Origin of the sequence: Vibrio sp. SS-MA-C1-2, from assembly GCF_021513135.1 — a bacterium.
Classification (GTDB): Bacteria; Pseudomonadota; Gammaproteobacteria; order Enterobacterales; family Vibrionaceae.
This window is the reverse complement of sequence record NZ_CP090981.1, coordinates 2,652,890-2,883,575: the sequence shown is the minus strand read 5'-3', so window position 1 is coordinate 2,883,575 and position 230,686 is coordinate 2,652,890. Positions and strand designations below refer to the sequence as shown.

The 230,686-nt window shown below is 39.1% G+C and carries 181 protein-coding genes, 1 tRNA gene, 1 other RNA gene, 5 pseudogenes and 1 riboswitch (2 of these 189 cut by a window edge); of the genes and pseudogenes, 100 read left to right on the top strand and 88 right to left on the bottom strand.

The window, feature by feature from the left end; all coding sequences use genetic code 11:
- From L0B53_RS17340 to L0B53_RS17305, 8 genes are all read left to right on the top strand, one after another.
- Positions 1–499: the 3' portion of a cytochrome c-type biogenesis protein gene (locus tag L0B53_RS17340; RefSeq protein WP_235060837.1), read on the top strand. It extends 29 nt beyond the left edge of the window; only the last 499 of its 528 coding nucleotides appear in the window; its start codon lies beyond the left edge, outside the window; the stop codon is at positions 497–499.
- Positions 499–1,710 carry a c-type cytochrome biogenesis protein CcmI gene (ccmI, locus tag L0B53_RS17335; RefSeq protein ID WP_235060836.1) on the top strand — a complete coding sequence of 404 codons (1,212 nt, stop codon included), beginning with the start codon at positions 499–501 and terminating at the stop codon, positions 1,708–1,710. Before L0B53_RS17340 ends, ccmI begins: the two co-directional genes overlap by 1 nt.
- A gap of 380 nt (positions 1,711–2,090) precedes the next feature.
- The gene (locus tag L0B53_RS17330) at positions 2,091–2,810 is read left to right on the top strand and encodes a VacJ family lipoprotein (RefSeq protein ID WP_235062288.1); all 720 of its coding nucleotides are present in this window, start codon (positions 2,091–2,093) and stop codon (positions 2,808–2,810) included.
- A 311-nt stretch (positions 2,811–3,121) separates the two neighbouring features.
- A complete protein-coding gene (locus L0B53_RS17325) occupies positions 3,122–5,044 on the top strand; it encodes a TonB-dependent receptor domain-containing protein (protein ID WP_235060835.1) in 1,923 nt (640 codons plus the stop codon).
- Positions 5,045–5,179: 135 nt separating this feature from the next.
- On the top strand, positions 5,180–6,229 hold the full coding sequence (locus L0B53_RS17320; protein WP_235060834.1) for an iron ABC transporter permease: 1,050 nt from the start codon (positions 5,180–5,182) through the stop codon (positions 6,227–6,229).
- 27 nt (positions 6,230–6,256) lie between these two features.
- A complete protein-coding gene (locus L0B53_RS17315) occupies positions 6,257–7,054 on the top strand; it encodes a heme ABC transporter ATP-binding protein (RefSeq protein ID WP_235060833.1) in 798 nt (265 codons plus the stop codon).
- A 6-nt stretch (positions 7,055–7,060) separates the two neighbouring features.
- Positions 7,061–7,948, top strand: a complete 888-nt coding sequence (locus L0B53_RS17310; RefSeq protein ID WP_235060832.1) for a helical backbone metal receptor — start codon at positions 7,061–7,063, stop codon at positions 7,946–7,948.
- 26 nt (positions 7,949–7,974) lie between these two features.
- On the top strand, positions 7,975–8,505 hold the full coding sequence (locus L0B53_RS17305) for a cobalamin adenosyltransferase (protein WP_235060831.1): 531 nt from the start codon (positions 7,975–7,977) through the stop codon (positions 8,503–8,505).
- Between the two features lie 115 nt (positions 8,506–8,620).
- On the opposite strand, the gene L0B53_RS17300 is transcribed toward L0B53_RS17305, so the two are convergent.
- Positions 8,621–9,052, bottom strand: a complete 432-nt coding sequence (locus L0B53_RS17300; protein WP_235060830.1) for a GNAT family N-acetyltransferase — start codon at positions 9,050–9,052, stop codon at positions 8,621–8,623.
- A 327-nt stretch (positions 9,053–9,379) separates the two neighbouring features.
- Here L0B53_RS17300 and L0B53_RS17295 point away from each other — a divergent pair, with 327 nt between their 5' ends.
- From L0B53_RS17295 to L0B53_RS17275, 5 genes are all read left to right on the top strand, one after another.
- Positions 9,380–10,420 (top strand): PQQ-dependent sugar dehydrogenase, encoded by a 1,041-nt coding sequence (locus L0B53_RS17295; protein ID WP_235060829.1) that lies wholly within the window; start codon positions 9,380–9,382, stop codon positions 10,418–10,420.
- Positions 10,421–10,508: 88 nt separating this feature from the next.
- Positions 10,509–12,869, top strand: a complete 2,361-nt coding sequence (locus L0B53_RS17290) for a glucose/quinate/shikimate family membrane-bound PQQ-dependent dehydrogenase (RefSeq protein WP_235060828.1) — start codon at positions 10,509–10,511, stop codon at positions 12,867–12,869.
- A 203-nt stretch (positions 12,870–13,072) separates the two neighbouring features.
- Positions 13,073–13,741 carry a CatA-like O-acetyltransferase gene (locus L0B53_RS17285; protein ID WP_235060827.1) on the top strand — a complete coding sequence of 223 codons (669 nt, stop codon included), beginning with the start codon at positions 13,073–13,075 and terminating at the stop codon, positions 13,739–13,741.
- A gap of 120 nt (positions 13,742–13,861) precedes the next feature.
- Positions 13,862–14,872, top strand: coding sequence for a manganese-dependent inorganic pyrophosphatase (locus L0B53_RS17280; RefSeq protein ID WP_409202817.1), 1,011 nt, complete (start codon positions 13,862–13,864; stop codon positions 14,870–14,872).
- A 289-nt stretch (positions 14,873–15,161) separates the two neighbouring features.
- Positions 15,162–15,557 (top strand): CoA-binding protein, encoded by a 396-nt coding sequence (locus L0B53_RS17275; RefSeq protein WP_235060825.1) that lies wholly within the window; start codon positions 15,162–15,164, stop codon positions 15,555–15,557.
- A gap of 195 nt (positions 15,558–15,752) precedes the next feature.
- Here L0B53_RS17275 and L0B53_RS17270 read toward each other — a convergent pair whose 3' ends face one another.
- On the bottom strand, positions 15,753–17,012 hold the full coding sequence (locus L0B53_RS17270; RefSeq protein WP_235060824.1) for an outer membrane protein transport protein: 1,260 nt from the start codon (positions 17,010–17,012) through the stop codon (positions 15,753–15,755).
- 1,293 nt (positions 17,013–18,305) lie between these two features.
- On the opposite strand from L0B53_RS17270, the gene fadI reads away from it, so the two are divergent.
- Positions 18,306–19,610: an acetyl-CoA C-acyltransferase FadI gene (fadI, locus tag L0B53_RS17265; RefSeq protein WP_235060823.1), complete on the top strand. Its 1,305-nt coding sequence runs from the start codon at positions 18,306–18,308 to the stop codon at positions 19,608–19,610.
- Positions 19,611–19,615: 5 nt separating this feature from the next.
- Positions 19,616–21,730, top strand: coding sequence for a fatty acid oxidation complex subunit alpha FadJ (fadJ, locus tag L0B53_RS17260; RefSeq protein WP_235062287.1), 2,115 nt, complete (start codon positions 19,616–19,618; stop codon positions 21,728–21,730).
- A 134-nt stretch (positions 21,731–21,864) separates the two neighbouring features.
- On the opposite strand, the gene L0B53_RS17255 is transcribed toward fadJ, so the two are convergent.
- From L0B53_RS17255 to L0B53_RS17245, 3 genes are all read right to left on the bottom strand, one after another.
- Positions 21,865–22,719, bottom strand: coding sequence for a patatin family protein (locus tag L0B53_RS17255; protein ID WP_235060822.1), 855 nt, complete (start codon positions 22,717–22,719; stop codon positions 21,865–21,867).
- A 63-nt stretch (positions 22,720–22,782) separates the two neighbouring features.
- Positions 22,783–23,559: a ribonuclease H family protein gene (locus L0B53_RS17250; protein ID WP_235060821.1), complete on the bottom strand. Its 777-nt coding sequence runs from the start codon at positions 23,557–23,559 to the stop codon at positions 22,783–22,785.
- A gap of 59 nt (positions 23,560–23,618) precedes the next feature.
- Positions 23,619–26,405 carry an insulinase family protein gene (locus tag L0B53_RS17245; protein ID WP_235060820.1) on the bottom strand — a complete coding sequence of 929 codons (2,787 nt, stop codon included), beginning with the start codon at positions 26,403–26,405 and terminating at the stop codon, positions 23,619–23,621.
- 185 nt (positions 26,406–26,590) lie between these two features.
- On the opposite strand from L0B53_RS17245, the gene sixA reads away from it, so the two are divergent.
- A complete protein-coding gene (gene sixA / locus L0B53_RS17240; RefSeq protein WP_409202816.1) occupies positions 26,591–27,082 on the top strand; it encodes a phosphohistidine phosphatase SixA in 492 nt (163 codons plus the stop codon).
- Positions 27,083–27,128: 46 nt separating this feature from the next.
- Here sixA and smrB read toward each other — a convergent pair whose 3' ends face one another.
- The gene (smrB, locus tag L0B53_RS17235; RefSeq protein WP_235062285.1) at positions 27,129–27,647 is read right to left on the bottom strand and encodes an endonuclease SmrB; all 519 of its coding nucleotides are present in this window, start codon (positions 27,645–27,647) and stop codon (positions 27,129–27,131) included.
- 76 nt (positions 27,648–27,723) lie between these two features.
- On the opposite strand from smrB, the gene prmB reads away from it, so the two are divergent.
- Positions 27,724–28,656 carry a 50S ribosomal protein L3 N(5)-glutamine methyltransferase gene (gene prmB / locus L0B53_RS17230; protein ID WP_235060819.1) on the top strand — a complete coding sequence of 311 codons (933 nt, stop codon included), beginning with the start codon at positions 27,724–27,726 and terminating at the stop codon, positions 28,654–28,656.
- Between the two features lie 96 nt (positions 28,657–28,752).
- Here the strand turns inward: prmB and tolC are convergent, their stop codons facing one another.
- The 7 genes from tolC to L0B53_RS17195 all read right to left on the bottom strand — a co-directional run bounded on the left by tolC (position 28,753) and on the right by L0B53_RS17195 (position 40,278).
- A complete protein-coding gene (tolC, locus tag L0B53_RS17225; RefSeq protein ID WP_409202843.1) occupies positions 28,753–30,060 on the bottom strand; it encodes an outer membrane channel protein TolC in 1,308 nt (435 codons plus the stop codon).
- Positions 30,061–30,391: 331 nt separating this feature from the next.
- The gene (locus L0B53_RS17220; RefSeq protein WP_235060817.1) at positions 30,392–31,864 is read right to left on the bottom strand and encodes an FUSC family protein; all 1,473 of its coding nucleotides are present in this window, start codon (positions 31,862–31,864) and stop codon (positions 30,392–30,394) included.
- Positions 31,865–31,867: 3 nt separating this feature from the next.
- A complete protein-coding gene (locus L0B53_RS17215; protein WP_235060816.1) occupies positions 31,868–32,716 on the bottom strand; it encodes an HlyD family secretion protein in 849 nt (282 codons plus the stop codon).
- Positions 32,717–33,153: 437 nt separating this feature from the next.
- Positions 33,154–34,842: a thiamine pyrophosphate-binding protein gene (locus tag L0B53_RS17210; protein WP_235060815.1), complete on the bottom strand. Its 1,689-nt coding sequence runs from the start codon at positions 34,840–34,842 to the stop codon at positions 33,154–33,156.
- Between the two features lie 613 nt (positions 34,843–35,455).
- Positions 35,456–36,838, bottom strand: a complete 1,383-nt coding sequence (locus tag L0B53_RS17205) for a carbohydrate porin (RefSeq protein WP_235060814.1) — start codon at positions 36,836–36,838, stop codon at positions 35,456–35,458.
- Between the two features lie 156 nt (positions 36,839–36,994).
- Positions 36,995–38,683, bottom strand: a complete 1,689-nt coding sequence (locus L0B53_RS17200) for a thiamine pyrophosphate-binding protein (RefSeq protein WP_235060813.1) — start codon at positions 38,681–38,683, stop codon at positions 36,995–36,997.
- Positions 38,684–39,393: 710 nt separating this feature from the next.
- Positions 39,394–40,278, bottom strand: coding sequence for a LysR family transcriptional regulator (locus L0B53_RS17195; protein WP_235060812.1), 885 nt, complete (start codon positions 40,276–40,278; stop codon positions 39,394–39,396).
- A 399-nt stretch (positions 40,279–40,677) separates the two neighbouring features.
- On the opposite strand from L0B53_RS17195, the gene aroC reads away from it, so the two are divergent.
- Positions 40,678–41,763, top strand: a complete 1,086-nt coding sequence (gene aroC / locus L0B53_RS17190) for a chorismate synthase (protein WP_235060811.1) — start codon at positions 40,678–40,680, stop codon at positions 41,761–41,763.
- 114 nt (positions 41,764–41,877) lie between these two features.
- The gene (locus L0B53_RS17185) at positions 41,878–42,138 is read left to right on the top strand and encodes a YfcL family protein (protein ID WP_235062284.1); all 261 of its coding nucleotides are present in this window, start codon (positions 41,878–41,880) and stop codon (positions 42,136–42,138) included.
- A 110-nt stretch (positions 42,139–42,248) separates the two neighbouring features.
- Here L0B53_RS17185 and rlmA read toward each other — a convergent pair whose 3' ends face one another.
- From rlmA to rsxA, 14 genes and pseudogenes are all read right to left on the bottom strand, one after another.
- Positions 42,249–43,070: a 23S rRNA (guanine(745)-N(1))-methyltransferase gene (rlmA, locus tag L0B53_RS17180; RefSeq protein ID WP_235060810.1), complete on the bottom strand. Its 822-nt coding sequence runs from the start codon at positions 43,068–43,070 to the stop codon at positions 42,249–42,251.
- A 260-nt stretch (positions 43,071–43,330) separates the two neighbouring features.
- Positions 43,331–43,831 carry a YfbU family protein gene (locus L0B53_RS17175; RefSeq protein ID WP_235060809.1) on the bottom strand — a complete coding sequence of 167 codons (501 nt, stop codon included), beginning with the start codon at positions 43,829–43,831 and terminating at the stop codon, positions 43,331–43,333.
- Between the two features lie 91 nt (positions 43,832–43,922).
- Positions 43,923–45,665, bottom strand: coding sequence for a formate--tetrahydrofolate ligase (locus L0B53_RS17170; RefSeq protein WP_235060808.1), 1,743 nt, complete (start codon positions 45,663–45,665; stop codon positions 43,923–43,925).
- A gap of 255 nt (positions 45,666–45,920) precedes the next feature.
- Complete coding sequence (gene pflA, locus L0B53_RS17165) at positions 45,921–46,661, bottom strand: pyruvate formate lyase 1-activating protein (RefSeq protein ID WP_235060807.1); 741 nt, start codon at positions 46,659–46,661, stop codon at positions 45,921–45,923.
- A 170-nt stretch (positions 46,662–46,831) separates the two neighbouring features.
- Entirely contained in the window at positions 46,832–49,099 is a 2,268-nt protein-coding gene (gene pflB / locus L0B53_RS17160) for a formate C-acetyltransferase (RefSeq protein ID WP_235060806.1), read from the bottom strand.
- A gap of 55 nt (positions 49,100–49,154) precedes the next feature.
- Entirely contained in the window at positions 49,155–50,021 is an 867-nt protein-coding gene (gene focA, locus L0B53_RS17155; protein WP_260115564.1) for a formate transporter FocA, read from the bottom strand.
- A 455-nt stretch (positions 50,022–50,476) separates the two neighbouring features.
- Positions 50,477–50,893, bottom strand: coding sequence for a lactoylglutathione lyase (gene gloA, locus L0B53_RS17150; RefSeq protein ID WP_235060805.1), 417 nt, complete (start codon positions 50,891–50,893; stop codon positions 50,477–50,479).
- Between the two features lie 33 nt (positions 50,894–50,926).
- A pseudogene (nth, locus tag L0B53_RS17145) lies at positions 50,927–51,561 on the bottom strand (endonuclease III).
- Positions 51,562–51,569: 8 nt separating this feature from the next.
- Positions 51,570–52,184 carry an electron transport complex subunit E gene (locus tag L0B53_RS17140; protein ID WP_235062282.1) on the bottom strand — a complete coding sequence of 205 codons (615 nt, stop codon included), beginning with the start codon at positions 52,182–52,184 and terminating at the stop codon, positions 51,570–51,572.
- Positions 52,185–52,294: 110 nt separating this feature from the next.
- The gene (gene rsxG / locus L0B53_RS17135; RefSeq protein ID WP_235060804.1) at positions 52,295–52,927 is read right to left on the bottom strand and encodes an electron transport complex subunit RsxG; all 633 of its coding nucleotides are present in this window, start codon (positions 52,925–52,927) and stop codon (positions 52,295–52,297) included.
- A gap of 8 nt (positions 52,928–52,935) precedes the next feature.
- Complete coding sequence (gene rsxD, locus L0B53_RS17130; protein ID WP_235060803.1) at positions 52,936–53,982, bottom strand: electron transport complex subunit RsxD; 1,047 nt, start codon at positions 53,980–53,982, stop codon at positions 52,936–52,938.
- A gap of 7 nt (positions 53,983–53,989) precedes the next feature.
- On the bottom strand, positions 53,990–56,335 hold the full coding sequence (gene rsxC / locus L0B53_RS17125; RefSeq protein WP_235060802.1) for an electron transport complex subunit RsxC: 2,346 nt from the start codon (positions 56,333–56,335) through the stop codon (positions 53,990–53,992).
- A gap of 6 nt (positions 56,336–56,341) precedes the next feature.
- A complete protein-coding gene (rsxB, locus tag L0B53_RS17120) occupies positions 56,342–56,938 on the bottom strand; it encodes an electron transport complex subunit RsxB (RefSeq protein ID WP_235060801.1) in 597 nt (198 codons plus the stop codon).
- The gene (gene rsxA, locus L0B53_RS17115; protein WP_235060800.1) at positions 56,935–57,516 is read right to left on the bottom strand and encodes an electron transport complex subunit RsxA; all 582 of its coding nucleotides are present in this window, start codon (positions 57,514–57,516) and stop codon (positions 56,935–56,937) included. The genes rsxB and rsxA overlap by 4 nt, the downstream gene beginning before the upstream one ends.
- 593 nt (positions 57,517–58,109) lie before the next feature.
- On the opposite strand from rsxA, the gene uvrB reads away from it, so the two are divergent.
- On the top strand, positions 58,110–60,125 hold the full coding sequence (gene uvrB / locus L0B53_RS17110; RefSeq protein WP_235060799.1) for an excinuclease ABC subunit UvrB: 2,016 nt from the start codon (positions 58,110–58,112) through the stop codon (positions 60,123–60,125).
- A gap of 150 nt (positions 60,126–60,275) precedes the next feature.
- Here uvrB and yvcK read toward each other — a convergent pair whose 3' ends face one another.
- Complete coding sequence (gene yvcK / locus L0B53_RS17105; RefSeq protein WP_235060798.1) at positions 60,276–61,187, bottom strand: uridine diphosphate-N-acetylglucosamine-binding protein YvcK; 912 nt, start codon at positions 61,185–61,187, stop codon at positions 60,276–60,278.
- 298 nt (positions 61,188–61,485) lie between these two features.
- A riboswitch (molybdenum cofactor riboswitch) is annotated at positions 61,486–61,665 on the top strand.
- Between yvcK and moaA the strand changes: the two genes are divergently transcribed.
- From moaA to oppF, 9 genes are all read left to right on the top strand, one after another.
- Positions 61,654–62,640 (top strand): GTP 3',8-cyclase MoaA, encoded by a 987-nt coding sequence (gene moaA / locus L0B53_RS17100; protein ID WP_235060797.1) that lies wholly within the window; start codon positions 61,654–61,656, stop codon positions 62,638–62,640. Its footprint overlaps the riboswitch before it by 12 nt.
- 37 nt (positions 62,641–62,677) lie before the next feature.
- Complete coding sequence (moaC, locus tag L0B53_RS17095) at positions 62,678–63,163, top strand: cyclic pyranopterin monophosphate synthase MoaC (RefSeq protein ID WP_235060796.1); 486 nt, start codon at positions 62,678–62,680, stop codon at positions 63,161–63,163.
- Entirely contained in the window at positions 63,160–63,405 is a 246-nt protein-coding gene (gene moaD / locus L0B53_RS17090; protein WP_235060795.1) for a molybdopterin synthase sulfur carrier subunit, read from the top strand. The genes moaC and moaD overlap by 4 nt, the downstream gene beginning before the upstream one ends.
- Position 63,406: 1 nt before the next feature.
- A complete protein-coding gene (gene moaE / locus L0B53_RS17085; RefSeq protein ID WP_235060794.1) occupies positions 63,407–63,853 on the top strand; it encodes a molybdopterin synthase catalytic subunit MoaE in 447 nt (148 codons plus the stop codon).
- Positions 63,854–64,387: 534 nt separating this feature from the next.
- Complete coding sequence (locus L0B53_RS17080) at positions 64,388–66,019, top strand: ABC transporter substrate-binding protein (RefSeq protein WP_235060793.1); 1,632 nt, start codon at positions 64,388–64,390, stop codon at positions 66,017–66,019.
- Positions 66,020–66,346: 327 nt separating this feature from the next.
- A complete protein-coding gene (gene oppB, locus L0B53_RS17075) occupies positions 66,347–67,267 on the top strand; it encodes an oligopeptide ABC transporter permease OppB (protein WP_235060792.1) in 921 nt (306 codons plus the stop codon).
- A gap of 15 nt (positions 67,268–67,282) precedes the next feature.
- Positions 67,283–68,191 carry an oligopeptide ABC transporter permease OppC gene (gene oppC / locus L0B53_RS17070; protein WP_235060791.1) on the top strand — a complete coding sequence of 303 codons (909 nt, stop codon included), beginning with the start codon at positions 67,283–67,285 and terminating at the stop codon, positions 68,189–68,191.
- A gap of 12 nt (positions 68,192–68,203) precedes the next feature.
- Positions 68,204–69,169, top strand: a complete 966-nt coding sequence (locus L0B53_RS17065) for an ABC transporter ATP-binding protein (RefSeq protein WP_235060790.1) — start codon at positions 68,204–68,206, stop codon at positions 69,167–69,169.
- Positions 69,169–70,158, top strand: coding sequence for a murein tripeptide/oligopeptide ABC transporter ATP binding protein OppF (gene oppF, locus L0B53_RS17060; protein ID WP_311197305.1), 990 nt, complete (start codon positions 69,169–69,171; stop codon positions 70,156–70,158). The genes L0B53_RS17065 and oppF overlap by 1 nt, the downstream gene beginning before the upstream one ends.
- Positions 70,159–70,541: 383 nt before the next feature.
- Here the strand turns inward: oppF and L0B53_RS17055 are convergent, their stop codons facing one another.
- From L0B53_RS17055 to ffs, 9 genes are all read right to left on the bottom strand, one after another.
- Positions 70,542–70,913 (bottom strand): cytochrome c3 family protein, encoded by a 372-nt coding sequence (locus L0B53_RS17055; RefSeq protein WP_235060788.1) that lies wholly within the window; start codon positions 70,911–70,913, stop codon positions 70,542–70,544.
- Between the two features lie 98 nt (positions 70,914–71,011).
- Positions 71,012–71,734, bottom strand: a complete 723-nt coding sequence (locus tag L0B53_RS17050) for a cytochrome b/b6 domain-containing protein (protein ID WP_235060787.1) — start codon at positions 71,732–71,734, stop codon at positions 71,012–71,014.
- Entirely contained in the window at positions 71,724–72,620 is an 897-nt protein-coding gene (locus tag L0B53_RS17045) for a 4Fe-4S dicluster domain-containing protein (protein WP_235060786.1), read from the bottom strand. Before L0B53_RS17045 ends, L0B53_RS17050 begins: the two co-directional genes overlap by 11 nt.
- Positions 72,617–73,228, bottom strand: coding sequence for a cytochrome c3 family protein (locus L0B53_RS17040; RefSeq protein WP_235060785.1), 612 nt, complete (start codon positions 73,226–73,228; stop codon positions 72,617–72,619). The genes L0B53_RS17045 and L0B53_RS17040 overlap by 4 nt, the downstream gene beginning before the upstream one ends.
- Before the next feature lie 106 nt (positions 73,229–73,334).
- Entirely contained in the window at positions 73,335–75,263 is a 1,929-nt protein-coding gene (locus tag L0B53_RS17035) for an MtrB/PioB family decaheme-associated outer membrane protein (protein ID WP_235060784.1), read from the bottom strand.
- A gap of 15 nt (positions 75,264–75,278) precedes the next feature.
- On the bottom strand, positions 75,279–76,244 hold the full coding sequence (locus L0B53_RS17030; protein WP_311197304.1) for a DmsE family decaheme c-type cytochrome: 966 nt from the start codon (positions 76,242–76,244) through the stop codon (positions 75,279–75,281).
- Positions 76,245–76,305: 61 nt separating this feature from the next.
- Positions 76,306–78,441 (bottom strand): multiheme c-type cytochrome, encoded by a 2,136-nt coding sequence (locus L0B53_RS17025; protein ID WP_235060783.1) that lies wholly within the window; start codon positions 78,439–78,441, stop codon positions 76,306–76,308.
- A 650-nt stretch (positions 78,442–79,091) separates the two neighbouring features.
- Positions 79,092–79,526, bottom strand: coding sequence for a hypothetical protein (locus tag L0B53_RS17020; RefSeq protein WP_235060782.1), 435 nt, complete (start codon positions 79,524–79,526; stop codon positions 79,092–79,094).
- 429 nt (positions 79,527–79,955) lie between these two features.
- Positions 79,956–80,052, bottom strand: an RNA gene (ffs, locus tag L0B53_RS17015) — signal recognition particle sRNA small type.
- Positions 80,053–80,364: 312 nt separating this feature from the next.
- On the opposite strand from ffs, the gene L0B53_RS17010 reads away from it, so the two are divergent.
- The gene (locus tag L0B53_RS17010; RefSeq protein WP_235060781.1) at positions 80,365–81,414 is read left to right on the top strand and encodes a winged helix-turn-helix domain-containing protein; all 1,050 of its coding nucleotides are present in this window, start codon (positions 80,365–80,367) and stop codon (positions 81,412–81,414) included.
- A complete protein-coding gene (locus L0B53_RS17005; protein ID WP_235060780.1) occupies positions 81,411–81,923 on the top strand; it encodes a hypothetical protein in 513 nt (170 codons plus the stop codon). The genes L0B53_RS17010 and L0B53_RS17005 overlap by 4 nt, the downstream gene beginning before the upstream one ends.
- Positions 81,924–82,024: 101 nt before the next feature.
- Here the strand turns inward: L0B53_RS17005 and L0B53_RS17000 are convergent, their stop codons facing one another.
- The gene (locus tag L0B53_RS17000) at positions 82,025–83,074 is read right to left on the bottom strand and encodes an outer membrane beta-barrel protein (protein ID WP_235060779.1); all 1,050 of its coding nucleotides are present in this window, start codon (positions 83,072–83,074) and stop codon (positions 82,025–82,027) included.
- Between the two features lie 518 nt (positions 83,075–83,592).
- Here L0B53_RS17000 and L0B53_RS16995 point away from each other — a divergent pair.
- The 5 genes from L0B53_RS16995 to L0B53_RS16975 all read left to right on the top strand — a co-directional run bounded on the left by L0B53_RS16995 (position 83,593) and on the right by L0B53_RS16975 (position 92,864).
- Entirely contained in the window at positions 83,593–84,147 is a 555-nt protein-coding gene (locus L0B53_RS16995) for a fimbrial protein (protein ID WP_235060778.1), read from the top strand.
- A 181-nt stretch (positions 84,148–84,328) separates the two neighbouring features.
- Positions 84,329–86,812 (top strand): fimbria/pilus outer membrane usher protein, encoded by a 2,484-nt coding sequence (locus tag L0B53_RS16990; protein ID WP_235060777.1) that lies wholly within the window; start codon positions 84,329–84,331, stop codon positions 86,810–86,812.
- Between the two features lie 58 nt (positions 86,813–86,870).
- Positions 86,871–87,614 carry a molecular chaperone gene (locus L0B53_RS16985; RefSeq protein ID WP_235060776.1) on the top strand — a complete coding sequence of 248 codons (744 nt, stop codon included), beginning with the start codon at positions 86,871–86,873 and terminating at the stop codon, positions 87,612–87,614.
- A 285-nt stretch (positions 87,615–87,899) separates the two neighbouring features.
- On the top strand, positions 87,900–88,919 hold the full coding sequence (locus tag L0B53_RS16980) for a fimbrial protein (protein ID WP_235060775.1): 1,020 nt from the start codon (positions 87,900–87,902) through the stop codon (positions 88,917–88,919).
- 492 nt (positions 88,920–89,411) lie between these two features.
- Entirely contained in the window at positions 89,412–92,864 is a 3,453-nt protein-coding gene (locus L0B53_RS16975; protein ID WP_235060774.1) for a glycoside hydrolase family 3 protein, read from the top strand.
- A 149-nt stretch (positions 92,865–93,013) separates the two neighbouring features.
- On the opposite strand, the gene L0B53_RS16970 is transcribed toward L0B53_RS16975, so the two are convergent.
- The 4 genes from L0B53_RS16970 to dinG form a co-directional block, all read right to left on the bottom strand.
- Positions 93,014–94,195, bottom strand: a complete 1,182-nt coding sequence (locus L0B53_RS16970) for an MFS transporter (RefSeq protein WP_260115563.1) — start codon at positions 94,193–94,195, stop codon at positions 93,014–93,016.
- A 64-nt stretch (positions 94,196–94,259) separates the two neighbouring features.
- Positions 94,260–94,424, bottom strand: coding sequence for a pleiotropic regulatory protein RsmS (rsmS, locus tag L0B53_RS16965; RefSeq protein ID WP_235060773.1), 165 nt, complete (start codon positions 94,422–94,424; stop codon positions 94,260–94,262).
- A gap of 60 nt (positions 94,425–94,484) precedes the next feature.
- Entirely contained in the window at positions 94,485–95,054 is a 570-nt protein-coding gene (locus L0B53_RS16960) for a primosomal replication protein (protein WP_235060772.1), read from the bottom strand.
- A 140-nt stretch (positions 95,055–95,194) separates the two neighbouring features.
- A complete protein-coding gene (dinG, locus tag L0B53_RS16955) occupies positions 95,195–97,267 on the bottom strand; it encodes an ATP-dependent DNA helicase DinG (RefSeq protein WP_235060771.1) in 2,073 nt (690 codons plus the stop codon).
- A gap of 548 nt (positions 97,268–97,815) precedes the next feature.
- On the opposite strand from dinG, the gene L0B53_RS16950 reads away from it, so the two are divergent.
- A complete protein-coding gene (locus L0B53_RS16950; RefSeq protein ID WP_235060770.1) occupies positions 97,816–98,811 on the top strand; it encodes a porin in 996 nt (331 codons plus the stop codon).
- 124 nt (positions 98,812–98,935) lie between these two features.
- Here the strand turns inward: L0B53_RS16950 and purU are convergent, their stop codons facing one another.
- Both purU and L0B53_RS16940 read right to left on the bottom strand, forming a co-directional pair.
- On the bottom strand, positions 98,936–99,769 hold the full coding sequence (purU, locus tag L0B53_RS16945) for a formyltetrahydrofolate deformylase (protein ID WP_235060769.1): 834 nt from the start codon (positions 99,767–99,769) through the stop codon (positions 98,936–98,938).
- 91 nt (positions 99,770–99,860) lie between these two features.
- Positions 99,861–100,346, bottom strand: a complete 486-nt coding sequence (locus L0B53_RS16940; protein ID WP_235060768.1) for a YchJ family metal-binding protein — start codon at positions 100,344–100,346, stop codon at positions 99,861–99,863.
- 267 nt (positions 100,347–100,613) lie between these two features.
- On the opposite strand from L0B53_RS16940, the gene L0B53_RS16935 reads away from it, so the two are divergent.
- Positions 100,614–101,657 (top strand): response regulator, encoded by a 1,044-nt coding sequence (locus L0B53_RS16935; protein WP_235060767.1) that lies wholly within the window; start codon positions 100,614–100,616, stop codon positions 101,655–101,657.
- 221 nt (positions 101,658–101,878) lie between these two features.
- On the opposite strand, the gene L0B53_RS16930 is transcribed toward L0B53_RS16935, so the two are convergent.
- From L0B53_RS16930 to nagA, 4 genes are all read right to left on the bottom strand, one after another.
- Positions 101,879–103,255 (bottom strand): peptide MFS transporter, encoded by a 1,377-nt coding sequence (locus L0B53_RS16930; RefSeq protein ID WP_235060766.1) that lies wholly within the window; start codon positions 103,253–103,255, stop codon positions 101,879–101,881.
- Positions 103,256–103,802: 547 nt separating this feature from the next.
- Entirely contained in the window at positions 103,803–105,470 is a 1,668-nt protein-coding gene (gene asnB / locus L0B53_RS16925) for an asparagine synthase B (protein ID WP_235060765.1), read from the bottom strand.
- Between the two features lie 353 nt (positions 105,471–105,823).
- Positions 105,824–107,041 carry an ROK family protein gene (locus tag L0B53_RS16920; protein ID WP_235060764.1) on the bottom strand — a complete coding sequence of 406 codons (1,218 nt, stop codon included), beginning with the start codon at positions 107,039–107,041 and terminating at the stop codon, positions 105,824–105,826.
- 216 nt (positions 107,042–107,257) lie between these two features.
- The gene (gene nagA, locus L0B53_RS16915; RefSeq protein ID WP_235060763.1) at positions 107,258–108,403 is read right to left on the bottom strand and encodes an N-acetylglucosamine-6-phosphate deacetylase; all 1,146 of its coding nucleotides are present in this window, start codon (positions 108,401–108,403) and stop codon (positions 107,258–107,260) included.
- A 491-nt stretch (positions 108,404–108,894) separates the two neighbouring features.
- Between nagA and nagE the strand changes: the two genes are divergently transcribed.
- Positions 108,895–110,382, top strand: a complete 1,488-nt coding sequence (gene nagE, locus L0B53_RS16910) for an N-acetylglucosamine-specific PTS transporter subunit IIBC (protein ID WP_235060762.1) — start codon at positions 108,895–108,897, stop codon at positions 110,380–110,382.
- Between the two features lie 384 nt (positions 110,383–110,766).
- Positions 110,767–112,428, top strand: coding sequence for a glutamine--tRNA ligase (gene glnS / locus L0B53_RS16905; RefSeq protein ID WP_235060761.1), 1,662 nt, complete (start codon positions 110,767–110,769; stop codon positions 112,426–112,428).
- A gap of 106 nt (positions 112,429–112,534) precedes the next feature.
- On the opposite strand, the gene fur is transcribed toward glnS, so the two are convergent.
- Positions 112,535–112,984, bottom strand: coding sequence for a ferric iron uptake transcriptional regulator (fur, locus tag L0B53_RS16900; RefSeq protein WP_235060760.1), 450 nt, complete (start codon positions 112,982–112,984; stop codon positions 112,535–112,537).
- A gap of 182 nt (positions 112,985–113,166) precedes the next feature.
- Between fur and L0B53_RS16895 the strand changes: the two genes are divergently transcribed.
- On the top strand, positions 113,167–113,646 hold the full coding sequence (locus L0B53_RS16895) for a DUF4442 domain-containing protein (RefSeq protein ID WP_235060759.1): 480 nt from the start codon (positions 113,167–113,169) through the stop codon (positions 113,644–113,646).
- 131 nt (positions 113,647–113,777) lie between these two features.
- Here the strand turns inward: L0B53_RS16895 and fldA are convergent, their stop codons facing one another.
- The 3 genes from fldA to L0B53_RS16880 all read right to left on the bottom strand — a co-directional run bounded on the left by fldA (position 113,778) and on the right by L0B53_RS16880 (position 115,440).
- Positions 113,778–114,305, bottom strand: a complete 528-nt coding sequence (gene fldA, locus L0B53_RS16890) for a flavodoxin FldA (protein ID WP_235060758.1) — start codon at positions 114,303–114,305, stop codon at positions 113,778–113,780.
- 52 nt (positions 114,306–114,357) lie between these two features.
- Positions 114,358–114,579 carry a DUF2788 domain-containing protein gene (locus L0B53_RS16885; RefSeq protein WP_235060757.1) on the bottom strand — a complete coding sequence of 74 codons (222 nt, stop codon included), beginning with the start codon at positions 114,577–114,579 and terminating at the stop codon, positions 114,358–114,360.
- Between the two features lie 84 nt (positions 114,580–114,663).
- Positions 114,664–115,440 (bottom strand): alpha/beta fold hydrolase, encoded by a 777-nt coding sequence (locus tag L0B53_RS16880; RefSeq protein WP_235060756.1) that lies wholly within the window; start codon positions 115,438–115,440, stop codon positions 114,664–114,666.
- Between the two features lie 102 nt (positions 115,441–115,542).
- Here L0B53_RS16880 and seqA point away from each other — a divergent pair, with 102 nt between their 5' ends.
- The 3 genes from seqA (at position 115,543) to L0B53_RS16865 (ending at position 118,835) form a co-directional block, all read left to right on the top strand.
- Entirely contained in the window at positions 115,543–116,100 is a 558-nt protein-coding gene (gene seqA / locus L0B53_RS16875) for a replication initiation negative regulator SeqA (protein WP_235062280.1), read from the top strand.
- A gap of 82 nt (positions 116,101–116,182) precedes the next feature.
- Positions 116,183–117,826 carry a phosphoglucomutase (alpha-D-glucose-1,6-bisphosphate-dependent) gene (gene pgm, locus L0B53_RS16870; RefSeq protein ID WP_235060755.1) on the top strand — a complete coding sequence of 548 codons (1,644 nt, stop codon included), beginning with the start codon at positions 116,183–116,185 and terminating at the stop codon, positions 117,824–117,826.
- Between the two features lie 250 nt (positions 117,827–118,076).
- Positions 118,077–118,835 (top strand): Nif3-like dinuclear metal center hexameric protein, encoded by a 759-nt coding sequence (locus L0B53_RS16865; RefSeq protein WP_235060754.1) that lies wholly within the window; start codon positions 118,077–118,079, stop codon positions 118,833–118,835.
- A gap of 593 nt (positions 118,836–119,428) precedes the next feature.
- Here the strand turns inward: L0B53_RS16865 and L0B53_RS16860 are convergent.
- Together L0B53_RS16860 and L0B53_RS16855 are read right to left on the bottom strand one after the other, a co-directional pair.
- Entirely contained in the window at positions 119,429–120,550 is a 1,122-nt protein-coding gene (locus L0B53_RS16860; protein WP_235060753.1) for a porin, read from the bottom strand.
- Between the two features lie 713 nt (positions 120,551–121,263).
- Positions 121,264–122,553 carry a citrate synthase gene (locus L0B53_RS16855; RefSeq protein ID WP_235060752.1) on the bottom strand — a complete coding sequence of 430 codons (1,290 nt, stop codon included), beginning with the start codon at positions 122,551–122,553 and terminating at the stop codon, positions 121,264–121,266.
- Positions 122,554–122,939: 386 nt separating this feature from the next.
- On the opposite strand from L0B53_RS16855, the gene sdhC reads away from it, so the two are divergent.
- The 11 genes and pseudogenes from sdhC to L0B53_RS16800 all read left to right on the top strand — a co-directional run bounded on the left by sdhC (position 122,940) and on the right by L0B53_RS16800 (position 136,715).
- Positions 122,940–123,314, top strand: a complete 375-nt coding sequence (gene sdhC / locus L0B53_RS16850) for a succinate dehydrogenase cytochrome b556 subunit (protein WP_409202815.1) — start codon at positions 122,940–122,942, stop codon at positions 123,312–123,314.
- Positions 123,308–123,655 (top strand): succinate dehydrogenase, hydrophobic membrane anchor protein, encoded by a 348-nt coding sequence (gene sdhD, locus L0B53_RS16845; protein WP_235060750.1) that lies wholly within the window; start codon positions 123,308–123,310, stop codon positions 123,653–123,655. Before sdhC ends, sdhD begins: the two co-directional genes overlap by 7 nt.
- A pseudogene (sdhA, locus tag L0B53_RS16840) lies at positions 123,656–125,421 on the top strand (succinate dehydrogenase flavoprotein subunit).
- A gap of 18 nt (positions 125,422–125,439) precedes the next feature.
- Positions 125,440–126,159, top strand: a complete 720-nt coding sequence (locus tag L0B53_RS16835) for a succinate dehydrogenase iron-sulfur subunit (protein ID WP_235060749.1) — start codon at positions 125,440–125,442, stop codon at positions 126,157–126,159.
- Between the two features lie 256 nt (positions 126,160–126,415).
- Positions 126,416–129,247, top strand: coding sequence for a 2-oxoglutarate dehydrogenase E1 component (gene sucA / locus L0B53_RS16830; RefSeq protein ID WP_235060748.1), 2,832 nt, complete (start codon positions 126,416–126,418; stop codon positions 129,245–129,247).
- Position 129,248: 1 nt separating this feature from the next.
- Complete coding sequence (gene odhB, locus L0B53_RS16825; RefSeq protein ID WP_235060747.1) at positions 129,249–130,463, top strand: 2-oxoglutarate dehydrogenase complex dihydrolipoyllysine-residue succinyltransferase; 1,215 nt, start codon at positions 129,249–129,251, stop codon at positions 130,461–130,463.
- Positions 130,464–130,712: 249 nt separating this feature from the next.
- Positions 130,713–131,879 (top strand): ADP-forming succinate--CoA ligase subunit beta, encoded by a 1,167-nt coding sequence (gene sucC / locus L0B53_RS16820; protein ID WP_235060746.1) that lies wholly within the window; start codon positions 130,713–130,715, stop codon positions 131,877–131,879.
- Positions 131,879–132,748, top strand: coding sequence for a succinate--CoA ligase subunit alpha (gene sucD / locus L0B53_RS16815; protein WP_235060745.1), 870 nt, complete (start codon positions 131,879–131,881; stop codon positions 132,746–132,748). Before sucC ends, sucD begins: the two co-directional genes overlap by 1 nt.
- Before the next feature lie 533 nt (positions 132,749–133,281).
- Positions 133,282–134,643, top strand: a complete 1,362-nt coding sequence (locus L0B53_RS16810; RefSeq protein ID WP_235060744.1) for a maltoporin — start codon at positions 133,282–133,284, stop codon at positions 134,641–134,643.
- 175 nt (positions 134,644–134,818) lie between these two features.
- The gene (locus L0B53_RS16805; protein WP_235060743.1) at positions 134,819–135,661 is read left to right on the top strand and encodes a MalM family protein; all 843 of its coding nucleotides are present in this window, start codon (positions 134,819–134,821) and stop codon (positions 135,659–135,661) included.
- 202 nt (positions 135,662–135,863) lie between these two features.
- Positions 135,864–136,715, top strand: a complete 852-nt coding sequence (locus L0B53_RS16800) for a MalM family protein (protein WP_235060742.1) — start codon at positions 135,864–135,866, stop codon at positions 136,713–136,715.
- Positions 136,716–136,974: 259 nt separating this feature from the next.
- Here the strand turns inward: L0B53_RS16800 and L0B53_RS16795 are convergent, their stop codons facing one another.
- The 3 genes from L0B53_RS16795 to znuC form a co-directional block, all read right to left on the bottom strand.
- Positions 136,975–138,330, bottom strand: coding sequence for a carbohydrate porin (locus tag L0B53_RS16795; protein ID WP_235060741.1), 1,356 nt, complete (start codon positions 138,328–138,330; stop codon positions 136,975–136,977).
- A gap of 1,156 nt (positions 138,331–139,486) precedes the next feature.
- On the bottom strand, positions 139,487–140,269 hold the full coding sequence (znuB, locus tag L0B53_RS16790) for a zinc ABC transporter permease subunit ZnuB (protein WP_235060740.1): 783 nt from the start codon (positions 140,267–140,269) through the stop codon (positions 139,487–139,489).
- 8 nt (positions 140,270–140,277) lie between these two features.
- Entirely contained in the window at positions 140,278–141,039 is a 762-nt protein-coding gene (znuC, locus tag L0B53_RS16785) for a zinc ABC transporter ATP-binding protein ZnuC (protein ID WP_235060739.1), read from the bottom strand.
- Between the two features lie 96 nt (positions 141,040–141,135).
- Here znuC and znuA point away from each other — a divergent pair, with 96 nt between their 5' ends.
- The 4 genes from znuA to L0B53_RS16765 all read left to right on the top strand — a co-directional run bounded on the left by znuA (position 141,136) and on the right by L0B53_RS16765 (position 145,003).
- A complete protein-coding gene (gene znuA / locus L0B53_RS16780; RefSeq protein ID WP_235060738.1) occupies positions 141,136–142,038 on the top strand; it encodes a zinc ABC transporter substrate-binding protein ZnuA in 903 nt (300 codons plus the stop codon).
- Positions 142,039–142,254: 216 nt separating this feature from the next.
- Positions 142,255–142,479 (top strand): FeoA family protein, encoded by a 225-nt coding sequence (locus L0B53_RS16775; protein WP_235060737.1) that lies wholly within the window; start codon positions 142,255–142,257, stop codon positions 142,477–142,479.
- Between the two features lie 2 nt (positions 142,480–142,481).
- Complete coding sequence (feoB, locus tag L0B53_RS16770; protein ID WP_235060736.1) at positions 142,482–144,764, top strand: Fe(2+) transporter permease subunit FeoB; 2,283 nt, start codon at positions 142,482–142,484, stop codon at positions 144,762–144,764.
- Positions 144,761–145,003 carry a FeoC-like transcriptional regulator gene (locus tag L0B53_RS16765; RefSeq protein ID WP_235060735.1) on the top strand — a complete coding sequence of 81 codons (243 nt, stop codon included), beginning with the start codon at positions 144,761–144,763 and terminating at the stop codon, positions 145,001–145,003. The genes feoB and L0B53_RS16765 overlap by 4 nt, the downstream gene beginning before the upstream one ends.
- Before the next feature lie 326 nt (positions 145,004–145,329).
- Here L0B53_RS16765 and L0B53_RS16760 read toward each other — a convergent pair whose 3' ends face one another.
- Both L0B53_RS16760 and argS read right to left on the bottom strand, forming a co-directional pair.
- Positions 145,330–145,764 carry an HIT domain-containing protein gene (locus L0B53_RS16760; RefSeq protein ID WP_235060734.1) on the bottom strand — a complete coding sequence of 145 codons (435 nt, stop codon included), beginning with the start codon at positions 145,762–145,764 and terminating at the stop codon, positions 145,330–145,332.
- Between the two features lie 133 nt (positions 145,765–145,897).
- Positions 145,898–147,631, bottom strand: a complete 1,734-nt coding sequence (gene argS / locus L0B53_RS16755) for an arginine--tRNA ligase (protein ID WP_235060733.1) — start codon at positions 147,629–147,631, stop codon at positions 145,898–145,900.
- Between the two features lie 415 nt (positions 147,632–148,046).
- Between argS and L0B53_RS16750 the strand changes: the two genes are divergently transcribed.
- The gene (locus tag L0B53_RS16750; protein ID WP_235060732.1) at positions 148,047–149,405 is read left to right on the top strand and encodes an MATE family efflux transporter; all 1,359 of its coding nucleotides are present in this window, start codon (positions 148,047–148,049) and stop codon (positions 149,403–149,405) included.
- A 74-nt stretch (positions 149,406–149,479) separates the two neighbouring features.
- The gene (locus tag L0B53_RS16745) at positions 149,480–150,070 is read left to right on the top strand and encodes a VOC family protein (RefSeq protein ID WP_235060731.1); all 591 of its coding nucleotides are present in this window, start codon (positions 149,480–149,482) and stop codon (positions 150,068–150,070) included.
- A 129-nt stretch (positions 150,071–150,199) separates the two neighbouring features.
- On the opposite strand, the gene L0B53_RS16740 is transcribed toward L0B53_RS16745, so the two are convergent.
- The 5 genes from L0B53_RS16740 to cmoA form a co-directional block, all read right to left on the bottom strand.
- Positions 150,200–151,162: an alpha-L-glutamate ligase-like protein gene (locus L0B53_RS16740; protein ID WP_235060730.1), complete on the bottom strand. Its 963-nt coding sequence runs from the start codon at positions 151,160–151,162 to the stop codon at positions 150,200–150,202.
- Between the two features lie 5 nt (positions 151,163–151,167).
- The gene (locus L0B53_RS16735; RefSeq protein ID WP_235060729.1) at positions 151,168–152,673 is read right to left on the bottom strand and encodes an inactive transglutaminase family protein; all 1,506 of its coding nucleotides are present in this window, start codon (positions 152,671–152,673) and stop codon (positions 151,168–151,170) included.
- A 113-nt stretch (positions 152,674–152,786) separates the two neighbouring features.
- Positions 152,787–153,686: an ATP-dependent zinc protease gene (locus L0B53_RS16730; RefSeq protein WP_235060728.1), complete on the bottom strand. Its 900-nt coding sequence runs from the start codon at positions 153,684–153,686 to the stop codon at positions 152,787–152,789.
- Positions 153,687–153,821: 135 nt separating this feature from the next.
- A complete protein-coding gene (gene cmoB, locus L0B53_RS16725) occupies positions 153,822–154,799 on the bottom strand; it encodes a tRNA 5-methoxyuridine(34)/uridine 5-oxyacetic acid(34) synthase CmoB (protein ID WP_235060727.1) in 978 nt (325 codons plus the stop codon).
- 256 nt (positions 154,800–155,055) lie between these two features.
- Entirely contained in the window at positions 155,056–155,790 is a 735-nt protein-coding gene (gene cmoA, locus L0B53_RS16720; protein WP_235060726.1) for a carboxy-S-adenosyl-L-methionine synthase CmoA, read from the bottom strand.
- Positions 155,791–156,185: 395 nt separating this feature from the next.
- Between cmoA and aspS the strand changes: the two genes are divergently transcribed.
- The 16 genes and pseudogenes from aspS (at position 156,186) to nadA (ending at position 171,031) form a co-directional block, all read left to right on the top strand.
- The gene (aspS, locus tag L0B53_RS16715) at positions 156,186–157,961 is read left to right on the top strand and encodes an aspartate--tRNA ligase (protein WP_235060725.1); all 1,776 of its coding nucleotides are present in this window, start codon (positions 156,186–156,188) and stop codon (positions 157,959–157,961) included.
- Between the two features lie 102 nt (positions 157,962–158,063).
- A complete protein-coding gene (gene ruvC, locus L0B53_RS16710) occupies positions 158,064–158,585 on the top strand; it encodes a crossover junction endodeoxyribonuclease RuvC (RefSeq protein ID WP_235060724.1) in 522 nt (173 codons plus the stop codon).
- Positions 158,586–158,868: 283 nt separating this feature from the next.
- Complete coding sequence (gene ruvA, locus L0B53_RS16705) at positions 158,869–159,495, top strand: Holliday junction branch migration protein RuvA (RefSeq protein WP_235060723.1); 627 nt, start codon at positions 158,869–158,871, stop codon at positions 159,493–159,495.
- A 63-nt stretch (positions 159,496–159,558) separates the two neighbouring features.
- On the top strand, positions 159,559–160,569 hold the full coding sequence (ruvB, locus tag L0B53_RS16700; protein WP_235060722.1) for a Holliday junction branch migration DNA helicase RuvB: 1,011 nt from the start codon (positions 159,559–159,561) through the stop codon (positions 160,567–160,569).
- Positions 160,570–161,056: 487 nt separating this feature from the next.
- Complete coding sequence (cydA, locus tag L0B53_RS16695; RefSeq protein ID WP_235062279.1) at positions 161,057–162,667, top strand: cytochrome ubiquinol oxidase subunit I; 1,611 nt, start codon at positions 161,057–161,059, stop codon at positions 162,665–162,667.
- Between the two features lie 17 nt (positions 162,668–162,684).
- The gene (gene cydB, locus L0B53_RS16690) at positions 162,685–163,821 is read left to right on the top strand and encodes a cytochrome d ubiquinol oxidase subunit II (protein ID WP_235060721.1); all 1,137 of its coding nucleotides are present in this window, start codon (positions 162,685–162,687) and stop codon (positions 163,819–163,821) included.
- Positions 163,822–163,836: 15 nt separating this feature from the next.
- Complete coding sequence (gene cydX, locus L0B53_RS16685) at positions 163,837–163,968, top strand: cytochrome bd-I oxidase subunit CydX (protein WP_235060720.1); 132 nt, start codon at positions 163,837–163,839, stop codon at positions 163,966–163,968.
- On the top strand, positions 163,958–164,266 hold the full coding sequence (locus tag L0B53_RS16680; protein WP_235060719.1) for a cyd operon YbgE family protein: 309 nt from the start codon (positions 163,958–163,960) through the stop codon (positions 164,264–164,266). The genes cydX and L0B53_RS16680 overlap by 11 nt, the downstream gene beginning before the upstream one ends.
- A 140-nt stretch (positions 164,267–164,406) precedes the next feature.
- Entirely contained in the window at positions 164,407–164,823 is a 417-nt protein-coding gene (ybgC, locus tag L0B53_RS16675) for a tol-pal system-associated acyl-CoA thioesterase (RefSeq protein WP_235060718.1), read from the top strand.
- Positions 164,813–165,499 carry a protein TolQ gene (gene tolQ / locus L0B53_RS16670; protein WP_235060717.1) on the top strand — a complete coding sequence of 229 codons (687 nt, stop codon included), beginning with the start codon at positions 164,813–164,815 and terminating at the stop codon, positions 165,497–165,499. Before ybgC ends, tolQ begins: the two co-directional genes overlap by 11 nt.
- Entirely contained in the window at positions 165,500–165,943 is a 444-nt protein-coding gene (gene tolR / locus L0B53_RS16665; RefSeq protein WP_235060716.1) for a protein TolR, read from the top strand.
- Positions 165,944–165,956: 13 nt separating this feature from the next.
- The gene (gene tolA / locus L0B53_RS16660) at positions 165,957–166,991 is read left to right on the top strand and encodes a cell envelope integrity protein TolA (protein WP_235060715.1); all 1,035 of its coding nucleotides are present in this window, start codon (positions 165,957–165,959) and stop codon (positions 166,989–166,991) included.
- A gap of 11 nt (positions 166,992–167,002) precedes the next feature.
- Complete coding sequence (gene tolB, locus L0B53_RS16655) at positions 167,003–168,355, top strand: Tol-Pal system beta propeller repeat protein TolB (protein WP_235060714.1); 1,353 nt, start codon at positions 167,003–167,005, stop codon at positions 168,353–168,355.
- A 26-nt stretch (positions 168,356–168,381) separates the two neighbouring features.
- Positions 168,382–168,906 (top strand): peptidoglycan-associated lipoprotein Pal, encoded by a 525-nt coding sequence (gene pal, locus L0B53_RS16650; RefSeq protein ID WP_235060713.1) that lies wholly within the window; start codon positions 168,382–168,384, stop codon positions 168,904–168,906.
- Positions 168,907–168,981: 75 nt separating this feature from the next.
- Positions 168,982–169,706 (top strand): annotated as a pseudogene (ybgF, locus tag L0B53_RS16645) (tol-pal system protein YbgF).
- Between the two features lie 263 nt (positions 169,707–169,969).
- Complete coding sequence (nadA, locus tag L0B53_RS16640; RefSeq protein ID WP_235060712.1) at positions 169,970–171,031, top strand: quinolinate synthase NadA; 1,062 nt, start codon at positions 169,970–169,972, stop codon at positions 171,029–171,031.
- A gap of 162 nt (positions 171,032–171,193) precedes the next feature.
- Here nadA and L0B53_RS16635 read toward each other — a convergent pair.
- A pseudogene (locus L0B53_RS16635) lies at positions 171,194–171,774 on the bottom strand (UPF0149 family protein).
- Positions 171,775–172,000: 226 nt separating this feature from the next.
- Between L0B53_RS16635 and L0B53_RS16630 the strand changes: the two are divergent.
- The 7 genes from L0B53_RS16630 to L0B53_RS16600 all read left to right on the top strand — a co-directional run bounded on the left by L0B53_RS16630 (position 172,001) and on the right by L0B53_RS16600 (position 179,122).
- Positions 172,001–172,088: transfer RNA gene (locus tag L0B53_RS16630), tRNA-Ser, on the top strand.
- Positions 172,089–172,263: 175 nt separating this feature from the next.
- Positions 172,264–172,995 (top strand): DUF2796 domain-containing protein, encoded by a 732-nt coding sequence (locus L0B53_RS16625; protein ID WP_235060711.1) that lies wholly within the window; start codon positions 172,264–172,266, stop codon positions 172,993–172,995.
- Positions 172,996–173,333: 338 nt separating this feature from the next.
- Positions 173,334–174,044, top strand: coding sequence for an ABC transporter ATP-binding protein (locus tag L0B53_RS16620; RefSeq protein ID WP_235060710.1), 711 nt, complete (start codon positions 173,334–173,336; stop codon positions 174,042–174,044).
- On the top strand, positions 174,041–175,300 hold the full coding sequence (locus L0B53_RS16615) for an ABC transporter permease (RefSeq protein ID WP_235060709.1): 1,260 nt from the start codon (positions 174,041–174,043) through the stop codon (positions 175,298–175,300). Before L0B53_RS16620 ends, L0B53_RS16615 begins: the two co-directional genes overlap by 4 nt.
- A gap of 1 nt (position 175,301) precedes the next feature.
- Positions 175,302–175,793, top strand: coding sequence for a DUF3299 domain-containing protein (locus L0B53_RS16610; protein WP_235060708.1), 492 nt, complete (start codon positions 175,302–175,304; stop codon positions 175,791–175,793).
- 425 nt (positions 175,794–176,218) lie between these two features.
- Positions 176,219–177,745: a maltose/glucose-specific PTS transporter subunit IIBC gene (malX, locus tag L0B53_RS16605; RefSeq protein ID WP_235060707.1), complete on the top strand. Its 1,527-nt coding sequence runs from the start codon at positions 176,219–176,221 to the stop codon at positions 177,743–177,745.
- Positions 177,746–177,976: 231 nt separating this feature from the next.
- Positions 177,977–179,122, top strand: coding sequence for a MalY/PatB family protein (locus L0B53_RS16600; RefSeq protein WP_235060706.1), 1,146 nt, complete (start codon positions 177,977–177,979; stop codon positions 179,120–179,122).
- Positions 179,123–179,182: 60 nt separating this feature from the next.
- Here the strand turns inward: L0B53_RS16600 and L0B53_RS16595 are convergent, their stop codons facing one another.
- From L0B53_RS16595 to L0B53_RS16575, 5 genes are read right to left on the bottom strand one after another with little or no spacing between them, the layout of a single operon-like run.
- Positions 179,183–179,473: a putative quinol monooxygenase gene (locus L0B53_RS16595; protein ID WP_235060705.1), complete on the bottom strand. Its 291-nt coding sequence runs from the start codon at positions 179,471–179,473 to the stop codon at positions 179,183–179,185.
- 47 nt (positions 179,474–179,520) lie between these two features.
- On the bottom strand, positions 179,521–180,735 hold the full coding sequence (locus L0B53_RS16590) for a hypothetical protein (protein WP_235060704.1): 1,215 nt from the start codon (positions 180,733–180,735) through the stop codon (positions 179,521–179,523).
- A 3-nt stretch (positions 180,736–180,738) separates the two neighbouring features.
- Positions 180,739–183,285 (bottom strand): hypothetical protein, encoded by a 2,547-nt coding sequence (locus L0B53_RS16585; protein ID WP_235060703.1) that lies wholly within the window; start codon positions 183,283–183,285, stop codon positions 180,739–180,741.
- Between the two features lie 36 nt (positions 183,286–183,321).
- Positions 183,322–184,044, bottom strand: coding sequence for a lamin tail domain-containing protein (locus L0B53_RS16580; protein WP_235060702.1), 723 nt, complete (start codon positions 184,042–184,044; stop codon positions 183,322–183,324).
- A gap of 47 nt (positions 184,045–184,091) precedes the next feature.
- Entirely contained in the window at positions 184,092–184,652 is a 561-nt protein-coding gene (locus L0B53_RS16575) for a hypothetical protein (RefSeq protein ID WP_235060701.1), read from the bottom strand.
- Between the two features lie 426 nt (positions 184,653–185,078).
- Here L0B53_RS16575 and L0B53_RS16570 point away from each other — a divergent pair, with 426 nt between their 5' ends.
- Positions 185,079–186,332: a hypothetical protein gene (locus tag L0B53_RS16570; RefSeq protein WP_235060700.1), complete on the top strand. Its 1,254-nt coding sequence runs from the start codon at positions 185,079–185,081 to the stop codon at positions 186,330–186,332.
- A gap of 338 nt (positions 186,333–186,670) precedes the next feature.
- Positions 186,671–188,503 (top strand): ABC transporter ATP-binding protein, encoded by a 1,833-nt coding sequence (locus tag L0B53_RS16565; protein ID WP_235060699.1) that lies wholly within the window; start codon positions 186,671–186,673, stop codon positions 188,501–188,503.
- 151 nt (positions 188,504–188,654) lie between these two features.
- Here the strand turns inward: L0B53_RS16565 and L0B53_RS16560 are convergent, their stop codons facing one another.
- On the bottom strand, positions 188,655–189,551 hold the full coding sequence (locus L0B53_RS16560; RefSeq protein ID WP_235060698.1) for a LysR family transcriptional regulator: 897 nt from the start codon (positions 189,549–189,551) through the stop codon (positions 188,655–188,657).
- A 234-nt stretch (positions 189,552–189,785) separates the two neighbouring features.
- On the opposite strand from L0B53_RS16560, the gene L0B53_RS16555 reads away from it, so the two are divergent.
- Positions 189,786–190,505, top strand: a complete 720-nt coding sequence (locus L0B53_RS16555; RefSeq protein WP_235060697.1) for an SDR family oxidoreductase — start codon at positions 189,786–189,788, stop codon at positions 190,503–190,505.
- 261 nt (positions 190,506–190,766) lie between these two features.
- On the opposite strand, the gene L0B53_RS16550 is transcribed toward L0B53_RS16555, so the two are convergent.
- Positions 190,767–192,722, bottom strand: coding sequence for an ATP-dependent DNA helicase RecQ (locus tag L0B53_RS16550; RefSeq protein WP_235060696.1), 1,956 nt, complete (start codon positions 192,720–192,722; stop codon positions 190,767–190,769).
- 252 nt (positions 192,723–192,974) lie between these two features.
- Here L0B53_RS16550 and L0B53_RS16545 point away from each other — a divergent pair, with 252 nt between their 5' ends.
- Positions 192,975–193,325 carry a RidA family protein gene (locus L0B53_RS16545; RefSeq protein ID WP_235060695.1) on the top strand — a complete coding sequence of 117 codons (351 nt, stop codon included), beginning with the start codon at positions 192,975–192,977 and terminating at the stop codon, positions 193,323–193,325.
- A 242-nt stretch (positions 193,326–193,567) separates the two neighbouring features.
- Here the strand turns inward: L0B53_RS16545 and L0B53_RS16540 are convergent, their stop codons facing one another.
- The 8 genes from L0B53_RS16540 to dcuC form a co-directional block, all read right to left on the bottom strand.
- Complete coding sequence (locus L0B53_RS16540) at positions 193,568–194,218, bottom strand: CDP-alcohol phosphatidyltransferase family protein (RefSeq protein WP_235060694.1); 651 nt, start codon at positions 194,216–194,218, stop codon at positions 193,568–193,570.
- Positions 194,212–194,874: an ATP-binding cassette domain-containing protein gene (locus L0B53_RS16535; protein WP_235060693.1), complete on the bottom strand. Its 663-nt coding sequence runs from the start codon at positions 194,872–194,874 to the stop codon at positions 194,212–194,214. The genes L0B53_RS16540 and L0B53_RS16535 overlap by 7 nt, the downstream gene beginning before the upstream one ends.
- 13 nt (positions 194,875–194,887) lie before the next feature.
- Positions 194,888–196,564 carry an ABC transporter permease gene (locus tag L0B53_RS16530; protein ID WP_235060692.1) on the bottom strand — a complete coding sequence of 559 codons (1,677 nt, stop codon included), beginning with the start codon at positions 196,562–196,564 and terminating at the stop codon, positions 194,888–194,890.
- A 251-nt stretch (positions 196,565–196,815) separates the two neighbouring features.
- Positions 196,816–197,970: an ABC transporter substrate-binding protein gene (locus tag L0B53_RS16525; RefSeq protein ID WP_235062278.1), complete on the bottom strand. Its 1,155-nt coding sequence runs from the start codon at positions 197,968–197,970 to the stop codon at positions 196,816–196,818.
- 98 nt (positions 197,971–198,068) lie between these two features.
- Positions 198,069–200,219: a dihydrolipoyl dehydrogenase gene (gene lpdA, locus L0B53_RS16520; protein ID WP_235060691.1), complete on the bottom strand. Its 2,151-nt coding sequence runs from the start codon at positions 200,217–200,219 to the stop codon at positions 198,069–198,071.
- Between the two features lie 177 nt (positions 200,220–200,396).
- Positions 200,397–201,020 carry a carboxymuconolactone decarboxylase family protein gene (locus L0B53_RS16515; RefSeq protein WP_235060690.1) on the bottom strand — a complete coding sequence of 208 codons (624 nt, stop codon included), beginning with the start codon at positions 201,018–201,020 and terminating at the stop codon, positions 200,397–200,399.
- Between the two features lie 248 nt (positions 201,021–201,268).
- Positions 201,269–202,273, bottom strand: coding sequence for a substrate-binding domain-containing protein (locus tag L0B53_RS16510; protein ID WP_235060689.1), 1,005 nt, complete (start codon positions 202,271–202,273; stop codon positions 201,269–201,271).
- 521 nt (positions 202,274–202,794) lie between these two features.
- Entirely contained in the window at positions 202,795–204,165 is a 1,371-nt protein-coding gene (dcuC, locus tag L0B53_RS16505; RefSeq protein WP_235060688.1) for an anaerobic C4-dicarboxylate transporter DcuC, read from the bottom strand.
- Between the two features lie 491 nt (positions 204,166–204,656).
- On the opposite strand from dcuC, the gene L0B53_RS16500 reads away from it, so the two are divergent.
- On the top strand, positions 204,657–205,334 hold the full coding sequence (locus tag L0B53_RS16500; RefSeq protein ID WP_235060687.1) for a hypothetical protein: 678 nt from the start codon (positions 204,657–204,659) through the stop codon (positions 205,332–205,334).
- Between the two features lie 27 nt (positions 205,335–205,361).
- Here L0B53_RS16500 and L0B53_RS16495 read toward each other — a convergent pair.
- The 6 genes and pseudogenes from L0B53_RS16495 to L0B53_RS16470 all read right to left on the bottom strand — a co-directional run.
- A pseudogene (locus L0B53_RS16495) lies at positions 205,362–206,039 on the bottom strand (mechanosensitive ion channel family protein); the annotation flags it as partial.
- A gap of 143 nt (positions 206,040–206,182) precedes the next feature.
- The gene (locus L0B53_RS16490; RefSeq protein ID WP_235060686.1) at positions 206,183–206,641 is read right to left on the bottom strand and encodes a hypothetical protein; all 459 of its coding nucleotides are present in this window, start codon (positions 206,639–206,641) and stop codon (positions 206,183–206,185) included.
- A gap of 3 nt (positions 206,642–206,644) precedes the next feature.
- Positions 206,645–208,696: a hypothetical protein gene (locus L0B53_RS16485; protein ID WP_235060685.1), complete on the bottom strand. Its 2,052-nt coding sequence runs from the start codon at positions 208,694–208,696 to the stop codon at positions 206,645–206,647.
- Positions 208,696–210,441 (bottom strand): hypothetical protein, encoded by a 1,746-nt coding sequence (locus L0B53_RS16480; RefSeq protein ID WP_235060684.1) that lies wholly within the window; start codon positions 210,439–210,441, stop codon positions 208,696–208,698. Before L0B53_RS16480 ends, L0B53_RS16485 begins: the two co-directional genes overlap by 1 nt.
- The gene (locus L0B53_RS16475) at positions 210,434–211,756 is read right to left on the bottom strand and encodes a site-specific integrase (protein WP_235060683.1); all 1,323 of its coding nucleotides are present in this window, start codon (positions 211,754–211,756) and stop codon (positions 210,434–210,436) included. The genes L0B53_RS16480 and L0B53_RS16475 overlap by 8 nt, the downstream gene beginning before the upstream one ends.
- Positions 211,757–211,851: 95 nt before the next feature.
- Positions 211,852–213,210, bottom strand: coding sequence for a hypothetical protein (locus L0B53_RS16470; protein WP_235060682.1), 1,359 nt, complete (start codon positions 213,208–213,210; stop codon positions 211,852–211,854).
- Positions 213,211–213,587: 377 nt separating this feature from the next.
- On the opposite strand from L0B53_RS16470, the gene L0B53_RS16465 reads away from it, so the two are divergent.
- The 6 genes from L0B53_RS16465 to L0B53_RS16440 are packed head-to-tail and all read left to right on the top strand — an operon-like array spanning position 213,588 to position 220,762.
- The gene (locus L0B53_RS16465) at positions 213,588–214,544 is read left to right on the top strand and encodes a MoxR family ATPase (RefSeq protein ID WP_235060681.1); all 957 of its coding nucleotides are present in this window, start codon (positions 213,588–213,590) and stop codon (positions 214,542–214,544) included.
- On the top strand, positions 214,541–215,536 hold the full coding sequence (locus tag L0B53_RS16460) for a DUF58 domain-containing protein (protein ID WP_235060680.1): 996 nt from the start codon (positions 214,541–214,543) through the stop codon (positions 215,534–215,536). Before L0B53_RS16465 ends, L0B53_RS16460 begins: the two co-directional genes overlap by 4 nt.
- A complete protein-coding gene (locus L0B53_RS16455) occupies positions 215,529–216,062 on the top strand; it encodes a DUF4381 domain-containing protein (protein WP_235060679.1) in 534 nt (177 codons plus the stop codon). The genes L0B53_RS16460 and L0B53_RS16455 overlap by 8 nt, the downstream gene beginning before the upstream one ends.
- Positions 216,059–217,027 (top strand): VWA domain-containing protein, encoded by a 969-nt coding sequence (locus L0B53_RS16450; protein WP_235060678.1) that lies wholly within the window; start codon positions 216,059–216,061, stop codon positions 217,025–217,027. Before L0B53_RS16455 ends, L0B53_RS16450 begins: the two co-directional genes overlap by 4 nt.
- Positions 217,020–218,945 carry a VWA domain-containing protein gene (locus L0B53_RS16445; protein ID WP_235060677.1) on the top strand — a complete coding sequence of 642 codons (1,926 nt, stop codon included), beginning with the start codon at positions 217,020–217,022 and terminating at the stop codon, positions 218,943–218,945. Before L0B53_RS16450 ends, L0B53_RS16445 begins: the two co-directional genes overlap by 8 nt.
- A complete protein-coding gene (locus L0B53_RS16440; RefSeq protein WP_235060676.1) occupies positions 218,939–220,762 on the top strand; it encodes a BatD family protein in 1,824 nt (607 codons plus the stop codon). Before L0B53_RS16445 ends, L0B53_RS16440 begins: the two co-directional genes overlap by 7 nt.
- Positions 220,763–220,897: 135 nt before the next feature.
- On the opposite strand, the gene L0B53_RS16435 is transcribed toward L0B53_RS16440, so the two are convergent.
- A complete protein-coding gene (locus tag L0B53_RS16435; RefSeq protein ID WP_235060675.1) occupies positions 220,898–221,935 on the bottom strand; it encodes a P1 family peptidase in 1,038 nt (345 codons plus the stop codon).
- A gap of 232 nt (positions 221,936–222,167) precedes the next feature.
- Here L0B53_RS16435 and nagZ point away from each other — a divergent pair, with 232 nt between their 5' ends.
- Positions 222,168–223,154, top strand: a complete 987-nt coding sequence (nagZ, locus tag L0B53_RS16430; RefSeq protein WP_235060674.1) for a beta-N-acetylhexosaminidase — start codon at positions 222,168–222,170, stop codon at positions 223,152–223,154.
- A gap of 81 nt (positions 223,155–223,235) precedes the next feature.
- Here nagZ and L0B53_RS16425 read toward each other — a convergent pair whose 3' ends face one another.
- The gene (locus L0B53_RS16425) at positions 223,236–225,023 is read right to left on the bottom strand and encodes a sigma 54-interacting transcriptional regulator (protein ID WP_235060673.1); all 1,788 of its coding nucleotides are present in this window, start codon (positions 225,021–225,023) and stop codon (positions 223,236–223,238) included.
- A gap of 565 nt (positions 225,024–225,588) precedes the next feature.
- Between L0B53_RS16425 and ygeW the strand changes: the two genes are divergently transcribed.
- From ygeW to hydA, 4 genes are all read left to right on the top strand, one after another.
- Positions 225,589–226,776, top strand: coding sequence for a knotted carbamoyltransferase YgeW (ygeW, locus tag L0B53_RS16420; RefSeq protein ID WP_235060672.1), 1,188 nt, complete (start codon positions 225,589–225,591; stop codon positions 226,774–226,776).
- A 137-nt stretch (positions 226,777–226,913) separates the two neighbouring features.
- Positions 226,914–228,122, top strand: a complete 1,209-nt coding sequence (gene dpaL, locus L0B53_RS16415) for a diaminopropionate ammonia-lyase (protein ID WP_260115562.1) — start codon at positions 226,914–226,916, stop codon at positions 228,120–228,122.
- 125 nt (positions 228,123–228,247) lie between these two features.
- Complete coding sequence (locus L0B53_RS16410) at positions 228,248–229,468, top strand: YgeY family selenium metabolism-linked hydrolase (RefSeq protein WP_235060671.1); 1,221 nt, start codon at positions 228,248–228,250, stop codon at positions 229,466–229,468.
- A gap of 166 nt (positions 229,469–229,634) precedes the next feature.
- On the top strand, positions 229,635–230,686 hold the 5' portion of the coding sequence (gene hydA, locus L0B53_RS16405) for a dihydropyrimidinase (protein ID WP_235060670.1). It continues 367 nt past the right edge of the window; only the first 1,052 of its 1,419 coding nucleotides appear in the window; its start codon is at positions 229,635–229,637; the stop codon falls past the right edge of the window.

Sequence of the window (230,686 nt, the reverse complement as noted above, 5' to 3'; positions counted from 1 at the left end):
CTTCTTGGTTACACTGTTATCAGCAACGGCAAATCTTGCAGTTGCTTATACTGATGTTTATGAGTTTAAGACACCAGAACAAGAACAACTTTTTCAAGAGTTAAGTAATGAGCTACGTTGTCCTAAATGTCAAAATAACAGTATTGCTGATTCCAATGCAGGCTTAGCGGAAGATCTTCGTAAAAAGACTTATGAGATGGTTTCTGAAGGCAAGTCAAAAAATCAAATCTTAGATTATATGATTGGTCGCTATGGTAACTTTATTACCTATGATACAGCCGTGACTCCGGGTACGCTTATTTTATGGGCTGCTCCATTTGGCTTTATTCTTATTGGCTTTACAGTGTTAGTGATTCGTTCAAGAAAAAATAGAGCGGAAAGCGTAAAAACTGAGCTTGATAACGATGAAGAAGTGCGTTTAGCCGCGATTCTTGATGCTGAACAGTCAAATGTGTCAGAAAATAAAAATGACTCAGATAAAACAAAGGATAGTAAATAATGGGTGTATTCTGGTTTATTACCGCTATTTTGATCCTCATTTCATTGGCGCTTTTCATTATACCTCTTTGGCGTGAAAGTAAATACGATGATGCAGGTAGTCGAGATGAACTTAATAAAGCACTTTATCGTGATCGTTTAGCTGAACTTGCTGAAGAAGAAGAAGAAGGGTTAGTGGCTGATCAGAACTCGATGGAAAGCGAGCTGAAAAAGTCTTTAATTGATGATGTACCACAAGTGGAAAATCACAGTACATCAAAAATTAATCGACTAATTTTACTGCCGGGGATCATTGTTATTCTTGCTAGCTCCTATGGATTATATGCAAAGTTTGGTAGCTATAATGAAGTTGAGCAATGGCAAAGTGTAGCAAAACGTCTGCCTGAGCTTTCACAACGCTTAATGAATGATTCAACGGCACCGATGAGTGATCAAGAGCTAGCGGATCTTACGCTTGCACTGCGTACTCGTTTACAGAGTGAGCCCAATGATACTCAAGGTTGGTTATTATTAGGCCGCTTAGGTATGGCTGCTCGTGATATGCAAACTGCATCTGGTGCAATGAATAAAGCCTATAAGCTTGATCCTAATAATCCAGATATTCAATTAGGTTATGGTCAAACTCTGATTTTCTCTGGCGATGAAGGAATGATGAATCAAGGCCGTCAAATGTTAATGGGTGTGCTTCAACAAGATAAAACTAACTTGCGTGCACTTTCGTTATTGGCATTTGATGCATTTGAACGTCAAGACTATAAGAGTGCGGTTATCTATTGGAAAACCATGCAAGCTCTAATTGGTCCTGATGATTCACGCTCTGAGATGCTAAATCGAAGCATCCAACGTGCAGAATCTCAGTTAAATGGTGGTGAAGGAGCTGAAAACGCAATTCCAGTCACTATTACCTTAGGCAATAACGTTAAACTGCCTAAACAAGGTGTTATTATTGTTTCAGTTCATACTGCTGATGGTTCGCCAATGCCGATTGCAGCGAAGCGTCTTTCTCTACATAAAATGCCGCTAACCATTAATTTAAGCGACAATGACAGTATGATTGCTGAGAATAAGTTATCGTCATTATCTGAATTGATTGTTCGTGTTCGTATCGATCAAGACGGTAATGTTATGACTAAAGAGGGTGACTGGTACGGTGAAAGCCCAGTAGTTCCATTTGGTCATCCCGTACAGGTAGAAATCAATCAACAATATTAGTTTCTAGCAATATACTGAGACATTATCAGTTAAATTTGATGCCTCAGTAATGAAACAAAATTTATTGCTTATACTTAAAAGCTAGCTTTCGATATCAGTCGGGCTAGCTTTTTTTTATAAATCAATGTGATAATCATTTTCTTTTTTATCAAGATTAGTAATGTTAATTTTATGTAAAATATTTTTTTACTTCTATAATGATATTAGTTTATATACCTAAAGTAATTGGCGTTGCTAGTAGGCGGCAAGCGAGTGAGGCTTCATAAGTATAGGTATTCTATATGATTAGAACGAGTGTAGCCCACAACCTAGCAGCTTCGAGTAAGAAGGGTATCAGTTTAAAGAATAAGTTTGATTGGATAGGGTGATGAATTTTGAAGATGTATCTGGTGTTTCTTATTATATTACTGACAGGCTGTGCCAATAAATCGGCAGAGTCAGATGTGTATGATCCTATTGAACCAGTTAACCGAGCAATATGGGATGTAAATTACGGTTATATTGATCCTTACCTCTATCGTCCTGCTTCGGTAGCCTATACCGAGTATGTCCCTTCTCCAGCAAGAACCGGAATGAGCAACTTCCTCTCTAATTTAGAAGAACCTACCAGTGTTGTTAGCCGATTAATTATGCTGCAACCGGATCAAGCCATTACCCACTTTAGCCGCTTTTTTATCAATACCACCCTGGGCCTTGGTGGATTGTTAGATATCGCGACACTTCTTGATATTCGTATTGAACAACGAGATTTTAGTGATGCAATGGGTTATTACGGTGTCGGTAATGGTGCTTATGTCATGTTACCTCTTTATGGGCCACTCTCTGTTCGTGAGGGAGTAGGTGATACAATTAATGGTTTTATTTCTCCTATGACATTTTGGCAAAGTGTCGCTAAATGGGGATTTGAAGGGCTAGACAGTCGAGCTAAATTAATTCCACAAGAACCAATGATTGAGAGTTCAACGGATAGTTATATATTTATACGTGATAGCTATATTCAAAATCAAAATTATAAAGCCAGCGATGGTGAGTTAGATATTAGCGATGATGTTGAAGATGAGATGTCATTAGAAGATTATTTTGATGAGATAGATAACTGATATACCTTTTATACTTGAAGTCGCTAGGTTGTTGGCTATACTCGCTCCAATCATAGAGTACACCGATACTCATGGGGGTCTCACTTGCCGTCTACTAGCAACGCCAATTATTTTAGGTATAATTGATTGTTTTTTATCACCTATTATTAAATATTTTAAATGTATGGAATAGACGCTTCTTCGTTTTTAATGGTATGATATACAGACAAGTTAATAACTAAATGCAGTGAAATTCTGCGACTGACGCGCAACGGTATAGTCCGACTGGTTATTAATCACATTCATATAATTAACGCGGAAAGTCTACCTTCATGACGATTAAAAGCCTAACTAGCGGGATGCTGGTTAAAACTTTGCCTCTAGCTATTCTAACTTCTTTTGCTCCTCTTTCTTTTGCTAATGAACTTGAAACTGAATCAAAGACTGATGAAGTGATTGTCGTTACAGCAAACCGTTTTGAACAAGATCAAAATAGCATTATTGCCCCTACTTCTGTGATTACTCAGCAAGATATTGAATTAACTCAAGCCGACAGTTTAGTTGATGTGCTTCGTATGCAGCCAAGTATCCAAGTTGGACAAAATGGTGGCCGAGGACAATCGACATCAATCTTTATGCGTGGAACGGAGTCAGATCAAGTACTTCTCTTGATCGATGGGGTTAGAGTTCCCCAACAAACAAAAGGCGCTGTTGATTTTAGTCAAATACCATTAGATCAAGTCGAACGAGTCGAGATTATCCGCGGCCCGAATGCAACAACCTATGGGTCAGAAGCGATTGGCGGGGTGATTAATATTATCACTCAAGGACAATTTGGTGATGATCGTAAAAGATTAACTGTCATGGGCGGCAGTAATAAATATGGTAATGGTAATTGGAACTCCTCTACCGATGTCGGTGATAATGGACATCTGAAAATTGCTGGCGGTTATCAACAAGATGAAGGCTATAATACTCATCCCGTTAAAGGCGTGAATGATGACGATAAACATGGCTTTAAAAGTGGAAATGTTATGGCTGATTACCGTCATAATATGTCTGATTCATTTAGCCTGTTTATTACGGGTCGTTATACTGAAAATAAAACTGAATATGATGGTAATACTTTAGTATTGTATAGCCCAGGTGTGCAGAAGCAGACAAACATTAAAAATAGCTCAATAAGTACTGGTTTTGACTGGGATCTTGATAATGTATTGAATAAATTTAGCTTAAATTATTCAAATCAAGATCAAGTGGATTTCTTTGATGACGATGATTATTGTGATCGTCCACTTTATAGTGATAAGTGCTCATCTTCATCACCCGCTTCAAAAAGTTCGGTGGATGAAGTTAATACATCATGGGTCTCCACGATTTACTTAATGTCCTCAATAACCATTAATACTGGCATTGATTATCGCTATGAAAGTATGTCTGAAGATTCAGATTATGGCGCGGGCGAGAATAGAGGTAACACTGGAATATTTAGTACGGTTCAATATTATAAACATAAAGTGACCTTAGAAGGTAGTGTCCGAGCCGATATTAATACAGTTTATGATACTGAATACACTTGGGCAACACGAGGAGCCTATGAATTTATACCTAACTATAAAATTAAAGCTTCAATAGGAACCGCCTTTAAAGCCCCTAGTTTTGCCGATCTTTATTTTGATGGCAGTGGTAATGAGGATTTACAACCAGAAGAATCAATAAATTATGAAATTGGATTTGAAGGTGCATCTGGATTGCTATTTTGGCAAGTAAATGGTTTTATTAATAAAATTGATAACCTCATTGATTATGACCCTAGCACTTGGGTTGCTTATAATATAGGCAAAGCAAAGATTAAAGGGGTGGAAGTGATAGGTAAATTTGATACAGGTGTATTGCAGCACAATGTTTCTTATACTTATTTAGACCCAATGAATGAAACGAATGATACTCAACTACTTAGAAGAGCAAAAAATAGTGCACAATGGTCAATACTAGCTCCGCTGACGGATAATTTTGATTTATCTTTACAGTACTTGTATCAAGGGAAAAGAGATGACGTTAGAGATGTTGCACCCTATGATAGTGTAGAAGACGATGCATACAGCTTGCTGAATCTAGCTGCCACGTATCGTGTGATTGAAGATCTCTCATTGAAACTGCGTTTAGATAATATCTTTGATAGTGATTATGAAACAGCTTATGGATATCCTAATCCGGGCTTTGCAGCATACGGTTCAATCAGCTATAACTTTTAATATTCTAAATTAACGGTTGTTGACTGTTAGATATGGGTAGAGAGTGTAAAGTGTTCGCTTTATTGCTCTCTATTTGTTTTGTATTTATATATGCCGAGCTAGAATGGCATCGCAACCCATGAGAACTCCTGCAATATGCTGAAAAACGCTCGACACTCCCACCAATTTTTTACCTATATCACGACTTTTTTAGTGGTACTGTTGATCGCGGTAACTCTCTTTTCAGCGTTAAATGGCAGAGTGACGGTTTCTGTCAGTGATTATTTTTCTTACTTATTGGGTCATAAAGACGCACTATCTTTGCAGCATCAATTTATTATTCATCAAATTCGTTTGCCGAGAACGTTACTCTGTTTAATCACAGGGGCGATCTTGGCGTTATGTGGTGCAATCATGCAAGGGTTGTTTCGTAATCCATTAGCTGATCCGGGGATTATTGGTGTCTCTTCGGGAGCAACGTTAGGGGCTGCTGTCGCCATTGTATTAATTGCTCAACTGCAAGTGACCTTAACCGAAACCTCGGAACTGCTGGTTAAACCGTTTTTTGCATTTGCTGGTGGCGCAATATCCACACTGGTTGTGTATCGTTTAGGAACCAAAAAACAGAAAACATCGGTGATGGCGATGTTACTTGCTGGTATCGCAATTACAGCGATTACAGGAGCCGGTGTCAGTTTTCTCTCCTATATTTCGGACTCTTCCGCATTGAGAGAGCTCTCTCTTTGGTCTATGGGCTCTTTTTCTGGAGCTCAATGGCAACAAGTCGGATTAGCCTTGACCGTTTTAGTTGTGATTTTTATTGTCGCTCAATACCAGAGTCGTGGATTAAATGCGATGTTGTTGGGCGAGAATGAAGCGGCCCATTTAGGACTTTCAGTGCAATTTATTAAACGATTATTGATTTTGATCACCGCAATTGGAGTGGGAACGACAGTCAGTTTTTGCGGCATTATTGCTTTCATTGGTCTTGTTGTTCCTCATATTGCACGAATGATCGTTGGTGTGGATCATAAAAAGCTGCTTCCCGTTTCAACCTTGTTAGGGGCGATTTTATTGCTCCTAGCTGATTTACTCTCTAGAGTCATTTTAACCAATAGTGAACTTCCTGTTGGTATCGTCACATCATTGATCGGTGCGCCTTTTTTCCTCTATCTTTTAACTCGACAGAGAGAGGCTTTTATTTAAATGGCTTTTTTTAAACGGTCTCAATCAGTGACTAAAAACGTAAGTGATCACTCACCTATCTCTGTTGATAATATCAGCGTTAATTATGACTCACATCGAGTTTTAGATCGTATCTCATTGCGTGTTAAAGCGGGTGAAATCACCACGATTTTAGGAGCGAATGGCGCAGGAAAAAGCACCCTATTAAAAGTGCTGTGCGGGGATATTGAGACCACACCTAATGTTCACTATTTTGGTCTCGATAAAGCGAAGTGGTCAAAGCGAAAGCTGGCCTCTCAACTGGCAATATTGAGTCAACAACAACAGCTTCAATTCCCTTTCTTTGTTTCCGAAGTGATTGGGCTAGGTGCGACACCGTTAAAGTTGGATCAAAATACGCTGACAAAAAGAGTCAAAACAATCGCTGAAAGAGTTGATATTCTCTCTCTACTTGATCTTGAATTTACTCAGTTATCCGGTGGACAGCAACAGCGCGTTCATTTAGCACGAGTGCTTTTACAGCTCAGCGAAGCAAAAGAGCAAGGGATTTTACTTTTAGATGAGCCAACCTCCGCTCTTGATCCCAATTATCAGCACCATATTTTACGTTTAGTGAAAGCCATTGCTAAAGAACAAAATTATACCGTTGTCACCGTATTGCACGATATCAATTTAGCATCGCAATACTCTGACCGTTTAATTATGTTAGCTGATGGCTCTATTCTTGCCGATGGCAAACCAGACGTTGTCATCACCGAACAGAATATTATCGATATGTATGGCTTTGCTGCGATTATCGATACTCATCCGACCCTTGGTCACACTATTATTCACCCCAAAGGATAAATTTACGTGAAGATCTTTTATCGTAATGGCGTTAATATTATTTTATTGCTTTTTTTGAGTATGAGTCACCTTGCTTTTGCATCAATCTCTTCGATAGATCCAACACCAATGATGGGGCGAGATGGAAAAGTATTACGTATTATTACCTTAACCCCACATACAGCAAGTTTAGTTGAATCCGCAGGGCTAAGTGTCAATCTTGTCGGCGTTAGTGAGTCCACACAATTAGATACCAAGAGAGATATTCCTATTGTAGCTGGCTATAACTCACTGAATATCGAGCAGATCATTATGTTAGAACCGACCTTGATTGTGGCACTTAAAGGCATGGTCGGTGTTGGCGATCTTAAAATATTCAAATCGATGGGAATTGATATCTATTATAGCGATCCAGTCACATTGGAACTGGTCGCCAATAATGTTCTAGATTTAGCGCAATATGGTGAAGATCCATCGATTGGAATTGAAAATGTGAATGTGTTTAAACAGCAATTAGCCGCGATTCAGAAAAAATATCAAACCGATAAGAAAGTGAGTTATTTCTATCAACTGAGTGGTCGTCCAATGATCTCATTAGCAAAAAATGCTTGGCCAATGGATGTCTTTACCGTTTGTGGTGGGGAGAACATTATTCAGGGTGCCCCTGCTCAATACCCCATGGTTGATATTGAACAGATCATTAAATCTAACCCTGATACGATTTTTATCTCGAACTCTATTTCAGTGGATTCGAATGATTGGCAGCAGTGGCGTGATGTATTAACAGCAAGTCAAGAACAGCATATTTGGAAATTAAAATCGACATGGCTCAATATTCCATCTTTGCATTCATTAGAAGCAGTTGAAGAGGTTTGTCGTTACTTTTATCAATTAAGACAACCGATTACAGGTTGAAAATAAACGACTTAGAGTGACTAATTATGACAATAAAATATTCCGGTGTAATCGATGAGTTAAGTTACCCTTTTATTTTTGAAGATAGCTCATTATGTGATTTTGAGATTCTAACCGATGAGCTTTGTACCGTAACGGGGTTAGCATTAACCCAAATAGAAGATAACGAAATTCGTTCCTCCCTTGACGCGTTACAACCTAAGATTTTTCATCTAAATGGATCTATTCGAGGAAAAGTAGGCATTACTGAACAAGATATAACGGCTTTAATTGCGGAGTATCACTATTTTAAAGATAAAGTTGAAGATAGCGGTAAACGGTTTGTATTACCACGAGGTCGTGGTGCGGTGGTTCAACTTCATTATTGCCGAAGTTTAAGTAAAAAAGTGGTTCGAGCGTTAGTTAAGGTTGATGCGGAAGGAAAAAACGTCCCTGAAACCTTACCACGTTTTGCTAATGTTCTAGTAAATTACTATTTTGCTTTAACACGGCTGCTTAATCAATATGAGGGTATTGAAGAGCCAGAGTATGTTTCAATTAACTATCCAAAGCCTTAACAAATAGATAGTCAATAAAAGTAGAAGTGAATTGATAGCCAATTCATGTCTACTTTTATTCAAATATTCTTAATCAATATCTAGCATTTAATCATTAGTATTGAGTTATTAGCATCTAATGATTAGTCGCTAACAATTTTTCCATCGATTGGTGTTCAATATTAGCCTCAACATATTGATCACCAAATGGTGTGAAGCCTAACTTCTGATAGAAGCCAACCGCATGGATTTGAGAGCCTAAATAGACTCTTGGGTAGGCTAAATTAGTCGCTTCATTAATTAGTGCATTCACAATTTTCGCTCCCAGCTTTAAACCTCGGTACTCTGCTAACACCGCAATACGTCCTATATGTCCATCTTCAAGCATACGACCGGTCGCGACTACTTGATTCTCTTGCATGACAATAGCGTGAACAGCTTGGCTATCTAAACCATCAAAGTCTATCTCTGCATCTACGTTTTGCTCTGCAGTAAACACAGTGTGACGAACTAAATGGATCCCTGCTTCAGTTTCTGGTGTGAATTGAACGCACTTAACTTGACTCATACCTATCCTTTTTATTTTTAATTTTTCTCTTTATTCATTTATACAGGGTAATTGGTGAAGAGAAAACCTGAAATATTAAATAAAAATTAATCAATATTAAGTTGAATATTTTAATGTTTGCGAAATCAATGGTCATTTCTTGATATCTATTTATATTTGATTTTCAAGGGTTTGGTTGAAATGTGTTCAATAATGCCTAAGTTAATAATTTGATCTAGATCAATTTTGGAAAGCATCTTTACATTTTTGCGACTATTTTTAACATCAGTTATATGAGTAAATAATAACCCGTTCCATGACGGATAACATTTAACGAGAGTGAGTATTATGAATTTAAAGAGAGCGATATTACCTTTATCAATGACATTGTGTGTATCGACAGGTGCGATGGCAATGAACGTTGAAACAGTGACTGAGGGATTAGATACCCCTTGGGGAATGACATTTGTTGATAATCACACCCTTGTTGTTACTGAGCGAAATGGTGATATCAATGCTGTCGATCTTAATACTCACAAACAGAAGACGTTACTGTCTGTCCCTCAGGTTTTTCATCAGGGCCATGGCGGTTTATTAGATGTGGCACAATCACCATTTGACAAAAACACCCTTTATTTCACTTATAGCAAAAATGTCGATGGTCAAGGTGCAACAACATTAGCCGCAGCAACGTATAAAGACGGTAAAATTTCTAACTTCCATGATCTATTAGTGACTGACTCTAGAACAACCACCAGTGTTGGATTTGGTAGCCGTATTACTTTTGACGATAACTCTGTTTATTTCAGTGTCGGTGATCGTGGTGTTGCGGAACATGCTCAAAATACTTTAACTCATGCGGGTTCAATTTTACGTTTAATGCCTGATGGCTCAATTCCAAATGATAATCCATTTGTAAATGACGATGCTGTACGTGATGAGATTTGGAGTTATGGACACCGCAATATTCAAGGTTTAGCTTATGATGCAAAAACAGAATCATTATGGTCTGTTGAACATGGAGAGCATAAAGGTGATGAGTTAAACCTGATTAAAAAAGGGAGTAACTTTGGTTGGCCTTTAGTTTCTGGTCAACAGCATCAAGATGGATTAGAACAGCCTGTTAAAGTGTTTAATGAGGTTATTGCCCCAAGTAGTTTAGTGATTTATTACGGTGAAAACTACTCAGAATTAAACGGTAAGTTACTGGTGAGTTCTTTAGTTCAGCAAGATGTGTTAACGATTAAAGTCGATGACCATCAGAAAGTGACTTCACAACAAGAGATATTAAATACGCTAAAAGAGCGAGTTCGTGATATCGAAGTTTCTCAATCGGGTGAAATTTATTTAAGTACTGACAATGGAAATATTTATCACTTGTCAAAATAGTAAAGGATGTTATTGCAGGGAGCGTTTAAAAATAATTTAATTTAATTTAATTAAAAGGTTATGACTACCTTTTGGTGGGAAACTATTTATGAATAAATCAACGTCAATATTAACGAAGCTAACAATAGCTTTTTCAATTATCGCTGGTCTTTATCTTGCTGGTGGTGGTATTTGGTTATTAACAATCGGTGGCAGTCCATTTTACTTGCTTGTAGGAGCAGTCTTTCTTTTTATCGCTATCCGAATTGCAAAAGCCCCATCAAAAGCACTACTTGTCTATGCCATTGCGATGTTTGTTACTATCGCTTGGTCTGTTTGGGAGTCGGGTTTTGACTTTTGGGCATTAGCACCGCGCTTAGATATTTTATGTTTCTTTGGCATTTGGTTGTTATTGATTAGAAAGAAACTATCTGCTTCAAGTCAATCTCAAAAACTTGCTTTAGCCTCTGTTGTTACGACGTTTGTTGTGATGGGGGTTGCGATTTTCAATGATCCTCAAGAAATTCAAGGTGAGCATGATTGGGCGAAGAGTGACGTTAAGCCAATGGCAACGGATGTACCAGATGCTGATTGGCCAGCTTATGGTCGTACACAAGCGGGTCAGCGTTTCTCACCATTAACTCAAATTAATGCCGATAATGCAGGAACGTTGAAGCAAGCTTGGGTATTCCAGACTGGTGATCTAAAGCGCAGTAACGATCCGGGTGAAATCACTAATGAAGTGACACCGATTAAGATTAAAGATACGTTATATCTTTGTAGCTCACACCAAAAGTTATTTGCTCTTGATGCTAAAACAGGTAAAGAAAAGTGGGTATTTGATCCTAAGATCCAAAGCAACCCATCATTTCAACACTTAACTTGTCGTGGTGTTTCTTACCATGAAGGTTCAGCAGATGTAGCACCAGAAGTCGCATTTAAAGAGTGCCCTAATCGTATTCTTTTACCGGTTAACGATGGCCGTTTAATTGCCTTAAATGCAGAAACTGGTGAGTTATGTTCTCACTTTGGTAAAGATGGAACATTAGATCTTCAACAAAAAATGCCAATTAAAGTTGCAGGCATGTATGAATCAACGTCACCACCAGTGATCAGTAAAACAACGATTGTTATGGCGGGTGCGATTGAAGATAACTATTCAACAAGAGAGCCATCTGGTGCCATTCGTGGTTTCGATGTTTACACCGGTAAATTAAATTGGGTCTTTGATCCGGGCGCTGAAAACCCTAATCATATCCCTACAGCCGGTGAGCATTACTCTTTCAACTCGCCAAACGCTTGGGCTCCATTAGCTTATGATAAAGATTTAGATATTGCTTACATTCCACTAGGTGTACCAACACCGGATATCTGGGGTGGTAACCGTACACCAAATCAAGAGCGTTATGCGAATAGCTTATTAGCACTAAATGCGACAACAGGTAAGTTAGTTTGGTCTTATCAGACAGTACACCATGACTTATGGGATATGGATGTACCGGCACAACCAACATTAGCAAACATTAAAGATAAAGAAGGTAAGACACAAAAAGCGATTTACGTACCAGCAAAAACAGGTAACATTTTTGTCTTAAATCGTGAAACAGGTAAACTGATTGTCGGCGCACCAGAAAAGCCAGTACCACAAGGCCCAGCTAAAGGCGACCGATTAAGCCCAACACAGCCGTTCTCAGATCTGTCATTCAGACCTAAAAACCCATTAACGGGTGCGGATATGTGGGGAGCGACAATGTTTGACCAACTGATGTGTCGTATCCAGTTCCATAACCTACGTTATGAAGGTATTTTTACTCCACCGTCAGAGCAAGGAACTTTAGTCTTCCCTGGCAACTTGGGAATGTTTGAGTGGGGTGGTATTTCAGTTAACGAACAACAACAAATTGCGATTGCAAACCCAATTGCACTGCCGTTTATTTCTAAGCTAATTCCACGTGGTCCAGGTAACCCAATTGAACCTAAAAATGGTGCACAAGGTTCAGGTACTGAAATGGGTATCCAGCCACAGTATGGTATTCCTTATGGTGTTGAGATTAATCCATTCCTATCGCCAATCGGTCTTCCTTGTAAGCAACCGGGTTGGGGTTATATGACGGCATTAGATCTTAAAACTAATAAGATTATCTGGAAAAAGCGTGTAGGTACAACTAAAGATAGTTCGCCAATTCCAATCGGTTTCCGTGTTGGTATGCCAATGCTAGGTGGACCTATCTCTACTGCGGGTGATGTTGCCTTTATCGCAGCAACAGCAGATAACTATCTTCGTGCATTTAAAGCGAGCAATGGTGATCTACTTTGGGAGCAACGTCTTCCTGCTGGCGGACAAGCAACACCAATGACTTATGAAGTTGATGGTAAACAATACGTGGTAATTTCTGCCGGTGGGCATGGTTCATTTGGAACAACCATGGGCGATTACATTATTGCTTATGCATTACCAGATGCTAAATAATTATTCTTCATATTTGAAGTGATAAAAACTTAAATATATGCCGTTCATATTTACACTCTGTTGAGTGAAGAGTATGAGCGGCTTTTTTGTTTTTTAGTAACTTCAAGTATGAAGGATACAGTTGCTTTTTATGACGTTATATCGCTATCATCTTGTGATAAAAAATTGATAAAAACGACATTAAATTCAAATAGGATAGAGCTATGGAATATACAACAATAAATATTGAAAATTGGAATCGACGTGAGCACTTTACGTTTTTTCAAAGCTTTAGCCATCCTTGGTACAATATCTGCGCTAATATTGATGTCACTCAGCTCTATCAATACTGTAAAGAGAATAATCTTCGCTTCTTTCACGCTTACCTTTATTTAACTCAGCAAGCACTTAATCAATGTAAACCAATGGCATATCGAATTGTGGATGATGAGGTTAGGGTTTATTCAACGATGTGTGTCAGTGTTGCGTTGCTTGCCGATGATGACACGGTGCGCTTTTGTGATCTGCCTTATGGTGCAAGCTTCGAACAATTTACCGCTCAAGCGACAATAGCAGAACGTGAAATTAAACAATCGCCTTTTATTCTAGAGCAATTCTTAGGAAAAGAGATTAAACAAAATACGGTCCACTTAACGATTTTACCTTGGGTTGAATTTACCTCCATGACCCATGCGAGAGATACTCATTTTCCTGATAGCGTGCCTAAAATGGCGTTTGGTAAATTAACGGCAGTCGGAGAGAAGAGAACCATGCCATTTTCTGTTGAAGTACACCATGCATTAATGGATGGTCTTCATGTTGGAAGCTTTATTAATACTTTGCAAAATTGTTTTAATCAACCAGAAACCCTATTAAAAACATCCGTTAACTAAGGGTGTTGATGAGTGAGTGCTCTAATTTATATCATGAGTTACTTGTCATATAACGATGATAAAACTGAAACAAAACTGTCATTTTCGGCTGTTACATTAAGCTTGTTTTCTTAATAAGGATTGAAAATGAAAAAGACAGCTATCGCTCTAATGTTATTTGGAGCAACTAATGTACAAGCATTCGATTTAAATAATGTAGAAAAAAATGACGTAAGCAATTTAGTTTGGACTGGGCATACCAGTCCTGATAGTGATACCACGTTTTCCGCGATGATCGCCGCTGATATTTTTGGTGGGCAAGCCGTCACGACGTCAGAGATTAACCCTGAATCTCAGTTTATTGTTGATTACTGTCAAGTTGAAGCTCCAGTTGTTGCAACGAATTATGCAGGAAAAACCCTTGGTTTAGTTGATTTTAACCAACAAACTCAGCTTGCTTCATCGATTGAGCAAAATAACATTGTTGCGATTATCGATCATCATGCGATTGGAGGGATGCCAATTAATGCTCCACAAATTATCTCAATGGATTTTCGTCCTTGGGGAAGTACCGCAACAATTTTAGCCGATAAAGCTGAGCAATTAGGTCACCCAATGAGCAAAGAAATAGCTTGTATCACATTGGGTGCAATTCTTTCTGATACGGTTCTATTATCATCGCCGATTACAACCGATTATGACCGTCAATACGCAGAAAAGATGGCTAAAATCGCAGGTATTCAAGATGTAGATGGCTTTGGTGAGCAGATGATTAATGCTAAATCGGATGTCAGCAATCTATCGGCGGCAACCATTTTAACGCTTGATTATAAAAACTTTGAATTTGGTGGTAAAAAGGTCGGAATCGGCGTGGCTGAAACCATAACACCAGAAAAATTAATTGCCCGTAAAGCTCAGTTCTTTGAGGCAATGAAAGCGCACAAAGAAGCTGCCGGTTTAGATTATCTGTTCTTCTCGATTACGGATACTAAAGATAAGAAAGCTAATCTACTTTGGGTTGATGGTGGTGAAGCTAAAGTCCTATCAACGGCCTTTAATGTTGAGATAGACTCAGACCTGCTAACGCTTGAGGGTGTAACATCACGTAAACGCCAAATTGGCCCAGCTATTCAGAGTGCTCTTGAAAAGTAATATCTGTTTAAGAATAGAGACGACACTTAATAAATAATAACTAAGTCGTACTGCGAATAGAAAACCTCTTCTAAACTTTGTACTCATTTTAAATTGAAAGGTTGAAAGGTTGAAAGGTTGAAAGGTTGAAAGTTAGAAGAGGTTTTTTGTCATGGCACATTGTGGAGCAGTACATAGTGGATAACAATTTCCGGTTTCTCATTCGCTATACTCTATTTATACCTCATCTATACTTCAAGTAAGAAGAGTATAAAAGGGGATCATTCATTGATAAATAGAGAAGGGTTATATGCAGACATCGACCGATAAAACTATCGCTATTTTAGGCTTCTCGGATAAGCCGACGCGTTACAGCTATAAAGCCCACCAGATGTTATTAGAATATGGTTTTACCCATCAAATTGGTATTACAGCGAAGAAGTTAACTGAAAAAGAGACTATTTTTAATCATATTGAGTTAGTGAGCACTATCGCTGATATTCAACAACCGATTGATACCTTAACTCTCTATATTGGTATAGAACGATTAACACCGTTAATTCATCAGATATTAGCACTGTCACCTCGTCGTATTATCACTAATCCCGGAACAGAGAACCGAGCCTTAATCAATCAAGCCAGAGAGCAAGGAATTGAAGTGGTTGAGGGATGTACATTGGTGATGCTAAGAACAGGGGGGTTTTAATAAGAGTGCTTCACGATATTATTTCAAGTAGATGATATCTAAGATCAATGCATAGATGTGAAAAAAGAAAAGCCCTGAATCACGGACACTATTTCTAGCGACGCTATTCAAGGCTTTTTCATTTTTTGATTAAGCAGTTTTAGTGCTAAAAACTATCTGTTAATTCTAAAAACTAACGGCTAACTTAGATCAAAATTAGAATGTACGGCTATATTGTAGACCAACAAGTACTGCATCAGCGTGAGTTGTTGCATTAATTGAACTAATATCTTGAACTTCTGTAGCATCGATATCTTGGCCTAGTAAATAGGTAAATCCGAAGTCAACATTCGACTTTTGGTTGATGTGGTAAGTAAAACCTGCAGAGAACCATTGACGATCGGAATCTGGTACTGAGATTGATGTGATCTCATCTTGGGCGCTGATGTCATACATATAACCCGCACGTAGTGTCCAATCATTATTGAGATAGTAAGTACCACCTAAAGCGAAGTGATAACCATCTTTCCATTCATATTTACTACTTTCCATGTCTCCATAGGGGCCTGAGCCGCTAAAGTCTAGAAGATCAAATTCACTCCAGTTAATCCACTGGATGCTATAGTGAACAGCAAATTTAGTCCCTGTGAAACGATTATATCCAGAGAATTCAAGCATATCAGGTAGAGGTAATGTAATTTTATTATTATCATCATCTTCTGCTGTGATATCAGGGCTGTAGTGATAGCTTAGACCAAAACGATTATTATCATTAATTTCATAGACTGTGCCGACATTAAAACCAACACCAAAACCAGTAGCATCATCAACATCAACAACTGTTTGCCCAGCAAGAGGTACAAGTCCTACACCAGGAACTGGAAGTGCGCTTGGTTGTTTATCACTTATTGATCTTTTTATAGTGCCTTTACCATAAATAAAATCTAATCCAGCACCAAAGCTCCAATGTTCATTTAGACGATAAGATGCAGCTAGACCTAAGTTAGCGCTGAATATTTCAGTCTTACCACCATATTCACCTCCAGCATAGTCATCTGGGAAGTCAGTTGAAGTGCCAAAATTAGAGTAACCATTGATACCCACAGCCCATGTATCATTAATTGGCATGATAAAGTGAATATTTGGAGCGACAGATGTTCCACCTGCATCATCATAATCAGCATCAAAGTCATTACCTACTATATTTGTATAAGTAGCATCAGATACATCAATCATTGTTGTGATGGTTTCAAAGCCTAACGATAACGCTTTTTCATCAAACAATGCCATTGCTGCGGCGTTACGTGCCATTACTGATGCGTTATCAGCGATAACGGCGTCACCAGCAAATGCGCGACCAAGGCCAGTTGCAGATTGTGCGTTAAGTTGGAAGCCAGCAGCAAGTGCTTGACCAGAAGATAAAGTGATAGCTACTGCTAAAAGAGATTTGCTAAAAAGACGATTTTTATTAGTCACTGCTAAGATTCCTTTTTTATTTTTTATTCGCTTTCAATGCGATTGCGGCGAATTGTAATCGGGCTAATATAGTGATCAAATCAGACCAGTTAGCATTATAGTCTTTGTTGTTAAAATGTTAAACCTTGCAGCAAAAAAGGAACAATAGACATTAAACCTCGCTATATTTTCTTATTGATAAGCACTTTTTCTTTATGTAACAAAAAAACAACTAATTTTTCTTACTTTATGTTTTATATGTTTTTTTTGTTTTTTGATATTTATTTCATAATTAGTGGGATATTTACAGATAAGTAAAGATTAGAAATAGTTAGTGCTGATACTCTAATAATGGTGATTGCTTGAAATTCACGGGTAAGTCATCGGTTATATATTGAACACATTTCAGAGTGGTGAGTTTTTTAAATGAAACAATTTATTTACCTTTAAAGTAGGACTTATTCTTATCCTATTGTATTGATCATCCAATATATCAGTCATCTCTTTGTTAGTGACAGCCAAATTTTGCATAAATAATCATTATATATTTATTTTTGATTTGTTTATTGAGCAGGAAATGAGAGTTAGGCCTCATTTTTATGGCGTAAACGATAGAAGTAGCATAAATAAACGAGTGGAACTTGCTTTAACTTGAGTTTTTACACTAACTATATCTTGATATTTAGAGGTCTTACCAAGCAAGAAATTGAATAATTTTGCTATTAACGTGTCTTTAAATGATCGAATATTTCTGTTTTAACGATTTATATCAAATTTCATTTTTTAATAAGAAATATTTCCACTCTAACTACCAAAGTGGAAACTTAAGATTACACCTTGAGGTGGATTGTTTAATTGTTATTGATATTAGTCACAACTTTAAACAAAAAAAGAGTTTAAATGGAGAAAAAAATCTTCTTAGTGGTCTTCAGTTATCAGGATTTAAAATGGATCGATATGAGCATTATTTTATCAATATTAGATTGTGAATTTGGTGTGAATTAGAAATAGCCAAAAGCTAAGTGATTGATTATTTCCCATTCAAGCATCAATTTCATGAAAAAGACGCATTAAAAAAAACAGTTATTTTATATTTTTAACAATATTGCTACACTAAAGAGGTCAGACCTTTCAGCTGTTTTTAGATGGTTTTAATCAGGTTGATGGTTTAACTTGTGATGATATAAGAGTTGTTGATAGTTAAAAGGCTTTGTTTTCTTTTAGTGATATCGATTCATCACTTTGTATTGGTTTCCGTCCAGTCATGCTTATGCAGGTTCGGTCAATTGATAGATTAAAAACTAAGGAGTGGTAATGAAACAGAATTTGGTTACCGGTCAGGGCGAGCGTATTGCAATCGTTCATGGCTTACGTACTCCATTTGCTAAACAATCGACAGCGTATAAAGATATTCCAGCCGTTGATTTAGGTAAAATGGTGGTTAATGAGTTACTGATTGGCAATGATGTTGACCCTAAATTGATCGATCAAGTGGTCTTTGGTCAAGTGGTACAAATGCCTGCAGCTCCCAATATTGCGCGTGAGATTGTCCTAGGTACAGGGATGGATATTGCCACCGATGCCTATAGTGTGACTCGCGCCTGTGCCACCAGTTTTCAAGCGGCGGCCAATGTTGCTGAGAGTATTCTTTCAGGCACGATTGAAGTGGGCATTGCTGGTGGCGCTGATTCCTCATCTGTTCTTCCTATTGGGGTTTCCAAAAAGCTCTCTGCAACCTTGTTAGCCTTAAGCAAAGCAAGAACCAATTCACAACGTCTTAAATTACTGACTAGTCTCAGACCAAGTGATTTACTTCCTGTTCCTCCAGCCGTTGCTGAATATTCGACAGGATTAAGCATGGGACAAACCGCAGAGCAGATGGCGAAAACTCATGGTATTACTCGTCAACAGCAAGATGAATTAGCCCATCGATCCCATTGTTTAGCGGCAAAAGCATGGGAGAGTGGTTTGATTGCTGATGAAGTAATGACCGCTTGTCCTGAACCGTATAAAACGATTATCAGTCAAGATAACAATATTCGCCATGACTCGACCCTGGAAGGTTATAGCAAGCTTCGTCCTGCTTTTGATCGTAAGTATGGCTCGGTTACCGCTGCTAATAGTACGCCGTTAACCGATGGTGCTGCAGCAATTATCATGATGAGAGAAGGGCGAGCGAAAGAACTGGGACTTAAGCCATTAGGTTATCTTCGCTCTTATGCTTTTTCAGCGATTGGTGTTGAAAAAGATATGTTGATGGGGCCATCTTATGCGACGCCACTTGCTCTTGACCGTGCAGGATTAACCCTTTCAGATCTGACTTTAATTGATATGCATGAAGCCTTTGCCGCTCAAGCGTTAGCTAACGTGAAGATGTTTGGTTCTCAACAATTTGCCGAGCAGAAATTAGGTCGTAGCCAAGCTATTGGTGAGATTGATATGGATAAGTTTAACGTATTGGGCGGTTCCATTGCGTATGGACATCCATTTGCGGCAACAGGTGCAAGAATGATGATCCAAACATTAAGAGAGTTACAACGCCGAGGCGGTGGGTTTGCATTGAATACTGCATGTGCTGCAGGTGGTTTAGGTGCAGCAATGATTTTGGAGGCAGAATAATGACAATGGATAAGCAATCTGCATTTTCGCTAGATGTCGCCGATAATGGTATCGCATGGTTGGCGATTGATGTTCCCAATGAAAAGATGAACACTTTAAACAGTGCATTTTCAGACGAAATTAAAGGGATTTTAGCGGAATTAAAAGCAAGTTCAGCGATTAAAGGTTTGGTCGTTCATTCAACGAAACCGGATAACTTTATTGCGGGAGCGGATATTAATATGCTTGCTGCCTGTCAGACCGCAGAGGAGGCTGAGCAGTTAGCAAAAGCGGGACAGCAACTATTTAGTGAATTTGAATCCCTTCCTTATACGACGGTTGCTGCAATTCATGGACCTTGTTTAGGTGGTGGTTTGGAGCTGGCTCTAGTGTGTAATGTTCGAGTTTGTAGTGATTGGGGCAAAACTGTTTTAGGGCTTCCTGAAGTGCAACTTGGTTTACTTCCGGGTTCTGGTGGGACACAACGTCTGCCTCGTTTAGTTGGTTTAACCAATGCGCTCGATATGATTTTAACGGGGAAACAGATTCGAGCTAAAAAGGCCAATCGAATGGGATTGGTTGATAGTGCTGTTCCTCAAGAAATTTTACTGACAGTGGCAGAACAATTAGCACTGAAAAAAGCGCCTAAACGTTCATTAGAATTTAAAGATTGGATGATGGGTGGCAACCCGTTAGGGCGTTCAGTGGTTTTTGATCAAGTGACAAAACAGGCACAGAAAAAAGCGCGTAATAATTACCCTGCGATTAATGCGATTCTTCACTCAATCAAAGTGGGGCTTGAGTCAGGAATCAAAAGTGGTTTAGAAACAGAAGCGAAACAGTTTGGTGAGTTAGTGATGTCATCAGAATCTAAAGCGTTACGTTCGATCTTCTTTGCGACCACGGAAATGAAAAAAGAGAGTGGCAGTGATGCTAAACCTCAACCTTTTTCTCATATTGGCGTGTTAGGCGGTGGCTTAATGGGAGCAGGGATCAGCCATGTGACGATTAATAAAGCCAAACTTCCTGTTCGTCTAAAAGATATCTCGGAAGAAGGGATCAAAAATAGCCTCGCTTATAACTACAAGCTTTTTAAGCAGCGACAAAAACGTCGAATTATTACCAAGGCAGAATTGCAAAAAGGGATGCTACGTCTTACTGGAACCACCTCTTTTAGCGGGTATAAAAATCGAGATATTGTCATTGAAGCCGTTTTTGAAGATTTAAACCTAAAACATCAAATGGTGCGAGATATTGAAGATAATTGCAGTAGTTCAACCATTTTTGCTACAAACACCTCCTCTTTACCGATTCATAAGATCGCGGAAGGGGCGAAAAACCCAGAAAATATCGTTGGGCTTCACTACTTTAGTCCAGCAGATAAAATGCCATTAGTCGAAGTGATCCCTCACGATAAAACATCACAGCAGACCATTGCAACGGTGGTTGATCTAGCGAAAAAACAGGGTAAAACACCGATTGTCGTCGCAGATAAAGCGGGATTTTATGTTAATCGAATTCTAACGCCCTATATGAATGAAGCCGCGCGTTGTCTGTTGGCGGGTGAACCGGTTGAACATATTGATAATGCACTCGTCAATGCTGGTTTCCCAGTTGGACCGATCAATCTACTTGATGAAGTGGGGGTTGATATTGCCGCTAAAATTACACCAATTTTAGTCAATGAACTCGGTGAACGCTTTCAAGGACCGGCCCTGTTTGATCTGCTTTTGAAAGATGAAAGAAAAGGGCGTAAAAGTGGCAAAGGTTTCTACGACTATAAAGCCAAAGGTAAAGAGAAGTCGGTCGATAAATCTGCCTATAAATTGCTTAATATCACACCGAATAAGCAGTTAACGGAAGAGGAGATTACTCAGCGTTGCCTTTTACAGATGTTGAATGAAGCGGTGTTATCGTTAGATGAAGGGGTGATTAGAAGCCCTAGAGATGGTGATATTGGTGCAATTTTTGGTATCGGGTTTCCGCCATTTTTAGGTGGTCCATTTAGGTATATGGATAGTGTCGGAATGGCTGAAATCGTCAAACAGATGGAAGATTACCAACAAAAATTTGGCGATCATTTTGCGCCAGTGGTGAAGCTGAAAGAGATGGCAGAAGCCGGAGAGAAGTTTTATCCTTAATGGTTTCAGCTTAGTAAGGGAAATTTAATTGCTTTAAAGTTCAAATCAAAAGGATTGAGAGTGACGTTAAATAAAGCGTTTGCACTCAATCCTTTATCCATTCTACTATTTTTATCCTGTGGATATTTGATTTTTTACGATGTCAGTAATTGCCATTGAGAAATAGCGACTCTTCCTGCCTCCACACCCATTTGATAAGCGGACTCTAAGGTTTTTTGATCTTGACTTAATCGCCCTAATTTAAAATTATCACCGGGACAGATTTGGATAATCTCAACACCTTGTGGAGGCTTAGCAATGAGTTCAACTGCTTCATTATAACGTTGATGGCGGGTTAACATTGGCTCGATAAGCTCTGGTTGTTTCTTAAGTAACATCTTAATGATTGATGAAAATGGGCTGCTCTTTTTTCGATAATCTTGATGGCGACTACGAAGCACCATTATCTGTTTAGCTCCACGGCGAATCGCTTCTGCGACGGGAATTGCATCACTGACTCCACCATCGACATACCAGTGTTGTTCCAGTTGGACACCGTTACGATAGAAGATCGGCAGCGCGCTACTGGCTTTCATCACTTCGGCTAATTCATCGACGTTCGGAGTTAAGTATTCTGGTTTCCCGCTATCTTGACGTGTCACCGTAAGAAAAAGAGGGCGAGGATCTTCGCTAAACGTTTTTCGGTCAATATCTAACTCTTCAATCGTAATCTGCCACATCCAATCAAGGTTAACAAGATCACGCCCTCGCATAAATTGAGTTGGCGTAATGAACTCTTTGCGTAAGCTATAATCGAGAAAAATCTTTTTATTACGACGTGGCATTTTTGCAATATAAGCAGCTAAATTGGTTGCTCCTGCTGAAACACCCCAAAAGCTATCAAAAGGGGAGAAGTCATTATCAAGAAAATGGTCTAAAACACCACAAGCAAAAATACCACGCATCGCACCGCCTTCGACAATTAATGCTCTGTTTCCAATTTTGTCCATTTTGCCTTGTTTCCTTTAATTATATTGACGGTTTATTGCTGACAATTTTTTGGGTATTGAGTATTAGCCTTGTCTTAATTTTAAAATAGAATCTAGATCAAAAGGTTGAGGATACTGAATAAAGTTAGGCTCTTTTTTATCGATAGTATAGATTGACATTCTATCAGCCAATTCATTGCCTTCAATGCCAACATGGGCTGGAACATGAGCGATAATTAACTGATCTTTAAGTTGATCATACAGTTCATGCGCTTGTTGGATGATGTCGAGATTTTTAATATCTCCCGGCTTTTGACGTTTCCAGCCTTTTGCTTTCCAACCATAAGCCCAATTAGTAATACAGTTAATCGAGTATTGGGAGTCACTGCAAATTTGAACCGTTTTACCTTGATTTAGCCCTTGTTCGGCTAAAATAAGCGCTTGATTGAGTGCATTTAGCTCGGCTGAGTTATTCGTGCCATTACTGTTATAGAGTCCATACCATAATGTTTCTAATTGCTGGCCTTGATACACTGCAACGCCTGAACCCGCTTTTCCTGGATTAGGTTCACACCCGCCATCGGTATAAATTGTGATCTCAGCATCTTTCAAGTCGGGTATTTTTTTTGTACTTTTTTTGTTGGCTACGGTGGTAGACGAACTTATATTTGCCGTATTTGAGCTTGCTCGCTGGATTGATTGGCTAGCTCCAGCAGCAAAAGCGCTCTCTGCTTCAGCTTTAGTTTTAAATGACTTATATTGTGCTTTAGGGAACTTATCAATTAAGGTTCGCGTGTAGTTCCAATCGGTAAAGATCCCAGTTTTGCGTCCATTCCAGACCACATAAAATTTTTGTGCCATATTTTCTCTATGCCTATTTAATCTTATTTATCTATTTATCTATTTATCTATTTATGTACTTAGATTTTCTCATGAATAACATGTTGCTGCTGAAATTCATCGATAGAGTTAATTTCAGTTCCTACCTCTAAAGCTTGGTAGGTTTGTTTTTTGCCACTGTAATGCATGATTAAGCGGTTAGCTGTTCGTGGTTTTAATTGAGTGACAATAAACTGAATAATGTCCCTGCGACTAAATGATTGTATGGCAGAGGTGACATTTTTTCGTTGTGAGAATTGCCAATCTTTATTATTGATGCTGCCCCAAAGTCGTTGCGATTTAGCATTTAATTGCGTATCTGGTGCGGCAATTTTATCAATCAATCCCTGCTTACTGTTGCACCAGCTTTCTTCATTTAACTCTAATAGAATAAGTGAAAAAGCATTAAGAAAATGGTCAATGGCACCGATTAATTGGTTTGGCACTGCTGAGGGGGATTGAATATAGAAGATAATCCCCGGAAAACGATTTAATGGCAAATTACTGGTTCCGACCATATACCCTAATTGCTGTTTGGTTCTTAGCTCGTGGAAAAAGGTTGCAGAGAGTAGGTGGTTGGTCAAAATATAACGAGCAATACTCTCTGGGCTGGTATCATCGGATTGATGGTAAACCAAGATGGCTGAGTCCGTATGGTTACAGTTTATCGGAAAATTAATGGTGCCGCACTCTCCGAGCATAAAGAGAGGTCGGCTGGTTTCTTGGTATTTTTGTCCTTCAATATAGAGGGACTTTTTCACTTGTTCACCGACCTCAAGTGCTTGCTTTTGATGCCAATTACCGTAAACAAAAACTTCAACAAAAAGCTCACTAAATAGAGAATGAACAAAGAGAGGCAGTTCATCAAATTCAATACTATTTAATGCTTCAATTAAAACAGGTGTGGGTGGACTATTTGGCTGTAATAGGCCAGTCAGGTTATTTAATAGCTGTGAGATAGGTTTATCTTTAGCCGAATTCTTCCACTGACGCAGCATTCGATCTTTAATGATCGTAAAACGCTCAGGCTGGAAATCATATTGCTTAAATTGCTCAATTAATAATGCTAATAATACGGGCTGTTTCTCAGTTAATCCTGAAAGCTGTAGAGTAATCCCTTGTTGGTGAGCAACAATATTATAGTGCAAACCGGCAACTTCAGCTTGGTAGGCTGACTCATTAATACCATCTAATAATAGCGCGATACAGAGCTTGGTTTTAACGATATTGCGTTCTGTTGAAATGGCATGAGGACTATCGATGGCAATATAAATCGTCCCTTTTGGTAGTTTAAATTGCTGATCTTGTTGGTGCCATAAACGAAAGCCTTCACTATTCTCTAATAAGATTGGCATATCAGATGCTGTCTCTTCGACAGCAAGAGGTTGCAAGTTTTGACTGATAAATGGATTAGGTTTTGCCAATGACAACGCTGCAATTGCTTGAGGAGCACGCCAACGCTGTTTTTGCTCTTCAGTTAATGCTGTGACTGAATAGGGCGTTTGATACCATTTTGCTTCTTTGGTTGGAATTGTATCGGGGCTAATTAAAGTGATCTGCATATTATCAACAGTAATTTGTGATAATAGCTGTTGAATCAGTTCAGGTTCAAACGTCTCCATCATATAATCGCCATAGATAATGTCATTGGGGTGATAATGGTGGATATTACTGGCTAAATGGCTAACGATATTAATCGGTTTCGCTTGTTCTTGAAGTTGAAATGCCATCTCCATTACTGAGCGTTTCTCTTGATAACACCATTGATTAATACCTTGTTGTTTTACCAGTTCTAAATAATAGAAGATAGCCTCAACAATTTCATCAATCGCTGATTGCCCTATTTTTGTTAGGATCATGCTAATAGTAAATTCACGGTAATTACTGCCGCTTATACCGCCGCCAGCAGAAAGAGCTTCAACTAATCCTTTTGATTTTAAGTAGGAGAATAGGCTGCCTTCACCTTCATAGCCCAATAGATGGGCAATATGAGTTAAAGGTTTACTTTTATAGTAAGGCTTTAATGAAGGTAAAAAGAATTGAAGTGATAACTTTCTCAACTCTTTTAACGGTGATATTGAGATAAATTGTCCTAATTGTTGCTCGGTAACTAAAGGCTCATTAATCGTCTCTTTCTCTTTTTGATGGTTAGGAACGTCAACAAAATAGTGTTGAGCTAATTTTTCTAGATCATCTAAAGAATCAGGAGATAGTAGTACCAATGACATAATATTGGCAGAGTAGTGTTGCTGATAAAATGCAATAAGCTCTGCGCGGATAGAGTCTTTCTCTTGTTCACCTCTGTCTGATAATGTGTCTAAATTGCCAACTGAGAACTGTGAAAAGGGGTGTTTTTGATTAATGGTCTCTTTTTGAACTTGGTAAATTCTTCGGCTATCGTCATTAATTTTTAATCGATATTCAGACTCAACAGCGTTTCGTTCTTTGTCTACTGCGTCAGCACTGAAAAGTGGCGAGATGAAAAATTGACTAAAGCGTGCAATCCCACTTTCAAATGATGAATTATTGATATCAAAAAAGTAGTTGGTAAACTCACTGGCAGTCCAAGCATTATTGCTGCCACCATGCTGGGCGATATATTTTTGAAACTCACCAACTTGAGGAAAAGGTTCTGTGCCTAAAAACAGCATATGTTCTAAAAAGTGAGCCATGCCTTCGCGATCAATAGGATCATCAAAATGCCCAATATTGACAGCTAATGAAGCCGCTGAACGAGGAGTTTTCGGATCACTAATAAGTAAGACACGCAACTGATTATCCAGTTGAATATACTTATATTGTTTGTGATCATTTGGGCTGGTATGCATGGTAACTCCTTGCTAATAAGAAGGTTTTTATAAAGAGTAGCTCAACTAAATGCTTATGATATTTTATCAATGACTCTATAAATGAAACTGCAAAGTGATAATGGAAGTGCTAAAATCATTAATAAAGATTCTACAGCTGAAATATCTCATCTATTGTTATTAGTGTAGTAAAGGTAAAAATTAAAATGTCTATAATGAAAGTTTTTATTATGCGTCATGGCGAAGCTCAAGCTTTTGCTGCCAGTGATTCTCAACGCCCATTAACCGCGAGAGGTGAGAATGAGTCAGCTCAAATGGCGAAATGGTTATCTAGCCACTTTCCTGATGTGGATGCAGTTTGGGTAAGCCCTTACTTGCGAGCTCAACAAACTTGGAAAGCAGTAAGCCAAAATATTACCGCGCTTCAGTCGGTCGAGACCATTGAAGATATTACACCTCATGGGCATGAGTCAGATGTTGCCTCTTTTATTCAAGCGACCGCCGCAGTTAAACCACTAAAATCATTGCTTATTATATCTCATTTGCCTTTAGTTGGTTACCTTTCTGCGGAATTAGTTCCTGGATTGATGCCACCGATGTTTGCGACCTCATCGATTGTTGGCATTGATTATGATATTGAGAGCGCAGCAGGCACCTTGTTATGGCACTATGCTCCTCATGACTTATCAAAATCGTAAACTTAGTTAATTAATGCTAGTTTAAGAACTTGATGCTAAGTTTATCTTAGCTATATTCAGGTAGATCAATCAGTACTAACAGCGCGCCATCACCGCCAAATTCTAATGGCGCTTGGTGAAAAGCAAGAACATCAGGGTGCTGAGCTAACCACTCTGGTGTTTTCTTTTTCAGAATATGTTTGCCAATCCCATGCATAACACATGCGCAATGTAGATGCTCTTTTACACATTCAATCATTAACGCCGCAATCTCTCTTTTTGCCTCTTTTTGCGTCATACCGTGAAGATCAAGATAGATTTCAGGGGTATAGACACCGCGTCGTAATCGTTTTACTTCATATTTTGAGACGCCATCGCGAGCATAACGCATCGGTCCCTCTTCATTAAAGTGAGGTTCAAACTGATCAGAGAAGTAAAATTCACTGTCTTGCTCCCGTCTAACTTCCGCTTGCTGAGCTCTTTGAGGCGAAATTTTACGTGCAGGCTTGTGGGTTATGTTATGATTAACTATCTTTTTCGTTCCTTTGATAGCATCTTTGAAAAGGGACAGCTCTTCTTCTGTAATTGATTTTTTTTATTCATATCGCAAATCTACTTCTTTTAGGTTTAGCGTTATATTGTAGCGTCAAATGGAGGCTAAATTGGACAAAATTTTTGTCGACGAAGCAGTTAATGATCTTCACACTGTGCAAGATATGCTGCGCTGGACTGTAAGCCGCTTTAATGCCGCAGGTCTATTCTACGGTCATGGTACTGATAATGAGTGGGATGAAGCGATTCAGCTTATCTTGCCAACACTTCATTTACCACTGGATTTTCCAGATAGCTTACTCAATTCTCGTTTAACGAGCAGTGAGCGTTTACGTGTCGTGGAACGTGTCATTCGTCGTATTAATGATCGCACACCTGTTGCCTATATGACAAATCAAGCTTGGTTCTGTGGCTTGCAATTCTTTGTAGATGAGCGTGTGTTAGTACCTCGTTCACCTATTGCTGAATTGATTAACAGCCGTTTTGAGACATTTTTAACCCAAGAGCCACTGCGTATCATGGATCTTTGTACTGGTAGTGGCTGTATTGCGATTGCTTGTGCGGATGCTTTCCCTGATGCAGAAGTTGATGCCGTTGATATTTCAACAGATGCTTTAACCGTTGCTGAGATTAATATTCATAATCACCAGATGGATCAACAAGTCTTCCCGTTACGCTCTGATCTCTTCCGTGATCTACCAGAAGATAAATATGACCTGATTGTAACAAATCCGCCGTATGTTGATCAGGAAGATATGGATTCTCTGCCAGATGAGTTCCGTCACGAGCCTGAATTAGGTTTAGCGGCAGGCAGTGATGGCCTTAAATTGGTACGTCGTATTCTTGCAAATGCGCCACGTTATTTATCAGCTCAAGGTATCTTGATCTGTGAAGTGGGTAACTCAATGGTTCACATGCAAGAACAGTACCCAGATATTCCATTTACTTGGATTGAGTTTGAGTTTGGTGGTCACGGCGTATTTATGCTAACTAAGCAGCAATTATTAGATTGTGCTGACCATTTCGCACTTTATATTGATTAAGCTTTCTTGGTTAAGCCAATAAACTAATCAATAAAAAGCCCGAAGTTGATACTTTTTAAGTATTTACTTCGGGCTTTTTTATATCGGATTAAAAATTTAATTTAATATGCTGTTTATCGCTGAAAGATCTTCATTACTTAAGGTACCTACTGCTTTTTTAAGTTTTACTTTATTCAGTAAATAATCATATCTTGCACTTGATAGTTCACTTTCTGCATCATAAAGACTTTGTGTTGCATTTAAGACATCGACAATAGTTCGAGTACCGACCTGATAGCCCGCTTCATTCGCATCTAATGCGCTTTGAGCTGAGATCACGACTTGCTGATAAGCATGTACGGTTCCGATGCTAGCATTGATATTATTAAAGGATGCTCTAATTGTTTTAATGACATCACGATGTGTGTTTTTTAATGCTTCACTTTTAGCGACAAAATTAAACTGAGCTTGTTTTGTTCTAGATGTTATTGCACCACCACTATAAAGAGGTACGTTTAAGTTAATTCCAGCAGTGAAGTCATTACTGGTATCACTCAATGATTCATTCACGTTGTCTTGATAATCTTGCTTTGTTAAATCATAGCCTGCATTAAAACTTAGTGTTGGTAAATGACCGGATTCTGCTAATTTAATCTCTCTTTTCGAAATAGTCTGTTCCATTTGACCGGTAATGATCGATAGATTTTTTTCTAATGCTTCTTTTTCTATACTTGATACAGAGTTAGGTAATTTTTCAGCGGAAAAATGACTGAGATTTAATGTACTTAATTTTTTGTATTCAATACCTGTAATTTCTCGTAATGATTCAAAACTATTATCTAGGTTATTTTCAGCGATAATCTCACTGGCTAAAACACTATCATAGCTAGCTTGGGCATCATGAACATCGGTGATCGGTGTTAAACCCACTTTGAATTTATCTTTTACTTGTTCGAGTTGACGAGCAACCGCTTTTTTCTCTGAACGAATAAATCGTAATTGATCCATTGATTTTAAAATATCAAAATAAGCGGATACTGTATTTAGCATTAATTCTTGTTGAGCGGATGCATAATTAGTATCGCTAGCTTGTGCATTCAGTGCGGCAATATCTAAATTTATCCAATTTGCACGATTATAAATACTTTGATTAAGTGTAACGCCAAGATTTGATGTATTTAGATCTCCTCCTTGTTGGTCACTTCGTATAAAGTTAAATCCTGCATCGAGATTAATTTGAGGTAATAGAGCAGCTCTTGATTCATTGATAGCTTCAAATGCAGATTGTTTTGTTGCTTTCGCTTGTAGTAATTCTGGGTTTGTTTCTTTAGCTTGGTTATAAATAGTCGAAAGGTTTTGAGCATAAGTGTTATTGCTTAATAAACCAAATAAAGAAAACAGTAGGATAGATTTTATTTTCATAATTTCCTCATCGTTGAAATAGGGATTAATTTGAAGTTGAAACAGAGTCAATAATGTCCGGATTCACTGTGTTTTTTACTGTGAATCTGAACTTTTTTATTAATAACTTAAGTGGCTTAAAGGAGTTAGTCATATACCCTTCATACTTGAATTCGCTAGGTTGTTGGCTGTATTCGTTCGCCCTAATCATAGAGTACACCTATACTCATGGGGCCCCACTCACTTGCCGCCTACTAGCAACTCCAATTATTTTGGGTAATGGATATTATTATTGAAGATAGAGAGTGGAGTATTAAGTTGGCTTATCGACTCTCTAGCTTTTTAAATAAGTGACTTATTCCTTTATAACTTCAAACATAAAACGAAATATTAGAGCGGCTAATAAGTTTGCAATTGCCGTATTAATAAAACTCTCTTCATTAAAGCCTGGGATATTCGCTAAATCGGTATAGGCAGGCCAAAATAACATCATAAAGAAGAATATCATTGATAATGGGCCTTTTATGGTATTCATCTTATAAGTCGTGATCATCAAATAAACACCAACAACAGCAAATAGAACGCTAGGGTGAATCACTCCCGGCATGATGAAAAATTCCAAAATATAAGCGACAATAACACATAAAAAATGACCAGCAAAAAAGAGCATTGAACCTGCTTTACCCGGGATAGGGAGAGCGGAGAACATGACACATAATGTACCAGCTAGCATCATGGTATTCGCCCCTTTATACCAATCACTGCTAAACCAAAAGAAAGAAATGATCATCAAAGTTAAAAAGCAACGTAAACTATTTTTAAAGGCTAATTTCCAATTTAATGTTTGAAATATCTCTTTAGGTTTCTGATTATTTTCTAACTTTTGAATTTGACTTGCCGTATCGAGAAACATTTCTAAGTGTTGTTGAGCTTTAAGGCTAAACGTAAATTCACGCTTTAGATCTGTTATGGTTTTTTCTACACTTTGTGCCTTATTCATTAAAGAAAAATAAAGGTTAAATTTAATTTTATCTTGTTCTGAAAGTTCAGAGTCTAATAGATTATTTAAGGTGTTAGTTTGCTTAATAAATTGCAATATATAGAGGTAACCCTGTTTTTTTATATCAAATTTATTACTCAATAAATAAGCTAAGGTGCGTATATCTGCATATTGAAGATAAAGGGCTTTTGCATCAGCACTTAACTTAGTAAAAAACTGTGTTTTATCATCACCCATGTAGAGAGGCTTTCTCATTAACTGGCGAATTAAATTCTTTTGCTGTTGTTCTTTAATGGCGAATTCATTATTTGGTTTACCACGAGTGAATATTCCAGAAACAACCTCTGCAACAATAATAGCAACAAACATTCCCATTAATCGAGGTAGTGTATTATTCCAAAGTGAGATTAATGATGGATTATACGTCGTTGGAAAGCCAGTAAAGCAAACGGTTAATCCTGCCATCGCAAAAACATAAGCAATATATGGATTTAATCCTTTATTCAAGGCCGCTAGAAATGTAAATAGAGCAACAATAACAATCACAAGGGTATTGAAAACAAAAGCATCAACTAAAGCAAACTCACCAATAAATAGAACGGTAGCGCCACCTAATATCGTTGCAACGGAACGAGATAAGACACGATTAAAGCGACTACCACTATTTTTTTCAGCCATAAACATCGCTGCTGACATCACACCTGCTGAGACATACCCTGATCCTTGTTGAATGCATAGTAACCAAGTGATAATCATCGCAGTGGAAACCATAAAGGCCTTTTTCAGATTAGGAGAGTCAATCTCACGTAGATAATTAATCACTAGCATAATTTACTCCTCAATAGAGATGGTTGCAGTTGATCCTGAAGCTAATCGTAGTGTACTGATATCGTCAACAATCTCGAAGCGAACTGGAATTCGTTGACTTAATCTTACCCAAGGAACGGTTGGGTTAACATTTGAGACTAAACCTGAGTTATCTGCACTTTGATCTACGATGGCACGACCAATACCAGAGACTCTCAAGTTAACGGTTTGATCATTGATCATTAGACTTGCTTTTGCTTTCTGTCCTATTTCGATGTGACCCACCGATGTTTCAGTAAAATAACCGGTTAAATAAAATGTTTTTTCTTCAACTAAAGCAAAAAGAGGTTTTCCGACAGAGACATAATTGCCTTGGCGTAAGTTAAGGTTAGTAATATATCCATCTTCAATGGCATAAATTTTGGTACGCTTAAGATCAACCTCAGCATTATTTATTTCAACTTTAGCCTGTTTTAAGCTTGCATTTAATTGTTTAACGTTGAACTTATCGTCAATTAATTGTTTTGCCGACACGAACTCTTTTGTTTTTAAATCTCTCTCATACGTATCTTTTGCCGTTTCTAATTGTATCTCTAGAGACTCTGCATTTAACTTGGCTTTTTCTAATGCTAATACATAATCGGTTTGATCGATTTCAAGAAGTAAGTCACCTTTATTTACTTCTTGATTATCAGTGATATATAGTCTTTTAACTTTGCCATTAACTTCAGGTGTAACTTGAACAATTTCAACTTGAACACGGCCATCTCTGGTCCATGGTGTATTCATGTAGAGGTTCCAAGCTTTATTTCCAACAAAAAATACAGCTGCAATTAATAGGATTGGTAAAGCGATATTTAATAACTTTTTCATATTAATGACCAAAATAAAGAAGTGTGATTGAACTAAAAACAAGCATGAAAAAACAGAACTGACATAAAGAACTATTTGATGGACTTACTTTTAGTGAAAACTTTAATAATGGAATACGGATTGGTAACCAAATAATTAAAGTGATAAATAATAGTTTAACTACAGGTGGTAAATAATAACCGCTAAGAAATATAAGATCAGACAAAATCTAACCTCCATTTTAATAAGTAATGTTGATCCTTAAAACTAGAATGTAAGAGTTGCTTTTCACTTTGTTTATAGGGGAGATATTAATCTTATTTTTAAAAGTATTTATACCCTTTATACTTGAAGTCGCTAGGTTGTTGGCTGTACTCGTTCGCCTACTAGCAACTCCAATTATTTTAGGTATAGAGCTAACTCTAAGAGTGAGAAAGCTCTATCTTTAAGCTTATTTATTAGTGACGTAGTAACTGGCTAAAACGAATGTTAAATGATGCAGAATCCCAAGGGTCTAGCATCACTCGAACAATATTCACGCCTTTTGGATTTTCTAATGCTGTTAATGTCGCTTCCATCTCTTTTTCGGTACGAACAATAAAGCCATCAGTATCTACCCCTTTTGTACCACCAAATGCAACACCCAGTTCTTCATAATTCCATACTGGAATATCATTGTATGAACGTTGCTTTCCTGGGTGAATAGCACGCTCTGCGCCATAACCTGAATTATCAAGGATAAAGATAACCGCATCTTTCTTATATTCAATGAGGTTTGATAGCTCTTGCGCTGACATATTAAATGCCCCTTCGCCTTGAATCGTGACCAGACGGCTTGTATCGGCTTTTTCTGTAAATACAGCACCACAGAACATACCAAATCCAGCGCCTAATGACCCCCAGTTACCACAGCCGTGCATCACAATGTCTGATGGGAATTCAGCTTGTGAACTGTTAATGAAACCACCGGTATCAGCATAAAATAGATCGCCAGGTTTCAGGTAGTTAGAAAACTGTATGAACAGACGGTCAATGGTTAGTGCCGCGTCGGTTGCTTCAAATTTATCTTTGTGCTCAAAAGCAAATTTACGACGATCTTCAAGGTTTAATACACCTTCAGTGACATCGACTAATGAATCCAATAATTGAGGTAAGAATTCACGTAAAAAGACATTGTCATAAACTGTTTGATCAATCACAACACGGTTTTGTTCGATGGTGATGCGGTGTTTACCTTCTTCATGCCCAATTTCTGAAGAGAATACCCCAGTATCAAACTCATTATTTGACACACCCAATGTAATAGCCACATCGGCACCTTCAACCATCTCATTGGTGTACGGTTCACACACTTTACCCATGTAGATACCCACTGCATTTGGGTGATCTTCAAATACGCCCATTTTACAAGTAAAGGTCGTTGCGACAGCGGCATTTAATCGTTCAACTAACTGTAACCCTTCATCAATCATCTCTTCACGTTGTAATTGATGACCTGTAACGATTGAGCGTGTTTTACTTGCCATAATGATTGATTTAGCGGCATCGAGAGCGATATTTAAATTATGCTGAGATGACTGATTCAACATAAGATCAAGTTCGCTGGTCGGTGCGTCAATCATGGTTGTCTGAATATCATAAGGCAGCTCTAAGTAAATAGGCTTTTTCATTTGATACGCTTTACGGAGCATGGTATCGATAATCACCGGTGCTGATTCAGCCGTCATAATACGTTCACTGGCAATGGTGATGTTTTCAAATACTTTTAAACTAGTATCAAAGTCATTGCCAACAACATGATGGTAAAGTTTATCGGTTGGTGTATTTAGCACTGGCGTTGCTGGTGCGCCACAAATAACAATCAGTGGAGTATCATCTGAATAGGCACCTGCAACGGCATTAACCGTACTTAATGAGCCAACACCAAACGTCACTGCCATTGCACCAAAGCCGTTTACTTTTGCATATCCATCTGCAGCGTAAGTGCCATTTAATTCGTTTCGACTTAATACGTGTTCAACACCGTGCTCGCCATCAATTAAACGGTCAAAGAAAGGTAATACGTAATCGCCTGGAATACCAAACGCTTTGTTGACATTAAGTTCTTTTAGACGAGTTAATAAATAATCTGAAATTGTGATTTTCATGCTGTATTCTCTTTTATTAAAATAAATAATGGTTGTTAAGCAAGATTTAGTTAATATATTCTTGCTGCAGTATGGATATGTTTAATGGCTTGTTTTAAATTTAAAGTTTAAATATAAAATAAGCGTATTTGATTTCTATATATAAAATGTACGGTTATATATTTTAAAAGTGTGTGTCTTGTTTATATAGTAAATAAATTCCTGACTAATTTCGATAACTTAATTTGGAACTGTCAATTCCATCATGTCTTGGTTTTTAATGTCAGACCTATTTTAATGTTGTCGTGACATTTAAATTGTTCAGGGTTTAAATATTAAGTTAACGGTTATTAATTTGTTCCCCGTTGTTGATGAGTTAAATATTAAACGATTTTAATTTTATATCCAGAGATAAAAATGGAACTGACAATTCCGAGGGCGTTTCATTTATGGATATTGAAGAAAAGATACAGTTGAACTAGGTACTTATATTTTTTTGACTGGAAGCTGCTAGGTTGTTGGCAACGCTGGTACGTCCCAATCATATAGCGCACCTATACTCATGGGGACACACTTGCTTGCCGCCTACTAGCAACGCCAATTACTTCAGGTATAAGACAGACAAATACTAATTTTAATACGTGATATTGACTCTTAAACCTAAGATAGTGCTATCATCGACTCCGATACTATCTGATGAGTTAAATTGAATATCTGGTGTTATGCTTAACCAAGGTGTGACGGCAAAGTCGTAATAAAGCTCCCAACCGTGTTGGTTATCTCTTGAATCTTCAATCACTTGTAAATAGTCATTACCCATCAATACTTTTGAATCATTCATGGCATTATAATAATAACCGATACCGAAAGTATCATTTGGTCGACTATCAAAAAGCCCTTTACCACCGACACCTAAAGCAATGTTCCATTTTTGTAAGCTAATATCAGGATCTGCCATACCACCTTGAACAAAGACACCAATACCTTTTAGGTCTGGAGTATTATCGGTTAAATTAAGTGCTGAACCATCATAATTTTGATCAAACAGGGAAACGTATTGCCATAGGTTAAAAGCAACTGCACTGCCTTCACGTTTTGTTTCTGTACGGTCAATTGACATACCATTGTCAAGACGAGAACCTTTTCTACCTGAAACAACCGGTAAGGTGGCGTTATTATTGTAGAATCCCGCTAAAAATAGGCCGCCGGGTTTGTCACTGATTTGATATTGCTGATAATAACCCACATAGACATTGTATCCAGCCTCTCCAAGTTGATCTAATCCCAATTCACTGGAACTTTCTCGTGCATCTTGGACAATAACAGTTAAGCTTGATTTATCAGTAAATTGATAAAAAGCACCGCCACCTAAAGCCGTCGTATAAGGCTGTAAATTGGCAACAATTGGATTTAATGCCAACGACATATTCATAAAGCCGCGTTCGCCAACCTTCTGGCCGCCACCGGCAAATTCTTGCATGTAGGCTTGATGGTTATTATCAAAACGACCAATAAAAACACCAAATTTCTCTGATAAAAACTGGGTATATGTAAGTGTTGTCAGATCAAAAGTATTACTATCATCGCCAGGCATATCGGTTAACGGCATGATGGCATTGTAATTTGGCGCCATGGTTGGCCAGTTACCTGAAGCTGAATTAATCGAGCTACCACTATCGCCTTCTAATCGCATGGTAATTAATCCACCAGGAACTAATCCCATCTTCATCAAATCAATATTCATTAAAAAGTCGTAACTTGTACCGACTTCACTGCCTTGGCTCACTCCACCATCTGTTATTCCTTGCAAAACAGAGGTAGTAGAAAAATCTATTTGAACGCCTTTATCTGCAAGCTTAGTTCTGTAACCGCCAAGGTCACCTAACAAATAACCTCGATCAGTAATATCACCATCATACTTTGGAATAGGTAATAATTGGTCAGCAAATAAAGAGCCAGAGAATAATGTAGCCCCTAATATATAAGAACTATATTTTACTTTATTTAAAATTTTCATGTTTACACTCATATTGACAAGTATTAACTTAAATAATATTAAAATGAATTATTGAAATTAATGTTTATTGCTTTGAAAAATAAATTTAATAATGAATGAAAAGAGAGCTAACTCTAAGGATGAGAAAGCTCTATTTTTAACTTTTAAAAGTATTTATTAGTGACGTAGTAACTGGCTAAAACGAATGTTAAATGATGCAGAATCCCAAGGGTCTAGCATCACTCGAACAATATTCACGCCTTTTGGATTTTCTAATGTTGTTAATGTCGCTTCCATCTCTTTTTCGGTACGAACAATAAAGCCATCAGTATCTACCCCTTTTGTACCACCAAATGCAACACCCAGTTCTTCATAATTCCACACCGGAATATCATTGTATGAACGTTGTTTTCCTGGGTGAATAGCACGCTCTGCGCCATAACCTGAATTATCAAGGATAAAGATAACCGCATCTTTCTTATATTCAATGAGGTTTGATAGCTCTTGCGCTGACATATTAAATGCCCCTTCGCCTTGAATCGTGACCAGACGGCTTGTATCGGCTTTTTCTGTAAATACAGCACCACAGAACATACCAAATCCAGCGCCTAATGACCCCCAGTTACCACAGCCGTGCATCACAATGTCTGATGGGAATTCAGCTTGTGAACTGTTAATGAAACCACCGGTATCAGCATAAAATAGATCGCCAGGTTTCAGGTAGTTAGAAAACTGTATGAACAGACGGTCAATGGTTAGTGCCGCGTCGGTTGCTTCAAATTTATCTTTGTGCTCAAAAGCAAATTTACGACGATCTTCAAGGTTTAATACACCTTTAGTGACATCGACTAATGAATCCAATAATTGAGGTAAGAATTCACGTAAAAAGACATTGTCATAAACCGTTTGATCAATCACAACACGGTTTTGTTCGATGGTGATGCGGTGTTTACCTTCTTCATGCCCAATTTCTGAAGAGAATACCCCAGTATCAAACTCATTATTTGACACACCCAATGTAATAGCCACATCGGCACCTTCAACCATCTCATTGGTGTACGGTTCACACACTTTACCCATGTAGATACCCACTGCATTTGGGTGATCTTCAAATACGCCTATTTTACAAGTAAAGGTCGTTGCGACAGCGGCATTTAATCGTTCAACTAACTGTAACCCTTCATCAATCATCTCTTCACGTTGTAATTGATGACCTGTAACGATTGAGCGTGTTTTACTTGCCATAATGATTGATTTAGCGGCATCGAGAGCGATATTTAAATTATGCTGAGATGACTGATTCAACATAAGATCAAGTTCGCTGGTCGGTGCGTCAATCATGGTTGTCTGAATATCATAAGGCAGCTCTAAGTAAATAGGCTTTTTCATTTGATACGCTTTACGGAGCATGGTATCGATAATCACCGGTGCTGATTCAGCCGTCATAATACGTTCACTGGCAATGGTGATGTTTTCAAATACTTTTAAACTAGTATCAAAGTCATTGCCAACAACATGATGGTAAAGTTTATCGGTTGGTGTATTTAGCACTGGCGTTGCTGGTGCGCCACAAATAACAATCAGTGGAGTATCATCTGAATAAGCACCGGCAACGGCGTTAACCGTACTTAATGAGCCAACACCAAACGTCACTGCCATTGCACCAAAACCATTTACTTTTGCATATCCATCTGCAGCGTAAGTGCCATTTAATTCGTTGCGACTTAATACGTGTTCAACACCGTGCTCGCCATCAATTAAACGGTCAAAGAAAGGTAATACGTAATCGCCTGGAATACCAAACGCTTTGTTGACATTAAGTTCTTTTAGACGAGTTAATAAATAATCTGAAATTGTGATTTTCATGCTGTATTCTCTTTTATTAAAATAAATAATGGTTGTTAAGCAAGATTTAGTTAATATATTCTTGCTGCAGTACGGATATGTTTAATGGCTTGTTTTAAATTTAAAGTTTAAATATAAAATAAGCGTATTTGATTTCTATATATAAAATGTACGGTTATATGTTTTAAAAGTGTGTGTCTTGTTTATATAGTAAATAAATTCCTGACTAATTTCGATAACTTAATTTGGAACTGTCAATTCCATCATGCCTTGGTTTTTAATGTCAGACCTATTTTAATGTTGTCGTGATATTTAAATTATTCAGGGTTTAAATATTAAGTAACGGTTATTAATTTGTTCCCCGTTGTTGATGAGTTAAATATTAAACGATTTTAATTTTATATCCAGAGATAAAAATGGAACTGACAATTCCGAGGGCGTTTCATTTATGGATATTGAAGAAAAGGTGTTGTTGAACTAGAGCTAAAATAATTGGCATTACTAGTAGGCGGCAAGCAAGTGAGGCCTCATGAGTCTAGATGCGCTATATGATTGAACGTAGCCAATAACCTAGCAACTTCAAGTAAGAAGGGTATCTATGATTAGGGGAGACGAATACAGTCAACAAGCGACTTTAAGTGTGAAAGGGATAGGTTTGTCTATGATGAAGAATGCGCCTCCCTTTTATTTTTTTCATTCATTGATAAAGGGGAGGTGAGTAATGGCAGAGGTTAATCTAACTTAATATCTTTGAATATATCTAAAATTGTTTTAATCACTAATTGTTGTGCCGCTGATTGACTGTTTCTACTTCTGTACATTAATGATGCTTGGATCTTCGGTATTCTTATCGATGGAATCACTTCAAGTTTAGAGTTATCAGGTAAGAGATGTGTCGGAACAGTTGAAAAACCAACGGACATTTCAAGTGCTTCATAAATAAGATCTAATGTACCTAATACTAGTTTTGTATTGGGTATTATTTTTATAATTTCATCGGTATCTTGTTCTTTTATATAAAGAGTGGGATCAACCCATGTTGATATATAAGGTAGTTGTTCGATGTGATTATTTTCAATCTCTTCTAAATTTTGCTCAATAAATTCAGGGCTTGCTACCGCAGAAATGCCAACATTTAACAATGTTCGAGCAATGAGATTACTGTCTTTTAACTCACCGATTGTTAATGCAATATCCACATTATCTTTTATTTGATTGGGGTTTTCTGGGGTCTGGATTTTTATAATCAGCTCAGGGTGTTTTAGTAATAATTTAACAATGTGTTTATTGAGATGATAAGCATAAAACGCGCTAGGTATTGAAAGAACAACTGTCCCTGATATTTCACCCATGTCTTTCTTTAAGTTATCGATAGACTGATAAAACATCTCTGCTTTATCTCCAATCTGTTCATAAAATCGCTTACCATCATTGGTTGGATAAATTTTATTTTTTGCTCGGATTAAAAGTGTTGTTTTAGTGCTAGATTCTAAATTAGAGATCCGACGGCTAATGGTTGACATCGGAAGTCCTGTCAATTCGCTGACTTTCTTCATACTGCCATATTTGACTACCTGACAAAAAAGGTAGAAGTCATCAAGTGTATTTTTAACCATTAAATCATCTCTCTATATTAAATGTGACAACTTTTACTATAGCTTAATTATTTAAAAGTCTATGATGATATTTTTAAGTGTTATTGTTTTATCTCTATCCCCTTCTTACTTGAAGTTGCTAGGTTGTTGACTGCACTCGTTCGCCCCAATCATAGAGTACACCTATAGTCATGGGGCTTCACTCATTTACCGCCTACTAGCAACGCCAATGACTTTGAGTATCTACCGCTAAAAATGCCACATTTTCTAACTGATTAAATAACCAGCGAAATGAAGCAATAAATCCTTTACTCTTTTCCAAGATAACGACACTATTGAGAGATAGAGCTAACGAATACAAGATAATGGCTGTATCCAAATGGATGGGTTACAGCAACAGAAATAGATAATGAGGATGTCATGGCTGGAAATACAATAGGACAACAATTCAGAGTTACAACATTTGGTGAGAGTCATGGTTTGGCATTAGGCTGCATTATTGATGGCTGTCCTCCTGGTTTAGAACTCTCTGAAGCAGATTTACAAGTTGATTTAGATCGTCGTAAACCGGGTACTTCTCGTTATACAACCCAGCGTCAAGAAGCTGATGAAGTGAAAATTTTGTCTGGTGTTTTTGAAGGTCAAACAACAGGGACATCTATTGGCTTAATCATTGAAAATACGGATCAACGATCGAAAGATTATTCAAAAATTAAAGATCTATTTCGTCCGGGACATGCAGATTACACTTATCACCAAAAGTATGGAGTAAGGGATTATCGTGGTGGTGGTCGCTCTTCTGCTCGTGAAACGGCGATGCGAGTTGCGGCTGGTGCTGTGGCGAAAAAGTACCTGAAAGCGGTATTTGGTGTTGAGGTTCGTGGTTATCTCTCGCAAATGGGGGATATCAGCATTGAAACTGTGGATTGGGATGAGATTGGCAATAACCTATTTTTCTCTCCTGATGCTTCGAAAGTTGAACCGTTTGATCAACTGATCCGTCAACTAAAAAAAGAAGGCGATTCAATTGGAGCTAAAGTGACGGTTGTTGCTCAGCATGTGCCTGTTGGCCTTGGTGAACCTGTTTTTGACCGTTTAGATGCTGAAATTGCTCACTCTTTAATGGGAATTAATGCGGTTAAAGGGGTTGAAATTGGTGATGGTTTTGACGTTGTTAAGCAGAAAGGCAGCGAACACCGTGACGCAATGACACCAACCGGTTTTGAATCTAACCATGCTGGTGGTATCTTAGGGGGTATCTCCTCAGGGCAAGATATTGTCGCTCATATTGCGATGAAACCAACATCAAGTATTACGGTTCCAGGACAAACGATTGATGTTGAGGGCAACGAAGCTGAAGTGATCACCAAAGGGCGTCATGATCCATGTGTGGGTATTCGAGCCGTCCCAATTGCAGAAGCGATGATGGCAATTACGTTAATGGATCATTTATTGCGCCACCGTGGTCAAAATATGCATGTGGAAACATTGACACCAAAAATTTAATTAACGGTATATCCCAAATAATTGAAGTTGCTAGTCAGCGAATGGACGCTAACAACAACCTAGTGACTTCAAATATCAAGGGTATAGCAATACGTAACAACGGATATATAAGTGATGACAATTCAAGATTACGAAGAAAAACTAATGGATATGATGGATGCGATGGTAGAGACCTCTACTGAGGATCAACTGTTTGCTAATGGTTATTTACGTGGACATATCTCTCTTGCTGCTGCGAGTTGTGAATTAGAAAATATTGAAGATCTCGATATTTTTAAGCAGCAAGTATTAGAAAGTGTGACTGCAAACCAGAATGAACTAACGCCAGCGGACTTCGCTTTAGTTGTTAATTGTTGGAATGAGCTGCAGAAATAATTTAAATCTTGGGATTCATATTAAAGAATCACTAAAAGGTCGAAGGCTGTTACCATCAAACAGTCTTCGACCTTTTTTATTTTTTATTCAGTGATATATAAAATAAAGGATTACTTTTTTCGATAAATTGAGATTGAGAAGTCAGCTTCAATTTGATGATCATTTTCTGCTTCTAACTGCTGCCAAACTTGCTCTGAAGCTCGCCAAGCAAACGGTGTCATTTGAAGTAGAGCTGTTGCATCTTGGCTATTTAAATCCATGCTATAAGGCAGTAACGTCTGTTTAATCAATTCAAAACCTGCAATTTCTTCTGGTTGAGTTTCATGGAGTTTTACGCTCTGATAAACCTTTTCTTTTAGCTGATAAAGATGACGAGCTGCAGGGGTTACCGTCACAATGATGCCATCTGATTTAATCACGCGTGATAACTCTTCCGCTTTACATGGTGCATAAATACGTACAATACCATCAAGGGAGTTATCCGCAAAAGGTAGACGGTGACTAGATGCAACACAAAAATCGGCTTGAGGATAACGTTTAGCAGCAAATTTAATGGCGACTTTAGAGATATCTAATCCGTAAACTTGGCTTTTCTCGTTGTACTCTTGTAATTTAGTGGCTAACGCCGATGTATAATACCCCTCACCACAACCAATATCTAAAACTTTAAGAGCTTGGTTCGTTTCTAAATGAGCCGTCACTTCCTTGATTACCGCTTGACGAAGTGGTTGATAATGCTCGTTTTCTAAAAAAGCACGTCTCGCTTGCATCATCTCTTTATTATCACCCGGGTTCTTTGAGCGTTTGTGATGAGCAGGCATCAGATTTACGTAGCCTTCTTTTGCGAGATCAAATTGATGATTATTTTCGCATACCCAGTGATGATTATTTTGATTAAGAGCAGAAAAGCAGAGAGGGCACTGGAATGACATTAATAAATACTCGAGTAGAATTAGGTTGTCGCTAAGTATAACTAAAAATCAATGATGAAAGAATAGAAACCATATACCCTTCTTACTTACCATCTACTAATAACGCCAATTATTTTAGGTAGTACAGAGTCAATATGAAACCGTGCGAAGCATAAAAAAAGAGAGCGGTTGTTTGGCGATGAACGCAAAACGAACCAGACTCTCTTTTTAATTGCTGCCGTTTGGACTTCCATTATTTAGGCGTGTAGAAACGCGATGGATTAAGCAGCAAGAATTTTCTGTAACTCAGCAGCTGATAAATGGTATTGACGTGGGCAGGCTTTCCATTCAGCAAGCATACGCTGATACTTATTCATCATTGGCGTTTGGCTATTGAATTGGTGTTGCGAGCTATCAAACTGCGGATATTGGCCTTCAGTTGTGGTAATGAAGCGTACATAATGAAGTTGCTGAGATTCAGTAGCAGCATCAAAGCCAAGGAATTGTAGGCGACGAGCATCAACTTGATTTGCTTCAGTCTCATTGAGCATGTTGTAAGACTCTTGCATTGCGTGGTGCATCTCCATCGCTTCGATAATTTCACGACAAACCGCGTCTGATAATTGACCAAAGTCTTTATCTAATTCACGCATTTGCAAGCCAAAACCACGCTCAACAATTGTTTGTAAACGTTCGTAATGAGCTGAATTTTCAGGTGATAATTTTGACATGATATAGTACTGATTCGATAAAATCAGGCGTTGTGCATTTGTCATTTCCATTAGGATAAACCTCTTTTCATTTATATGCTTACTCTATGATTAAGACTATCACTTTGTAGATATTAAATCAGTTTTTTATCAGTTATTAAGATCAGCTCAGACCAACTATATTACCGTTTTGATCGATATCTAACTGCATGTAAGCAGGTTTTTCTGGTAGACCCGGCATGGTCATCACATTGCCGCACAGCGCATAGATAAATCCAGCGCCGGCGCAAAGCTTTAACTCTCTAATTGGTAAGGTGAAATTTGATGGAGCCCCTTTTAATTTTGGATCATGGGAGATTGATGCTGGGGTTTTTGCCATACAAATATGTAAGTGGTTAAATCCTTGCTGCTCAAATTCATTCAATTGCTGTTGAGCAAGAGGCGATAATTCGACCGCTTTTGCACCATAACCTTTAAGTGCGACTTGATTGATTTTCTCGATCAATGATTGTTCAGGTGTATAAAGTGGAGTGAAATTTGCTTGTTTTTGAGTCGCATTAACGACTGCTTGGGCTAATTCTTTTACACCTTCGCCCCCAGATTGAAAGGCATCACTGATTGCAATATCGACATGAGTTTCAGTTTTGAGTCCTTTTACACGCTCAAATAACCACTGTAGCTCTTCATCACAGTCTTGAGGAAAACGGTTAATCGCGACAACAACTGGGATTTTATATTGCTCAGCATTACGGATATGCCATTCAAGATTACAGAACCCCGCTTCTAAACGTTCAGTATCAGGTTTTATCAGCGTCTTTGTTTGGTAATCCTGTTGGTCAGGCGCGTTAGATTTCAAGCCTCGTAACGTCGCAACAACAACCGCACAATCTGGGGTGTTTCCTGCTTGTGATGCTTTAATATTACAAGCCTTCTCGAATCCCATATCAGAACCGAATCCACCTTCTGTAACAACAAAGTCAGTTAATTTTAAGGCGATTTTATCTGCAATGATAGAAGAGTTACCGTGAGCGATATTGGCAAAAGGGCCTGCATGAATAAAGGTGGGCACACCTTCAAGAGTTTGCATTAGTGTTGGTTCTATTGCCTCTTTCATTACAACTGTCATCGCACCTGCGACTTGGAGATCCTCGGCAGTAACTGGCTTACCATCTAGATTATAAGCTAATACTATCTTGCCTATTCGTTGACGCATATCTTGCAGGTCTTGACTTAAGGCTAAAATTGCCATTAATTCTGAAGCCGCTGAAATATCAAAGCCATCTTCTCGTTCAAAACCATTCATTGTCGAGTTTGGATTATTTAACCCGACGGTGATTTTACGTAAAGCACGATCATTTTGATCGACAACACGTCGCCAGCTCACACGTTGACTATCAATTCTTAAAGCAGGAAGCTCAGTTTTATCCGTGAAGGCTTGATATCCAAGGCGTTGCTCATGATAGATACGAGCATCAATAGCAGCTGCAGCGAGGTTATGAGCAGAGGTAACCGCATGAATATCACCGGTTAAGTGTAGATTCAATTTATCCATCGGTACTACTTGGCTATACCCCCCACCAGCTGCACCGCCTTTAACGCCAAAAACGGGGCCCATTGAAGGTTGACGAATACAGGCAATAACAGACTGATTAATTTTTGCTAACCCTTGAGCAAGACCAATAGTCGTGACCGTCTTTCCCTCACCAAGCGGTGTCGGCGTAATTGCTGTTACTAGGATTAATTTGCCATTTTTTCTATCTTTTAGTCGAGTTAAGGTTGAGGTTTTGACTTTGGCTTTAGATGTTCCTAAAGGGGTCAAATCATCAGGGATTAAGCCTGCTTGTAATGCAATATCGGTAATGGGGGAAAGTGGTGTATCTTTACTAATTTCAATATCACTTTTCATTATTAATCCCTTTTAATCGGTCAAATGGTGTATTTGTCCGACTATTCTAACATGAAAAAATAACGGGGGTAGAGGCGGGCTTCTGAGTTGAGATCTAAGTTAAAAAAGGGTGTAGATTCATGTAATCTACACCCTTTTATACCCTTCATACTTGAAGTCGTTAGGTTGTTGGCTGCACTCATTTGCCGCCTACTAGCAACACCGATTATTTCAGGTATATTGGTTATTTTACTAACCTATTTTTTAGAGAAAAGATTAATAAATCACATTCTCTTTATATTCAGATAGAATTGATTTAATCTTTTCCATGGTCTCTTTTGATGGAGGGTTAACACCATCAAGTGGGTAGTCATAACCTAATGCTTCCCACTTATGAGCACCTAATTTATGGTAAGGTAACATCTCAATTTTTTCGACATTATCCATATCTTTAATAAATTCACCTAACTCGCGAGCAGAGGCTTCATCATCGGTAAAACCCGGCACGATAACGTAGCGGATCCAAGTTTTTTGACCACGTTTCTGAAGATACTCAGCAAACTGTAGGACACGTTTATTCGGTACACCAACGAGGTTTTCATGGACTTCATTATTCATCTGCTTAAGATCAAGCATCACTAAATCAGCATAATCTAGCACCTCATCAATGACATCAGAGTGCTTACGAATATAACCATTGGTATCTAAGCAGGTGTGGATACCTTCATCATGTGCAGCTTTAAATAGATCACGGACAAATTCTGGTTGTAACATCGCTTCACCACCCGATGCAGTAATACCACCACCAGATGCTGTCATAAAGTGTCGATAAGAGACTACTTCTTTCATGATCTCTTCGACAGTGACTTCTTTGCCATCATGAAGATCCCAAGTATCTCGGTTATGACAATATTGGCAACGCATTAAGCAGCCTTGTAAAAAAACAATAAAACGGATACCGGGACCATCTACGGTTCCACAAGATTCGAATGAATGAATACGACCAGTCGTTGACATTATTTTTCTCTCTTTTTAGTGCTACTAGCTATGATTGGAATGATAATTAGTGGCTTTAGATATTAATAATCATTTTATTACAAAGTGGCTCATTTAAGTAGAGCTAGCCATAAAAAAAGCCCTTACAATCAATGCAAGGGCTTTTTATTTAGCGGTTATTTACCAGAGAATTATAGAGACTCTGTAAATGTACGGCTAATTACATCGTTTTGCTGCTCTGGAGTCAGAGAGTTAAAACGAACAGCATAACCAGAAACACGGATAGTTAGCTGTGGGTAGTTCTCAGGGTGCTTAACAGCATCAAGAAGCGTTTCACGGTTTAATACGTTAACGTTCAAGTGTTGACCACCTTCAGTCTTACCAGATTCATGGTGGAAGTAACCATCCATTAGACCAGCAAGGTTCGCTTTCTGAGTTGAATCATCTTTACCTAGTGCATTTGGTACGATAGAGAAAGTATAAGAGATACCATCTTTCGCATCAGCAAACGGTAGTTTACCTACAGAGGTTAGAGAGGCAACAGCACCCTTCTCATCACGACCGTGCATTGGGTTTGCACCTGGAGCAAATGGCGCGCCAGCACGACGACCGTCTGGTGTATTACCCGTTTTCTTACCATATACAACGTTAGATGTAATAGTAAGGATAGACTGAGTAGGTACCGCGTTACGGTACATTTTCAGTTTACGGATTTTCGCCATAAATGTAGAAACAAGTTCACATGCGATGTCATCAACGCGTGAGTCATTGTTACCAAACTTAGGATAATCACCTTCGATTTCGAAGTCAGTCGCAATGCCATCTTCGTCACGGATAGGCTTAACCGTTGCATATTTGATTGCTGATAATGAGTCAGCAGCAACAGATAGACCTGCGATACCACACGCCATTGTACGGTAAACATCACGGTCCATAAGCGCCATTAGAGATGCTTCGTAGCTGTACTTGTCATGCATGTAGTGGATGCTGTTTAGTGCAGTCACGTATTGTGTCGCTAACCAATCCATGAAGTGATCTAGACGATCCATTACTTTATCGTAATCAAGAACTGCATCAGTCATTGGTGCTTCTTTAGGACCAATCTGAATTTTAAGCTTCTCATCAACACCGCCGTTGATAGAGTAAAGCATTGTCTTAGCAAGGTTTGCACGAGCGCCGAAGAACTGCATGTGCTGACCGATAACCTGAGGGCTTACACAACACGCGATTGCATAATCATCAGAGTTGAAGTCTGGGCGCATTAGATCATCATTCTCATACTGGATAGATGATGTATCGATAGATACTTTCGCACAGAACTCTTTAAAGCCTTTAGGAAGCTGCTCAGACCAAAGTACAGTAATGTTTGGCTCTGGAGAAGGACCCATAGTGTATAGGCTGTTTAGGAAGCGGAAGTTAGTACGTGTAACTAATGTACGTCCGTCAAGACCCATACCACCCATTGATTCTGTTGCCCAGATTGGGTCGCCAGAGAACAATGTATCGTATTCAGGCGTACGTAGGAAACGAACCATACGTAGCTTCATTACGAAGTGGTCAATCATCTCTTGAGCGTCAACTTCAGTAATCTTACCTGCTTCAATATCACGTTGGATATAGATATCAAGGAAAGTTGAAGTACGGCCTAGTGACATTGCTGCACCGTTTTGAGACTTAACCGCTGCTAGGTAGCCGAAATAAGTCCACTGAACTGCTTCTTGTGCAGTTTCAGCTGGTTGAGAGATATCACAACCATATTTAGCTGCCATCTCTTTGATTTGACCTAATGCACGATACTGCTCAGAGATCTCTTCACGAAGCTGCATAGTCATCTGTAGATCTTCGCCTTTTTCAAAGCGCTCTACCAGTGAGTTTTGTTGTGCAAGCTTATCAGCCATTAGACGGTCAATGCCGTATAAAGCAACACGACGGTAATCACCAATGATACGACCACGACCATATGCATCAGGAAGACCGGTTAAAACGCCAGATTTACGACATTTTAGGATGCTTGGAGTATAGATATCGAAAACACCTGCGTTGTGTGTTTTACGGTACTCTGAGTAGATTTTCTTAACTGTTGGATCAAGTTCACGGTCATAAGCTTTACAAGAACCCTCAACCATGCGGATACCACCATTAGGGATGATAGCGCGCTTAAGAGGAGCTTCAGTCTGTAAACCAACGATAGTTTCAAGATCTTTATTGATATAACCAGCATCGTGAGCGGTAATTGTTGATATAACAGAAGTATCAAAATCAACAGGCGCGTGGGTGCTATTTTCTTGCTTGATGCCTTCCATAACTTTAGCCCAAAGCTGATTAGTCGCTTCAGTACCTTCAGTTACTAAGAAAGACTCATCACCTTCATATGGTGTGTAGTTTTTCTGAATGAAATCACGAACGTTTACATCGTTCTGCCAATCACCACCAGCGAAGTTTTCCCATGCTGTAGTCATGTTATACCTACCTATCTTGTCTGTATAAATAAAAGAAAAAACAAATATCGTCGTATTAAGCTTGTTTTTTAAGCTCAGAACGGCGATGGATAAACCAATACGTCATTCCAACAAATAAACCACCACCAAGGATATTACCAATGGTAACTGGAATCAGGTTGTTGAAAATAAAATTACTTGTTGTTAAATCTGCAAACTGGTCAGGATTAATTCCTGTCATTGTCCAAAACTCAGGGCTAGCAAAAGAGTGAATGAGGATGCCCATTGGGATCATGAACATATTTGCAATACAGTGCTCAAATCCACTTGCGACAAACATCGCGACAGGTAAGATCATCACCATGATTTTATCTGTTGCTGAACGACATGAGTAAGTCATCCAAACAGCAAGACATACCATTAGATTACATAATATACCTAAAAAGACAGCTTGCGAGAAAGTATGGTGTAATTTGTGCTGTGCAATTTTCATCGCGTTAATACCCCATTCACCATGTGCAGCCATATGCTGTCCAGCGAACCAGATACAGATAACAAAAAGGATAGCACCAATAAAGTTTCCGATATAAACAACAGCCCAATTTTTTAGTAATTGAAGTGTTGTGATGCGATTACTTGCTCTTGCAACGGTTGTTAAAACGGATGAAGTAAAAAGTTCACCGCCGCAAATGACGACTAAAATAAGTCCTAAACTAAACGCTAATCCACCAACAAACTTCGCCATGCCATAAGACATATCGGCAGAACCTGTTGTTACAGTGGTATAGAAAACAAAAGCGATAGAGATAAACACGCCTGCTGTAATCGCTAGGTAGAAGGATTGAATCTGCTTCTTGGTGGCTTTATAAACGCCAGTTTCTTCAGCCAAGTGAGCCATATCTGCTGGCATTAACGCATCAAATGGATTTTTTTCAGTTTTCAAAACTATTACTCTTTTTAGTTAGAATATCGCTTCGTTAGGTATAGTAACAAAAGCGCCATTTTACAAAATTGATCTAGATCAATGTGTGAAAATTTACAACATCTGAAACACTTAATTTACTCGGTGATTCTTATTAACTTCTTGAAATTATTATATATAATTTATTTGATAAATACTAAGTTTTTTTTAATGAAATAAAATTACCTAATTTTTATGTTGTAAAAGCAAATGGCTATTTTAATTTGTTGAAATATAAGCTTTTTAATATGCAATATTATTACTAATTGGGTATTGGGTTTGTACCCATTCTAGGGTGGGCGAGGGGAGAACTATGATTGCAGAAATGAAAAAAGCTCAATTTGAGTTAAATCTAGGAAAGAATTATCTCAAATCGAGCGATAAAATCGTCGGTGAAAGCGAGCCAGCTATCCCTTTATGTTAACATTTTGTGAGTACTATAACCCTAATCCACTCGTGGCACTTTTATTTTGGATTAATTCTATTTTATAACCATCAGGATCAGTGACAAAAGCAATTTGCGTTGAGCCACCTTTTACTGGGCCGGGTTCACGGCTAATTTGAGCACCAGATTCACGTAATGTATCGCAAGTTGCATAGATATCATCAACACCAATCGCAATATGACCGAATGCAGTACCTTGGTCGTAGCTGTCTGTCCCCCAATTATAGGTCAGTTCAATCACTGAACCTTGAGACTCATCACCATAACCAACGAAAGCTAAGGTGTATTGGTAGTCTGGGTTATCATGGCGACGTAGTAGTGACATTCCCATCACTTCAGTATAGAACTTGATGGATTTATCAAGATCACCAACACGTAGCATTGTGTGTAAAATTCTACCATTTGACATAATGTTTTCCTTTTATTTAAATTTCAGTCTGCTCTATAACTCTATTTTTTCTCTATATTCGCACAAATCTTCAATAATACAGCTACCACAGCGTGGTTTTCTGGCAACACAGGTATAACGTCCATGAAGAATTAGCCAGTGATGAACATCAACTTTGAACTCTTTAGGTACAACTTTAATTAATTTTTCTTCCACTTGATCGACATTTTTTCCCATCGCAAACTTAGTACGGTTACAGACTCTAAAAATATGAGTATCGACGGCAATGGTCGGCCAACCAAATGCGGTATTAAGCACCACGTTGGCTGTTTTTCTCCCTACACCAGGAAGGGCTTCTAGTGCTGCTCTGTCTTCTGGAATTTCACCATTATGTTTATCTAACAGAATTCGACAGGTTTTAATCACATTTTCTGCTTTTGAGTTAAATAACCCAATGGTTTTAATATACGCTTTCACCCCATCAACACCGAGATCAAAGATAGCTTGCGGTGTATTGGCTATGGGGTACAACTTGTCTGTTGCCTTATTAACACTGACATCCGTTGCTTGTGCTGATAATAAAACGGCGATTAAAAGTTCAAAAGGGAGTTCCAGTGGAGCTCTGTTTCTGGATGTGGATTTTCAGCCCGTAAACGCTTTAATATCTCAACCCGTTTTTGATTATTCATTTTAGTGACTATCCCTGTTTATTATCAATAACGTTCTTAATGGCAATTAATATACCGACCCCGATAAATGCTCCGGGTGGTAGCATTGCAAGTAACAGTGGGCTGTCAAAGTGAATCACTTGAATACGTAATACCGATGCCCAGTCACCCAGTAAGCGGTCAGCGCCATCAAATAATGTCCCGTTACCTAAGACTTCACGTAGTGCACCGAGCACGGTTAATACTGCCGTCATTCCTAGCCCCATCCATAAGCCATCTAGAATCGAAGCAATAGGAGCATTTTTAGAGGCATAGGCTTCAGCTCGACCAATAATAATACAGTTGGTCACAATTAACGGGATAAAGATCCCTAGAGACTGATAAAGACCATAGGTATAAGCATTCATCAAAAGTTGAATACAAGTTACTAATGATGCGATGATCATCACAAAGACAGGAATACGGATCTCTTTAGGTACCCATTGACGAACTAAGGAGACAATCAGATTAGAAGAAACTAAAACTGCGGTGGTCGCCAAACCTAAACCCAGTGCATTGACCACGGTTGCCGATACAGCCAGTAGTGGACATAAACCGAGAAGCTGAACAAGCGCTGGATTATTGGTCCACATTCCCTCTTTCATTAGCTTTTTGCCATCATAAGAGGGAGTGGTTTGTTTAGCTTGTTCTTCTATTATTTCCGCGTCACTGTTCACGACAGATTTGTCACTTGTTGCTAATTTTTGTTCAGCCATCATTTTTCTCGACAGTTAAAAGGTTGGTTGAATAATTGGTCACGATTTTGATTGTAGTAAGTCACGGTTCTTTTTACTGATTTAACGACGGCTCTTGGGGTGATTGTTGCCCCTGTAAATTGGTCGAAATCTCCACCATCTTTACGAACAGCCCAACGACTTTCATTCTCAGGTGTGACGCTCTTACCAAGGAAATCATCAACCCAATTTGTCACTCTAATACTAATCTTATCTCCTAATCCCGGTGTTTCATGTTGCTCAAGGACACGAACACCTGTCACGACTCCATTATAGTCTACGGCAATGATGGAGTGGATTGCACCGCTATAACCATCAGGGGCAATTGTCTCAATAGCCGCTCCAACAGGTTTACCTTCTTTTGTTGCAAGATAAACCGGCATCGCATTAGTCGTCCCTAATGCTTCAGGTGCCGTTACTAGAGTACAACTTGCGTAGAGATCATTATCATAGCTGGTCGATGGAATAATTTGATTAAGTGTTCTTAATAGTTGCAATTCTTGTTGTTTGGCGATGGTATCTTTAGTGACTGCATTCGTCACTGCCACTAACGCCGTGGCTAACAGTGCGAAGATCGCTAAGATAATCCCATTTTTTCCCATTGCTTTATACATGGTTACTCCTAATAGCCGTACGTTCGTGGACGAGTGTAGTAATCAATCAGTGGCACGCAGATATTGCCAAGAATAACCGCAAAAGCCACACCATCAGGAAAACCACCAAAATTACGGATTAAATAAACCATGATACCGATAAATGCACCAAAAATTAGACGACCTTTAACCGTCGTCGCAGCTGAAACCGGATCGGTGGCGATAAAGAAAGCTCCTAACATCGTCGCACCTGAAAATAGGTGAATAATCGGGCTTACAGTTGTCTCAGGACTGATTAAGAAGCCAATCAATGAAATAACCGTTAACGAAGCTAGCATCGCAGCTGGAATGTGCCATTGAATAACACGAAGCTTAAGCATGATTAAGCCACCAATCAGAAAGGCGATATTTACCCATTGCCAACCAATCCCTGCAAAGCCGGAGAAGAGCGGTTCTTTTAAAGCATCAGCACTGCTATGCCCTGTTGTTAATGCGGTTCTAACGGAGTCTAGTGGTGTTGCCATGGTCGTACCATCAACCGTTTGACGCAACTGTAATGCACTAAAGCCATCAACTGAATGGCCAGTGAAAATCGTTGATAATGCACTGACTAATGAAAGATGCTCAGCTTGAAACTCAACCGGTGGCATCCATGATGTCATCTGTACAGGGAATGATATCAATAATACAACATAAGCGATCATTGCAGGGTTAAAGAGGTTTTGACCTAATCCGCCATATAACTGCTTAGCGATAATGATGGCAAAAACGGTTCCAATCACCACTAACCACCAAGGTGCTAGAGGGGGAATAGCAATTCCGATTAATAGACCTGTTAACGCGGCACTGGAGTCGGACAAATAAGGAATAATTGGGCGTTGGCGTAACCTCAAAACGACAGCTTCGGTAACGAGCGCAACCAGTATCGCTAAAGTGATTTGAATAATCGAACCCCAACCAAAAAAGTACCACAGGGTTATGATGCCTGGAATAGTGGCAGCCATAACAGTACGCATAATTGTTTTCGTACTTTTATGGTTATGGGCGTGAGGTGAACTTGCTATTTTAAATGCCACGGCTCAATTATTCCTTATTATCTGGTTGAGATAGTGATTGTTGATCGTTTTCTGTCGCCTGTTTAGCCGCCTGTTGCGCGGCTTTTCGAGCTTTAGCGCGAGCGATGGCCGCAGCAACAGCGGCTTTTTTCGGATCGGCATTAACGCCATCAACATTAGGCTCTTTATCAGTAGAGCTCTCTGCGACGGTCGCGTTATCAGTCACAGGAGTCTCTGCCGCTTGTTGTGCGGCTTTTCGAGCTTTAGCACGAGCAATGGCGGCAGCAACAGCGGCTTTTTTCGGATCGGCATTAACGCCATCAACATTAGGCTCTTTATCAGCAGAGCCCTCTGCGACGGTCGCGTTATCAGTCACAGGAGTCTCTGCCGCTTGTTGTGCGGCTTTTCGAGCTTTAGCACGAGCAATGGCGGCAGCAACAGCGGCTTTTTTCGGATCGGCATTAACGCCATCAACATTAGGCTCTTTATCAGCAGAGCTCTCTGCGACGGTCGCGTTATCAGTCACAGGAGTCTCTGCCGCTTGTTGTGCGGCTTTTCGAGCTTTAGCACGAGCAATGGCGGCAGCAACAGCATCTTTTTTAGGATCTGCTTTCACTGCATCATTCGTTACTTGCTGAGATTCTGTTGATTGAGTTTGTGATTTTTCAGCTTTACGGGCACGTGCGGCGGCTTTGCGCTCCTCACGTAATTTAATCATTTCACTGTTATCAGGTGTGACTTCTTGACCATTCACTGAACCGTTAGCTGAAGCTATAGCCGCTGCTTGTTTAGCTTTAGCGCGCGCAATGGCAGCAGCGACCGCAGGTTTTTGACCTGTTGGTGCTTGTTCTGATTTTGCTGCTTTCACACGGTTAATTGCATCAGAAATCGCTGCACTTTTCTCTGGTGCTTGATTTCTCGCTGGTTTTTTGAAGCGTGCGTTTCGTTCTTCTTTTTCTCGCTCTAATCGTGCATTTCGAGCTTCAAATCGTTGTTTCGCACGTTCTGCTTTTTGAGCTTCAAGCTTGATCTCTTTAATTTCAGCTTTCGCTTGACGATAATAGTGAACCAGTGGAATTTCACTTGGGCATACATAAGCACATGCACCACATTCAATGCAGTCTGATAGGTTGTATTGTTCACATTTATCGTAATCTTGATCTTTTGCATACCATTGCAGTTGCTGGGGCAGAAGAGAAACGGGACAAGCTTCCGCACAAGCGCTGCAACGAATACAAGCCATCTCATGTTTATGCACCGGAATCTCTTTACGATTTGGTGCTAATAAGCAGTTGGCCGTTTTAGTGACAGGAACGTGAAAGTGGGGTAGGGTAAAGCCCATCATTGGTCCGCCCATGATGATTCTTGGGGCTTTTTTATCGGCAACATAATCATGAGTTTGGATTAAATCGTCGATTAATGTCCCTATTCTTACCCAGCTATTACCTGGTTTCTTAAAGGTTCGTCCTGTTAATGTCACAACACGTTCAATTAAGGGTTCACCATCGAAAACCGCACGCTTTATCGCAAAAAGTGTGCCGACATTTTGTACTAACATACCGATATCCGCAGGTATCTTGCCTTTAGGTACTTCTTGTCCGGTTAAAATTTGAATTAGCTGTTTTTCACCACCCGATGGATATTTGGTTGGTATCACACGAATAACTAAGTTTTCATCATGCCCCATAGCGGCATGATTGAGAGCTTTGACCGCTTCAGGTTTGTTATCTTCAATTCCGATAATTACTAATTTAGGTGAAAGTAGAGAACGAAGAATATTAATCCCGGTCATAATTTCATCAGCATACTCACGCATTAAACGATCATCTGCGGTAATGTATGGTTCACACTCTGCTGCATTAATGATCAAAATATCTGTTTTCGCGATACTACCTTGTAACTTTCTGGCGGTAGGGAAGCCAGCCCCCCCTAAACCTGTAATGCCTGATGCTCTAATATGATTAATCAAAGTAACAGGATCTAATTCTTGATAGTTTTCTAACGGTTTTTTTTCATACCATAAATCTTCACCATCGGATTCAATGACAATACAGAGTTCTGATAAACCGGATGGATGAGCGACAGTTCTTGGTTCTATCGCTATCACAGTACCTGATGTGGAGGCATGAATAGGTACACACATACTAAGATCGGGTTGAGTTAAGGGTTGGCCTTTTAGCACCCTATCTCCAACTTTAACTAAGGTGTCTCCAATAATTCCGATATGCTGTTTGATTGGAATAATCAGTTGCTTTGGAATTTCAGCTCGAGAAATCGCTGTTTTATTTGATAGTTCTTTGACTTCAGGTGGATGAATTCCGCCCGGAAATGACCAGAGCTGACCTTGTTTAATTTTTGCTATTAATGACAACATAGTGAATTATTCAACCTTTTCATTCGTCGATGAAACAGCTGATGAATCACTTTCAATCATGACTGTTGGTATTTGATTTAACTGCCACTTCCATGACTCAGTGGTTATTTGTATTGGCATCATTTCTATACAATCTGTTGGGCAAGGTGCAACACAGAGTTCGCAACCTGTACACTCTTTGGTAATAACGGTATGTAAAGCTTTAGCCGCACCTGTAATCGCATCAACGGGACAGGCTTGAATACATTTGGTGCAACCAATACACTGATCCTCATGAATAAACGCCACTCGCTTAATGGCGTCTTCTTCACCATTGGCTGCAGGTTCTGCATCGACACCCATTAAGTCGGCAAGTTTCTCGATGGTGGCTTGTCCGCCGGGTGCACACTTATTGATTTGATCGCCATTGGCAATCGCTTCAGCGTAAGGTCGACACCCAGGATAGCCACACTGACCACATTGGGTTTGAGGGAGAATGGTATCAATCTGGTCGACAATGGGATCTGCTTCCACTTTAAAACGTATAGAAGCATAGCCTAAAATAATTCCGAAGATTGCGGCTAAAACAGCAATAGCAGCAACGGCAATAATAATGGTCATCATAGTTTAACTAAACCTGTAAAGCCCATAAATGCAAGGGACATCAGTCCGGCGGTGATCATAGCGATAGATGCACCTTTAAATGGAGAAGGGACATCTGCTGCTGCAATACGCTCTCTCATTGCAGCAAAGAGAATCAAGACTAATGAGAAGCCGACAGCGGCACCAAAACCGTAAATAACCGATTCTACAAAGCTGTGATTTTCATTTACATTAAGTAATGCCACACCTAATACCGCACAGTTGGTCGTAATTAAGGGAAGGAAAATACCCAATAGACGATAAAGTGCAGGGCTGGTTTTGTTTATCACCATCTCAGTAAACTGAACAACAACGGCGATCACTAAGATAAAGCTTAATGTACGCAGATACTCGATACCTAATGGTTCTAAAATGTAGTTTTCAACAAGGTATGCTGATACCGAGGCAAGCGTAAGCACAAATGTAGTGGCTAATCCCATACCGATAGCGGTTTCTAGTTTTTTGGATACCCCCATAAATGGGCATAAACCGAGAAACTTCACTAACACAAAGTTATTCACCAATACCGTACCGACAAGGAGTAATAGGTATTCTGTCATGAGCGTATAATACTTTTTTAAAGATAATAAGTGTTATTATCTGATCTTGTGGTCATTGAAACAACCATTGATCGAGTGGATTTAAAAAAAGTATAGATCAAGATAAGATCACATTTGTGATCTTGTTAAGTTATTTACGATCTGGCCAAAAGCCACTAGTTTTAAGGGGTTTTGCTAGTTATCCACTAAATCTGTGGATAACTATGTTGGTATGCGATAAGCAACCGTTTGCCCGATGGTTTTCCGCTTTAATTATCATACTTAATAGATTGGTTAACTCTTTATTTATCATGTCATTATGTTGAATTTTTCCAGTTGATAACTTAATTGTTAAAGATCGGAGATAAAAGATAATTTCGAATTATTAACAGAAATGATTCTTAATTAACTAAAAATGTGGACAAAAAAACATCAAAAAGTGATCTTATCTACTAAATCGTATGAAAAAGCACTGTAATTTTCATATCTTCTTTTATTCACCTCAGCTTTTGCTTCTTTTATTTTGAATTGTCTAGCAATGGGAGATCAACATTGACAGGATTTCTAGTTTGCGCACAATAGAAGCTTGTGAATCATGATTTGATGAGTAGAGAATGAAGCGGGAATTTCAAATATCAGCCAAGTACAAACCTGCGGGTGATCAGCCAACAGCTATAAGTAGCCTCAATGATGGGTTACTGAGTGGTTTAGCGCACCAGACATTATTAGGGGTAACTGGCTCAGGCAAAACCTTTACCGTGGCTAATGTGATTGCAGATAATAATCGACCTACTCTAATTTTGGCTCCTAATAAAACGCTAGCTGCCCAGCTTTATGGTGAGATGAAAGAGTTTTTCCCTAATAACGCTGTCGAATACTTTGTCTCTTACTTCGATTATTATCAGCCTGAAGCGTATATTCCGACTACCGACACCTTTATTGAAAAGGATTCAGCGGTAAACGCCCATATTGAACAGATGCGCCTTTCTGCCACTAAAGCATTAATGGAACGTCGAGATGTGGTGATTGTCTCTTCGGTCTCCGCTATTTATGGTCTTGGTGATCCGCAATCTTACTTAAAGATGATGCTACATGTTTCTCAAGGCGAAATTATTGATCAACGAGCGATTTTACAGCGACTCGCTGAGTTGCAATATAAGCGCAATGATGTTGCATTTGAGCGAGGTAATTTTCGAGTTCGAGGTGAGGTGATTGATGTCTTTCCTGCGGAATCTGCGGACAATGCAATACGAATTGAACTGTTTGATGATGAAGTTGAACGGATCTGTTATTTTGATCCGCTGACGGGGGCGATTATTCAAGAAGTAGCTCGCTGTACCATTTTCCCTAAAACGCACTATGTGACACCAAGAGAGAAAGTCCTTGATGCGATTGAAAATATTAAAGAAGAACTTAGCGAGTGGAGTGAGACGCTATCAAAAAACAATAAATTATTAGAAGAACAGAGGATCACTCAACGTACGAATTTTGATATCGAGATGATGAATGAGCTCGGCTTTTGCTCTGGTATAGAAAACTATTCGCGCTATTTAAGTGGACGCGCAGAGGGCGAGCCGCCACCAACGCTTCTCGATTATCTCCCTGATGATGGTCTGTTAATTATTGATGAGTCTCACGTTACCGTGCCGCAAATAGGCGCAATGTATAAAGGGGATCGTTCTCGCAAAGAGACGCTGGTGGAGTATGGATTTCGCTTGCCATCAGCATTAGATAATCGCCCATTGAAATTTGATGAATTTGAGTTAATTGCGCCACAAACGATTTATATTTCAGCAACACCAAGTCAATATGAATTAGATAAATCGGGTGATGACATTGCTGAGCAGGTTGTCCGTCCTACTGGTCTATTAGATCCAGAAATTGAAGTGCGTCCTGTGGCGACTCAGGTTGATGATTTACTATCAGAAATTAGAATAAGATCAGTGAAAGGTGAACGTGTTCTAGTGACGACATTAACTAAACGTATGGCTGAAGACCTCACTGAGTACTTAACTGAACACGATGTCAAAGTTCGTTACTTACACTCAGACGTCGGTACCGTTGAGCGAATTGAAATTATTCGAGATCTCCGTTTAGGGGAGTTTGATGTGCTAGTGGGTATTAACTTATTACGAGAAGGGTTAGACATTCCTGAGGTTTCGCTGGTGGCAATTCTAGATGCTGACAAAGAAGGGTTTTTACGTTCTGAGCGCTCACTGATCCAGACTATTGGACGAGCGGCACGTAATCTTGAAGGGCGAGCGATTCTGTATGCGGATTCGATTACAGGCTCAATGAGGCGTGCCATTGATGAAACTGATCGTCGTCGAGAAAAGCAGCAACAATTTAATCTTAAAAATGGCATAGAACCGACGGCGATTAATAAAGCGGTAGGGGATATTCTTCAATTAGGTGTTAGCAACAAAGCCAAAAGAACCCAGCCTGTATCTAAAGTCGCTGAACCAGAAGCAGAATATGATGCTCAATTATCTCCACAACAGATCGATAAGAAGATAGCTCTGTTAGAAAATGAGATGTATCAGCATGCTCAGAATTTGGAGTTTGAACAGGCGGCTGCGGTGCGAGACCATATTGCTCAGTTACGGGAACAGTTTATTGAAAATAGTTAATGACAGTGATTCACTATTTAAAAATAGTATTATTGTCAACGGATGTGAAAACTAAACGTTAAGTCACCATATAACAAAAAAGTGAGAATAGGTTTGGTCCTATTTCTCACTTTTTTACCATTTTAGTTTCAGGTTTTCTTTATATATTCATTATTCGATACAAGCTTCAATCGCGGCAGATAGTTTTTCTCTGTTATGACGCCACGCCTGATTTCGAGAAGCAAGTTCGACCACATTGACTTGGTAGCCACTCGCTTTTAATTCTGGTTGTTCCGTCGGTGAGATAATAATATCTATTTTTCGACTTTTTAATTTTCGTTCACACCATTCAATCATTTGCGACATAGAGAGTTGCCCAGCAGGTCCTTCTTCTTGGGCTAAGTTTGAGATAAAAACCAATTTAGCTGACGTTTTAGAGAGTGCGAATGCAATTTTTCTTAATAACAGTGGCGGTAAGATACTGGTGAAAAAGCTGCCAGGTCCTAAAATTACCAGATCAGCATGTTCAATCGCGGTAATTGCTTCGGTAATCGCAGGAACTTGAGGCTCTAAATAGAGTTGAGCAGGAATATCATCGAGCTCATCGACAGAGGTTTCACCACAGACGACTTTACCTGATGGTAGCATAGCAGCAAGATCTGAAGGATATTCAGACATTGGTAATATTTGTGCTTTAACATTAAGAATATTTCTGATTAAGTTAATTGCATCAAGAGGCCGAACACTCAGATTATCGAGAGCGGTTAGCATCAAATTACCTAAATTATGACCATCTAATTCGCCTTCACCTTTAAAACGGTATTCAAACATCATTGATGAGATCGAGGGTTCAGTAATTAACTGATTAATACAGTTACGGGTATCGCCCCAAGCAATACCGCCTTGGCAATCTCGTATCCTTCCGGTTGAACCGCCATTATCTGTTGTGGTGACAATCCCAGTAATATTCTCTTCGTAGTGGGAAAGTGAAGCGAGAACTCGACCTAGGCCATGGCCACCGCCAATGGCAACAATTTTCTTTGAAGGTAATGTTGAAGAAGATAGTGCTGGAGATACGGACATAATAAAAACCTGCTAATTATTTAGCACAGAAAATGTACCAACCATTAAGAAAATAGATTCATATGTTATCTGTTTTTAGTTGATACTAGCTTGTTAATGGAAATGAGATCAAAATCTCACTGATTTATGATCTAGAATAACATAGATAAAAACATTAAAGATTACTATTCTTGGCGTATTAGATTGAGTTATTAGTGACGTTATTCACAATCAATTGAACGGTGAGTTGCTGTTTTTAATGTGAAGACGTACTATTTAGTCTATATTTATAATTTGGTAATCGTCATACGAAAGTTTGTATGATGCCATACTCCGAGCGTTTATCACTAAGTTCTAACCTTCAATTTTTCTCAGCTTAATGCCGATAACCTTTTGAAGTGTCATGATAGGTGTTAATCGCCGTGACATTACTGTCACCGGGTCTGTTTAGAAATGAGTAGGCCTCCCGTATTTGGAAAGGTGTTCCATGGCGCAACAATTTGAAGATAATTTTAATCGTAAGTTTTATTACTTGCGACTCTCTGTTACCGATGTGTGTAACTTTAAATGTACCTACTGTTTACCAGATGGGTACCGACCTGAAGGTCAACGTCCTAAATTTCTCTCATTAGATGAAATTCGTCGCGTTGCCTCTGCATTTGCCCATTGTGGTACAGATAAGATCCGCATCACTGGCGGAGAACCGAGTCTACGTCGCGATTTTACCGAGATTATCGAAACTGTCGCTAATCAAGAAGGGATTAAAAAAGTTGCTACTACGACCAATGGTTACCGTATGGCGAAGCACATTCATGAGTGGAAAGACGCGGGTCTAACCAATGTTAACGTGAGTGTCGATAGCCTTGATCCTAAAATGTTCTATCAAATTACGGGTGAAAATATTTTCAATCAGGTAATGAGTGGTATTGATGCGGCATTTGATGCGGGCTATGAACAGGTTAAGGTTAATACAGTACTACTTAAAGATCTTAATTCGCAGGAACTCCCTCTATTTTTGAACTGGATTAAAACACGCCCAATTCAGCTTCGTTTTATTGAGTTAATGCAAACGGGTGAAATGAATGATCTGTTTAAGAATCACCATCAATCCGGTGTGGCAATTCGTAATCATTTAATTGCTAATGGTTGGTTATTGAAAACTAAAGCCAGTAATGATGGACCCGCTCAAGTCTTTTATCATCCAGACTATATGGGTGAGATCGGCTTAATTATGCCGTATGAAAAGAACTTCTGTCAGAGCTGTAATCGCCTTCGTATCTCAGCGAAAGGTAAGCTACATATGTGCTTATTTGGTGATCATGGCGTGGAATTACGTGACCTGCTAGAGCATGATAATCAGCGTGATGAGTTGATTGCCCGTATTAACCAACAATTGTTAAATAAAGAAGAGACTCACCACTTACACGATGGTGACTCAGGCATTACCCCTCATTTAGCATCAATTGGCGGCTAACAGTTAATAAATCGGTTTATTTAGGATTAATAGAATAATGAGCGAACAACAATTTACTCATATCAATGCTTCAGGTGAAGCGAACATGGTTGATGTTTCTGGTAAAACAGAAACCGTACGCGAAGCACGTGCAGAAGCTTACGTTTCAATGTCAGAAGAGACTCTCACTCTGATTACTTCAGGTAGCCACCATAAAGGTGATGTCTTTGCTACTGCTCGTATTGCTGGGATTCAAGCGGCAAAACGAACATGGGATTTGATTCCGTTATGCCATCCTTTATTACTTTCTAAAGTGGAAGTGAAATTAGAAGCGCTTCCTGAACAGAATAAAGTGCGTATTGAATCACTCTGTAAATTAGCGGGTAAAACGGGTGTTGAGATGGAAGCATTAACAGCCGCTTCTGTTGCGGCGTTGACGATTTATGATATGTGTAAAGCCGTGCAAAAAGATATGGTGATTGAGCAAGTGAGATTGCTTGAAAAGTTAGGTGGTAAGTCAGGTCATTTTAAGGTTGAGTCATGATTAAAGTTCTATTTTTTGCTCAAGTAAAAGAGATGGTAGGCTGCGATAGTCTTGAAGTGGATGCAACTTACAACACCGCCAATGAATTACGTGAAGCGTTAGCCGCTCGTGGTGATAAATGGCAGTTAGCATTAGAGAGCGGGAAATTACTGGTTGCTATCAATCAGACGATTAGCCCATTAGAGGCTGAAATTAAGTCTGGTGATGAAGTGGCTTTCTTTCCGCCTGTCACTGGAGGCTAAAATGATTTCAGTTCAAGAACACGATTTTTTTATTGCTGATGAATATCAACGTCTGGCAGACAGCAACAGTGTTGGTGCTGTGGTTACCTTTGTCGGCAAAGTCCGAGATTTTAATCAAGGTGACGACGTTAAAGGGATGCGTTTAGAGCATTATCCGGGAATGACGGAAAAAGCTTTAGAAGAGATTGTAATCGAAGCTGAGAAACGTTGGCCATTGCTTGAAACACGTGTTATCCATCGAGTCGGTGATCTCGATTTAGGCGATCAAATTGTTTTTGTGGGTATATCAAGCGCTCATCGAGATGCGGCTTTTGCTGCTTGTGAGTTTATTATGGATTACCTTAAAACTCGCGCGCCATTTTGGAAAAAAGAACGCATCTCTGAAGGCAGTCGCTGGGTTGAAGCGAAAGATAGTGATGACCAAGCTGCCGAGCGTTGGAAAAAATAGAAATAGTCATTTATTCTTCAAGATAAATAGTGAATCGTTATGCATATATATGGATAATTATTATTGATATTAAAGCCTCATTATGAGGCTTTTTTTATGTCTGAAAATAATTCTGAATATGAATAACTAAATACTTTGTAAATATTTAACGCTTGATCTTAACAATAATCTCACAAGTAAGGTGATCTGGCAGCATTAAAGACTATTTATTGAGCAATAAATAGTGCTAAACATCACAAAAATAGTATTGATTAGACGAATTTGTGGTTTTTTTGGAGAATTAAATATGAAATTTAGCGTTTAAATCTCAATGATATTAATAAATTAGCGATATATTGTGTTTTGTTGTTTTTATCTAGCGAATTACTCTGTTATTTTCAATTCGTTAGGTTTTTTATTTCTTTTTGTTGTGATTATGTAGCAACTTAAGCCATTAACTGGTAATGTTTCAGCACTATCATCGATTCGATAACAGAATAAAAATTTAAATCGGTGATGCAGGAAGCAATAAATTTAGAGATAGGAGCAAACACAATGAAAAAAAATAAGATTACTCAGACGCTACTTTTAGCGGCTGGACTTACCGTTTCAGCAATCAGCGCAAACGCAATTGCTGCCACTATTCCAGAAGGCACCAAATTAGCCGCAGACCAAGAACTTGTTCGTGGTAACGGTACTGAAGTTGCTTCACTTGACCCGCATAAAACAGAAGGTGTGCCAGAGTCAAACGTTATTCGTGACTTAATGGAAGGTCTTGCAACTCAAGATGCTGACGGTAATGTTGTTCCTGGTGTTGCGGCATCTTGGGAAACGGAAGATAACAAGCATTTTGTATTCCACCTACGTAAAGATGCGAAATGGTCTAATGGTGATCCTGTTACCGCTCACGATTTTGTTTACAGTTTTCAGCGTGCAGTTGATCCAAATACCGCATCTCCATACTCTTGGTATCTAGAAATGACCACCATGGTTGGTGCAACAGATATCATTGCGGGTAAAGCAGATAAGAACACGCTAGGTGTTAAAGCGACAGATGATTACACCCTAGAAATTCAATTAGAAAAAGCGATCCCTTACTTTGTTTCTATGACAGCGCACACAACAATGATGCCAGTTCATAAAGGAACAGTAGAGAAGTTTGGCGATAAGTGGACGTCTCCTGAGCACTATGTGGGTAATGGCGCATTCAAAATGGACAAGTGGGTCGTGAATGAGCGTATCGTCATGATGCCAAACGAAAACTACTGGGATGCTGAAAATACAGTTATCACTAAGTTAACGTACTTACCGATTGAAAACCAAGTTGCAGAGATGAACCGTTTCTTAGCGGGCGAAATCGATATTACTTATGAAATTCCAAATGAGCATATCAAACGTCTAAGAAAAGATGAGGCTGACAAGTTAAAAATCACGCCTTACCTATGTTCATACTATTACGGTTTCAACTTACAGAAGAAACCATTTGATGATGTTCGTGTTCGCCAAGCATTATCTTATGCTATCGACCGTGAAATCTTAACTAAGTTCGTTATCGGTAAAGGTGACCTTCCAGCTTATAACTTTGCTCACCAGAAGGTAGCGGGTTTAGAAGTACACCCAGCACCATACTCAGAGATGACTCAGAAAGAGCGTACTGCGGAAGCGAAACGTCTACTTGCTGAAGCTGGTTTTGGTGAAGATAACCCATTAGAGTTCACACTGCTTTATAACACCAGTGAGAATCACAAGAAGATTGCTGTTGCTATCGCATCTATGTATAAAAAAGGTGTGAACGTTAAAGTTAACCTAGAAAACCAAGAGTGGAAAACTTTCCTAGAAACTCGTCGTTCAGGTGATTTTGATGTGACGCGTGCTGGCTGGTGTGGTGATTACAACGAAGCATCGACTTTCTTATCATTAATGCAGAGCAACAACAGTAATAACGATGGTAAGTATGTGAGCGAAGCTTATGATTCAATCATGAGCCGTGCGCAAGATTCGACCAGTGAAGCTGAGCGTAGTGCGCTTTATGCAGAAGCTGAAACAGTACTTGCTGCTGATATGCCAATCGCACCAATCTACCACTATGTGCAAGCACGTTTAGTTAACCCTGAATTAGGTGGCTACCCGTATAACAACGCACAAGATAACATCTATTCTAAAGATCTTTATTTCGTTGCTAAATAAATAGGTAACTTACGTTAACCTAACTTATTTTATGAGGTTAGGTTAACGAATATAAATAAACCTATACCTAAAATAATTGGAGTTGCTAGTAGGCGGCAAATGAGTGAGGCCCCATGAGTATAGGAGTACTATATGATTGGGGCGAACGAGTGCAGCCAACAACCTAGCGACTTCAAGTATGAAGAGTATATATACGAAGTTATATATGAAAATATATACAAATTAAAAGATCACTAAAAAATACGAATAAAGGTAACGAGCTCATTGCCCATTGCAGTGACTCGATTACCTATCTAATGTCACAGACTACCGAAATGGAAATCAACTATGTTTAAATTTTTAGCCAGACGGATATTGGAGGCAATACCGACTTTATTGGTTTTAATCACAATTTCATTTTTCTTGATGAGATTTGCGCCGGGCAACCCATTCTCTTCAGAGCGCCCTTTACCTCCGGCAGTAATGGAAAATATTAATGCTAAATACGGCCTAGATAAGCCAGTATCAGAGCAATATCTAACTTATATTGGTAATTTATTACAAGGTGATTTAGGGCCTTCTTTTAAATATAAAGACTTTACCGTCAATGAGCTAGTTTCTGCGGCTCTTCCTGTTTCAGCAAAAATTGGTTTCACTGCCTTCTTCTTTACCGTCATCATGGGGGTAACCGTCGGAACCATTGCCGCATTGAGGCAAAATACTTGGATAGACTATACGGTGATGTCCACCGCGATGGCTGGGGTTGTTATGCCGTCGTTTGTTCTTGCCCCGACACTGATCTATATCTTCTCAATTAAGTTAGGGTGGTTGCCTGCGGGTGGCTGGAATGATGGTAGCTTAAAATATATGCTACTTCCTATGATCGGGATGTCTCTGCTTTACGTTGCAACGTTTGCTCGTATTACCCGTGGTAGCATGATTGAAACCTTGAACAGTAACTTTATCCGAACTGCTCGTGCGAAAGGTTTGAGTTATCGTTATATCGTTTTAAAGCATGCACTTAAACCAGCACTGCTTCCTGTTGTCTCTTATATGGGGCCTGCATTTGTTGGTATCATTACCGGTTCTGTCGTTATCGAAACAATTTTTGGCTTACCGGGTATTGGTAAACTGTTCGTTAACGCAGCATTTAACCGTGACTACTCACTGGTATTAGGTATTACGATTCTTATCGGTACATTGACTATTATCTTTAATGCGATTGTCGATATTTTATTAGCGTATATCGATCCGAAGATCCGTTACTAATTCAGGAGTACAAACATGTTAACGAATAAAGAAAATGTTGATGCTCTAGAAAACTTTTCTGGGCAGTTAGAGATTGAAGGCCGTAGTTTATGGCAGGATGCTCGTAGCCGTTTTAGTAAAAACCGTGCGGCGATGACCAGCCTATTTATATTATCAATTATTATTTTGGCCGTTATTTTTGGCCCAATGGTGTCACAATTTGCTTATGATGATACCGATTGGTATGCCATGCATGCCGCACCTGCAATTGAAAGTGGGCACTATTTCGGTACGGATTCATTAGGTCGAGATCTATTTGTCCGTACTCTTATTGGTGGTCGTATCTCATTAATGGTTGGTATCATGGGCGCACTAGTTGCGGTTGTGATTGGTACTTTATATGGTGCAACGTCTGGTTTTATTGGTGGTCGTACTGACCGCGTGATGATGCGTTTCCTTGAGATTTTATACTCCATTCCATTTATGTTCTTTGTTATCGTATTGGTGACGATCTTTGGTCGTAATATCATGCTGATTTTCGTTGCGATTGGTGCAATATCTTGGCTTGATATGGCGCGTATTGTTCGCGGACAAACCTTGAGCTTGCGTAGCAAAGAGTTTATCGAAGCCGCATATGTGTGTGGTGTGAGCCGTAAGAATATTATTGTTCGTCATATCGTTCCAAACGTATTGGGTATTGTTGCGGTTTACTCAACGCTACTTATCCCAAGCATGATTTTAACTGAATCATTTTTAAGCTTCTTAGGTCTTGGTGTTCAAGAGCCGATGACAAGTTGGGGCGCACTGTTACAAGAGGGTGCAAACACAATGGAAGTTGCAATTTGGCAGCTACTATTCCCAGCTCTGTTTATGGTGGTAACACTGTTCTGCTTTAACTATGTGGGTGACGGATTACGTGACGCCCTAGATCCTAAAGACCGATAAGGAAGAATAAAAATGAGTCTATTAGAAGTAAAAGATCTGCGTGTCGAATTTAAAGTTGCTGATGGTACGGTTACTGCAGTTAATGATTTGAACTTTGCCTTAAATCAAGGTGAAACATTAGGTATCGTGGGCGAATCAGGTTCAGGTAAGAGCCAAACGGTTTTCTCCATCATGGGGCTTTTAGCGAAAAACGGCATTATCAAAGGTAGTGCTAAGTTTGAAGGTAAAGAGATATTAAATCTGCCTGAAAAAGAGCTAAACAGTGTTCGTGCTGAACAGATAGCGATGATTTTCCAAGATCCGATGACCTCATTAAACCCTTATATGAAGATCAGTGATCAGCTTTGCGAAGTCCTGATGTTACATAAAGGGATGAGTAAATCAGAAGCGTTAGAAGAGTCTATCCGTATGTTAGATGCGGTGAAGATCCCTGAAGCGCGCAGTCGTATCAATATGTATCCTCATGAGTTTTCTGGTGGTATGCGTCAACGAGTAATGATTGCAATGGCGCTACTTTGTCGTCCAAAACTACTGATTGCTGATGAACCAACAACGGCATTGGATGTAACGATTCAAGCTCAGATTATGGAACTTCTCAATGATCTGAAAAAAGATTTTAATACTGCGATTATCATGATTACCCATGACTTGGGTGTGGTAGCAGGTAGTTGTGACAAAGTCTTGGTGATGTATGCGGGGCGTACCATGGAGTACGGTACAGTTGAAGAAATTTTCTATCAGCCAAGTCATCCGTATACAGAAGGTCTATTGAAATCGATCCCTCGTCTTGATACTGAAGGTGAAGTGTTACCAACGATAGCTGGTAATCCACCGAATATGCTTCGTCTGCCTCCAGGCTGTCCGTTCCAAGAGCGTTGTCAGCGTGCAATGCCAGAGTGTAAGTTAGCGCCACCTAAGCTAGAAGAGTTCTCGAAAGGTCGTTTACGTGCATGTTTTTCAGATCAGGGGACGTGGTAATGGAACAGAAAAAATTATTATTAGATATTGAACAGTTAAAAGTCCACTTTAGTATTCCAAGTAAGTCTGCATGGCCTTGGAGTAAGCCAACAATGCTTAAAGCGGTTGATGGGGTTGATATCAAGCTTTATGAAGGCGAAACACTGGGTGTGGTGGGTGAGTCAGGTTGTGGTAAATCTACTTTTGCCCGTGCGGTCATTGGTTTAGTTGAAGCAACTGCTGGCAGCATTGCATGGTTAGGCCAAGACTTGACCAAACTAGATCCAAACAGTTTACGTGAGAAGCGTAAAGAGATTCAGATGATTTTCCAAGATCCTTTAGCCTCTCTAAACCCACGTATGACGGTGGGGGACATTATTGCTGAGCCTCTTAAGACTTTTTATCCTGAATTATCAAAAGATACGGTAAAAGAGCGTGTGCAAAAGATGATGGCACGAGTAGGTCTATTGCCTAACGTGATCAACCGTTATCCTCATGAATTCTCAGGTGGTCAGTGTCAGCGTATTGGGATTGCTCGTGCACTTATCCTTGAGCCTAAATTGGTTATCTGTGATGAGCCAGTATCAGCGCTTGATGTATCGATTCAGGCGCAGGTGGTTAACTTGTTGCAAGAGCTGCAAGAAGAGATGGGGTTAAGCTTAATCTTTATCGCCCATGATCTCTCTGTTGTTAAACATATTTCTGATCGTGTACTAGTGATGTATTTAGGCAATGCGGTAGAACTCGGTGAGAAAGATGCACTGTTTGCTAAGCCAAGCCACCCGTATACTAAAGCCTTGATGTCAGCGGTGCCGATTCCTGATCCAAAACTGGAAAGAAATAAGCACATTGAACTATTGGAAGGTGATTTGCCGTCACCGATGAACCCACCATCAGGTTGTGTATTTAGAACACGCTGTCCTGTGGCGACGGAACACTGTTCAGTTGATAAACCGCAACTGAAAGGTCAAATAGAACATGCGGTCTCATGTTTGAATGTGACCGTTTAATTCTTATTTTTAACCTTTGTGTTTGATTACTTATTATTTAAAGTAATTGTTTGAAAACTTAAATAGCTTTAGCCTGTGACATGGCTTTTTGGCGCAATAGTTTAGGCTGTTGCGCCCTTTTTGTTTTTGGGATTCAGACATAAAAAATCCCCAACGACTTTATTGTTTCATATGAGTCGTTGAGGATCTGTTTTACTTAGCTTTTATACTAGGCTAACGTAGGTGTATACCCAAATAAAAAGGGGATATCCTCTTCTTACTTGAAGTTGCTAGGTTGTTGGCGTCGCTCATTCGCCCCAATCATATAGCACACCTATACTCATGGGGTCTTATTCACTTTGCCGCCTACTAGCAACTCCAATTGCTTTGGGTATAAACAGGTTTTAGTCGTAAAAACCTTTTAATTGCTCATCTGTCTCTTCATGACAATCTAAACAGCTCTCTTTCACATCAAACTCTTCGTGAGGAAGATGACAGCTTGCACACTGCATCTCTTCTTCTTCTCTGTGTACTAAGTTATGTTGTGGACCATCTAGTTCTTCAACATCACCGTGACAATCGATGCAGCTTTCAGTTTCAAAGACTAAATCTTCAGAAACATCTTCACCTTCATGACACTGACCGCCACAAGTTGCATCTTCGGCTAAGTGAGAGTTAGCTAGGTTATTACCCTCTGGATCGGGTAAATCTGCCGCTAACGCAAAAGATGAAGAGGTGAATAGTACTGCAGCTAAAAGTAGTTTAAATAATTTCATGATGTTTTCCTTTCTATTTATTATCATGTAATTGGTTTTAACTCATTTAAGTTAAAACCAAAGTAGTGCAAAGTTAATGCTGTTTTTTAATGTTTTTTCTATTTCTTCTTTTTGTTCTCTTTTTTATTTGAAATGATTTTCTTATACCAAAGAGGATGGTGGTGCTTAATTTGCTCTAGCGTTAAGGTGCCATCGCCGAACATGGCTTTTAAACCATCTCGATTCATCGGGAAGGTTGAAAAGTAGATGTGGACGATCAGCATAATCGCTAAAGCAACAAAACAGATAGCATGTAAACTGCGGCAAATCTCTTGTAATTCAATGGAAATCATCCCACGAAACATTAAGCCAAAGCCCGATAGTGTAATACCGATCATTGAGCCGATGATTGCCCAAGCCATTAGCTTTTGAGCAACGTTATATTTACCCATTTGGCTATGCTTAAAGGTGCTGTAGGTATAGAAAACCTGTTTGAATCCATCAATTAATGCACTAATGGTCCACTTATCTTCTGGCCAGATTTGCCACTTTTTAATGTCTTTTAACATTGTAAAAATAAATGGAATCGAAGAGAGCACAAAAAAGAATGCCGTTAATCGATGGATCATTCTTGCGGTGTTTAAGCCGTCAGCAAGAACGACACTATTTCCACCAGAGAAGAAATCAAACGGTATGGCAAAGATGTAACCTATCCAGCTAAAACTCTCAGAAAAGACCGGTAGTCCAGTGATGATAAAAAAGAACATAAAATGAATAATATGTTTATGATACCAACGCTGCATCCCATTAAAGGCTTGGATTTTAGTGTCACTATTTGTCATTTTTTTCCGCCTCTTCTGATTTGGTTACTTGCTGTTTTCGTTGTGAGAAGTAATAGAGTCCATGCATCGCTAATGTTCCAGCTGTAATCGCAGCACCAATACCGACCGCATCTCGAGCAAAAGAGCGCAATTGCATCGTAAATTCTACTGGGTTAGCAGGTAACAGGCGTTTCTCAACATAGTTGGTTGGAATAAGCGTGATAAGGTTTAAATGACCGACATAGCTATTTAGTGCTGTACCGCCATAAAGCGTCATATCAGTATTGGATCCTACTTGATTGTTAGTTTGGCTATTCGCTTGGTAACTCGCTTGTAATGTTTTGGCTTTTTCGATGATCTCTGAACGAGAACCTGAGTGAAGCGCGCCTGTTGGGCATGCAGAGACACAAGCTTGTTTTTCACCATTTTCTACGAAATTTGCACAGCCGGTACACTTATCAACGGTATTGCTCTGTTTATCGTATTTCGGCATATCGAATGGACAGACATCAATACAAGTTTGGCAGCCGATACAAGCTTCTTGATTGATCACAATCTGTCCACCTTCTCGACGCTCAATGGCATTACTTGGGCAGTTTTTCAAACAAGGGGCATTTTGACAGTGGTTACAAGACTGTCGAAAGAAGGTGTATTCTGTATCCAGCCCTTCTCCACGTGCAACTTTGACAATATTAAGACGGTTCGCTTTCTCGCCTAAATTATGTGTTTCACGGCATGCTTCGACACAAGCTTCACATCCGATACATTGAGTTTCATCATAGAGAATAGTTTCATTTTCTGAGTCGATAGTGACCGTTTCGATGATCGCTTCAGCTTTAATTGAGGTTGTGGCAAGTAGAGTACTTGAACCAAGACCTAATAATAGATTTCTACGTGTTGTGTTCATTGTGCCACCTCGATCTCTTCCTTTTTATGGCAGTCTGCGCATATTTCTGTTCTTGCTTTCTTGGTAATGCCACTCATTGGATCAAGATCAACATGGATGGTATGACAGTCAATACACTGGGTATCTTTTTCATGCATCGCATGGGTCCAATCAGCTTGTTGTAGCTCTTCTGCACCATGACAATCAATACAGCTGTTGTTTTGCTCAATAATGGTAAAATGAGACTCCTCAGAATAACCCATTACGGTTTTATCTCTTTTTCTGGGATGCTTCCCTTTACTGTTATGACAAGCGGTGCAGTTATCTAAAAATGCTTCACTTTGATGCGCACCAACGGTTTTAATTGGATCGGCGGATTTCTTTTTCTTCTTATGGCAACGAATACAGCGTTTGTTTTCTTTAACGATACTTTTTAGATCATTATCATCGTTGAGTTGGAGCTCAAAGCTCGCTTCAGTGACGACACTTATTTCTGCGTTCGACGCCATTTTTGTGTTGCTTGTTGCTTCCTCTGCATGAAGGAGAGGAGGCGAGATGACAGAGAGGAAACCCAACAGTAAAATGAAAGGTAACCTCATCACTTTTTTTATTATTGTTATATTATTCATTCAAAGACTTCTTTATTTTCAAATTAAAGCACTTAAATTTTATCTGTTTACTATTCAAGCGCTTGTGTTTGTGCTTTTAAAATTTATGTATTTATAACTTATGCATTTATAATTTATAGCTCAGACCTAACAACACAAAATGAGCATCATAATCGTGATCCAAATTCTCGATTTCGATTAATCCCGGCGCATCAGAGTGACTATCGTTGCTGTCATCGTAATTTTCGTATTGATAATCAAATCGCATTGTCAGCTTTGCAGTGAACTGATATTCGCCATAAAGCGTTAAGTTATGACTATAAGCATCGTAATGGTCGTAATCATCGTAAGCAGAGAGTGCAAAGTCGGTTTTACTCGATGAGTGAGCATAAGAGTAATCCGCACCAATCGTCAGTTTCTTATTGAGTAATTCACTTTGCTTTACTCCAACGGTGGCAAAGATAAAGTCATCTTTAATATCGGTGTCAATATCTTGTGAAGCGGGAGAAGTACTCTCTTCTGCTTTGATCCATTGCTGACCGACCATCGAATAAACCGTTAAAGTCTCTTTGGGTAGCCAGTTGATGGTTAAGTCATAACGGTAATCGGTATTGTGCTGTAGACCGTATTTCACATTGTCGTAATTATCGCGGTTATATTTACCAGATAGATCGGTAGTCACGGTGTCAGTCAGTTGATAACCAAGATCAAGGGCAGCGAAGTAACGCTCTCTATCAGCAAGGTAATACTGTTCAATATTGTCACCACCAGAGTGGTAGTCAGAGCCACCACGGTATTGGTAACCGACTTTAGGGGTGATTTTTAGATCATCAATGGCAGTAATTCGCAGTGAAACCTCTCCGCTGTTCTCTTCTGTTACATCTCGGTCTTGGTCATCTCTATCGGTGTGTTGATAGCGATACTGACCCTTTAAGCGATAGTCAGAGTTAAAACGATAGTAGGCGTCAATCTCTGCGGTTGAGCGACGTTGGTTATAACGTTGATAGCTCGCATCAGGATCAACACCTTTTACGGTGGAGTCATTGTCACGATCATTAAAGTTATATTTGCCGGTTACTCTTAATTTATTGGTTAATCTCGTACTTAGACGAACCGCTAAATCCGTGGTATTGACTTCACCATCAAAGCTTTGCGCATTGGCATTAGAGAGAAGATCTTGATCTTGAATTAAACGACCAAAACTGGCTTTTGCTGAAACCACCGTCGCATCCCAGCGATAGTTACCATTAACCACGACATGAGAGGCGTGGTTGTCAGGCGCGGTCGATTTGCTATTACCGCCACCGTTTAAGTAAAGTGCTTGAGGGAGATTTTGCTCAAACTCTGAATAGATATAACTGGCGCCTAGATGCCAGTTTTTCTCTGAATAAGCAATTCCTGTTTCGACTGAGCTGGTGGTTGAATCGACAGGAGTAATGACATTGACAGTATCTGAAACTCCTCCCCAATAAGAGCTGGTTTGAGTCCCGTTCTTCTGCTCTTGTTTGAGGTTTACAAAGGTATCAAAGATCGAGACTTTACTTTCAATATTAAAAAAAACTTTTTCACGGGTTAATTTAATATCTTGGCTCTGATTGTCCCCACGATTGGCAAACGTATCATCTTCTAAGCTATAACTGCTCTCAGCATTATCGTTGCTCCATGTTGAGAGCTTTTTATATCCAGCAGTAACAGCGATACCGTGATCTTCAGTGATTTTTGCTGTAACTGCACCATTGCCTGAACCCAGACTATCCATCTCAAGTTTGGCGTAATGCCCCGATTTTTGACGGTAGAGTAGGTCGCCATCTACTGCATAAACACCACCGTCGGTATTACCATTGAATTGGTTCGCCGCGTAATCATCAGTGGTGCTCACTAATCCACCGCTAACACCGACTTCACCTTGTAGCCCTGTTTCAACTTTACAGCGTTTACATTTCCATTTATCGGTGTTGACCTTTGATAAATTCGCGTCGGCTAAGTTGTAATTTGCCATCGTCACGGATGAGAAACTGAGCATAGCAAATGTGATTAAATTTAGTTGTAATCTCATTAATCCCTCCTTGGATTATCGATTGAATGCAGGTTCACCAGGAACATTCAAATGGTTTGAACCGTGAATTTCGCTATGACAATTAAGGCAACTTTCACCTGATAAGAAGACATTTGGCGTACCGTTAACTGGCTGGTGTTGTTTATGACACTCTTGACATAGTTGTGGCGGTTTACGGATCAGTAAATCTTCATTGACACTACCGTGAGGGGCATGACAATTGGCACAGTTATCAACCACAGGAGCATGTTCTGAAAGGAATGGGCCACGTTTCTCAGCATGACAATCGACACAGGTTTCATTAATCGTAAATGCTTTAAGAGAAGCTTCACTCATTGAGTCATGTGGGTTGTGACAATCGGTACAGGTCATATCGCCAAACGCTAATGGATGAGAAGAGCGTTTATGCATATCGGCTTTCTCTTCACTATGACAACTCGTACAGGTTTCAACCTCTAGCTTTTTATCTAAGATAGGGTCATGGCTGGCATGAACAACATGACAATCCGCACAAGCAACCTCTTCTAGGTTATGGGTAGATGCGTGCCAAGCCATTCGCTCTTCGTCCTGATGACATGAGAGACAAACACTGTTCTGTTTTTCTGTTGAAAGTGGTGATTTAGGGTTAAAGGTGATCATCGGCTCTTTACCGCGTCGCTTATGATTCCCCATTGGGCCGTGACATGATTCACATTGTAATCCTGCCATTGGGCTTTCAGCATTTTCAGTTTGACCATGGGGAGCCTTAAATATCGCCATGACTTTTTTATTCTTACGGTGACAAGCTAAGCAGTTGTCAGCGCCTTTTTTTGAATAACTACCTTTGGCAAATTTTTCATCCAATATGGTTTCAAATTCATGTTGAGGCATATCAGCCCAAACACTGTCTTGCGCTTTTATTTCCGTTGCAAAACTATTTAATGAGAGCAACAACATAAAGCAAGTTAAAAAAGAAGAGAGAAGAAAACGAAATTTACTCATTACGTTGCTTTCCTTTATACGAGCAAAAGGAGGGTTTCCCCTCCTTTGATTAGGCTCTTTTTTAGTTATTAATTAGAGTATGGTTTTCTACGTCAGGGGAGTGACAGCTAAAGCAGGTTTCAGATTCAGATTCCATGTATTCAGCAACTTCAGCAAAATCTAAGTTGATTTTCGCTTTAGCACTGTTCATATGATCTTCAAGTGAACCGCCACCAAGTGCAGGATCTAACTGTTTTGTTAAATCATGGCATGAAGTACAGGTTGCTGCGATTGGTGTAGAGTATTTGCCAGACTTCATTTCCATTTCTGGCTCATTTGTTTCTGGGTCAATGACAATCTCACCAGCGTCATCAAGCACAGGACCTGTGAAGAAAGTATTAATTGGACCTTTAAGTTCAAATGACTCTTCCGCAATACGTTCATGGCATTGTGAACACTCACTAACAACAAACTCATTTTTATGTCTCAAATGTAATTTACGTTCAAATGCACCTTGACCGTTATTCGCGTAAGTACCATGAGAGTTATGACAGGCAGCACAAGCAGTCACGTCCATATCTTCATTGAAAATGAATCCAGCGTGGTGAGTATCAATACTGCTATTATGGATTTGGAAAGTATCATTGTGACAGTTAATACAACCTTCAGATGTCACACCTGTGATTCTTTTTTCAGGCGTAATACCTGATTGAGCCGTATAAATTTCAGCACCATCAATAGAGATAAGCTGAGAATCCATATCACAAGAAGTTAAATACCCATCTGAATCATTACAAACACGTAGACCAATGATTGAAATTGCAGTATTGCTTTCAAGATCTAAGTCAGACGTCGTGTAAGTAATATTACCATTAGCAAAGTTATCATCGGTTAGTTTTTGGTCTAGGCCATAGACGGCAACAACATCTTTCACATAACCTTCACCTACAGTATCAACTGCTTTCTGAACAAACTTCTCTTTTGCGTAATAGCTTAAAACAGTGGCATTAGGATCTAGGTTAGTAATAATTTCAATCATATTTAATTGATTAGCAATGTTTTGAGCATTTACCGAACCATATTGATCCGTCAATGAAATCTCAAAGCGGATAGCGAGATTTTCAGAGGTTGTACCCTCAACAACTTCACTCGTTACATGCATCTTCAATGAATCAGTCGCAATCTTTGTCGCATCATGCTTATTCATATGATTATCGTAAATGCTTTCAGGCGTATGACAGCTTGAACATACAGCATTTTCTTTATCAGTAATATGCTGGAACTGTTCTTGATAGACGATAGATTTATCATCTTCGTAGCCATCTAAATGACAACCAGAACAAACCTCTTTAGTTGGAACTGTTTTCCAGTTATCAGACTCAGTTAACTGATCATCATCAACATGACAGGATTGACAGTTATTTTGAATGAGGTGTTCAGCGGCTTCACCATCATATAAACGAGCATTTTTATCTTCAAAAGAGGCAGTCGTATTATGAATGGAATGAACAAGGTGGTTAAACTCAGTACGTTTAGTCCCTAACTTGACATCATTGTGACAACTAATACAGGTTTCAGCTTCAAAGTAACTACCATGGCGCTCAGTTAATGGGTTATCTTCATTGTGACAGTTAGTACAAGTTTCATGCTTAACAACATCCAGAGTATACTCAGGAGCATTTCCATTACCATCAAAGTCGAATACTGCTTCTTGGCGTGGAATATAATCACCTTCAGGTGTATTGATATGGCCACCAACAACATTGAATCGTTGAGTTAAAGTTCTGTCAATATTTGATGGTTGATAATTACCACTATAATCATAGTAATCACCAAATGAGCATTGGTAATAACCATCTGATTGCTCTTCACAACTTGAAGATAAATAAACTTGTTCCCAATAAGCACTTTCACCCACTCCTTTTTCCCCTTGAGGATGAAGTTGGTACGGTTTTACTTGCAAATTAGTAAGACCAGTAATTGTTTGACCATTTTCATCAACGGCAAGAACCGTCACTGCTGGTTTGTTATCCGTATATTTAATTTCTGTTAAATCAAGGTTTAAGCCATCATTAGGTTGAACGATAGGTTCATCATCTTGAGGGTTAGTTGAAGGGCTATCAGAATCCGACCCACCACCGTTACATCCCGCTAAAGCGAGAACCATTAAAAGACTAGAAGTTACCTTCTTCCAGTCAAAAATTAAGTCTTTAATCATTATTATCCCTACCAATCAGATTGTTATATATTATGAGTAATCCTTTAGTGGTATTTTGACAGGAATGTCGGCATTGAACTTGTAGAAGTTCATATTTTTGCATAGTAATATTTAATAATTTAAATATTGATTGATCTAGATCATTAGATATGGGTAGTCAAAACTGGGAAGTTATTTTTTAATATTGGACTTTTGATTATTACTGTATTTAATTATTTTTAATTCAATGAGCTAGAGTGCATATTACTAATTAAGAGGTATTTATGTCAGTTTGACTTTTTTATTTATTACTTATTCAAAATAATCTTTGTTATTTTACCTAAAAGAATCGTTATAAATCTCAATACTCTTTTTAAAAACAAGAGTATGGATAAAATAAATTGTTAATTTTTTGTTTTTAATTATCGTTTATTTTGTTTTGCGCGCTATATTTCATACTTTTTGTTCTGGATTTTTTTAACATAATTATTGAAGGGGAGTGTCGGGTGATTTTTGACCGGTAATTGAGTTTAAGCTGTCGGGGATATCTATTTCTGACTTGAAATTGTTGGTATTGTTGATTAGCCCCAATCATATAAAATGCCTATACTCATGGGGCTTCTCTCACTTGCCGACGACTAGCAAGTTTAATTATTTTATGTATAGAGTATTTAAGCGACTTTTGATTGAATGACACTCTTTGATTGCTTTAAGGTGAATAAACAATCGTAATCCCGCATTAAATATAAAGTAACGCATGCGGCTAACATTGGCCAGGCCGTGAAAAAAAGTAAGTTATTAAATGGATCCATATATTTAGGAAATGAAGCTAACGTTGATGTTGTATGAGCTAACAATGGAATAAGGTAGATAATTCCTTTTTTATAACCAATAAGAAATAATGCAACCAAAGTTAACTGGCTATAACCTAGTATTATGGATATCGATGTTGTTGGCGCTAAATTATAAAACGCATTAAATACAGCAATCGTGTGTTCGGGGTATAAGATTTTATCTACAGCCCAAGCGCTGAATACTACTGCTATCGATAATCTTAAAAATAGTAAACAGAGTGCCAATTTATTTTCTTTATTACTTTCCATCATTATGTATTCTCCTTTTATACCCTTCTTACTTGAAGTTGCTAGGTTGTTGGCTACGCTCATTCGCCCCAATCATATAGTACACCTATACTCATGAGGCCTCATTCACTTGCCGCCTACTAGCCACTCCAATTACTTTGGGTATATCCCCTTCTTACTTGAAGTTGCTAGGTTGTTGGCTTCAATTTTTAGCCGATTAGTAACGTCAACGATTTAGGTGTGGCTATCAATATAAATTTAACAATAAGTAAGACTTAAACGAAACCGTTTAGTTCATTTTATGTTGAGAGATAATCAACGTGTTGAGTCGGATAAAGAGTAAATAACTAAATAAACAGTAAGATAAAATAAATTTTAGTGACGGTTATTTGATAATAAAGGAAAAAACAGATGAGATGGGGGAATTTTCTAGCAGTAGAATTGGGTGGAGGCTCACACCAGCCACATCCCGGCACACACGTCCCAAGCGCTGGCTGCTTCCTTCCGGATCTGACCAATTACACAAGATAGTGTTGCGGGAGGACCAATGGAGCCTCCATAGATTTGCTCTTTAAGAGCGGGGTGAATTATCTGTTATGTTGCACTGCTTTGCAAGAGTTTGATCACGATATTTGTTTAACTGCTGATAATTTGCCCGCTTTCTTTGGTAATAATTAAAAATAGTTAAAGTTTTGATAAATGTGATCCTAATTAATTAAATATGTAGTACAAATCAATAAACTAATCAGTTATATCCCAAGTCATTGGCGTTGCTAGTCGGCTGTAAGCAATTTCAAGTAAGCAGAGGGATATGGATATTTTCGATTCTAATAACTTAAAAAGCACTCCCTATAGGATGTATATGATTATTTGCTTTAAACAATGGACATTTACGGTCAGTAAAAACTTACTTGAATACCATAGTCAAGATAAGGGGCAAATTAGCAGCTCAATAGAGTTAACGCCGAAAGAGTCAGAAGTACTGCATTATCTTTTACAACACCCTTTTGAACTGCTGACTAAAGACCAACTGCTTGATATGATTTGGCCAAATCAGATTGTGACCGAGCAATCAATATTAAATATTATGTCGAAGTTGAGATCGCACTTTAAGTCTATCACTTCAGGGAGTGAAGATAATGAGCTCTTTATAAAAACGGTCAGAAAAAAAGGGTATATCTTTGAAGTTTATTCTAAAGATATCGTGATTAAGCCGTTACAGTCATTAGATCATTGTGAAGCTGAAAACTTAATGGATGCTGTCATTGATGTCCCAAGAAAAGAGCGTAGTCACTCTGATCGTGAACCGTTAAAAGCGTCATTAAATGAGATTGGATTAAAAATAACCGATCCTCAAGAGCTAAATGTCCTTGAATATATAAAAGATGAAAGCCAGTGTTTAACAAATGATAATAACCAGAAACAAGAAAAGGTCACTCCCTTAATAGCAAAAGTACTTGGTTCTGAAGATAAGGACTTGAAAAAGAGAAAGGGAATAATCATATCAGTTACTGCTTTATTCTCTCTTTCATTGCTGTTAATCAGTACATTAATAACGATGAAACATAATAGTAACTATACGATTTATTCGGTTGAGAATGAGCAACCCCTTTATTTGAATAATCCGAATGGCTTGACTGAATTAATGGTGAAAGCAAGGGGAGAAACACTGACCAAAGCGCGCTTTACTGCGTTGTATCAATTAACACAACAATATTTATCAGGATATAGTCAAGCGCAAGGAAAGGTAACCAAACAAGCAGAGCTTAATATTTATCAAGCTGATAACTCTTTGGTGATGGTCTTTATTACACCAGAGAATCATCCTCTTACCATTGATATTAAGGGTGGGATTGATGATTATCAACAAGCGTTAGTTAAACTAAAAGAAAAATATCAGGCGGTTTTATGAATAAAAAACTAAATTTAGTTATTCAATGGACTGTCGGTTTGTTATTGGTTGTTTCTATTATCGTGATGGTTTTCACACTCTATTCTAGTTATCACAATCCATTAAAATTTACCTCTTGGTATGGTTATAAAACGGTGATTAAAGAGAGTACTAAAGTTGATCGTCGTTTTAATTCAAGTGATGAGTTTCGTTTAATTAGCTTTGAAGATCAGCAAGGTTTCTTTGAAAGTACGATTACTTATACCATGAAAGATAATAGCTTAAAAACCTTCCACTATATTGTCACTTTTGACTACCAACTTAGTGGCTCTCAAATTATTTATAAAAATAAGATATTCCAAATTATTCAAGATGACGGTTTTTGGCATTTTAGAAAAGAGAGCAAAGTTTATAGCAATACTGAATATGATGTGGAGTTCTTTCTTAGTCAAGATCGGAAAGAGTTAGTCACGGCGGTTCCTTCATCGATGGACAGTTTAAATTATTATCGCCGAACGGATCGTTTTTAGTGGTTGAATTTAAGTAACAAGAAAATATTTTTGTTGTTATCAAGAATAAATAATTGAAGTTGCTGCATTGACAGCAACTTCACGTCGGTTTTAAGGGGAAATTAGTTTGCTTTAGCGGTCACTTCGACTTGGTAGTTACCCGTTAACGTTAACTCGACACGACGATCATTCGCGCGAGATGTTTTGTTATGGTTAACCATGCCATCTTCTCCAATCGCAGTATCACTGATTTTTTCAATACTCACACCATTACTGACTAAGTATTGCTTAACTGCCATTGCGCGACGTTCAGAGAGTTTTTGATTGTAATCGGAATGACCTTGGGTATCAGTTCTTGCCAATAAATTGATTGAGCTATTTTCATATTGATTAACGAATCGAATCGCTTCATCCAGTGTTGATTTTGCTTGATAATCTAAGTTTGCTGAATCAAAACCAAACAGTACGGTTTCATTATCTTGAGCCGTTTTAGTGACATATACTGGCATCACTGGTTCCACTATGGCTTCAACAACAGGCTCTGGCTCGACAACCGGGATGACTTCTTCTACAACAACGGCTGCAATAGGAACAATTGGTGAGCGACCAATATGATAGACTAATTCTAATCCCATATAATTATTATCATTCATGCCAGTATTGCGATCACGTCCGATCTGCTCTGTTCGACGGTATCGTGCTTGTAGATCAAAGCTATTACTCATTTTATAAGTAATACCCGCACCAGCCATTGGAGAAATACCATTATCGGTACGATTGTTAGTTTCAGCGTGATAACCATAAGCGCCTAATTCACCAAATAAGGAGAAACGTTCACCTAAAGGTAGGCGGCTAATTGCAGATAATGTACCGCCATGAGTTCTAAATTTATCGTTGTTCACTTCTGCTTTACCAAGGTCGAAGTAACCCCCTTCAATCGCAAAGTAATCATTAAATTGATAACCAACAAATAGGTTATAACCGAGATCTTCATCATCACAGCCACCGGCATCTTTTGTCTTGCTATTTGAGCAGGCATCTTCAAAATCTGAATAACCGACACCACCACCCATGTAGCTATTTCCGGCAAAAGCAGCAGGAGCCATTGCTGCTGATGTGATAGATGCTAAGGCAATTGCGATAACGGTTTTTTTATTAATTACTTTACTCATTTTATTAGAACCTTATTTATAATGTTTTTTACTTTTAATAATGATATTTAATATTGGTGTTGATGAAATTAGTTAATAACGTAACTCTACATTTTTTAATGAGAGTATTAATCAGATAATATTAATGGAAGCACTGACTTGTTAATTAAGTTTTTTTCATTGAGCAAATAATACAATTTTTATTTTGATTATTCCTAATAAGAAGTTCATGGATTGCTAATTTCTATTTTACTTTTTGAATTATTTTCACTGATGGGGTTTTAACTATTAAGTTATTGTTATTTAATTGTTTTTATCTTTCATTATAAGGTGGTTATCTTTCTGTTAGGCAATAAATATACTCGTTAGGTCATCATTTGATCACTTCTCACATTTGTTATTGTTTTGCTCGTTATTTAATTGTAATTTCTCGTTGTTGATTTCTCTTTTGAACGTTATTTATTAATGACATTTTAATTCTCTCTTTTTATAAAGATGAAATATATACCAGTTTATTTTAAACCACAGTGAGATTAATTATGAAAAATGAAGATGTGATAAACCGAACGAAACAAATGGTAGCAATCTGTTCTATTTTATTGTCATCAGCAAGCTATGGTGCGGGGAATAGCGGGGTTGTTAATTTTAATGGCATGATTACCAATACGACATGCGATACAAAAATTGTGGTTGATGGGGCAGAAGTAGGTTTTGTTGATTTAGGCATCGTATCTACAACCGATTTTAATAACCAAGTCGGCAAACCAACGGTTAGTGATGTGAAGTTTGCCGTCGCAGCAGTGGATCCGACAAGTTGTTTGGCTAATACCGCGTCAATTAATCTAGTGGGTCAGGGTGTGAGTGGTTTTGATGATGTATTGAGTTCTGATGATATTGCGACGACTCATGTAGGGGTTCAGGTGTTATTTGATGATGATACTCAAGTCTTAAATAAGGGATTAGTGCCTGCGGATACCAACTTTGACTTTGAATCTCAGGCCATTCAAATGAAAGCCAACTTTTTTGCGACAGAAGTGCAGACATTTGCAGGTTCAGTTAAAAGTAATGCAACTTATCAAATTGTTTACTTATAAGCGTTAACTTATATACCCCTCATACTTGAAGCTGCTAGGTTGTTGGCGTCGCTCGTTCACCCCAATTATATAGAACCTCTATACTCATGGGGCTTCACTCGCTTGCCGCCTACTAGCAACTCCAATTATTTTAGGTATAGGCAAGGAAGCCTTTTGTTATTAATCTACAAATGGTGATGTTGTGCGCTTTTCTATTTTTATTGTTACTTTATTTGCTATTTCTCCAGTTTTTGGCGCTGATTTTAATACGGCTTTTATTCAAGGTGAGCAAAATTTATCGTCAAATGTTGATCAGTTATTAGAAGAATATCACCAATTACCACTTGGTAAACAGCATCTAAATGTATTCTTTAATCATAAAGCATTAGGTTATTTGAGCGTAATGATTGTGACAGATAGCACGGGAGAACATATTCCTTGTTTTAGTCTTAAGCAGAAAGAATTTTTAGGGATTAATCTAAACTATCGAGCTGAAAATAAATTGCTTAATTCAACATGTAATGAGTTTTTTAAGCAATTAAATGGCAAGGTAAAATATGATCCTGCTAATTTAGCGCTGTCGGTCTCTATTCCTAACAAATACTTAAAAAATGATCAACAAATTGATTTTGAACAGCGTCAATTTAGTTCCGGTATCAATAGCGCGTTTATTAATTACTCACTCTCTGCTAGATACAGTGAGCAGGTATCTAATGATCTTGTTTTGCCTTTTTATTCAGATTTAGGGATCAATTTAAGTGATTGGCGTATTCGAGCTAATTTCTCTGATACAGATTTATTACAAAGTGATTTTGAATTTCAACAAGCTTATGCGGCAAAACCGATTATTGATGTCGCAGGTGAAGTCGTGATTGGTGAATCATTAACCCAAGGTGAAATGATTGACTCCATTCCTTATTTAGGCTTTTCATTTCGTAGTGACAGTGAAATATTGCCCCGTTATAAACAGTATTATTCGCCTTTGATTCATGGTGTCGCAGATAGCAACTCAACGGTAAATATCTATCAAGGTCATTATCTGATTTATACCAAACAGGTTGCCGCTGGGGCATTTATTATCGATGACCTTCCTCGTTTATCAAATAATCAAATCTGGTTAGAGGTGATTTCAGCGGATGGAACAAAAAAAGGATATCCCTATACCGTGAGCGATACCGCCTCGTTATTAAGTGACGATACTTGGCAGTATGAAGTGACGGGTGGACTCTATCGCCAAGATCAATCCCATTTTGACCATCCCTTTTTCTATACAGAATTAGGGTATGGCATTGATCGTTATACTGTTCGTGGAGGCATGACATTATCTGATATCTATGCCGGTTTTGCGGTTGGAGTTGCTGTTGATATGGGAGAGTGGGGGGCATTAGGTATCGATTATCAACAAGCAAATAGCCAAGACTTTAACGATCAGAGCTATCATGGTGATCGAATCTCAGCGAGCTATTCACAGCAGTTTGATTCTGGCTTTCATCTTCAATTATCGAGTTACATCAATTTATCTCCACAGTATTTCACTTTTAGCCAGGGAATTAATCGTGCTGAACAAGATGATGATTTTTCAGAGCCGTCATTAAATAAGAGCCGTTTTGAGATTAATGCTAACTATGATTTTTATGGCGTGAATTTTTATCTTAATTTGGCTCAAGATAATTATCGTTCAGGTCATTATCTAAGTAACAATTTAGGTAATAACCTAAGTAACAGTTCAAGTTATTCTGATTCGAGAAATAACGATTACCTTAATCAAGAGCGCCATCAGCTTACTTATTCTGCGGGATTTAGTGGTTATATTGGTGGGATTAATTATAGCGTATCTGGTAATTATACGGACTATAGTGCCAGTAAAGATGATCATTCAGTGCTGTTAACCCTTAATTTCCCGCTCTCTTTTGGTAGTGGTACGCATAACGCTTATAGCACTTACACTCATAATCAAAATGGTGACACCCTTGAAGTGGGACAGAATGGCTCATTTGAAAATTATACCTACTCATTAGGTACAACGATGGCAGAAGGCCAGCCTGACTACTTAAGAGCGACCCTTTCAGCCGATCAGCAACGAGCTAATTATAGCCTTCATGCGGATCTCAATAGCCAAGGGAAAAGTACGGTAAGTGGCAATTTAACCGGGGCTGTTGCGCTATTTAATGATGGGGTTGTTTTTGGATCAGAGCGTTCTGATAACTATATTATTGCCAAAGTGGGTGACCAGCCTGATGTTATCGTTAATGGACACAAAACCAACGCTGAAGGCTATGTATTATTGAGCCATATCCAACCTTATGAGCAAAATCAGATCACCGTTGATAGCTCAACTCTCACGAATAACTTAGAAATAGGCCAGATGGTGGCGACTCGACTTCCTATTCGTGGCGCAATGAACTTGGTTGATTTTGATGCACATTATGTTTCAAGAGCCGTTCTTCGGTTGATCGATCAAAGTGATCACCCTTTGCCATTAGGTACTGTGATCAATGTGGAAGGAAAAACGTTTGCTGTAGGTCTTAATGGCGAAGTGATGGTGACGGTATTGGATACTCAGATGATAAATAGAGAGATTCGATTCGATACCGAACAGTGCCGAGGGTCATTTTCTATCGATCCACAATCCAATATCAACCAGTCGCAACAGATCCGTTATCTAAACAGTGTGCGCTGTCTGTAACTAATTTTTACCGTTAGTCTCAGGCATTCAATTATATCCATTTATAGAGTTAAATAAGATGAAAACAAACGTAATATCCAAATGTTTCAAAGCAAAGCAACAACCATTGAATATAGTGCTCTTTGTTTTAGTGAGCGCTCTATTTTCTACATCGAGCTATGCCGCTTTTAGTTTAAATACGACCCGAGTGATTTATTCCGAGCAGAGCCAAGGGCAAACTTTAGTGGTGAGTAACAGTAATGATAAACGGTATGGCGGACAGAGCTGGATTGAATCAGAAGATCCTTTGTTGTCAAACAGCACTTTTGTTAATACGCCCTCTCTATTTACGGTTGATGGCAAAGGCCGTCAAAGTATTCGAGTGATGAAGACTGGATTTCCGTTGCCCGGCGATCAAGAGTCACTTTTTTGGTTTTATTTGCAAGAGTTACCGCCTAATTTAGCGCAGAGTAATCAGTTGCAATTTGCTATGCAGACAAAAATAAAACTTATTTATCGTCCTCGTTCTTTACAAAAAGATCGAGAGAATGCTGAGTCTAAAATGGAAGTTAATATGGATGATGAGGGAAAAGTGATTAATATTAACAACCCAACGCCTTACTATTTTGCCGTTCATCGTTTGATTCTATCGGCTAAAGAATCACAGGATCGAGTGTTAAAAAATAAATTACTTTCTGTCATCAAGCCTCATCAGCAGTTCCAAGTTAAAAACAGTATTGCGTTGAAAAAAGGCGATGAGATCAACATTGAGTACGTTGACGACTTTGGCGCTTATCACCAACAACAACTAACGGTGAACTAGATGTATATTCATTTATTACTCGAGTCGTCTCGCTTACTGTTTATCCCCTTCTTACTTGAAGTTGTTAGGTTGTTGGCTATATTTATTCGCCCCAATCATAGAGTACTCCTAGACTCATGGGGCCTCACTCACTTGCCGCCTACTAGCAACGCCAATGACTTTGGGTATACTCGCAACTTCAGTTATTTTCGACAATTAACCCGTTTCAATTACAGATTAACGTTATTTTTTCTGTTGTTCATTGGTTGGAGTTCGATAGCGAATGCGCTGCCATCAATGAACTTAATGAACAATGAGTGTCAATCGTTGACTGGCGTAGAGCTATATCACCAACAATTTCAACAACAGGTAGAAAACAGTGAAAACTACAGTGGGAAATTAATTGCTAATGCCTTGCAATATAGTAATGGTAAGGGCGGGGTCGAACTTATTTGTCAGAGTGGATATAACAATAGAGCAGGAAATGAGAGGAATAATGTCTATTTGAGTGCTACAACATCCTATCCTGTTCATCGACAAGGGAGAAATAACTATATTCAGATCACGCCAGAAATTTCGGTCGCTTCTTATTACTCAATCAATGGTAAGGGGCATGAAGAGAGTGTGCCTTTTTCTGGTAAACGAGTGCCGACGGGCAAGCTGAAACTGATGGATAATGATCGACAAATTGATACAGATAAAAAGAGAAGTATTTTTACAACCCAGACAAAAGGTGGAGGAGAAGGAAAGATTGATATTAAATTTACTCAGCCGATTTCAGGACGAGTTCATTTTAATGGTTTAATTAGTCAACTGTATGCAGGATTAAACAATCATCACCCAAAACGTACGGCAATTGCAGAAACTTATTTAAATCTCGACCTTATGATTCCAGCACAGTGTACTCTTCGAGAAGGTTCGACAATGAGTATTGACTTGGGCACGGTAGCAAGTCGAGATTTAACGTTGAACCAGAAACCTCAAGGCTACTCACCAAGAGAGATCAAATTAAACTTTGATTGTAATGTGGATGGAGACGTTCGATTAGGGTTAATGGGTGTTGCTTCTAAAGATAACCATGCGTTTATGACATCCAATAAAGGTATTGCATTATTGATTGAAGATAATGGTGAAATTGTGGAGCCGAATAAAATGACAACATTAGCATTAAGTGGAAATAGAGGTCGTTATATAAACAGTAAAGATAAAAACAATAAAAATAATATCGATTTTAAAGCTGAAGTCTATCCAGTTAAAACGGATAATGATGTTATATCAGCAGGACCCTATCAGGGGGCGATTTCTATTTCTATTGAGGTTTTATAACTTTTAACTTAAGTGATTTATATTAACTCATTTTCTTATGGAGGTTGTATTTTATTGATGGATTTATTTTTAGTTTTAACTCGCCATCATATTAATCTTAATTCATATTAAAGTAAGATTTATTTTTATTGTGAAATAAGTATTTTGGTTTTAGTTGTTGATTTTTATTATTTATTTCATATTGGTTTTTTCTTGATGTGAGTTTAAACTCATATTTAAGTATATATTTCGAGCTTAAAAAATAAACAGCTTGATTATCACTGTAAATTAAGTTTGCATGTATTTTACATAGTGGGTTAATTATTTGATCTCGTTCTCGTTTCATCTATTTATTTCAAGCTTAAAAATATTTATCTGGTATTTTTAATTTAACTTTAATACTTGTTTAGTTTATTCCACAAATAATTGTCGTTGCTAGAAGATGGTGAGTAAGGCCAACAACGAGCAGCCTCAAATATTAAGGATGAAATTATATTTTATTACTTAGGATGAATGATGAATATAAGACGTACTTTTTTAAGTAGCTTAGTAATGTTAGCTTTAGCCTCTAATGCTCAAGCTAATACTATTAATATTGATAACCCATCTAACGATGCTCAAATGAGTAGTAACGGTCTTGGTCTTGGGCATGAAAACCACCCAGATGGAATTCCTGGAAATGGTCAAGGTAATGGCTTTGGCCACGAAAAACATGATCCGGCATCTGCGACAAAAGTACCGTATTTTTCTGATTGGCCAGCAACAAGAAGTGCTGTTCCACAAGATCCTGCGATTGAAGCGATGGTTGCTAATATCGTTGCCCAAATGACACTAGAAGAGAAAGTGGGCCAGATGGTTCAGCCTGATCTTCGTGAAGTGACACCAGAAGAAGCGGCTGAATATAAGCTAGGTTCACTACTTAATGGTGGCGGTGGCTGGCCAAATAACGATAAATATGCAACGGCTGAAGATTGGGCAAAAGAGTCTGATAAGTATTGGACTGCACTAAAAGAAGTGTACGCAGATCGCGGATTTGATATTCCTTTTATGTGGGCAACGGATGCTGTCCATGGTCATAACAATGTTTTCCGCGCAACCGTATTCCCGCATAACATCGGTTTAGGTGCAGCGAATAACCCTGATCTGATTTATGAAATTGGTCAAGCAACGGCACAAGAAATTGTCGCAACAGGATTAGATTGGACATTCGCGCCAACGGTCGCTTCACCACGTGACTACCGTTGGGGACGTGTTTATGAAGGTTACTCAGAAGATCCTGAAATCATCTTCCAATATGCAAAACGCATGGTTGAAGGTTTACAAGGTGGCGCTGAAGGCTTAAAAGGACAAGATCATGTTATCTCTAATGTAAAACACTGGGTTGGTGACGGTGGAACATTAGGCGGAGTTGACCACGGTCAGAACCGTTATACTGAAGAGTACTTAATGAATATCCATGCAACAGGTTACTTTGGTGGCTTGGAAGCGGGTGCTCAAGTGGTGATGAGTTCATTTAACTCTTGGTGGAATCCAAATAACTACGACCCTATGGTTGAGACTCGTTATTTAGATCAAGATACTGGTGGCGATTACATGCAGAACCAGAAAATTCATGGTTCTAAGTATCTGATTAATGATGTACTAAAAGAGAAAATGGGCTTTGATGGCATCGTAGTGACTGACTGGAATGGTCAAGGCGAAATCAATGGTTGTAGTGCATCAGATTGTGCTCAAGCGGTTATCGCGGGTAACGATGTATTTATGGTTACGTCTCGCAATGATTGGCAAGCGTTCTACCATAATGTGATTGCACAAGTTCAAAGCGGTGAAATCTCGATGGATCGAATCGATGATGCGGTCACTCGTATTCTTCGTGTTAAGGCGCGTGCCGATCTTTGGAATAAACCTGCACCATCACTGCGTAAAAATGCGGGTGATGAAGAGTTACTAGGTAGTGCAGAGCACCGTGCTCTTGCTCGTGAGGCTGTGAGTCAATCATTGGTTCTATTGAAAAATAATGAACAGACACTTCCTTTAAGCAGCGATCAGCCATATTTATTGGCGGGTAGCGCAATGGACAGCATCCAGAAGCAAACGGGTGGTTGGTCTCTAACTTGGCAAGGTGATGGTAATACCATTGAGAAAGACTTCCCAGGTGCGGAAACCATGTTAACTGCGCTGAAAGATCAAGTGGGCGAAGCGAATGTTTACACCAATATGGCAGATGCGCCAGAAGGAACAACCGCGATTGTTGTGATTGGTGAAGACCCATATGCTGAAATGTTCGGTGACATTAGTAAAGCACAAACCCTTGAGTTCTCTAAGCTAAAAGGGTCTTACGCCAGTGATTTAGCTAAAATTAAAGAGCTAAAAGAGGCGGGTTTCAACGTTGTGACTGTCTTCTATTCGGGTCGTCCTCTTTACGTTAACGAAGAGCTAAACAGTTCGGATGCATTTGTTGCTGGTTGGTTACCTGGTACAGAAGCTGGTGGTATTACTGACGTCTTATTCGGTGTTGATGGTCGTGACTTCACAGGCCGTCTCTCTTACTCTTGGCCGAAGATGAAGTGTTCAACCACCATTAACCGTCATGCACCAAATATCGATGGCTACCAAACGCCTATTGATGGTATTACAGGTGAACTGATTGAGCAGGACATTGAGGGTGAAAACCAACCATTATTCCCATATGGTTATGGTCTATCTTATGATTCTCAAAGTGAAGAGTTAGCATCAGAAGGTGATCTGAATGCGATTCCACTTGACCCTCGCGATTATGGTTGTGGTATGTCAGAACCAGATAACGGTGTTGCTGAATTCCCATTAGAGATCTTCGGGAAAGATGCAAAAGGTGAGTTTATTGCGCGTATGTCAGGGGGGGCAAACGGCTGGCAAGATGTTGAAATTGGTCGTGGTGAAACAACGATTGGTTCAGTAACCACTAACGGTATTGATTATCAAGGCATGCAGCAATCTGCGTTACATGTTGAATTTGCTGGTAATGTTGGCGAGTTTGATGGTAACAGTGCTGCGCAGATCTTTATGCAGACAGCTGACGGTAAAGGCGCAGACTATAACCGTTATGTTAACGCAGAAAGTACACTTGAATTTGATATCGAAATGTTATCTGAAGCACCAGAGAGCCTAGTCCTTTCAGCTCATTGTGAATATCCATGTATGGGTGAAGTGAAGATTAATAAGGTACTGCCTGCTGTTGATACCGGTTGGACAACGATTAAGGTGCCTGTTGAATGTTTAGTTGAAAATGGCATGGCATATCAGATGATGAACACACCATTCTTATTGTTCTCAACCGATGCCGTTGAGTTCAATGTGGGTGCGGTTCGTATGGTGCCACAACCAGATGGTATGCCTGAAGATGCAGTTAGCTGTCAGTCTATGCGTGATGAAGTTGCGCCACCATTAATGGATGCGAGCTATGATCTCTTTGCTGATTTTAACGCAACTCTTGATATTGGAGAGCAATATACGACCGAGGGTTGGGGACCAATTCCTGAAGGTGATACTCACCTAACAGCCTCTGTTGATAATGGCGTAGTCACCGCTAATTTTGCAGAAACAAGCCCAGAAAATTATAAGGGGTTTGTGAAAGTGAAGTTTGACCAACAGAACTTATCTGAGTTTGAAGCGGCAGGTGTTATGCAGTTTGATATCTTTGTGAATTCATTGGGCAGCCAGAAACCAGAGAATGAACAAACCGGTTTAGTGTTGAAGTTTGCTAACACAGATGCTGAGACAGGCGATTACTTTGTTCCTGAACTATCGGGTGAAAATATCACGACAGGCCAATGGACAACAATCACTATTCCTGTTGCAGATATTGTGGAACATAGTGGTAATGGCTACTTTGCTCAAACCTTTAATCAATTAAATATCTTCCCTGCTTGGGCAAATACTCAAGCTGGTGTCTCTTTTGAGATTAAGAATATTGGTTTTAGTCAGTAATAACTTAACGCTACATTAAGGCAAAGCTATGACATAAAAAAATCCCAGTCAGTGTTCATTTTAAATAATGGCTATTTTTAATGAGATACTGATTGGGATTTTTTGTCTTTACTCTATTAACTGTTTTTTATGTTATTTTAGATAATCGATTATTGAACTTTGACGAATGTGGTCTCTAGTCCCTGTCTTGGTGAATGAGGAATTAATCGTGAACAGATCAGAGAACAAACCGCAAAACCGACGCCAATCATAAAGACTAACATTTCAGAGTGTAGCCATAAGATACCTAATAATGCAGGAATAAAAACGGCAGCAATATGGTTGATAGTAAAGCTGACCCCTGCTGTTGCTGCGATATCTTCGGGTTGAGCAATCTTTTGGAAGTAGGTTTTCATCGCGATAGCTAAAGCAAAAAAGAGATGATCAACCACATAAAGTGCTGCCGCTAAATGGCTATTTTCCACAAAAGCATAGCCGGTAAAGACTAAAATTAAGCCAATATATTCAAAGGTTAATGCTCTTTTTTCTCCGACCTTACTGATCCAGCCACCAATTTTTGCTGCAAATAACATATTAAAAATATAGTTAATAATAAACAGCAAGCTGATTTCACCCACAGAGTAACCAAACTTTTCGACCATCATAAAGCCAGCAAAGACAATGAAAATTTGTCGGCGTGCACCACTTAAAAAGGTCAACATGTAATAGAGCCAGTATTGCTTTCTTAAAATAAGCTTTTTATGTTGCTGGTGGCTCTGTTGAAATTGTGGAAAAGAGATCCATAACATCACCACTAATGCTAAACCACAGACGCCAAACAACATATAGGTGGTTTGATAACTGACATTGAATAATTCCATTAAGAACCAAACTGTCGCATAAGCAATAAGGCTGCCACCTCCTTTGATTGCTAATGTTTTCCCCATAAAGCGGGCACTTTTATCTTTATCAATCCACTGGAGAGTTAACGATTGGTTGACCGTTTCAAAATAGTGAAAGCCAATCGACATCACAATAGTGGTTAAATAGAGCCCATAAGTAGAAGGGAACCAACCCGTAATAGCAACTCCAATACACATTAACGCTAAGAAGATATAAGCAAACATCTGCTCACGGATGAAGAGTAATAAATAGATTGCAGTAAAAGCTAAAAAACCGGGGATTTCTCTAAGACTTTGTAAGATCCCGATCTCTTTTCCTGTGAAATTAGCAGCATCAACAACGAAATTATTGAGTAACACATTCCAGACAGAAAAGGTTATCGACATAATAAACGCCGAAATTAAAAGGAGGTTTTCTGGGGTGTAATATGATTTTGCAATGGGCTTCATGATTCATCCTTATTGAAGCGTTGAAGTGTAATATATTGCTTTATAATGGCTTTATTCAATTTTTCTATTCCGTTCCTTTATCCAATGAAAGCTTTCGTTCAAAATCCGTTTTAACGATCTCTAATGCTGATAACACGGTTTTGGGATCGACTTTGTTCTCTTCTAGTAAACAGATCAGATCAACGGCTAATTTAATATCATCCGGTGCATTATCTAAGGTTTGAGACATAATTTTCCCTATTTTAGTCTAAATGGTTGTTTAAATTTTTTATTGATTATCTAAGCAAACTTAATTCACGCCACGTTGCTCGCGGTATTGAATCTGTTTTTCTAATTTAATCAAGGCTTCATAACAGCGACGATGCCGACCTTCTAGCGCTAAGAGCTCTTGTTGTTGCTTTTTTCTTGCTCGTCCATCAAACGCCACAAGCGGATTGAAGTTGTCTAATTCCGCTTGTTTATCACGAATCATGGTTTTTAAGCGCCGTTCCCAATCTTGGTGTTGAGCTAAATCTTGATAAAGTTCATTTATCGGGCGCTGCCAAACGGTTTTTGCTCTGGGTTCAGTTCGACGAATGGCTTGAGTATTTATCTCACGCTGTAACGCTTGCACCTGCTGAGTGATTTTTTCACCTAAGTATTGTGCTCGTTGTGGGTTTAATAAACCACTATCATGCTCTTGAATCAGAGATTTAATCATGCTTTGAGTCTCATTAACACAAGGCACCATTTTTTTACTACGACAACCAAAGAGCTGTTGATCAAACAGAGGATAACGTTGCTCTCCGCGCTGTTTATCGATTGCACGACCTTTTTCTAATAGCTGCTCAGTGAGTGTCAATAATTTAGAGAAATCCATAAATATCCTTGCTTGATGCCATATATTGATGAAACAGATAAGTACTTAATAACGAATTACCTGATAGCTAGTTACTTGATGCTCAATCACTTGATAAGTAATTACTTGATAATAAGGATTTAATGAAAAAGAGTTAATAACTAATGCTCAATGACGCGATTGAAAGGAGGTAGTGCATCAAGTAATGATTTACCATAACGTTTGGTGATCACTCGACGATCTAATATCACTACTCGACCCGCATCTCGCTCCTTTCTCAATAGACGACCAGCGGATTGGATCAGTTTTTTACTGGCGTCTGGCACGCTAATCTGTAGAAATGGATTACCGCCTTTACTTTCAATAAATTCGGCATGAGCTTCTTCTATCGGTGATGTTGGAACGGCAAATGGAATTTTAGTAATAATGACATTCGTTAGTAAATCGCCGGGTAAATCTAGCCCTTCTGAAAAACTCCCTGTGCCGAACAGAATACTGGTTTTTCCTTTTTTGCAATTTTCTTGATGCTTTTTGATTAACTCTTGACGAGACTCTTCACCCTGTACAAGCAGTTGCCACTTATTTTTTTTGCATTGAGAGCGAATTGAATCAGCAACTTGATTCATCTGCCAATAAGATGAGAACAGCACTAAGGAGGCTTTTTGACCTTCTAAGTACTCTGGGATCATCTCCGTTAATAGTTCAGTAAACTCAGGGGCTTGTGGCTCATATTTTACTTTTGGAATCACGAGTTGAGCTTGATTTTGATAATCAAAAGGCGATGACAGCGCTAAGTAATGAGAACCATCATTTTCTGAGATCCCAACCTGACGACAAAAATAGTTAAAGGAGTTAAGCGCACGTAGCGTCGCAGAAGTCATGACGACACCAGCGGCTCGGCTCCATAATAACTGATCTAAGCGCCAACCAACTTCAATAGGCGAGACTTCGACGACGTAATCATCTTCACGATCTTGGCTCTTCTCTATCCAACGAGCGAGAGGTGCACTGTTTGGCTTTTCTGGTTGAGCCATTAATTGCCAAACTTTTTCTAAATTTTCTAAACGTTGCAGGTAAAAGCCCGCTTCAGCCAAGATAGGATCCGCTTCTCTATTGGATATTTGATTCTCTTTGGCTTTTTCCATCACCAGATCATGAAGTTTTGCGTATGAGAGGTGAGCTTTTTTAGTCATTTCACGACAATCAACGGCATGTTGTTCTAACCATGCTGGTAATTCACCATGCGGAAAGCGATACACCCCATCTTTATTGAGTTGAGCAGGATCGATCTGTTTTGCTAACTCAGTTAACGTCGGAATGAGGAATTGGACGGTTTCTCGAACGGTATTGAGAAACTTATCGGCACGACTGTAATCCCCTAATTTAGCCAGCTTAGTGGAGGAGCTATTCACTTTGTCGAGCCAACTACACGCACCTTTTAAGGACGCTGATGCAGCAGAAAAATCTCGAGCCACTTTAGGAAGGTGGTGTGCTTCATCAATAATGTAAATCGCTTGTTCAGGCTCGGGTAAGATAACGCCGCCACCCAACTCGATATCTGCCAATAATAAGCTGTGGTTAGCAATAATGACATCGGCACGATCTAGATGTTCACGGGCTTTCTGGAAAGGGCAACCTCGATGCATTGAAAGGCTTGGATTACAACTGTGTTTGTCTGCAACCATTTGTAACCAGATACGATTAGGAATAGGGACTGGCCAATTGTCTCTATCACCATCCCACTTATTCTTTGAAAGGGCAATGTAAAGGCGTTTAATTAAATCTAAATCCCCTTTTTTAGGCTTTTCGGTTAACAGTGCCATCTGTTGTGGATCTTCTTCACATAAATTAGCCAGCTTATGAGCACAACAGTAACGCTGACGACCTTTGGCGAGAATAAAAAGTAACTCTTTTTGATAAACACGATAAAAAAGCGGCAGGTCTTTATTGAGTAACTGTTCTTGGAGCGCCACGGTTGCCGTCGAAATGACAACCTTTTTATTATTTGCCATTGCGAAAGGAATCGCACCGATCAAATAAGCGAGTGACTTACCAATGCCGGTTCCTGCTTCTGCGACTAAGATTCGTCTTTTCTTATCGTACTCACCCGATAAGGTTTTGGCGATTTCAGCCACCAAGTAATTTTGCGCTCGGCGAGGAATAAAGTTATCGAGCTGGTCTTTAAGATTTTGGTAACAGTTTTTAATGTCTTTTTGAATAGGGGCTGCCAGCATGAGAAATCGACCGTAAAAGTAAAGTTACTCCTATTTTATCATGCTATACATCACCGCGTAGCCATTTATGACAAAAATTTATCATCTATCAAACTCAGATTAAGGCGTAATATAAAATAATTCCATTAAGTTTATTGTTATTTTTTTATTGAATATTAAATATAGATTGAATATTAGGTTTTTAGAGTAATATTTTTTATTTTACCTATATACCTTTGTATTGTCTTTTTTATTTTTATATCTGTTGTTTATTTAAATTCATTGAATATTAATGTCATTGTTTTTTAACTTTTAATTTTAATGTAATTAATTGATTTTTGTGGTTATTTTTTATTTGTTTTTATTTCCCTGTTTTTGACTGATTCACGGCCATTAGGCAAGATTGAGTTTGCGAATAAAACATTGGTTATTAGCTCCTGCTATTAACTTTTTATAAATTATAAAAATAATTAATGCCATGGTTAATTTATTTAATAAATGTTTGTAACTTTTTTTAATATTTTTTCTCTGGCGATTCTGACAATAATAAATAAGGCAGTGGACTTAAAATGAAAAAAACTCTTTTAGCTTTGGCTGTACCCGCAGCACTAATGGCAGGTTCAGCAGTAGCAGATATTACATTATATGATGATAGTGATTCAAAGGTGAGTATCAGTGGCGCTGCTGAAGCTCAGTATCGTCAAGCAGCAGTCGATAAAGATTCTCGTGAAAATGCCCATCTTCGTGTTGCTGATGGTGATTTAGCGGTTAACTTCTCACATCAAGTGAATCCAGATTTAGCTGCGATTGCAACATTTGGTATCGCCATTGGTGAAGATGATGATTATAAAGATAAAACGGGTGTAACTGCAGATGAAATGTATGCGGGTTTAAAATCAAGCTATGGAACTTTAACTTTTGGTCGTCAATACTTAGTGGCTGATGGTGCCGGTATTGGTGCTAATTATGAGAATAAGTTAGCAGGTATTGATTTTCAAGATACAGCATCAGATAGTTATATCAAATATCAATATGCCACAGATCAGTTTGCAGCTGCAATTGGTTATGTTGTAAAAGAACTTGATGACCTTCCTAGTGGAACTTCAAGCTCATATAAGTATTACAGAAGCCAAAGTGGTGTAGATATGATGGTGCGAGGCTTCTTTGGTGGCTTTACTGCTTCAGCTTTCTTTATTGATGGTAGATTAGCTGATAATTATGATAACGGTCATGCAAGAGGCAGTGAATTCCAAGGTTATGATTTTGAACTTGAATGGGAAAATGATCAGTTCAAAGTTGGTGCACTGTATGGAAATGTTGATGTAGAGAGTTCAGAAACTGACTTCTGGGAATTAGCGGGTAAATACTATATGGGTAAAAATACCTTAGGTTTAGGTATTGCTCAGGATATGTTTGATGGTGGAGGTGACCTGACTTCATACTATGTCAACTTAACGCATCAGCTACGCAAAAACGTAAGAGCTTATGGTGAAGTAACACTGAATGATGCTGATAATATTGACTTTAAAACAGCCTATGCCCTTGGCTTAGAAGTCACTTTTTAATTGTTAAGTCATTAAGCTGCAACTAGGCAACTAAAAGAGCGACAAAATAACAAGGAAGGTTATTGAGTCGCTCTTTTTATTTTCTAATCACCCGCGGTAAGGGGTGAGTTTTTATCATAAATATTTATAGAATAACCGTTCGGTTAGCGTAAACAAACACCCGATCTTCTACCACCAGTGAGAGTGCTTTACTCAATACTGATTTTTCAACGTCCTTCCCTGATTTTGCCATATCTTCAGCATTGAAATTGTGATCGACAGGAATCACTTGCTGGCGAATAATCGGTCCTTCATCAAGATTATTTGTGACAAAATGAGCGGTTGCACCAATGATTTTCACACCACGTTCAAAAGCTTGTTGATAAGGTTTTGCACCAATAAATGCAGGGAGAAAGCTATGGTGGATATTGATAATTTTATGTTGGTAATGTTCAACAAATCCAGGGTTTAATATCCGCATATATTTTGCTAACACAATATAATCAGGTTGGTAGCTATCGATGATTTCCATTACTTGTTGCTCATGTTGATCTCTGGTGAGCTCTTGATGAGAAACCGTATGGAAGGGGATTGAAAACTTCTCAGTTAATTCTGTTAACGTATCGTAATTGCCAATCACCGCGGCGATCTCGATATCTAATGAGCCATCAAAAGCTTTCATTAGAATATCCCCTAAACAGTGAGCCTCTTTGGTGACCATGATAACGACGCGTTTACGCCCTGAGCTAATCAGTTGTGACTGACTGCCCTTCGGGAGTGCCTGCTCAAGATCGATATTAAGGGTATGATCATTGAAAATACCCTCTAATTCGGTACGCATATAAAACTGTTGGCTACTGTTATCGACAAACTCATTATTATGAATAATGTTGAGTTGATGTTTGTAACAGATATTGGTGATTTTTGAGATAAGTCCTTTTTCATCAGGACAATTCGTCAGTAAGATCTTCTTTTCCATCTTAATCCTTAATGGGGATTTCCATATTTTTATTGTGTTGTGTCTTTTAAGTTGTACTGTTTAATTTCAAGAAGATCAAAGAAAAATGTAACTAATAACAACATTTCTTAAATTTTTTACCACTCAAGCAAGGGCATAAGTCATTACGATGAACTTTTTTTACTTGAGCTTCACTAGAGGGATAAACCCCATCAATATAAAACCACTGCTGATCCTGAAAAAGGAATCGAGAATTTTCATGGAGACAAGAAAGGTACTCATGCTCTAAGTAGTAGGCCTTAAATTCGACAAAAGCTTCATGAACTAAAGGCTGTTGCTGTTCGTCAAGCTCGATATCTGAACTGTCGATAACCTCTAAACGCATCCACTTTAACGCAATAGTATCGATAATAGATTGACGATAACCACTGGCATAGCAAGAGGGGTGATAAGTGTTAATAATAAAGTCAACATTATCGGTTAAGTGGGCACTATAGCGCGCTCTCATTAACTGTTCTGGTCGTAAGGCTAACTTTGGATTTTCATGAATTGGCTGACAGCATTGTTGATACGTTTGAGGTTGACCACAGTAACACATAGTTAATTATTCTCTATTTTTATTCTTATTATACCAAATAGTATAAATGAGATTATAGGGACTTCATTCATCAATAACGATAAATATTTATTAATTTTTCGCTTATTTTCTTGAATCTCACCGTGAATGAACCATCCTTTAACTAGGTTAGATGACGGATCAAAAGGTAGATAACAGGATGTTTTTTGTGATTTCGTAACTTAGAAATTTAATAAGATTAACTGGTTAAGTGATTTTCTGGTTAAGGTAATTGGAGTTAAAGCATTTATGGTTAGTGAATTACAGCCAGCAAAAGAGATTCTGTTAGTAGAAGATGATGCGGTTTTTAGTCATATTATTACGCAATTTCTTGTTCAGCAAGGCTATGAAGTTCGACATGCGGAAGATGGTATTAAGGCATTACAAGAATTAAAAATTAAATTACCTGATATCATGCTTTGTGATCTCCAAATTCCCTATGTAACCGGTATGGAAGTCGTTGAAGAGGTGAGTCGTAAGGCTCCAGCTTTACCGATTATTGTTATTTCTGGTACTGGTGATATGAATGATGTTGCCAAAGCGCTTCGTTTAGGCGTAAAAGACTTTTTGGTTAAGCCAATTCGAGACCTACTTAAATTACAGAGTACCATCGAGGCTGCGTTACGAAGTGCATATCAGCATTTAACCAGTGATGAAGAGAGTGAAGAGATTAAAGTTCTGGAACATGAGCTTCATGGGCAAATCGAAGAATTAAATGATCACCCTGAAGCGGCAAGACAACTTTTGACTGGATTACTACCAAACCCAATCTCTTATAATCAAGGTTGGGAGTTGAAATATTTTAACTTACAGTCGACTGAGCGACTTCCTGTGATTATTGACTATATTTGGTTAATTGATGGTCGTTTGATGTTCTATATCTTGGATCCTAATTCAGCAGAAGAGAACAGCACAGCAACGTCACTGTTAGTTAGAACCTTCTTTAATGATTATTTAAGAACACGAGATACCGAAGAGGTGGAGCTTAAGCATGTGGTTCGTGTTGTTGAGAAAGGGATTTTACAATCAGGCTATGCGCGTTCTATGAATGGTATTTTTGGACTTTTTGAACCAGATACCAGGTGCCTACATATAGATTCTATTGGTCTTGGCGCTAAAGTGAGTAGTGAAAATAATACTCAAGAGATCATTCAAACTAAGATCAAATTAGGTGATGGCGCACAACAGAATAATGAACAAATGGTCACACTGCCTATTTCTGGTGGTCGATTGCAACTTAACGGCATAATGAATGGGAGCTTTACGTTAACGTTACACCCAATTAAAGCGTAGTTGTATTGGTGTATGAACGAATTAAGTGACACGTTGAAAAGGCAGAGTCTTGTCTTTCATATAAAAAAGGCCGCTAATGATTAGCGGCCTTTTTTGTTTTCTATTGTTTAAAATATAGAGAATAAATTTAATCCTATCTATTTATGCCCTTCATACTTGAAGTCGCTAGGTTGTTGGCTGTACTCGTTCGCCTACTAGCCACTCCAATTATTTTAGGTATCTTATGCTTTTGCTTCTTCAGCGTTAGTTTCAACTGGTTGACCTTCAGCACCGTGCATCCAGTAGATTAGTTTTTTAGAGCAAAGAAGAAGTAGTACGCCAGCCACTGTTGCTGTGATTGCGATACCACCAAAGATAGCGAGTGGACCACCTTCACCAACGTGTGCACCGATGAAACCAGCAACGTAGTTAGCAACTGCGTTGAAACCGAACCATACACCCATCATTAATGAAGCAAGGCGAAGCGGAGCAAGTTTCGTTACCATTGATAGCCCGATAGGGGATAAACATAACTCACCGACAGTGTGGAAGAAATATGCACCCACTAACCACATCATTGATGTTTTAACGGTTACGTCGCCACCTTGTTCAAGTGCTGCGCCAACCATACATACAAAACCAACGGCTAAGAAGAATAGACCCATTGCAAATTTCGCTGGTGAGCTCGGCTCTTTAGGACCCATTTTAACCCATAGAGCAGCGATTAACGGTGCAAGAGTAATAATAAAGAATGGGTTTAGAGACTGGAACCAAGCGGCTGGAACTTCAAAGCTACCAACCATACGATCTGTATATTCTTGAGAGTAGATGTTCATCAGACCACCTGCTTGCTCAAAACCAGCCCAGAAGATAACAACAAACATACCCATAATGAAGATAACTTTTAGACGATCAACTTCTTGTGGCGTTAATGGTGCTTTCTTATTATTTTCTTCACGTGCACGGTGTGCTGCAGGAACTTTACCAATATCACCAAGTAGTTTTTCAGCAAAGAAGAACTGAGTGATCAAGCTAATAACCATACCGATACCCGCACATAAGAAACCCGCTTTCCAGCCATAAGTTTCAGAAGCTGTACCAGCGATGATACCTGCAAGAAGTGCACCTAGGTTAATACCCATATAGAAGATAGTGAACGCACCATCACGACGGTTGTCACCTTCTTCATAAAGATCACCCACCATTGTAGAGATGTTTGGCTTAAATAAACCGTTACCAACGATTAAGAATGCAAGGCCGGTATAGAAAAAGGTAATTGGATTTGAGTCAACAACAGAGTGTGGTAACGCAAGAGTGAATTGACCAATCGCCATTAATACACCACCAATCATAATTGAGCGGCGCTGACCAAGAACATTATCAGCTAACCAGCCACCAATTAATGGTGTAATGTAAACAAGACCTGTATAGATACCATATAATTCAAGTGCGTTTTGGGTTGTCCAGCCTAAACCGCCATTCATCGTCTTGTCTGTTAAATAAAGTACTAAAATTGCACGCATTGCATAGTAAGAAAAACGTTCCCACAGTTCAGTACTAAACAGTAGAAACAACCCTTTAGGGTGACCCATAATCGTGCCAGCAGTTGTTTTAGTCATATATATCTCGTTATATTTTTAATGTTGTGTTTTTTAATTCTGCAATAGTTATACATTCCAAAATTTATCACTGCAAGGGATCTACAATTATTTAACATTTTGCATATTTGTTATGTATTTGATTTTAATCTATTTTTGTTTTTTCTTGACTATGAGGAGTATACTGATTTTGAAATGTAACAATATATTATATTCTTATTTTTTACTTTAAAGTGGTTTATATGACTACCTGATTGCTTAAATGTTGGTTTTTGTAAGTATATTTAATGGTTATTTCAAAATGTTACAATATGTAACATTACGGGGGAGGGTTTTGATTGATAAATAGGCAAATGTTTTGTGTCCGTTTTTGATATTCAATTTTTATGAATATTTATCTAGTTGAATATCGATTGTTTACTGGTATTCAATTCTTTTCTTATCGAGGCAGGTCGTTAAATCCAATGTGACAGATAAAAAAAATAGCACTTAAAAGTGCTATTTTGGGAAGAATTAAAATATTATATTCTGCTAATTTTTAGCGTTATACCTGAAGTCATACAGAATATTAAGAATAAGCTTCGTTATGAATAGAAGCGACTGCGCGTCCAGAAGGATCAAGGCAGTTCTTTAATTGCTCATCCCACTCTAATGCTTTTGCTGTTGAGCAAGCGACGGATGGACCACCGGGAACACATTTAGCTGCATCTTCTAATGGGAAAAGTTCTGCAAATAGTTCACGGTATACGTAAGCTTCTTTAGTTGTAGGTGTGTTGTATGGGAAGCGGAATGCAGCGCTCTCCATCTGTTGGTTTGTTACTTTTTCTTCAGCAACAGCACGAAGTGTATCAATCCAACCATAACCTACACCATCAGAGAACTGCTCTTTTTGACGCCAAGCAACCGACTCTGGTAGATAATCTTCGAAACATTCACGAACGATATGTTTCTCCATCTTACCGTTACCACACATCTTGTCATCAGGCTTGATACGCATAGCAACATCAAGGAATTCTTTGTCTAAGAACGGTACACGCGCTTCTACACCCCATGCTGCCATCGATTTGTTAGCACGAGCACAGTCAAACATGTTTAATGCTAATAGCTTACGTACTGTCTCTTCATGGAATTCTTTAGCATCAGGTGCTTTATGGAAGTAAAGGTAACCGCCAAAGACCTCATCAGCCCCTTCACCAGAAAGTACCATCTTGATCCCCATTGCTCGGATCTTACGAGACATTAAGTACATTGGGGTTGATGCGCGAATGGTTGTGACATCGTAGGTTTCAATGTGGTAGATAACATCTTTAATCGCATCTAAACCTTCTTGAATGGTATAAACCATTTCGTGGTGAACCGTACCTAGGTGCTCAGCAACTTCTTGCGCGGCTTTAAGATCTGGCGCACCCTCTAGACCGATAGCAAATGAGTGTAGTGTTGGCCACCAAGCTTCACTCTTTTCATCATCTTCAATACGGCGAGCTGCAAACTTTTTGGTGATGGCAGAGATAACAGAAGAGTCTAGACCACCAGAAAGTAGAACACCGTAAGGAACATCCGTCATTAATTGACGCTTAACCGCATTTTCTAATGCATCTTTTAATGCCACTTTATTTGTTTCAGCGTCTTTTACTGAATCATATTCCATCCAATCACGCTTGTAGTAACGTACTGGCTGACCGGTCTTGCTCCATAAGAAGCTACCCGGAGGAAATTCGCTAATTGTTTTACAAACAGGCACTAATGCTTTCATCTCTGAAGCAACGTAGTAGTTACCGTGCTCATCATAACCTTGATAAAGAGGAATTATACCAATATGGTCACGACCGATTAAGTAAGCATCTTGCTCTTCATCATAAAGAATAAAGGCAAATATACCATTTAGATCTTCCAGTAATTTTTCACCTTTCTCTTTATATAGCGCAAGAATGATTTCACAATCTGATTCAGTCTGGAAAGGGTAATCAGGTGTTTGAGATGCTTTTAGTTCATGGTGGTTATAGATTTCACCATTAACAGCTAGGATCTGTTTTTTGTCGGTTGAGTATAAAGGCTGTGCACCACTATTTAAACCAACAATAGATAGACGTTCATGGCTTAATATTGCTTTGTCTGATGCGTAGATACCAGACCAGTCTGGGCCTCGGTGACGCATTTTTTTTGACATCTCTAAAGCAGATGTACGCAGAGCTTTTGGATCGGATTTAATATCAAGAATACCGAAGATCGAACACATAAATTCCCTCTTATATTTCGCTTGTCGCTTAGTTGTTATAATTTCTATACCTTTAATTTGCCTTTTTTACACGAAAAAGCAACATAATTATCAAATTATTAAATTAAAAAGCAATGATGATGAATATTATTCAGTTTAGAGGTGAAATAGTGAATTTTATATGGAGTTAGTTGGGTTTTAATCAATTTTGGTTCATTGATTATTGATGGAGTAAGTTATTGGTATTGCAGATCTAAAGTAAAGTTTAACAATATAGATAGAGTAAAAAACTCCTTAGCCGGATGAAAAGTGTACAGCTAAGGAGTGGGAAGCGTTATGGAGAGAAATAAATTTAACGTTGAATTTTACGACGTTTATTTTTTCTCTAAAATGCGTTGCAACAGAATCCCATCTAACATTGAGCGCTTGATGGTTGCAAATGCTCCAATAGTTGGCTGGTGGAATAGCGTGGATTCTACAATGGGTAACTCTTGCCTAAATGTCGGCAGTGACTGACTATCAATGCAGCGTTGAATAATGGGGAAGAGAACTTGTTTTGCTTGAGTGATATCACCAGCAATAATAATTTTCTCTGGATTAAATAGATTGATGGTCATTGCGATCACTTTGCCTAGGTGATTACCAAGCTGCAAGATTGCTTGTTTGGCTAACTCATCGTAATTTAGAGCGGCCTCACAAATATCTTTAACGGTGATCTGTTCTTTATCTTGTAAGATACTTGGATAACCTTGTGCCATGCGAGTTTTTACATGGTTAATTAATGCTGGATTTGAGGCGACTGTCTCTAGACAACCAAAGTTACCGCATTGGCAGTGCTCACCTAAAGGATCCACTTGAATATGACCGATTTCACCGACATTACGGTTATGACCTAAAAAGATGCTGCCATTCACCATAATTCCTGCACCGGTACCATTATGAACACTAATAACGATTGAATCTTGTACGTCGGTACTGACACCAAAGTAATGTTCAGCAAGGGCGAGAGAGCGAATATCATTTCCAATAAAACAGCTTATTTTAAATTGTAGTTCGATAATTTCAGTTAGGTGTAAATCTTCGACTTCAATATTTGGGATATAACTGACACGACCTGTATCTGGATCTAATAGACCAGGTAATGAAATACCGATGGCTAATAACTCTGTAATAATGGTGTTATTTTTGGCGATAAATGCAGTGATATGATTAATTAACCCTTTGACTAAGCTATCTTGGCTAGTATATGGGAAGTCCGCCTTCATATTGGCGAGTTCATGACCCGATAAGTCATATAAGCTTAATTCGATATTATCGCGACCAATACGAATCGCAATCGCTTGAAAGGGTTGATACTCACAGGTTAAAGATATCGGTCTTCTGCCACCGGTTGATGCTTGTTGTGCAACTTCTTTTATTAATCCTCGTTCGATTAGTTGACGAGTGATTTTAGTAATACTTGCCGGAGCTAGCTGGCTAATTTCTGCGATTTGAATTCGAGATATCGGACCTTTACGATCAATCAGGCGATAGACAACGGCACTGTTAAGTTGCTTTACAAGGTCGATATTACCTATTTTTTCTGTTGCCATTGCTCTGGCTCCTTATCATCAATCTATGAGCGACATTAAACGCTATCCTTGTAGTAAGGTCTTTACTCGCATAGTGCTTAATTGCATATATCTATTTATATATAATAGATAACGGATATTCCATGATGAAATATCCGTTATCAAGAGTGTTAGCATATCGCCTTAACACTTAATATGTAAGGCGATTTAACAAATTATTTGTTGAAAATCATATTATTAATGATATTGACCATTAACGACGGTTGCTTTTACGTTAAAGCTGTTATCAAAAATAGTAATGTTAGCGATATAGCCCGCTTTAAGTGCACCTAAACGATCAGCAACGTTAATGGCTTTGGCTGGATAAAGTGATGCCATACGCAATGTTTCATCAAGAGCGATACCCACATGCTTAACCGTGTTTTCCACTGATTCAATCATGGTCACCGCTGAACCACCTAAGGTGCCATCTTCACCAAAACATTTGCCATCTTTGTAATAAACCGTTTTTCCTACAAAATCAAAAGAGTCAATATTTGCACCTGCGGGAGCCGTGGCATCAGAAACAAGCACTAATTTTTCACCTTTAACTCGATGGGCTAGACGAATGTTTGCATAAGAGACATGAAAGCCATCGGCAATCACACCACTATAAACTTCACTGCTGTCATAAATGGCACCGACTAAACCTGGATCTCGACCCGCAATAGAGGTCATGGCATTAAATAGGTGAGTGGTAAAGGTAATCCCTGCACTAAACCCGATGCGAGCTTCTTGATAGGTTGCATTTGAGTGACCAGCAGAAACCACAATACCAGCATCAGCTAACTGTTTAATGTATTTTGTTGGGCATTTTTCTGGCGCAAGAGTGATTTTAGCCACGACATCAGCATGATCACAAATATATTGGATCATCTCCGCATCAGGTTCACGAATATAATCTACGCTGTGAATCCCTTTTTTCTCTATATTGAGGTACGGGCCTTCTAAATGAACACCTAACGTATGATTTTTATGTTGCGCTTGATATTGATGGGTTGCTTTAATCGCGGCTTTCATTCCATCATCAGAAGAGGTGATAAATGTCGGTAAGAAGCTTGTACAACCTGATTTCAAGTTAGCTTGGTGCATGGTTGCTAATGTGTCAGGGCTAATATCATTATTAAACATCACACCACCACAACCATTGAGCTGCAGATCAATAAACCCCGGAGTAATATTTGCACCCTGTACATCAACAGTGGCTAATTCGGCAGAAAGTTCGGCTACAGGAACAATGGCTTCGATTAATTCATTGTTAATAATAACGGCATGATCATCAAGTACGTCATAGCCGGTATAGATGCGTCCATTGGTCAGTGCATAATGTGTTGAATGACTCATAAGTATCATTTCCTCAAAATTGGGCTGTTACTAAATATTTGTTATTAGCTGATTCAAATTTACTGGCTACTGAAGCGTAAAGAGTCGCTGTGAATCAACTAGATTAAATTAGGTATGCGAACATTATCGTGAAATAGAACTCTGTAAACCCCTTTATTAACACACTGTTTAGTAAGTAATTCATTGATGAGGTCAAAGTGTTAAATCATCAAGGGCAGTGCTTTTTTATCATTTAAAAAAAGTTTCAATAAAAGTATTCTGATGTCGCAATGTTATTTTTAATGATAAAATAAGTTTCCCTTTATGACTAGGTTTTTTTTCCTATTTCACTTTTTTTGGTGACTAAAATCACATTTACAGGTGATTTAATTTGCGATGATAATTAAACCATTTACACTAGCTCTGAATCTAATAAAGCTTAATACATTTAACAAATAGACATAATTTATAGAAATACAAATAATCTAAGAAAGCCAAAAGGGGGATTTACGGTGAATATTCTTGGGTACTTACAACGAGTTGGTCGCGCATTAATGGTGCCAGTTGCTACACTTCCTGCAGCAGCAATATTAATGGGTATTGGTTACTGGATTGATCCGGTAGCATGGGGTGGCGATAGTGCATTAGCTGCGTTCTTAATTAAATCTGGTGCGGCTATCATCGATAACATGTCATGGCTATTTGCTGTGGGTGTTGCTTATGGTCTATCTAAAGATAAAGATGGTGCAGCGGCACTGGCTGGTTTAGTCATGATGTATGTTGTGACAACCCTACTTTCTCCAGGCGCTGTTGCTCAAATTCAAGCAATCGCGGCATCTGAAGTTCCAGCTGCATTCGGTAAAATCCAGAATCAATTTGTTGGTATCATTGTTGGTATTATCTCGGCTGAAATTTATAACCGTTTCTCACAAGTTGAGCTTCATAAAGCCCTTTCTTTCTTCAGTGGTAAACGTTTAGTTCCAATTTTAACCTCTTTTGCAGGTATCCTTTTAGCATTCGTTCTAATGTACATCTGGCCTTCTATCTATAATGGTCTAGTACATTTTGGTGAAAGTATTCAAGGTCTTGGCGCAACAGGTGCAGGTATCTATGCATTCTTTAACCGTCTATTGATCCCTGTTGGTCTTCACCACGCACTAAACTCAGTATTCTGGTTTGACGTTGCGGGTATTAACGATATTCCTAACTTCCTTGGCGGTGCTAAATCAATCGCTGAAGGTGTTGGTATCCCTGGTGTTACAGGTATGTACCAAGCTGGTTTCTTCCCAATCATGATGTTTGGTCTACCGGGTGCGGCACTTGCTATCTACCATACGGCTAAGCCAGAAAATAAAGAAAAAGTGGCATCTATCATGATCGCAGCTGGTTTCGCATCATTCTTTACGGGTGTGACTGAGCCGCTAGAATTCGCATTCATGTTCGTTGCGCCACCATTGTATGTTATTCATGCACTATTAACGGGTATCTCTGTTTATATCGCGGCATCAATGCATTGGATTGCAGGTTTCGGTTTCTCAGCTGGTCTAGTCGATTTAGTACTATCTACGCGTAACCCACTAGCGGTTAACTGGTACATGCTAATTCTACAAGGTATCGTATTCTTCGGTCTTTACTACACTATCTTCCGTGCAGTCATCATCAAGTTCAACCTTAAGTCACCGGGTCGTGAAGAAGCAGAAGCTGTTGTTGTTGAATCAGTTGCCTCAACTGACCGTACAGAGCTAGCGAAACAATACCTAAAAGCATTAGGTGGACACGATAACCTAGAAGTGATTGATGCATGTATTACACGTCTACGCCTAACACTAAAAGATCGTAGCATTGTTAATGAAGCTGCAATTAAAAACTTAGGTGCAGCAGGCGTTATCAAACTAGGTGATAATAACCTACAGGTTATCCTTGGTCCTCTAGCTGAAATTATGGCTGGCGAGATGAAGAATATCCCAGCATCTGTAGATTTAACTGAAGTTAAAATCTAATCCAGAGCGATTAATCAATGTGACTTATTCACTCGATTAATTTGTTGAAAAAGTAAGCCGCCAGATAGCGATATCTGGCGGCTTTTTTCATTGCTCGTTGGATCGGTTAAGTTAATCATTATCGAGAAGTGAGAAATGAGAATGTTAAATAGAGAAAGCAAAGCGATATAAAAGCGATTAAACTTGATATGATCGTTAATGATCCGGCTTTTTTTATCCAAACAGCGCGACTTTCTTTGGCTATATATTGTATAAAGTCATAAAATTGTGGATCATAGCTGTTAACTAAAAATATGGACGACAAAAGTAGGGTGAGATCTTATGATCTCTGGTACTATCAGCCATATTAACTAATTTTAATTCAGAGACACAGGGGTGTTATTGATGAGTGAGTCTGAAGTTCGACCGACTAACTTTATCCGCCAGATAATTGATAAAGATCTTGCGAGTGGTAAATACAATGCAATTCAAACCCGATTCCCGCCAGAGCCAAACGGCTACTTGCATATCGGTCATGCTAAATCTATTTGTCTGAACTTTGGAATTGCTCAAGATTATCAAGGCCTGTGTAACCTACGTTTTGATGATACTAACCCAGTTAAAGAAGACATCGAATATGTTGAGTCTATCAAGCAAGATGTCAAATGGTTAGGGTTTGATTGGAGTGGTGAGGTTCGTTACTCATCAAATTACTTTGATCAACTGCATGACTATGCGATTGAGCTTATCAATAAAGGTCTTGCTTTCGTTGATGAGCTAAGTGCTGACGAGATCCGTGAATACCGTGGTTCATTAAAAGAGCCGGGTAAAGAGAGCCCTTACCGAAATCGTTCTGTTGAAGAGAACCTTGAGCTATTCGCTAAAATGAAAAATGGCGAGATTGCAGAAGGTAAAGCGTGTCTGCGTGCTAAGATTGATATGGCGTCATCATTTATCGTAATGCGTGATCCGGTTATCTATCGTATTAAATTTGCTCATCATCACCAAACTGCAGATAAGTGGTGCATCTACCCGATGTATGACTTTACTCACTGTATTTCGGATGCGCTGGAAGGGATTAGCCACTCTATTTGTACTCTTGAGTTCCAAGACAATCGTCGCTTATATGATTGGGTATTGGATAACATTACGTTGCCGACTGAACCACAACCTCATCAGTATGAGTTTAGCCGCTTAAACCTTGAATATACGTTAATGTCTAAGCGTAAACTTAACCAATTAGTCACTGAGAACTTAGTCTCTGGTTGGGATGATCCACGTATGCCGACCATCTCTGGTCTACGTCGTCGTGGTTATACGCCTGCGTCAATGCGTGAATTCTGTAAACGTATCGGTGTGACTAAACAAGAAAATACTATCGAGATGGGTTCATTAGAGTCATGTATTCGTGATGATCTGAATGAGAACGCACCTCGTGCCATGGCAGTCTTAGATCCGATTAAATTAGTGTTCGAAAACAAAGATGCGGATATTGAAATCTTAAACGCCCCTAATCACCCGAATAAACCAGAAATGGGCACTCGTGAACTGCCGTTCGGTCGTGAAATCTTTATTGAACGTGAAGATTTCCGTGAAGAAGCGAACAAAAAATATAAGCGTTTGGTTTTAGGTAAAGAAGTTCGTCTTCGTAATGCGTATGTGATTAAAGCTGAACGTGTAGAGAAAGATGACGCAGACAACATTACCACTATTTACTGTAGTTATGATCCAGAAACGTTGGGCAAAAATCCTGCAGATGGTCGTAAAGTGAAAGGTGTTATCCATTGGGTTGCTGCTGAAACTGCAGTGCCTGCGGAATTCCGCCTGTATGATCGTCTATTTACGGTAGCAAATCCAGCGGCTGAAGATGATTTTACCACTGTGTTAAATGCTGACTCTTTACAGCTATTAAATGGTGTTGTAGAGCCAAGCCTAGTAAAAGCAGCGGCGGAGCAAGGTTTTCAGTTTGAGCGTACCGGTTATTTTTGTGCAGATAACAAAGATTCCACCGTGGACAACTTAGTCTTTAACCGCACGGTTGGTTTACGAGATACGTGGGCAGGATAAGCCTGTTTAAATTATCTTGATAAACGAAAGATACAATAAAAAAAACCCAGCGATTAAGCTGGGTTTTTTATTGTTTGGTCGTTATTGCTTTCAAAATAAGGAACAATTAACTCTTAGGGGTATGTGCATTTTCATTTGTTTGACAATCATCGGTTAGGCAATGACCATAAAGATATAAGCTATGGTTAGTCAGACGAACATTAAAACGCTCAGCAATCTCATTTTGACGTTGTTCAATCACATGATCGGTAAACTCGATAACACGCCCACAATCAAGACAAACGAGATGATCATGGTGCTCTTGAGTCGCCAGTTCAAATACTGATTTTCCACCTTCAAAGTGGTGACGAGTCACAATTCCTGCATCATCAAATTGGTTTAATACGCGATAAACCGTCGCTAAACCAATCTCTTCACCCAAATCGATTAAAATTTTGTAGAGATCTTCAGCACTGATATGAGATACATCACTTTGTTGTAAAACCTCTAAGATTTTTAGACGAGGTAGTGTAATTTTCAGACCAGCTTTTTTTAATGCCTGGTTATTATCTGACATGGGTACTTCCTTTAGCTTATCATCAGTGATGAGGAGAATATTTTTCTATCATTGATTATAGGCGAGTTAACGCTAACAATAAACCAAATCAGTAAGATAATTGAGAATTCTTATCGATTAGATTATGGTTAAGTTAACGAAAAGCAAGTTTAGATGTGAGAACAAAGAGATAAGGGGAAGGTATGTTAAATTGGATTTATAAGCCTAGTATCGTAAAGCTTGCATTGAATCTATGGCCGCCATTTTGGGGAGCAGGAATTAAAATTATTGAAATTAGCTCGGACTTTCGTTATGTGAGAATGGGATTGACCTTTCGCTGGTGGAATAAAAACGCCAATCGTTCACAATATGGAGGCAGTATTTTTTCTATGACCGATCCTGTTTACTCATTGATGCTCATGGGAATTTTAGGTGAAAAATATTTTGTTTGGGATAAACAAGCATCGATTGATTTCATTAAGCCTGGGACAACAAAGTTGACGGCGGAATTTATTATATCTCAACAGAAAATTGATGAGATTATCAAACAAACTCAACATGGAGATAAGGTTTTTCCTGAATTCATCACTAATATTAAAAATGCAGAAAATACAGTGGTAGCACAAGTTCAGCGAACGCTTTATGTGAGAAAGAAGCCTAAATATCGAGAAAAAGCAGAGTAATTAACGGGTAGGATGAAAAAGAGTAACAAAATATTTTAAAAGGACTTTTTTAATATACAAGAAAGAAAGCAAACGAATATTACTGATTGATATCAGTATCGCTTAGTAATATTCGTTAGGATTGAAAAGTATTAGTCTGCTAACTCAGCAAGACACATCTCTTCATTTAACTGGTTTACCCAGCTAGTTACACGATCATCAGTTAATTCAGGCTGGCGATCTTCATCAATGCATAGACCAACAAATGTTGAGTCATCAACGAGTGCTTTTGATGCTTCAAACTCATAACTTTCAGTTGAAGTATTACCCACAATAGTTCCGCCTTTTGCTTCAACGATATCGCGGACAGTGCCCATCGCATCACAGAAGTATTCAGCGTAGTCTTCTTGATCTCCACAGCCAAAAATAGCAACAAGTTTAGTTGAGAAATCAATCTGCTCAAGATCTGGGAAGAAGTCATCCCAATCACATTGAGCTTCACCGTAGTACCAAGTTGGGATACCAATTAGAAGTAGATCATAGTTATCGATATCTTCTTTGCTGCTTTTAGCAATATCTTGAACATCAATAAGTTGTTTGCCTAACTGTTTTTGAATCATTTTTGCGATAGCTTCAGTGTTACCAGTATCACTACCAAAAAATAGACCTACGCTTGCCATATAAAAAGTACCTGTATCAAATTCTGCAATTATCTTGGATAAAGTGACGAAATCAGCCGACTCCAATCCCTTCCCAAATTAGTTGGATGACGCCTTTAATAATAAAACCGCTACACCCTAAAAATAACACTAACCAGACGATCTTACGACCAAATGGTGGAACATTTCCTTCTTTGAGTACATCTCTAATTGCCATCGCAATAAAGAAAAATATTGCAGCAAAGAGAAAATCTAAACCAATTGACTCAAGCAGTGCCATATTTTCGTATAACATACTCACTCATCCTCATTGAGTTTGCCGCTAACTATACCACATTCATTGATATCCTGTTAACGGCTTCATTAGGTTAACAATAGACTATTTATCTAATTCTGCTAAAAATTGTATAATTGTTCGATTAACCGAATCGGGCTTCTCAATATGCAACCAATGAGTGGTATTGGCAATAATTCGTGCTTTAGCTTGGGGGAATTGTTGCTCAATTTTTTCTTTATGTTCTGGCAGAATGTATTCGGAATATTGACCTTTCACAAATAGGGTTGGCCCTTGATAGTCATTTGCTTCTACCCACCCCATCACCGAACGATAATTATCAATTAAGGCGGATAAATTAAAACGCCATTGATAATGGTTTTCTCCCGGCTTTTTGACTAATGATTTGAGCAAGAATTGGCGGACTCCTGGCTCATCAATATGTAAGGCCAGTAAACTGTCTGCTTCTGATCTTGATGATGGCGTTGTACCTGCAACCGCACGTAAACCGGCAAAAACCTCTTGATGACGATCGACTTTATAGTCTATCGGAGCAATATCCAAAACGACCAAACCATTAACACGATCTGGCCAATCATGAGCAACTTTCATCGCTACTTTGCCACCCATTGAATGACCGATGATCGTTGTCTGGTCTATATTGAGTTTGTCTAATACGGCAACAACATCTTCTGCCATTGCAGCATAACTCATACGAGGAGCGTGTGGAGATCGACCATGATTACGAAGATCGATCATAATAACTTGATATTGAGGAGTTAACACTTTAGCGATCATAGCTAAATTATCATGGCTACCAAATAATCCATGTAACAAAACGATCGTTTTGCCTTCTCCTTTTATGCGATAATTAAGATCCAATGCGATTTCTCTCTCAGTTGTGTTAGTAGAACGTAGAGTATAACGCTGGATCAGGGTATACTGGTATAGTAATTTGCAAATGGAAAAAGAATGAAGAACACGATGAAGACAATTGAAGTTGATGAAGAACTCTATCGTTTTATTGCTGGGCAGACTCAGCATATCGGTGAAAGTGCTTCAGATATATTACGCCGCTTGTTACAAGTCGATGGGGATCAACCATCAACGGTATCAGCTAAAACAGTAGAAGTTAAAAAGCCTCAAGCTGCGAAATCTGTCGTGGTCAGTAGGGATGCGGCTAAGGATCAACAACTTGATCGTGTCCGTGAAATCCGTGAGCTTTTGATTTCTGATAAATTCGCTGCACAAGATAAAGCTATTGGTCGTTTTATGACGATCTTATCAACACTTTACCGTATTGATAATCAAGGTTTTGGTTCAGCGGCTGCATTGAAAGGTCGTACACGACTCTACTTTGCGGATAATCCAGATACATTATTGGCAAGTGGTAAAACAACAAAACCAAAGTCAATACCATCGACACCGTACTGGGTGATCACAAATACCAATACAGGACGTAAGCGCCAAATGGTTGAACAGTTAATGCTAAGAATGGGCTTTACGGCTGATTTCACCGATCGCGTTTGCAAATCCATCTAAAAATAATTTTGTGGCTATAATTGTTTGTAGGCTGCCAATTGGGCGGCCTTATTAAGTTTATTTATAAAAGGAAACAAGATTAATGGCTCAACATCCGAGAGCGGGTCAACAAGCTCAACAACAAGACATGTATAATATTCCGCTTTTAGTTGCGAACTACTTTCAATTACAACCTATCGCTGGAGAACCAAGTCATCGCGTCCTTTTTGGTACTTCAGGACACCGAGGTTGTGCTGATAAGTCGACATTTAACCAACATCATATTTGGGCGATTGCACAAGCAGTGGCTGAAGTAAGAGCAGCACACAATATTACTGGGCCTCTGTTTATTGGCAAAGATACCCATGCGCTTTCTGAGCCTGCATTTTGCTCTACGGTTGAAGTTCTTGTTGCAAACGGTGTTGAAGTTATCATTCAAGAAAATCAAGGTTACACGCCAACTCCAGGTGTGTCTCATGCGATTTTAACCTTTAACAAAAGTCATGATGCACTTTCTGATGGTATTGTGATTACTCCTTCTCATAATCCACCACAAGATGGCGGTATTAAATATAATCCTCCTCATGGCGGGCCAGCAGAAGCTGCATTTACGGATGCGATTGAAGCACGTGCCAATGAAATCATTGAGAATGGTTTAAAAGAGATCAAGCATTTGCCTTTTGGTGACGCAATGAGTTCAGATCTGGTGACAGAAAAAGATTTGGTTGCCCCTTATATTGCTGATCTTGTTAATGTCATTGATATGGACGCAATTCAAAAAGCGAACCTAAAGATTGGTGTTGATCCATTAGGAGGTTCAGGCATTGAGTACTGGCGTCAAATTGGCGAGCAGTATCAGCTAGATCTTAAGTTGGTTAATGAGTCTGTCGATCCTTCATTCCGTTTTATGTCATTAGATAAAGATGGTGCGATCCGTATGGATTGTTCATCACCGTTTGCAATGGCGGGTCTACTTGAACATAAAGATAGCTATGATTTAGCCTTTGGTAATGATCCTGATTTTGACCGTCATGGTATTGTAACCCCTGCTGGCTTGATGAATCCAAACCACTACTTAGCAGTGTGTATTGATTATCTTTACCGTCATCGCGACTGGTCTGCTGAAATTGCGGTGGGTAAAACGTTAGTGTCTAGTGCCATTATTGATAAAGTGGTTGCCGATCTTGGACGTGATCTGTGTGAAGTGCCAGTGGGTTTCAAATGGTTTGTTGATGGTCTGTTCACGAGCAAACTCGGTTTTGGTGGTGAAGAGAGTGCAGGGGCTTCTTTCTTACGTAAAGATGGTACGCCTTGGTCAACAGATAAAGATGGCATTTTGCTTTGCCTTCTTGCTGCTGAGATCACCGCGGTAACGGGAATGAATCCACAGCAGTATTATCAAAAGCTGGCAGATAAGCATGGTGAGTCTCAATACAATCGTATTCAAGCGGTGGCAAATACCGCACAGAAGAATGTATTAAAGAAACTGTCGCCTGAAATGGTCTCAGCTGAAACGTTAGCTGGAGATAAAATCACAGCACGTTTAACCCATGCGCCAGGTAATGGTGAGGCGATTGGTGGTCTAAAAGTCACCACTGAAAACGGTTGGTTTGCTGCGCGTCCATCAGGTACAGAAGATATCTATAAGATCTACTGTGAAAGCTTTAAAGGTGCTGAGCATCTTAAATTGATTGAACAAGAAGCAGAACAGATTGTGAGTCGCGTATTTGCAGATGCTGGCCTCTAACAGTTGATTCGATTGCAAGATAGATCACAAAATTAAGTGATAACACACCGTAATTGTTAACGTTATTGCGAAGTGTGGAAATAAGCCCAATGATTGGTTAGTACGATATACCTAAAGCAGAAAGGTATTACTAATTAAGTCGATTGGGCTTTTTTTATGGTCGCTTTTATTGATCTTGTTGAGTGAAGAAAGGTATATACTTAATTATCTGTTGTGATAATTGTTGTTAGTAGATTAATAGAGATAAATAATGAATAATTTTGAACTAGAGCGTTACTTAAACGAAAAACTAAAACCTCACTTAATTAAAGACTACTGTCCAAACGGCTTACAAGTTGAAGGCAAAAAAGAGATCAAAAAAGTGATCACCGGAGTCACGGCCAGCCAAGCTTTAGTCGATGCTGCGATTGAGCAACAAGCCGATGCAATTATTGTTCATCATGGCTATTTTTGGAAAGGAGAACCTCAACCTTTAGTGGGCATGAAGTATCGCCGAATTAAAGCGTTAATGGATAATAATATTAATCTTTATGCTTACCACCTGCCACTTGATGTTCATCCTGAGCTAGGAAACAATGCTCAACTAGCTCAACGTTTAGATCTTAATATCCTTGGTGGGTTAGAACGAGGAAACCCTAATTCAGTCGCGATTTATGGTGAATTAACAACGGCAATATCAGCCGCTCGATTCGCGGATAAGATCGAACAACAGCTACAACGTCAACCTCTACATATTGGTGATAATGCGCCAACTGAAATTAAAACGGTTGGTTGGTGTACCGGAGGAGGGCAAGATTATATCGATCTGGCAATCGAACATGGGTTAGATGCATTTATCTCTGGTGAGGTATCAGAACGTACGGTTCATACAGCACGCGAAAATGGTATTCACTATTTTGCTGCAGGTCATCATGCGACAGAACGTTATGGGGTTAAAGCGTTAGGAGAGTGGTTAGCTGAAACTCAAGGTCTCATTGTGGAATATATTGAGATTAATAATCCAGTTTAACCTTTTGATACTATTCTCTTATTACTTGAGGTTGCTCTTACTTGAAGTGCCTCTTACTTAAAGTGGCTGGGTTATTTCAATAGGTATGTATTAAGAAATAAGATAAAAAAATGGCTGAGTACATTAACCAATATAAGTTAAAGCCTCAACCGAAATAAAATAAAAATTAGCAGTAACGGATAAATTGATGTGTGCTTAATACATTAATCTATTTATGTACAGTAAGACGCGATTAATCTGAATAAGTTCACTAAAAATAATTTTTTTATATACCCTTCATATTTGAAGTCGCTAGGTTGTTGGCTGTATTCGTTCGCCCCAATCATATAGTACACCTATACTCATGGGGCCTCACTCACTTGCCGCCTACTAGCAACGCCAATTATTTTAGGTATGCATTTATTCAAAAATGATAGTTTTATGATATCTCGATTTACTCTGTCATCAATTAATGTATATTTTAGACTTAAAAAAAAGCGCCGATAGCTGAATAAACAGTTATCGACGCGATTTTTAATATTTGAAGCTGTAACGCTCTATTCTAATTTTATCACTACGCTTCTGATCTAAATCCAGATAAGAAGAGTCGATAATTAGAAGCTATAACGCATACCGAACTGGAATTCGTTATCTGTGTTGTCACCCATTTGAGTTGAATCACTGTGAGATGAGTCATCTAATAGGTTGAACTTGTATGAAGTATAGAATGCCGCATTACCAACATAACGCGCATACTCAACACCGATGAAGTTGATATCGTAGTTGCTTAAGTCGCTACCGTCAGCATTGTAGTAGCTGTAAGTCATATCAACGTTGTTCTTACCGAACGCATAACCTGCGTATGCATCTGTTGCATTATAGTTTACATCAGTAAATGTTTGACCATTACCATTAGTACCAGCCATTTGGCCACCTTGGTAAGTCGCTGCTAACCATAAGCCACCATTGGTATACTTAACACCCATTAAGCCAGCAGTGTTGTTAGCTGTATCACCTGTAGAAGTAGTTGTTGATGTTGATGTATAACCATTCTCTACACCATTTAAATCATAAGTTGGTGTATTTGTGATAGAAGTATTTGTTTTACCGTAACCTTGGTCACTGTATGCGCCTGCAATAGCTAGTTCTAGGTTATCAGTCAGCTTATATGCTGCCATTGCGCCAGCGCCAGAGGCGTTGTTGTTAGCATTGAAGTTACCAGAAACTTGAACGTTCAATTTGCCTGTAGCAAATTCGTAACGAAGGGTGTTTTTAGAACGGTCTTTAGTCGCGTTGTTGTATTCATTGTTGTAACCAGAGAAGGTTTCAGCCATATCTGAGAAGTTAGTTAGATAGGTTGTTGCGTTATCTTGGTTACCATAAGTGATGTTACCATACGTAGTATCAACACCGGCGAATAGGTAACGAGTGTTGATTGCTGTATCGTCTGAACCCGCATCTGTCTTTTGGGTGATTTCGTTTTCGTATTTACCAACGAAAGTCACATCATCATTTAGCTTTTGTGTACCTTCAAAGCTTAAACGGACACGAGATGCATCGTTATAACGGCTGCCTTGACCATTGTCTTGGTTGTTATCAGATAAATTACCACGTACTTCAACTCGGCCGCCAATTTTTAAAGTGGTTGTATCATTTTTATAAACTGTTGCTGCTGACGCTGTTGCTGGAATTACGATTGCAGCTGCTAGAGCTGTTGCTAAATAAGAAAGTTTCATGGGTTTAAGCACCTTTGATTTATTACTACTACAAATAAGAAACATAAAATATATTTATTTCGAGATTTTTATTAACCTCATTTTTGTTGGAAGAAATAATATATAAGCACTGAATATATGCAACTGTATCAAATGAGTGTAATTTAATATAAATCAATTTTTAATATTTTAATTCCAGCAAGATGCTGAAATATAATGATATTAAATGTTCAATTTAATAATGAAATCCTAACTCCCATTTTTGGAATTGATTATTTTGTTAATTGTGTGTTTCCAAATTGTGTCTTTTATATTGTTATTTTTCGTTTTTCTTGTTTTATTTTTTAAATTAACAAAGTGATTTTTATAAATTAGAAATAATAAAGGTTAAATATTGTTCAATTATTATTTTTTATTTTCATGTGGACTTAAATCGTATTTTAAATGGTTAGATTTTATCGGGTTAATAAGTGTGATCATGATCACATTGGTATATTTTATATGAAAGAGAATGATTAATTAAAATAAATCCTAGCGCAGTAATAATTTATCAATCAATAAATAAAGGGTAATTAAGCAGATGAAGAAGGGTTAAATATTAGAAGACCGAGCACTATTTTTTCAATCATCTTGTTTATTTCGTTTTTGATACAAAAAAGCCTTCAGTTGTTTCGAAACGTAAGCTCGATTAACTGAAGGCTGATAAGTTAAAATGATGTGGCAATCATTAATCGCTATTCACGTTCATGAAGTGCTTTAAACTCACGCATCGCTTCACCGGTGTAAAGCTGACGAGGGCGACCAATACGGTTGTACTTGTCTTCATGCATCTCATTCCAGTGAGCAATCCAACCAATGGTACGAGACATCGCAAAAATAACCGTAAACATTGAGACGGGAATACCGATTGCTTTTAAAATGATACCAGAATAGAAATCAACGTTAGGGTAAAGCTTACGCTGGATGAAATACTCATCGGATAAAGCGATACGTTCTAGCTCCATGGCAACATCTAGCAATGGATCGTCAATGTTCAATTCATTTAATACATCATGACAAGATTGACGCATTACTGTTGCACGTGGATCGTGGTTCTTATAGACACGATGACCAAAGCCCATTAGGCGGAATGGATCATTTTTATCTTTAGCTCGAGCGATAAATTCTGGGATATTATCTACGCTACCGATCTCTTCCAACATCTTCAAACATGCTTCATTTGCACCACCATGAGCTGGTCCCCATAATGATGCGATACCTGCTGCAATACAAGCAAATGGGTTTGCACCTGATGAACCTGCAAGACGAACGGTTGATGTTGAAGCATTTTGTTCATGATCAGCATGAAGAGTTAGGATTTTATCCATGGCTCTTGCGACAACCGGGTTAACATCATACTTCTCACAAGGATTTGAAAACATCATGTGTAAGAAGTTTTCAGCATAACTTAAGTCATTGCGTGGATAGACGAATGGTTGACCGATAGAATACTTGTAACACATCGATGCCAATGTCGGCATTTTTGATAACAGGCGGAAAGCCGTGATTTTACGATGCTCTTCGTTATTGATATCTAATGAGTCATGATAAAACGCAGCTAATGCGCCAACAACACCAACCATGATAGCCATTGGGTGGGCGTCACGACGGAATCCACGGTAGAAAGTTGCAATCTGCTCATGCACCATGGTGTGTTTACGAACCGTGTGTACGAAGTCTTGATACTCTTCGCTAGTCGGTGGCTGACCGTAAAGTAAAATATAACAAACTTCTAAGTAATTAGCTTTGTTTGCTAATTGATCAATTGGATAACCTCTGTGCAGCAGAATACCTTCATCACCGTCAATATAAGTGATTTGAGACTCACAAGAGGCCGTCGCTAAGAAACCAGGATCAAATGTAAAATATCCATTGGCATTAAGTGATTTAACTTCAATGACCTTGGGACCAATAACTCCATCTAAAATTGGCAGTTCGATGGGATCAAGACCTTCAATATGTAAGGTGGCTTTCTTATCTGCCATAACACTCTCCTTTGTTTATTTTTTATCCTAAACATTGCGACTGTAATTTTTACTCTTACCACCGACAAATGTCAAATTTCATCACCAATCTTACATTAATTGTTAATAAAGTGATAATTTTTAATGTTTTTATTTTTTATGTTTTAATCATGTAGTGGTAATTGTAATTGAATGTTGCACTGGTTATACTGGATATATTGCTGTAGTAACCAGCTGTATTTATGTGATTATTTTTGTTTACAGGCGATGTTTCACTTTATTTTGTGATCTGCCCCAAAACTTGAATTTTTAAATGAATCGTAACGTTGCATTTATGTAATAAAAATGGTTGCTAAAGTATAGGATCTTTCATTATTTTCGCTCAATGGAGCTGAGTGGGTTGTTACGTGAAAAAAAATAGACCAGTAAATTTAGATTTACAGACTGTTCGCTTTCCTATTACTGCGATTGCATCAATTTTGCATCGCGTTTCAGGAGTTATTGTATTTATATCGATTGCTATCCTTTTATGGCTACTTAATCTTTCTCTCTCTTCTGCTGAAGGTTTTTCTCGTGCTGAAGATATTATGAGTGGCTTTTTTGTCAAACTCATAATTTGGGGAATTGTTTCTGCTCTTATTTATCACTTGGTTGTGGGTATCCGCCATCTATGTATGGATATGGGGTACTTTGAAGAGTTGGAGAGTGGCGCAAAGAGTGCAAAAGTCTCTTTTATTATTAGCGTTGTGTTAATTCTAATTGCAGGGGTATGGATATGGTAAAAAATATTACAGCATTAGGACGTAATGGTGTGCATGACTTTATTCTAATTAGAGTTAGTGCCCTTGTTATCCTATTTTATCTTCTTTATATGACTGGGTTCTTCATGTTTGGCCCAGAGATCACTTACCACTCATGGAAAACCTTCTTTTCTCAATTAACGACACAGGTTTTTACACTACTAGCACTAGCTGCACTCTTTATTCATGGATGGATTGGAATGTGGCAAGTATTCACTGATTATATTAAATCAAGTTTACTTAGAGGACTGCTATTAGCGGGCTCTGTTGTGTTGTTAGCTATTTATTTATTGTCTGGTTTTTCTATTTTGTGGGGTATGTAAGTGAGTATTACTGTTCGTGAATTTGACGCCATTGTTATTGGTGCTGGCGGTGCTGGGATGCGAGCGGCACTGCAAATTACAGAGCAAGGCTTAAGCTGTGCCCTGTTATCTAAAGTTTTTCCAACCCGATCTCATACTGTTTCTGCACAAGGTGGTATTACCGTTGCACTAGGTAATTCGCATGAAGATGATTGGCAGTGGCATATGTATGACACAGTAAAAGGTTCTGATTACATTGGTGATCAGGATGCGATTGAATATATGTGTCAAAATGGTCCTAAATCTGTGGTTGAGCTAGAAAAAATGGGATTACCTTTTTCTCGTTTTGACGATGGCTCAATTTATCAGCGTCCATTTGGTGGTCAATCCAAAGCCTATGGCGGTGAGCAAGCGGCGAGAACAGCAGCAGCAGCTGACCGTACTGGCCATGCGCTTCTTCATACCTTATACCAGCAGAATATTAAAAATAAAACCGAAATCTTTTCTGAATGGTACGCACTAGACCTTGTTAAGAATAGTGATGGTGAGATTGTCGGTACAACTGCGATCTGCATGGAAACAGGTGAAGTTTGTTATTTCAAAGCTAAGGCAACGGTATTAGCAACAGGGGGGCAGGTCGAATTTATGCATCAACAACCAATGCTCATATTAATACGGGTGATGGTGTTGGCATGGCACTACGTGCTGGTGTTCCTGTGCAAGATATCGAAATGTGGCAGTTCCATCCAACAGGTATTGCCGGTGCTGGTGTATTAGTAACAGAGGGTTGTCGTGGTGAAGGGGGATATCTTCTAAATAAAGATGGTGAACGCTTTATGGAACGTTATGCTCCTAATGCTAAAGATCTAGCGGGTCGCGATGTTGTTGCTCGTTCAATGATGATTGAAATTCGTGAAGGCCGTGGTTGCGATGGCCCTTGGGGACCTCATATCAAACTGAAACTAGACCATCTAGGTAAAGACGTACTCGAATCACGCCTTCCGGGTATTTGTGAGCTTTCTCGTACTTTTGCTCACGTTGATCCGGTAAAAGAGCCAATTCCAGTCATTCCAACTTGTCATTATATGATGGGAGGAATCCCAACTCAGGTTTCTGGTCAAGCCTTAACTCAAGATGAAAATGGTAACGATCAAGAAGTGACCGGTTTATATGCTTGTGGTGAAATTGCCTGTGTTTCTGTTCATGGAGCAAACCGTTTAGGTGGTAACTCACTACTTGATTTAGTGGTGTTTGGTCGTGCGATTGGCTTACATTTAGGTGAGACACTGCCAAATAAACCGGCAATGAAAGAAGCAACAACTGAAGATCTTGATGCAGCTCTAGCTCGCTTGAATCGTTGGAATTCAACGCAAGAAGGGGAAGACCCTGTTGTGATTCGTAAAGACCTACAAGACTGTATGCAACGAAATTTCTCTGTATTCAGAGATGGCGATGCGATGGCAGCCGGTCTTGAAGAGCTTAAAGTGATTAGAGAACGAGTGAAATCAGCACGTCTTGACGATACTTCAAGTGAATTTAATACTCAGCGTATTGAGTGTTTAGAGCTAGATAACTTAATTGAAACGGCTTATGCAACAGCAGTGGCTGCAAACTATCGTACCGAGAGTCGTGGCGCACATACTCGTTTTGACTTCCCAGATCGTGATGACCAGAACTGGTTAGTACATACGCTTTATCATCCAAGAAATGAAGCAATGACGACGCGTGATGTCAACATGGAACCCGTTACTCGTGAAGCATTTCCACCAAAAGCTCGTACTTACTAATCGGAGAGGATGATAAAGATGAATGTCGTATTTTCAGTATATCGTTACAATCCAGATGTTGATAACGCACCGTATATGAAAGAGTACAACCTTGAGGTTGAAGCTGGCTCAGATATGATGGTGTTGGATGCCCTTATTTTATTAAAAGAGCAAGATCCAACGTTATCATTCCGCCGCTCATGTCGAGAAGGGGTGTGTGGTTCAGATGGCATCAATATGAATGGCAAGAATGGACTTGCTTGTGTAACACCTCTTTCTGACTTAATGGGTGAGAAAAGTGGAAAAATAGTGATTCGTCCACTGCCGGGATTACCCGTTATTCGTGATTTAATTATCGATATGGCACAGTTTTATGAAAATTATGAGAAGGTGAAGCCTTACCTAATTTCAGATGATGCGAATACCACCGCGAAAGGAAATATCCAAACACCTGAGCAGCGAGCTGATTTAGATGGCTTATATGAATGTATCATGTGTGCTTGTTGCTCGACGTCTTGTCCTTCTTTCTGGTGGAACCCTGATAAGTTTATCGGTCCAGCCGGTTTATTGGCCTCTTATCGTTGGTTAGCAGACAGTCGAGATACGGCAACTGAGGAGCGATTATCTGAACTTGATGATGCATTTAGTGTCTATCGTTGTCATGGAATCATGAACTGCGTAAGCTCTTGTCCAAAGAAATTAAATCCAACAAAAGCAATTGGTAACATAAAATCGATGCTACTTAACCGTTCGGTATAAGTTGTTCAATTTAAGTTATCGGTTTATAAATAAAAACGGCTTTCTATTGACGTAATATTAGGTAGTATAGTGTTAATTATTATCGCTGATTATTACCATTAATTGTTAAATAGTAAGCCGTAATATAAAAGAATTAAAAATTTAGCGGAAATCTCATCCTCTCACGTAAAAAGGGGAGAGCGATAATCAAGCTAATGTTGAGATCCTGACAATCTATCAGGAATCATTATGACTTTTTCAAAGGTAAGGGAATAGAATGCAGAACCGCATGATGAGGGAATGGTTTGAAACTTCACATCTTGCTGGCGCAAATGCAACCTATGTAGAAGAATTCTACGAGCAGTTTCTCAGTGATCCAGACTCTGTTGATAGTAGTTGGCGTGAAGTATTTGAACAGTTACCACAAGTAAGTGATGCTAATGAGCAGCCTCACTCTCGTGTTCGTGAATACTTCCGTAAACTGGCAAAAGAGACAACTCATCTGAGTGCGTCAGTGACTGATCCTGATGTTGAAATAAAACAGGTTAAGGTATTACAGTTAATTAATGCCTACCGTTTTAGAGGACATCAACAAGCAAATTTAGATCCTCTTGGACTATGGCAGCGTGATACTGTTGCCGATCTTGAACTTGAGTTCCACAGTTTAACCAAAGATGATCTTCACGAAACATTTAATGTCGGTTCATTTGCTTGTGGTCAAGAGACTATGAAATTAGCCGATTTGCTCAAAGCATTAAAACAGAGCTATTGTGGTTCGATTGGTGCTGAGTATATGCATATTACTGATACGGAAGAGAAACGTTGGATCCAACAGCGTCTTGAATCTGTCGTCGGCCAGCCTTCATTCTCTAAAGAAGAGAAATTAACCTTCCTACAAGAATTAACTGCCGCTGAAGGTATTGAACGTTACCTGGGGGCGCGATTCCCTGGTGCTAAACGTTTCTCTTTGGAAGGTGGTGATGCACTTATCCCAATGGTGAAAGAACTTGTTCGCCATGCGGGAAGCAATAATGCTAAAGAAGTTGTTGTTGGTATGGCTCACCGTGGTCGTCTTAACATGCTGATTAATGTCTTGGGTAAAAAAACTCAAGATCTGTTTGATGAGTTTGCGGGTAAATATGGTGAAAGTTGTGGAACAGGTGACGTTAAATATCACCAAGGCTTCTCAGCTGATTTTGCCACACCGGGTGGCAATGTTCACTTAGCTTTGGCGTTTAACCCTTCACACTTAGAGATTGTTAACCCTGTTGTTATCGGTTCTGTTCGTGCGCGTCAAGATCGCTTAGATGATAATACCGGTGAAAGAGTCGTTCCTATCTCTATTCATGGTGATTCGGCGATTGCGGGTCAAGGTGTCGTTGCTGAAACCTTTAATATGTCTCAAGCACGAGGTTATCGTGTTGGTGGAACGGTTCGTATCGTCGTCAATAACCAAATTGGTTTTACCACATCAAACCCTATTGATACTCGTTCTACACAATATTGTACTGATATTGCTAAGATGGTTCAGGCGCCTATCTTCCATGTTAATGCCGATGATCCTGAAGCGGTTATTTTCGTTTCTCGCTTAGCACTTGATTACCGCAATGAGTTTAAACGCGATGTGGTGATTGATTTGGTTTGTTATCGCCGCCACGGTCATAATGAAGCCGATGAGCCAAGTGCGACTCAGCCATTGATGTATAAGAAGATTAAACAGCACCCGACACCAAGAAAGCTTTATGCTGATGTACTGATTGAGCGCAATGATACGACCATTGATGTTGCTACGGGAATGATCAATGAGTATCGTGATCAGCTCGATCGCGGTGAGTGTGTGGTTCCAGAATGGCGTGAAGTTCAAAGTTTCTCTGGTGATTGGCTCTCTTATGCGAATGATGATTGGACGATGGAGTGGCCAAATCGCTTTGGTCGTGAACGTCTCGTTGATCTGGGTGAAAAGATTTGTCAATATCCTGAAACTCATCAGTTACAAAGCCGAGTCAATAAGCTTTATAAAGATCGCCGCTCAATGATGGCAGATGAAAAAGCCATTGATTGGGGAATGGCAGAAATCCTTGCTTATGCAACCACCTTAGACGAAGGACGCCGTATCCGTTTATCGGGGCAAGATTCTGGTCGTGGCACTTTCTTCCATCGTCATGCGGTATTGCATAATCAAACCGATGCCAGCACTTATATGCCCCTTGCCAATATTCATCAAAATCAAGGAACCTTCCAAGTTTTTGATTCGGTGTTATCTGAAGAGGCGGTATTAGCCTTTGAATATGGTTATGCGACAACAGAACCTCAAGGCTTAACTATTTGGGAAGCACAGTTTGGTGATTTCGCAAATGGTGCGCAAGTTGTTATTGATCAGTTTATTAGTTCGGGTGAACAGAAGTGGGGACGCTTATGTGGTTTAACCATGTTGCTTCCTCATGGTTATGAAGGTCAAGGACCTGAGCATTCATCAGCACGTCTTGAACGTTATTTACAGCTTTGTGCAGAGCAGAATATCCAGGTGGTCATCCCATCAACACCTGCTCAGGTTTATCACATGTTACGTCGACAGGTCTTCCGTCCAATTCGTCGTCCATTGATTGTGATGTCACCAAAATCATTGCTTCGTCATCCGTTATGTATTTCAACGATTGATGATTTAGCGGAAGGGAATTTCCAGCCTGCTATTCCTGAGATTGATGAATTAGATCCAACCCAAGTTAAACGTGTTGTCTTCTGTTCTGGTAAGGTTTATTTCGACCTATTAGAGCAGCGCAGAAAAGATGAACAGCAAGATGTCGCGATTATTCGTGTCGAACAGCTTTACCCATTCCCATATGATGATGTAAAAGCTGCGATTGCTGATTATCCACAAGTTACCGACTTTGTTTGGTGCCAAGAAGAACCACAAAACCAAGGTGTTTGGTACTCAAGCCAACATAACTTCCGCTCAGTCTTACCAAAAGGTTCTGAGTTACGTTATGCCGGTCGTCCAGCCTCAGCATCACCTGCTGTAGGTTATATGTCAGTGCATATTAAACAACAAAAAGCGCTAGTTAATGACGCATTAACCTTGAATTTAGAATTAGAAAATAAGGAACATTAAAATGACAATTGAAATTCTGGTTCCAGATTTACCTGAATCTGTAGCTGATGCAACGGTTGCAATCTGGCACAAAAAACCGGGTGATGCCGTAACTCGCGATGAAGTCTTAGTCGATATCGAGACAGATAAAGTCGTTTTAGAAGTTCCATCCGCTGCTGATGGTGTCTTGGAATCTATCTTAGAAGAAGATGGTGCAACGGTACTAAGTAAACAATTGCTTGGGCGTATTGTCACTGATGTTGTTGCCGGCGAGCCAACAAAAGAGAAAGCGGAAGGTCAAGAATCCTCACCAGATAAGCGTCATAAAGCGAATTTATCTGAAGAGAGCAATGATGCATTAACACCGGCGATTCGTCGCCTATTGGCAGAGCATGATTTAGATGCTACTGCAATTACAGGGTCAGGTGTTGGTGGTCGTATCACTCGTGAAGATGTTGATGCCCATTTAGCCCAAGTAAAAGCGCAAGCAAAAACGGCACCTGTTGCGGAACAAGCTGATCTAGCACCTGTTTCACATCGTAGTGAAAAGCGTGTACCAATGACACGTCTTCGTAAACGTGTGGCTGAGCGTCTACTTGAAGCAAAAAATAGCACAGCAATGTTAACGACCTTTAATGAAGTTAACATGAAACCAATTATGGAGATCCGTAAGCAGTATCAAGAGACATTTGAGAAGCGTCACGGTGTTCGTCTTGGTTTTATGTCTTTCTATGTGAAAGCGGTTGTTGAAGCGCTAAAACGTTATCCAGAAATCAATGCGTCTATTGATGGTGATGAGATTGTTTATCACAATTTCTTTGATATCAGCATGGCCGTTTCGACGCCTCGTGGCTTAGTAACTCCAGTCTTAAAAGATTGTGACCTTTTAGGTTTAGCGGATATCGAGAAAGGCATCAAAGAGTTAGCCATCAAAGGTAAAGATGGCAAACTAACCGTCGATGAATTAATTGGTGGTAACTTCACCATTACTAATGGCGGTGTTTTTGGCTCATTAATGTCAACGCCAATCATCAATCCACCACAAGCGGCAATCTTAGGAATGCATAAAATCCAAGATCGTCCAATGGCGGTAGATGGTAAAGTTGAAATTTTACCAATGATGTATTTAGCTCTCTCTTATGACCACCGTTTAGTGGATGGTCGAGAGTCTGTTGGTTTCTTAGTCACGATTAAAGAGTTGCTAGAAGATCCAACACGTCTACTGTTAGATGTTTAATAACAATTAAAAAATTGGTAGTGAGTGATGCCCATACTGAGATATTTTCTCATACAAAATGGATAGCTTACTACCAATGAATATACAGACATTATATTTGACTTATTAAAGTCAGTTTCGCCCCAAGTACTGGTTTTATTCCAAGTACTGGTTTCGCTCCAAGTTATTCTAGAAAAATAGAGAGCAAACTATAGATGGGAAAAGTCAATGTATCTATTAGTCAATGGATATTAAAACGGATGTAATACCATGAATCTACATGAATATCAGTCAAAACAGCTGTTCGCTGAATATGGGTTACCTGTTTCAGAAGGTTTCGCATGTGATACACCTCAAGAAGCCGCAGAAGCAATCAACAAAATCGGTGGCGATAAGTGGGTTGTAAAATGTCAAGTACACGCTGGCGGTCGCGGTAAAGCGGGTGGCGTTAAAGTTGTAACAACAAAAGATGAGATCCGTGAGTTCTCTCAGCAGTGGTTAGGTAAAAACTTAGTGACCTACCAAACGGATGAGAAAGGTCAGCCAGTGAGTAAAATCCTTGTTGAAGCGTGCTCACCAATTGCTCAAGAACTTTACTTAGGTGCGGTTGTTGACCGTAGTACTCAGCGTGTTGTTTTCATGGCATCGACTGAAGGCGGCATGGAAATTGAAAAAGTTGCAGAAGAGACACCAGAAAGAATTCATAAAGTTGCGCTTGATCCATTAGTGGGTCCGCAACCTTTTCAAGGTCGTGAATTAGCGTTTAAGTTAGGTCTTAAAGGCGATCAAATCAAACAGTTTACTAAGATCTATTTAGGTCTAGCAACGTTAATTGTTGAACGTGATGTTGCATTGGTTGAAGTGAATCCATTAGTGATCACTGAAGACCAAGATCTACTTTGTCTTGATGCAAAGTTAGTGATCGACAGTAATGCACTTTATCGTCAGCCTAAACTACGTGAAATGCACGATCCAAGCCAAGAAGATGCGCGTGAAGCTCATGCAGCACAGTGGGAATTAAACTACGTTGCACTTGATGGCTCTATTGGTTGTATGGTTAATGGCGCAGGCCTTGCGATGGGAACCATGGATATCGTTAATTTGCACGGTGGTAAACCGGCAAACTTCCTTGATGTTGGTGGCGGTGCGACAAAAGAGCGTGTAACTGAAGCATTTAAGATCATCTTATCTGATAACAACGTTAAGGCGGTATTAGTTAATATCTTTGGTGGCATCGTACGTTGTGATCTGATTGCTGAGGGTATTATCGGTGCGGTTGAAGAAGTGGGTGTTGAAGTTCCCGTTGTTGTTCGCCTTGAAGGTAACAATGCAGAAAAAGGAACAGAGAAACTTGCAGAAAGTGGTTTAAACATCATTGCAGCTACATCATTAACAGAAGCAGCAGAGAAAGTTGTTGCAGCATCGGAGGCTAAATAATGTCAGTGCTTATTAATAAAGAGACCAAAGTTATCTGTCAGGGTTTTACCGGTGGTCAAGGTACTTTCCACTCTGAGCAAGCTATCGCGTATGGCACAAAAATGGTCGGTGGTGTGTCTCCGGGTAAAGGTGGAACAAAGCATTTAGGTCTGCCAGTCTTTAATACCGTTGAAGATGCGGTGAAAGAGACCGGCGCAACGGCTTCGGTAATCTACGTTCCAGCTCCATTCTGTAAAGATGCAATCTTGGAAGCGATTTCTGGTGGTATTAAGCTGATTGTTTGTATCACTGAAGGTATTCCAACATTAGATATGCTTGAAGTGAAAATCAAGTTAGATCAAGCTGGTGTACGAATGATTGGCCCTAACTGCCCTGGAGTCATTACTCCTGGAGAGTGCAAGATCGGTATTATGCCGGGTCATATTCATCAACCCGGTAAGATCGGGATTGTATCTCGCTCTGGAACCTTAACTTATGAAGCGGTTAAGCAGACAACGGATGAAGGTTTTGGCCAGTCAACCTGTGTTGGTATTGGTGGCGACCCAATCCCGGGTGCAAGTTTCATCGATATTTTAGAGTTATTCCAAAACGATCCTGCAACTGAAGCGATTGTGATGATTGGTGAAATTGGTGGCACAGCAGAAGAAGAAGCAGCTGAATACATTAAAGCCAATGTGACGAAGCCTGTTGTCTCTTATATTGCGGGTGTGACTGCGCCTGCAGGCAAGCGTATGGGACACGCGGGTGCAATTATCTCTGGCGGTAAAGGCACAGCTGAAGATAAGTTTGCTGCACTAGAAGCGGCAGGTGTTCGTACTGTGAAAAGTTTAGCGGATATCGGTCAAGCACTACGCCAAGCGATCAGTTAAGTTTTACTTTTTGTTTTAGATAAGCACTTATATTCTGAATGTAAGTGCTTTTTTTTGTACTTAGCAAAATAGCAGCATAAATACAATTGTGAGTTTCATCTCATTTTTAATTTTTTACATTATTTTTATATAAATAGGATTATTAAGGGTAACTTTTTCTATTTAGACCAAGTCATGAAATTTTATTGATTAATTAGGTAAGTTAAATGTGATCTTTATCATACTTTTCATTAAATTATCAGTGAACCTATCTTCTTAACTGCTTTCTAAATGACGATTTTAATCCTCATACCGTGATCTCTGTCACTCATCCCTCACTCATCCTTTCATCCCCCCCCTAATTAAGGAGGATGGTTTGTTATACAAATATTGCGAAAATAAAATGGCTAAAATTAGTTATTGAAATGAAAGAATTTATTTCCCGTAAATTTGTTATTGATTTTAACTCAAACTAAAAAGTAGGTAATGATACCGTTATCTATTTGATATTCACTTACTCGATATTGTATGGATACTCCATTAGGGATTTGTAAATGAAATTCGGAAAAATTTGTTTAACCGCTGCAGCAGTTTCTGCAGCACTTATGTCTGCATCTTCTTTTGCTGCTGCGGGCCCAACTGACTTCTTTGGTTACATGCGTGCTGGTGTTGGTGTGAGTGGCGCAAATGGCGGTCAAACCCAATATGAAAAAAATAACGTAGGCCGTCTTGGTAATGAAAATGATGTCTATGGTGAAATCGGTATTGGCAAGGATGTTTTTCAGGAAGATGACCTAAAGTTCCGTGTTAACTCAATGATTGCTGTTACTTCTAACGGTTCGAATGACTGGGAAGGCACTGAAGGTGATGATGCTCAGTTTGCACTTCGTCAGTTTAATGTTGAATCTCAAGGCATTTTAAACTTTGCGCCAGAAGCGACATTGTGGGCAGGTAAGCGTTACTACCAACGTCACGACATTCACATTACTGACCGTTACTACTGGGATATCTCTGGTGCGGGTGCAGGTGTTGAAAATATCGAAGTAGGTCCTGGTAAGCTAGCTGTAGCGTGGGTTCGTTCTGATAATTCAGGTGATTTCAACTCTGCTGGGGCTGCTGATGGACCGAATGATCAAAGCATCAATGTTAATATTGTTGATGTTCGTTATGCAGGTATTAACTTATGGTCTGGTGCACAACTAGAACTAGGTTTAGATTACGCAATTACTAACCCTACCTCTTCACAAAATGATCTAAATACCAATAATGGTTTGATGTTTACTGCAGAAATGACCCAATCATTATTGGGTGGCTTTAACAAGACGGTTGTTCAATTTGGTACAGAAGGTTATGCTGCACCAATGGTTTATGGCGGTGCGGGTAGTTGGTATGGCGTTGCTGATAAAGATGATGCATCAGCTTACCGTTTAATTAACCATGGTGTAATTAGCCTAAATGAGCGTTGGGATATCTCTCATCAACTACTTTGGGCTTCAACCATGAATGATCTTGATAAAACTCAAGATGGTGATGTGACTAACTTCTCTGCAGTAATTCGCCCAGAATTTAAGTGGGATGCACACCATAAGACAATTTTTGAAGCTGGCTATTATAATAATGATAGTGGTGATATTGAATCCACTAAACAAGTAGCTAATACTGGAACGCATGATGCAGACGATGACTGGGTTCCTGCTGAATACACTACAGAAACAGCTCAAGACTCTTCAGGTCAGAAATTCACTTTAGCACAAGCTTGGTCTGCAGGAGATAGCTTCTGGGCACGTCCTGAATTCCGTCTATATGCAAGTTACCTAATGGATAACGACAATGCCAATGCATTTAAAGGCGGCGATTTTAAAGCGGGTGATGCGACTGAATGGAACTTCGGTATCCAAGTTGAGGCTTGGTGGTAAACAATAGATACCTGAAATAACAAAGGTATAATTGACTCGAATATGATAGCCAGTCTTTAAGGCTGGCTCTATTATTTTATATTTTTGATAACAAGAATAAGCAAGAAAAATATAAAATAATAGAGTAAGGGATGTTTCTCCTCCCATAAAAATAGCCAACTAAAAGGTGTAAAAGATGAAAAAAGTTCTACTTCCTCTCTGTATCACAGCGGCTTTATTGTCAGGGTGTGCGAGCAATGTTCAAGTATTAGATACCGATACAACGTCTCAACAACTGCTTGCTCAAAATACTCAATTATCAAACTTAAACTGGCAGCAAGCTAAATTTCCATCATCGATGACTTTTACTTTGGATGAGAGCAGTCAAACCTTACACTCAGATTTGAGTCAGGGTCCCGTGGCTTCTTTTACATTACCAGCAAATAAAGGATCGATTAATTTTAGTTTAGATAGCTTTGCTAATGCCAGTAATATGAAAAAAGCGTCTGTTTTTTCACCTAATATTGCAATCTTGAATGAAGATAATCAAGTATTAGAAACGTTCAATGCCAGTGAATTTAAATATAAGCCAGCAAAACTATTAGATTCTGATTTGTTAGAAGGGGAGTTTACTTATATCCCTGTTAATAATATGCAGACCATAAAAGTCCTTATCTACACAACTGAATCTGATCTAAACAAAACAACGGAACTTTTACACCCAGCAAAAGCGTATGCCATTGCTCATGGTAATGTTCCGCCAGCGATTCCAGATCCCATCGCCAAACACACAACAGATGGTAAGTTCCGCTTGAAAATTAGTCAGGTTGGTCAGCAACCAGTGATTAATCAAACGCCAATTAAGGCTGATCAAGCCCCAACCTTAGATGAAACAAAAGCTTACTATACGAATGCGATTGAAAAAGCGGTTAAAGATGATCAATTGGATAAAGCGATAACGTTAATGAATGAAGCTGAACAGCTCGGAATTAAAGATGCCAAACAAACATTTATTGATGCGGTAAATGAAAATAAATAATTAATTGAGTTACTGATTTATATTGATAGAAGAAGTTTATAGCCAGTCATTATGTCTGGCTATACTTGTTTTTATAGATAATAAAATTTAGAGTTTCGTCTATATAGGTGTAAAATTCGTGGCAAGAAAAATATATTCTCTTTAGCGATTAAATCGTCCGCTTTTTAATAAAAATTTGTATCTCAATATTAGAGGCTACCCAATGAAAAAAACGTTACTCTCTCTTGTTATTGCAACCAGTTTTCTTGTTGGTTGCAGCAGTGCTCCATCGTCTCAACAACAAACGGCTGACGCACAAAAAACGGTAGTACAAAAAGCACCGCTAACCCATTTATCGGCATTAACTTGGCAACCTGTTAGTGTTCCTCAAGAACTTGACTTTAATATTAATAATCAAAATCAACGTTTAAATAGTGATTCAATTCAAAGCACTGTCGTTGCATATAGCTTCCCAGCTAATATTGGCGCCATTAAGTTTCGCTTAGATAGCTATGTGGTGACAGAAGATCTTGATCTGTCAACGGTTTATGTTCCAAATGTTGTGATTCTCGATCAAAATAATAAAGTGTTAGAAACGATAGACTCTAAAAATTTCGAATATAAAAAAGCCAAGTTATTTAACTCTAATCGCTTAAGTGGTGACTTTACCTTTACGCCGACAACAGACATGACTGAGCTAAAAGTCCTGATTTATACCACCAAACAAGATTTAGCAACAACGACTCAATTATTTAATCCTCGTGAAGATACAGACAGAAATTACGGTAATTTACCGATGCCATCTAAAGCCTCATTAACGGCTCATCATGTGGAAACAGGTAAACTCTATTTATCGGCAGATCCCTTAAATAAAGTGATTATTCAACAAGCTGAGCCTGTGAAAGTGACCCCACCAAAGCCAGTGCAAAATGAGACTAAGCTTTTTTACACCTCGGCGATTCAACAAGCCGTTGCCGACAATCAAATAGAAAAAGCGATGTCGCTGGTGGATGAAGCGCAACGATTAGGGATTTCTGACGCCAAACAAACATTTATTGATGCGGTGAAGAAATAAAAGAGAACAAGTCAGATTATTATCTTCTAAATAACAAGAGTGCTTCTGTTGAGTGCTCTTTTTTATTTGTCACTTTATATTGGGTTACTGAATAACCTAATCTGCATGGTTTGAATTGAAGGAATATCCAGATCAAGAAAACCCGATAAAGCGAATGTACTTTATCGGGTTTATTTGGACTTTTTAACTTTAATTTTTAGCCTTTACTTTTAGCTTCTTACTCCGTTTTACCTTGAGTGAGATTTAGCTAAAGTAGGGATTACCAGCTTGCTTCAAACATTGCACCGAATGTTAGTGCGTAATCATCTGCGCCTTTAGTACCGAAGCTATTACCTTGACCATCATAGTTTGTATCTAGCTTACCGTAAGTGGTGAATAAGCGCAGTACAGGGCTGAAGCTATCATAAGTACCTAGGTTAATGTTTTGTGCCACCGTTGTCTTCCAAGATGAGTTAGTTTCACCCACATCTTTAAAGTCAACTTGGTCATATGCCATATCTAGTTGAGTATTGGTGTACTTATTCCAAGTATACGTTGGGCGAACAATCGCTTGAGTCCAAGCTTGGTCACCAGCAAAGTTGTTATCTTGAACCATGTTGATGTACTCGTAGTTAGCTGAGTACTCAACATGAATTTTGCTAGAAAGCACTACGTCACCAGAAAGTAATACAGCATTAGTCATGCCCATACCATCATTTGATGAGTCAGTTAATGTCGTACGTGCATTATCACCTAAACGGTAAGTAACTTGCGTCCAACCCATTGCATAATCTTGCTTATAAGTTAACGCTAACTGCCAAGCGTTATCGTTATCGTATTTTTCAGTCTTAGTTTGTTGAACATTAGTTGTATTACCTAACGAATCAGTGCTCGATTCAACTAAAGGGTTACCATTAGCATCGTATAATTTAGCATCTGTTGTATGTTCATCATTAGTATCAAAGCCGTAACCTGCATTTACCGCTAAAGTACCAGAGTTACCTACTTTAAGGTCATGAAGTTTAGCGGTTACAGCATATAAACCATTGTTACCGTTATCACCCGCAGTTAAGCCAAGGTTTAACTTCATGTTAGCTACGGTTAAATCATCGATACCAAAACCGGTACCACTGTTATTCATCCAGTAGTAATCGTTCAAGCCAACATATTCACGGTTCCAACGCTTACCAGCCCAAACATACGCATCTTCTTGACCTTGAATAAGACCATCTGCACCGACATAAACCTGAGCCCAGTTTAATTGGCCATCAGTGTTATCGTAGCTGTTACCACCTGCATAGTAATCATCCGCATAAACAACAACTTCTGCTTTATGGCCATTACCACGATCGTAGCTGCTCTTTAAGCCAAACTCAAAACCCATACCTTCATTACCAAGACGGCCGGTGCTTTGGAATTGAGATCCGGCTGTTTTGATAATATTCTGACCATTTACTTTTGAATCGTTGTTATCATCTGTACCGTAAAGGTCACCTTGGTTTGAGTAACCAATACCCATACGACCATAGCCGTAGAAGTCAAAATCGACATCACCTTTGTCTGCAAAAGCGGCACCAGAAGAGAGAGCAGCAACAATGGCTAATGAAAGTGAGATTTTTTTATTATTAAGCTTCATGCAATAAATTCCTGTGCTAATTATTATATGTAATTAAATTTTTATTAGATATTTAACGTGTCTAATATTTTTATTTGTTTTTATTTAATATTTCGACGAGGAAGAATTTAACGTATTTAAATGAATTAGTTCAAATGCGATAATTAATAATTAGATTGAAATCACAAAAAGAAATTTAATTAATCGCTTAAGGTGATTTCAGTCACAGTTATCTATATTTTAGCTGTATTTTCTTTTTATTTTACTTGGTGAAATTAATTAAATAAACAGTATTGATAGTCTAATTTTTAATTTTAATACTACTTGAAATGTCATGGGTAAGCTTAAGTGCTTGTTTTGGCGTGAATATTTTTCATTGGTAATTCATGCATAGTTATACTTTAGGTTTTAATCAATGTGCCTAAGTTTATTTCATATGTTAATGGAAATTTAGTTATTATAAAATCAAATAATAAATATGGAATTTAATATCTCATATTTGGAATTGTATCAACTGTATATATTACTTGTTTTTCTTTTTTCTTTTTTTATTTGTTTTATCTTTTTCGTTTGAGTTATTAATTAAGTGAAATGTTCGATTTTAAATGGTCAATGTTTTATTTTTGGATTGAAAGTTTTAATTTTAGAGTTGTTTTTAATTAATTGGAATTATTTACATTAAATGAGAATAAACTTGATTTTAAGATTGGCTCTGTTGGTTTTTTAGGCGTGATTTAGTTGTTTTTTAGCTCTTTTTTAGTTCTTTTAGCTTTATTTTAGGTTTGTTTATGCTCGAATTTGCCATGTAGAAGGCTATTGATTGCTTGAGATAGTTGAAAAGAAGTATAGGGTTAATTGCTTAACGTCAAATGGGAGAAGGTGTATGACTTTAGCTTTGCTGATTTGATTTATGCTATACCCAAAGTAATTGGAGCTGCTAGTAGGCGGCAAATGAATGAGGCCCCATGAGTATAGATTTTCTATATGACTGGGGCGAATGAATATCGCCAACAACCTAGCAACTTCAAGTAAGAAGGGTATATAGGATGTTGAGTAGTCTATTTATTCTCATCTCTGGAAATGAAATTGAAGAGGGTGGCTAATGTATAGCTAAAATAATTAGAGTTGCTAGTCGACGGCAAGTGAGCAAGCGCCCACAAGCATAGACAATGATGACTTACTGGGCGCGCTTTAATTGGCTGAGTAAAAATAGGGAAGCCGCAGAGACGACGACCGAGGGTCCTGCTGGTGTGTCGTAGAACCAAGAAAGGCTTAGCCCTAATACCATCGATAACATACCCAATAGAGAGGCGATAACTGCCATTTGTTCAGGTGTATAAGCGAAACGGCGAGCAGTTGCAGCAGGAATGATCAACATCGAGGTGATAATTAATGCCCCAACATATTTCATGGCAACGGCAATGACTAACCCTATTAAGACCATTAATAGCAAGCGCATAAAGTTAATATTGATGCCTTCAACCTCTGCTAATTCTTCACTGACGGTCATTGACAGTAAAGGACGCCAAAATAAAATGAGTAGTAACAAGGTAATGCCACAACCTAAGTAGAGCCAGATTAAGTCGTGATAGCTGACAGCCAATAAGTCACCAAAAAGATAACTCATCAAATCAACCCTAACATTATCTAAAAAGCTGACTGCAACCAAACCAAGAGAGAGGGCGCTATGAGCTAAAATACCTAATAAAGTATCAGTCGCCACGAGTTTCTGTTGTTGAAGCGTGACTAAGAGCACCGCTAATATTAAACAGCAGAGAACTAATGCAAGGTTTAGATTGATATCAAACAGGAGTCCCATCGCAATACCAAGTAGAGAGGCATGGGCAAGAGTGTCACCAAAATAGGACATTTTTCGCCAAACAACGAAAGAGCCAAGGGGGCCAGCAAGAAGAGTAATTGCAAGACCAGCCAATAAAGCAGGAAGAAGAAATTCGATCATGTGATTATTTACTTATGGTTGCAGTGGTTTGTTGAAGACGTCACTTCATCACCAGCCAGATCGTGCTGATGAGTATGATGATGTTGATAAAGAGCGAGCTGTTCAGCATTGTTTTTGCCAAAAAGAGCTAAATATGAAGGGTCATTAGAGATTAACTCAGGTGCACCTTGGCAACATATATGATGATGAAGACATAATACTTTATCTGTTTTCGCCATCACTAAATGGAGATCATGTGAAACCATCATAATGCCGCAGTTAAAAATATCTCTCAGATCACTAATGAGTTGGTACATTTCAACTTGACCATTAACGTCGACCCCTTGAACGGGTTCATCCAATACAAGCAGATCAGGCTGACGTAATAATGCCCTTGCTAATAGGACACGTTGCATCTCACCACCAGATAACCCATGAAGGTTTGAGTCCATTAAGTGTTCGGCTTTGACTGCTTTTAAAGCATCTAGTCGTTGTTGTTTATTATAACGTCCAGCTAGCTGTAAGAAGCGGTCGGTTCGAAGTGGTAAAGATTCATTAAGTTGCAACTTTTGAGGGACATAACCAATTTTTAGTTTTTTGTCTTTAATGACTTTTCCGCTGGTGGGTTTGACTAAACCTAAAATTGTTTTGATTAAGGTTGATTTCCCTGCACCATTTGGTCCCACTACGGTGGCAATCTCTTTTCGATCTAAGGTAAAAGAGACCTTATCTAAGACATCTCTTTGATGATAAGTCACCGTGACATTTTTTAATTCAATTAAATGGTTCATGATTTGGAGCTCTTAAGAGAATAATTATCGTTTGCAATCTTCAATTGTTATAATGTAACATCTTTCATCAATAATGTCTTTATGGAGAGAGTGAATATGTTGAGAGTCTTAATTGTTTTTTTATCGAGTTGGTTTTTATTATTACCCATTGCGAAAGCTGAGCCATTGAAGGTAATCACATCAGTAAAACCACTGGCTTTTATTGTCGATGAAATTGTTGGAGATAAGGGAACTAACCAAGTATTAATTGGTACTAATGCCTCTCCCCATGATTATGCGTTAAAACCGTCAGACATTAAAAAATTAACTCAAGCCGATATGATTGTTTGGGTTGGCCCTGATCTAGAAGGCTTTATCTCTTCGGCATTGAAAGGCCGAACTCAAGGCGTATTAACTCTACAAAATCAAAAAAATATTGATATTGAGTATTTTGGTGAGAAAGAGGGTGAGCACCATGATCATCATCAACATGATGGGCATAATCATACTATTAATGCGCACCTATGGTTGGGGATCCCGCAAGCTAAAGAGATAGCGTTATCTGTTAAAAATCAATTGATTGAAATTGACCCGGAAAATGAAGTTACGTATCAACAGAACTATCAACACTTTATTGCCTCAGTTGACAAAAAAGACCAACAACTTGCAAAGCAGTTAAAGCCGATCGATCAAAGAGGTTATTTTGTTTTTCATGATGCCTATGGTTATTTTGAAGACTATTACCACTTAAACAATTTAGGTCATTTTACTGTTGATCCTAGCCGTAAACCCGGAGCGAGAACATTAGCTAAAATTAAAAGCCAGATCTTAAATAATAATGCAAAATGTGTTTTCCGCGAACCTCAGTTTGAACCAGCACTGGTTACTTCAGTTGTTTCTGGGACGGATGTAAAGGTGGGGGTACTTGATCCATTAGGTATTGATATTCCGCGTGGAGAAGGGGCTTATTTAAACTTTTTACAATCTTTAGCCGATGAGTTTAACCGTTGTCTTAAGTGATAATTTATTTTTCAAAAATTAAAGGTAGATGGTGTGTTTTTAATATACCTCTACCTTTTTGATTTATATTGGCTTATGTAACATTTTCTACAATAAGTGAGTTAGGGGTAACCATAATATTTTTCTTTATTGATATAGATCATTTGAGTATTTGTTTTAAATGACTAGAATAGAGACAAATTACGAATGAAAATAATTATCATTAGAGGTTTTGTTATGGTTCTATCTGAATTAGCACATGGGAAATCCGCCCGAGTTACCGGGCTTAACCGTCTACCAGTTGCTACACGTAAAAAATTGATGGTTATGGGATTGTTACCAGCAACAGAGATTTCTGTTGTACGCCGTGCGCCTTTAGGTGATCCATTACAAGTTCGAGTGCGTGGTGTTGATATCGCTATTCGCAAAAAGATGGCCGAAATGATTGATGTGGAGGCTTAAGAATGGAATATCAAGTATTAACGGTTGGTAACCCAAACAGCGGTAAAACAACCCTTTTTAATGCATTAACCGGTGCAAAACAGTATGTAGGCAACTGGGCGGGTGTAACGGTTGAGAAAAAAACCGGTAAATATAGCTGCTCGGGTGACAACTTTTCATTAACGGATTTGCCGGGTATTTATGCATTAGATAGCGGTAATGACGAAAACAGCCTCGATGAATCTATCGCCTCTCGTGCAGTGATTACTTACCCTGCTGATGTGATTATTAATGTTGTCGATGCTTCATGTCTTGAGCGTAGCCTTTATACGACACTTCAGTTACGTGAATTAGGCCGTCCAATGGTGATCATCCTTAATAAGATGGATGTGCTTGAGCGTCAACGTCAAAAAATTGATATTAAACAGTTAGAGAAACAGTTAGGTTGCCCCGTTTTCGCTCTTTCTGCAAATAATAAACAACAAGTCCAAGAGTTTAAAAACAAACTCCATAAGCTTTTAGTTCAAGGTATTACGACTTCACCCATTAACCTTGATTATGGTCAAGACATTGAAGATGCCTTAACTGAACTGTCACCGCTATTTAATGATGATACGATTTCACCTCGTGCTCATGCAATTAGAGCAATAGAAAATGATGTTCTGATTTTAAATACCTTAGATGATGCTGATCGTGCAAGTGCAATTAATGTCAGAAATCGAGTGGCTGTCGATATCGATCCTGATATGCAAGTTGCTGATGTTCGTTTTACTTTTTTACATGGCTTATGTAAATCAGTTCGTCGTCAAGAAGGTAAGTTTAGCCGTACTTTAAGTGATAAGATTGATAGCGTATTATTAAACAAGTGGGTAGGTATTCCTTTCTTCTTCGTTGTTATGTACAGCATGTTCTTATTTGCGATTAATATCGGCAGTGCATTTATTGATTTCTTTGATATTGGTGCAGCGACTATCTTTGTTGATGGTACTCATTACCTTTTTGATAATCATCTTCCAATTTGGTTAGTGACGGTACTTGCAGATGGTATTGGTGGAGGTATTCAGACTGTTGCAACCTTTATTCCTGTGATTGGTTGTTTATATCTGTTTTTAGCGGTATTAGAAAGCTCAGGTTACATGGCACGTGCTGCGTTTGTTCTTGATAAAGTGATGCAGAAAATAGGTCTTCCGGGTAAAGCATTTGTTCCGTTAGTTCTTGGTTTTGGGTGTAATGTTCCGGCAATCATGGCAACGCGAACCTTAGATCAAGAGCGTGAACGTAAATTGGCAGCATCAATGGCACCATTTATGTCATGTGGTGCACGTCTCCCTGTTTATGCGTTATTTGCTGCGGCGTTCTTCCCTTCAAGTGGTCAGAATGTGGTATTTGGTCTTTATCTATTAGGTATTCTTGCGGCAGTATTTACCGGTTTTATTCTTCGTAAAACGCTTTATCCTGGTTCAAGTGACAGCTTAATTATGGAGATGCCAGATTACGAATTACCCACCATGCGTAATGTATTAATTAAAACGTGGCAGAAACTAAACAAGTTTGTGACTGGTGCAGGTAAAACGATTGTTATCGTTGTGACTATCTTAAGTTTCTTCAATTCGATGGGAACTGATGGCTCATTTGGTAATGAAGATAGCCATAATTCTGTATTATCAAAAGCGGCAATGATTGTGACACCTGTTCTGAAGCCAATTGGTATTCAAGAAGATAACTGGCAGGCTACTGTGGGTATTATTACTGGGATCTTTGCAAAAGAAGCGGTAGTAGGGACGTTAAATAATCTTTATTCACCAAGCAGCGAGTTAGATCAGAGTGAATACAGCTTAATGGGTGGTTTAACGGAAGCTGTTCAGACTATCCCTGATAACTTAGCGGCAATTAATTACTCCGATCCATTAGGGTTAAATGTGGGTGAAGTTTCTGACATGCATGAAGCTGCGGCAGAGCAGGGCGTAGATGAAACCGTATTTGGTAATATTCAAGCTAAGTTTGTGACACCCGCAGCGGCGTTTGCTTACCTTGTGTTTATCTTACTTTATACTCCTTGTGTTGCTGCCATGGGCGCCTATGTTCGTGAATTTGGTCGTCCATACTCGGCATTTATTGCAAGCTGGACAATGCTATTAGCGGTTATTACTTCGACTATTTGCTATCAGTTTGGCGAGTTATTAGTTTCACCGCTGAGTGCACTTAGCTGGATTATTGGTTCTCTACTACTGCTTGTGGCGAGTTACTTTGGATTAAAGCATCGCGGTAAAAAGCTACAAGCACAACAACAGGTTTCAATATTATGATTCTTAAAGAGCTAAAGGATTACATTGAACAACAAGGCAGGGCAAGCCGTACACAATTAGCAAAGCAGTTTGCGATAAGCCCCGATGGTGTCGATGCAATGCTTGCTCATTGGGTCAAAAAAGGGGAAATTGGTCGAGAACTTCGAGGCAGCCAAGAGAGCAGTTGCTGTCAAGATGCCGATGAGGTGTGGTATCGACCATTAGCGAGTAATGAGCTAAATATTACGGTACTGCGTTAATTCTCTATAACTGATAAAAGAAAGACCTATACTCTTCATACTTGAAGTCGCTAGGTTGTTGGCTGCACTCGTTCGCCCCAATCATATAGTACACCTATACTCATGGGGCCTCACTCATTTGCTGCCTACTAGCGACTCCAATTATTTTAGGTATAACACCTTCGTTAAGAAGCACTGTTAGGTCTTTTTTGTCTTTGTCTAAGCTTATTATTAAAGCCACTTCACCAAAGCTTGTACTATCTTTCCAGCTTAACGCTATTTTTTCTATTAACTGCAGTGGTTATTTTCTATTAATTACAGTCGTTCTTTTTTATTAATGACAATAGTTATTGACTCTTATTTTCTTTAAAACCAGTGATATCTGATAACCCTTCAACCAATGAATCAACTAGCTTCTGCTGTTTCTCAGTGGTTCTAGCGATACCTGAACTATTGCCCCAAACCGGTCCCGGCCATGCAATATCATTTTCAAAGCGAGCAATATGATGAAGGTGGAGTTGAGGAACCATATTGCCTAATGCACCAATATTCATTTTTTTCGGCTGGAAGAGCATCTCCATCATATTCGCAATCGCGCAAGATTCATCCATCAATTGGATCTGCTGTTCGCGGGGTAAATGATGGATTTCGGTTAAGTTTTCAATACGAGGAACAAGAATGATCCAAGGAAGATCTTCATTGATTAATAGCACTTGGCTTAGAGGGAGATCACCTAAATGAACGGTATCTTGAGCTAAGCGAGAGTGGAGAGAAAAACTCATATCTTAAATCCTTAAACTTAAAGTGAAAAAAAGCACCTGAGTCGTTTAGCTCAGACTCGGTGCTTTCTATGATTGATGATAATCTAAACTTATCTCTTTATTTTAAGTGACGACCTAAATAAAAAGGAATAAATTACATTCTTTCTAGTGTTTCAATGCCTAGCAGGTCTAAGCCTTGTTTCAGTGTATTTGCTGTTAATGCTGCAAGCTTTAGACGACTCTGTTTAATGTCATCTTCTGCATTAAGAATTGGGCACGCTTCGTAGAAACTAGAGAACTGGCCTGCTAATTCAAATAGGTAGTTACACATTAAGTGTGGCTGACCTTCACGAGCAACAGATTGTACTGCTTCTTCGAACTGAATAAGTTTTGCTGCTAACGTCTTCTCTTTTTCCTCATTGATGATGATATCGCCCGTTAATGTTGCTGGATCAATATCGGCACGTTTGAAGATCGAAGCTACACGTGTATAAGCATATTGCATGTAAGGTGCGGTGTTACCTTCAAATGCTAGCATGTTGTCCCAATCAAAGATGTAGTCAGTGGTACGGTTCTTTGATAGATCCGCATACTTAACCGCTGCCATGGCGACTGTTTTTGCCACAACCGCTTTTTCTTCTGCTGGCATATCTTTGTTTTTCTCGTCGATCAGTTTGTTTGCACGAACTTCTGCTTCATCCAGAAGAGAGGCTAGACGAACGGTACCACCTGCACGAGTTTTAAATGGACGACCATCTTTACCTAACATCATACCAAATGCATGATGCTCTAAAGAGATCTCTTCTGGAACATAACCGGCTTTACGAACAATGGTCCATGCTTGCATTAGATGCTGGTGTTGACGTGAGTCGATGAAATAAAGAACACGGTCAGCGTTTAATGTTTCGTAACGGTATTTTGCACAGGCAATATCTGTGGTGGTGTAGAGGAAACCGCCATCTTTTTTCTGAACGATAACACCCATTGGATCGCCATCTTTGTTCTTGTACTCATCTAAGTAGACAACTTGTGCGCCTTGGTCTTCGACTGCGATCCCTTTCTCTTTTAGATCGGCAACAATACCAGGAAGCATATCGTTATACATGCTTTCGCCCATGATGTTGTCATTAGTTAGAGAGACATTTAGACGGTCATAGTTGATCTGGTTTTGTACCATTGTGACGTCAACCAGTTTTTTCCACATTTTCAAGCAGAACGGGTCGCCGCCTTGCAGTTTAACCACGTAGTTACGTGCTGTTTCTGCAAAATTTTCATCTTCATCATAAAGCTTTTTAGATTCACGATAAAAAGCCTCTAGATCAGAAAGTTCTAAATCGTTGCTTGATGCATTGGTATTTTCAACACGTTCAAGGTTTGCGATTAGCATACCAAATTGAGTACCCCAATCACCAAGATGGTTAGCGCGGATAACATTGTGACCTAAAAACTCTAAAGTACGAACAACAGCATCACCAATGATGGTTGAACGTAGGTGACCAACGTGCATCTCTTTTGCTACGTTTGGTGCTGAGTAATCAACGACGATATTTTGTTGTGTTTCACTGCTTACACCGATGCGAGAATCAGCCAGTGCTTTATCTGCTTGTTCAGCTAACCATGCAGAGCTTAAGAAAATATTGATGAAACCAGGACCGGCGATTTCTACTTTATCTGCAATGCCATCGAGATCTAAACAATCAATTACTTTCTGCGCAAACTCACGAGGATTACAACCAAGTTTTTTTGCGACACCCATTACGCCATTCGCTTGGTAATCACCAAACTGTGCTTTTGCAGATTGACGTACAGCAGCAGGACTTCCGGCTGGTGCGCCCGCAGCTTCGAGTGCTTTTGATACTTTGTCATTAATTAAGGCTTGAATATTCACTGGGGTATCCTTGGTTGTCTAAGGGGTTTTCTACTTAGATATATACCCTTCTTACTTGAAGCTGCTAGGTTGTTGATGGCGTTCATTCGCCCCAATCATATAGAACATCTATACTCATGGGGTCTCATTCACTTGTCGCCTACTAGCAACTCCAATTACTTTGGGTATAACGATTACAGAATAAAGTTTAGCATGATATCAATTCCCCCTATGCTGGCAATAGTTAATTGCGTTAAATCTCACTTTTTCTTCATACCACAGCGTAATCGAAGGTAAAAAGAGAAATTTTATGCATAGTATGAGGAGTATCTATCATACGTTAATAAATTGATCGAATCTTAGTTATAAAACAAATGAGCCAGATTAGATCGAATAATATGGTGCGTTCTTTCTATGATAAGAGTGTTCGGTATTTATGACCAATAGAGACAACCAAATTTTAACTCAGCCTATTATCCCACTTTTTTTCCGTTTTGTTATTCCCGCTATTTTAGGATTATTAGCCATCTCATCGGCAAGTATTGTCGATGGGATTTTTGTTGGTCGTTATGTCGGTAAACTTGCTATTGCTGGGATTAACCTAATTTTACCTTTGGGATCACTATTTTTTGGTATTGCGGCGATGTTTGCGATCGGTGGTTCAGTGGTGGTAGGAAAATTAATTGGACAGGGAGAGAGAAAAGAAGCCAATAACGTTTTTAGTCGTACCATGATTGCAATCATTTTTATCTCACTGTTTCTTGGTGTGTTAGGTCTGTTTTTTATTAAGCCTTTATTGGCGGTGTTAGGTGCCAATGGTGAGTTATTTGATTATGCGTATCGATACTTGTGGCTCTACTTTATTTTTCAGCCGATGTTAATGGTGGTGGTGGGTTTAAGTTATTTTATTCGAGTTGATGGTTCTCCTCGATATGCTGCTTTTATTATGATCTTAGCGGCAATGGTGAATATATTTCTCGATTGGTTGTTTATTAGTCTATTCGGGTGGGGGATTGAGGGTGCAATTTGTGCGACAGGAGCTTCTTTCTTTATTGGTATGCTGTTTGGCCTATTTTATTTTATTAGTACGCGTTCTAAATTAACGTTCTACCTGTATCAGAAGCAGTGGCTTTCTGTGCTGAAATCAGCGTTTAATGGGTTTTCTGAGTTTATTAATGAGGCCTCTGCGGGTTTGACGATTTTTATCTTTAATTGGGTCATGGTATTAAAGTTTGGTTCTGATGGTGTTGCTGCCTTTGCTATTATTGGTTATTTCTCTTTTATCGGTTTATTAACTTCTTATGCGATCAGTGAAGGTTTGCAGCCCGTTATCGCAATGAATTTAGGGGCAAAGCAATCGATAAGAATTAGATATTTATTAATGATGGCGGTGAGTTGCATCTTATTGGTCTCTATGATGATCATCTTTTTATTGATTAAGGCACCAGATCTATTCGTCAACCTATTTCTGAGAGAAGATGCTGGGGATGTTATGGATATTACATTACGCTTTGTCAGTTATTATTGGCCAGCATTTATTTTTAACGGCATAAATTTATTGATTTCAGGTTATTTAACCGCGATCCATAAGCCGATCCCATCTGCCATTATTGCAAGTAGTCGAAGCTTGGTGCTGCCTGTTGCTTTTCTAGTGATATTGCCGTGGTTTATGGGCGATGATGGGCTCTTTGCCGCGATTTTTATGGCTGAAGCCGTTACCTTTATTATTGCTGGGTACTTCTATTGGCAAAACAGGCCACAAAAATTATTTACTATTGATAAGAATAATTCATAGAATAGATCAAAATAATATATAATGAAGATTGATGAATATTCCATCAATTCGCTCTTATGATAAGTAGGTTTTTTATGGCAGAACAACAGGGGCAACTCTCCCCAACTCAGTTATTAAAGCAACTTCCTGAGTTTAAAAGTAAAGTGGATAAATTAGCAACTTTAATCGGTGTGCCAATTTCTCAATCAGAAGTTGACCATATCGCGGTTAGAATTAATGATTTAGATGTAGCAAAAGAGAGCCACCAACAATGGTTAGCTTATGGTGAAGAGATATCTAATAATCAGATTAATGGTCGTCCGATTGTTGTGATTAAACTTAATGACGCAATCCCATATGGTGATCAGAATATTTCATGTGTAGAACTTCCTTATCCAGGTAAGAAGAGTTATCCCGAGCAAGGTTGGGAACATATTGAATGTGTTGTGAAATGCTCAGCAACAACGGTTGAAGAGCTTATCGTGGCGGCCAAGTTACAATTTCCTATCCTCTCTGAAAAGTGGCCTTCATTGATGTCTGGCGAGTTTGGCTTGAAGGTGAAAATGAGTTCACCAAAAGGCGAAAATGAAAGACTGCCAAATCCAACGATTGCGTTTAAATGGCAGGGTGTATGCATTAAATTGCATACAGCAACGTTGGAAGATGTGATCGCTAGCGAGCAGTAAAAGAATATAATTACTGTTGATACATTTGTTACGAAGTAATAGATATGATTTAACAGCAGATACCTTACTAATAGGAGACGGAACCCTTATTAGTAAGATATTTTATCCTTTCTTATCTTTGATATTCAGTTACTGAACTTGATGACCAAACTGTTTGGCAGACCATGCTACGCGCTCTTCTGGCGTTAATGAACGCATCGAATGATCTAGATTTTCTACCAGATTTAACCTTGGTAATAATCCTGAAGCGTTGGCAATTTGAATGGCTAAACCCGGGCGTGCATTCAACTCTAAGACCATTGGCCCTTGTTCTCTATCTAACACCATATCTGTCCCAATATAACCCAGTTCAGTCATCTCCCACGCACTGGCTGCTAGCGTTAATAATCGATTCCAGTGAGGAACTTTAAGAGTCGCTAGCTCTTTATTGGTATCGGGATGATGAGTCACCGGTAAGTTAAACTGAACGGCACGTACAGCCTCACCAGTTGCAATATCTATCCCAACCCCAACGGCTCCCTGGTGTAAATTTGCTTTACCATCAGATGCGGCAGTAGAAAGACGCATCATTGCCATCACAGGGAAGCCCTGAAAGACGATGACACGAATATCAGGGACACCTTCATAACTGAAGCCATCAAAAACATTATCAAACTTGATTAAGTTTTCAATAACGGCGACATCATTTTTACCACCTAAACTAAATAGCCCGGCTAAGGTATTGGTAACATGGCGTTCAACTTCTAATTTAGAGACCTCGGCACCAGAGGGTTTAATATAGACGCCATCTTTATTTGAGGTGATAACTAAAATTCCTTTACCACCACTGCCTTGAGCGGGTTTGATTACAAAACCCGACCAATCTTTTACCATGTCATGAACATTTTTAACTGCAGCTTGATGCTCTATAACGCCAATAAGTGCAGGAACGGTTGCGCCTGCTTCTTGAGCAATGATTTTAGTTTTTAGCTTATCATCGACCAGCGGGTATTTAGCTCGATCATTATAACGACCGATATAACTAATATTGCGCTGGTTCATCCCCATTATTCCTTTAACTTTTAGCTTTGAAGGAGAGGTAAATGAAAACATAGACGCTACTCCTCAGACAATGGCTTAAAGCGACGAAGTTCACTTAAACGGTAACCTGTATAATTACCTAATAGCAGGATAACCGCCATAATGATTAATTGAACACCGATAAAGTTAAAGGTTAAGTGACGGACGATATCATTGGTCATTGCAATGTAGATAATGATTGCGGTTAACATTGAACCACCCCCTTGAATGAATACCTCTTTGGGGCCTTCCTCTTCCCATAAAATCGACATACGTTCGACTGTCCAAGAGAGAATGATCATCGGGAAGAAAGTAATGGTTAACCCTTCATTTAATCCTAACTTAAAGGCCAATACGGTAAACATCGCGATAATAATGATAACGCTGATTATTACCGCCGATATCCTTGCAACCAGCAGCAAATTGAGCTTGGAGAGGTAGCCACGAATAAATAGACCAGTACCAACAATCAATAAGAAACCGATAATACCGGTAACCAGTTGTGTCTGTACAAAGGCAACGGCAATCAGGACAGGCATGAAAGTACCTGACGTTTTTAAGCCGACAATTACGCGCAAAAAGACCACAATCAGTGCACCAATTGGGATCAGCATGATGGTTTTAAACATCGACTGCTCTTCAAGTGGCAAGGTATGAATTGAGAAATTCAGAAGGTCATCACTGCGGATTTTCTCTTCCGTTGCTTTTTGCGGTGCAATATCTTGAGCAATCATAGAGAAGTGAACTTGGCTATTTTTACCGCCCATAACATCCAAAAGAGATTGACTGTTCTGATTCCAGATAAATAGGTTATCTGTTTTACCTTCAGCCCCTGTTTTAGGGTTGAACAATACCCATTTATTGCCATTCCAGATTTCGATCATGTCCATAATCGATTGACGGCGACGACCATCCTCTAGATTTAATCCCCCTGCAATACGTGCATGGATCTGCTCACGGTGAAGTAAGTTCACAATCATTTCTGGGCGTGATCCACTATGAAGAAGGAGAGCGGCATTTTGATTATCAGGGTTATTAAATTGTTTTATAATTTCACGAGTAAAGGTTTGATTATCAGCAGACTGTTTTTTCGCTTGTTCAATAAGTGCCGTTGCGGCTAAATCTTGAGGACCTGGGAGATTAACAACCGGGATCGGATCAACCGGTTCTTGTTCAGAGTAGTCAGCATTATTATCGGTTAACATCATCGCTTTGTAGTAAAGGGTTTGAGGCCCTTGCGCTTCACGAATCGACCACTCTGTTCTACGGTCTTGCTCATTATCTATGGTTGCCACACCATAACCGGGTGATGAGGTACTTTCATCGATAAGCGTAAAGCCTGATTGAGTGGTTGGTGATGCTAGAGAGACTTTAATTGGGTCACCGTGGGCGTCAAATTGAATTCGCGCTTCTACTTCCCAAACATTACTGTGAGTATTTGGCGTCCAAGGAACACCATAAACATCATGGCGATACCAGTTGAGGCTAAGCCCAACGACCACCAACATGGCGATTAAAAAATAAAAAGGAACTCTTGAAGTCATGACGTCCTCGTCTGTTATTTACTACTATTAAAGTATAAGTAATGGTTGTTTTTATTTCCGTTAAGCTCAATGCATTTCACATTGAGCGTTATCTTATTGATTGCTTGATGAGCTTATTGCTGCTTCTCTGTTGGTTCTTTTTTTGTTGACTCTTGTTTTACTGAGTTTTGAATAACAGGCTCTTGTTTGTCTGTTTTAGGTTTTATTAAGGGTTGTTGAGTGGTCACTGGTGTTGTTTTTTGTTGAATAAATTGCTGACCAACATCGACTAACGCAATATCTTTAAAGAAGTCGCGACCAAGAAGGACTGGATAATCCATCTGAGTTCGATCCGTCAAGGTAAACTGAACTTCTTGATGTAACCCACCTAACTGCATCCAACTGTTGATAACTGGTCGACGAATCGCTTGCTCTGTATTGGATTGGCGGATACGCACCCAACGGACAACTGGGGCTTCGATAATATTCTCTTGTTTTGCGTCCTTATTATCATCCGAAGTCTGATTCGTTGGGCTCGGGACGGTAAAGCGAACCCAAGATTTGCCATCACGTTCAAACTCTTGTATATCGACTGCATCTAATGATGATGTGGTTGCGCCACTATCGACACGGGCTTGATAGTGAGTCCCTACACTGTCTAACCATACCCATTCAACGCTACCAAGAATAATTTTACCTTTGTAAGTCAAGTTACTTTCTTCGATACGTTTTTGACGTTCAAGTTCTTCTTTGCGATTTTGCTCTTCAATTCGTTGTTTGGTTTTTTCTTCCATCGTGAGGAGTTGCTGGTTTAATCCCTCTAACTGCTTACTAAGTGAATCAATCGTTTGATTTTGTTTTTCAATTTTATTATCAACGGTAATTAGTTCTACATGAACTGTATTGATGTCACCGGATAAGGCTTTGTTACCATTATCGACTGTGGTTAATGTCTCTTGATGTCTTAGTTCAGCATTTTGGGTACAACCTGCCAATAAGAGAACGGCAATCATAGCAAAGGGATAACGAGGCATGTTTAACTCCATTTTTATACCTTGTTTATTTTAAGTCATGGTGTTATTGAAACAGTGCCATGACTTAAATAAATTGGGGTATAGTCATGTAAAAATAGTGTGATTTTTTAAAGTATAGTTGAATATTTTGTAATTTTAATCTGGGTTTTTAGCGATCAAAATTGCTCGCTTAGGTGCTGGATAACCTTCAATTGTTTTGCTTTTATCGTTAGGATCTAGATAGTCTTCGAGTGATTGATGGCGCATCCAGCTGGTGGATCGTTGTTCAGCTAAAGATGTCTCTGTTTCATCGACAATTTTGACATCTACAAAGCCACATTTTTCTAACCATAGTTTTAGCGCTTTTGCAGAAGGGAAGAACCAAACATTACGCATCTGACCGTAACGATCAGTGGGAACTAATACATCTTGCTCATCACCATCAATAACTAGGGTTTCAAGGACTAATTCGCCACCTTTAGTTAACTGGTTTTTTAATTGAATAAGATGATCGATTGGGGAACGGCGATGATAAAGCACACCCATACTAAATACCGTATCAAAACATTGCAATTTAGGGAGTTGCTCAATGCCAAGAGGAAGAAGGTGAGCTCGCTGATCATTCCCGAGTAAGCGTTTAATTGCACTAAATTGGATTAAAAATAGTTCTGAAGGATCGATACCGACAACCATTTCCGCCTCTTGTCCAACCATGCGCCACATATGGTAGCCGTTGCCACAACCAACATCTAAGACATAACGGCCTTTTAATGGTGAAATATGAGGCAATACGCGATCCCATTTCCAATCTGAGCGCCATTCGGTATCAATATGGATACCATGGACTTGATAAGGCCCTTTGCGCCAAGGGTGAAAATGTTGTAATAGGTTTTCTAATTTTTCCGATTGTCCACGTTCTAGCTCACCAGACTCACCAATACGAACTTCATCTTTTAGCTCTGCGGAAGAAGGTGCGGTGGTTGGAATTTTATTCAACATCTTAATCCAACGAGGAAGTTGGCCATGAGGATGCTCTTTCTGCCAAACGGTTAATTGTGTCGGTAAGGTATTTAGCCAATGACTAAGACGATTTTTGGCAATGATCTGATAAAAGTCTGAAAAATCAAATAACATAAAGGTATTTATCCAATTTGGAATCAAAAATGAGAAATAAAATTTATTGTGAATACATGATTAAATGTAGCCATAAAAAAGAGATTAAAACAGGATAACGATTTTTGCTAGTTATAAGCGTTATCCGTTTATCTGTATTCGGTTTTATTTAGTTTGCTATACCTTTCTTATTTGAAGTTGCTAGGTTGCTGGCTGTACTCGTTCGCCGGCTACTAGCAACGCCAATTACTTTGGGTATAACATGGCTTAATGTTGTCTAATTCTGTTTAATGGCGAACATTGAGCCAAAGTTAAAGCATTGGAACCAAACTTCACAAGAGTCAAAGCCAATATCAAGCAGACGCGTCTTATGATGTTCAATGGTGTCTGGTCGCATGACATTTTCTAATGCGCTGCGTTTTTGACTAATTTCAAGCTCGCTATAGCCATTAGCACGCTTAAAATCATGGTATAGCTCGATAAGAAGTTCGTGAGTGGGTTGATCATCGAAGACAAATTTTTCAGATAAGATCAGAATACCACCGGGGCGCAATCCGTTATAGATTTTTTCAAGTAGACGTTGGCGATCTTCAGGATTAAGGAATTGCAGGGTGAAATTAAGAACAACCACCGATGCATTCTCTATCTCAACATCGCGGATATCAGCTTCAATCACCGAAACAGGAACGTTGCCACGATAAGCATCGATATTGCGCTGACAACGTTCAATCATGGCAGATGAGTTATCAACGGCAATAATTTGGCAATTTTCTTTGCTGATATTTCGACGAATAGAGAGGGTGGCAGCACCTAATGAACAGCCTAAATCATAAAGGTTGGAGTCAGCTTGAGCAAAACGTTCGGTTAGCATCCCAATGGCTGAGATAATGTTGCTATAACCCGGCACCGAGCGCTGAATCATATCGGGAAAGACTTCGGCGACTCGCTCATCAAAATTAAAATCACCAAGCTTTTCTATTGGTGCAGCGAAGACGTTATCTTTTTTTGCCATTTTGGCCAACCTTAAAGAAATTAAAACAAGAAAACAGGGCGCGTATTGTAGTGAAAAGTTTGCGATCTGTCTCTACTGTGATCTAGGTAAATCGTAATATTTAATAGATATTAATAATCCAACTTTTTATAACAGCTTAAATTAACCAAAATGTCATATTTTTGTCATGACTCGATAAATAATAATAGTTAAGTTTTGTTAAATTTCCCTCTTGCCCCTATTTTCCTTTATAATGGCGCGTTTATTTATTATTATCGGTAGAAATGTGTGGTTTTTAGCCACCTTCTGCTGATTATTATCGTTATGTATATCCGAAAGTAGGGAAACGAGACCTTTTTGACTCTTCCTTGTTTTAGTTTATTGAGAATCATTGTTTTTAGATCGGGAAATTCATCATGCGCACCCAATATTGTGGTCACCTGAACAAGTCCCTTGCCGGACAAACTGTAGAGCTTTGTGGTTGGGTAAACCGCCGTCGTGATTTAGGCGGACTTATTTTTATCGATATGCGAGATCGTGAAGGTATCGTTCAAGTCGTTATTGACCCAGATATGGCTGAGGTTTTTACCCTTGCTAATCAACTTCGTAATGAGTTCTGTATCCGCTTAACGGGTGAAGTTCGTGCTCGTCCTGATAGCCAAATCAATAAAGATATGACAACTGGTGAAGTTGAAGTATTGGCAACGGGTCTTGAGATCATCAACCGTTCTGAGCCTCTTCCGTTAGACTTCAATCAAAATAACAGTGAAGAGCAGCGCTTAAAATTCCGTTATTTAGATCTCCGTCGTCTTGAAATGAGTGATCGCATTAAACTACGTGCCAAAGCATCAAGTTTTGTTCGTCGTTTCCTAGATGGCAATGACTTCCTAGATATTGAAACACCAGTATTAACGAAAGCGACCCCAGAAGGTGCGCGTGACTACTTAGTACCTAGTCGTGTTCATAAAGGCAGCTTCTACGCACTACCTCAGTCACCACAGCTATTTAAACAGTTGTTGATGATGTCTGGCTTTGATCGTTATTACCAGATTGTGAAATGTTTCCGTGATGAAGATTTACGAGCTGATCGTCAGCCTGAATTTACTCAGATCGATATCGAAACCTCTTTCATGAGTGCTGACCAAGTTCGCGCAGTGACAGAGCAGATGGTGACTGAAATGTGGCAAGAACTACTTAATGTAGAACTTGGCGCTTTCCCTGTGATGCCATTCTCTGAGGCGATGCGTCGTTTTGGCTCAGATAAGCCGGATCTACGTAACCCACTTGAATTAACTGACGTTGCTGACTTAATGAAAGACGTTGAGTTTAAAGTATTCTCTGGCCCTGCAAATGATGAAAAAGGCCGTGTAGCCGTATTAACTGTTCCCGGTGGCGCGTCACTTTCTCGTAAGCAAATAGATGAATACGGTAAGTTTGTTGGTATCTATGGTGCTAAAGGCTTAGCATGGATGAAGATTAATGATCGCGAAGCAGGTTTTGCTGGCGTTCAATCTCCAGTGGCTAAGTTCTTGTCTGAAGATATTGTTAACGCACTTCTTGAGCGTACCAATGCACAAACAGGCGATATCATCCTATTTGGTGCCGACAGTAAGCGAGTTGTTGAAGAAGCGATGGGTGCGCTTCGTCTGAAAGTGGGTCTAGATCTTGAACTGACTGATCTGAGCGCTTGGAAACCACTTTGGGTTGTTGATTTCCCAATGTTTGAAGAAGATGATGAAGGTAACTTGCATGCCATGCATCATCCATTCACATCACCACTTAACCTAACACCTGAAGAGTTGGCGGCAAACCCTGCATCTGCGAATTCAAATGCGTACGATATGGTTATCAATGGTTATGAAGTGGGCGGTGGTTCTGTTCGTATTCATAATGCAGAAATGCAATCAACGGTATTTGATATTTTAGGTATTGCAGCTGAAGAACAACAACAGAAGTTTGGTTTCCTACTTGAAGCATTAAAGTACGGTACGCCACCTCATGCAGGTCTTGCGTTTGGTCTTGATCGTCTAGTGATGCTACTTTGTGGTACTGATAATATCCGTGATGTTATCGCATTCCCTAAAACAACCGCGGCATCTTGTCTATTAACAGATGCACCAAATGTAGCAAACCCTGCTGCATTAGAAGAGCTGGCTGTGGCGATTAAACTAAAAGAAAAAGAAGAGAAGTAATTTCGATTACGGCTTGAAACTTTAGAATCTTAGAGCTTAAATAAGAGATTATTTAGGCTCTTTTTTTATTACAAAGTTTAAAAATTATCATTTGGAATAAACATGTCAATTATACTCGGCATTGATCCCGGCTCTAGAATTACAGGGTACGGAATTATTCGCCAGCAAGGACGACAACTTATCTATTTAGGCAGTGGCTGTATTCGCACGTCATCGAAAGATCTTCCCGGTCGTTTAAAAGAGATCTATGCCGGCGTTTCAGAAGTGATTACCCAATTTCAACCTAACGTCTTTGGCATTGAGCAGGTCTTTATGTCAAAAAATGCCGACTCTGCACTGAAATTAGGACAAGCTAGAGGAAGTGCAATTGTTGCTGCGGTTAATGCTGACTTACCTGTTCATGAGTATGCGGCTCGTCTGATTAAACAAGCCGTTGTCGGCACTGGTGGCGCAGATAAAGTCCAAGTACAGCAGATGGTGATGTCGATTTTAAAACTTGAGACAAAACCACAAATTGATGCATCGGATGCCTTGGCCGTGGCAATCTGTCATGCCCATACGCATCAAAGCTTAATTGCGATGGCGGGGAAAGCAACATCAAGCCGTCGTGGTCGTTATCGTTAAAATAACCTTCATTCCACTGGATATCTATCCAGCTATCGAATATTCTATACCTAAAATAATTGGAGTTGCTAGTAGGCGGCAAGTGAGTGAGGATCCATGAGTATAGGTGTACTCTATGATTGGAGCGAATGAGCGACGCCAACAACCTAGCGACTTCAAGTATGAAGGATATATACGGCATTAATACGATTTTTCTGCTATTTATATTCCATCGTATTTTTTGTCGCAGAGCTATTGTTAAAGTTCTACTGTTAAAATTTTATTGCTATAAAGAGGAAGTGCCGTGATAGGTCGTTTACGAGGAACCTTACTAGAGAAACAGCCGCCCGAGCTATTAATTGAAGTATCTGGCGTTGGCTATGAAGTTCAAATGCCAATGAGTTGTTTTTATGAGTTGCCGAATATTGGTGAAGAGGCGATCATTTGTACTCACTTTGTCGTCCGTGAAGATGCTCAATTGCTTTTTGGTTTTAATACTACGGGTGAACGTGCGTTATTTCGTGAATTAATTAAAGCCAATGGTGTGGGGCCAAAACTCGCTTTGGCTATTCTTTCTGGTATGACGGCAAACCAATTTATTCGCTGTGTTGAACATGAAGATACTTCAACGCTAGTGAAGCTTCCTGGTGTTGGAAAGAAAACGGCAGAACGCTTAGTGGTTGAATTGAAAGATCGTCTTAAAGGTTGGGGGGCTGGTGATTTATTTACCCCTGAAGCGGACCGCGCGCCAATTGAGAACATAGTGGCTGACGATATTACTCCTGTCGCAAGTGCAGAATCAGAAGCGATGAGTGCATTAGTTTCTCTTGGATATAAACCTCAACAAGCTTCTCGCTCTGTTTCCCAAGTCATTCAAGCTGATATGAGCTGCGAAGATATTATTCGTGAAGCATTGAGATCGATGGTTTAACCATTGTGATGTCACTCATTTTTAATTAAGAATTTTAGCAAAGTTAAAAAGGACATGTTATCTATGATTGAAGCAGATCGTTTGATTACTTCACAAACCTATGTGGAAGAAGAGGTGATTGATCGTGCTATTCGTCCAAAAATGTTGGCAGAGTACCGTGGTCAAGATCATGTTCGTGAACAGATGGAAATCTTCATCAAAGCCGCACAAATGCGTGAAGAAGCTTTAGATCACTTATTAATCTTTGGTCCTCCAGGCTTAGGTAAAACGACCCTAGCCAATATTGTTGCAAATGAGATGGATGTGAATATTCGTACCACTTCAGGCCCTGTTTTAGAAAAAGCGGGTGATTTAGCAGCATTGTTAACCAATCTTGAACCTAATGATATTCTCTTTATTGATGAGATCCACCGGTTAAGCCCCGTTGTTGAAGAGGTTCTCTACCCCGCAATGGAAGATTACCAGCTTGATATTATGATTGGAGAAGGACCTGCGGCCCGCTCGATTAAGATTGATCTGCCTCCATTTACACTTATTGGTGCAACAACCCGTGCAGGCTCATTAACCTCACCTTTGCGTGATCGTTTTGGCATTGTGCAACGTTTAGAGTACTACAATGTTGAGGATCTTCAATATATTGTCAGTCGAAGTGCCAATTGTCTAAATTTGGAGATGTCATCAGAAGGAGCGTATGAAGTGGCTTGTCGTGCTCGAGGAACACCTCGTATCGCTAACCGTCTTTTACGTCGTGTTCGTGATTATGCTGAAGTCAAAAGTGATGGTGCGATTGACGAAGAAATAGCAAGCAAAGCGCTTGATATGCTCGATGTTGACAATAAAGGCTTTGATTACATGGATAGAAAACTATTGTTAGCCATTGTTGATAAATTTATGGGGGGCCCGGTAGGTTTGGATAATTTAGCCGCTGCAATTGGTGAAGAAAAAGATACCATTGAAGATGTTCTTGAACCTTACTTAATTCAACAAGGCTTTTTACAACGTACTCCAAGAGGACGAATTGCGACGGAACGAACCTACCTACACTTAGGTATCGATCGGCCTGTTGGATCATAGCTTTTATTGAATATTAAGGCTTATAATTAATATTATTTAAATTTAATTATAAGCCTATACCAAAAATGGAAAATAAGTATTTAAAAATAACGATAAGTTTTACTTCCTCCACATAAATACCACTCAAATTAATATTAACCAAATAAAAACAATTAACTATTATTATTAACATAGTAATTGATTGTAATCATGTCTTAAATAGATTTACAAAAATAGCACTATAAACTTGATATTTATCAATGCTAAAATTATAAATAAAATATTTGAAGAATTAAAAAAAACGAGTATCATATAACGGTATAAATAATATAATAAAAAACCGAACATCTAATTACGCCTTTAATAAATGTTAAATCTATATTAATAATATTTATCAAAGGGTTTATTTTGTTGTGAATTTTATTTTAATTTAGATTGATAATTATATTTTTGTTGTTTTATTTTTTAAGTTTACTTGTCATATTTATGACTAAAGGAGTAATAGATGATCGCAGATATTGTTGATTTATCGCGGTTCCAATTTGCATTTACTGCAATGTACCATTTCTTATTTGTCCCCCTAACCCTCGGGATGGCCTTTTTACTTGCCATTATGGAATCTGTCTATGTGATGACAGGCAAACAGATCTATAAGGACATGACCAAATTTTGGGGTAAATTGTTCGGAATTAACTTTGCCCTAGGTGTTGCAACAGGCTTAACCATGGAGTTCCAGTTTGGCACTAACTGGTCTTACTATTCTCACTATGTTGGGGATATTTTTGGTGCTCCACTTGCAATTGAAGCTTTGATGGCCTTTTTCCTTGAATCAACTTTTGTTGGACTCTTTTTCTTCGGGTGGGATCGACTATCAAAACGTCAACATTTAGCTGTAACTTGGTTAGTGGCTATTGGTTCGAATATGTCGGCGTTATGGATTCTAGTCGCTAACGGTTGGATGCAAAATCCAGTCGGTGCTGAGTTTAATTTTGAAACTATGCGTATGGAGATGGTGAGCTTTGCAGAGGTTGTCTTCAACCCTGTTGCTCAAGTTAAATTTGTCCATACTGTGGCTTCTGGTTATACAACTGGCGCAATGTTTATCTTAGGTATCAGCTCTTACTACATGCTGAAAGGCCGAGATATCGCTTTTGCTCGTCGTTCATTTGCCATTGCCGCTGCGTTTGGAATGGCTTCTATTCTATCTGTCATGGTATTGGGTGATGAATCTGGTTATGAGTTAGGTGACGTACAGAAAGTTAAATTAGCGGCGATTGAGTCGGAATGGCACACTGAACCTGCACCTGCTGCGTTTACGTTATTTGGCATGCCAAACCAAGAGACAATGGAAACGGATTACGCGATTAAGATCCCTTATGTGATGGGGATTATTGCGACCCGCTCATTAGATACTCAAGTAACGGGTTTACGCGATCTTAAAGATGAGCATGAAGTACGTATCCGTAATGGTATGGTCGCTTATGACATTCTACAAAAATTACGTAACGGTGAAAAAACACCAGAAAACATCGCGAAATTTGATGAAGTAAAACAAGATCTTGGTTACGGATTACTACTTAAGCCTTATACCGATAATGTTGTTGATGCGACTGAAGCTCAAATTAAATCAGCGGCTGATGATTCGATCCCTCAAGTTGCCCCATTATTCTGGAGTTTCCGCTTAATGGTCGCATGTGGCATGATCATGCTGTTTGTCTTTGCTATGTCTTTTTATCAGAGCTGTCGTCAAAAAATTCAAGAAAAGCCTTGGGTATTAAAACTGACGATTCTAAGTATGCCTCTTCCTTGGATTGCAATCGAAGCTGGTTGGTTTGTCGCTGAGTATGGTCGTCAACCATGGGCGGTGGGTGAGATATTACCTGTTTCAGTCGCGGCTTCTAAGTTAACTGAAGGTGATTTGATCTTCTCATTATTAGCCATTTTTGCACTTTATACTGTGTTCTTAATTGCAGAAGTATACCTCATGGTGAAATTTGCTCGTAAAGGCCCAAGTAGCTTGAAAACAGGTCGTTACCATTTTGAACAGAATCAATCGACTCGTACAATTGCTGGCGATACTGTCCGAACTCAAGATACTACTCGCACTCAAGATGTGTAATCAGGGAGAGATAAACAATGTTTGATTATGAAGTATTACGTTTTATCTGGTGGGCTCTAATTGGGGTTCTATTTGTTGGCTTTATCGTAACTGATGGCTTCGATATGGGCGTGGCAGCACTTCTTCCTATATTAGGGAAGAGTGATGTTGAACGTCGAGTGATGCTAAACACCATTGCTCCACACTGGGATGGTAACCAAGTTTGGTTAATTACTGCGGGTGGTGCGTTATTTGCCGCATGGCCATTGGTTTATGCGACCTCTTTTTCAGGCTTTTATGTGGCGATGATTTTGACATTGGCAGCGTTGTGGTTACGTCCTCTTGGATTAGACTACCGCTCAAAAATTGAAGATCTTCGCTGGCGTAAAGCTTGGGATTGGGCATTGGTTGTTAGCGGAGTCGTTCCTCCAATCATCTTTGGTGTGGCATTTGGTAATCTTCTACAAGGGGTTCCATTTACTCTTAGTGATATTATGATCCCATCTTATGAAGGTAACTTCTTTGGTTTACTTAACCCATTTGGTCTACTTTGTGGCTTAGTGAGCTTAGGCATGGTGATTATGCAGGGTGCAACTTGGCTACAAATGAAAACTACCCATGATGTTCGTCAAGGCGCAAAAACAGTGGCTCAAATCGCAGCCCTTGTTACTACAGTACTTTTTGTTATTGGTGGTTTCTGGGTTCACAATATGGCGGGTTATGTGATTACTAGCCCAATCGTGACAGATGCCGCATCTAATCCAATGAATAAAGAAGTTATTCGTGAAGTTGGCGCTTGGTTCAATAACTTTGATGCGTATCCGTTACTTTGGATTGCGCCTATCCTTGCAGCTGTGATGCCACTATTGACGATTATTGCGGCACGGTTAGAGCGTTGTGGTTTCTCGTTCTTGTTTTCAAGTTTAGCGATTGCTGGTGTTATTTTTACTGCTGGTTTTGCACTGTTCCCATTTGTTATGCCTTCAAGCATCATGCCGAACTTCAGCTTAACCATGTGGGATTCAACGTCTAGTCAGCTAACCTTAACGATTATGACAATTACGGCAGCGATTTTTGTTCCAATTATCTTGGCTTATACCTCTTGGAATTATTATAAAATGTATGGTCGTATTGATAATAAATTTGTTGAAGACAACAAGACATCAAGTTACTAACGAAGGAGTTTTGCTATGTGGTATTTTGCTTGGATCTTAGGTGTGTTATTAGCCTGCTCTTTCGGTATTATCAATGCGTTATGGCTAGAGCAGACGGATAGTTTAGATACTGATAATAATGGTAGTTCAGATAATAATGAACAATAATTTGAATCGATGGGTCTCATATTATCATCAATGGACTGATGTGAAAGTACTGCGTATTGTGGTATTGATCCTCTCATTTTGTCTGGCTGGGATATTTCTTTGGGATCCGATTCAATTTGCTCAAGAGATTGGTGGCTTAGTCGGTTATAAAGGGCTGCTATTGATATGGGGAATTTGCGCGGGTGTTATCTATGGTATTGGCTTTAAACCAATACTTTGGATATGGCAACTGCTGTTTAGCCCTTATATCTCAATTCTCATTATTGGATATTTTTCATTACTGCATTTTATTAATTGAAAAATATAATATAATTAAGACAGGTCACCATAGGAATATGGTGGCCTGTTTTTTTATATACGTTATTATTGAGTTTTTTATCTTTGATACTCCAATCAAAAGAGTATTAGGATCCGTTTCTATAACAGGGTGGTTATCTGATGAGTGAGCAACAAGGGCTATTTAAATGGCCAGTTAGAATCTATTATGAAGATACAGATGCAGGTGGTGTCGTTTATCACGCTAACTATCTAAAATATTTTGAACGAGCTCGAACAGAACAGCTACGAAGTGCAGGAATTAGTCAGTTTTCTCTTTTTGAACAAGATATCGCATTTGTAGTCAGAAATATTGAAATTGATTATAAATTGCCCGCTCGACTTGATGATGAGCTATTTGTTGATAGTCAAATTGTAGAACATGGACGAGCTTCACTGCTTTTCTGTCAAAATTTAGTTAATTTAGAGGGTATTATCTTGTGTCAGGCTTATGTTAAGGTAGTCTGTGTCAATCCAAAAAAGATGAAATCCACTGCGATTCCTAAAACAATATTAACGGAGATCACTCGTGACAGGTAATTTGTCAATTTTAAACTTAGTTTTAGAAGCTAGCCTTTTAGTTAAGTTAGTGATGTTTATTTTATTTGCCCTCTCTGTGATTTCTTGGGCAATGATTTTCAAGCGAAGCAAAGTATTATCACAAGCTAAGCATAGAGCCGAACGTTTTGAAGATAAGTTCTGGTCTGGTGTTGAGCTTTCTCAGCTTTATAAAGAGTCCGATGCACGTAAAGATAGCTTAGTGGGTAGCGAACAAATTTTTCATTCAGGCTTTTCTGAGTTTGCTCGTTTGCATCGCTCAAAAGGGATCTCACCTGAATCAATCATGGATGGCACCGCAAGATCGATGCGTGTCTCTCTCTTCCGTGAGGTCGATAAGCTAGAAACTAACTTACCTTTTTTAGCTACTGTTGGTTCAATTAGTCCTTACGTCGGTCTATTTGGAACAGTATGGGGCATCATGCACTCATTTATTGCTTTAGGTGCGGTAAAACAAGCAACGCTTTCAATGGTTGCGCCGGGTATCGCAGAAGCACTGATCGCAACGGCGATGGGTCTTTTTGCTGCTATCCCTGCCGTTGTTGCTTATAACCGTTTTACCGCTGATGTAACAAAAGTTGAAAACATGTACGGTACATTTATGGAAGAATTTTCGAATATCTTATACCGTCAAGCTTTTGCAAATCAGGGGAGCTAAATGGCGTATCAGCGTAAACGACGGAAGATGACCGCAGAGATCAATGTGGTCCCTTATATCGATGTGATGTTGGTATTATTGATCATTTTTATGGTTACGGCACCTTTTGTCACTCAAGGTGTGGATGTTCAATTACCGCAAACATCAAGTGCTAAAACTGCGGCTGACTTGGCGGCGGAAAATGATGAAGCTAACTTTATTATTGTTGAAGTGAATCAAGAGGGGGGTTATCGACTCAGTGTTGATAATGGCCCTAAACAATCCGTTTCCGCTGAAGATCTATTAGTGAGAGTAAAAGCTGAATTACAGATTAAGCCAAAATCAACGGTCATGGTGGGTGGTGATGCTCGAGTTCCGTACGCGGATGTAATTTTAGCCCTCGATCTTCTTAATCAAGCGGGTGTTGATTCCGTCGGTTTAATGACGCAACCGTTAGAAAATTAGGTAGGAGGAGAGTATGGATGATAAGAACTACACACTTCCTATAATCATTTCGGTTCTTCTGCATGGGGTATTAATTGGTATTTTAATTTGGGGTTCAAATTCAGATAAAGTTGAGCTTAAACCTCAAGGAAGTAGCATTAAAGCGGTTGTGATTGATCCTGCACTCGTCAATCAACAAGCAAATAAGATCCGTCAACAACGAGAAGCGGCAAAACAAGCAGAACAAGCTCGACTTGATAAGTTAGCGAATCAAGCAAAAGCGTTAGATAAACAACGAGAAGCAGCAGAAAAACAGTTGAGGGACTTAGAGAAGCAGCGCTTACTTGCTGAGAAAAAAGCAAGAGAAGCAGAAAAAGAGAAAAAGATTCAGCAACAACAAAAGCAAAAAGCAGAACAACAAGCTAAAAAAGCCAAACAACAAGCTGCTGTTGCAGAAGCTGCCCGTCAGAAAAAATTAGCTGAGCAGAAAAAAGCCGAGCAAGCAGCGAAACAGGCACGAGATAAAGCTGAAAAAGAACGAATTCGTCAGCAGCAAGAGAAAAAGCGAGCTGAAGAAGAGGCACGTAAAGCAAAAGCCGTCGCTGCCAAAGCCAAAGCAGAAGCGGAAAAGGCTAAAAAAGCAGAGGCTGAAGCAAAACGTAAAGCGGCTGCTGAGAAAAAGCGAGCAGAAGCTGCCGAGAAAGCGCGGAAAGAACAGGAAGCCAATCTCAATGAAATGTTTACCGGCTTAGAGAGTGAATCTGCTGAACGAAATAGTGCAAAAGGGCAATTTGTTACCAACGAAGTCAACCGTTATGCCGCTATTTTCCAAAATATGATTCAACAAAAATTATTGGTTGATGACAGTATGACTGGAAGGGAGTGTCGAGTTGGATTGAAGCTTGCACCAGGTGGATTGCTGATTGATGTAACAAATGGAGTTGGCGATCCGAACTTATGTCAAGCAACGAAAGCCGCAGTATTAGCGGTTAACCAGTTCCCAATGCCAGAAGATAAAGATGTGGTTAAGCAGCTACAAAATATTAGTCTAACAGTTGCACCAAATTAGAGGGATAGAGAATGATAAAACGTTTTATTTATCTGATGTTATTTACGTTGTTGACAGTCTCTCAAGCTGCAAGAGCGGAATTAGAAATTGTGATTACAGAAGGAGTTGACTCTGCTCGTCCTATCGCTATTGTTCCTTTTCAGTGGAGCGGTGCAGGGAAGTTACCTCAAGATGTGTCAAAAATTATTAGCTCAGATTTAACTCGAAGTGGGCAGTTTAGTCCAATTCCTGTTAGTCGAATGCCTGAAACCCCTTATCCAAATCAAAATGTGGATTTCAGTGCATGGACAGCTATGGGTATTGATGCAGTATTAACTGGCTCCATTAAGCTAAATGCTCAAGGTCAATATGTTATTAATTATCAATTGATTGATACCGTTAAAGGTCAACTTAGCTCTGGTAAAGGGAAGGGTGTTGATGCGTCTGGACAATTAATTATTGATAAAAGTTATTTAGCATTAAATAAACAAGCGATGATATCTAGTGATCGCTTGCGTCAATATGCTCATCGTATCTCCGATCTTGTTTATGAAAAACTAACTGGTCAACGTGGTGCCTTTTTAACGCGTATCAGCTACGTTGTTATTGATGATGCTGCTGAATACCCTTATCAGTTACGTGTAGCCGATTATGATGGTTATAATGAACGATTAGTTTTACGCTCTAAAGAGCCATTAATGTCACCAGCTTGGGCTCCAGATGGTAAGCAATTGGCTTATGTTAGCTTTGAAAATCGTCGAGCTCAGTTATTTGTTCAAGATCTGTTCACCGGTAAGCGTGAAATGGTTGCGTCATATAAAGGTTATAATGGCTCACCTGCTTTTTCGCCTGATGGTAAAACCTTATCATTTGTATCTTCAAAAACTGGAAGTTTACAAATTTATACATTAGATTTAGCAAGTAAAAAACTGACTCAAATTACCCGTGGTCGCGCAAATAATACTGAACAGTTTTGGGATCCTGACGGTCAATCGATGATTTTCACTTCTGACCGTGGTGGCAACCCACAAATTTATCGTGTAAATCTTGCAGATAAACGTGTACAGCGTGTGACGTGGCAGGGAAGTCAAAATCTAGGTGGGCAATTGACACCTGATGGCAAATATTTAATTATGGTTAATCAGACAAACGGTAGTTATAACATCGCAAAGCAAGATATAAAGAGCGGTGCGGTACAAGTCTTAACCAAAACAAGATTGGATGAATCACCAAGTTTAGCGCCAAATGGCAGCATGGTGATTTACAGTTCCGTATACGGTTCTGGTAATGTTTTATCATTAGTATCCATTGATGGGCGATTTAAAGCTCGTTTACCAGCAACAAATGGTCGAGTAAGATCACCATCTTGGTCACCATATTTATAAGCATCGTTAAAATAAAGGAAAGTAATATGCAACTTAATAAAATCGTAAAAAGTCTAGCTCTAGCACTACCAGTTCTAGCATTAGCTGCATGTAGCTCAGATCAAGCAACAGATCAAAGCGCTGCAACTCAAACTACAAATGGTGGTCAATCTACAGTTGTAACAACGCCTGTTGACAATGCAACTTCTGGTATGACTGAAATGGAACAGAAAGAGCAGATGCTACGCCAAGAGCAAACGGTATTCTTCGCATTTGATAACTCTGAAATCAGTGCTGATTACCAAGCCATGTTAGGTGCTCATGCTGCATACTTACGTGATAACACAAACGTTAAAGCAGTTATCGAAGGTCATGCCGATGAGCGCGGTACACCAGAATACAACATTGCATTAGGCGAGCGTCGTGCGAAAGCGGTATCTCAGTATCTTCAAGGTCTAGGTGTTCAAGCTAGCCAACTTTCTATCGTAAGCTACGGTGAAGAGAAGCCACTAGTTATGGGCCACACTGCAAGCGATTACGCTAAAAACCGTCGCGCAGTTATCGTATACTAATCCTTTTTACTAGCAATTTTTTATCATCATTTGATTTAAAGTCATTAGTATAAAAGTAACCGAAAGGTATTAACTATGAACAGTAACTTCTGGCGTCGAACCATGCTAGTGTTACTTGTGAGTGCAGCAGCTCCTGTAGCTGCTGCTCCTGCTCCAGTCAGCGATCTCTCTTCAGGCTCTACGTCGATTGAAAAGCTTGAACGGCTTCTTGATGCCCGTAATCAGATGCAAATAGAGATGCAGCGTAATCTTGATCAGTTAGGTCAAGAGATGGATGAGTTACGTGGGATTGTTGAACGCAATAGTCACGACATCAGTCAAATGGTAGAGCGTCAACGAGAGCTTTATCGAGAACTAGATGCACTCTCAAGTAAACCAGCAGCACCTGCTGCCACTGACACTCAAACCGATCAAACCTATTCTGCGGATGTGAGTGAAAACCAAGCTTATGACCATGCGGTCAATCTGATCTTAAAAGAAAAAAATACGATCAAGCGATTGTCCAATTTAATAGCTTTGTTAAAACTTACCCTCAGTCAAGTTATACCCCCAATGCGCATTATTGGTTAGGTCAACTCTATTTCTCTAAGAGTGACTTAAAAAATGCAGAAGCGAATTTTAAAGCGGTTGCAGCTGTCGCTAAGTCTTCGAAGCGTGCCGATGCATTGTTAAAATTAGGTATTATTGCTGAGAAAAACAGCGATAAAGTAGCAGCAAAAAACTATTACCAATCGGTAGTTAATGAGTATGCTGATACATCAACAGCGCAACAAGCTAAACAAAAAATGAATAACCTATAACTCTTCTTACTTGCTTTGCTTACTTGAAGTTACTGAACTTAAGAGAGCTAAATTGCAGTTAGGTGGATAAATTGATATTAAAACTGAACCCAATAGATGACGCTTTTTTCTAAATAGCTTATCATTGGGTTTTGTTCTTTTTACTTGTTCGTCAGAATTAAAAATAATAAGCACTAACATACAACTTTAATGTAACTCTTTTATACCTAGCAATGCCAAATATGTAGGGTATACATTAACAGATGGAAACTGTGAGAATAACCATGAATACAATCTATGATCCAAAATATGCTGTTTACCCATTTCCTCCGAAGCCGGTAAAGCTAAGTGACGCTGAAAAGCAGCAATATAAAGAGAAAATTAAAGCATTATTAGTTGAGAAAGATGCCGTATTGGTGGCTCACTATTACACTGATCCTGAAATTCAAGCTTTAGCAGAAGAGACAGGTGGCTGTGTTGCTGACTCTTTAGAAATGGCGCGTTTTGGTAATCAACATCCAGCAAAAACATTATTAGTTGCTGGTGTTCGTTTTATGGGTGAAACCGCTAAAATTTTAACACCAGAAAAAACCGTGTTAATGCCAACGCTAGAAGCTGAATGTTCTCTTGATCTTGGTTGTCCGATTGATGAGTTTAGCCAATTTTGTGACGCTCACCCTGATCATACCGTTGTTGTCTATGCCAATACGTCTGCTGCGGTTAAAGCACGTGCTGATTGGGTGGTGACTTCAAGTATTGCTTTAGAAATTGTTGAAAGTTTAGATGCTGAAGGTAAAAAAATCATTTGGGGCCCCGATCGTCATTTAGGTAGCTATATTGCCGATCAAACCGGTGCAGATATGCTGCTATGGCAAGGCGAATGTATCGTTCATGATGAATTTTCTGCTCGTTCATTGATGGATCTAAAGGCCGTTCATCCTGATGCCGCAATTTTAGTTCACCCTGAATCACCTGCAAGTGTGGTTAAGATTGCTGATGCTGTGGGTTCAACCAGTCAATTAATTGCCGCAGCTAAATCGCTACCTAACCAAAAATTGATTGTGGCGACCGATCGCGGGATCTTCTACAAAATGCAGCAAGAAGTACCAGAAAAAGAGTTAATGGAAGCGCCAACAGGAGGGAATGGAGCAACGTGTCGTAGTTGTGCACATTGTCCTTGGATGGCGATGAATGGCTTGAAAGCGATTGAAGCGGCATTAAGTGAAGGTGGACAAGAACATGAGATCGAAGTCGATGATGCTCTTCGTGTTAAGTCGTTAATTCCGTTAAACCGTATGTTAGATTTTGCCGCTGAGTTAAAATTGAAAGTAAAAGGTAACGCTTAATTTTAAGTCTCTCTGCGTCTCTTTTAAATGTGTTTAAGTGATAGCGAGTCATCGTAAGATCGAAATAAAAAAGCAGCAGTTGGAACATATTCGTGTTATCAACTGCTGCTTTTTATTTATTTTAAACTAGATTTCGAATAAGAGAGAATGCGACTGAGAAATTTATTGATTTGCCTCTACACGCTCAGCAGCACGAATCGTGATACCTGATAGCATGGTTGGCATCGCTTGGTAAATTTCTTCAAGTTGTTCAAAACCTTCTAGACCTTGTTGTGCTAAAGTCGTCATCGCGGTTTCAGGATCAAACAGTAAGCTGACAGATAAAATCACACCACCTAGCAGGGCGCCGTCTTCACTCTCTTCAGGTAGTGTGGTTTCCCAATCATCGCGAGCTAATTGCCAGCCTTGTAGAATACCTTCACAAAAGTCACGACAAGCTTGATTGACGATTTCAGCATCATCCAATTGACAACCTTCAGGCCAGACCCAAGAACCATCAAGAAGTGATGAGCGCGCTTGATTCCACAGATTCACAATAGTTTCTGCGAACGCTTCAAAATCAGCAGCTTCATTAAATGGTGGCGTTTCATCCCCCCCCCCCATAAAAAAGCGATCCACTCAGATGGATTAATCATTTCAGGTGCAGCCGCCATTGCGGTCACAAAACCGGTGATTTGATCCTCAGAGAGTAGGCGATCTTTTAATTCTGGTTGTGATAAAATTTCTGATAATGGAGTTGGCATTCACTTGTCTCATTGTTGTTTTTGGTTATTCTATCAGTTTATCTCTGAGATAGAAGAGGGTTTAAGCGTCAAACCTTCTTCACTTTGGAGAAAATGATAAAAAACACCTTGAGCTTAATGCTTTTTGTTGATCAATTAATCAAACGATTTGTTTTTTAATGATATAGCTTGACCCTCTGTAAAGATATCACTATAGTAACGCCTCATTCGCGAACAGCGAATATTCGGTGAGTTGTCCGAGTGGCTGAAGGAGCACGCCTGGAAAGTGTGTAAGGGGCAACCCTTCGAGAGTTCGAATCTCTCACTCACCGCCACATTTAGAACCCCAGTATCTTTATCAATTACTTTTAGTTGATACAGATACTGGGGTTTTTTGGTTTTTGGTATCTCTGAACTTAAGTCGTACTTTTGTCAGTCAATTTTACTTTCCTCATGGTATTAAATTGTTATAATATAACAATAGTAATTTTTTAGCACAGGGAAAACATCGTGAAAAACCTTCATAAATTAACACTTTTAAGCTTATTAACAGCAACAACCGCGGTTAACGCGGAAGAATTTATCCAGCACGATGCTCATGTTCATGGTCATGTTGAGTTGTATGCTATTCAAGATAATAATCAACTGCTACTTGAGTTTAATTCACCAAGTGCTGATATCATTGGTTTTGAGCATGCGCCTAAAAATAGTGATCAACAGACAATTGTTAATAATGCCGTTAATCTCCTTTCTACGCCTTCATCGATTGTTTCTCTAACCAAGAAAGCGAATTGTGAAGTGATTGGTAAGCAGGTTATCTCTCCATTTGATCATGACGACCACGCGGATCATGATGAGCACGAGCATGACGACCACGCAGATCATGATGAGCACGGGTATGACGACCACGCAGATCATGATGAACACGGGCATGACGACCACGCAGATCATGATGAGCACGGGTATGACGACCACGCAGATCACGATGAGCACGGGCATGACGACCACGCAGATCACGATGAGCACGGACATGATGACCATACAGATCACGATAGCGGCCATAGTGCATTCTCTGTTCAATACACTTACCAGTGTGACAATATCGATGCATTGACAGAGATCTCTACCCAGTGGTTTACTCACTTTACCAATACCAAAGAGATCAAAGTGACTTATTTAGCGGGAACTAAGCAGTTACTTAAAGAATTAACACCGACAAACTCAACACTTTCTATCAAATAGTGTATTTAGTGTAAAATTGAGACTTAAGGCTACGGAATGCTTAATTGAAAGATTGATTAATCCAAGCAGGTCTGTAGTTTTAATTAGCTATACCCTTCTTACTTGAAGTTGCTCGGTTGTTGGCTACGCTCGTTCGCCCCAATTATATAGAAAACCTATATTCATGGGGCCTCATTCACTTGCCATCTACTAGCAACGCCAATTACTTTGAGTATAGTGTTTTAAATGGTTAAAACTTTAGCTAATTAAATTTCATATAAAAAGTATTAAATAATAGCGTTCAATTAATACGTTAACGAAAGATTAATTGAACATTTAATGACCAATGATTGAGTGTTATGACCAATAAATCAGAAGAAAATAATATTGCGGTTCTGGATAATGTGACTTTTAGATGGGCAAAAAATAGTGCTCTGACATTATCGATTCCCTCTTTAAATATTAATAAAGGAGAGCTTCTTTTTATTAAAGGCGCAAGTGGTAGTGGAAAATCCACCTTATTGAGCCTATTAACGGGAATCAATCAGCCCGAAAGTGGGTCTATCTCTATTCTCGGGCAGGATTTAACGCGATTGAGTTCAAGTCAAATTGATAAGTTTCGCGCTGATCATGTTGGTTATATATTTCAACAGTTTAATTTGTTGCCTTATCTTTCTGTTATTGAGAATGTGGTTCTATCTTGTCAGTTTTCCAAGAAGAGAAAAGCCAGTTGCAATCGTTCCCCAAAAGAGGATGCGGCAGCACTTTTAACCCAACTCAATATTCCTGCTGATCTTCATCATAAAAAGGTAAGTGAAATTAGTATTGGTCAACAACAGCGTGTTGCTGCGGCTCGATCTCTATTGGGTAAACCATCATTGATTATTGCTGATGAGCCAACGTCTTCTCTTGATCACGATAATCGAGTTGCATTTATTAAAGTGTTAATGGCTCAAGTCAAAGAGGTGGGAGCAACGCTGATTTTTGTTAGTCATGATTCCACGTTAGAGCCCTATTTTACTCGCAGTCTCTCTCTTTCAGAGCTAAATCGAGCAGGAGATCTAAAATGAGTACGCTATTACAATTAGCATGGAAGAGTTTGCTGAATCGTCGAGCAACCGCCATTTTAACTATTTTAACGGTCGCGATTTCGGTTGTATTGCTATTAGGTGTTGAAAAGATTCGAACTGAAACCAAAAGCAGTTTTGCGAATACGATCTCTGGTACCGATCTGATTGTGGGCGCTCGTTCAGGCCAAACAAATCTATTGCTCTACTCTGTATTTCGTATCGGTAATGCCACCAATAATATCGATTGGGCTAGCTACCAACACTTTAAACATCACCGTTCAGTAAAATATACGATTCCTATTGCATTGGGCGACTCCCATAAAGGATTTCGTGTGATGGGAACCAATCAAGACTACTTTAAATACTTTAAGTTTGGTAAAAAACAGACGTTAACATTTAAAGCAGGAAAGCCGTTTAATTCTCTGTTTGAGGTGGTTATTGGTGCAGATGTTGCCAATAAGTTGGGTTATAAAGTGGGCTCAGAGATTATTATTGCTCATGGTTTAAGTGATGTGGCATTTAGTCGTCATGATAATTTACCGTTTAAGGTTGTGGGAATTCTTAATCCAACAGGAACCCCTGTTGATAAAACAGTGCATGTCTCTTTGCAAGCGATTGAAGCGATTCATGTTGGTTGGGAATCGGGAGCGAAATCTCATGACACATTGAGCGCTGAACAGATGCTAGAGCAGCAACATCAACCAAAACAAATCACTGCCTTTTTTGTTGGTTTAAACTCTAAGTTTCAAACCTTTGCGCTACAACGAGAAATTAATGATTACCGTAAAGAGCCGTTAATGGCAATTTTACCAGGAATTGCGCTACAAGAGTTATGGGGCATGATGGCAGTCGCTGAAAAGTCATTGACGGTGATCTCGATATTTGTGGTCTTTACTGGGTTACTCGGTATGTTGAGTAGTCTACTGACGAGCCTTAATGAACGCCGCAGAGAGATGGCGATTTTACGTTCAATTGGTGCGCGTCCTATTCATATTTTTACTCTGTTAATGAGTGAAGCATTTTTGCTGACCGCAATTGGGCTGATTTTAGGTACAATCATTCTATATGGTGGTTTAGCATTGGTTAGCCCATGGATTGCCGCAAACTACGGAATTAACATTACACTGTCTGCTCTGTCACTTTATGAGATGAAACTGATTGCAATGATTCTATTTTCTGGTGTAATCATCGGAATTATTCCTGCAATAAAAGCGTATAAGAATTCACTGTCTGATGGGATGACAATTAAGGTATAAAATGAAAAAAATAAAATATATATTAATGAGCTTTTTATTAGTTTGGGGCAGTGTTGCTAAAGCAGAGCCTTTACTTTTAGATTGGTTAGATTTAATTCCAGAATCAGAGCAAAAAAGTGCCGATGCAAATGGCATTTTACCTGCTGATCATTCTGGCTCTGCTGCTCAACAATCGGTTATGTTGTGGGATGTTAGAGAAGAACTTAATGGCAGTGAAGTAAAAATCCCTGGTTTTGTTATCCCTTTAGAAGGGGATGATAAAGTGATCACAGAGTTTCTATTAGTGCCTTACTTTGGTGCTTGTATTCATGTTCCGCCACCGCCACCTAATCAAATTATCTATGTGAAAATGGAAAAAGGTGCACCGATTGCCGAGTTATGGGACGTGATTTATGTTGTTGGCACATTAAAAACAGAAACGCATAATAATGACCTAGCTGAGACTGGATATTTGATCGATGCAACACGTATTGAAGCGTATGACGACATGTAATTTGTCGCTCTAAACGTTTAGCTTTATCTTCGTTAAATTTGAAACTGTAGGTTGTTACCTTCATTCATTAGCCCCAGTTATATAGCACATCTATACTCATGGGGCCTCACTCACTTGCCGCCTACTAGCAACGCCAATTAATTTTAGGTATAGGCAATTTACTTATGTGTCGCAGTAGGCGAACATACTGAAGAGTAAATTGCCTTTTTAAAAAGAATCGTCCTCTTTATCCCTTAGACGTCAATAATGTTTTATTTTTTATAAAGAATATTCCTGCTTGTGTTCACCTCTCATAATTGCCTTTATTTGTGACAAGTAGCCCAATCCTTTAATGTAAAATATGTAATTTATTGCACTCACCTAGATGCTTATTGTATTAATAAATAATATTTATTAATTATATTATTTAGTTAAAGGGATTTTTTATGAAAAAACAGACTGCTTGGGGCTTTTTTCAGTCTCTAGGTAAAACCTTTATGTTACCTGTTGCGCTGCTTGCGTTTTCCGGTATTTTATTAGGTATAGGCGCAGGCTTCAGTGGCTCCGCAATTCAAGAGACTATTCCATTTTTATCCGCCCCTTGGATCCAAGCTATATTTACCTTTTTTATTAAAATTGGTTTAGTCGCCTTTATCTTTTTACCTTTACTTTTTGCTATCTCTATACCGTTAGGTTTGGCAACGGAAGATAAAGGTGTTGCTGCAATGTCAGGCTTTGTTGGCTATGCCGTAATGAATCTTTCAATTAGCACCTATTTGTCTGTTTCTGGTGGAATTGAAGGTGCGACGATTAAAGATATTATCGGTATTAATACGATTGATACCGGTGTTCTTGGTGGTGTTATCGTCGGTATTATTGTTTATAAATTGCATGAACGTTTTAGAGAAATAGAGTTACCTGATGCTTTTGCGTTCTGGGGCGGTTCTCGCTTTGTACCGATTATTACAACGATTGTGATGTCAATTGTTGGTCTTCTTGTGCCTTTAATTTGGCCACCAATTCAAGGTGTGATTAACTCAATCGGCATGTTAATTGGCCACGCTGGTGCATTTGGCCCCTTTATTTTTGGCGCAGGTGAGCGTTTACTTTTACCATTTGGTCTTCATCATATTCTTGTCGCTATGGTTCGCTTTACTGAAGCCGGAGGTACACAGGTTATTGATGGAACGACAGTATCTGGCGCATTAAATATATTCTATGCTGAATTAAGTGCAGGGCTTCCTATCTCTCCAACAGCGACTCAGTTCCTTTCTGGCGGTAAGATGCCAACGTTCTTATTTGGTCTCCCTGCTGCTGCGTTTGCCATGTATCAGTGTGCAAAAGAGAAAAATAAGCCAGCAATTAAAGGACTGATTATTTCTGGTATTATTGCATGTGTGATTGGTGGTATTACTGAACCGATTGAATTCTTATTCCTATTTATCTCTCCAGTTCTATTTGTTATTCATGCCATTTATACTGGACTTGGTTTTATGGTAATGAGCTTATTAGGTGCAACAATTGGTAATACCGATGGCAACTTAATTGATTTCTTCACTTTTGGTGTACTTCAAGGCACTCAAACTGGTTGGTTGAACCTACTTTTGGTTGGTCCTATTTGGGCTGCGCTTTATTACTTTACGTTCAAGTTTGCGATTTTAAAGTGGAACTTAATGACTCCGGGACGCTCTGATGATGAAAGTGGTGTTGAGGATGCTAAAACGATTAAAGATGCAGGTAATCTAAAAGCGAAGCAATTCATTGCTGCGTTAGGTGGTGCAGAGAATATTACCACGTTAGATAACTGTATTACTCGTCTACGTATGACCGTTGCTGATATGAGTAAAGTTGAAGAAGATACCTTGAAAAAACTGGGTGCGTTAGGTGTTGTTATTTTAGATGAAAATAGCCTACAGGTAATTATTGGCCCTCAAGTTCATGTTCTTAAAAATAGCATGGCGAAACTAGTTTAATACTAAAGGTGTGACTCAAATAAGAGAAGGATATTCATCCAGAGAGTATAGAAAAAGGAGCTAAAATAGCTCCTTTTTGTTTTATTTAGTAATTTGAAGTGGGGTATATACCTAAAATAATTGGCGTTGCTAGTAGGCGAACGAGCGACGCCAACAACCTAGCAGCTTCAAGTATGAGGGGGATAGTTATAGGATACTCATCTTCAATAATAACAATATAAAGGTAAAGAAATGTTCAATAAAGAAGTCGATAGAAAAGGAACATATTGCACTCAGTGGGATTATGTTCAAGACCGTTTCGGTAAGGCCAATTTATTACCTTTTACCATTTCGGATATGGATTTTAAATCACCACAAAAAATTATTGATGTCGCGGTTAAACGTTGTGAGCATGGTGTTTTTGGTTATTCTCGTGCTAATCATGCAGATTTCCAAGGTAGTGTGACTGCTTGGTATCAGAATCGTTTTTCGGTATTACCTCAATTAGATGAAGTTGTTTATTCTCCTTCAGTTATTTATACCTTAAGTAAATTTATTGAATTAAAATCTCAACCTCAAGATAAAATTGTCGTGATGACCCCCATGTATGATGCATTTATTAAATGTATTTTTAGTTCAGATCGTCAATTAATTGAAAATCCAATGACTTTACATGAAGGAGAGTGGACGATAGATTTTATCGACTTAGAACATAAATTTAAACAATCTGAAATTTTTATATTATGTAACCCACAAAATCCTACAGGTCGCGTTTTTACCATTGATGAAATGGAAAAAATCGCGAATTTGGCTGATAAATATAATGTATTTGTTATTTCCGATGAAATTCATATGGATATTATTCGTCGCAATAAACATATTCCTTACTCGAAAGTGAGTTTAAATAATCACTATATGATTGCTTCTTCGGCATCAAAGACATTTAATATTCCAGCATTTGGTGGCTCTTATGCCATTATACCTTCTCAACAAGATCGTGATAATTTTGCCACGATGATGAAAAATCGAGATGGCTTAAGTTCTCCAACTATTTTAGGCGTCTTAGGAACGATAACTGCGTATAATGAATGTGAAGATTGGCTAGCAGAATTAAACGATTATTTGAATGAAAATTTTATGAAGCTAAAAGAACAGTTAAATGAAATGGGGATTGAGTATACGATTCCTGATGGTTCTTATTTAGCATGGATTTCCATTGAGCACTTAGCTATTTCTCAACAAGAGTTACAGGAAAGGTTGATTGAAAATGGCGTTGCGATTATGCCGGGAAATACTTACGGCGAAAAGTATAGTAACTACATCCGTCTCAATTTAGGTGCACCTTGGAGCAAAATAGAGCAGGGTATAAAAGCGCTAAAATTAGCGATAGTTGAATAATCGATTTAGAAAACTTGGAGCTGCAGTGTATTTTACTGCAACTTCAAGCTTGATAAGAAATTAGCTAATTTGAGTCAATTCATTAATCGTAAATGAGAGCGTTTTATCCTTAGTGGCTGCTTGATATTGTGCAATGTGTGAGTTAGCAAGGTGTGTTACTAAATGTTCTTTAGATTGCCAATTTTCATAAAAAGTAAAATGAGCCGGATTCTCATTATTTTGATGTAAAACATACCCTAAACAGCCATCTTCTTTCAAGGTTGGCTCAACGAGTTTTAATAGCTCTGATTTGACCAATTCGATAGCATCATCTTTCGCCACAATATCGGCAACAATCGTTAAGTGAGGCATAATTTTCCTTTATTGAATTATTTTAAGCAGTAGAGCTTAATTGTAGCTTAAGGATCAATATAAAGGGTAGCTAAAATCACATCACTGTATTTATTTCCACCTAACTTGTTTTTTTGTGGTTGAGTTTTGATTAAGCAATTGAGTTGAAAGGTGTGTTTATATTTTTGGTTATTATTACTGATTTTCACTTTATTAAATGCTTTAAAATCAAATTTAGCTTTTTTTGTTAACTGTTCATTGCAAATAGTATAGGGGATGCGATCTTTCAGTTTACTGTTATATAAAACACCTTTTGGTTTCCCCACTGATTCTAATGTCATGTAGTCAAATTTATTGGTACCGTTAACCAGAAAGTAGACCTCTTTTTGTTGAGCTTCGATCAAATTACCGAGTTCAACATTAGCGCGAGTTTCACCAGATTGATGACTTTTTTCAGTTGAAATGGTTAAAGAGGGACGATTTGGATCTTGATGATTTATTATCAAGGTTATGAAGCTATTGATGTTAGTTTTATTTAACCGACTTAAACTTTCTCTGCTTAAATTTAAGCTTTTGACATAATTGACAACTTGACTGCGCGTTAAGCGTTCCCCATTTTTTGGATCACATAGATAGAGAGTGGTGCTAAAGCGTTGCTGGGAACACAGTTGCTGCTTTAATTGTGCACGGTTATCTGTTGATAGACGACTATTAACCTTTCCTGCACCGACACTAGATGCAAGAGATAGGCTTAAATATATTTTCCCTTGATACTGCTCTTTAGGGATTTGATCTTTCTTTACTGGTGAGATGACTAAATTGAAGTGAAAAGGGCATGTTAAATTTGCGCCCTGCAACTGACAATGTTTGCGGTTAGTCTCCCCTAAATAAATAACAGCGACAGAGCGATTAAAGGGAAGTTTATTACCTTGTTGTACCGTGTAAAGACGAAATGCATTACTATCGAGATCGCTAAGGTCTGGGTAAGCTTTTGAGGGCTGATTTAAATTTTGTATTTCAATTTGAAAGAAGCAAGAAGATAAGCCAGGATCTGAATATCCTTTGCCTTTTTTAAAGGTCACTTTACCCGAATAAGATTCTTGGTACTCTTGATACCATTCTCGTCCTTCTAATGTGATTGTTTTTGAGTGCTTTTTGCTACCGATGCCTTCTAGTATCTCAATGCTTTTAATGGTTAAAATCGGTTCGCCACTCTGGTTTAGGCAAAGTGCTAAAGAGAGAGGGGAAAAAAGTAGAGATAATATAATGCATAGTCTTTTCATTTTTTACTCCTCATCCTTGAGAATGATAGTACCAAGAAGCTTAATTGCATCATCGCCTTCTTTTATATTAATTGGCTGAGAACTTAGGTTACTATTATTCATTTTAATCTGCCATTGACCGGCATAAAGCCCCTTTAAACTGATCGTACCATCTTCGCCACTAAAAAAGAGGATGGGTATACTATCGGGAGTATCTAGGTTGAAAAATTGACCCGCTTTGAGCTGAATCGGTTGATTATCGTTATCAACCAACGAGGCTAAAATAAAGAGCGATTTTTGTTTGTTGAGCTGAATATGTGTACCTGCGGCATAGCGGTTTTTAACCACAAACTGAGTATTAGACAGTGAGGATAACACTTCAATATCATTAGATGATGCACGATAATCCATCGCTTGATAACTCGGTGAGTCAGGAATAATTGCCGGGCCAAAGTGGTCAATCTGCGTTCCGGTATCTAACGTGATTTTATTATCAAATCCATCATAACTAGAGAAGAGAGTAAAGCTATCTTCGATTGGTTGACTTACGCCCCACTCAGAGTCGACAAACACAATGGCACTCTCAAGGTTAAACGCTAAACTGGTGTCTTGGCTTTCTGTTTTACTCAGTTCTGTTTCAGTAAATAAACGTCCAGACCCATAATCACCCCCTAATGTTAGGTTATTTTTTCCGTCTGTTTCACCATGTGACAATTGGATTTTATTCTCCTGTATCCCTTCTTGATACGTTCTACTTAGTAATGTTCGGTGGTTATCGTGGTCTTTAATGTCACTTTCGACACGATAACGTGTAAATATCTCTTCTTGGTCGTTATATTCATAAGCGGTACGGAGGTATTCTGATTCAGAGTCATATTCACTTGAAGCGTAGTGAGGTGATTGCAAAGGTTGCCATTCGACGCGTAATCCCCATACATGTTCATCAATATCGCTGTCGGTATAACTATATCTAACAGAGAAAGTCCAACTCTCTTGTTGATGTTGAAAATTGGCTCGATATTGATTTGAGATAGGGGTGATATTGTCATGATATTGCGTGTGCAACGTATTTAAGGTGACTTGGCTGCTTGAAGTGATACCGATAGAGAGGTAGGGCTGAATAACAGATTCAATTTTACTGGCAAAAAGTTCAGACTCTCTTGCATCCGTATCATTATAGTAATAACTAGTTTGGTAATTTTCATTGTAATACTCAATACTCATCCCGTAGGTGAGGTAAGTTGAATCAAAGGTTTGGATTGGCGTAAATGTCGTATCGCTGATTAACTCAAGCCGAGTTGCCCAACCGTAGCCTAAATAGTTATCAAAACTATTTGAAAAATCAAAGGTGAGATAACCAATGTTAGTCCCCACTTGCTGGATAGCACCGACAACCGCAAGGCGCTCTTTGAGTTGGCTATAGGTATTTAATGTCCACATATCATTGATGCCATAGCGATACGAACCAATAATTGCGGCATCTTGACTTTCAACTTCATCGACGGTTGTTGCATCAGCATATTGGAAACCTACTTTAAAATCGTATTCAAATTGGTTATTTTCAAGCATATCATCTCGTTGATAATAGGTATCTTCAACACGGTTAAAGCTGCCATCACTTCCTGTCGTATCTACACGAATAAAGTTAAGTCCCGTCTCCATCGGAACCCCTTTTAATTGATAACGACCCGCTGGCAAAGTGGCTTGATAGGTAATCTCATCATTAACAAATAGTTGTATTTCACTGGTTATTGGCAGTTGAAAATTATAAAAAAAGTTGGATGTTTTACCTTCTTTGTTATTGGCCATGGTTGTTCTTCTATTAATGCCAAGCCCAAGGATCTTATCATCAAAATTAGCTGCAATGGGGGTCGGGGATAGTTGCCAATCACTATTTAAGGGATGCAGTTCTCCAGCAATGATATGAGCATTCAATGTATCGTTAGGATAAATAACTCGAGCGGCAGTGAACTGATAGTCTTTTTGTTTATCGTTGCTATTAATGCTGTTTTCGATCTGGTAAATAAATTCATCTAGATTGATAGAGGCATCGATCTGTTGGTTGCCACTATAGTTGCTCCCTTGTTGTTGGTTATTTGAATAGAGATTAACAAAGCCAGAAGTTGAGCTGGAGGTAAAGGCTACATCTTGACTCTCTTCGGTAAAATAATTGAGGGTGAGACGTTTACGTATATCCGGTGGTGTTGTTATTCGAGTCGTGAATGTTGCTTGATCAAATGCGACTCTAAAGCCTCTTTCTTGCATAATATTGAGGTTGAGTTTATCACCATTGATCCAAGTTTCAGGGGCAGAAAAGCCTTGGGTTAAATGACGTTGAATTGTCGGCAGTAGTGCATTAGGAAGTGTGATTTTTTTATTAAAACTATCCCACTCAATATTGAGTGACTCCTCTTGGGAACCATCAATAATCAACTGACTATTGATGGTTTGAGTCGAAGTGGTAATATCAATTCCAAAGGCTAAGCGATACATTTCTGCTTTATCCATGGCTCGACTGTTTACAGAAAAAGTTAACAAGAGTGTTAAGATAATGAATCTCAGTATATCCATAAACTGCTTAGAATTACCGTTGAAGATAAAGCATTCCTATTGAACTTGAATTACTTTTTTAATTGTAATTTTATTTATGGTTTTAAATTGGTTGGAATCTATATTTACGGAGATATCTCTAACCTCACCCGCCAATAAGTTAGGTCTGTTCATTAAGCCGACACTATTTTCATCATCAGTAAAGGTACTAATTAACGCTTCTTTACCATCAATATCGAGAATGATGCGATCAGCGATGATCCCTCTATTACCTTTATTATCAACTGTTAATGTTAACTGCTGTTTTTTTTCTTGCCATTTAAAGCTGTCTAATTTGATATTTGCTTTTGCATTTTCTGGGCGGATATAAATTGACTTTACCATTGCAAACATCACATTAAGAGCGGGTGCATCACCACTGTTAAATTGAATCGGAACTTGTTTTGCGACGACTCGAAGTGGAACCTCTGTTTTGGGCATTTTATTGCTATTCCAAACTAAGGTGACCAACTCTGTGCTATTTGGACTAACGATGATATTTTGTGGGAATGCAGTTACCAGAGGGTAAGGCTTTGAATAATCTTCAACGCCAGCTTGGTTAAATGTACGTTCAAACACTTTTACCTGTAATGCAATGGTTTCATCACCACTATTAATAATAGAAACCGCCATCTGCTTATCATTAACTGAAGAGTAGATGGGATCTTCGATTTCAACTTGAAACGCATTGATCGAAAAAGAGCACAACAGTGAAAAGAATAAAAATAGGCATCTGATCAAAATAGCCCCCTATAAAATTGATTTAAATATCATTAATAATGTGAAAATTAATTCTGTTCTGCAATCGTAATGGTTAAGGTATCGTTATAAGGGTCTTTTTGCTGTAATAATTGTTTTTTTTCTAAGTTTGTTACAAAAGACAGATTAATTTCTGCATTTTCAGCTGGTTGTTGTTGATTGCTGGTGTGCATAATACGTAATGCCTGACAATCCCCGCTGCCAGAACCTATTTTATTAAATATGCATGGTTGAGCTGAAGGCAGTGCTGTAAAAGCGCCCCATTTATCGTCATTTTCTGGTGTCATGGAGACAGAGTAAGAGACGGTTGTTTGTCCGCTTTGTAATCCGCGATTACTACTTGATAACGAAATGATTAAATTTGAAGCAACGGTACTTGAAAAGGTTAATGTGGAATCGGAGGAGCTCGCAGTATTAACTTCGGTTCCTGATGTTAGTCCTAAAGAGACAGCATCACTTGACGATTGAATTGAATAGGCTCCATCAATATTGGCATTGATATCTAAAGTCGCAGTGTGTTGGTCATTACTTAATTTGGCTAAAGCGGTGGAGCTTAATAGCACTAAACTCGTGACTAATAATTTTTTCATTTTCGTTCTTCTCTCTAAATACTATTATTTAAACTTAGAGGAGATCTATTATTATTCAAGAGTGATTCTAAAAATCATATTATACTCGTCTTACTTGAAGTTGCTGGGTTGTTGGCTACTCTCATTCGCCCCAATCATAGAGTACACCTATACTCATGGAGCCTTACTCACTTGCCGCCTACTAGCAACGCCAATTACTTTGAGTCTATCCGGCCAATTTAAAAGTAATCCTCTGAAACTATAATCATTTTTGTTTGTTTATGATTTTTATTGAGGTTTTTACACCAATATATTCTCCATATACCGCACAATTAGTTTATGTTTATGGTCAAAAGCATTTATAATATAAATTATTCAGTATTGATAAAATTGAGTTATCAGTCATTTTTGATCAATATGATGACATCAGACTAAAAGGGATTAGTGATGAAGAATAAATATATAATAACACTGATTTTTATTGGTCTTTTGAGCGGTTGTGCTTCAAATGAATCAGCAAATCAGTCTGCTCAGCCACAAACAAATTTAGAATTAAGTCGTTTTGATTCATTACAGACGCGATTAAATAGTGTGACGGATAGCTATAGCGAAAGTGATTTAGCGTGGTATGCCAATAAAAATTATAAGGCGATGACGTCTGCTGTAAATGATGCGCTTGATGCTTATTCTGAGTTTGAGCTAGAACCAAATAAAATCAATGATTCGGGTTTCTTCTCGAGTAAAACGTATGGTGAGCAAGTTGAAGAGGCATTAAATAACTACGATATCGCTTTCCAGCAAGCCAAGATAACGAAGGCCAGAGTCAAATCTGTGTTAAGTGTTGCCTTTGATAACCGTCAATATCTCTATAGTACGAATGCAGCTCATTACTATCCAACAGAAGCGAGAAATGTTGAGTTAGCGCTAAAAAAAGTGGTTGATTATGTCGCGGTAACCAAAACGAAAGAAATTGACCCTCAACGAATTAAAAATCTCGAACAACAACAACATAATCTTGAGGTTAAAGCGGTCACTGCAAACTATTTAGGAACAGCAATTAGTCAATACAATAAGCAAAAAAGTCGACGTTATAATAAAGATACACCGATTGTTTCAGCTAAAGCAGGAACATTATTATCACAAGCAGAAAGTTTTGTAGAAACTCATCCTCGTGACTACATTGAAATTGAGAATAAAGCTCGATTAGTCAACTTTGCTCTACAGCGTGCAGATGTGATGACTAAACAGGTGAGGGAATTGGCGAATTTGTCTGATGATCAATTGGAAAATTATTTATTGAAACTTGAAACATCGCTTTATCAAATTTCAACGGCAACCGGTGTCGGTGATCATCGAGATCAACGTTTAACGGATCAAGCGGGTATCATTATTCATGCGCTAACTGAGAAAAATGGAGAGTTAGCATCAGATGTTCATCAATTGAATCAACAGTTGGATAACAATAAACAGAAGCTAATCTTGACTGGACAGCAAATTGATACCTTACAACATGAAAATAAAAGTTTACGTTATCAGTTACAGCAGGCGGGAATCGACTTGCCAGAAGCGTCGACGCTTAAGCCACATGTAGCGCCAACAGCAGAAGATGATCACGTTCAGCGTGATCAATCGTCTGTTGAAGAGCGAAGTACTAAACCTGATGATAATCTACAAAAGGCAACGGAAAACACGCAGCATTAATATACCTTTCATACTTGAAGTTGCTAGGTTGTTGGCTGCATTTGTTCACCCCAATCATATAGTACAGCGATACTCATGGGACCTTACTCTCTTGCCGCCTACTCGCAACGCCAATTATTTTAGGTATCTATTGTCTTTACGTACTCCATCGAAGGGAAACATAGATGGAGTGCGATCACGTTCTTATCTAAACAATAAATCTATTTATCGCCCCCTTCATATTTGAAATTGTTAGGTTATTGTCTTTATTCGTTTACCTATTATTTCAATTTAATTGAGTATTATACGATTTTAATCGTTATAATCTCACCCAAAACAAACCCTCAATAGGAGATGATGTGTTTAAGTTTTTTGAAAGCCTTACCAAGGCGTTTCCCAAGGAAGAACCAACCCAACCGCCAAATACTTTAGTTGCATTCTGCCTCTATTACACCCGTGGGTTTGGTAAAATGTTGATGGTCATGGCTCTTTTAAGTACCATTATTGCAATTATTGAGGTTTCATTATTTGGCTTTATGGGACAACTGGTTGATTGGTTAAGTAACAGTTCACCAGAGACCTTTATTGCTGACAACTCAACCAAGCTCATTTATATCTCCATTATTTTATTGGTTGTGATGCCGTTATTGATTGCGCTTCATTCGCTGGTGGTTCATCAGTCTTTGCTGGGCAATTATCCAATGTCGATCCGTTGGTTAGCTCATCGCTATCTTTTGAAGCAGAGCTTACACTTCTATCAAGACGATTTTGCTGGACGTATTGCCACTAAAGTGATGCAGACTGCATTAGCGGTACGTGAAGCGGTGATGAAAACCTTGGATGTCTTTGTCTATGTGGGTGTTTACTTCACCAGTATGTTGGTGATTTTAGCGGATGCTGACTATCGCTTAATGTTGCCAATGCTAGTCTGGCTTGCTGCTTATGTGGTTATTCAGCTCTACTTTGTACCTAAACTAAAAAATGTTGCAGCGAAACAAGCCGATGCCCGTTCATTAATGACGGGGCGTATTGTTGATAGCTATACCAATATTGCGACGGTTAAGCTTTTTTCTCATTCTAGTCGTGAAAGTGATTATGCCGAGAGAGGGATGAAAGGCTTTTTAGGCACCGTGAATGCGCAAATGCGCTTAGTCACCGCATTTAATATTTGTGTCGAAATTGCAAACTACCTTTTAGTCTTTAGTATTGCTGCGATATCTATCTATCTTTGGTCTGAAGAGGCGATCACTATTGGGTCGATTGCGGTAGCAGTTAGCTTAGCACTACGTATTAATGGGATGTCTAAATGGATCATGTGGGAAGTCAGTAGCCTGTTTGAAAATATCGGTACTGTGATGGATGGAATGAGTACCATCTCTAAGCCTATTGTGATCCAAGATAAGCCTCAAGCGCCTAATCTAAACGTAGATAAAGGTGAAATTGAGTTTAAAAATGTCGACTTCCATTATGGTGATAAGAATAAAGGGGTCATCTCTAATTTAAACCTTAAGCTTAAAGCGGGTGAGAAAGTGGGCATTGTTGGTCGTTCTGGGGCGGGTAAATCGACATTAGTGAACCTGTTACTGCGCTTCCATGATATTGAAGGTGGCGATATTACCATTGATGGTCAATCAATCAGTGGTGTTAATCAAGATTCGCTACGTAGCAAGATAGGTATGGTGACTCAAGATACCTCTCTGCTTCATCGATCTATCGGTGAAAACATCAAATATAGTCATCCAGATGCGACGGATGAAGAGCTCTTTACGGCAACGAAACAAGCTCATGCGGATGAATTTATTGCCGATCTTTCCGATCCTCACGGTAATACAGGTTATGATGCTCAAGTCGGTGAACGTGGGGTTAAGCTTTCTGGTGGTCAACGTCAGCGTATTGCAATTTCTCGAGTGTTACTGAAAAATGCGCCAGTGTTGATCTTAGATGAAGCAACATCTGCACTCGATTCTGAGGTGGAAGCCGCGATTCAAGAAAGCTTAGATGAATTAATGGAAAATAAAACGGTCATAGCCATTGCTCATCGTCTTTCTACTATAGCTGCCTTAGATCGCTTGATTGTGTTAGATCAAGGACAAATTGTTGAGCAAGGGACTCATGAAGAGCTGTTAAAGAATAACGGCATTTATGCGCAACTTTGGCAGCACCAAACGGGTGGATTTATTAAAGATCAGTAATCATATTCCTAACAAGTTCAAGTAAGAAGGGGATATTTAAGGTCGCTATTCTCAATCAATAAATAAGTAAATAAGTAAAAAAGTATAAATAAAAGGTTAGATTTAATGTGATAACGCATCCATTGAATCTGGCCTTTTTTATTTGGTTAACTCACTCATAGCGAGCAAAGTTATCGATAATAAATTGAATAAATAACTTAAGGCGCTCAGGCTGATAAGGGTCTCGTTGATAGACCAGATAAAAAGGGGTGGCTGGGATCTGCCACTTCTCAAATACAGATATTAACTGCTGTTCTTTTAGCTCGTGTGGACAATAAATTGTGGGTAAACGGACAATCCCGCGATGCTGTTTGGCACTATTTAGCATTGCTCGGCCACTTTTACAGCGGAAAGTACCTGAGATGGGGATATCAACTTCTTCATTATTATCTTGATGATGAAACGTCCAGTGCTGTACGGAACCAGTAATACATTGATGTAAGGTTAACTCTTTGGGGTGGCTTGGACGCCCATGCTGCTTGAGATATTGGGGTGAGGCTAAAGTATCAATCGTTAAATTAGTCAACTTACGAGCAATAAGACTTGAGTCTTCTAATTTCCCCATTCTAAACACCAGATCAAAATCATCATGAATGAGATCGACACGTTGGCTACTAAAGTCTAGATTGATTGAAATATTAGGATAAACAGCTAGAAAATCATTGACCAATGTAGTGATGATCTCTTCACCAATATAGCCACCCACACTATTAATATTAATTGATCCTTGCATGGCATTACCACTATTAATGGTATTAAGTATTGCGTGATCAATCGTTTGTAGCGAGCCTTTACATTGAGTATAAAACTCTTTTCCAGCGCTGGTTAAGCGTTGAGCTCGAGTCGTTCGTGACAGTAAGCTTACCCCTAAATTAGCCTCTAACTGATTTAATTGTTTAGATAACAAGGAGCGAGAACAATTAAGAATGGCTGCTGCTTTGGTAAAACTCCCTTCCTCAACTATAGTAATAAACAGTGAAATATCGTTAAGGGTGACGTTATGTTTCATTGATACCTTTCCTTTGTTGTTAAAAAAGTATGAGGAGAATTTCATCCTATTTTATTTGTATATATTTGTAAACAATGTTGTGAATATGACGCTATATATCAACAATGAGTTAGCAGTTAATATAGCGTTATTGAAGAGGCACTCAGGCGACTATTGATATTTGAATGTAGTTCCGTTGCTTCTTAGGTAAATCATCTTTTGTTTTTATAATCCATTTCGACAAGTGAGAAAAATATGAAAAAGTTAATTGTTATTACAGGCGCAAGTTCTGGTATCGGTGAAGCAATTGCAAAGCTATTTAGTGCTGATGGTCACCCGCTTCTTCTTCTTGCTCGTCGTGTTGAAAAATTAGAAGCGTTAAATTTACCCAATACGCTTTGTGAAAAAGTAGATGTGACAGATAAAGCGACATTTGAAGCTGCAATTGCAAAAGCAGAAGCACAATATGGCCCTGTTGATTGTCTCGTTAACAATGCGGGTATGATGCTATTAGGTCAAGTCGATACTCAAGAAGCATCTGAATGGCAAACCATGTTTGATGTGAATGTTATCGGCCTTTTAAATGGCATGCAAACCGTTCTTGCGCCAATGAAAGCGCGTAACAGCGGCACAGTCGTTAATATCAGCTCTGTTGCTGGGCGTAAGACCTTTGGTAACCATGCCGCTTATTGTGGTACTAAGTTTGCTGTTCATGCAATTTCTGAAAATGTTCGTGAAGAAGTCGCAGATTCAAATGTTCGTGTGACCACGATTGCTCCTGGTGCAGTTGAAACTGAACTACTTTCTCATACGACTTCAGATGATATCAAAGCGGGTTACGAAGCATGGAAAGAGAGCATGAATGGCGTTCTTGTTGCTGATGATATCGCTCGCTCGGTTGTTTTTGCTTACAACCAGCCACAAGGTGTCTGTATTCGTGAAATGGTGATAGCGGCGACTCGTCAACAACCATAAAAGATAAAAAGTTGTAAACTAAAAAGGTTTACCATGATGGTGGTGCAGTGAAGTTTCTTGCTTCATTGACCACCATTTTTATACATCGCCATACTTGAAACTGCTAGGTTTCTATACCCTTATTACTTGAAGTTGCTAGGTTGTTGGCGTCGCTCATTCGCTCCAATCATATAGTACACCTATACTCATCTTAACCTCGCTTACTCTCTACCAACCTCGCAACGCTAATTATTTTAGGTATATCGTCATTTACTATTCTCTTTATGACTTCAATCCGGCGGGTTCAATATCGGTAACAATCTGACTGACCAGAGTAAATACCGTAGCAAATGGATATTGTTCGAATTGACCAAACCCTGCCATTTTAGTCCCCTTAACTTTAGAAATTAACGGTGTCGTTAATCCGCATAAGAAGCGAGTAATCGTTTTATGAGTTAATGCCTGCTGATTATTGCTCTCTTTACACGCTTCAACAAAAGGAATCACCCAAGCTTCAACATCCGTGAGCACAATGGGATCAAGTTGAGGTTCTGGTAATTTAGCAACGTTGCCTCGACAAACAGAACAGTGGCCACAAGCAACAGGAGCTTGATTATCGGCAAAATAGCCAGCCAATGAATGGCTTAAACAGGATTTACTGGCAAAAAAGTTCAACATATCTTGAGTTCGGTTAATTTCATTGTTCTCTTTCTGTTGAAATAGTTGAGACAATCGCGTGACTAACTCTTGAGTCTCAACACTTTTATCTAAGACTTGGTAAACATCGGTCATCTGTTTACTCTCTAGCTCAATCCAACCTTGTTGGTGAAAATAATCTAATGCAGTAATCACTCGTGCTCTATCTGCTTGGTGTTGTTGCCAGAGTTGAATGAAATCAAGATTGTGCCAAACTTTTGCTCGACTTGAACAATCAAAAATAGATTGGACAAAAGCAGCGCGCTCACCATGAAACTTATTGATGATCTGCTGTTCAGTCTGGTTGAGTTTAAAGCGATATTCGGCAAAATAGCTGTATTTTGTTTTAATGATATGTTGCAGTTCAAGGTAAACTAATAGTGTTTTTAATGGCAATTGCTTGATGTTAGCTTCTCGAGATAGACGAAGAAGAATCAGTTCCCAATCGTGATTTTGTTGATAAATTTGTTCAATAACATACTTTATCGAGGGTTTATCGGGCGTGTCACCATAGACAAAATTCTCTAACACATTGAGACCAAATTTATTGGCAAGGAGAGAACATTGAGACGGTAAACCATCACGCCCAGCACGACCAATTTCTTGAGAATAGTTTTCTATTGATTTTGGTAAGTCAAAATGGATAACTCGACGAATATCTGATTTATCAATTCCCATTCCAAATGCAATGGTCGCAACAATACAGTTTACTTTTCCGTTCATAAAATCATTTTGGATCTGCTCCCTGACTTCTGATTTCAATCCTGCGTGATAGGGAAGCGCACTGATACCTGAATGTTGCAGTAAACGACTAACGACCTCAGTTGTGTGTTGTAAAGTGACATAGACAATGGTGGGAAGCTCTGGTTGTTCAAGCATTAAGCTTCTTAGTTGATCTGGCTTTTGATCTTCTTCACAAGGAATAATATTTAGATCAAGATTAGCGCGATAAAATCCCGTTACAGTAATATTCTGCTCTGGTATCGCAAACTTTTCTCTCATATCGTTAATAACCGCAGGCGTTGCTGTAGCGGTTAAAAGAAGAACTTGAGGGATCTTTAACTGTTTACGATAAAGAGGAAGTTTAAGGTAATCAGGTCTAAAATTATGTCCCCATTCAGAGATGCAGTGTGCTTCATCGACAACCAATAATGAAATGGGTATCTCGCCAATAAAGTGTCTAAAGCGCTCATTTTTCAGACGCTCAACGGAAATCATCAGAACTTTTATGTCACCCGCTTTGACTTTTTCCATAATCGTATGGATTTCATCACGATCTTGAGTTGAATCGATAGATGCTGCTGCAATGCCTTTGCTATGGAGAAAGTTAATCTGGTCCTTCATTAATGCCAGCAAAGGGGAGATAACCAGCGTTAAATGGGGAAGTAAAAGTGCCGGAAGTTGATAACAAAGAGACTTTCCTGAGCCCGTCGGAAAGATGGCGGCGGCTGATTGATTATTGAGAACATGCTCGATAACTTCTTTTTGTCCCTGTCGGAGGGAGTCAAAACCAAAATACTGTTTTAGGGTTGATTCGAGCATGGCAATATCCTAGCCGATAAAATAAAAATGAGAGGTGATAAAATACAGTAACTACCACTTATTGTAACCCTTCATCAGTCATTCATCAGCAATTCTGCGAATTAATTCCCACACTAATATAAAATAATATTTTTATCCTTGTTGCTAGGAAATATTTTATGATCTTAAAAGATATTTGATTAAAAATTTGTTATAAATACAAGTGATTAAATAAAAAAAGATTATTAAACTAAAAACAATAGGAAGAGTAAAATGATTGAACGCCTTGAAACTAAGCAAAGAATGAGCCGAATTGTTAAGCATAATGGGACTATCTATCTTTGTGGACAAGTGTGTAAGGATGCAACTCAAGGTATTACTGAGCAGACGTCTTCTATGCTTGAAAAAGTCGATGAGCTATTGATCCAAGCAGGAAGCTCTCGCGAAAATATCTTGTCTGCCACGATCTATATTAAAGATATGAAAGATTTTTCTGAAATGAATGCCGTTTGGGATAACTGGGTTCCAGAAGGTTATGCACCAGCAAGAGCGTGTGTTGAAGCAAGCATGGCTCGTGATGTACTACTGGTTGAAATTTCTGTGATTGCCGCAGAAAAAGAGTAATAGCAATATTTATAAGCCTCTGTCATTGATATTTTTCATGACAGAGGCTTTTTTGTTTTCATTGTTATTCTCTTCATACTTGAAGTCGCTAGGTTGTTGGCTGCATTTGCTTGCCGCCCATTAGCAGCTCCAATTACTTTGTACAGTACACCTAGACTCATAGAGCCTCACTCACTTGTCGCCGATTAGCAATGCCAAGTATTTTAGGTATATACCCCAAGTAGAGGGGATATGCATCGAAACTAATGGGGTTGATTTAAAGCGGTTGATTGTTGTGTTAGTTTCGGCTCTTTCAATGTCTGATACCCAGCCCAAATTCGGCTTGCTGTTGTTATCCAACATAATGTTGCAAAGATAGTGCTTAATATAACAAAGTAGCTAGGAAAGAGACAAAACAGCACAAAACAGGTAATCGTTTCTGTCCCTTCCGTTAACCCACCAATGTAATAGAGTGACTTGTTCTTATAGACGGGATTATCAATTTTTTTCTTACTTGCCATAATGGCAAAAGCCAAAAAGCTACTACCTGTTCCAATAAAGGCATAGATCAAAAAGGCACCGGCAATTGCATTCTGTTCTGGGTTTGCAATGATAAAACCAAATGGGATCAGTGAATAAAAGATAAAATCCAAGGTAATATCTAAGAATCCGCCACAATCGGTGATCCCTTGTCGCCTTGCTAATGCACCATCTAAACCATCAAAAATTCGATTTAAAATAATCGCCACTAATGCTAAAAGGTAATGTTGATAGGCTAAAGCGGGCAAGGCAAGCAGACCAATAATAAAACCTATCACTGTGATTTGATTGGCAGTAAAACCAGCACGATCTAATTGCTTTGCCGCGATGGCGAGAGGGGATTTAATTACTTGAATACTCCAACGATCTAACATGTTACACCTCTACTTTCTTCATACTTATTAGTTGGCCACTGTAAACAATGTCCATTTTCAGGAATATCTTGCACATCGTGGGTCACCATCAATGTCGGGATTGCACTATTTTTTATATGTTGAAACACTAAAGTACGGAAAGAACTACGTAATGAACTATCGAGCTTACTAAAAGGTTCATCCAGAAGAATGGCTTTCGGTTCAGACAATAACATTCTCATCAAACTGATTCTGGCTCGCTGGCCACCTGATAATTGGTCAGGGAGTTTATCTGCGTGCTCAAGTAATGAAAGTTGCGTTAATCGATCAAGTGCAATTTGTTGTCTCTCATTTCCTTTGACGCTATCAGGAATTGCAAATGCTAAATTTTGCCAAACTGTAAGGTGAGGAAATAGTAGGTCATCTTGAAATAGGATCCCAATTTCTCGCTTTTCAGGACTTAAATTGAGTAGTGATTGCCCATTTAATGAGATCTCGCCTTGAGTGTTAAAATAAGGCGAAAGGTGGCCGGCAATCGCGGCAAGCAGCGTTGACTTGCCACAGCCACTTGAGCCCATTAAGGTCACTATCTCACCAGGTTGCACAGTGATATTGATTGGGTGACAAAGTGCTCTTTCTGCACCGGTAATAATTAAACTATCTATTTTTAATGTCATTGTTCGTTAACTTTTAATGTGCAGAATGAGTGATGAGTTTATTGGTTGAAATATTTTTACTTTTTCTTTGGCTGAGTTTTGGAATCAAGTGACTTACCCAGAGAGATACAGAGAAAAACAGTAATGGTAATCCTCCTTGTAATAAACCATATATTGCCATGATTCGTCTATCTTGACCGCTGGTTAAAGCCACCGCTTCCGTGGTAATGGTGGTGACTCGGCCAGCACCTAATAATAGTGTCGGTAAATATTGAGTTAAGCTAACACTCACTCCAATCGCAAATGCCGATAAGATAGCAGGAAGTAACAGAGGCAGCTTCACTTTAAACCACGCTTGAGCTGGGCTTTTACCTAAGCTCTTGGCGACATGAATGAGGCGTAAGTCAAAAGATTGCCATGGGCCTTGTAGCGTTAGATAGCAGTACGGGAAAACAAAAATAATATGCGACCAAATAACCCAATATATATAGTCAATAGATGGGAAGTTTAAGGTTGCAGCATGAAAGCCAAATAGAAGCGCCAATTGTGGCATCACTAAAGGCAGTGCAATTAGCCATGTTGGGATACTTTTCCCTGTCTTGTGTCGTAATTCTTGGCAACCAATCGCACATAAGAGTGCAATACTGGTTGAAACTATAGCAATGATTAAGCTGGTGGATATTAGCTCGCTAACCGCTGACCACTCCTGTTGCCAGAATCGAGTAGACCAACGACTTGGAGATAGATCTGGATAACGCCAGCGTAGAGAAAACGACCAAATAAAGAGAATAACCATTGAAATAAATGGAAGAGAAAAGATCACAACAGGCAAAGAGCGCCCCCAAATTGGGTATTGGCGACGTCCCATGATAAGCCAACTGTTCTGACGTTGGAATAGCAGAAACTCTAGGGCTCTGAGAATGAATAAAAGTAGACAAGCGATAAAAAAGAGAAATAAAGTCCCTGCTGCTGCTAGAGGTAAATAAGTGAGATCGGGTTCATTTAACCACTGCCAAATTAGTGTTGCTAAAGGCGCGGGGTGAGTCGGCCCAATAATCATCGTCATGTCGACAACCGATAGGCTAAATGTCGCAATCGCGGCAATAGGAAGGCGGATATGACGGATCCATTGCGGTAAGATAATCTTTAGCCAACATGCACTAACGTGATAGCCTAAACTGGTTGTTGCTGCAATTAATTTAGTGGCATTAAGTTGTTTCATGACAGGAACAGAGACGAGTAGAATAAAAAAAGCCTCTTTCATCGCTAAGGCAATGATCATTCCAATTCCATACTGATCTTGGACAAATAACCAATGAGCGTTCACTTCCGTTTCAAATATGGTGTTAATAAAGCGGAAAATAGCGCCAGTGGGTGACAATAAAAATAGTAAGCCAATAGTAAACGCAATATGTGGTAATGCGATTAAAGGCGCTAACAACTGTTCAATCCAGCGCCATGTTCTCTTTTGCCAGTGGAAATAGAGGACTAAAAAAGCAATGGTTAACGCCAATAGTGTACTTGTAAAAGCGATAAACAAGGCTAAAAAAGTAGCATGAGAGAGAGTTGGCCAGTCAAAAAGTGTTTCCCAAGCAGCAAATGAGAACTCATTGAGACCTAACGCCGGTAACCAACCAATAGCAGGCGCAATGACACCGATTACCCCAGGTATCAGAGGTAAAAAGCAGATTACTGCAATTATCATCAGCATGACAGGTATCATTCTTGAAATCCCTTTATTGTTCGATTATCCATATACCCTTCTTACTTGAAGTTGCTAGGTTGTTGGCGATATTCATTCGCCCCAATCATATAGAAAATCTATACTCATGGGGCCTCATTCACTTGCCGCCTACTAGCAACGCCAATTACTTTGGGTATAGTTAGGCTAGATTTTTGAAAGTAATGATTTACATTCGCTTACTAGCAGCAACGTCAATTATTTTAAGTATCTTATTTTATCTACTTGCCGTAACGCTTGAGCCACTCAACCTCGATTGCCGCTTGCCAGCTAGGGTGAGGTTCAGGGATGGATTTAAATAGTTTAAATTGTGGTTGTTTGTCACTAAAGGCACTTTTTTTGAGTACCGATGGGTCTCCCCAGTAACGACTTTCTGCCTTTCTTGCTTGAGCTTCTGGACTCATTAAAAAATTAATAACGACTTGTGCCGCATCGGGGGCTGAGCTATTCCATGGGATCGCCAAAAAATGAATGTTGGTTAATGAACCCGAGCTAAAAGCATAACTCTTGGCACTCTCTACCAAGTTACCGCTATTAATCGCTGCTTCGGCTGCATTAGGATTGAAGGTGATCGCAAGATCCAGTTCACCGTCATCTAATAACTGGATCATTTGAGGGCTACTTTGTGGAAACTGTTTCCCCTCTCGCCAAGCAACTTGATGAAGCTGATCAAGATAGTGCCAAAGTGGCTTTGTTACTTTCTGAAAGCTATCAATATCAACAGGTTGATACAGGGTATCTGGGTTTTCAGTGAGATCAATGAGAGCCATCTTTAAAAAACTTGAACCGTGGAACTCTGGAGGCTGTGGGTAGCTAATTTTTCCCTTATTTATTTGAGCGTAATTAAGTAACTCAACAAAGCTATTCGGTGGCATGGTCAGTTGCTCATGATCATAAATAAAGGTTAACTGTCCAACCCCCCAAGGTGCTTCAAGATTTTCTGTTGGTTCGGTAAAATCTTCGGTAACCGGCAAGGTTTGATCAACAAATTGCCAGTTCGGTAATTGATCAACAAAAGGGCCAAAAAGTAGATGTTGATGCTTTAATGAATAGAAGTGTTCTCCATTCATCCAAACAAGATCAACACTCCCTTGGCTATTTTTGCCTGCCACTTTTTCTGCAGAGAGACGATGGACTGTTTCAGAGATATCTGCAACCTTAACGTGCTTAAGGGTTATACCATAGCGCGATTTGATCTCTTTACTTGCCCAACGTAGGTATTGATTGACTTCTTGACTTCCACCCCAAGCATTAAAATAAACCGTTTCACCTCGAGAACTGTTGACAATAGTTTGCCAGTCTTTTGTCTGAGGTTCAGCGGCTAAACTGATGCCCGAATAGCCTAATGAGAGTGTCGCAGCGATGATTAATAGCATTAACCTTTCAAACCAGTTATGACGGATAGATGTCGTTTTCTGGCTATCTATAACGTTCCTTGTCATATCTTTTACCTATAAATTCGTTTATTTTTATTTTATTTTTTAGCGCGAAGTTGCCATTGATGGAAACGCTGTACCCATAGTAATACTTTTTCTGGAGCGTGTGAACGTTTCCAAACACCGGCTGCATATTTGTTCGCTTCACTCATCGTTGGATAAGGATGAATAGTGCCAAGAATCTTATTTAAACCTAAGTTATGGCGCATCGCTAAGGTGTACTCAGCCAATAACTCTCCAGCCAAGTGACCGACGATAGTCGCCCCTAATATCTTATCGCTATTGGGCACCGTTAGTACTTTAACAAAACCGGCGGTTGCATCTTCGGCTATCGCGCGATCCAGATCATCCAGTTGATAAAGCGTAACCTCATAAGGAATTTCCTGTTCTTTTGCCTCTTTTTCGTTAATCCCAACACGAGCTAATTCAGGAGAGGTATAAGTTACCGCAGGCAAAACAGAGTAGTCAGTTTTAAATTTCTTTAACGAGCCAAATAGTGAGTTTACCGCTGCGTACCAAGCTTGATGGCTGGCAGCATGAGTTAACTGAAATGGACCAGCGACATCTCCTACAGCATAAATATTTGGATATTTGGTCTGTAAATACTCATTGGTAGAGATGGTGCCATTGTTGTTAGTCTCAATACCGAGTTCTTCTAAACCAAAGCCTTTGGTATTTGCGGCACGACCTAAGGCAATCATTACATAATCAAACTCAATGTCAGCATACTGCTCTGAACGATTGGTTTTTAAATAGACTTTTTGAATACCATCTTGTTGTTCAAATTTTATTACTTCATGATTTAATAATACATTGACCCCATCTTCGACTAAATGTTGACGTACAATTTCTGCAGCATCTTGATCTTCTCGATTAAGTAGCTGGTCACCACGGTCAACCAGAGTCACTTTAGCGCCTAATCGAGAGAAACTTTGACTAATTTCAGAGCCAATTGGACCACCGCCTAATACTAATAGCTTTTTAGGGAAGAGTTCAAGATCCCAAATTGTGTCTGAAGTGACATAATTCACCTGATCTAGTCCGGTAAAAGGAGGAATAAAAGGACGAGCACCTGTAGCAATAACAATATTTTTACTGGTGAGTGTTTCGCCATTGACTGAGACTTGCCAAGGATTAAGGATCTTAGCTTCACCTGTCACACAATTAACCCCTAGTTCTGTATAACGCTCAATCGAGTCATGGGGTTCAACCGTTTTAATCACCTGTTTGATCTGTCCCATCACTTGCTGAAAATCGACATTGGATATTGTGCTTTCAATCCCGAACTTTTTCATCTTTTTGACTTCAGCTGCCGAGTGAGCAATACGGATGAGAGCTTTAGAGGGAACACAACCAGTATTTAAACAGTCACCGCCCATTTTATGTTTTTCAATCAGTGTTACTTTCGCTTTTACCGCAGCGGCAATATAAGCACTCACTAATCCACCTGAGCCAGCACCAATAACCACCATGTTTTGATCAAATTGAGTTGGTTTCTTCCACTGAGCATAAACTTTCTTCTGTTGGAACAGAGTGATCACTTTTTTCGCAATCAGAGGGAAAATGCCTAAGAGTGCTAATGAAAGAAGAATGGTTGGTGAGATTAAACCACTTAAGCTGTCAATTTGTCCAAGTTGTGTACCGACATTCAAGTAAACCATCGTACCCGCTAACATCCCTAATTGGCTCACCCAGTAATAAGTCGCCGCTTTTATCGGTGTTAATCCCATTAATAAGTTGATTAAGAAGAAAGGAAATACCGGAATCAAACGTAGAGTAAATAGATAAAATGCACCATCTTTCTCGATACCTTGATTAATGGTTTTTAAACGATGGCCATATTTACTCTGTACCCAATCCTTAAGTAGAAAACGACTAAGCAGAAAAGCAATGGTTGCGCCAATCGCACTGGCAAATGAGACGAGAAGAAGGCTCCACCAAAAGCCAAAAAGAGCAGCTCCAAGAAGGGTTAAGATAGCTGCTCCTGGTAGAGAGAGCGCCGTCATTAAAATATATAAGCCAAAATAAGTCACACTTGAGATCAACGGAGAATCGATAATAGTTTGTTGTAAGTTCAACTGCTGTTGTTTTGCAAACTCAAGAGAGAATAGGCTGTTAAGGTCAAATATAAACCAACAGGCGATAACGGCGATAATCACGCCAAAGGTCATTAATTTTTTACTGTTCATCCGTGTTTATATTCCCTGTAAGTGTTAATAATTATAACTATTTGTAACTGTATTGAACATTAATAAACTGTTTAGTTCAATTGTTTATTAATTTTATTTATAAGTGATAATAATTAAGTCTTCATTATCCGTGTTCTAGAGCGAAAATATAATCTTTAATAAAAGATGGATAGTGCTTTAGGTTTTGTTTGTATGACTGTTTTTTGATGAGGTATTTCTAATCGAATGATTGGAAGACTGATGATTTGATGGTGAATTATTTGGGGTTGGAAGAGAACAGAAACCATGGGCTGGAACATCAAGGGCGGTATTAAATTTAGCCGAGAGGTTTTGAAATGCAATTAGCGCCGTTAACTCAACAATATCATCCTCGTTATACCACTGTTTTAAATCAGATATATGTTGATCTGTTACTTTATTACCCGTGATTGTCATGGCTTCTAAATAATGTAAGGTCGCTTGCTCTCTTTGATTAAAAAGGGCGCTAGAGTGCCATTCAGCCAGAGCGTGAGCTTGCTCTTCTGAACCATACCGCTCCACCATTTTTTGACCATTAGTGTCGATACAGAAAGCACAATCATTGAGTTGGGAAACACGAACACAGATTAGAGAGCGCAATTTAGGATCTATCGGTGACATCTTTCGATCTAAGAAACCAAAAAAGGTAGCAACTAACCAAAATAAGGTCGGCTTTTTTCCCCAAAGAAGTGCAGGGTTTAAGACAGTGCCATAATGACGTTTCTGCAACCAAAGGAGGGGTTTTATTGTCCATGAGAGTTTTTCATTGGTCTCAATACGCATCTTTTATCCTTAAAATCAAAATATTATAAGGATAAGGTTAGTGGTAAAATTGGATGCTGTATAGAGACACAATGATTTTAGTGCCTCTATACCTTTGATACTTGACGTCGCTAGGCTAGGTTTATAACAATAATGGCTGCACTCGCTCGCCCCAATCATATAGTACACCTATATTCATGGGGCCTCACTTGCCACCTACTAGCAACTAGCAACGCCAATTATTTTAGATTTAGATGGTTTTGGAATGATTAGTTTAGCTTCTTGACGGATTGACGTGCAACAAGCTCTGGTTCCATAGTAAAGACTCGACTCTCGTGATCTTTATCTTTCATCCGTTGGAATAGTAATTCAACCGCAGTTTTCCCTAAACGTCGCTTAGGTTGGTGAACTGTCGTCAGCGGTGGTGAGAAATAGGCTGAAAGATCAATATTATCGTAACCAATAATAGAGATGTCTTCAGGGACTGAAATACCCTTTTGATTCAGGCGACTAATGATTGCGAGTGCCATAACATCATTAAAGGCAAAAATTGCCGTTGGACGTTCAGTCTGCTCTAGCAATTTATCAACGGCTTGGCTCGCGGCATCACATAAGAAGTCAGCTTCAATTAACCATGAGTCATTGATCGTAATATCTGCTTCACTCATTGCTTTATAGAAACCATTCATCCGCTCTTTACAGGTTAATTTATCCATTTGTCCTGTAATACAACCGATTTTTTGGTGTCCCATATCAATCAGGTGCTGAATCGCTAAATAAGATCCATGCTCAGTATTATCAATGATTTTGTCGGTATGTGGACTTTCTGGACCCCAATCCATCACAACCATGGGTAGGTGCTCATGACGATCTAGCATCGTTAATAAGTGACTATCTAGCTCTGAACACATAACAATCAAGCCATCAACGCGTTTTTCTGTCAACATTCTTAAATAGTCGCGTTGTTTTTCAATACTATTTTCCGTGTTACATAAAATTAGGGTATAGCCATTCTTATAACAGTAACGCTCAACACCCGCGATAACTTCTGCAAAGAATGAATTGGTTGATTCGGTTACTAACATACCAATCGTACGAGTGGTATTGCATTTTAAGCTACGAGCCACAGCACTTGGCGCATAATTTAATTCATCTACTGCTTTTAGTACGCGCTTTTGAGTCTCTTCAGCTACAAAACGGGTTTTATTAATTACGTGAGACACCGTTGTCGTAGAGACATTAGCCATTTTTGCAACATCTTTAATGGTCGCCATAAATTACTCTATTATATTTATTTTATTAAGTTAGGTTAAAACGAGATGGAATTAGAACGGATAGCTTTTGGTATTTTAACCCTATTATCTCTTCATTTTATCGTTTGCGTAGCGATTCTACCTGACATTTTTAAGAGTGCAACTATAAGAAGGAAACTAAATGTTATGTAGATTATTTGTTAGTGACGATTTCAGAGCGAAAAACTAGATTAATCGGCTCAATTGATTAATATCAAAATCAACGTTAATCATTTTCAAATTAACTTCGATAGACCTAAAATAATTAGAGTTGCTAGTTAGCGGCAAGCAAGTGAACCGCCATGAGTATAGGTGCACTATCTTATTGGGGCGAATGAACTCAGTCTTTACTTTCACTAAGATAGTAACTTACATAACTTCAAGTATGAAGGGGATAACGATTAAATAAAAAAGCACCCGAACTAACGGATGCTTTTTATTTTTTCTATGATTAACGCTTTCTTATTGAATATTTAGTTTATTCAAATAAAGATAACTTATTCTTAATGTGGGTACATTGGGACAAGAACCATAGTACCGATAATCACAGTGATTAAACCAACAAATACAGGAACTGAAGTACGTTTTACTACTTCAAATGGGCTGATTTTACCCATACCCGATGTTGCTACGATAACGCCAGATACTGGAGAAATAGTACGACCTAGGTTTGACGCCTGAAGCATTGGGATAATTAGGAATGCAGGGTTAAGACCCATTTTACCTGCTAGTGTTGGCGCTAGCTCAACGAAAGCATAGAATGGTGCATTACCTGAACCCGTTACGATTGCTGCTGCGGCAGTTAGAATCACAAGAAGTAACATTAGTGCGAAACCACCGGCACCAGCTGACTGTGCAAGACCAATTAGGTTATCGATAGCACCGATAGACGTTAGACCTTGAGCAAAGACACCTGCACCCACTAAAAGCATTACAACACTCTTGAATGCATCACCCATACCCGCGTAACAAACTTCTAAACCTTCAATTGTCTCTCTACCATTGAAGCGACGAGTAATGAATTCAACAACCGCACCGATAGCAATTGAGATAATTACAATCGTGTAGATATCTAGGCTAAGACCAGGGATAGTCTCACCATTGAATAGAAATACACCAACAATTGGAAGGAAAGGCAAAATAGCATAGTAACCAGGTGCTTTAACTTCAATCTCTGAAAGGTCTACCTTCTCCATTGGCGTGTTGTCTTTCTTATCAAGATACTTGTTCCAGAAGAAAGCGGCAGCAGCCATTGCAATAATCGCACAGATAGAAACAGGAAGAACTGTTTCAACGGCGAATACATGTAGAGGCATTCCTGCATTTTCTGCTGCAACAATAACATCACCTGAGGTTGGAGATAGGATAATCGCAGCTGGAGATGCACAGATTGCAACCGCAGCGGGGCGTGAGATCCCCATTGCTGTCATCATTGGGAATAGTGTTGCCATTAATAGAACACCAAGACCCGTTGCAGAACTTACTGCAAGTGACATTAGACAAGCAACGATATAAGCGGCAACTAATAGGACATAAGGTGACTTGATGACCGATAATGGGCGAGAAAACTGTTTTACTACAACATTGTTTGCACCAATATGAGTCATATATACCGCAAAACCACAAAGTAGCATGATCTGCATACCTAAACCGCCGCCACGATATTTCAGCATATATTTAACGAACTCTAGGGAGTCAGTTAAAATATTGCCTGTTGAAGCAACTTTTGCTGGTAATACTGAATGACCAATTAGGCCAGCAATAATAAGTAATGAAATACCAGCAGTTAATAAAATACCGGTTGCTTTATAACCTTTGATTATAAAATAACCAACCGCAACGGTGACGGCTAGACCAATTAATAGCTCTAACATAATGAGCACTTCCTTCAATGATAAATAAAAAATCTTTTATTAGGGTTAATACCCCTTTATTGGTATTAAGGTTACTAAATAAATGGAAGTGAAACTAATTAAATAAGCAATAGTGTGATCATGATATGCAATTACCTCCTTATGTTAATTGTATTGTTTTTGTTTGTTGCGATATTTGAGGGTGAAGTGATAACTAAAGGTGAATTAATAGTTTCTTATATTAATAAAGAGGTATAACTTGATATGAAGTGTTGCACTGTATCCGTACTCTTGATACGTGTATCTGCTCGATTATCGGTTATGTTTATTAGCCCAAATTCATTCCCTTTAGACTTAACGTTGTTAATTTGTTGGCGTCACTTGTTCGCCTCCAATCATATAATGATCCTATACTCATGGGGTCTCATTCACTTTCTGTTTATTAGCCATTTCAATTATTTTAAGTATAATCACCTTATTATATGAATTTAACCGGATGAATATTAACCTAAATGTTTGAACTTATTTTACAGCTACTATTTCCATTTCTTATTGGAACCCAAGCTATTTTATTGATGGTATTAACTAAAGGTGAAATATGTCCAGGGCAGCGTGGTCGAATTCACAAATTACTCCCTATTCTGGTAGCGGGTTGGTTATTAGGAATGACAGAGCAGATAGTTGCGATTATTCCATTTCTACTTTTACTCTTTTTTAATATTAAAATTCAAACCGGAAAAACGCGAAATATAGGGCCATTATGGGCATATAAGCTCAGTCTATTGACCGGTATTATTGTTTGGGTTGTGACATTATTTTCTATGGGAAATGGGTTATATGCTTTATACCAATTAGCCCTTGTTGCCCTGTTAGGCGCCATTGGAGCTCACCTATTATTGACTATAGCCAGAACTCGCCTACAAGCATTCCACCAACTTTTGCCAGTTGCTGGAATATTTGCGACGATTCTGACTATTTTGATTTTTTTAATTTACCTTCTTCTATTACCCGAGCAGCAACTTGATGGTGTATTAAACTTAATTCTCTGCTCTTTTATTGGCTTAATTGCGGGTGTCGCGGTTTGGGCTTCACACCTACTACGCCAAAAGAGTATTGATAAGATGCAACTTTTTGCTGCCTTACTGTTACTTTGTGGCGGTGTCGTGATTGAGGCATCTCTCTTTATTTAGCTTTTTTATCCGTGATTAACCACGCTTTTAATTACTAGCTGCTCTATGGAGGTGGATCTCTTGTTGAGGAAATGGAATCGAAATTTCATTTTTATCAAATCGAGACTTCACCTCTTTAGTCACATCCCAGTAGACATCCCAATAATCGTCAGTTTTAACCCAAGGGCGAACAATATAATCAACAGATGAATGATTTAAGGTATGGAGTTTTACGGTCCAGTCTGGCCGTGAAAGGACTTTTTCATGTTCGCTTAAAATTTGATTAAGCACGCTTTCCACTTTCTCCAAATCATCTTGATAACTGACGGAAAATACCATATCAACCCTTCTTACTCGTTCATGGGTGACATTTTTAATCGTATCGCCCCAGATCTTATTATTGGGTAAGATAATGACTTGATTATCAAACGTTCGGATGGTGGTATTAACCAAACTTAACGAGCTGACCTTTCCTGAAACTCCGCCAGCCTCAACAAAATCACCAACATCAAAAGGACGATAAAGCAACAACATCATACCGGCTGCAAAATTAGAAAGGGTATCTTGTAGTGCAAAACCGATGATAATCCCCGCGATACCAAAACCGGTGAGCAACGGCGCAAGATTGACCCCAATTTGAGAGAGGGCAATTAAAATGGCAATAATCATCACTAACCGGCTTGAGAGGGCAATAAAAAAGCTCTTCATCAATTGCGAAGTATTAATCTACCCAAACGGGCTTACTCTGGGATAAATCTGGAAAGCTTTGTGTGGTAAGGCTTGTGAGCCTTTTCCAGAAAAATGGAGTTTTTCAACTATTTTTCCTAAATAATGTGTTTTCAATGTACCACTTTCCAGATTTTTAGCAATTATTTTATTGAGGTTACTTTCGCTCTTCTTAGCTCCACAAGCTGCCCTTTCAGTTCTGCGTTTTCACATTCAAGATCTTCAATTCTTGCCAGCGCTCTTACCAATTGGTCATTTAAGTGGTGTTGGTTAGCTGCAATCAAAGCCAGTTTATCACTAGCTTCTTGGTGCTTTTGTTTAAAGTTGCTCTTAATCCGTTTCTGCTCATTCAGTTTGTCACGAACCGCATCAATCTCTGGTTTGACAAATTCACCATTGCCTTTGGCGATATCGGTCTTTGTTTGCTTTACCTTTTGAACAAATTCAGGGTAGTAATAGCCACTGCCATTACCAAGTCGTGCCTCTTCTTCTACCGCTCTTACACTCAGCTTTCGAGTAACTGGAATGTACTTAGGCTTCCCCTGAGCGATACGCTCAAGTGCCGCTTCTAGTGTGATTAATGTGTTTTCACTTTTACTCATTTTTTAGACCTCAACAATATTTAATTCAGCTTCAAACGGTGTGAAATCCATACCAAAATCTCGCATGACGATTTCAGCAGCTCTAATTTGTGTGACGTAATGGCTATGTTCACTGACTGAGATATCATCACTCTCTGCACTTATATAAGCAGTCAAGCTACGATGTTTTCGTTGCCACCATTTAGCTTGTTGTTCATCAATAATGCTGCTACCAGAACTGCAATCTACGCAAAATTGTGGTGCGATAACGCCGTCCATGTCACACTGGTATCCTGATTTACAATAGCTATGTAATGAGCCATGAAGCGTGAGCTTACCTTCCTTAATACCTCGATAAATTAAATCCCAAGAACTATAAATTGTAGGGATATCATCACGCATTTTCATGATAGCTTTTCCGTGTGCACCTGATAATGTCTCATCAGAATGCCATTGCTTAAATATCTTATTCGCTGTGGTTTCAGTGTTGATATTATCAAGTAATCCTTTGATTTTATCGTCAGTCATCAGGTTGTGATAACTAGCCAGTTTACCGCCATTTGTATACCACTCAGTCATCGACACATAGAGGTGCTTAAATTGCTGTTTAAGTGCAATAGCAGTACCGAAGCGGTTTTTGATGCAATAGAACGCCAAAGTGCGGCGAAATTGGTGTGATGTTAAGTGCCAAGGTTCGCCTATTTTGACGAATTTTTTAATTTTTTCTTGGGAGTTTGGATTGGAGTCTAAGCACTCTTGGTAGTCCTCTTGCGTTACCGTGAAATTAAACTGCTTGCAGAATCGTTGTAAGCGCTCATTCCAATCATTTATTATTTTAGGTGGTGTTGAGCGGCCAATTTGATTAACCCAGAGCGTATTCGTGTATTTTTTATCGGGATAACTGGCTTCTTTGCGCCATCTTCCTGTGAGCGCAGTCATTAATTCAATAGCGGTTTTTGATGAGCTTGCTGTCACCCACGTTTCACGCTTTTCACCAAGCTTAAAAGTATGAGATTGAAGCATGTGATAATCTCTTCCTTCGAAGTGGTCTTTGTAGTAGCTGTTTGGTGTAAGCTTATCTAATTCTGAATCGCGCATACCACTAAACCCGCCACACACAATGTAACTTGCTGTGATAAGCTGGCCGAGATAGCGCTGAAATTCACGGCCATTCTTCAAGGAGGTATTAGGTAATTTTTGCGCAAGAGGGGCGATAATATCAGTTGCCTTTTGAGGTTGATTCTTTTGGATTCTAGATGCATATTTTGCACTATCTATCCCACCATTAGGCCGCATAAATGTGAACGTTGCGCCATTTTTAACTTTATCATCAAGGATGCGCTTACCCTTTAGATAGTTCTCCTGTAGTTCATTCTCAATTTGCGCAATTAAATCTCTGAATGGATACGCCTCTTCAATGAGGTTAATGGCTTTACCATAGATAGCATCACACAAACGCTCTGGTATTGTGAAGGTTTGCTGTCCTTCGACTGGATTAAGTGCTTTAGCTAATGACGCACTCTCTATGGGCTTACGAAAACCATGTGAAACCTTGTGCCATGATTCAAACTTGATAATGGCATTGATGGCTATAAAGGTACTTCCCATTGTGTCTTGAGCGTATTCTCTATCCTTTAAATAAGACTGAAACCCTTCCCATACAGAGGTTTTTGATAGTAATTGAATAGAAGTGCCATTCTGCGCCATAAGGTAGGTATAAGCTCTAGTGGTATCCGTTAATATTGTCCGAACACCCGAAAAAGATCGCGCTTTTCGACCTTGTGTGCTTTTATTGAATAACCACCCATACGTGAATAATTTTAATTCTCTTTGCAGTGCTGGATGCTCATCAAGGGATTTAAATATTAAATTATTCTTTTCTTTTTTACGGGAAAAAGGCGTACAGTCCCAATCGCTATCACCAAAGGTAGCGGTGGCTTTACCTGACTCATCACGACAAATCACCACTTTATCAAGCTCTTCGAATCGCCCTTCATGGTAAAGTGTGACGACATCAACGTCTTGTACTTTATGCTTCTCTGGAAAGCTAACTGAGTATAAATGAGCATTGGACATTACTGACTCTCCTGATTGTGAGTGGGGATTAGTTGAAGAACCGATTCAGGCTCATCCCAAGCTGGGTGAAGCCCCTCATCATTAAGCTTTTCTTCTGCTTGCTTCATGATGGTGGTATCGATATTAGGCACAATTTTAGCGTCGATAAACTGGATGACTTGTTCAAAATTGTTGCGGTAATGGTGAGCATCTAAATGCAAGTAAAGCGATTCTTCGATACAGGATTTAAACGATAATAAACACCAGATATCACTAACAGACTGAACAACAACTTGGCTCGGACAACCAAAACATCCGAGCAAATCAGCACAAGCCAATCGTTCTCCCTCCTTGGCTAAACCTTGCTTCTGCGCTTTCCTTGTATATTTTTCTGACTTACTACCAAATGGGGTGGCACAGCTCGCTCCGTTCGATGTGCGACTGAGATTAGGTAACGTAATTGCATTCTCTTTTTCGATGACAAGCACATGAATCCCCAAGTTATCTTGCGCTTGCTCACTGTCTACACCATTTTTCACCTGCTCTTGACGAATCGCCATCGTGTCTTGCATCATTCCGTTGTTATTGTGCCGATTGCCTTCGCTGTAATGCTTGCTGCGAACGTTTGGCGTGTTTCCAAGCATCATATTGTTTGCTAACTCGCCTTGATGATATGCGGTAAGCTGCGCCCCTGTTTCTCGAAATCGACTCACAACAGGGCGCAACCTTCGTCCTGTTTGGTCAGTGAAGGTAAAGTGCTTTTCCATCCACCTCTTAAGGAAACTTTGCAATGTTGCGGTCTTAAAGGGTTTCACTTGTTGAAAAACGACGGTTTGGAGTAATAACGCTTCTTCATCACGAGAGATTAATCGTGATGCGTGTAATAGCTTGTCAAAAAACTCCATTGAGTATTTTGGTATTTCAAGTTCGTGCCCTCCCATTTCTACTCGAATGGTCTTGAACGCTCTACGCTTAAAAGCGGGCATCGTATACCAAACTTCACCGAGCGTTGTGGAGGCGTTTTCGGGCTGTTTAAGCTTAAATAAATCCCCCGTATTCGCATAGGTGTAATAAGCCATTAGGAATGTGGCTGAACACATCATCTTGGATATTCCCGCTGCTAACTCATAGTCATTTCCCATCCATTGAAAGGTCATGGTTGCTATGCTTTTATGAGCACTCATATGCTTTTGTGGGTCAGCAATGAATTGTTGGTGTGTTTGCTTAAACAAAGCTCTTAAAAAGGGGAGCATTTGCTTGAGGTCGCTTCTTGTATATGCTTCATAAGACTCTTTATCACTCGTATCTCGCACGATAACATTGGAGAGGTATGCGCGAGGTAGCTCCAAGTATTGAGTAAAAACAGTCACTAAATATGAGCGCTTTGATACATAACTTGAGCTTTTTATCTGTCCCAACATCACTCGTTCATTTTCATGCCCCATATAACCCTCAATCGAAGATTGAGTGAACGCTTCCATGGCATTATTGTCACACCATCGGAGATAGGCAGATGTATTTTTGAAGATATGAGATAAGCTCACATGACTGCCACCTTCGTCTATAATCTCATCAAACCGTGATTTAAGTTGAAGAGCAAATCCTTCTCTATCGGCTCGTTCAAACGGCTTACCTTGCTGAATTGCTTCTGTTGATGGTATATGCTTGAATAGAAAACGATTAAAGTCGGCCTTGCGGTTGTCTTCAGTATTGAGCTGAATACATAAATCAGCTTCCCACTCATGCAAGTACGTTACATTACTCATTATCCATCTCCAATACATCATGCATAATGCTATCTAAGAGCCCAAACTTAACCTTGAATGCCTCTTTTCGTTTGAGGTAACGCAGGTATTTCCAAGTGGTTGATTCGTTTTTATGCCCCATCCAACTCATGAGTAGTTCCATGCACTCAACAACAGGCAGTCCCGCCTCAAGCAAGTCACTGAGTCGGTATGTACCATACGTCGCACGAAAATTATGAAAGCGATGTGCAAAGCTAGGGTGGATTTGCTTGATTTGTTTTCTTAGCTCTGACCATCTGGCTTCGATAGATTTGGGTGATACAGGGTTTCCTTGCTCACTAATGAATAATGGCTCGTGATTAAGGCAAAACTCTAAAGCTTCAACCGTTTCAAAAGCCAATCCCTTTGTGGATTCTTCAAACGTATCTAACTTAGCGTTAAGCTTGTTCAATCGCTTTAAGCGTCGATTTGAGGTGCGGTAAGCCTCTAATTTATCCAGTAGCATTTTAGATACCTCTATCGTTCTTTCTTTACCGAATTTGGTCTGAACACCATTTCGATGCGGTGATACAGTAATGACATAACGATGTTCTGACTCTGCAAATGGCTTGGCAATATCTAGCGCATCGAGTGTCAATGAGGCAACTTCCTGAATACGCAGTCCTGTATCAATCGAAATGAGTATTTGTAACCTTAATTCTTCCGAGGCATTAGGCAGTTGCTCAAGAAGTATGGATAAATCTTGCTGGCTCAAAGGAGTAAGGGGATTGATGTTACCACTGTCACTGTCGCGTGGTACTTTTATCCGTAAATCGCTCGTTTCTACGGTAAAGGTTGGGGCTGTGTGTGCAAGCATATCTGTACGCTTGATAGAGACAAATTCCATTTTAAACGGCGCTTCTTTCTCATTCTTCACTTTCAAATAACCATCGTGCATTAACCATTTGTAGTAGTTAACGACAATATTCATACGCACACTGGCTGTAGAGTGCGCTAACTCTCCCTTTTTAATCAATTTTAATAAATGGGCGCGAAATAAATACGTTGGCTTCAATCGTTTAACAGGGGGGAATATATTCCATTGAAGGTTTTTGTCTTCGAGAAATTGATAATAGTCTTTTAGACCTTGAGCGCATGGTTGAAGGTCTTTCGCGGCCTTCACAGCTTTCAGATAAAAGAAGTAGCTATTTACTTGGTTATTGAAAGCGCCATTTTCAGAATAAAGTGTCGGTAAAGAACCGATATTCTCACCGAGCGAAGTTATTGCAGGTTGAGTACCACTGATGGATAGATCCGTCTCTTTAAAAACGTCACTTGATTTGATTAGAAATGCCATAAATCCTCAAGAAAAATAACTGACCATACATACAGTATAATCGATTTATATATATTTTCCAGATTTAATTACCCGTGTAAGATGCTTTTGCTACACTAACCCGTCACAGTATTAATCTTTTCTGAGCTGATCGCCCGTTGAGTTAACCGTTTAAATAGTCGACTTGTTATTTTACCTAAACAGATAATCGAGATGAAAATAAAAAGTTTAAAAAGAAAATAGGGGCCATTAATAGTTAACCAATTTATTAAATCATTTAAACTGTTTTTGATGATTGAGTAAGCGACTTGAATATCTAAAATATCCTCGGTTAGATTCCCCGTTGATTCAAAAATCTGCTGTTTAAATTTGGTCGTTTCAATTCCCATTTCATCGGCTAATGCAACATAATATTTTAATAAGGCAGTTTGGTTATCAATTTTACGGCTGGTGAGCAACAACAACATCTCTAACTGACCTTTTTCAGATTGAGTTGAGGTTCTAATCTGTTTTTTATAGACCTGTTTCTGCCTTAAATCATAATTTAGCAAGGCGGAAAGTAGCTCTGAACGCTGTTTAATATCACTGGCTATCGTATCTATCTGTTTTTGACTATCAATGTCAAATTTTTTTAGCCAAAGATAGTTTTGCCATTGATCTCGTAATAGCGTTGCGTGGAACATCTTGCCATCATCGATATTTTTTAAGGCGAGTAACTTTCCTTCCAGTTCCATTGAAGTGTAGCTTTTTACCTCTGTATTTAGGTAACTTAATAATGACTGTTTGGCTGAGTTGATGAATTTAATCTGTTTTTTAACTTCACTGAGTAATTTTTCATTCTCTGATTGATGGTGTATCTGTTGTTGTTTCAGTTGTTCACTGTTTAAGATTGATTTTTGTTGAAATTCTATTCTTTGTTCTTGGTTTTTAAGCTCTTTCTGGTTTAGTTGTTGCTCTAATTGAGCGCGTTCTTCTTCTGTTAATGGTAAGGCGGGGTCATTAATTTGAGACGTTAACTCCTCTATCTCTTCTTCATTAATTGCTTGTTGTTGGCTCTGCTGTCGCTGTTCTTTTTCGATCTCTATACCCTGTTGAGAAAGGAGGTTTGCTCTTTTTTGATGGTTCTTGATCAATGATAGAAGAAGCTTTCTGCGTTGACTATTTTTGCTCAGCAACTGTAAACGAATTACATTTTGACCTAAGCCATTAAATGCATCATTACGTTGAGACAATCCGGATATTTCCTCACTGATCTGTTGATATTCGAGGTATTGAGTTTCAGAACGGTTAGGTGAATTTGAGGTATTAATATTATTCGCGGGTTTATTTTCAGTCTGGATATTCAGAATTTGACCATGATGACTATCACGACTTTCAGCATAACTGTGCTTTATCAAGCCATGTTGAGTAAAACTAGGTATAACAAAAAATAGTAATAAACAACAGAGTAAGGGAATAAAGAATCGATTTTGCATTTTATTTTAATTTAAGTAGTTAAATAGAAAAAGATCATCTCTAATTTATGGACAAAGCGTCTAGTTGGAAACTCGTTATATAAGAGCTTATTGAGCGTATTCTCAAATGTAAGAGGTATATACCCTTCATACCTGAAGTCGCTAGGCTAGGTTTATAATAATGGCTGTACTCGTTCGCCCTAATCATATAATACATCTATATCCATGGGATCTCACTTGCTTGCCGTCTACTAGCAACGCCAATGATTTTAGGTATATTAAACCGTTATTTGAATGGAACTTAAAATCAAAAATCGTGTCTTAGCTCGGTATTATTTTATTCAACATGATTTGTATAAAATATTGTTCACTTTTTATACTGGAAGGATCATCAAATAATGTTAGCTACAACCTTTCAACAGCTACAACAGCATTTAGAATCTCAAGTTATTGGTCAACCTGCGTTAGTTAAACAACTCTTAATTGCACTGTTGGCTGATGGGCATATTTTAGTGGAAGGTCCCCCGGGGCTTGCAAAAACCCGAGCCGTAAAAGTGTTAGCTGATAATATTGAGGGGGAATTTCACCGTATTCAATTTACCCCTGACCTGCTTCCTGCGGATTTAACGGGAACCGATATTTTTCGCCCTGAAAATGGGACGTTTGAATTCCAAGCTGGCCCGATCTTTAACTCGTTAGTGTTGGCGGATGAAATTAACCGTGCACCCGCTAAAGTTCAAGCTGCAATGTTAGAAGCGATGGCAGAGAAACAGATCACTGCAGGTCGTAAAACCTATCCACTTCCCGAGTTATTTTTAGTGATGGCGACTCAGAACCCGATTGAGCAAGAGGGGACTTATCCGTTGCCTGAGGCGCAATTAGACCGTTTCCTATTACAGCTCAATGTTGATTATCCTGATGATAAACATGAACGAGATATTCTTCGTTTAAATCGTGGGGAAGCGCAAGGTATTTTAGCCGCCAAACAAACTAAAGTGACTCAAGCCGATATCTTTGCCGCTCGTCAGCAAGTTCTTGCGATTCACATGGCCGAAGAGGTTGAGGATTATCTGATTCGTATTGTGATGGCAACCCGTCATCCAGAAAAATATCAGCAACAGTTAGCAAATTGGTTACAGATGGGGGTGAGTCCTCGTGCGACTCTAGCCCTCGATCGTTGTGCCAGATCCAATGCATGGTTAGCGGGGCGCGATTTTGTCACCCCTGATGATGTTATGCAGGTTGCCTATCCGGTTCTTCGTCACCGTTTACTGTTAAGTTATGAAGCTCAAGCAGAGGGGATCAGCCCCGATTTCATTATTCAGCGTCTCTTAAGTTTGGTGGCCAGCGCATGAAGTTAGCACTCCCAGCTCATAGCGACGGGTGCCATCTAACGATTAAAGAGTTACTTAATTATAAAAACCAGTCAGTTAGATGGTTACCGCCAGCAAGAAATATCTGGTCACAGTTAAATGGTCAGCATTTAAGTCGCCAAAAAGGGCGAGGGATGGACTTTGCTGAGGTTCGCCCTTATCAAGGGGGCGATGATATTCGTTCCATTGATTGGCGAGTCACCGCCCGAACCGGTAAAGCGCATACCAAGCTTTTTTCTGAAGAGAGAGAGCGGCCTGTGATGTTGTTAATCGACTTCTCTATATCGATGTATTTTGGTTCGCAGCTGATGTTGAAATCGGTACAAGCTGCCCATTTTGCTAGCCTTGTCGCTTGGTTAACGGTGGCTCAAAAGGATCGTATCGGGGCAGTGATTGTCAACCCTAATCAAGTTGTAGAATGTAAACCAACGGCGCGTCAACAAGGCAGTTTACGGCTATTAAATCGCATTATTGATGGGCATCAACAACTCTCTGAGATTGCACTTCAGACTAATGATAATCAAAATATCTCCTCCAACATGACGAGTGTGACTTTTTCACAAGGCTTACGACACTTAGATCGTCTTTGTCCCAAAGGCAGTGAAGTGGTCATTATTAGTGATTTTCATGGTTGGAGTGTTGAAGATGAGTTGAAAATTGCCAAGCTACGTCAACACAACCAGATCCAATTTGTCCATATTAGTGATCCTCTTGAACAAGGGGAAACGGAATATCGCGGATCGGAGTATGTGACAGATCATCACCATACTGGATGGGTTGACTTCTCGAAATCTGAAAGTAAAAAGCAGCTTGCTGGACACTTCTCGCAGCACTATCACGCCCTTAAACAGTTGGCTAACCGTTTAGCTATCCCTTTGCATGGTATTTCAGCAGGGGAAGCGCTGTTAAGCCAGTTAGTCAATGGCAATGTTGGTAAAAAGAGGAATGAAAACAGCGAGGTGATTCATGAATAATACACCTCAACACTCAGGATTACAGCTGGCAGATATTCATCTACAGAGTGCACCAAATTGGTGGCCGCTAAGCTTGCTGGGGTGGTTGTTCGTTCTCGTGATACTGCTAATTTTAGCTGGGGTTGGCTGGTGGCTTTATCGCTGTTCTCAACAGACAAGTGCACGAAAATTGGCATTAAAAGAGTTGAAAAAATACCAGCCAAATCGAGCAGATCAACCAGGTGTAGAAACCCGCTTCAACTTAAAAATGGTCAATCGTGTACTCAAGCAGACTATTTTAAGCTATTACCCAAGATCACAAGTCGCAAGCTTAACTGGGGATGCTTGGTTTGAGTACCTTGATCAACAATTAAAAGCGGAGGATCGCGGGTTTGTTGAATATTCCGCAGTTTGGCTACAAGGACTTTATCAAGATAAAGCATTGAGTCAGCAACAAGCTCAAATCTGCTGGCAACAAGCTTATATTTTGATCAAAAAAGCTGATTTTAAAATTACCGATAATCGCGAAAAGAAAGAGTCATTATGATTAGTTTTATCTGGCCTTGGCTGGCGTTATTGTTACCTTTGCCATGGATTATTCGCTACTTTAGGCCAACTAAAGAGCAACCGACTGAGATTTATATCCCATCGTTACCTAAACATCTCTCAACGACGAATAAAAAGCAGGGCTATCTGCTGCCGATCTTAAAAACCTTGGCATGGATTAGTTTTTTAATCGCATTAGCAAGACCCGTTTGGTATGGCGACCCAATTCAAGTGAGTCCTGAACATCGAGATATGATGTTAGCTGTCGATCTTTCTGGGTCAATGCAAGTGAAGGATATGAAGCTACCCAATGGACAAATGACCGATCGCTTAACGGCAGTAAAACTGGTGCTGGCTGATTTTATTAAAGAGCGTGAAGGTGACCGATTAGGTCTGGTACTTTTTGCCGATCACGCTTATCTGCAAACCCCATTAACGCTGGATACCCAAACGGTTTCCCAACAACTTTCTCGCTCGGTGATCGGCTTAATTGGTCAACAGACCGCGATTGGTGAAGGGTTAGGGATCGCGACAAAAACCTTTATTAACAGTGATGCCAAACAGCGAGTGATTGTGTTGTTAAGTGATGGCAGTAATACCGCAGGTGTTCTTGATCCGTTAGCGGCTGCTGATTTAGCAGCAAAAAGTGGCGTCACTATTTATACCGTCGGCATTGGTGCAGATGAGATGCGTCAACAAGGGTTGTTATTTGATCGTACCGTCAATCCATCCCGTGATTTAGACGAAAAAACTTTACAAGCGATTGCTGATAAAACCGGTGGCCAATATTTTAGGGCGAGAGATCCTGAGCAGCTCGCTAAGATTTACCAAGCGATTAATGAGTTACAACCGATCAAAAATGCAGAGAAGACTTGGCGACCACAACAAGAATGGTTCAATTATCCATTGGCTTTTTCTCTGTTATTGTCACTGTTTATTTTTCTATTAAGGAGAAAGCATGGGTGATTTTACCTTTCTCTATCCATTATGGTTTTTAGCATTATTGCCGTTAATTGGCTTACTCTATCTGCCAAAAACGCGACAGAAATCGAGTGGCTTATTTGCCCCTCATTTAGCACAACATTTTGGAGTTAAGAGTAAAAATAGCCAAAAATTAGGAGGGATATTTTTTGCGATAATTTGGCTATTAGCGGTAATTGCGCTCTCTGGACCTAGTTGGCAGAAACAAGAGCAACCTGTCTATAGCAATAAAGAGGCACGAGTCGTGGTGCTTAGCTTATCTCAATCGATGATGGCAAAAGATATCGCACCTAATCGCCTGCAACAAGCAAAATTCAAAATTCTCGATCTATTACCTGAATGGAAAGAGGGAGTGACAGGTTTAGTTGCCTATGCTGGTGAAGGGTACATGATTAGCCCGATGACGGCGGATACTTCGACATTAGAGAACTTAATCCCTCAACTCACGCCATCATTAATTCCGTCTAAAGGCGAACGTACATCAGAAGGGGTTGTTGAGGCGATTAAATTGTTGCAACAAGCTGGGTATCCGCAAGGGGATATCGTGATTGTGGCTGACAATATTAACCGTAATGAACAACAGAAAATCAGTCAACTTTTATCAGGAACTGAATATCACCTAACAATACTTGCGGTGTCGACGACCGAAGGTGCCCCGATCCCTGATCAAAATGGCCAGTTAATCAAAGGTAAACAGGGGGAGATTGTGATTTCACAGTTACAGCGCCGTGCATTGCAGCAGTTTACTTCACAGCTCTCAGCAACATTAGTCGAAGTACAAGCGACCAATCAAGATGTTCAGCAAGTGGTATCAGCAACTAGCCATAATTTAATGATGGAAGCGTCTAAAGAGAAACAGAAACTGGATGGTCGGCAAAATAATGGCTATTGGTTTATGTTACCGATTCTGTTGTGTTTACTCTGGGGGATGCGTAAAGGACTACTGGTCGCTACACTGGCCGTAATGATATTCCCTAAAGGTGCTGATGCCGCCAATTTATTGGTTAATCAAGATGCTCAAGCTTATGAGCAGTTTTCTCAAAATAACTACCAACAAGCGAGTGAGCAGTTTGTTGATCCTGCTTGGCGAGGTATTGCCCAATATCGAGCTGGGGAATATCAAAAAGCGGTGGAATCGCTAAAGCAAGCTGATGATATAACGTCTGAATATAATTTAGCTAATAGCTACGCTCAATTAGGTGAGTACCCTAAAGCGATTGAGCAGTATAAAAAAGTGCTTCAACAAGATCCTCGCCATCAAGATGCTAAACATAATTTAGAGCAAGTTGAAAAACGATTACAACAGCAAAAGCAGAAAAAAAATAAACAACAACAGAAGCAGGATCAAAAACAAAACCAAGAGCAAGATAATAAACAAGATCAGCAATCGCAAGATAAGCAGTCTGACCAGCAAAAGCAACAGCAGAGCCAGCAATCGCAAGATAAGCAGTCTGACCAGCAGAAGCAACAGCAGAGCCAGCAATCGCAAGATAATCAGTCTGATCAGCAGAAGCAACAGCAGAGCCAGCAATCGCAAGATAATCAGTCTGATCAGCAGAAGCAACAGCAGAGCCAGCAATCGCAAGATCAGCAATCTGACCAGCAAAAGCAACAGCAGAACCAACAATCACAAGATAAGCAGTTTGAGCAACATAAAAAGCCGCAGAATCAGGCGTCTCAAAATGAAAATCCTGAGCAAACTAAAGGTGCAAAAGGTGATAAAAAGGAGACGAGCTCAGAGCAGGCGTCTGTTGGAGTCTCTTCTTCACAAGTGAGTGAAGGCGATCCAGTGATGAAAAAATTAGAACAGATCCCTGATGATGCGAGTCAGTTGATTCGAGCACAAATTATGTTACAACAGCGAGAAAAAGAGCAAAATAGAGGAGTGAACTCGTCATGGTAAAATACTTTATGGTAAACAGCTCTAAAGTAAACAGTAGCAACAAAAAAGGGTTTTTCTTGCTCTGGATATTTGCACTATTTTCACTGTTTTCAATCAATGCTAATGCGGAGACTATCGCAACGGTTTCAAAGAATGTTGTCGAGGTAAATAGTGCCTTTCAACTACAAATTACAACTAATAAGAATGTCAATGTTGATTCCTTGGATCTCTCACCGCTGCAAGCCGATTTTCTGATGGGGCGACCAAGTGTTAGCAACAGCATGCGCAGTATCAATGGTAAATTTAGTCGAGAGACTCGTTGGACGGTAGCTATTGCAGCGAAAAAAGTGGGTAATCTAACCATTCCGCCTTTGACGATTGCAGGTGATCAAACTGCCCCCATTACCATACGTGCGATGAAATCAACAGACAACGTTAAAGCAGATAATCAAGATATTGTTGTTCACTCTCAATTAGATAAAAAAACATTGTATGTCGGGGAATCCACCAATCTCAAATTGACAGTAATGATTGGTGTTCAAACGGATAGTGCTTCTATTACTGCACCTCAAGGTAACGGACTAACCGTTAAACAGACGGGCAAAGATAATCAATATCGAACAGTGGTTAATGGCCGCACTTATATTGTACTCGAACGTATTTATCAGGTGATGGCGACAGAAGCAAGTACGACAACGCTTCATGGTGCGGAGTTCCAAGCTTCAAAAATTCAAGGTGGACAAAATCCATTTAGTTCATCATTAGCGATCCCGATTGCCAAGAAAGCCAGTGATATTGATGTTGAGGTTTTAGCTAAACCAGAGGGAGTTAAAGGGCTTTGGTTACCGACCTCTAAATTAACGTTAACGCAAGATTGGCAACCAGATGTTGGTAGTCAAGAACCGGCTTCTACCGTAACAAATTCAAAAATAGTCGAAGCAAAAATTGGTGAGCCAGTAACACGTACCATTAAACTCATGATTACTGGATTTGATTCAACCCAGTTCCCTGATATTAATATTCAGTATCCCAATTCGGTTAAAGTTTACCCTGAAAAAGCTGAGTATCAGCAACAAGGTAACGCGATGGTAATGACATTGAAAAAGGCGATTATTCCTCGTCAAGCTGGAGATATTTCGCTTCCTAGCTTAACGGTTAATTGGTTCGATACCATCAATAAAAAATCACAAACAGCAACAATTGATGGCTTAACGTTGAAGGTGACACAAGATAAATCGGCGGCTATTAATAATAATGGTGGAAGTCACGTTAGCTCAACACCTGTTATCGCTAATCAGACTCAAGCTGATCAAAAGGATAAAAGTGTAAATACCGACGTAAATGTAGCAAATAAAAACTCAGTGAGTCTTGATGATTACCGTCAATTACAAGAGAAAAAGAATAGCTTAGAGATCGCCGTATTTATTCTGGCAGGACTTTGGTTAATCACGCTATTTCTTTGTTCTTGGTTATGGCTTAAATCGAAAAAACAGCCATCTTCCTTATCACTGTCGAATGACATAATTCGTCGTTCAGATACCAATTCTATTGGCAAGCTGATAGATGCACTGCTGAGAGGCGCAAGCATTGAGTTTAGAACTCTTTATCGTCATAGTGATTTCTCAACCCTTGATAGTGAATTGCTTTCGCAGATCCAGCAGCAAGTGACGTTAATGGAGAAAGCTCAATTTAGTCGACAGGAGAATCAAGATCCCGAACAACCGCATTGGGATAAAGAGGTATTGTTAGGGTTATTAAAGAGAGCTCAAAAACAGCAGAGTAAAAAAGGGTTAAAAGGAGACAATAACTCCCAATCTCTTGCTGAGTTAGAGCCTTAATTAAGTGAGAAAAAGCGAAAAAACCAAAAGGCAAAGAAAAAATAAGCTCACGGCTCTATGAAAAGTTCAGCGAGCTTATTTTTATGAGAGGAACTTAAGTTAGGCACTTAAATAAACATCATTCATTAAAAGAGATTATTGATTACTGGTAATCTCGTTTCGAGTCGGTAACCCCCCTAAAGATTCGGCACTTTCAACCGCACGGTAAATCGCTTGTTGAACAACTTCAGCACCCACTACACCAATTGAGTTAATATCTGTTACTTCTATTTCACCAGTACCTGCTGCAAATAGGGTATCACCATCATACATCGAATGGACTGGATTAATCGCACGAGCATAGCCATCATGTCCCATTTGAGCGATCTTCAATGCTTGAGTTTTTGTCAATTTAGCATTGGTGACAATGACACCAATCGTTGTGTTACGTCCAGCAAAGCCTTTAGATGCGAGACCGTCCACGATTAAATCCTTGCCTGACACAAACGATTTACCATCTTCAGAACGAGTGCCTGCGTAGACTTGGCCATCTTTTGTTACGTCACCCCAAGCGTTAACGGCAACAATGGCACCGATAACTAAACCTGAATCAAATTCAATCACATAACTGCCAATACCACTTTTGGTTGAACGTTTGCCGCCAGCGATCTTACCGACAGTCGCCCCTGTTCCTGCACCAAAAGAGCCCTCTTTAAATTCAGTTCGATTGGCAGATTTTGTGGCTTGATAACCCATGGTGGCATCGGGTCTACTTTTAGGATCACCAATGGTTAAATCAAACAACACGGCACCGGTAACAATCGGTACTTTAGCAACACCCACATCAAAGCCAATGTCATTATCTCCAAGGTACTTCATCACGCCTGTCATACTATCTAAGCCATAAGCACTGCCACCAGAGAGCACAATAGCATTGACTTGTTGTACTAAGTTTTCAGGACGAAGAAGATCGGTTTCACGAGTGCCAGGTGCTGCACCTCGAACGTCGACACCGGCTACGGCCCCTTTATCGAAGCGCAGAACCGTGACACCCGTTACGCCTTCTTTATCTTGAGCTTGACCGATCGAAAGTCCTTGGATTTTAAAAAGGTCAGTAGGCTGATAATCAGCCGCTGCATTGAAGGAGAGCAAAGTTGCAAGTAGTGCTGTTAATGGCGCGAGGTACTTCTTCATAAATTCCCTTAATGATTTGTTAAATTATGAGGGTTAGGATAGCAAATAATTTCACAAACTGCCTAGCAATATAAAACTGGTTGGATATTTAGTTATTGTTTATCTGAGGGTTAAGCTGAAATAACCTTTTAAATTATATACCTAAAGTAATTGGAATTGCTATCTACTAGTAACACTAATTACTTTAGGTATATAATTTAAAATTCTCTCAATTAATTCAAAGGATAAGAGCATGGGACCGTTATGGCTGGATGTAGAAGGGTATGAGTTAACCGCAGAAGATCGTGAGGTATTGGCTCACCCAACAGTGGGTGGTGTGATTCACTTTGCTTGTAACTATCATGATAATCAGCAGTTAATTGAGTTAAACCGTCAAATTCGTGTTGCAGCTAAACGACCAATTCTTATTGGTGTCGATCAAGAAGGTGGACGAGTGCAACGCTTTAAAGAGGGATTTACTCGTATTCCAGCCGCACAAACATTGGTAGATTGCCAGCAAGGTGAAAACGTCGCACAACAAGCTGGCTGGTTAATGGCGGCAGAGCTGATTGCTCACGATATTGATTTAAGCTTTGCGCCTGTTTTAGATAAAGGTCATCAATCAAAAGCGATTGGGAACCGTGCCTTTAGTAATCATAGCCCAGAGATCCTTCGTTTTAGTCGCGCTTATATGAAGGGAATGAAATCTGTAGGGATGGCAACAACAGGAAAACACTTTCCTGGTCATGGGGGTGTGACTGCTGATTCTCATTTAGAGACCCCTTTTGACCCTCGAGATACCATTATCAGCGATGATATGGAAATTTTTAGACAACAGATTACTGCTGGGTTATTAGATGCAATCATGCCCGCCCATGTTATCTACTCTCATTATGATCAAATCCCTGCAAGTGGATCTGAGTTCTGGCTCAAAAAAGTATTACGTCAACAACTGAACTTTGAAGGAATTGTATTTTCTGATGACTTAAGTATGGAAGGTGCAGCGATTATGGGCTCACCATCGGAACGAGCGCAGCAATCATTAGATGCGGGTTGTGATATGGTCTTGATGTGTAATAATCGAAACTCTGCGGTTGAGGTTCTCGATCATCTAACCATCAGTGAGGTTTCTAAAGCGGTATCGTTGCAGAAAAAGTCTACTTTTACCTTGTCTGAATTACAGGCTACAGATCAGTGGCAGCAAGCGAATCGAGAGATGCAGGTTTTGCTTGAAGGTTAATGTTGAATCATTCGCGTTATTTGACGTTGCTAGCGATAGTCTCTCTTGATCGTTCGATAGCAACTTCAATTCTCTTGGCTGTTAGGGTGTCTCTATTTCATTCAATTGGTACTTCTTGATTTTTCGATATAACGTTGCGATACCGATCCCCAATTCTTTTGCCGCGATCTTGCGGCTGCTTACCCGCTTTAATACCTTACTTATCTGTTCCGCTTCCATCTCTTCTAATGTTTCTTCATGGCTTTGATTTGCTGGATGTACTTTTATGGTAGAGACAGAAGGCTTATGAGGTGTTTGGGTCTCGATATAAGGAGGCAGCAAATCAAGATCGATGGTTTCCCCCGTTGGTACAATATTAATTAAATACTCCATGAGATTACTTAATTCCCTGACATTACCCGGCCAACGATAATGATTTAACGCTTCGATGGTTTCTGGTGTCATACCGGGGTAAGGGACACCAATCTTTCGACTATGATGGTCTAAAAAGTGGTGAGCTAACTTATCTATATCTCCATCTCTTTCTCGCAGTGGAGGTAAAAAAACAGGGATGACATTTAAGCGATAATAGAGATCTTCTCTGAATCTGCCTTCTTGAATCATTTTATGGAAATCTTGGTTGGTTGCTGAGATGATCCGAATATCAACAGTGACGGCTTTATTTGCTCCAATCGGCATCACCTCCCGCTCTTCTAATACTCGTAATAACTTGGCTTGTAGTGACATCGACATATCGCCAATTTCATCAAGGAAAAGTGTGCCTTTATTTGCAGCTTGAATCAGCCCAATTTTTCCCTTGGTTGATGCGCCAGTGAATGCTCCTTTGACATAGCCAAATAACTCACTCTCAAGTAAGTGCTCAGGAATAGCGGCACAGTTAATGGCGATAAAAGGTTGGTGAATACTCTGACTTGATGAATGAATGGCTTTGGCGATCACTTCCTTTCCGGTGCCACTTTCACCATGAATAAGAACGCTAGACGGACTATTAGCAATTCGAGAAAGTAAGCGTTTAATGGCTAACATCTGTTTACATTCACCAACAATTGGTGACAGGTGAGGGTCGTCATGACGAGGAACTGCAATATGATTAGGTTGGAAATAAGACATTAAGAACAATTGTTGCTCTTTTATTTGGTGAAATAATCCCATGACTAGCTCTTGTCTGGATCCAAGAGAGATGATGTGTTGTTGGTGGCCATCAAGAATATGATGTTGACTTAATGTTTCTATCTTAACTTTAGCATTAGCCAGTGAACCGTTAGTGAGGTTTAAATAGTTCAATGCGACTTGATTACCAAATCTAACATGGGCTTGCTGATCTAAAACTAAAACCCCTTGATCCATATCTTCAATTAAACGAATAAATATCTGATCAATATCGTTATTATGTTTATTGTTTTCGGTCAAGCTAGTGACAAAGACTTGAGCAATATGACGAACATACTCAGTAAATGTTTGAGTGTTCTCTTGAATATCTTGTTGTTGCTGCTGGTTGAATGCCGCTAAACTAATCACACCAATACAGCGTTCAGATATTAATATTGGCACCCCAATAAATGCCGTTTCTTGGCAATTATCGCGAGTTTGACATTCAATACACAAAGGATCATTGTGAGATTTAACGACCACCTTCTCTTTCTTATTTTCAATAATGTAACGGAAGAGACGGGAGCTTGTTGAAAGTGGTTGACCGAATGCATGATCGTAAGGACCGGTACCTGCTATTCGGACTAAATTAGCATCAACAACCTCAACATCGATTTTTAAAATGGCAGATAACATCTTGCTAAATTTGATGATTGTTGGTTGTAGTTTCATCAATTCTGAAACAGGCTGAATGTTTAGGTTATTTGTCTGTCCGCTCATTTTTATCCCTTTCGTCAAAGTTAATACCGATTAGAAATCCCTTAAATCTACTCGTTGTGTTAAATATGAGTGTTATTACATACCTTAAATTAAATTGTTATTAATTTATTTGACCTGAATCGTATAAATGTTATTCAAAGTGCATTTTTTGTTTTTACAGATATTATTTTATATCTATTAATGATTGAAATTCCCCATTATAAATTTTTGATAATTATCGACTATGAGATATTTATTGATAGTAAAAGATACTTGAGAATATCAATATGATAAGTCATTGAATCTATCACTATCATTTTGGTGATTATGAGAATAAATGATAAAAAAATATTCGTGATGGTGATCACTTATTAATATTTGATCTCGATCATTGTATAAATATAACTTACTTACTTTTCAGTGGCTTAGGTATTTATTTGCTTATTTTGTTTTAATTGGCACAGATATCGCTTATGTATAAGTAACTCAGCGAAATAATCCTGAATGAAAAAATAGAGTGACAAAAAACAGCAAACAATAAGAAATTTAATTACAAGAAATTATAAATTGTAAAGGACAATAAAAAATGAAGAATGTTAATGAATTAATTAAAGAGATAAACGAATTAGATTCTAACTTAAGTGAAAAAGATTTTCTATTAACATGGGAACAAACTCCGGCAGAGCTTGAACGTGTCCTAAAAACTGCAGAAGCTTTAAAAGCAATGCGTGGCGAAAATATCGCAACTAACGTATTTAATAATGGTTTAGGTATCTCCTTATTCCGTGATAATTCAACTCGTACACGCTTCTCTTATGCATCAGCAATTAACATGCTGGGTCTAGCTCAACAAGATCTAGATGAAGGGAAATCACAGATTGCACACGGCGAAACTGTTCGTGAAACAGCAAACATGATCTCTTTCTGTGCAGATGTTATTGGTATCCGTGATGACATGTATTTAGGTGCGGGTAACGCATACATGCGTGAAGTTGGTGAAGCTCTTGATGATGGTTTCAAAGAAGGTGTACTGCCACAGCGTCCAGCTATCGTAAACCTACAGTGTGATATTGACCACCCAACGCAATCTATGGCTGACCTTGCATGGTTACAAGAGCACTTCGGTAGCTTAGAAGAGCTTAAAGGTAAGAAAATTGCAATGACATGGGCATACTCGCCAAGCTACGGTAAGCCATTATCTGTACCACAAGGAATCATCGGTCTGATGACTCGCTTCGGTATGGATGTGACATTAGCTCACCCAGAAGGTTATGACCTAATTCCTGAAGTGGTTGAAGAAGCACGTAAGAATGCTGAGCTATCTGGCGGTTCTTTCGCTCAAGTTAACACAATGGAAGAAGCATTTGACGGTGCAGACATCGTTTATCCTAAGTCTTGGGCGCCTTACCAAGTGATGGGCAAGCGTACTGAACTTCTTCGTGCCAATGACCATGATGGACTTAAAGCATTAGAGCAAGAGTGTCTAGCTGAGAATGCTAAGCACAAAGAGTGGCATTGTACTGAAGAGATGATGACGCGCACTAAAGGTGGTGAAGCACTATATATGCACTGTCTACCTGCTGATATCACAGGTCTATCTTGTAAAGAAGGTGAAGTAACAGAAGGCGTATTTGAGAAGTATCGTATTGAGACTTATAAAGAAGCAAGCTGGAAGCCATATATCATTGCTGCAATGATCCTTAACCGTAAGTACCAAGAACCAGGTGCCGTGCTTGAAGAGTTACTAAAAGACTCAAAAGTTCGCGTTAAGTAATTTCCTTTACTACTTCAAATATGATTGAAGTTGTCGTCAAGTTGGCATCAACTTCAACCTAATCTGAGAACGTAAATTAAAATAATCAAGGTGGGGCGTTCGTCCCACTCATTAGACTCAATTTATGAGGTTCAATCGTGACGACATTCACTCTTAAAATGGATATTGCCGATAATCGTCATTTTAATGGCGCGACATCTCCACTCTTCACTCTTGATGAAGCAAAAAAAGCGCGTAGCTTCCATCAGCAAATTGATGGTTACCAACCAACACCATTGCAGTCATTGGATACATTAGCAAAAACTATTGGTGTGAATAAAGTTTTAGTTAAAGACGAATCACAGCGTTTTGATCTATGTGCATTTAAGATGCTAGGTGGAGCTTATGCTATCGCTCGCTTAATGTGTGATGAGTATAATTTAGATATCAATCACTTTAACTTTAAACAGTTAAAAAATGATATTACTGAAAAAATGACCTTTGCGACAGCAACTGATGGTAACCACGGACGTGGTGTTGCTTGGGCTGCAAATCAGTTAGGTCAAAACGCGGTTGTTTATATGCCTAAAGGGGCTGCTGATGAGCGTGTTGAGAACATTCGTGCATTAGGTGCAGAGTGTATTGTAACGGACATGAATTACGATGATACCGTTCGCCTTGCTATCCAAACCTCTGAAGAGCGCGGTTGGAAAGTGGTTCAAGATACGGCCTGGGAAGGTTATACCGAAATCCCAACTTGGATCATGCAGGGTTATACCACGTTAGTTGATGAAGCTGTTGATCAAATGGAACCAATGGGTCTACAACAGCCAACTCATATTGTTCTGCAAGCGGGTGTTGGTGCACTTGCTGGTGGCGCATTAGGTTATATGGCGAGTCGTTTTGGAGCTAAAAATATCCACTCAATCATCATTGAGCCTGAACAAGCGGATTGTATCTATCGTTCAGGTGTTGATGCAAGCGGTGAGATGGTTAACGTAGGTGGCGACTTAGATACGATTATGGTTGGTCTTGCGTGTGGTGAGCCAAACCCAATTGGCTGGCCAGTATTAAGAGATTGTGCAACGCAGTTTATCTCATGCCAAGACAAAGTTGCGGCGTTAGGGATGCGTGTTTTAGGTAACCCACTAGGTAATGATCCTCGCGTTGTTTCTGGAGAGTCAGGTGCTGTTGGTGCCGGTCTATTAGTTGCTGCTCATTATCACCCAAATAAAGAAGAACTATTTAAGCAAATGGGCTTAGATAAAGATTCTGTTGTATTACTTATCAATACAGAAGGTGATACAGATCCTGTGCATTACCGTGAAGTGACTTGGTTAGGTAAGCACCTTATCGACGCAGAATAAGTTCAGTTTAAAAAGTGGTGGTTAGTTCTTTAATCATCACTCATTCATTATTTACTAAAAAATTAAAAAATAATTATTAATTAAATCACCTTAATACCGTCAGTATTAAGTTAAGGAGAATAACAATGACACCAACTATCCCATTTGACAAAGTACTAGAACAGGCAGAGTCTTACAAAGCAGATATGACTAAATTTTTGCGTGATATGATCGCAATTCCAAGTGAAAGCTGTGATGAAGAGAAAGTTGTTCTTCGTATCAAAGAAGAGATGGAAAAAGTAGGATTTGATAAAGTAGAAATCGATCCTATGGGTAACGTATTAGGTTGGATTGGTCATGGTCCTCACCTAATTGGCATGGATGCGCATATCGATACTGTTGGTGTGGGTAACATGGATAACTGGGAATTTGACCCGTACACAGGTATGGAAGATGACGAAGTTATCGGTGGTCGTGGTGCGTCTGACCAAGAAGGCGGCATGGCATCAATGGTTTATGCAGGTAAGATCATTAAAGATTTAGGTCTTGAAGATGAATATACACTGCTTGTAACGGGTACTGTTCAGGAAGAAGATTGTGACGGCCTATGCTGGCAGTACATGATTGAAGAGAGCAACATTCGCCCTGAGTTCGTCGTAAGTACTGAACCAACTGATTGCCAAATCTACCGTGGTCAACGTGGCCGTATGGAAATCCGTGTTGATGTTGCTGGTATCAGCTGTCACGGTTCTGCGCCAGAGCGTGGTGATAACGCAATCTTCAAAATGGGTCACATCCTGCCAGAAATTGAGCAACTAGCAAACAACCTAGGCGATGATGATTTCTTAGGTAAGGGTACATTAACGGTTTCTGAAGTCTTCTTCACATCTCCAAGCCGTTGTGCGGTTGCAGATAGCTGTGCAATCTCAATTGACCGTCGTCTAACTTGGGGTGAAACTTGGAATGGCGCGATTGAAGAGATTGCTAACTTACCAGCAGTTAAGAAGTTTGGTGCAAAAGTTTCAATGTACAACTACGATGAGCCTGCTTACACCGGTTTAGTTTACCCTACAGAGTGTTACTTCCCAGCATGGAAAATTGAAGAAGAGCACATCGCAACTAAGACATTAGAGTCTAGCTTCGAGCTACTATTTGATGAGAAGCCTAAGGTTGACCGTTGGACATTCTCTACAAACGGTGTATCTATCATGGGTCGTCATGGTATTCCAGTCATTGGTTTTGGTCCTGGTAAAGAGCCAGAAGCTCATGCGCCAAACGAGAAAACTTGGAAGCAACATCTTGTGACTTGTGCAGCAATGTACGCAGTTATCCCACAGATGTACCTACACAAGTTAGGTCAGAAGTAATCATTACGACTAAAAAAGCCTGAAATCATAGGGCTTATCGTAAGAGGGTGAATGAGTCTGCGCCCTCTTACATTACCTGTTTACCCACTTATTTGTTAAAAACATAGCTCTGCCTTTCTTCTTGTTCTAATAAATAATGTGGGTCTTTTCGAAAGTGGAAACCGACATGTCTGCAACGAATCATAATCAAATAACAATTATCAAGAATGGGATTCTCGTTGATAGTCAGCAACAATCTCAGCAAGACTTAGTCATCATTAATGGCAAGATTGCTGAAACTGTAACTCAAATCCAACTTAATCAATACCCAGAAGCGACCGTTATCGATGCACAAGGCTGTTATGTTATGCCCGGTGGTATTGATGTTCATACTCATTTTAATATCGATGTGGGGATCGCCCAAAGCTGTGATGATTTCTTTACAGGAACACGTTCAGCCGCTTGCGGTGGAACCACCACCATTATCGATCATATGGGGTTTGGTCCTAGAGGCTGCTCGCTACATCATCAGCTTGCTGTTTATAAAGAACATGCCAAAGAGCGTGCCGTTATCGATTATAGCTTTCATGGTGTGATTCAGCACATTGATCAAGAGATCCTTGATGAAATGGAACAAATGGTCAGTAATGAAGGGATCAGCAGCTTCAAGTTGTATTTGACTTACGGTTATAAATTGAATGATAGCGAAACCTATCAAGCGTTAGAACAGTTGAATAAAGTCGGTGCATTAACGACAGTACACCCTGAAAATGATGCGGCAATTAATGCAAGAAAAGCACAATTAGTAGCAGAAGGGAAAACCACACCTGAATATCATCCGATTAGTCGTCCATTAGAGTGCGAAGCTGAAGCCATTGGTCGAATGATCAATTTAGCGAAACTGGCCGATGATGCGCCACTCTACATTGTCCATTTATCTAACGGATTAGGTTTGGATTATATCAATTTGGCGAAAAGATCAGGTCAAGCCGTTTGGTCTGAAACTTGCCCACAATATTTGGTATTAGACAGTGATAAATATAAAGAACCCGATGCGACTAAATATATTCTTAGTCCTCCTTTGAGAGCCAAAGAAGAGTGTGAAAAGTTATGGCAAGGTTTAATCAATAATGAAATAGATACCGTTGCAACCGATCACTGTTCATTCAATTTTGAACAACAAAAGCAGCCAAACCATCATGACTTTACTCAATGCCCAAATGGAATGCCTGGGGTTGA

What these genes read in the sequence shown, in the direction of transcription:
- ccmI (WP_235060836.1), top strand. Translation starts at nt 499, where the DNA reads ATGGGTGTATTCTGGTTTATTACCGCTATTTTGATCCTCATTTCATTG.
- L0B53_RS17330 (WP_235062288.1), top strand. Translation starts at nt 2,091, where the DNA reads ATGTATCTGGTGTTTCTTATTATATTACTGACAGGCTGTGCCAATAAA.
- L0B53_RS17325 (WP_235060835.1), top strand. Translation starts at nt 3,122, where the DNA reads ATGACGATTAAAAGCCTAACTAGCGGGATGCTGGTTAAAACTTTGCCT.
- L0B53_RS17320 (WP_235060834.1), top strand. Translation starts at nt 5,180, where the DNA reads ATGCTGAAAAACGCTCGACACTCCCACCAATTTTTTACCTATATCACG.
- L0B53_RS17305 (WP_235060831.1), top strand. Translation starts at nt 7,975, where the DNA reads ATGACAATAAAATATTCCGGTGTAATCGATGAGTTAAGTTACCCTTTT.
- L0B53_RS17300 (WP_235060830.1), bottom strand. Translation starts at nt 9,052, where the DNA reads ATGAGTCAAGTTAAGTGCGTTCAATTCACACCAGAAACTGAAGCAGGG.
- L0B53_RS17295 (WP_235060829.1), top strand. Translation starts at nt 9,380, where the DNA reads ATGAATTTAAAGAGAGCGATATTACCTTTATCAATGACATTGTGTGTA.
- L0B53_RS17290 (WP_235060828.1), top strand. Translation starts at nt 10,509, where the DNA reads ATGAATAAATCAACGTCAATATTAACGAAGCTAACAATAGCTTTTTCA.
- L0B53_RS17285 (WP_235060827.1), top strand. Translation starts at nt 13,073, where the DNA reads ATGGAATATACAACAATAAATATTGAAAATTGGAATCGACGTGAGCAC.
- L0B53_RS17275 (WP_235060825.1), top strand. Translation starts at nt 15,162, where the DNA reads ATGCAGACATCGACCGATAAAACTATCGCTATTTTAGGCTTCTCGGAT.
- fadI (WP_235060823.1), top strand. Translation starts at nt 18,306, where the DNA reads ATGAAACAGAATTTGGTTACCGGTCAGGGCGAGCGTATTGCAATCGTT.
- fadJ (WP_235062287.1), top strand. Translation starts at nt 19,616, where the DNA reads ATGGATAAGCAATCTGCATTTTCGCTAGATGTCGCCGATAATGGTATC.
- L0B53_RS17255 (WP_235060822.1), bottom strand. Translation starts at nt 22,719, where the DNA reads ATGGACAAAATTGGAAACAGAGCATTAATTGTCGAAGGCGGTGCGATG.
- L0B53_RS17250 (WP_235060821.1), bottom strand. Translation starts at nt 23,559, where the DNA reads ATGGCACAAAAATTTTATGTGGTCTGGAATGGACGCAAAACTGGGATC.
- L0B53_RS17245 (WP_235060820.1), bottom strand. Translation starts at nt 26,405, where the DNA reads ATGCATACCAGCCCAAATGATCACAAACAATATAAGTATATTCAACTG.
- sixA (WP_409202816.1), top strand. Translation starts at nt 26,591, where the DNA reads ATGTCTATAATGAAAGTTTTTATTATGCGTCATGGCGAAGCTCAAGCT.
- L0B53_RS17220 (WP_235060817.1), bottom strand. Translation starts at nt 31,864, where the DNA reads ATGCTAGTGATTAATTATCTACGTGAGATTGACTCTCCTAATCTGAAA.
- L0B53_RS17215 (WP_235060816.1), bottom strand. Translation starts at nt 32,716, where the DNA reads ATGAAAAAGTTATTAAATATCGCTTTACCAATCCTATTAATTGCAGCT.
- L0B53_RS17210 (WP_235060815.1), bottom strand. Translation starts at nt 34,842, where the DNA reads ATGAAAATCACAATTTCAGATTATTTATTAACTCGTCTAAAAGAACTT.
- L0B53_RS17205 (WP_235060814.1), bottom strand. Translation starts at nt 36,838, where the DNA reads ATGAAAATTTTAAATAAAGTAAAATATAGTTCTTATATATTAGGGGCT.
- L0B53_RS17200 (WP_235060813.1), bottom strand. Translation starts at nt 38,683, where the DNA reads ATGAAAATCACAATTTCAGATTATTTATTAACTCGTCTAAAAGAACTT.
- L0B53_RS17195 (WP_235060812.1), bottom strand. Translation starts at nt 40,278, where the DNA reads ATGGTTAAAAATACACTTGATGACTTCTACCTTTTTTGTCAGGTAGTC.
- aroC (WP_235060811.1), top strand. Translation starts at nt 40,678, where the DNA reads ATGGCTGGAAATACAATAGGACAACAATTCAGAGTTACAACATTTGGT.
- L0B53_RS17185 (WP_235062284.1), top strand. Translation starts at nt 41,878, where the DNA reads ATGACAATTCAAGATTACGAAGAAAAACTAATGGATATGATGGATGCG.
- rlmA (WP_235060810.1), bottom strand. Translation starts at nt 43,070, where the DNA reads ATGTCATTCCAGTGCCCTCTCTGCTTTTCTGCTCTTAATCAAAATAAT.
- L0B53_RS17175 (WP_235060809.1), bottom strand. Translation starts at nt 43,831, where the DNA reads ATGGAAATGACAAATGCACAACGCCTGATTTTATCGAATCAGTACTAT.
- L0B53_RS17170 (WP_235060808.1), bottom strand. Translation starts at nt 45,665, where the DNA reads ATGAAAAGTGATATTGAAATTAGTAAAGATACACCACTTTCCCCCATT.
- pflA (WP_235060807.1), bottom strand. Translation starts at nt 46,661, where the DNA reads ATGTCAACGACTGGTCGTATTCATTCATTCGAATCTTGTGGAACCGTA.
- pflB (WP_235060806.1), bottom strand. Translation starts at nt 49,099, where the DNA reads ATGACTACAGCATGGGAAAACTTCGCTGGTGGTGATTGGCAGAACGAT.
- gloA (WP_235060805.1), bottom strand. Translation starts at nt 50,893, where the DNA reads ATGTCAAATGGTAGAATTTTACACACAATGCTACGTGTTGGTGATCTT.
- L0B53_RS17140 (WP_235062282.1), bottom strand. Translation starts at nt 52,184, where the DNA reads ATGAAAGAGGGAATGTGGACCAATAATCCAGCGCTTGTTCAGCTTCTC.
- rsxG (WP_235060804.1), bottom strand. Translation starts at nt 52,927, where the DNA reads ATGTATAAAGCAATGGGAAAAAATGGGATTATCTTAGCGATCTTCGCA.
- rsxC (WP_235060802.1), bottom strand. Translation starts at nt 56,335, where the DNA reads ATGTTGTCATTAATAGCAAAAATTAAACAAGGTCAGCTCTGGTCATTT.
- rsxB (WP_235060801.1), bottom strand. Translation starts at nt 56,938, where the DNA reads ATGATGACCATTATTATTGCCGTTGCTGCTATTGCTGTTTTAGCCGCA.
- rsxA (WP_235060800.1), bottom strand. Translation starts at nt 57,516, where the DNA reads ATGACAGAATACCTATTACTCCTTGTCGGTACGGTATTGGTGAATAAC.
- uvrB (WP_235060799.1), top strand. Translation starts at nt 58,110, where the DNA reads ATGAAGCGGGAATTTCAAATATCAGCCAAGTACAAACCTGCGGGTGAT.
- yvcK (WP_235060798.1), bottom strand. Translation starts at nt 61,187, where the DNA reads ATGTCCGTATCTCCAGCACTATCTTCTTCAACATTACCTTCAAAGAAA.
- moaA (WP_235060797.1), top strand. Translation starts at nt 61,654, where the DNA reads ATGGCGCAACAATTTGAAGATAATTTTAATCGTAAGTTTTATTACTTG.
- moaC (WP_235060796.1), top strand. Translation starts at nt 62,678, where the DNA reads ATGAGCGAACAACAATTTACTCATATCAATGCTTCAGGTGAAGCGAAC.
- moaD (WP_235060795.1), top strand. Translation starts at nt 63,160, where the DNA reads ATGATTAAAGTTCTATTTTTTGCTCAAGTAAAAGAGATGGTAGGCTGC.
- moaE (WP_235060794.1), top strand. Translation starts at nt 63,407, where the DNA reads ATGATTTCAGTTCAAGAACACGATTTTTTTATTGCTGATGAATATCAA.
- L0B53_RS17080 (WP_235060793.1), top strand. Translation starts at nt 64,388, where the DNA reads ATGAAAAAAAATAAGATTACTCAGACGCTACTTTTAGCGGCTGGACTT.
- oppB (WP_235060792.1), top strand. Translation starts at nt 66,347, where the DNA reads ATGTTTAAATTTTTAGCCAGACGGATATTGGAGGCAATACCGACTTTA.
- oppC (WP_235060791.1), top strand. Translation starts at nt 67,283, where the DNA reads ATGTTAACGAATAAAGAAAATGTTGATGCTCTAGAAAACTTTTCTGGG.
- L0B53_RS17065 (WP_235060790.1), top strand. Translation starts at nt 68,204, where the DNA reads ATGAGTCTATTAGAAGTAAAAGATCTGCGTGTCGAATTTAAAGTTGCT.
- oppF (WP_311197305.1), top strand. Translation starts at nt 69,169, where the DNA reads ATGGAACAGAAAAAATTATTATTAGATATTGAACAGTTAAAAGTCCAC.
- L0B53_RS17055 (WP_235060788.1), bottom strand. Translation starts at nt 70,913, where the DNA reads ATGAAATTATTTAAACTACTTTTAGCTGCAGTACTATTCACCTCTTCA.
- L0B53_RS17050 (WP_235060787.1), bottom strand. Translation starts at nt 71,734, where the DNA reads ATGACAAATAGTGACACTAAAATCCAAGCCTTTAATGGGATGCAGCGT.
- L0B53_RS17045 (WP_235060786.1), bottom strand. Translation starts at nt 72,620, where the DNA reads ATGAACACAACACGTAGAAATCTATTATTAGGTCTTGGTTCAAGTACT.
- L0B53_RS17040 (WP_235060785.1), bottom strand. Translation starts at nt 73,228, where the DNA reads ATGAATAATATAACAATAATAAAAAAAGTGATGAGGTTACCTTTCATT.
- L0B53_RS17035 (WP_235060784.1), bottom strand. Translation starts at nt 75,263, where the DNA reads ATGAGATTACAACTAAATTTAATCACATTTGCTATGCTCAGTTTCTCA.
- L0B53_RS17030 (WP_311197304.1), bottom strand. Translation starts at nt 76,244, where the DNA reads ATGAGTAAATTTCGTTTTCTTCTCTCTTCTTTTTTAACTTGCTTTATG.
- L0B53_RS17025 (WP_235060783.1), bottom strand. Translation starts at nt 78,441, where the DNA reads ATGATTAAAGACTTAATTTTTGACTGGAAGAAGGTAACTTCTAGTCTT.
- L0B53_RS17020 (WP_235060782.1), bottom strand. Translation starts at nt 79,526, where the DNA reads ATGATGGAAAGTAATAAAGAAAATAAATTGGCACTCTGTTTACTATTT.
- L0B53_RS17010 (WP_235060781.1), top strand. Translation starts at nt 80,365, where the DNA reads ATGATTATTTGCTTTAAACAATGGACATTTACGGTCAGTAAAAACTTA.
- L0B53_RS17005 (WP_235060780.1), top strand. Translation starts at nt 81,411, where the DNA reads ATGAATAAAAAACTAAATTTAGTTATTCAATGGACTGTCGGTTTGTTA.
- L0B53_RS17000 (WP_235060779.1), bottom strand. Translation starts at nt 83,074, where the DNA reads ATGAGTAAAGTAATTAATAAAAAAACCGTTATCGCAATTGCCTTAGCA.
- L0B53_RS16995 (WP_235060778.1), top strand. Translation starts at nt 83,593, where the DNA reads ATGAAAAATGAAGATGTGATAAACCGAACGAAACAAATGGTAGCAATC.
- L0B53_RS16985 (WP_235060776.1), top strand. Translation starts at nt 86,871, where the DNA reads ATGAAAACAAACGTAATATCCAAATGTTTCAAAGCAAAGCAACAACCA.
- L0B53_RS16980 (WP_235060775.1), top strand. Translation starts at nt 87,900, where the DNA reads ATGAACAATGAGTGTCAATCGTTGACTGGCGTAGAGCTATATCACCAA.
- L0B53_RS16975 (WP_235060774.1), top strand. Translation starts at nt 89,412, where the DNA reads ATGATGAATATAAGACGTACTTTTTTAAGTAGCTTAGTAATGTTAGCT.
- L0B53_RS16970 (WP_260115563.1), bottom strand. Translation starts at nt 94,195, where the DNA reads ATGAAGCCCATTGCAAAATCATATTACACCCCAGAAAACCTCCTTTTA.
- rsmS (WP_235060773.1), bottom strand. Translation starts at nt 94,424, where the DNA reads ATGTCTCAAACCTTAGATAATGCACCGGATGATATTAAATTAGCCGTT.
- L0B53_RS16960 (WP_235060772.1), bottom strand. Translation starts at nt 95,054, where the DNA reads ATGGATTTCTCTAAATTATTGACACTCACTGAGCAGCTATTAGAAAAA.
- dinG (WP_235060771.1), bottom strand. Translation starts at nt 97,267, where the DNA reads ATGCTGGCAGCCCCTATTCAAAAAGACATTAAAAACTGTTACCAAAAT.
- L0B53_RS16950 (WP_235060770.1), top strand. Translation starts at nt 97,816, where the DNA reads ATGAAAAAAACTCTTTTAGCTTTGGCTGTACCCGCAGCACTAATGGCA.
- purU (WP_235060769.1), bottom strand. Translation starts at nt 99,769, where the DNA reads ATGGAAAAGAAGATCTTACTGACGAATTGTCCTGATGAAAAAGGACTT.
- L0B53_RS16940 (WP_235060768.1), bottom strand. Translation starts at nt 100,346, where the DNA reads ATGTGTTACTGTGGTCAACCTCAAACGTATCAACAATGCTGTCAGCCA.
- L0B53_RS16935 (WP_235060767.1), top strand. Translation starts at nt 100,614, where the DNA reads ATGGTTAGTGAATTACAGCCAGCAAAAGAGATTCTGTTAGTAGAAGAT.
- L0B53_RS16930 (WP_235060766.1), bottom strand. Translation starts at nt 103,255, where the DNA reads ATGACTAAAACAACTGCTGGCACGATTATGGGTCACCCTAAAGGGTTG.
- asnB (WP_235060765.1), bottom strand. Translation starts at nt 105,470, where the DNA reads ATGTGTTCGATCTTCGGTATTCTTGATATTAAATCCGATCCAAAAGCT.
- L0B53_RS16920 (WP_235060764.1), bottom strand. Translation starts at nt 107,041, where the DNA reads ATGGCAACAGAAAAAATAGGTAATATCGACCTTGTAAAGCAACTTAAC.
- nagA (WP_235060763.1), bottom strand. Translation starts at nt 108,403, where the DNA reads ATGAGTCATTCAACACATTATGCACTGACCAATGGACGCATCTATACC.
- glnS (WP_235060761.1), top strand. Translation starts at nt 110,767, where the DNA reads ATGAGTGAGTCTGAAGTTCGACCGACTAACTTTATCCGCCAGATAATT.
- fur (WP_235060760.1), bottom strand. Translation starts at nt 112,984, where the DNA reads ATGTCAGATAATAACCAGGCATTAAAAAAAGCTGGTCTGAAAATTACA.
- L0B53_RS16895 (WP_235060759.1), top strand. Translation starts at nt 113,167, where the DNA reads ATGTTAAATTGGATTTATAAGCCTAGTATCGTAAAGCTTGCATTGAAT.
- fldA (WP_235060758.1), bottom strand. Translation starts at nt 114,305, where the DNA reads ATGGCAAGCGTAGGTCTATTTTTTGGTAGTGATACTGGTAACACTGAA.
- L0B53_RS16885 (WP_235060757.1), bottom strand. Translation starts at nt 114,579, where the DNA reads ATGTTATACGAAAATATGGCACTGCTTGAGTCAATTGGTTTAGATTTT.
- seqA (WP_235062280.1), top strand. Translation starts at nt 115,543, where the DNA reads ATGAAGACAATTGAAGTTGATGAAGAACTCTATCGTTTTATTGCTGGG.
- pgm (WP_235060755.1), top strand. Translation starts at nt 116,183, where the DNA reads ATGGCTCAACATCCGAGAGCGGGTCAACAAGCTCAACAACAAGACATG.
- L0B53_RS16865 (WP_235060754.1), top strand. Translation starts at nt 118,077, where the DNA reads ATGAATAATTTTGAACTAGAGCGTTACTTAAACGAAAAACTAAAACCT.
- L0B53_RS16860 (WP_235060753.1), bottom strand. Translation starts at nt 120,550, where the DNA reads ATGAAACTTTCTTATTTAGCAACAGCTCTAGCAGCTGCAATCGTAATT.
- L0B53_RS16855 (WP_235060752.1), bottom strand. Translation starts at nt 122,553, where the DNA reads ATGGCAGATAAGAAAGCCACCTTACATATTGAAGGTCTTGATCCCATC.
- sdhD (WP_235060750.1), top strand. Translation starts at nt 123,308, where the DNA reads ATGGTAAAAAATATTACAGCATTAGGACGTAATGGTGTGCATGACTTT.
- L0B53_RS16835 (WP_235060749.1), top strand. Translation starts at nt 125,440, where the DNA reads ATGAATGTCGTATTTTCAGTATATCGTTACAATCCAGATGTTGATAAC.
- sucA (WP_235060748.1), top strand. Translation starts at nt 126,416, where the DNA reads ATGCAGAACCGCATGATGAGGGAATGGTTTGAAACTTCACATCTTGCT.
- odhB (WP_235060747.1), top strand. Translation starts at nt 129,249, where the DNA reads ATGACAATTGAAATTCTGGTTCCAGATTTACCTGAATCTGTAGCTGAT.
- sucC (WP_235060746.1), top strand. Translation starts at nt 130,713, where the DNA reads ATGAATCTACATGAATATCAGTCAAAACAGCTGTTCGCTGAATATGGG.
- sucD (WP_235060745.1), top strand. Translation starts at nt 131,879, where the DNA reads ATGTCAGTGCTTATTAATAAAGAGACCAAAGTTATCTGTCAGGGTTTT.
- L0B53_RS16810 (WP_235060744.1), top strand. Translation starts at nt 133,282, where the DNA reads ATGAAATTCGGAAAAATTTGTTTAACCGCTGCAGCAGTTTCTGCAGCA.
- L0B53_RS16805 (WP_235060743.1), top strand. Translation starts at nt 134,819, where the DNA reads ATGAAAAAAGTTCTACTTCCTCTCTGTATCACAGCGGCTTTATTGTCA.
- L0B53_RS16800 (WP_235060742.1), top strand. Translation starts at nt 135,864, where the DNA reads ATGAAAAAAACGTTACTCTCTCTTGTTATTGCAACCAGTTTTCTTGTT.
- L0B53_RS16795 (WP_235060741.1), bottom strand. Translation starts at nt 138,330, where the DNA reads ATGAAGCTTAATAATAAAAAAATCTCACTTTCATTAGCCATTGTTGCT.
- znuB (WP_235060740.1), bottom strand. Translation starts at nt 140,269, where the DNA reads ATGATCGAATTTCTTCTTCCTGCTTTATTGGCTGGTCTTGCAATTACT.
- znuC (WP_235060739.1), bottom strand. Translation starts at nt 141,039, where the DNA reads ATGAACCATTTAATTGAATTAAAAAATGTCACGGTGACTTATCATCAA.
- znuA (WP_235060738.1), top strand. Translation starts at nt 141,136, where the DNA reads ATGTTGAGAGTCTTAATTGTTTTTTTATCGAGTTGGTTTTTATTATTA.
- L0B53_RS16775 (WP_235060737.1), top strand. Translation starts at nt 142,255, where the DNA reads ATGGTTCTATCTGAATTAGCACATGGGAAATCCGCCCGAGTTACCGGG.
- feoB (WP_235060736.1), top strand. Translation starts at nt 142,482, where the DNA reads ATGGAATATCAAGTATTAACGGTTGGTAACCCAAACAGCGGTAAAACA.
- L0B53_RS16765 (WP_235060735.1), top strand. Translation starts at nt 144,761, where the DNA reads ATGATTCTTAAAGAGCTAAAGGATTACATTGAACAACAAGGCAGGGCA.
- L0B53_RS16760 (WP_235060734.1), bottom strand. Translation starts at nt 145,764, where the DNA reads ATGAGTTTTTCTCTCCACTCTCGCTTAGCTCAAGATACCGTTCATTTA.
- L0B53_RS16750 (WP_235060732.1), top strand. Translation starts at nt 148,047, where the DNA reads ATGACCAATAGAGACAACCAAATTTTAACTCAGCCTATTATCCCACTT.
- L0B53_RS16745 (WP_235060731.1), top strand. Translation starts at nt 149,480, where the DNA reads ATGGCAGAACAACAGGGGCAACTCTCCCCAACTCAGTTATTAAAGCAA.
- L0B53_RS16740 (WP_235060730.1), bottom strand. Translation starts at nt 151,162, where the DNA reads ATGTTTTCATTTACCTCTCCTTCAAAGCTAAAAGTTAAAGGAATAATG.
- L0B53_RS16735 (WP_235060729.1), bottom strand. Translation starts at nt 152,673, where the DNA reads ATGACTTCAAGAGTTCCTTTTTATTTTTTAATCGCCATGTTGGTGGTC.
- L0B53_RS16730 (WP_235060728.1), bottom strand. Translation starts at nt 153,686, where the DNA reads ATGCCTCGTTATCCCTTTGCTATGATTGCCGTTCTCTTATTGGCAGGT.
- cmoB (WP_235060727.1), bottom strand. Translation starts at nt 154,799, where the DNA reads ATGTTATTTGATTTTTCAGACTTTTATCAGATCATTGCCAAAAATCGT.
- cmoA (WP_235060726.1), bottom strand. Translation starts at nt 155,790, where the DNA reads ATGGCAAAAAAAGATAACGTCTTCGCTGCACCAATAGAAAAGCTTGGT.
- aspS (WP_235060725.1), top strand. Translation starts at nt 156,186, where the DNA reads ATGCGCACCCAATATTGTGGTCACCTGAACAAGTCCCTTGCCGGACAA.
- ruvC (WP_235060724.1), top strand. Translation starts at nt 158,064, where the DNA reads ATGTCAATTATACTCGGCATTGATCCCGGCTCTAGAATTACAGGGTAC.
- ruvB (WP_235060722.1), top strand. Translation starts at nt 159,559, where the DNA reads ATGATTGAAGCAGATCGTTTGATTACTTCACAAACCTATGTGGAAGAA.
- cydB (WP_235060721.1), top strand. Translation starts at nt 162,685, where the DNA reads ATGTTTGATTATGAAGTATTACGTTTTATCTGGTGGGCTCTAATTGGG.
- cydX (WP_235060720.1), top strand. Translation starts at nt 163,837, where the DNA reads ATGTGGTATTTTGCTTGGATCTTAGGTGTGTTATTAGCCTGCTCTTTC.
- L0B53_RS16680 (WP_235060719.1), top strand. Translation starts at nt 163,958, where the DNA reads ATGAACAATAATTTGAATCGATGGGTCTCATATTATCATCAATGGACT.
- ybgC (WP_235060718.1), top strand. Translation starts at nt 164,407, where the DNA reads ATGAGTGAGCAACAAGGGCTATTTAAATGGCCAGTTAGAATCTATTAT.
- tolR (WP_235060716.1), top strand. Translation starts at nt 165,500, where the DNA reads ATGGCGTATCAGCGTAAACGACGGAAGATGACCGCAGAGATCAATGTG.
- tolA (WP_235060715.1), top strand. Translation starts at nt 165,957, where the DNA reads ATGGATGATAAGAACTACACACTTCCTATAATCATTTCGGTTCTTCTG.
- tolB (WP_235060714.1), top strand. Translation starts at nt 167,003, where the DNA reads ATGATAAAACGTTTTATTTATCTGATGTTATTTACGTTGTTGACAGTC.
- pal (WP_235060713.1), top strand. Translation starts at nt 168,382, where the DNA reads ATGCAACTTAATAAAATCGTAAAAAGTCTAGCTCTAGCACTACCAGTT.
- nadA (WP_235060712.1), top strand. Translation starts at nt 169,970, where the DNA reads ATGAATACAATCTATGATCCAAAATATGCTGTTTACCCATTTCCTCCG.
- L0B53_RS16620 (WP_235060710.1), top strand. Translation starts at nt 173,334, where the DNA reads ATGACCAATAAATCAGAAGAAAATAATATTGCGGTTCTGGATAATGTG.
- L0B53_RS16615 (WP_235060709.1), top strand. Translation starts at nt 174,041, where the DNA reads ATGAGTACGCTATTACAATTAGCATGGAAGAGTTTGCTGAATCGTCGA.
- L0B53_RS16610 (WP_235060708.1), top strand. Translation starts at nt 175,302, where the DNA reads ATGAAAAAAATAAAATATATATTAATGAGCTTTTTATTAGTTTGGGGC.
- malX (WP_235060707.1), top strand. Translation starts at nt 176,219, where the DNA reads ATGAAAAAACAGACTGCTTGGGGCTTTTTTCAGTCTCTAGGTAAAACC.
- L0B53_RS16600 (WP_235060706.1), top strand. Translation starts at nt 177,977, where the DNA reads ATGTTCAATAAAGAAGTCGATAGAAAAGGAACATATTGCACTCAGTGG.
- L0B53_RS16595 (WP_235060705.1), bottom strand. Translation starts at nt 179,473, where the DNA reads ATGCCTCACTTAACGATTGTTGCCGATATTGTGGCGAAAGATGATGCT.
- L0B53_RS16590 (WP_235060704.1), bottom strand. Translation starts at nt 180,735, where the DNA reads ATGAAAAGACTATGCATTATATTATCTCTACTTTTTTCCCCTCTCTCT.
- L0B53_RS16585 (WP_235060703.1), bottom strand. Translation starts at nt 183,285, where the DNA reads ATGGATATACTGAGATTCATTATCTTAACACTCTTGTTAACTTTTTCT.
- L0B53_RS16575 (WP_235060701.1), bottom strand. Translation starts at nt 184,652, where the DNA reads ATGAAAAAATTATTAGTCACGAGTTTAGTGCTATTAAGCTCCACCGCT.
- L0B53_RS16570 (WP_235060700.1), top strand. Translation starts at nt 185,079, where the DNA reads ATGAAGAATAAATATATAATAACACTGATTTTTATTGGTCTTTTGAGC.
- L0B53_RS16560 (WP_235060698.1), bottom strand. Translation starts at nt 189,551, where the DNA reads ATGAAACATAACGTCACCCTTAACGATATTTCACTGTTTATTACTATA.
- L0B53_RS16555 (WP_235060697.1), top strand. Translation starts at nt 189,786, where the DNA reads ATGAAAAAGTTAATTGTTATTACAGGCGCAAGTTCTGGTATCGGTGAA.
- L0B53_RS16550 (WP_235060696.1), bottom strand. Translation starts at nt 192,722, where the DNA reads ATGCTCGAATCAACCCTAAAACAGTATTTTGGTTTTGACTCCCTCCGA.
- L0B53_RS16545 (WP_235060695.1), top strand. Translation starts at nt 192,975, where the DNA reads ATGATTGAACGCCTTGAAACTAAGCAAAGAATGAGCCGAATTGTTAAG.
- L0B53_RS16540 (WP_235060694.1), bottom strand. Translation starts at nt 194,218, where the DNA reads ATGTTAGATCGTTGGAGTATTCAAGTAATTAAATCCCCTCTCGCCATC.
- L0B53_RS16535 (WP_235060693.1), bottom strand. Translation starts at nt 194,874, where the DNA reads ATGACATTAAAAATAGATAGTTTAATTATTACCGGTGCAGAAAGAGCA.
- L0B53_RS16530 (WP_235060692.1), bottom strand. Translation starts at nt 196,564, where the DNA reads ATGCTGATGATAATTGCAGTAATCTGCTTTTTACCTCTGATACCTGGG.
- L0B53_RS16525 (WP_235062278.1), bottom strand. Translation starts at nt 197,970, where the DNA reads ATGCTATTAATCATCGCTGCGACACTCTCATTAGGCTATTCGGGCATC.
- lpdA (WP_235060691.1), bottom strand. Translation starts at nt 200,219, where the DNA reads ATGAACAGTAAAAAATTAATGACCTTTGGCGTGATTATCGCCGTTATC.
- L0B53_RS16515 (WP_235060690.1), bottom strand. Translation starts at nt 201,020, where the DNA reads ATGCGTATTGAGACCAATGAAAAACTCTCATGGACAATAAAACCCCTC.
- L0B53_RS16510 (WP_235060689.1), bottom strand. Translation starts at nt 202,273, where the DNA reads ATGGCGACCATTAAAGATGTTGCAAAAATGGCTAATGTCTCTACGACA.
- dcuC (WP_235060688.1), bottom strand. Translation starts at nt 204,165, where the DNA reads ATGTTAGAGCTATTAATTGGTCTAGCCGTCACCGTTGCGGTTGGTTAT.
- L0B53_RS16500 (WP_235060687.1), top strand. Translation starts at nt 204,657, where the DNA reads ATGTTTGAACTTATTTTACAGCTACTATTTCCATTTCTTATTGGAACC.
- L0B53_RS16490 (WP_235060686.1), bottom strand. Translation starts at nt 206,641, where the DNA reads ATGAGTAAAAGTGAAAACACATTAATCACACTAGAAGCGGCACTTGAG.
- L0B53_RS16485 (WP_235060685.1), bottom strand. Translation starts at nt 208,696, where the DNA reads ATGTCCAATGCTCATTTATACTCAGTTAGCTTTCCAGAGAAGCATAAA.
- L0B53_RS16480 (WP_235060684.1), bottom strand. Translation starts at nt 210,441, where the DNA reads ATGAGTAATGTAACGTACTTGCATGAGTGGGAAGCTGATTTATGTATT.
- L0B53_RS16475 (WP_235060683.1), bottom strand. Translation starts at nt 211,756, where the DNA reads ATGGCATTTCTAATCAAATCAAGTGACGTTTTTAAAGAGACGGATCTA.
- L0B53_RS16470 (WP_235060682.1), bottom strand. Translation starts at nt 213,210, where the DNA reads ATGCAAAATCGATTCTTTATTCCCTTACTCTGTTGTTTATTACTATTT.
- L0B53_RS16465 (WP_235060681.1), top strand. Translation starts at nt 213,588, where the DNA reads ATGTTAGCTACAACCTTTCAACAGCTACAACAGCATTTAGAATCTCAA.
- L0B53_RS16460 (WP_235060680.1), top strand. Translation starts at nt 214,541, where the DNA reads ATGAAGTTAGCACTCCCAGCTCATAGCGACGGGTGCCATCTAACGATT.
- L0B53_RS16455 (WP_235060679.1), top strand. Translation starts at nt 215,529, where the DNA reads ATGAATAATACACCTCAACACTCAGGATTACAGCTGGCAGATATTCAT.
- L0B53_RS16450 (WP_235060678.1), top strand. Translation starts at nt 216,059, where the DNA reads ATGATTAGTTTTATCTGGCCTTGGCTGGCGTTATTGTTACCTTTGCCA.
- L0B53_RS16445 (WP_235060677.1), top strand. Translation starts at nt 217,020, where the DNA reads ATGGGTGATTTTACCTTTCTCTATCCATTATGGTTTTTAGCATTATTG.
- L0B53_RS16440 (WP_235060676.1), top strand. Translation starts at nt 218,939, where the DNA reads ATGGTAAAATACTTTATGGTAAACAGCTCTAAAGTAAACAGTAGCAAC.
- L0B53_RS16435 (WP_235060675.1), bottom strand. Translation starts at nt 221,935, where the DNA reads ATGAAGAAGTACCTCGCGCCATTAACAGCACTACTTGCAACTTTGCTC.
- nagZ (WP_235060674.1), top strand. Translation starts at nt 222,168, where the DNA reads ATGGGACCGTTATGGCTGGATGTAGAAGGGTATGAGTTAACCGCAGAA.
- L0B53_RS16425 (WP_235060673.1), bottom strand. Translation starts at nt 225,023, where the DNA reads ATGAGCGGACAGACAAATAACCTAAACATTCAGCCTGTTTCAGAATTG.
- ygeW (WP_235060672.1), top strand. Translation starts at nt 225,589, where the DNA reads ATGAAGAATGTTAATGAATTAATTAAAGAGATAAACGAATTAGATTCT.
- L0B53_RS16410 (WP_235060671.1), top strand. Translation starts at nt 228,248, where the DNA reads ATGACACCAACTATCCCATTTGACAAAGTACTAGAACAGGCAGAGTCT.